Below are 229,932 nucleotides of genomic sequence, written 5' to 3'. Positions count from 1 at the left end.
ACGGTCCCATAGTTCGACCGGGCGACAGTCCCGCAGCCCGACCGGGCGACAGTCCCGCAGCCCGACCGGGCGACAGTCCCGCAGCTCGGTCCGGCGGCAGCCCCGGAACCGAGCCGGCCGGTCGCCGGTCTACAGCCCGGTCAGTCGCCGTATCAACTTCTCCGCCTCGCCCAGGAGTTCGACCTCCCGGTGGCTCATCGTCGGGTTGAGGGCGCGCCGTCGGAGTGCCTCCGTCAGGCCGGCCCCGGTGAGTTCGGAGGGGTCGGCGAGGAGGGCCGCGAGGAGGGGGTGGACGTCGGGCATCTCGCCGACGGCGACCTGGGCGAGGATCACCGCGGACATGGCCCAGTCGAGGCCGGGCGGGCCGTCCTCCGCGTTGGTCCAGTCGATGACCCGGGGACCGTCGGGGGTGAGCATCACGTTGTCGGGATGCAGGTCGAGGTGGAGCACGCGGGCGCCGGGGTCGGCCGGGTCCCGCCCGGGCACGGCGTGCAGCCGCCGCAGCAGCGAGGCGAGCAGCGCGCCGCCCTCCTCCGCGCCCATCTCCCCCGACAGCAGCACCGCCAGCATGGTCGGCCCCGCCAGCCGCTCCATGACCAGCTCGGTCCGGGACCCGGAGGGCCGCACCCGGGGCGCCGGGTACCCGTGCTCCCGTACGTACGTCATCACCGCGCCCTCGGCCGCCGCGTCCCCCCAGCCCTCCCGGTCCCGGCGCAGCACCCACGCCTCGTCGATCTCGTACACGTCGGCCGAGCGGCCCGAGCCGAGCAGTCTCCCCGTCATGGCATGACCATAACGAATCGGTCCTGCGCACAGCCCCCTCTCAGTTTCTTGTAGACGGCCGGTAAAGTAGCCGGGTCGTCATCACCCGTACGGGGGGAAGCCGGTGCAATTCCGGCGCTGACCCGCAACCGTGATCCGCCGTCGGCGGTGAGCCGGACTGCCCCGCCCGGGACGTTGATCGGCTCAGGTGCGCCGGTGTCCGCCGGCGCACGGCACCGTCGAGGTTCGCGGAGCCGAGCCGCCGGGGTGTCCCGTGCTGCCCGGCTCCCCCGCAGGGAGAGGCACCCGCCGACCATGAACGTCCTCCGCCGCAGCGCCGCGGTGCTGGCCGCCACCGCCGTCATCGGTGCCGCCACGCCCGCCACGGCCGCACTGGCCGCCGGCACCCCGTCCCCGTCCGCCTCGGCCGTGCTCCCGTCGGGCCTGTACGGCAGCGCGGACCCCACGTTCGACGGCGTCTGGCGCCAGTCGCTCGCCCTGCTCGCGCAGCGCACGGTCGGGGTGACCCCGGCCGCGAAGGCGGTGGACTGGCTGGCCGGGCAGCAGTGCGCGAGCGGCGCGTTCGCCGCGTTCCGCGCCGAGCCGACGGCGGCCTGCGACGCCAAGGTGACCGTCGACACCAACAGCACGGCCGCCGCCGTACAGGCGCTGACGGCCGTCGGCGGGCACGACGCCGCCGCCGGCAAGGCCGTGACCTGGCTGAAGTCGCAGCAGAACAAGGACGGCGGCTGGGGCTACGCCCCGGGCTCGCCCAGCGACACCAACTCCACCGGCGTGGTCGTCGGCGCGCTCGCGGCGGCCGGCGCGAGCGCGGACAAGTCGCCGTACGGCCTCCTCGCCACGTGGTCCATCCGGTGCGGCCAGGACGGTGGCGGCGGTCTCGCCTACCAGCCGGGCAAGGACGGCAAGCTGACCGCCAACGCGGACGCGACGGCCGCCGGGGTGCTCGGCGCCCTCGGCAAGGGCTTCGCGCCGACGGCCGGGAAGGCCCCGGCGGACGGCCACGTCTGCGCCGACTCCGACCAGGCCCTCACCCGGCAGGAGGTCGCCCGCAACGGCGCCGCGTACCTCGCCGACGCCGTCGACGAGAAGGGCCACCTGGTCTCCGTGCTCGCCGGCGCCAAGCCCCAGCCGGACTACGGCAACACCGCCGACGCGGTCGTCGCCATGGCCGCGCAGGGCGGGACGCGGACCGCGAAGAAGCCGTACGCCTGGCTGGAGGCGAACTCCGTGCGGTGGGCGAGGCAGAGCGGGCCCGCGGCCTACGCCGAACTGGTCTTCGCCGCCCACGCGATGGGCAAGGACCCGCGGAACTTCGGCGGTACGGACCTGGTGACGGCCCTCAACGCGACCGGGCCCGCCCCGGTGGCGGCCGCCACCAGGCACGCCGAGGAGAAGAACGACGGGAAGAAGTCGTCGGGCACGAATGTCTGGTGGATCGTCGGCACCGGTCTCGTCGCCGGGATCGGCATCGGCTTCCTGCTCAGCGGCCGCCGGAAGCAGCAGCAGCTGTGACCGCCGTCCGCCGTGCGGTGCTGCTGCTCGTGGCCGCGGTGGCGCTGTGCGCGGTCGCCGTTCCGGCGCAGGCCGTCGGGTACCGCTACTGGTCCTTCTGGGAGCGGGACGGCTCGCGCTGGACGTACGCCACCCAGGGGCCCTCCACGGCGCGGCCCGCCGACGGTTCCGTCGAGGGTTTCCGGTTCGCGGTGAGCGAGGACTCCGCGGACGCGTCGCAGCCGCGCGGGACGGCGGACTTCGGGAGCATCTGCGGCAGCACGGACGCGGTCGCGGGGAAGAAGCGGGTGGCGCTGGTCGTCGACTTCGGTACGACGGCCGACGCGCCGTCCGGGGAGCGCCCGCCCGCTCGCCGGACCGCGTGCGCGGTGGTGGCTGCGGACGCGACGACGGCGGAGGCGCTGGCGGCGGTGGCGAAGCCGCTGCGGTACGACGCGAACGCGTTGTTGTGTGCGATCGCCGGGTATCCCGGGAAGGGGTGCGGGGAGGCGATGACGGCGGACGGTACATCGGGCGGCGGTGGCGGGCCGTCGGTGGGGTTGCTGGCCGGGGCGGGAGTCGTCGTGGTTCTTGCCGCGGGGGCGTTCTGGCAGGCGCGGCGGCGGAAGAATGCGTGAACGCGGCAGTCGCTCGGCTGCGGGCGGGTGGGGGCTGGTCGCGCAGTTCCCCGCGCCCCTGACGGGGCGCCCCACCCCCCGGCACCCGTACCGCTCCCCCGTTCATCCCGGTGCCTGGTGGCTCTGGTCGCTCTCGCTCGGGGTCGCCGCGTCCCGTACCGCCAACCCCCTCCTCCTCGCCCTTCTCATCAGCGTGACCGCTTACGTCGTGGCCGTCTGCCGGAGCCGGTCCGCCCCGTGGGCCCGCTCCTACGCGGGCTTCGCCAAGCTGGCCCTCGCCGTTCTCCTCGTGCGTCTCGTGTTCACCGTCGTCCTCGGCTCGCCGATCCCCGGTTCGCACACGCTCGTCACCCTTCCCGAAGTCCCGCTCCCGCACTGGGCGCAGGGCATCCGGCTCGGCGGGCGGGTCACCGCCGAGGGGGTGGTCTTCTCGTTGTACGACGGGCTGCGGATCGCCACGCTGCTGATCTGCGTCGGGGCGGCGAACGCGCTCGCCAGTCCGGCGCGGCTGCTGAAGTCGCTGCCCGGGGCCCTGTACGAGCTGGGCGTGGCCGTGGTCGTCGCGCTCACGTTCGCGCCGAACCTGATCGCCGACGGCCGACGGCTGCGGGCGGCGCGCAGGCTGCGGGGCCGTCCCGATTCGGGGGTCCGCGGGCTGCTGCAGGTCGGACTCCCGGTGCTGGAGGGCGCGTTGGAGCGGTCGGTCGCCCTGGCCGCCGCGATGGACGCGCGGGGATACGGCCGCAGCGCGGACGTCCCCGCCGGGGTGCGGCGTACGACGGCCGCGCTCACCCTCGGCGGTCTGCTGGGCGTCTGCGCGGGGACGTACGGGCTGCTGGCGGCGGACGGCGGCGGCTACGGGGTGCCCGTGCTGCTCGCCGGGGTGGTCGCCGCGCTGGCGGGGCTGCGGCTCGGCGGCCGGCGTTCGATGCGGACGCGGTACCGGCCGGATCCGTGGGACGCGCGGGCCTGGCTGGTGTCGGGGGCGGGGGCGGCCGTCGCCGCGCTGATCGCCGTGGCCGCCGTACGCGATCCGGACGGGCTGCGTCCCGGGGTCGTACCGCTGGTCGCCCCCACGCTTCCGCTGTGGCCGGCGGCCGCCGTGCTGCTGGGTCTGCTGCCCGCGTTCGTCGTGCCGAAGGAGCCGTCGTGATCCGTTTCGAGGATGTCTCGGTGACGTACGAGGGCGCGGCCGGGCCCGCCGTCCGGGGCGTCGACCTCGAAGTGCCGGAAGGCGAACTCGTGCTGCTGGTGGGGCCGTCGGGCACCGGGAAGTCGACGGTGCTGGGCGCCGTGAGCGGGCTGGTGCCGCACTTCACCGGGGGCACTCTGCGGGGCCGGGTGACGGTCGCGGGGCGCGACACCCGTACCCACAGGCCGCGCGAACTCGCCGATGTGGTCGGCACGGTGGGGCAGGATCCGCTCGCGCACTTCGTGACCGACACGGTGGAGGAGGAACTCGCCTACGGGATGGAGTCGTTGGGGATCGCCCCGGCCGTGATGCGGCGGCGGGTGGAGGAGACCCTCGATCTGCTCGGGCTGGCCGAGCTGCGGGGCCGGTCGATCGCCACGCTGTCGGGCGGGCAGCGGCAGCGGGTCGCGATCGGGTCGGTGCTCACTCCGCACCCCCGGGTCCTGGTCCTCGACGAACCGACCTCCGCGCTCGACCCGGCCGCCGCCGAGGAGGTGCTGGCCGTCCTCCAGCGGCTGGTGCACGACCTGGGGACCACGGTCTTCATGGCCGAGCACCGGCTGGAGCGGGTGGTGCAGTACGCCGACCGGGTCGTGCTGCTCCCGGCGCCCGGGGCGGCGCCGGTGTGCGGGACGCCCGCCGAGGTGATGGCCGTCTCGCCGGTGTGTCCGCCGGTGGTGGAGCTGGGGCGGCTGGCGGGGTGGTCGCCGCTGCCGATGACCGTGCGGGACGCCCGGCGGCAGGCGGGCGGGCTGCGCGAGCGCCTCGCCGAGCGCACACCGACACCGACACCGGCAGCGGCTTCGGTATCGGCATCGGTATCGGCATCGGCGCCGCAGGGTCGGGCGTCCCGCGCCGACGCCCTCGCCGAGGTCCGCTCGCTCGCCGTCCGCCGGGACCGGGTGGATGCCCTGCGGCACGTCGATCTCACGGTCGCGCCCGGCGAGACCGTGGCCCTCATGGGCCGCAACGGCGCCGGGAAGTCCACGCTGCTGAGCGCCCTGGTCGGACTGGTGGCGCCGGGCTCCGGCACGGTCCGGGTCGGTGGCGCGGTGCCGCATCGGACGCGCCCGCGTGACCTCGTACGCCTGGTCGGACTGGTCCCGCAGGAGCCCCGGGACCTGCTGTACGCCGACACGGTGGGCGCCGAGTGCGCGGCCGCCGACCGGGACGCGGGGGCGGCGCCCGGGACCTGCCGCGGTCTGGTGTCCGGCCTGCTTCCCGGGGTCGCGGACGGCACCCACCCCCGTGATCTGAGCGAGGGGCAGCGGCTGGCGCTCGCGCTGGCCGTCGTCCTGACCGCCCGGCCGCCGCTGCTCCTGCTCGACGAGCCGACCCGGGGGCTGGACTACGCGGCGAAGGCCCGGCTGGTGGACGTGGTGCGCGGGCTCGCGGCGGACGGGCACGCGATCGTGCTGGCCACGCACGACGTGGAGCTGGCCGCCGAGCTCGCGCACCGGGTGGTGCTGCTCGCGGAGGGGGAGGTGATCGCGGACGGGCCGACGGACGAGATCGTCGTCTCCTCGCCGTCCTTCGCCCCGCAGGTGACGAAGATCCTCGCGCCGCAGCGGTGGCTCACGGCGGCCCAGGTGAGGGAGGCGCTGGCATGACGGACCCGGTGCGGCTCGGTCCCCGCTCGCTCGCGGCGCTGCTCCTGGTCAGCGCGGTCGGTGTGGTCGCGATCGGCTGGCCCTTCCTCGCCCCGCCCTCCTCCCGGATCGCCTCGCACGCCCAGGACGCGCCCTGGCTCTTCGCGGGTCTGCTGGTGCTGCTGGTCACCGTGCTCGGGGCGACGATCTCCGAGTCGGGGCTCGGCCCGAAGGCGGTGGCCATGCTCGGCGTGCTGGCCGCGACCGGGGCGGCGCTGCGGCCGATCGGCGCGGGCACCGCCGGGATCGAGCCGATGTTCTTCCTGATGGTGCTGAGCGGGCGGGTGCTCGGGCCTGGCTTCGGGTTCACCCTCGGCTCGCTCACGATGTTCGCGTCCGCGCTGCTCACGGGCGGGGTGGGGCCGTGGCTGCCGTTCCAGATGCTGGCGATGGGCTGGTTCACGATGGGGGCCGGGCTGCTGCCGGGCGCCGGACGGCTGCGCGGGCGGGCGGAGCTGGTGCTGCTGGCGGTCTACGGCTTCGTCGCCGCCTTCGCGTACGGCATGACCGTGGACCTGGCGGGCTGGCCGCTGCTGAGCGGTACCGCCTCGAACATCGCCTTCGACCCGGACGCCGGGCCCGCCGCCAACCTGGCCCGGTTCCTCGCCTACAGCCTGGCCACCGCCATGGGCTGGAACCTGGGCCGGGCCCTGTGCACGGTCGTCCTCACCCTGGTGCTCGGTCCGGCGCTGCTGCGGGCGCTGCGGCGGGCGACCCGCAGGGCCGCGTTCGAGACCGCGGTCACATTCGACGGCCCCGGGGCGTGACGCGTCGTACGCGCGCGGTGAGGCGACCGGTGAAGCACCCCACATGACGCAGGTCACCTACGACCCGGAGTAGTAGCCAGACTTCTCCCATATATCCGATTCGCCAGGCCCTCTGACCTGCACATTGAGAGCCACGCCACACAACGGACCATCGGCGCCTATGCGACCACCACTAGTAAAAGGGGTGATTGCGGGCAAGGTTCCGGGCTGCTTGTCTGGACGACGTCGCCAGGCGCCACGAGCCCACAGCGGGCCGCGGCGCCGACGCATACGGACACCCGTCCCGCGGGATTCCGGAGCACGGCGACTTCCTGTCCCCGACGAACGAGGTTCTCCGTGTCCGTGTCCATCATCCGCCGCATCGCTTCCCCGAAGAAGGTCCTCACCGCCGCCGCCGTGGCCGCCGCCACCGCCGGTATGGCACTGAGCGCGGCGCCCGCCCAGGCCGCCACCACCTCGGCCTCCTCCGCTCAGGCGATCGCGCACAAGATGATTCCGGACGCCGCGCAGTTCAACGCGTTCAGCAAGATCGTCTCGCACGAGAGCGGCTGGAACCCCTCCGCGACCAACTCGTCCTCCGGCGCCTACGGCCTGGTCCAGGCCCTGCCCGGCTCGAAGATGGCGTCCGCCGGCTCCGACTGGAAGACCAACCCGGCCACCCAGATCAAGTGGGGTCTGGACTACATGAACTCCCGCTACGGCAGCCCCACGGCCGCCTGGAGCTTCTGGCAGGCCAACGGCTGGTACTGAGCCGCCCGACCAGCTCTCCCCTGCGCTTCCGGCACCCTCGCCCCTTTCCTCTGGGCGAGGGTGCCGACGTATGCCCGGACGGGCCGGCGGCGCCGGGAGCCGTCGGCCCGGGTTCGGAGGGGACTACGGCCGTTCCGTGGTGACCTGGAGGTGCTTCACCCCGTTGATCCACGCCGAGCGGAGCCGGTCCGGGTCGCTGACCAGCCGCAGGTCCGGCATCGCGTCGGCGATGGCGTTGAAGATCAGGTCGATCTCCAGGACGGCCAGGGACTTGCCGAGGCAGTAGTGCGGGCCGCCGCCGCCGAAGCCGAGGTGGGGATTGGGGTCGCGGGTGATGTCGAAGGTGTCGGGGTCGGTGAAGACCTCGGGGTCGTGGTTGGCGGAGGCGTAGAAGACGCCGACCCGGTCGCCCTTGCGGATCAGCTTGCCGCCCAGTTCGGTGTCCTGGGTGGCGGTGCGCTGGAAGGAGTTGACCGGGGTGGCCCAGCGGACGATCTCCTCGGCGGCGGTCGCCGGGCGCTCGCGCTTGTAGAGGTCCCAGGCGTCCGGGTGGGTCAGGAACGCGTGCATGCCGTGGGTGATGGCGTTGCGGGTGGTCTCGTTGCCGGCCACCGCGAGCATCAGCACGAAGAAGCCGAACTCGTCGGAGTTCAGGTTGCCCTCGTCCTCGGCCGCCACCAGCGTGGAGACGATGTCCTTGGCCGGGCACTGCTTGCGGTCGGCGGCCATGTTCATCGCGTACGCGATCAGCTCGGTGGCGGACTCGGCGCCCACCGCCTCGGTGATCGCGTACTCCGGGTCGTCGTACGAGATCATCTTGTTGGACCAGTCGAAGATCTTGGCCCGGTCGTCCTGCGGGATGCCGATCAGCTCGGCGATCGCCTGGAGGGGGAGCTCGCAGGCGACCTCGGTGACGAAGTCGAAGGGTCCCGAGTGGGCGCGGGCCGCCTCGACGATCGCCCCGGCCCTGCTGCGCAGCCGTTCCTCCAGGGCGCGGATGGAGCGCGGGGTGAAGCCGCGCTGGATGATCTGGCGGACCCGGGTGTGCTCCGGCGGGTCCATGTTGAGCAGGATCAGCCGCTGGGCGTCGATCGCGTCCCGCTGCATGTGCTCGCCGAAGCGGATGATCGCCGTGTTGAGCCAGGACGAGAAGATCTCGGGGTGCGTGGAGACGTACTTGACGTCCGCGTGCCGGGTGACGGCCCAGTAGCCGTCGTCCGCGAACCCGGCGAGGCCGTGCGGCTGTTCGATCCAGCGGACCGGTTCCGCCTGGCGCAGTTCGGCGAACTCCGGGAGCGGCACCCGGTGGTGGAGCAGATCGGGGTCGGTGAGGTCGAACCCGTCGGGCAGCGCGGGACAGGGCATTGGCGACTCACTCCCACCGTGTACGGGCCTGGACATGCGTTCTGGACTTCGGTTCTGACGACCCATCAGAAAGGGTCGGCTGCCGCGAAGGTAATAACGGGTTCTACAAGTCGCAAGGGGCACGGGCGCTCCAATTGCATGCAACCCCCTTGCGGTTGTGGACAGGCTGTCAGCAGACTGCACACAGAACTAGTACGCGTTCTAGTTCTGCGTGGCGGGCCGGGCCGGGACGCCCCTGCGCCGCGCGGGTGACCGAGGAGAGGACCGAGCCCCCATGGCCGCGGAACCCGTGATCGTCGAAGCCGTACGCACCCCCATCGGCAAGCGCGGTGGCGCGCTCGCCAACCTCCATCCCGCCTATCTCCTGGGCGAGACCTACCGAGAACTCCTCGGCCGCACCGGCATCCCCGCCGACTGCGTCGAGCAGATCGTCGGCGGCACGGTGACCCACGCCGGCGAGCAGTCCATGAACCCCGCGCGCACGGCCTGGCTGACCATGGGGCTGCCGTACGAGACGGCGGCGACGACCGTCGACTGCCAGTGCGGCTCCTCCCAGCAGGCCTCGCACATGACCGCCAACATGATCGCCGCCGGCGTCATCGACGTCGGGATCAGCTGCGGGGTCGAGGCGATGTCCCGCGTACCGCTGGGCTCCGGCTCCAAGCACGGGCCGGGCAAGCCCTTCCCCGACGAGTGGAACGTCGACCTGCCCAACCAGTTCGAGGCGGCCGAGCGCATCGCCCGCAACCGGGGCCTGACCCGCGCGGACGTCGACGCGCTCGGGCTGCTCTCGCAGGAGCGGGCGGCGCACGCCTGGGCCGAGGAACGCTTCAAGCGGGAGACCTTCGCCGTCCAGGTGCCGACGACGGAGGAGGAGCAGCACGCGGGGCAGGGCATGTGGCGCCTGGTCGACCGGGACGAGGGGCTGCGGGACACGTCGGCGGAGGCGCTGGCGGGCCTCAAGCCGGTCATGCCCACCGCCGTCCACACGGCAGGCAACTCCTCCCAGATCTCCGACGGCGCCGCCGCGATCATGTGGGCCTCGAAGCGGATGGCCCGCGCCCTGAAACTCCGCCCCCGGGCCCGGATCGTCGCCCAGGCCCTGGTCGGCGCCGACCCGCACTTCCACCTCGACGGCCCGATCGACGCGACCCGCGCCGTGCTCGGCAAGGCCGGCATGTCCCTCAAGGACATCGACCTGGTCGAGATCAACGAGGCGTTCGCGTCCGTGGTCCTGAGCTGGGCCCAAGTCTTCGAGCAGAACCTCGACAAGGTCAACGTCAACGGCGGCGCCATCGCCCTCGGCCACCCGGTCGGCTCCACCGGCGCCCGCCTCATCACCACCGCCCTGCACGAACTGGAGCGCACCGACAAGGAGTTCGCCCTGGTCACCATGTGCGCGGGCGGCGGCCTGGCGACCGGGACGATCATCCAACGGCTCTGAGAAACGCCCCGCGGATCAGCGCCCCGAAAGGGGCGCGGGGAACTGCGCCACCAGCCCCCACCGCGCCGCAGACGAACGACAGCGCATCGGCACTTCCAGCCGGCGTCACCCGGGAGCCGACGCCACCACCGGCTCCCGGTCTTCCTTCTCGGCCCCCACCGCCCGCAGGGCCCGCGGCCCCTGCAGCAGATAGCCGACCCCGAAGCCCGCGCCGACGACCACCGCACCTCCCACCGCGTCCAGCACCCAGTGGTTGCCGGTGGCGATGATCGCCGACACCGTGAGGAGCGGGTGGAGCAGGCCGAGGGCCTTCATCCACCACTTCGGGGCGACCACGGCGATGACGATCCCGCACCACAGCGACCAGCCGAAGTGCAGCGAGGGCATCGCCGCGTACTGGTTGGTCAGCTGGGTGAGCGTGCCGTAGTCCGGCTTGGCGAAGTTCTGCGGGCCGTGGACCGTGTCGATGATGCCGAGGCCCGGCATCAGCCGGGGCGGGGCCAGCGGGTAGAGCCAGAAGCCGATCAGGGCGAAGCCGGTGGCGAAGCCGAGGGCGGTACGGGCCCAGCGGTAGTCGACCGGCCGGCGGACGCACAGGACCGCGAGCACGCTCAACGGCACCACGAAGTGGAAGGACTCGTAGTAGAAGTCGAAGAAGCTCCGCAGCCAGCCGACGCCGAACACGGCGTGGTTGGCCCAGTGCTCGATGTCGAGGTGCAGGAACCGCTCGATGTCGTGGATCTGGTGCCCGTGGCGCTCGGCCCGCAGCCGCCCACTGGTGCCGTCCCCTCCCCCGGCGGCGGCGAGCCGGATCTGCTGGTAGGCGAAGTAGACGAGCCGTATCGCGAGCAGTTCGAGGAAGAGGTTGGGGCGGGTCAGGACCCGGCGCAGCGAGGACGTCAGCGGTATCCGGCGGAAGCGGGACGGGACCGGCGCCGCGTAGTCCGTGGGGACCGGGCGGGCGAACTCCGGGGCGGTCCGGGACACGAAGGGGACGAGCGTGGCCGCGGCCAGCGCCGCGAGCAGCACGGCGTTGTCGCGGACGGGCACGAACAGCGCCTGGTTCGGCAGCAGCGCCTTGGCGGGCAGGGTCATCACCAGGACGACCACGACCGGCCACACCGGGCGGTCGGCGGCCCGCCGCCCGGCCCGGCCGACCACCGCGAGCAGCACCCACAGCAGCTGGTGCTGCCAGGCGGCCGGCGACACCGCCACCACCGCGCAGCCGGTGATCGCCACCGCGAGCAGCAGCTGCCCGTCCCGGGCATAGCGCACCGCGCGGCGCAGCGCGAGGACGGCCACGGCCGCGGCGAGCGCCAGGAACAGGACGATCTCCAGCGGCCCGCTCAGCCCGAACCGCAGCAGCGCGCCGTGCAGCGACTGGTTGGCGAGCGCGTCCGCCTTGCCGCCGAGGCCGGTGCCGGCGATGTGGTGGATCCAGTAGGTGTACGAGTCGTGCGGCATCGCCGCCCAGGCCAGCGCCGTACCCGCGGCGAAGGTCGCGCCGGTGGCGAGGGCGGCCCGGCGGCGGCCGGTGAACCACAGCAGCGGCGCGAACAGCAGCACGGCCGGCTGCAGCGCGGCGGCCAGGCCGATGCACAGCCCGCTGCTCCGCTCCCCGCGCACGGTGAAGCAGCCGAGCAGCACCAGAAGCACCGGGATGATGCTGGTCTGGCCGAGCCAGAGGGTGTTGCGGACCGGCAGCGAGAGCATCAGCAGGCTGATCGCGACCGGGGCGGCCAGCAGTGCGGTACGGCGGCTCACCGGCTGGGGCAGCGCCCGGGCGGCGACCAGCCCGAGGGCGACCACCAGCAGCAGGGTGCCGAAGGTCCAGCCCCAGCCGAGGGCCTGCTCGGCGGCCCGGGTGAGCGGCTTGAGCACCAGCCCCCCGAAGGGGGTGCCGGTGAACCGCGTCGAGTCGTACAGCGACCCGTTGACGTGCAGCACGCCCTCGGGTCCGACCCAGGTCTCCAGGTCCGTCAGCCGTTCCCCGCTCGGCGTGCGCAGCACGACGGCCAGCTGCCGTACGACAAGGACCGCGGCCACCGCCCACAGGCCGAGCCGGACCATCCTGAACCGCGCACCGGCCACCGCCCCACCGAAGGCGTCCCCCGTCCGCCCTCTGTGCTCCACGTTCGCCACGCCCCGTCGGCCTCCCGCCCCGTCCCGCACACCGCTCGTTCGCTCTGAGAACCCTATGAGGCTCCCACCACCTCTGGACAGAGACGCAGGCAACCCCCTCTTCACCTGACGTCCGCCCGCGTTTGGTCCGGAAGACGATAGTGGGCAGGGGGTGCGGTTGCCTCCACGGAGCGCGACAAGGATCACAGTGCGCGCCCCGCGTACGCCCTCAGGAGTGGGCAGACGTCCCTGCGTACACCGCATTTAGCTGCACCGTGCACCGAAGCACGTACAGGCCGTAACGCCCCCAAGTCCCCCTATGGTCACTTTTCGACCCGTCCGCCGCCGCACGGGCCGTGCCCCTTGTCCCCCACGAAAGGCAGGCGAGCCCCGTTTTGGCGACCGCCACAGCTGTCACCCCGTCCGTCCAGGTCCCCGGCCCCCGCGCCGCCGCCCCCGCGCCCGCGCCCGCGCCCGCGCCCACGGTCACCGACCCCGCGCTGGTGAAGCGCGCCGTGAAGGCGGCCGCGCTCGGCAACGCCATGGAGTGGTTCGACTTCGGCGTCTACAGCTACATCGCCGTGACGCTGGGCAAGGTCTTCTTCCCGTCCGGCAACCCGACCGCCCAGCTGCTGTCCACGTTCGGCGCGTTCGCCGCGGCCTTCCTGGTCCGCCCGCTCGGCGGCCTGGTCTTCGGCCCGCTCGGCGACCGGGTGGGCCGCCAGAAGGTCCTCGCCGTGACCATGATCATGATGGCGGCGGGCACCTTCGCGATCGGCCTGATCCCCTCCTACGCGACGATCGGCGTCGGCGCCCCGATCCTGCTTCTCGCCGCCCGCCTGGTGCAGGGCTTCTCCACCGGCGGCGAGTACGCGGGCGCGTCCACGTTCATCGCCGAGTACGCCCCGGACAAGAAGCGCGGCTTCTTCGGCAGCTGGCTGGAGTTCGGCACGCTGGCCGGCTACATCGGCGGCGCCGGCCTGGTGACCCTGATGACGGCCCTGCTCTCCTCCGACGACCTGACCGCCTGGGGCTGGCGGATCCCGTTCCTGATCGCGGGCCCGATGGGCATCATCGGCCTCTACCTGCGGATGCGCCTGGAGGAGACCCCGGCGTTCGCCGCGGAGATGGCGAAGTCCGAGCGGTCCCGCCCCAAGGTCCCGCTGCGCGAGATGATCACCGGCCAGTGGCGGGCCCTGCTCCTGTGCATGGCCCTGGTCCTGGTCTTCAACGTCACGGACTACATGCTGCTGTCGTACATGCCCAGCTACCTGACGAGCGAGCTGAAGTACGACGAGACGCACGGCCTCCTCGTCGTCCTCGGCGTGATGGCGCTGATGATGGTCGTCCAGCCGTTCGCGGGCGCCCTCACCGACCGCGTCGGCCGCCGCCCGGTGATCGCCGCGGGCTGCGCGGGCTTCCTCTTCCTCTCCGTCCCCGCGCTCCTCCTCATCCGCGACGGCAGCCTCCTCGCCGTCGCCCTCGGCATGGGCGCCCTCGGCCTCCTCCTGGTGTGCTTCACCGCGGCCATGCCCGCCGCCCTCCCCGCCCTCTTCCCCACCCGCGTCCGCTACGGCTCCCTCTCCATCGGCTTCAACATCTCCGTCTCCCTCTTCGGCGGCACGACCCCCCTCGTCGTCACCGCCCTCATCGGAGCAACCGGAAACATGATGATGCCCGCCTACTACATGATGGCCGCGGCAGTGATCGGCGGCTTCGCCGCCTGGCGCATGACGGAGACGGCGGGCAAGCCCCTTCCGGGCTCGGCACCCGCTGTGGAAGCAACCTGACGGCAGCGCCCCGCCGGGGGCGCGGGGCCGCACCTATACGGGGCTCCGCCGCGCGGGCGCGACCAGCCCCACCGACCCGCACCCGACCGACCACGGACGGGCGCCCCGCCAGGGGCGCGGGGAACTGCGCGACCAGCCCCCACTCACCCGCACCCGACCACCACCCCCCAACCCCCCGGCACATTCCCACCTGCGCCTTCGAACCAACCGACCACCTCGTCCGTACCGTCGGTAGACAGACGGTGGCTGTCCGGAACGGCTCCTGGTACCACGCCCTCCGCTATACCGTCTGAAGTCCTGATCGACGGTAGGGCGGAGGGCATCGGTTCATGAGCGGCCAGCGTCAACGCAGACACTTACTCGCGGTCCTCCTCATCCTCGCCGCCCTCCAGCTCGGCAGCCTCGCCGCCCCGGCGTACGCCTGCGCCTGCGGCGCCCTCGTCCCCGACGCCGGCCGGCAGGTCGCCGTCGCCCGCGAGGAGTCGCTCCTGCGCTGGGACGGCACCCGCGAACAGATCGTGATGCGGCTGACCGTGTCCGGCGACGCCGACCGCGCCGCCTGGATCATGCCCGTCCCGCACCGCGCCACCGTCGCCCTCGCCGACCCCGCCCTCTTCGACCAGCTGCACACCCTCACCGCCCCGGCCCACCGCACCCGCTACCACTTCTGGCCCCAGGACGGCGACTGGCCCCTGACCACCGGCAGCGGCACGCCCCCCGGCCCGCCGCGCACCGCCCGGCCCCCCGGCGTCGGCGTGGTCGGCCGCCAGCGGCTCGGCCCGTTCGACGTGGTCCAGCTGACCGCCACCGACTCCACCGCCCTGGACGGCTGGCTGCGCAGCAACGGCTTCCCCTTCCCGCCCCGCCTCAGCACCGCCCTGAAGCCGTACGTCCGGCACGGCTGGGAGTACGTGGCGGTCAAGCTCGCCCCGCAGACCGCGGACACCGCGCTGAACGGCGCCCTCGACCCGCTCCACCTCGCCTTCGCCAGCGACCGGCCGGTCTACCCGATGCGGCTGTCCCGGCTCGCGACCACCCCGCAGTCGCTCGGCCTGTACGTCCTCGCCGCGCACCGCATGGAGCCGAGCGCCGCGATCGGCGGCGAGCGTCCGAGGGTCGTCTTCGCCGGCCGCCTCAGCCACCCGTCCGGCGAACTGCGCGAACTCGCCGCCGGCACCCCGTACCTGACGGCGATCGGCCAGGAGTTCCCGCGGCCCTCCCGGATCTCCGCCGACCACGTGCTGCGGCGGGCGTCCTCGGACACCCCTTTCCGGCAGGTCGTCTACACGGACCGGCTGCGCGAGGTCGCCGGTATCCCGGCCTGGCTGCTGACGGTCGGCGGCGCGCTGCTGCTGGTCGGCACGGCCGTCTCGCTGGCCGCCGTACACCGCTCCCGCCGCCCGTCCGGACCGCCGCCACCGCCGACGGCGCCCCCGCCCCCGGCACAGCCGCCGACCCCGCCCGTGCCACCCGCGCCGCCCGAGCCGCCTGCGCCGATCGGCTGAGTTCCGTCCGGCACGGGGCGGTGGATCACCGGCGCGTCCGCCGCCTCAGTAGTGCTATCCAGGTAGCTGTGACCGGACAGCTACCCGGACAGGCGAAAGGCAGCGGACGCATGAGCGGCTCTCAGCTCTGGGACGACGTCGACTTCTACTTCACCAGCCACCTCTCACCGGACGACGAGGCGCTCCAGGCGGCCCTGCGCGAGAGCGAGGCCAACGAACTCCCGCACGCCAACGTCACCGCCAACCAGGGCAAGCTGCTCCAGCTCCTCGCACAGATCCAGGACGCGCGGAACATCCTGGAGATCGGCACGCTGGGCGGCTACAGCACCATCTGGCTGGCCCGCGCCCTGCCCGCCGACGGCAGGCTGATCTCGCTGGAGTACAGCGCCCGGCACGCCGAGGTCGCGGTCCGCAATCTCGCCCGCGCGGGCCTGGAGCGGGTCGTCGAGGTGCGGGTCGGGCCGGCCCTGGAGTCGCTGCCCAAGCTCGCCGACGAGAACCCGGCCCCCTTCGACCTGGTCTTCATCGACGCCGACAAGGCCAACAACCCGCACTACGTGGAGTGGGCGCTGCGGCTCACCCGCACCGGCAGCCTGATCGTCGTCGACAACGTGGTGCGCGGCGGCCGGGTCGTCGACGCCGAGAGCGCCGAACCGGACGTGGTCGGCACCCGCGCCGCCATCGAGCTGATCGCCGCCCACCCGAGGCTGACCGGCACGGCGATCCAGACGGTCGGCAGCAAGGGCTACGACGGCTTCGCGCTGGCCCGGGTGCTCGACTGAGCGGCGTCCCGCGGGGCGCCCGCGGGGTGCGGCTCAACCCTCGTGGTAGAAGCCCACGTTGACGCTGCGCGGGGCGGTGCGGTCCCGGACGACGATCTCGCCGGAGCCGCCCCGGGGCAGCGCCACCGTGCCGCCGTAGGTGAGGGCCTGGGCGTACTCGCCGACCTTCAGCAGCACCTCGGAGGAGGGTTCGGCCTGGGAGCCGCGCAGCCAGGTGACCTGCCAGCCGCCCTCGGGCCCGCACAGGAACTCCAGGTGCACCCGGGAGACGAACAGCCAGTCGTCCGGCGTGGTGAGCCGGCAGACGGAGGCGTCGCGGCCCACCCGCAGCACGGCGCCCGGGTCGCTGGGCGCGTCGGCCATGAGCATTCCGGCCGTCTCGCCCGTCGCCCCGGATACGGAGGCCATGGTGAGTTCGAGCACGTGCGTTCCCCCTGCGCGGTTCCTGGGTCTTTCCTGAGATCCTTCCTGGATCTCGGCCGCATGATAAAACGCCCGGCGGGATCACGTCCGGCACAATGGAGTCATGACCGAGCGAAAGCCACCCGGGGTGCCGTTCGAGTCCTGGGTCGACAAGCAGATCCACGACGCGCAGCGGCGCGGTGAGTTCGATCAACTGCCTGGCGCCGGCGAGCCGTTGCCGGCCGTCCTGGACGCGCCGTACGACGAGATGTGGTGGGTCAAGCGGAAACTGGCCCGCGAGGGCCTCGCGTTCCTGCCGCCGACGCTCGCGCTGCGCAAGGAGGCCGAGGACGCTCTGGCGGCCGCCTACGCGGCGCCCTCGGAGCGGATCGTCCGCAGGATCATCACCGAGGTCAACGTCAAGATCCGCGACATGATGTTCAAGCCGCCGCCCGGCCCCCCGCTGGGCAAGAAGCCGTACGACGTCGAGGAGGTCGTACGGGAGTGGCGGGAGCGCCGGACGGCGGCGGGTGCGGTGGACGCAGTGGCCCCGGAGTCCCCGCGGTCCCCTGGGTCACAGGCTTAGCAGCCGGTCCGCCAGTTCGCGGTAGTCGCGCAGGGCCAGCCGGAGCTGTTCGGTGTCGGCCTCCCCGCCGGACCGCCAGCTGCCGCGCAGGGTGCGGCGGCGCTGTTCGACGGCCTCGGTGACGCGGGCGCCGAGTTCCTCGACGGCCCGGTCGGCCTCCTCGACAGCGGCCCGCGGCTCGTCGACGAACCCACTGACCGCGTGCCGCAGGCGCCGCTCCAGCCGTCCGCACTCCTCGTGCGGCAACAGCCGCCCGCCCCGCCCCGCGTCCGTCCGTTCACGCCCGGGACCGCTGCCAGCCACGAGCCCCGCCGGCCCGGGCGCCTCCCGGCCGTCCCCACGCGACGGCTCCGCCGGTCCCGCCGGGACGTCGCCCTGATCGGTCGCCTTCTCCTCCCGTCCCACGACCGCGTCACGGCCGGAGGCCGAAGCGTCACCCCGACCGGCCGCCCTCCGCTCCCGCCCCGCCACCACGTCACCACCGGAGGCCGAAGCGTCACCCCGACCGGCCGCCGTCCCCTCCCGCCCCGCCACCACGTCACCGCCAGGGGCCGTAACGTCACCCCGGCCTGCCGCCGTCCCCTCACGCCCCGCCACCACGTCACCACCGGAGCCCGAGGCATCACCCCGGCCGGTCGCCTTCTCCCCGCGTCCCGCCAGCGCGTCACCGCCAGGGGCCGTAGCGTCACCCCGGCCGGTCGCCGTCCCCTCCCGCCCCGCCACCGTGTCACCACCGGAGCCCGAGGCATCACCCCGGCCGGTCGCCTTCTCCCCGCGTCCCGCCAGCGCGTCGCCGCCAGGGGCCGTAGCGTCACCCCGGCCGGTCGCCGTTCCCTCGCGTCCCGCCGCCGTGTCACCGCCGGAGGCCGGGGTGTCGTCGGTCGGGCGGTGGGTGGGGTCTGTCCTTGCGTCGGTCATGTCGGTCAACTCTCCTTCGGACGGCTCTGGTCGGCGGAGCCGGGCGCCGGGGCGCCGGTGTCGGCGCCGACAGCGGTGCGGTGGCGGGCGGGTTCGCGGGACGAGGAGGCCGACGGGGCGACCAGGTCGTCGAAGAGGAGGCGGGCCTCGATCAGGGCGGTCCGCATCTCCTCAGTGCCGGCCCGGCTCTGCGGGGTGCCGCCCACGGGCGCCGACGCGGCGCGGTGGACGCGGCGGTAGCCGTCGACGTGGTCGGCGTGGTGCACCGAGAGCGCGGCCACCTGGTCCTCGTACTCGGCACCGGCCGGGAAGCCGCGGGCGGCCGCCAGTTCGGCGAGCAGCCGGTCGGCCTCGGTCACCGACTCCCGTGGCGAGTCGACGAATTGTTCCTGCGCGGTCGTCCAGCGGGCCGCCCAGCGTTCGCGCTCCGCCGGTTCCAGGGGCCGCTCGCGCAGGCCGCCGTGGCGGTCCACCCGCTCGGCGAGCTCCCGCTCGGCCGCCCGCGTGTCACCGCCGTGCTGGGCGACGGCACGCTCGTACTCGGGCCCGAAGCGCCGCTTCAGGCCGCCCGGGCCGCGGCCCCTGGCGCGCGGGGCCAGTACGGCCGCGACGACGACCACGGCGGCCACGATCACGATCGCGATGATCAAACCTGGGGACATGGGTGCCCTCCGGTGTCTCGGCCCGACGGGCCGGCTCGCCCTACGGGTGACCCGAGCGGCGGCCCGCAAACCGCCGAGGGGCGTTCCCGGCAACCGCCAACGGGCCTCCCCCGCCCGCATATCCGGCGCATATCCGGTTGCGCGGGCACCCCCGACCGGCCTGGAATCAGGACCCATGACCTCCTGGACCGTCACCCCCGAACGCCCCGACTCGCCCGTCGCGCTCGCCCTGTGGCGGGCGTACTACACCGAGGTCAGCGACCGCTGGTACCTGCTCCACGAGGGCCGCCGCACCGACCCGGCCGAGCTGGAGCGCGAGGTCGCCGCCCGGACCGGTCCCGAACTCGCCCCGCCCACCGGGCGGTTGCTGATCGCGCGGTACGACGGCGAGCCGGCCGGCAGCGCGGGCGTACGGCTCCTGGACCCGGCCACCGCCGAACTCACCCGTGTCTTCGTGCGCGAGGAGCTGCGCGGCAGGGGCGGTGCCCCGCTCCTGGTCGCGGCGGCGGAGGGCGCGGCGCGTGCGCTGGGCGCCCGGCGGATCGTCCTGGACACCCGCTCCGACCTGGTGGAGGCCCGCTCCCTGTACGCGCGGCTCGGCTACACGGAGACCGGCCCGCACAACGACGACGTCTACGCCGAGCACTGGTTCCGCAAGGAGCTGGCGCTCACCTGACCGGGCCCGCCGACGGGTGCTGCGGCTGCTCGCGTTCGGTGCCGCACAGCTCGTCGGTCAGCTCCCGTACGAGGCGGTCCAGGTCGGTGGGGCGGTCCGGGCTCCACCAGTCGCCCAGCAGGTCGGCCAGGGACGCCTCGCGGGCCTTCGCGAGGCGTTCGGCGACCTCGCGGCCCTGTTGGGTCAACGTCAGGTCCAGGCCCAGGCGTTCGGCGAGGTGCCGCTCCTCCAGCTGGCGGGCGCCCTCCAGGACGACGGTCATCGGGACCGGGCCGCGCTCGGCGAGCTGCCCCGGCTCCACCGAGCCGTACTTGCGGATCCGCAGCAGCAGCCAGCCGGCGGCGGGCAGCAGGTCCACCCCGGCCCGCTCGTTGATCTTCCGGTAGACCTCCCGGCGCCCCTCGCGGGTGCCGAGCACGGACAGCGCCCGGCAGCACTCGTCGTAGGAGGACCGCTGGACCGGGTTGGGCGGGATGGTCTCCGAGGCGTCCGGCGCGGTGACCGACCCGCGCAGCCGGTCCTCCTTGAGGAACCAGGCGAGGACGAAGCCGAGGAGGGCGACCGGGGCCGCGTACAGGAAGACGTCGGTGATCGAGGACGCGTACGCGTGCAGGGCCGCCGGGCGCAGCGCGGGCGGCAGGGCGGCGATGCCGCGCGGGTCGGCCTGGAGGGCGCCCGGGGTGGCGCCGGGCGGGAGGCGGACGCCCCGGAAGGCGTCGGCCAGCTTGTCGGCGAGCCGGCTCGCGAAGACGGAACCGAAGACGGCCACGCCGAAGGAGGCCCCGATGGAGCGGAAGAAGGTCGCGCCGGAGGTGGCGACGCCGAGGTCCTCGTACGAGACGGAGTTCTGCACGATCAGCACCAGCACCTGCATCACCAGGCCGAGGCCGAGCCCGAAGACGAAGAAGTAGGCGCTCATCTCGGCGGTGGAGCTGTGTTCGTCGAGCCGGTGCAGGAGCAGCAGGCCGAGGGCGGTCACGGCGGTGCCGGTGACGGGGAACACCTTCCAGCGGCCGGTGCGGCTGACGATCTGGCCGGAGAGGGTGGAGGACAGCAGCAGGCCGATCACCATCGGCAGCATGTGCACGCCCGACAGGGTCGGCGAGATGCCGTGCACGACCTGAAGGAAGGTCGGCAGGTAGGTCATCGCGCCGAACATCGCGAAGCCGACGATGAAGCTGATCACGGCGGCGAGGGTGAAGGTGCGGATGCCGAAGAGCTTCAGCGGCAGGACCGGTTCGGCGGCCCGGCGCTCGACGGCCACGAAGGCGAGGGCGAGCAGCACCCCGAGCACCGCGAGCCCGATGATCTGCGGCGAGCCCCAGCGCCAGGTCGTGCCGCCCAGCGAGGCCACCAGCACCAGGCAGGTGGCGACGGCGGCGATCAGGAGGGTGCCGAGGTAGTCGATGACGTGGTGGGCCCGGCGGCGCGGGATGTGCAGCGCGGCGGCGATCACGGCGAGCGCGACGACGCCCACGGGCAGGTTGACGTAGAACACCCAGCGCCAGCTCAGCTGCTCGGTGACGACCCCGCCGAGCAGCGGCCCGAGCACACTGGTCGCGCCGAACACGGCACCGAACAGCCCCTGGTAGCGGCCTCGTTCGCGCGGCGGCACGAGGTCGCCGACGATCGCCATCGACAGCACGATCAGGCCGCCGCCGCCCAGCCCCTGCACCGCGCGGAAGGCGATCAGCTGGCCCATGTCCTGGGCCGTCCCGCAGAGCGCGGACCCGATGAGAAAGATCACGATCGCGATCTGGAAGAGCCGCTTGCGTCCGTACTGGTCGCCGAGCTTGCCCCACAGCGGGGTGGCGGCGGTGGAGGCCAGCAGATAGGCGGTGACCACCCACGACAGATGCTCGAGACCGCCCAGGTCGCTGACGATCGTCGGCAGCGCCGTCGCCACGATCGTCTGGTCGAGCGCGGCCAGCAGCAGGCCGAGCAGCAGCGCGCCGATCGGGACGAGCACGTTGCCGGGGACGTGCTCCGCGTCCTTCGCGGTGGGGTGCGTCGTGTCCAGGGCCATGGAGACCTCCCGGGGCTTCGGGCCATCTTCCATCGTGGACGGTGTCACCCGTTATGGCCCGTCGAGTCCCCTTCACGGCCCCTGAAACATGGGGTTCCTGCGAACGTACGTGTGGGTGCTCCGCATAGTCTGTGGAGTTCGTGAGATGCGTGACAGGGGTGGGACGAACACCGTGACGGATACGACCGGGGGCCATCAGTGCCCGGAGTGCGGGGCGCCGAAGGAACCGGACGGCTCGCCCTCCTGCGACTGCAACCAGCGGACGTCCGACGCGCTGCGTGACGCGCGCACGGCCGAGCAGGCCGCCGCGGAGGACTTCGATCCGCTGCGGATACGGCCGTACATCGACATCGAGACCGGCGCGGGAGCGGGCGCCGGCGCCGACGGCGGGGAGACCGAGCCGCTGCCGGTGGTGGCGCAGCCGACGGTGCCGTTGCGGGCGGTGCCGGAGCCGACGGGTCCGACTCCGGGGCCGGCGACGGACGCCCCCGGCGGCTCCCCGGCCGAGGAGCCGCGGCGCCGGCCCCGGCGGGCCCTGCTCCTGGCGGCGGCGGTCGCGGCGGTGGTGGGCGTGGTGGCGGTGGCGGGCATCGTGAGCGGCGCCTTCTCGCACGCGACGCCGACGCGGGACACGGCGGGCCCCGAGGACGTACGGCAGAGCATCCCGGACGTGACCCCGAGCACGGCGTCCCCCTCGGCCGCGACGCCGAGCACCTCGTCCTCGCCCTCGTCCTCGCCGTCCCCCTCCGCCAGCCCGAGCGCGTCGCCGAGCACGTCCTCCTCGCCGTCGAGCGCGGCCCCCTCCCGGACGGCGTCCCGCTCGGCGAGCCCGTCCGTCTCGGCGTCGGCGATGGGCACGGGCGAGTCCGCGCAGCCCACCTCGGGCGGGGTCCTGCGCCCCGGCGACTCCGGCGCGGAGGTCACCGAGTTGCAGCTCCGGCTGGCCCAGCTGAACCTCTACTCGGGGAAGGCCACCGGCCACTACGACCAGAAGACCGAGGACGCGGTGCGGACGTACCAACTGGCACGGGGGATCCTGACCGACGAGTCGGGGGTGTACGGCGCGGCCACGCGGGCGTCATTGGAATCGGAGACGACGGAGCCGTAGGGGGCGGGCCGACAGGGGGCGGTTCGGTGCGTGGTCGGGTGCGGGTGCGTGGGGGCTGGTCGCGCAGTTCCCCGCGCCCCTAAAGGGGCGCTGCCCCCCGCCCCGGGCCTCAGCCGACGTGCAGCTGGATCAGCCCGGCGCCGACGCTCTCCACCCGTACCCCCGTCAGGTCCCGCACCACCGCGTCCGGCCCGTGCACGGCGGCCCGGGCCCCGACCCCCACCACGCGCATCCCGGCCGCCCGCCCCGCCGCGATGCCCGCGCCGGAGTCCTCGAAGACCACGCAGTCGGCAGGGGCGACGCCCAGCTCGGCCGCGCCCTTGAGGAAGCCCTCGGGGTCCGGCTTGCTCGCGCCGACCGACTCCGCCGTGATGCGTACGGTGGGCAGCGGGAGGCCGGCCGCGGCCATCCGGGCGGTGGACAGGGGCACGTCCGCCGAGGTGACGAGCGCGTGCGGCAGGCCGCTCAGCGAGGCGAGGAAGGCCGCCGCGCCGGGCACCTCCATCACGCCGTCCATGTCGGCGGTCTCCTCGGCCAGCATGCGCGCGTTGTCCGCGAGGTTCTGCTTCACCGGCCGGTCCGGCAGCAGTACGGCCATCGAGGCGTGCCCCTGGCGTCCGTGGACGACCTTCATGACCTCGTCGCCGTCCAGCCCGTGCCGCTCGGACCAGCGCCGCCAGATGCGTTCGACGACGGCGTCGGAGTTGACGAGGGTGCCGTCCATGTCGAGCAGGAGGGCGCGGGCGGTGAGAACGACGGTGGCCGGCATCGGCAGCTCCTAAACGGGCCGGGCGGAGAACAAGGCGGCCCCGCCCGCCGGTCAGGGAAAACGGGCGGGAGCCACTTTGTTTCTCTACGGTACAAAACAGAGGGGTGATTCCGCCAGCGCCTTCGCCGACCGTTCACCCACTCTTCAGCTCAGCCCGCGATCGCCTCCCACAGGCTCCACACGCCCAGCGCCAGCATCAGCACGGCGGCGATCTGCGTGATCAGCCGCAGCGGCACCTTCTTCATCAGCGCCTTGCCGCCGACGATGCCGAGACCGGCCACCGCCCACAGGCCCAGCACGGCGCCCAGGCCCACGGAGAGCGGGTCGTCGTAGCGGGCCGCGAGGTTGGCCGTCATGATCTGCGTGAGGTCGCCGAACTCGGCGACCAGGATGAGCATGAACCCGGTGCCGGCGACCTTCCAGAAGGACTGGTCGGCCGGCTTGCGGATCTCCTCGTCCTCCTCGCCCTTCTTCAGCAGCAGCACGGCCGCACCTCCGAGGAAGAGCACGCCGGTGAGCGCGTGCACGATCTGCTGCGGGAGCAGGGTCAGCACGCTGCCCGCCGCGACGGCGAGCACGACATGCAGGAGGAAGGCCGCGGCGACACCGGCGAAGACGTACGACGCCCGGTAGCGCGTACCCAGGACGAGGCCGGCGAGGGCGGTCTTGTCGGGGAGTTCGGCGAGGAAGATGACGCCGAAGACGAGCGCCGTCACGGTGATGCTGATCAAGGGTCCTCAATCGGTAGGGGCCGCCCCACCGAGAGTGCTGCACTTCGCATGTGACACACGACACCTCGGCACGGCAGCACACACGGTCCACCCGTGCCGCGTACGGCACAGGCGTGCACTGCTTGCCGAAGGTCTCGCTGGCGGCCTCCTGATCAAGGTCCGCCTCCGGGCGCCGGCTCAGACGGGCTGAGCAGTATGTCGACGGTCCGGCGAAGAGCTACTCCCCTTCAACGCCGACCACGATACGTGACCCGGCCATCGATCCCAAGGCCGAGGCTCCCACCTGTGAGTCACGTCCCACACCTTGTCGTGTCATGAACACGTCATTAGTTTCTTACCGAACGCTCACCCATCGGCAACACGGCGGCGCGAGCATTCCCTCGCTCGCGCTCCAACACCCCACCCCCACCAGGGAGTTCGCATGCCGAAGTTCTACGCGCGTCGACGAGTCAGCATACTCGCCGCCCTTACCGGACTCATAGCCTCTGCCGCACTCTTCAACTCCCCGAGCGCCTCCGCCGCCCTCCCCACGCCGGTCAGCGCCTCCACCGCCCGCACCTACCTCGCCTCGCTCACCGTGGCGACCGAGAACCGCACCGGCTACGACCGGGACCTGTTCCCGACCTGGATCACCATCAGCGGCACCTGCAACACCCGTGAGTACATCCTCAAGCGGGACGGTACGAACGTCGTCACCAACTCCGCCTGCACCGCCACCAGCGGCAGCTGGTACTCCCCCTACGACGGCGCCACCTGGACCGCCGCCTCCGACCTCGACATCGACCACCTGGTCCCGCTCGCCGAGGCCTGGGACTCCGGCGCGAGCGCGTGGACGACCGCCCAGCGCCAGGCGTTCGCCAACGACATCACCCGCCCGCAGCTCCTGGCCGTCACGGACAACGTGAACCAGTCCAAGAGCGACCAGGACCCGGCCGAGTGGATGCCCTCGCTCACCTCCTACCGCTGCACCTACGTCCGCGCCTGGGTCCAGGTGAAGTACTACTACGGCCTCTCCGTGGACTCCGCCGAGAAGAGCGCGCTCACCAGCTACCTCGCCGGCTGCTGAGTCCCGGAACCTCCCCGCGGTCCTCCGTCGTTCCGTACCGTACGGGGCGACGGAGGAGGGGATCGTGGCCGAACTGCGCCTGGGACCGCTGCTGAGGTACACCGACGGCTCGTCGGCGACCGTCTGGGTCGAGGCGAGCCGTCCGTGCACCGCCGAGGTGCGCTGCCAGGACGGTGCCGGCGGCGCCGCGCGCACCTTCCAGGTGGCGGGCCACCACTACGCCCTCGTCCCGGTCACCGGGCTGACCCCGGGCACCTCACCGTCGTACGAGGTGATCCTGGACTCCACCCGGGTGTGGCCGCTGCCCGACTCCCGGTTCCCGCCCCCGGTGATCCGTGTCCCGGCGGAGGGCGACCGCCTCGACGTGGTCTTCGGCTCCTGCCGCTGGGCCGCGCCCCCGGCCGACGGCCACGACCCGGTCGGCCCGGACGCCCTCGACAGCCTCGCCGCGCGCCTCGCCGCCGGCGGCGAACGGCCCGACGTGCTGCTGCTGTTGGGCGACCAGGTGTACGCCGACGAGACCTCGGAGGCGACCCGCCGCTGGCTGGCCGCCCGCCGCGGCCTCGCGGACCCGCCCGGCGCCGAGGTCGCGGACTACGAGGAGTACACCCGCCTCTACTACGAGTCCTGGCTCGACCCCGAGGTGCGCTGGCTGCTCTCCACGGTGCCCAGCTGCATGATCTTCGACGACCACGACGTGATCGACGACTGGAACACCTCCGCCGCCTGGCTCGCCGACATCCGGGCCACCCCCTGGTGGCAGGAGCGGCTGCTGAGCGGGCTGATGTCGTACTGGGTGCACCAGCACCTCGGCAACCTCTCCCCGGCCGAGCTGGCCGCCGACCCGCTGTACGCCGCCGTGCTCGACTCCCCCGACGGCACCGACGCGTTGCGCGCCTTCGCCGCCAAGGCGGACGCCGACCCCGCCTCGGTGCGCTGGAGCTACCGGCGGGACTTCGGGCGGGTGCGGCTGCTGATGGTGGACACCCGGGCGGCCCGGGTGCTGGACGAGCGGAACCGTTCCATGCTCGACCCCGGCGAGGCCGAGTGGCTGCGCGAACAGGCGCTGGCCGACCGGGAGTCATACGACCATCTCCTGGTCGGCACCTCGCTGCCCTGGCTGCTGCCGCACCTCATCCACGACGTCGAGACCTGGGACGCGGCGCTGTGCCGGGGTGAACGGGGCGCCCGCTGGGCGGAGTTCGGGGAGCGGCTGCGCCGGGCGGCGGACCTGGAGCACTGGGCGGCCTTCCCGGCGTCCTTCGCGGAACTGACCGATCTGTTCGCCCGCGCCGGTTCGGGCCCGGAGGCGCCCGCGACCATCTGCGTGCTCTCCGGGGACGTCCATCACGCGTACATCGCCGAGCCCTCGTGGCCCGCCGGGGTCCCGCTCGACTCGCGTGTGCTGCAAGTCACGTGCTCCCCCGTGCACAACTCCGTGCCGGCGACGATACGGGCCGGTTTCCGGTTCGGCTGGAGCGCCCTGGCCCGGCTCCTCGGGCGCCGGTTCGCCCGGCACGGGCGCTGTGCGCGACCGCCGGTGACATGGCGGAAGAGGGGCGGGCCGTGGTTCGGCAACCAGCTCATGACGCTGACGCTGCACGGCCGTTCGGCCCGGCTGCGGCTGGAGCGGGCCCGCCGCGACGGCGGCCTGGAGACCGTGGAGGAGTCCGCCCTCACCACCTCATGAGGGACAACTGTGGCGTGTGGGACGCGCGTTGGCTTCTGTTAACCGCAACGGCATGATGAGGCGGACCGTCCGCTTCCGATGTCGGCGGATTCCTCGTGGGCGCGGGCTGTCCCGTGTCCGCGGATGTCCCGCGGCCATCGGTGCGGGGACGGTCTTCCTGCCCTGCGCACCCCACAGCCCGGGAGTCACGTCCTTGTCCTCCTCGCCCCAGGAATCCGTGCCGGTCTCCGTCGCCCTGGTCGGCGCCGGCCCGCGCGGCACCAGCGTCCTGGAACGCCTCTGCGCCTCCGCCCCCGAGCTGCTGCCCCCGGGGCGGCACCTCACGGTCCATGTGATCGACCCCGCGCCGCCCGGCCCGGGCCGGGTCTGGCGCACGGCGCAGTCGGCGGAGCTGCTGATGAACACCGTGGCGAGCCAGGTCACCCTGTTCACCGACGACAGCGTGGACTGCTCGGGCCCGATCCGGCCCGGCCCCAGCCTGCACGCGTGGGCGGCCGGCGAGCTGGGCCCCGACGACTACCCGACCCGCGCCCACTACGGCCGCTACCTGGAGTGGGTGTTCACGAGCACGGCGGCCCGGGCACCGGAGACGGTCCGGATACGGACCCATCGCGGCCTGGCCGTACACCTCGGCGACGACCCCGACGGCCGCCAGACGCTCACCCTCGACGACGGCCGCACCCTGCCCGGCCTGGCGGCGGTGGTCCTCGCCCAGGGCCACCTCCCGGCGACCGCGTCCCCCGAGGAACGCCTCCTGTCCGCCCACGCCGCCCGGCACGGTCTGCGCCACCTCCCGCCCGCCAACCCGGCCGACGTCGACCTCACCCCGATCGCGCCCGGCGAACCGGTGCTGCTGCGCGGCCTCGGCCTCAACTTCTTCGACCACCTGGCCCTGTTGACCACCGGCCGGGGCGGCCGTTTCGCCCGCACCCCCGACGGCGGCCTGCGCTACACCCCCTCCGGCCGCGAGCCCCGGCTGTACGCGGGCTCCCGGCGGGGCGTCCCGTACCAGGCACGCGGCGACAACGCCAAGGGCCCGTACGGCCGTCACACCCCGCTCCTGCTCACCCCCGAGGCGATAGCGGGCTTCCGTAAACGCGCGGACTCCGGCGAGGCGCCCGACTTCCTCGCGGAGGTCTGGCCGCTGGTCGCGAAGGAGGTGGAGACGGTGTACTACACCGCCCTGACCGGCGATGCGGAGTTCCCCGAGCGCTTCCTCGCCGCCGACGGCCGGGGCGCGGAGGCGGCCGTGCTCGACGCGGCCGGCGTCCCGGAGGCCGTCCGCTGGTCCTGGGAGCGCCTCCAGCGCCCGTACGGGGAGCGGGGGTTCGCGGATCCCGCCCAGTGGCGCGGCTGGCTCCTCGGCCATCTGCGCGAGGACGCGGCGCAGGCCGCCCTCGGCAATGTGCGCGGCCCGCTGAAGGCCGCCCTGGACGTGCTGCGGGACCTGCGCAACGAGATACGGCTGGTCGTCGACCACGGCGGCCTGACCGGTACCTCCCGACGCGCCCACCTGGACGGCTGGTACACCCCGCTCAACGCGTTCCTGTCCATCGGCCCGCCCCGCCGCCGTATCGAGGAACTGACCGCGCTGCTGGAGGCGGGCGTGGTGGAGGTGCTGGGCCCGGGCCTGGAGGTCGGCCAGGAGGACGGCGCCTGGGTCGCGCGCTCGGCCGAGGTGCCCGGCTCGGCGGTCCGGGTGACCACGCTCGTCGAGGCCCGTCTCCCGGAGCCGGACCTGCGCCGCACGGCGGACGAACTGCTGGCCGCGCTGGTGCGCGAGGGCGCCTGCCGCCCGCACACGGTCGACGGCCACGAGACCGGCGGCCTGGACGTGACGGCACGCCCCTACCACCTGGTCGACCGCCAGGGCCTGCCGCACCCCCGGCGGCTGGCCTTCGGCGTCCCCACCGAGGGGGTGCACTGGGTGACCGCGGCCGGGGCCCGTCCGGGCGTGGACTCGGTGACGCTGTCGGACGCCGACGCGATCGCCCGGGCGGTACTGCGCACGGCCGCGGCGGAGGCGGGGACGCCGGCCGGCGGGGGCGGGCGCGACACGCCGGTTTCCGTATAACCCTTTGCCGAACTCAAGTGCCCCCCGTGACACTCCTGTCACACCCCCGGCGTACGCTGTATGGCTGTCGTCGGGGGGCGCAACAGGACAATCACGGGGGAACCGTCGTGTGGGAAAGTATGGGGTCGCTGGAGGCCGGGCCCTGGATCTACGCCATGGTGGCGCTCTCCGTGCTGCTTGATGTGTTCCTGCCGGTCCTGCCCAGCGGGGTGCTGGTCATCACCGCGGCCACGGCAGCGGCGGCGGGCACCGGCGCCTCGGCCGGGCAGGTCCCGCACGTCGTGCCCGACATCCTGGCGCTGACCTTCTGCGCGGCCACCGCGTCGGTCCTCGGCGACCTGGTCGCCTACCGGCTGGCCTGGCGCGGCGGGGCCCGCCTGGACCGTGCGATCGCCCGCTCCCGGCGGCTGAGCAAGGCGCAGGAACGTCTCGGCGACGCCCTGGCCCGGGGCGGTGGCGCCCTGGTCGTGCTGGCCCGCTTCGCCCCGGCCGGCCGCTCGCTCGTCTCCCTCGGCGCCGGTGCCACCCACCGCAGCGTCCGCGACTTCCTCCCCTGGTCCGCCCTGGCGGGCCTGACCTGGGCGGTCTACAGCGTCGCCCTCGGCTACCTGGGCGCGCAGTGGCTGGGCGCCACCTGGGTGGCGACGGCGGTGTCGGTGGCGGCGCTGTTCGCGGCGGGCGCGGGCGCGGGGTACCTGATGCGAAGACGCCGCCCGGCCTAGGCCGCGCCCTCGCCCGCGGTGCCTCGCACCGCCTGTCCCCGCACCTCCAGCCCGTCCAGCAGCTCGGCGGTGGCCTCGGCGACCGCCGCCACCGCCCGCTCGAACACCTCCCGGTTGTGCGCGGCCGGCGACCGGAACCCGGACACCTTCCGTACGTACTGCAACGCGGCGGCACGGATCTCCTCCTCCGTGGCCTCCTCGGGCAGCTGGGGCGGACGCAGGGTCTTGATACTCCGGCACATGTCCCCAGTCTCCCGCAGAACCCCTGCCTCCTGCGAGGATCTTCCCGAGGCGGCCACCGCTCCCGGGGCCGACCGACGAGAGGACAACTCCATGACGCACGAGTCGAACTCACCGCACCCGCCGCAGGCCCCCCACACGCCGAGCCCCCGGCTCACCGTCGCCGTCCTGGGCCCAGGCGGCGTCGGCGGCCTGCTCGCCGCCCTGCTCTCCCGCGCCGGCCACCGCGTCCTCTGCCTGGCCGGCGAGGAGACGGCGCACACCCTGCGCACCGGCGGAATCCAGGTCCGCAGCACCGCGTACGGCGACTTCACGGCCCCCGTCGAGGCCGGCCCGACCCTCCGCGAACCGGTCGACGCCTGCCTGATCACCGTCAAGGCCACCGCCCTGGACGCGGCGCTCACCCGGATCCCGCCCGCGGCCCTCGGCGACGCCCTGCTGGTGCCGTTCCTGAACGGCGTCGAACACCCCGCGCTGCTGCGCGCCCGCTACACCGAGGACCGGGTGGCGCCGTCCGTGATCCGCGTCGAGTCGACCCGCGTGGCCCCGGGCCTCGTCGAACACACCAGCCCCTTCGCGGAGATCGACCTGACCGGCGCCAAGGTCCCCCGCCCCCGTCTGGACGCCCTCGCCGAGGCCCTCACCGCCGCCGGCCCCGCCACCCGGGTCCTGGAGGACGAGACCACGGCCCTCTGGGCGAAGATGTCCTTCCTCGCCCCCCTCGCCCTCCTCACCACCCGCTACGCCCTCCCCCTCGGCGAGGCCCGCACCCGGCACCGCGAGGAACTGGCCTCGCTGCTCGCCGAGACCGCCGCGGTCAGCCGCGCCTGCGGCGCCCCCGTCGACCCGGCCCAGGCCCTGACCCGCTACGACGCCTTCCCGCCCGCCATGAAGTCCTCGATGCAGCGCGACGCCGAGGCCGGCCGCCCGCTCGAACTCGACGCGATCGGCGGCGCCTTGCTGCGCGCGGCCGACCGGCACGGCGTCCCCGTGCCGGTGACGGCCCGGATCGTACGGGAGTTGCGCGCGGCCGCCCGTTAGGCGGTGTGCCGCCCGGGGGTCCGGGCCGCGGCGAGGAAGGCGGCCATCTTCTCGCGGCTCTTGACCCCCGGCGCGGTCTCGACGCTGCTGGAGACGTCCACGCCGTAGGGGCCGAACTCCTCGATCACCGAAGCCACGTTGTGCTCGTCGAGGCCGCCGGCGATCACGACCCGCCCGGGCAGTTCCCCGACCCAGGCGGGGATGTCCGCGAACACGCCGCTGCCCGCGCTGGCGTCGTAGAAGAAGTACTGCAGGGCCTCCGGCTTCTCGGGCGGGCTGCCGGAGGCGAGGGCGAGGTTCGGGATGTCGGCCGTCTCGTAGATCTGAATGGTGTCGACGTGCTCGGCGACCCCGGCCGTCTCGGCGTGGGTCAGGGCCACGGCGAAGACCGGGATCCGCCCCCGGGCGTACCCGGCGAGTCGCACGGCGCGCTCGGGCGGGCAGTACCGCTTGCTCTTCGGGGTCACGACGATCCCGATCGCGTCGTACCCCAACTCCACGGCCCAGTCGATCTGCTGCTCCTGGGTGAGCCCGCACACCTTCACGAACGTCGGCTGCTGCCCGGTCATCCTTCTCCCTGCTCCGTTCTCCCGCGTCGCGGGCTCAAGGCGCGTACCCACGCAGCAGGAACGCGACCGTGTCGTCCAGACTCTGTTCGATCCGCTCCGGGGGCAGCGCGCCGGTGGTGGCGAGGGTGCCGAGGCCCTGCAGCGCGGCCATCAGCGGCAGGGCGACGCGCTCCACGGGCCCCTCGCGGACCTCGCCCCGGCGCTGCCCGCGCTCGATCAGCCCCGAGGCCACGGCGGACAGCCGCCGGGTGGCCGCGATCAGTTCGCCGGAGGCGTCGGCGTCGTACTTCGTCGTGTACATCAGATCCAGCAGGGCCGCGTTGCCGGCGGTGAAGGCGAGGTAGCCACGGGCGAGCGCGGCGAGCCGGTCCGCGAACGCCTCGCCGGCCCGCTCCACCGCCCCCGTCAGCACGGCCGTGAGCCGGTCGAACCCCTCCAGCGCCAGCGCGTCCAGCAGCGCCTGCTTGTTCCGGAAGTGCCGGCTCGGCGCCCCCGGGCTGACCCCGGCCTCACGGGCCAGCTCCCGGAGCGACAGCGCCCCCGGCCCCTTCTCGCGCAGCCCCTGCTCGGCGTGGCTCAGCAGCGCGGCACGGAGGTCTCCGTGGTGGTAGGGGCGGGTCTTCATGCGGATCACCCTACCTCTATGTGATCGATACCTACATTGTAATCATTGACTACATTGTATTCACTGAATACATTGGCGCCATGACCAAGCCTCCGCACACCACCGCCCTCCCGGATCTCCCCGCCCTGACCGGCCGCACCGCCGTGGTCACCGGCGCCAACAGCGGCCTCGGCCTCGCCACCGTCGACGGCCTGGCCCGCGCCGGTGCCCATGTCGTCCTCGCCGTACGGGACACCGAACGCGGCGAGGCCGCCGCCCGCACCGTCACGGGCGCCCGCGGCACCCTGGAGGTGCGCCGGCTGGACCTGGCCGACCTCGCCTCCGTCCGCCGGTTCGCCGGGGACTGGCACGGGGACCTGGACCTGCTCATCAACAACGCGGGCATCATGAACGTCCCCGAGTCCCGCACCAAGGACGGCTTCGAGACCCAGTTCGGCACCAACCACCTGGGCCACTTCGCCCTGACGAACCTGCTGCTGCCGCACCTCACCGACCGCGTGGTGACCGTCTCCTCCAACGGGCACAAGGTCCCCGGCACCCGGATCCGCTTCGACAACCTGGACCTGGCCGGCGAGTACACCCCGGTCCGCGCCTACGCCCAGTCCAAGCTGGCCAACCTCCTCTTCACCCTGGAACTGCAGCGCCGCCTCACCGCCGCCGGCTCCCCCGTCCGCGCCCTGGCCGCACACCCCGGCCACGCCACCACCGGCCTCCAGCGCCACGACCGCAGCCCCGGCCGCCGCGTCCTCATGCGGGCGATGAACCGCCTCGTCGGCCAGGACGGCACGGCGGGCGCCGCCAAGACCCTGTACGCCGCGACCCGGGATCTCCCCGGCGGCTCCTACATCGGCCCCGACGGCCTCGGCGAACAGCGCGGCGCCCCCGCCCTCGTCGGCCGCTCCACGGCGGCCGGCGACCCCGACACCGCCCGCCGCCTCTGGACGGTCTCCGAGGAACTGACCGGAGTACCCTTCCCCGAACGACTCCGCACGCCCGGCCTCCACGCCTGACCCCCCACCGCGACCGCCACGGCCGTCATGGCCTCCGCGCCACCCCGGCGACGGGGCGTATTCGCGGGACCAGCGCCGGGACACGGGCGCGGTAGGCGTCGTACGAGGCCCCGAACACCCCGGCCATCAGCCCGTCCTCGATCCGGACCCGGCGCAGCAGCCACGGCACGGCGACCACCAGGACGGCCGTCCAGACACCGAAGCCGCAGGCCAGCATGGCGCCGACGACCAGCCCGAGCAGCCCGGTGTAGATGGGGTGGCGGACCAGCCGGTACGGCCCGTCCGTGCGCAACTCGTGGTGCTCCTGGACCGTCGGGACACTCGCCCACATCGTGCCCAGCACCCACCGGGCCCACAGCAGCAGCCCGGTGGAGGCGACGGCGATCAACGCCCCCAGCAGCGCCAGCTCGGGCTGCCAGTACCGCAGCTGCCGCCAGAACCCCCCGGAACGCCCGACCGCCCACGAGAACACCCACGCGCCCGCCACCAGCAGCACCCGCCGCGGCAGCGTGCGACGCAGCCCCCGCACCCAGCCGCGCGCACCGGCCCGGCTCTTCACGCCGAAGTAGACGGCACCCGCGACCCAGGCCACGACGAAGACCAGCACGCAGACATAGGTGACAGCGACCAGCGCCGAGTGGAGTGAACCCATGCCCCAAGGCTCCTCCGACCACCCAACCGCTCACCAGCACCCACAGGTCGATGGAGAACCCTCCACCCACGGATGGAGAGCCCCGACAGCCGGCACCCCGAGGTCTCGAACACATGAACCCCACGAACGAGCTCGCCACCCAAATTCGAACAGGCGTACCATTGCCGCGTGGCTGCGACCTATGACTTTCCGAGTGACCTCCTCGCCGGTCAGGAGGAGCTGCATCAGGTCCGGGCCGAGTTGTCGGCCCTGCTGAAGCGGCTCCCCTGGTCGGTCGAGCCGCTGGACGGATTCAGCGACAAGGGCGGCTGGCGCAAGGTGGAGCGCCCCGCCTCCCCGGGCTGGACCGACGACCAGCAGGCAGAGGTGGAGAAGCTGCGCCGCCGCGAGCACGAACTCGCCGTGTTCGTCAGCGGCCACCGCTTCTGGGCGGACGTCACGGCACCGGACCGCATGGCCGCCCGAAGCCGCCTCAAGCACGCGCACAAGGAGGACTGACAACACGAGAAGACCCCGGCCGCGACGGCCGGGGTCTTCTTGTCGTCTTCCTGACGTGGGCGCGGACGGTTTCGAACCGCCGACATGCTGCTTGTAAGGCAGCCGCTCTACCCCTGAGCTACGCACCCGGGACGAGTCGACAGCCTACATTGCCCGGGGCACTGTCCCGCAAACGCGTATCCGGGCTGTTCTGTTCTCACAAACCGCGAACTGACCGGCCCGTGTCTTCGTCTTCCCCGGGTGGGACAATGTCATCACCGCCAGAACACTGGGCGCACCGCGGCACGGGAGAGGGAAGTGACGGCGACATCGGCGACACCCGGGCAGTCGTATTCGCCTCCCCCACGCTCTCGGCTGCTCCGGGACTCCCTCACCCTGGTCGCCCTGCCGTTGCTGGCCGTTCTCGTGGTCCCCGGTGCCTTCGCGGGCGGGGGGACGCGGCGGTGGTTCGGGGGACGGGCCGAGGGGCAGCGGGTGGAGGCGCAGGCGGCGAAGGACGCGGCGGCCGCCGCGTTCTACGAGCTGGACAGCGCCCAGCGGGATCTGCGGATCTCCATAGAGACCATCTCCGCGGTCGACGACTCGCCGGCGGCCCGGCGTGCCGTGTCCGACTTCGGGGCGCTGGGACAGCGGATCGACGAGGTCAGCAATCGGTACATCCAGGCGATCGACGCCTATGACCTGGACCGGGACGACCTGGAGGCGTCGACGGCGTCCCGGGCGCGCGGCGAGCTGAACCGGGCCAAGGACGAGTTGGTCGGGGTCAAGCGGGAGCTGGACCGGTTCGGGGAGTCGCTGGGGCCGCTGCTCGGCAAGGCCGAGACGCAGCTGGCGCGGCTGGCGCCGGCCGTGGAGCGGGCCCGGCAGGCGCTGCTGGCGGCGAGCAACGCGCTGGACGCCGTGCGGGAGACCCGGCTCAGGGCCGACGACCTGGCGGCCCGGCTGGCGGCGCTGTCGCCGGAGCTGACGAGGCTGAACCAGGGGGCCGGGCAGCACGGTGTGCAGGCGACGCTGGAGCGGGCCGGGCGGGTGCAGCGGGAGGCCGAGGCGATCCGGGTCGAGGCCGAGCGGCTGCCGGAGCGGGCCGCGGAGATCGATCACCGGCTGGTGAGTCTGCGGACCCGGGCGCAGGCGCTGACGACCCGCGCCGGGCAGGTCGATCCGGTGCTGAGCGAGCTGCGGCGGCGGTTCTCGGCTGCCTGCTGGCAGGATCTGCAGCAGGTGCCCCGGCAGGCCGTGGAGAACGTCCGGCAGGCCGAGCTGAAGCTGACGGAGGCGCAGGCCGCGCGGGACGCGCAGAAGTGGGCGGACGCTACGTCGCTGCTGTCCACCGTGCGGGCGCTGCTCAACAGTACGGACGAGGCGGTGTCCGCGGCCGGCGACCGGCTGGGGCGGCTGAACGCCGTACAGAAGGATCCGCAGGCGGAGATCGACCGGACCCGGTTCGCGATCCGGGACGCGCAGCGGCTGGCGATGGCCGGGCGGACCAGTCCCGATCCGCGGCACGCGCGGCCGCTGGACGACGCGGTGGCGCGGCTGGACCGGGTGGTCGGGACGCTGGAGGGGCGGCATCCCGACTACTGGCATTTCCTGACCGAGACGGAAGCGGTGCGGCAGAACGTGGCGCGGGTGGTCGGGCAGATCCGGGAGGACCGGGGCACCGGGCATCCGTGAGCCGTTGCCGAGCGGTCGGCGCGGGCGGATATTGGGTAGGCGACCCGCACTCGACAGCAGGAGGCGGACATGGCCTCACACGTGACGCACCCGGGGACGCGGCGGCGGAAGATCGATTTCGACGAGGCGTTGCCCGTCGATCACCGCCTGAACCTGGTCTACCGGATCGGGGCGGGCCTGATGGGCCTGTTCCTGCTGGCCTTCGGGATCCTCGGGCTCACCGACAACATCGGTTTCTTCGACACGGGCGGGAACACCGCGATCGGCCTGAACACCAACGGTTCGCTGAGCGTGCTGTCGATCTGTGTCGGGCTGCTGCTGTTCGTCGGGATGGTGATCGGCGGGAACTTCGCGTCGACGCTGAACATGGTCCTGGGGGTGCTGTTCATCCTGAACGGCTTCCTGTTCCTGGGCCTGCTCGGCACGGACTCGAACTTCCTGGCGTTCAGGATCCAGAACGTGCTGTTCAGCTTTGTGGTGGGGCTGGTGCTGATGGTGTTCGGGATGTACGGCAGGGTCAGTACGAACCTGCCGCACGACAACCCGTACTGGCGGGCCCGCCACCCCGAGGCGGAGCAGCGGGCCGAGATCACCGGTGATCAGGTGCGGTAGGCGTAGTAGTACGCGTTCGGGTACGACGCGATGAGGCTCGCCAGCGACCTGCGGTAGGTGTTGTTCGAGTGGTACGTGACGTACGGGACGCCGTTGCTCTTGTACGTCACGATCATCGTGTGGTCCTTCGAGCCGTCCCGGTCGAAGTCGACCTGGATGACGTCGCCGACCTCGGCCTGGTAGACGTTGGCGAGCGGGGTGGTCCGCTTGGAGTTCTGGGCGAACCAGGACCACTCGTTGACGCCCACGAACGAGTCCGACTGGATGTCGGCGTTGCCGAACCACTTGGTGTAGTCGTAGACGTAGCCCGGGACGTGCTTCCAGCCGCCGGCCTTCAGGGACTGGCTGACGAAGTTGGTGCAGTCGCCGCCCGCTCCGTGGCCGTTGAAGTCCGGGTAGTCCGTGTTGTAGTTGTTCCAGTACTTCTCGGCGTAGGTGGCCATCGCCTTGTAGTCGTACGTGCCGCCGGTCAGCGTCTTCGGTACGGCCACCGGGTTGCGGGTGGTGGCGGCGCGCGGGGCGTCCGGCGTGGTGTTGCCGTCGTCGCCGGTGGCGGGCGCCTTGACCGCGGGCTTGGACAGGGTGTTGACGGCGAGGCCGCCGTCGTCCGTGTCCTTGATGGTGGTCAGCTGCCAGGTGCCCCGCTGGTCGGCCTTGAAGGTCAGCTCGTGGTGGGCCTGGAAGCCGGTGGTCTTCGGCTCGCTGCCGGTGGCCTTCGCGTAGGTCAGCGTCGTGGTCTCGGTGACGTCGGCCTTGGCGGTGCGGCCGGTGACCCGGGTCGCGTCGAGCGTGACCTTGGTGCTGGCGGTGCTGTACGTCTCGCCGGCCTTGGCGATGCGGCTCTGGCGGCCGCGCAGCTGGGTCAGCGCGGAGTCCTCGTCGCGCGACTGGGTGCTGGAGAGCCGGACGTCGCCGGAGAAGCGGGACGTCTGCTGCTTCTTCGAAGCCCCCTGGACCAGGGCCTGGGTGCGGTCGGTGAAGACCGCGTCGGCCAGCTTCTGGAAGGTCGCCTTGGTCGCGGCGTCCACGGTCGGGTCGTCGACGACGGCCGCGCCCGCACTCCAGTTGGGCACGAGGGCGACGCCGGCGACGACCGAGGCAGCCGCCGCCGTGACTATGGCCGTACGGCTCCGCTTACGGCTCAGTTTTCTGGATTTCAATGGTGTTCCCCTCTACGCCGGTACACCTACCGGGCGACGGCATCTTCGCACGACGTGTGTGACTCCTGTGAAGGGGGTTGCAGAACTGGAATCAGCCCTCCGCGCGCCTCACTTGACGATCGAGGACCAGTCCGCCGGGGCCTGTGCCGGGTCCAGGGAACGCAGCCGGGCCAGGGTCTCCGGGTCCTGGGCGTCGAGCCAGTCGGAGAGCTCCTTGAAGGACACGCACTTGACGCCCTTCTTGGTGCATATCTTCGGGACGACCTGGTCGATGGCCTTCATGTAGATGCCGCCGTTCCAGTTCTCGAAGTGGTTGCCGATGAACAGCGGGGCGCGGCTGCCGTAGTAGACCCGGTTGAAGCCGTTCATGTAGGCGTCGACGGTCTGCTGTTCCCAGGTGGCGTACTGGGAGGGGTCGCCGTCGGTCTCGCCGTTGGACTGGTTGTAGAGGAAGTTGAAGTCCATCGAGAGTGACTGGATCTTGTCGCCGTACGGCACCATCTGCAGCGGGAAGTTCCAGAGGCCGTCCTTCTTGGAGGGCCATATCTGGAGGTCGCCGGGGGAGCTGGCGTCGTACTTCCAGTTGTAGCCGTACTTCTGGAGGGCCTTGAGCAGGTTGGGCTGGCCCTCCAGGCAGGGGGCGCGGCCGCCGACGACCTCCTGCTTGAAGTCGAAGGGCAGGGCGGGGATGTCCTTGAAGCCGGTGTTGGTCTTCCAGTTCTCGACGAACTTGTAGAACTGGTCGATCTCGCTCTTCCACTGCGCGACGCTCCACTCGCCGCCGCCCTTGGCCTCGCAGAAGTGGCCGTTGAAGTGGGTGCCGATCTCGTTGCCCTGGTCGTACGCCTCGCGGAGCTGCTCCAGGGTGGTGCGTATGTGCGCGTCGGTGGCGTAGTCGATGGCGGCGTCGCCGGGCTGGTGCATCGGCCCGGTGTAGAGGTCCTTCTTGCTCTTGGGCAGCAGGTAGATGCCGGTGAGGAAGAAGGTCATGTGGGCGTTGTACTCCTTGGCCATCTCCCGGTAGTGCGAGAAGAGTTCGTCGTCGCCCTGGAGCGCGCCGTCCCAGGAGAAGACCACGAACTGGGGCGGCTTCTCACCCGGCTTGAGCTTCACGGGCTTCAGCTGGTCCTTCTGCGGCCCGGTGTAGGAGGTGGAGCCGTCGCCGAGGATCTTGGTCTTGCCGTCCCACTTGGGCGAGGCCGACGCCGAGGGGCTGGCCTTCCTGGTGCCGGAGGCGGTGGGGGCGGTGTCGTCCTGCTTGGTCAGCACCAGGTAGCCCGCGACGAGGGAGGCGACGACCAGGAAGGCGGCCAGGGTCAGGAACTCCGGGCGGGCTGGACGGCGGTCGCGGGCGGGCGCCTTGCGGCGGCGGCCGCCGGTTGTCGACTTCGTGCGGGGCTTCATGCGCGGCTCATTCTGCGGGTGGGTGGCGTGGGGAGCGTCGGGGCCTTGGTGGTCAGTCAAGGCCCATGGCCTGTGCCCAGACCGTGTACGGGACGTTGTCGGTGCCGGTTCCGGCCAGTCCCTTGAGCGGGAGCGGCTCCAGGGACTTGTTCAGGTCGATGCGGTAGACGACGACCGACGTCGTCACCTTGGAGACCGTGCCGGTGTACCAGGAGGCGGTGTCCTTGTCACTGGTGGCAAGGGTGTTACCCGCCTTTCCGGCCGCCGTGCCGGTGAGCGCGGTGGTCGGATGGGCCAGCCGGAACGATTCGGTGAGGGCCTGCTCGACGTCCTCGGCCACGTCGTCGCGGACCGCGCGGGTCGGCTGCGGGGTGTCCAGGGCGACCCGGTGGCCATTGCGGGTGATCTTGGAGACGGAGTACGGCTCGGTGTGGGTGCCGCCGGCCGCGAACGTGGCGTAGCCGCCCGCCATGCGGATCGCGCTGGGTGTGGAGCTGCCCATGGAGAGGGCGGGCACCTGGGCTCCGATGCTGTCGGAGAGCAGCCCGGAGGCGACCGCGGTGGAGCGCACCTTGTCGAGCCCGGTGTCCATGCCGAGTTGCATGAAGGGGGTGTTCACGGACTGCGCGAGGGCCTTGCCCAGGCTGATCTGCCCGTAGGACGTGCCGTTGTCGTTGTTCGCGAAGACCTTCTTGCCGCTGCGGTCCCAGTACGGCCCGTCCGGGGTGGTGACCGGGACCTTGTCGTCGCCGTCGTAGAGCGTCTCGGGGGTGACCTCGGTGGCGGATCCGCCGCGTTCCTTGTGGACGCCGTTCTGGAGGCCGGCGGCGTAGACGAAGGGCAGGAAGGAGGTGCCGGCCGGGACGGTGGTGGAGTTGGACTCGTTGTAGCCCTGTTTACGGTGGTCGGGTCCGCCGTACACGGCGACGATCCGTCCGTCGTCCGAGACCGAGGCGGCGCCGTAGTGGGCGGCCGCGGCCAGCTTGGAGTCGCTCTCCTTGGCCGCCTTGCGCGCCTTGGTGACGGCCTTGGTGAGCGTGTCCTCCTTCTTGCGGTCGAAGGTCGTGTAGATCTGGTAGCCGCCGAGGTCGAACTGTTTGTCCGAGATGTGGGCGGACTTCTTGGCGTACTGCTGGGCGAGTTCGACCAGGTAGTCGCTCTGGCTTCCGGTGTCGTAGGCCTTGTTGGTCTCGATCGGCTCGGGGAACTTCGTGTACTTTGCCCGCTCGGTCGCCGACAGTTTGCCGATCTTCACCATCCGGTCCAGGATCCAGGACCAGCGTTCCACCGCCCGCTGGTGGTTGGCCTTGCTGAGCGTCGGGTCGTAGAGCCCGGCCCCCTTGAGCAACGAGGCGAGCATGGCGGCCTCGCTGGCGTTCAGCTGGCCGACGTCCTTGCCGTAGTAGGCCTGGGCGGCGCGCTGGATGCCGTAGGTCCCCCGGCCGAACCAGCTGGTGTTGAGATACCCCTCCAGGATCTGGTCCTTGCTCATCTTGTTGTCGAGCTTGAGGGAGATCATCGCTTCGGTGAATTTACGGCTTACGGTCTGATTCTGCGTGAGATATACGTTCTTCACGTATTGCTGGGTAATGGTGGAACCACCCTCGGTGTCCCCCTGGCCGACCGTGCGATACAGGGCCCGGGCTATGCCTTTGACCGAGATGCCGGGGTCGGAGTAGAAGCTCTCGTTCTCGGCCGCGAGCACCGCCCAGCGCACGTCCACGGGTATGTCCTTGAGCGGCATGTCCTGCCGCTGCACCCAGCCGGTCCGGGCCATCGGCGTCCCGTCGGACCAGAAGTAGACGTTGTCCTGCTGGGTGGCGTACGTGTTGAGGTTGGACGGTATGTCCGTGGTCGCGTAGGCGACGACGAGGAACAGCCCGGTCAGGCCGATGCTCCCGAAGAACCCTCCCACCCACTGCCGCCAGGACGGCACCCAGCGCCGCCAGCCGGCCCGGCCGGGCCGCGGGTAGAGCGGGCGCAGCTTGCGCGCGTACGGCGCCAGGGGCGCGAGTCGGGGCCCCACGAGAGCCCGGATCCCCGCCCCCGCCGCCAGCACCCGCTCCCGGGGCGAGAGGCGGGCGCTGCGGCGCCGCTCGGCACGGCCGCCGGAGGCCGCCGACTCCTCCTCGGGCTGCCGCTGTTCGGGCACCCGGATCTGCATCGTGACGTCCGCCCGCAGGGCGGCCACGTTCAGATGCAGGGTCTCGTCATGGGTCGGCGGATCCGACTTCCCGCGCGGCGCACCCTTGCTCGCCCCCGCCTTCACGGCGTCGGCCTTCGCGGCATCGGCCTTCTCGGCCCGCTGGGCGTGCAGCTCGTTCCACAGAGCCTCCGCCTTCTGCCGTGCGACCTCCTGCGCACGCTGAGCGTCGTCGCCCTTCTGCCACAGAGCATGCTCCGCACGCAGGCCGTCGACCTTCAGGTGCAGCGTCGCGTCCGGCTCGAACGGCTTCTTCTTCCTGGAGCCGGCCTGGTCATGGCCGTCCTCCGGGTCGCCCGTCCGCTCCGTTGCGTCCGTCACGACTGCGTCTCCCCTCGCACTCGGTCTTGCGCGCGCGGTTAGACAGGTCGGGTGGACAGGGCCGCGGCAGGCGCGGCGCTATGAGCCCCCTCTTCCCCCGGTCTTTTGGCTCCTCGCGGCCAGCTCAAATTATCAGCGATCTTTTCAAAATCTCCGCACAAGTATCGGACAGAAAGGAACACTCATGAAATTCTGAGGTGAAGTGATGCCCGTCACTCCCGCATCACCGGCGTTAGCCTGTTCCCATGCCCCGCTACGAGTACCGCTGCCGCACCTGCGGCGACACCTTCGAACTCTCCCGCCCGATGGCCGAGTCGTCGGCCCCCGCAGCATGCCCTGACGGGCATGAAGACACCGTAAAGCTCTTGTCGGCGGTGGCCGTCGGAGGGACCGCCGCAGCAGCCCCCGCCGGTTCCGGCGGGGGCTGCTGCGGCGGCGGTTGCTGCGGCTAGCCCGCCGTACGGACCGCCTTCAGGAATTCCCGCAGGATTCGCTCTCCGGCAAGGACTCCCCGCTCCGGCAGCGCGGTAATGGCCGGCCCGGCCCACCCGGCGTCGGCCAACTCCCCGTGCCCCGGCCGCCATCCGCGGTCCGCGGCCAGCAGCAGGTCCGCGTCCAGCAGGGAGTCCCCCGCGGCCAGCGTCAGCCCGGCCCCGGTCCTGCGCGCCAGCTCCCGCATCGCCGCGCTCTTGGTCAGCGGCTTCGGTACGGCGTAGATCTTCCGGCCCTGGAGCGACACCGTCCAGCCACGGTTCTCGGCCCACACCGCGAGGCTCTTCACCCACTCCTCGGGCAGCAGCTCCCGCTCCACGACCAGGTAGGCGAAGAGATCCTCGGCGACCCGGTGCTTGCGCAGCCACACCGGGTCGGCGTGCTCCGTCAGATACGCCCGCACCTCGTCCAGCGGCGCGCACTCGTCGGCCAGCCGCGCCAGCACCTGCCCGTGCCAGTCCGGGTCGGACACCCCGTCCACCAGCAGATGCCCGCCGTTGGCGCAGATGGCGTACTTCGGGGCGGGCCCCGGCAGATTGATCCGCTGGTACTGCTTGCGGGTCCGCGTGGTGGTCGGCACGAAGACCGCCGCGTCCCCCAGCTCGGTCAGCAGTTGCGCGGCCGTCTCCGTCAGGTACGACAGCGGCCTGGCCTCGTGCACCTCCACGCAGAGCAGCCGGGGCGCCCGCGCGTCCGGCATGGTCAGCGCCAGCGCGCCCGCCGAGTAGATGAGAGTACGGTCCAGGTCGCTCGCGACGAGCACCGCCATCAGAGGTTCACCGCCTTGCCGTCGGCGCCGGTCGCCCCGCGCGTGTACTTCGGGTGGATCAGCCCGACACAGGTGTACGGCAGCTCGCCGACCTCCTCCACCGGTACCCCTCTCTGCTCCGCGAGCAGCCGTACGTGGTCGAGGTCGGCGCCCGCCCCGGCCCGCGCCAGGATCTTCCAGGGCACCCGGCGCAGCAGCACCCGCGTGGTCTCCCCCACGCCCGGCTTCACGAGATTCACGTCGTGGATGCCGTACTCCTCGCTGATCCGCTCGACGGCCGCCCAGCCCTCCCAGCTCGGTGTGCGGTCGGCCACGGCCAGCTCCTTCACGGCGCCGTCCACCGCCTCCACGACCTCACCGAACCGCGCCACGACCGCGTCCAGGAAGGCCACCGACACATCGGCGCCGGCCAGCTCGCGGTAGAACTTCGCGCCGTGGAAGTCGTTCGGCCCCACCAGGTCGGCCCGCAGCACGGTCCGCGAGATCAGCCCGGAGACGGTCGAGTTGAGGCAGGCGGAGGGGATCAGGAAGTCCTCCCGGGTGCCGTACGTCCGCACGCAGGACCCCGGGTCGGCGAGCACCGCGATCTCCGGATCGAAGCCGCTCACCCCTTCCCGCTCCTCGAACTCCTCGATCGCGTCGGCGAGTTCCCGGGTGATGGCGCCCTTGCCGGTCCAGCCGTCCACGAAGACCACGTCCCGCGGGTCGTGGTGCGCGGCCAGCCAGCGCAGCGCGTTGGCGTCGATGCCCCGGCCGCGCACGATCGACACCGCGTAGTGCGGCAGGTCGAGGCCGTACCGGAACTGCGCCCAGCGGCGCATCAGCACGCCCACCGGGGTCCCGGCGCGGGCCAGCGACACCAGCACCGGCCGCGGCGACCGCTCGGCCAGCACGGTCTCGGTGACGACGCCGACGGCCTGCGCGATCCGGGCGGCCGAGGTCTCCAGGGCCGCGTGGAAGAGCGCCTGGTACTGCTCGCTCGGCTGGTACTCCACCGGCAGCGACTCCGCGTAGTGCGCGCCGCCGCTCTGGATCGCCTCCTCGCGCTCCTCGGTCGGCGCCTCCAGCGTCACGTCCGAGAGGTCCTGGAGCAGCCAGCCGACGTCCTCCGCCGGGTACGAGGAGAAGGCGGGGCCGCGAAGGGGCTCGGGCAGCATGGCGGGGCTCTCTTCGGTCAGCGCGGGGACGTACGACGGTACAACCGCGAGCAGGACGTGCGGGGCATGCGCGCCGAGCCGGGCCGGCAGGCCGTCGGGCGCGTGCAGTTCGGGGGTGTCGCCGGCCGAGTCGACGAACAGGACGACGGCGTCGAAGCCGGCGCCCGCCACGTTGTACGCGTAGCGGTCGCCGGGGCCGTCGGCGGGGTTGTCGTGGGCCGGGAAGACCAGGCGGCTGCGGATGGCGTAGCCGGGGTCGTCGACGGCCAGCACGGGCGAGCGGGTGGTGGTGGAGTACCGCACCTCCGCGGGCACCAGCGCCTCCAGCTCACGGGCGATCCTGAGGGGGGCGTACATCAGCTCCTCGAAGCCGAGCGTGAGCACGCGGCGGGCGTCGGGGGGCAGGGCTTCGGCGAGCCTCGCGGCCATGAGGGGGAGGGCCGACTCCAGGCGTGCGCGGTGGGCGGGGGTGAAGCCGTGCCGTCCGCCGTCGGGGAGGCCGGGGGGCCAGTGCAGGTCGACGCGGGTGAGGTGGGGGGTGGCCGTGCGGTGGTCGGTCGGGTGCGGGTGGGTGGGGGCTGGTCGCGCCCACGCGGCGGTAGCCGCAGATTCAACACAGCCCCGCGCCCCTGGGGGGTTGGGCGCAACGCCCTCAAGGGGCGCGGGGAACTGCGCGACCGGCCCCGACGGCGCCGCACCCGACGGACCACCTGCCGCGGCACTCTCTTCGTACCGCGCCACCAGTTCCTGGCCCTTTTCCAGGACGCCCTCGGGCAGCTTCACGGTCCCCGAGGCCGCCGCCACCAGGTCCACCCGCGCGTTGATCTCCTCGGCGAACGCCGTCAGGCGCCCCGCGTCGGCAGGCGAGCGCATATCGACCAGAGCCACCACGACGTAACGTTTCCGCGGGTAACGGGCATGGAGGTCCCTGATCGTGTTCAGGACCGTGTTGCCCGTCGAGAACTCGTCGTCGACCAGGACCAGCGGGCCCTCACCGGACAGCAGGGCGGGGTCCTCCGGCAGGAGCAGGTGCGAGGTGGCGTGGGAGTGGGACTCCTCGAAGCCGCCCGCCGGGGTCACCCCCGGCACCGGGCGGCGCGTGGAGTGGAGGTAGGGGGCGAGGCCGATGCCGTCGGCGACGGAGTGGCCGAGGCCGGTCGCCGTCTCGGCGTAACCGACGACCACCGCCCGCGCCGCCTCCCCCTCACCGAGCAGGTCCCGCACCCGACGGCCGAGGGCGAAGCCATGCCCGTACACCACCGAAGGCGACTGCGGGACGTGCTTGCCGAGGACGTTGGAGACCAGCAGGTGGGCCCGCTTCGGGTTGCGGCGCAGGGCGAGGCCGAGGAGGGCCGTCAGGCCGTCGTCGCCCACGAGTTCGACGCCGAGCCGTTCGGCGACCCAGCTGCCGGACCAGTCCCCGTTGTTCGCTGCGATGTTCATGCGTTCCTTGTGTCGTCCCCTAGAACCCGTCACCCGGGTATTCCGGCGGCGAGCAGCTCCACGAAGCCGACGTCCTCGTTGGCGACGCCGAACACCTCGGCACGGAGCATGGTCCGCTCGGCCCAGGCGCGGTGCGGCTTCACCTCGTTCATCTTGTTCGTGTACGCCGAGCGAAGTACACCCCCGCCGCCCCGTTCCGGCCGCAGGATGTCCTGGGCGTCGGAGAACTCCTCGTGACTGACCACGGACAGCGCGTGCACGGGGATGACATGGGACGGGTGGATGCAGGTCTTGCCGAGCAGGCCGTTGGCCTGGTCGAGGGAGATCTCTCTCAGCAGGCCGTCCATCGCGTGCTCGATGAGCCGCTCGCGCAGTTCCACGGCCTGCTCCGCCAGGAAGGGGCTCTGCCGCAGCATCGGCTTGAACATGCGCTCGGGCACCCGGAAGTACTCCCAGACCGGCCCGGTCACCGTGAACCCGGTGCCGTCGGCCCGCCCCAGCATGTTCACCACGTCGGCGATGACGGAGGCGATGATCTGGACGTCGTAGGCGGTCATGTCGGGCGCCCGCCGCAGCCCGTAGGAGGAGCAGAAGTCGGTGACGCCGAGCCGCAGCGCGAGCACCTTGTCGCGGTACTTGTCGACGGCGCGGGCGATGCCCTCCAGGGCGTCCACCCGCGTCTCCCGGTACATCAGCTCGGGCGTCTCCAGGACGGGCATCCCGAAGAGCCGGCGCCCGCTGCGCGTCGAGGCGCCGTCCAGGGCCTGCAGGAAGGGGATGCCGCGCTCCTCGGTGAACTTCGGGAACACGAATCCGGACAGCAGCGACACGCTCCCGCCGAGCCGTCGTACGAGATCGGGGATCTGCTCGGGCTCGCGCACCCGGATGAAGAGCAGCGGCAGCTCCACGCCCGCGCGCTCACGCTCGGCCAGGTCGGCGAACTGCCGGACCAGGTTCTCCTCGCCCGCCGGCACGTCCTCGTCGCCGATGGAGTCCTCCAGGCACAGCACCATCGAGACCACGCCGAGCCCCGCCTGTTTGACGATGTCGTCGGCGAGCCGCGGCCGGGTGGCCGGGCTGTACAGGGTGGCGCCCAGGGCCGCGGAGAGCAGCCGGGCCGGGGAGTCGGCGGTGAACCCGCACGGCTCCTGGTGGAAGAGGCGCTGGCGCACCTCTGGTGCGATGTGCCCGAAATGACGCATAGAACTCCCCCGTGGCGTGGGCCTTGCCTGTGAAATGGGTAAAGGGTGGCCGGTAATAGTACGTACAAAGCCATGTCGGGGGTTCCCGCAGGGCATGAATTTCAGGTAACCCGCCTGTGTCGGTCGCGAGGCCCCCCGCGTTGTCGTGACCAGGACCGAGAGGGCAGGATGACCGCATGACGCACGCGATGTTGAAGGGCTCGAACGTCCCGGTGGACGCGGGCACGGTCCGGGCCGTGCTGCGCTGGACACCCGGGCAGGGAGTTCCGGACGTCGACGCCTCGGCGCTGCTCCTCGGCCCCGACGGTCGTGTGCGCTCCGACGAGGACTTCGTCTTCTACAACCAGCCCCGGCACCCCTCCGGGAAGGTCTGGCGGCTCGGCAAGAAGCGGGTGGCCGAGGGCCTCACCGACACGATCCAGACAGATCTGCCCGGTGTCGAGCCCACTGTCGGCCGAATCCTCCTGGTCGCATCGGCGGACGGCATCCCGTTCGAACACGTACCCGCCCTGCGCATCCTGCTGTACGACGCCACCGCCCCGGACGCCGAACCGCTGGCGCATTTCGACATCAAGCCGGAGACCGGCGCCGAGACGGCCCTGATCTGCGGCGAGCTGTACCGCAGGGGCGAGGGCTGGAAGTTCCGCGCGCTGGGCGAGGGCTACAGCAACGGCCTCAAGGGCCTGGCCACGGACTTCGGCATCTCCGTGGACGAGTCGGAGTCGCTGGAGGAGCCGCCGGCCTCCATGCCGCTGCCCCCCGAGCAGCCGACCACGGTCCCGGCCCAGCCGGCCTACGGCTACCCCCAGCCCGCCTCACCGGCCCAGCCCCCGGCCTACGGCTACCCCCAGCCCGCCTACACCCAGCAACAGCCCCAGTCGGGCTACGGCTACCCCCCGCCGGCCCCCATCCCGGCGGCAACGGTCCCCAACACGGACTTCCGGCTGCCTCCGCAAGGGCCACAATTCATCGGCCGCTAGGGATGCCGACCTGCTTTTAGGGGCGCGAGGCTGTATCAATATGCGGCTCCGCCGCGTGGGCGCGACCAGCCACACACGGCCCGCAGTCGCGCACTCACCATCGAACCCACCCCGACAGGCGATCTAACGCTCCGCCTTCGCCTTGTACCCCCGCCCCCACTGCAACCCCCACCCGTACAACCGGTCCAGCTCCCCCTGGAACCCGTACACGAACTTCACCTCGCGCCGGACGACCAGCTCCCCCTTCACGTTCTCGATCATCACCACCGCACAGGACCGCGCCTGCGGATGCCGCTCGTCGAGGCCTATCTCGATCCGCGGCCCGTTGCTCGGGTACAGCGTGACGATCGCGTGGGTCCGGTCGAACGCCGGCGTCTGGTCGTAGATGTACACGAACACCAGCAGCCGCTTGATGTCGTCCCGGTGATCAAGGTTGACGTACATCGTCTCGCCGGACGCGGACCCGAACCGGTCGTCACCGCTGAGCTTGACGTACGGCGGCGCGTTCACGTCCCCGAGCAGGCCGCCGAGCGGCTGCACGACCCCCTTGGACCCGTCGGCCAGCTCGTACAGCGCCCCGAGGTCGAGGTCGACGTTGACCATGCTCTGCCCGTGCCCGATCACCTCCGGCGGCCTGAGCGCCTTGAAGGGGTGCCGGAACAGACTCGTCTTCTGTTCGCTGTCGAAGTCGGACGTCCGCATCCGCCAGCTCAGGTTGACCCGCAGGTTGCCGGTGGCCGCGCCCTGCTTCGTGAGGGACACCTGCTGATGCCGTTTGGTGAGCTCGATGGAGTTGGACGCGGCGCTGCCCGAGTCGAACTCGGCCGCCCTGCCGCCCAGCAGTCCGTCGAAGAAACCCATTCCCGCCCCCAGAGACTCCCGCCGACGCCCGGGGGCGGCCGACCCGGTCGGCCGCCCCCATCAGAGCGTTCCTCGTCCAGAAGGGTGTCACACCCTCCTTTTCGGCCTGTCAGACGCCGGACGAGACCTCAGCCTTCTCGTCCGCCCCCGCTTTTCCCTCGGCGGCCGCCAGCCGCTGGTTGCGGCGTACGGAGGACCAGAAGGACCAGCCGATCAGGACGACGCCGACGAGGCCGGTGATGACCTCGTTGATCTGGTACTGGATGGTGACCATCAGGATGACGGCCAGGGCGCCGATGGCGTAGTGGGCGCCGTGCTCCAGGTAGACGTAGTCGTCCAGGGTGCCCTGGCGGACCAGGTAGACCGTGAGGGAGCGGACGTACATGGCGCCGATGCCCAGGCCGAGGGCCATCAGGACGATGTCGTTGGTGATGGCGAACGCGCCGATGACGCCGTCGAAGGAGAAGGACGCGTCCAGGACCTCGAGGTAGAGGAACATGAAGAACGCGGCCTGGCCGGCCAGCACCACCGGCGACTTCTTCTTCCCGGTGCGTTCGGCCTCCTCCTCTTCCTCGTGCTCGCGTTCTTCCTCGGCCTCCAGCCGGTCCTCGAAGAACCCGGAGAGACCGCCGACGATCATGTAGGTGATCAGGCCGGCGATACCGGCGATCAGGACCGTCTGTGCCTTGTCGGTGTGGCCGCCGCCGTGCTGGTGGGCGTGGGTGGCGAAGGTGAAGGCGGTGATGAGCAGGACGATCAGGGCGATGCAGACCGCCAGCATGTCGACCTTGCCGAGCTTGGCCAGCGGGCGCTCGATCCAGCGCAGCCACTGGATGTCGCGGTCCTCGAAGATGAAGTCCAGGAAGATCATCAGCAGGAACATGCCACCGAAGGCGGCGATCGCCGGGTGGGCGTCGGTGACCAGTTCCTGGTAGCGGTCCTTGTTGTTGAGCGCGAGGTCGACGGCCTCGATGGGGCCCATCTTGGCGGTGACCGCGACGATCACGACCGGGAAGACCAGCCGCATGCCGAAGACCGCGATGAGCACGCCGATGGTGAGGAAGATCTTCTGCCAGAAGGCGTTCATCTTCTTCAGGATTCCGGCGTTGACGACCGCGTTGTCGAACGACAGGGAGATTTCCAGGACGGCGAGGATCGCGACGATGCCGAAGGCCTCCCACCCCCCGTAGAAGACCGCGGCGACCAGGCCGAGCGCGGTGATCGCGAACGACCAGCCGAAGGTTTTCAGAAGCACTGGCTACCCAATCTTGTGTGTACGGGTCTCGCTCGCGCCGTACTCGGCTTTACCTACTGTTGACCACGCAGTCTAGAGGGCACCGGTGTCCTACGGGGGTGTCGGGCCCCACATCCGGACGGAGAAGGTGCTAGGAGACGTTCACGCCGAAGTCGAGGGCGATGCCGCGCAGGCCGGAGGCGTAGCCCTGGCCGACGGCCCGGAACTTCCACTCGCCCTGGTAGCGGTAGAGCTCGCCGAAGATCATGGCGGTCTCGGTGGAGGCGTCCTCGCTGAGGTCGTAGCGGGCGAGTTCCTGGTTGTCGGCCTGGTTGACCACGCGGATGAACGCGTTGGAGACCTGGCCGAAGGTCTGGCCGCGCTCGTCGGCCATGTGGATCGAGACCGGGAAGATGATCTTCTCGACGTTGGCCGGCACCTTCGGCAGGTCGACCAGAATCGATTCGTCGTCGCCCTCGCCCTCACCGGTGAGGTTGTCGCCGGTGTGCTCGACCGAGCCGTCGGGGCTCTTGAGCTGGTTGTAGAAGACGAACCACTCGTCGCCGAGGACCCGGTTCCCCGCGTCGCACAGCAGCGCGCTGGCGTCCAGGTCGAAGGGGGCGCCGGTGGTGGAGCGGGCGTCCCAGCCGAGTCCGATCATGACGTTGGTGAGGTTCGGTGCGGCCTTGGAGAGGGAGACATTGCCTCCCTTGGCGAGCGTGACGCCCATGGTGATGGTCCTCCCCTAGCGGTGTTTCTCCGGTTGTCCTGCGCGTCCGGCGCCGACCGTAAACGGTGCGGCGCCGGACAGAGCGGACTTTCGAACGCCCACGGGCGTTCGCCTGGCTCAGACGTTGACGCCGAAGTCCTGGGCGATGCCGCGCAGGCCCGAGGCGTAGCCCTGGCCGATGGCGCGGAACTTCCACTCGGCGCCGTTGCGGTACAGCTCGCCGAAGACCATCGCGGTCTCGGTCGAGGCGTCCTCGGACAGGTCGTAACGGGCGATCTCGGCACCGCCGGCCTGGTTGACCACGCGGATGAACGCGTTGCGGACCTGGCCGAAGGACTGCTGGCGGTTGTCGGCGTCGTAGATCGACACCGGGAAGACGATCTTGTCGACCTCGGCCGGGACACCGGCCAGGTTGACCTTGATCACCTCGTCGTCGCCCTCGCCCTCACCGGTGAGGTTGTCGCCGGTGTGCTCGACCGAGCCGTCGGGGCTCTTGAGGTTGTTGAAGAAGACGAAGTTCTGGTCGCTGGCGACCTTGCCCGCCGTGTCCAGCAGCAGCGCGCTGGCGTCCAGGTCGAAGTCGGTGCCGGTGGTGGTCCGGACGTCCCACCCGAGACCGACGAGGACCGCGGTCAGGCCGGGGGCCTCCTTCGTCAGCGATACGTTGCCGCCCTTGCTGAGGCTGACTCCCACGAGTCCTCCCATGTCGTGTCAGGGGCGGGGAGCCCCCGTCGTGCGTCGGATACCGGATCAACGTCTCGATCCTAGTGACGGGTTCCCGCGCCTCGCAGGCCCTGGACCCCGAAGAATTACCGGGTGTCGGCCGTCCCGACCCCTAGGGGTTCGCCCGGGGCCGAACGGGCCGGGCGGTTCAGAGCGCGTCGAGCGCCGTGACGTACTCGTCGAGGTCGCGGGCGTCCGGCAGACCGTTGACCACGGTCCAGCGCACGACGCCCTCCTTGTCGATGACGAAGGTGCCTCGGACGGCGCAGCCCTTGCCCTCGTCGAAGACGCCGTAGGCGCGCGAGGTCTCGCCGTGCGGCCAGAAGTCGCTCAGCAGCGGGTACTCCAGGCCCTCCTGCTCGGCGAAGACGCGCAGGGTGTGGATGGAGTCGTTGGAGACGGCGAGCAGCTGGGTGTCGCGGTCCTCGAACCTCGGCAGGTTGTCGCGCAGCTCGCACAGCTCACCGGTGCACACACCGGTGAAGGCGAACGGGTAGAAGAGCAGCACCACGTTCTTCTCGCCGCGGAAGTCGGACAGCTTCACGGCCCGGCCGTGGTTGTCCTTGAGCTCGAAGTCGGGCGCCTTGTCGCCGACCTGGATCGCCATCGCTGCATCCCTTCGTAAGGGGCTGTTGGGGTGAGGACACCCTATGCGGCGACCTTCGCGCGGCGATCACGGCAGGCCGGTGGACGGACCGGCGACCGGTCCGTCCACCGGCGGAGTTCAGCGCTTCTTGGCGGCACCCTTCGGCGTGTTCAGCCGGCTGCCGTTCCAGTCCTTGCCCACGCTGACGCTCTTGGTCTGCGAGAGGCCGGCGGTCGTGACCGCCTCGCCGATGTCGCTCGGCTCGACATAGCCGTCGCGGCCGGTCTTCGGCGTCAGCAGCAGGATCGAGCCACCCTCTTCGAGGTAGCCGAGGGCGTCGACCAGCGCGTCCGTCAGGTCGCCGTCATCCTCACGGAACCAGAGCACCACGGCGTCTGCCACGTCGTCGTAGTCCTCGTCCATCAGCTCGCTGCCGATGGTCTCTTCGATGGACTCGCGGAGCTCCTGGTCGACGTCGTCGTCGAAGCCGATCTCCTGGACCACCTGGTCTGGCTGGAACCCCAGCCTGACGGCAGGGGTGGTCCGCTCCTCCGCGTGGTCCGCGGTCGCGCTCACGGGTTGCCTCCTGATCATGTCTTGGTGATGAACTCAGCCACGCGCGTGCGCGAAGCATTGGCCGTAGTCCACACGGGCGGGACCGATCGCGCAAGTACCCGGCCGTTCAGACCGCCGAAACGGTGACGATCCCGGCCGTGTCGCCGCAACTCCCGGCACCGTATCGCGGACGGCTGTGGCTCACACCACTCCCTTTTGCCCGCTATGCACCTTTCGGAATCATCCTCACATGCGGTGGTCGAACGAGTTTGCCAAGCGCGTCACACCCCGGGCGTATCGTTGCGTTTTGGCCGGGCCCGAGTTACCTCGCGGTAGAGATGACGTGCGCTGCCCCGAGGTGGACGATGGACAGCGGTGCAGGCAGAGCGCAGGGAAAACAGCAAAAAATCAGGGAATCAGTGCCCCTCTGACAGGTAAGGAACAGCGTGGCTTCCGGATCCGATCGCAACCCGATCATCATTGGCGGCCTTCCGAGTCAGGTTCCTGACTTCGATCCCGAGGAAACCCAGGAGTGGCTCGACTCGCTCGACGCCGCCGTGGACGAGCGCGGCCGGGAGCGGGCCCGCTACCTGATGCTCCGCCTGATCGAGCGGGCGCGCGAGCGGCGGGTGGCCGTGCCCGAGATGCGCAGCACGGACTACGTCAACACGATCGCCACCCGCGCGGAGCCCTTCTTCCCGGGCAACGAGGAGATCGAGCGCAAGGTCCTCAACGCCACCCGCTGGAACGCCGCGGTGATGGTCTCCCGCGCACAGCGCCCGGGCATCGGGGTCGGCGGCCACATCGCCACCTTCGCCTCCTCGGCCTCCCTCTACGACGTCGGCTTCAACCACTTCTTCCGGGGCAAGGACGACGGTCTCGGCGGCGACCAGGTCTTCTTCCAGGGCCACGCCTCCCCCGGCATCTACGCCCGCGCGTTCCTGCTCGACCGGCTCAGCGAGACCCAGCTGGACGGCTTCCGCCAGGAGAAGTCGAAGTACCCGGACGGCCTCTCCAGCTACCCGCACCCGCGCTCCATGCCGGACTTCTGGGAGTTCCCGACCGTCTCGATGGGCCTCGGCCCGATCGGCGCGATCTACCAGGCGCGGATGAACCGCTACATGCACGCGCGCGGGATCGCCGACACCTCGAAGTCGCACGTCTGGGCGTTCCTCGGCGACGGCGAGATGGACGAGCCGGAGTCGCTCGGCCAGCTCTCCATCGCCGCCCGCGAGGGCCTGGACAACCTCACCTTCGTCGTCAACTGCAACCTGCAGCGGCTGGACGGCCCGGTGCGCGGCAACGGCAAGATCATCCAGGAGCTGGAGTCGGTCTTCCGGGGCGCCGGCTGGAACGTGATCAAGCTGGTCTGGGACCGCACCTGGGACCCGCTGCTCGCCCAGGACCGCGACGGCGTGCTCGTCAACAAGATGAACACGACCCCCGACGGTCAGTTCCAGACCTACGCCACCGAGTCCGGCGCGTACATCCGCGACCACTTCTTCGGTGACGACCAGCGGCTGCGCGCGATGGTCGAGCACATGACCGACGACCAGATCCTGCACCTGGGCCGCGGCGGCCACGACCACCGCAAGATCTACGCGGCGTTCAAGGCGGCCACCGAGCACCGGGGCCAGCCGACGGTCATCCTGGCCAAGACGATCAAGGGCTGGACGCTGGGCCCCAACTTCGAGGGCCGCAACGCCACGCACCAGATGAAGAAACTGACGGTCGCCGACCTCAAGGGCTTCCGCGACCGCCTCCACCTGCCGATCTCCGACAAGGAGCTGGAGTCCGGCCTGCCGCCGTACTACCACCCCGGCCGGAACTCGGAGGAGATCCAGTACATGCACGACCGGCGCAAGGGCCTGGGCGGCTACGTCCCGACCCGCGTCGTACGCTCCGAGCCCCTCGCGCTCCCGGACGACAAGACGTACGCGACCGTGAAGAAGGGCACCGGCCAGCAGTCGATCGCCACGACGATGGCGTTCGTACGACTGCTCAAGGACCTCATGCGGGACAAGGAGCTCGGCCGCCGCTTCGTACTGATCGCGCCGGACGAGTACCGCACCTTCGGCATGGACTCCTTCTTCCCGAGCGCGAAGATCTACAACCCGCTCGGCCAGCAGTACGAGGCGGTCGACCGCGACCTGCTGCTCGCCTACAAGGAGTCCCCGACCGGCCAGATGCTGCACGACGGCATCTCGGAGGCCGGCTGCACGGCCTCCCTGATCGCGGCCGGCTCGGCCTACGCCACGCACGGCGAGCCGCTCATCCCGGTCTACGTCTTCTACTCGATGTTCGGATTCCAGCGCACCGGCGACCAGTTCTGGCAGATGGCCGACCAGCTGGCGCGCGGTTTCGTCCTGGGCGCGACCGCCGGCCGTACGACCCTGACCGGTGAGGGCCTCCAGCACGCGGACGGCCACTCCCAGCTGCTCGCCTCGACGAACCCGGGCTGCGTGGCCTACGACCCGGCGTACGCGTACGAGATCGCGCACATCGTCCAGGACGGCCTGCGCCGCATGTACGGCGGCGACGCCGAGCACCCGCACGGCGAGGACGTCTTCTACTACCTGACCGTCTACAACGAGCCGATCCAGCACCCGGCCGAGCCGGCCGACGTGGACGTCGAGGGCATCCTCAAGGGCGTCCACCGGATCAGCGCGGGCACGGCGGGCACGGTCCCGGCGCAGATCATGGCGTCCGGCGTGGCGGTCCCCTGGGCGATCGAGGCCCAGAAGATCCTCGCCACGGACTGGAACGTCAAGGCCGACGTCTGGTCCGCCACCTCCTGGAACGAGCTGCGGCGCGAGGCCGTGGCCTGCGAGCAGCACAACCTGCTGCACCCGGAGGAGGAGCAGCGGGTGCCGTGGGTGACGCAGAAGCTGAGCGGCGCCGAGGGTCCGTTCGTGGCCGTGTCCGACTGGATGCGATCGGTTCCGGACCAGATCGCGCGCTGGGTGCCGGGCACATACCAGTCGCTGGGCGCCGACGGCTTCGGCTTCGCCGACACGCGGGGCGCGGCGCGCCGCTTCTTCCACATCGACGCGCAGTCGATCGTGGTCGCGGTGCTGACCGAGCTGGCCCGCGAGGGCAGGCTCGACCGCTCGGTCCTCAAGCAGGCCATCGACCGCTACCAGCTGCTGGATGTCGCGGCGGCGGACCCGGGCGCGGCGGGCGGCGACGCGTAGCGTCGGGCCGGCGGAGCGTTCGAGGGCGGCGGGGCCATGGTCCCCGCCGCCCTTGCTCTTTCTTTACGATGCGCACATGAAGGAACAGTCCGCGCAGGCACGTTGGGAGCAGATCACCCAACGGCCGTTGCTGGCACTCGCGGTGGCCTTCGCCATCGCCTACGCGCTGCCGATCGTGGACAGTTCCGCAGGGCATGTCCTCACCGCCGTGTGCACGATGGCCGAGTGGGTGGTGTGGGGTTCCTTCGCCCTGGACTACCTGGTCCGGCTGGGTCTGTCGCCCCGCCGCAAGGAGTTCGTGCGGACGCACTGGATAGACCTGTGCGCGGTGGTGCTGCCGCTGCTCCAGCCGCTGCGGCTGCTGCGGCTCGTCGCGACGCTGATGCTGGTGGGGCGGCGGGCCCGGATGGCCTCGCAGATCCGGCTGACGACGTACGTGGTGGGCGCGGTCGTCGGCCTGCTGATGTTCGGCTCGCTGGCCGTGCTCTCGGTGGAGCGCGACTCGCCGAACGGGAACATCCGCACGCTGGGTGACGCGTTGTGGTGGTCGTTCACGACGATGACGACGGTGGGGTACGGGGACCACGCGCCGACGACCGGGCTGGGCCGGATGATCGCGGTCGGCCTGATGCTCTCGGGGATCGCGCTGCTGGGTGTGGTGACGGCGAACATCGCCACGTGGTTCATCGCGCGCTTCGAGAAGGACGACGTGGAGGAACGGCGGCAGACGGAGGCGATCGAGGGGCTGACCGAGGAGGTACGGGCGCTGCGGGCGGAGGTCGCCGCCCTGCGCGAGGGGGTGGGTACCGAGGTCACGGCGTTGCGCTCACCGGCGCTGGCGGGGTGCCGCTGCGCCCACCCGTGCCGCCCCAGCGGCACTGCTGCCCGCAGTTGAGACGAGCCCCCCCCCACACCCGCAGCCGAACGACGGCCCGCTGCCCCCCTCCAGCAGCGCGCCGCAGCCCGGACAAGTCCCCGAATGCCCTGCGGAGGACCTGACCCACTGTGACCTGCGGCGCGTGCCGAGGGCGAGGAATCTTTAGCGGCGTCACCCTGATAGGTGAACTCCGCCCGGAGAAGCGTCAGATGTGGCCCACACCCGCATCGGCGCCCGCGTTCTCGCCGCGCTTGGTGAGCAGTGCGACCAGGATCGCGACCGCCGCCACGCCCGCCGCGACCAGCGAGGCGAGGCTCATGCCGGAGATGAACGTGTCGTGGGCGACGTCGGTGATCTTCGCGGCGATCGCCTCGGGCGTGCCCTTGGCGACCGGCGCGACCCCGACCTGGACCGCCTCGGAGGCCTGGGCCAGCTGCGCCGGGGTCAGCTTCGGCAGCCCCGCGTCGGCCCAGTTGCCCGCCAGGTCGCCGTCGACCTTGGAGGCCATCACGGCGCCGAGCACGGCCGTACCGAGGCTGCCGCCGATCTGCATCGCGGCCTGCTGGAGACCGCCGGCCACCCCGGAGAGCTCCATGGGCGCGTTGCCGACGATGACCTCGGTGGCGCCGACCATGACGGGCGCGAGGCCGAGGCCCAGCAGGGCGAACCAGACGGCCATGATCCCGCTGCCGGTGTCCGCCTTGAGGGTGGACATGCCGTACATGGCGACCGCGGTGGCCGCCATGCCGCCGGCCAGCGGGATCCGGGGGCCGAGCTTGGTGATCGCGGCGCCGGCCAGCGGGGAGCCGACGATCATCATCCCGGTGAGTGGGAGCAGATGCAGACCGGCGTCGACGGGGTCCATACCGTGGACGTTCTGGAGGTAGAACGTCACGAAGAACAGGCCGCCCATGAAGGCGATGGCCATCAGGACCATCAGCACCACGCCCGCGGAGAGCGGGACCGAGCGGAACAGGCCGAGCGGGATCAGCGGCTCCTTGACCTTCGTCTCCCAGTAGGAGAAGAGGGCGAAGCCGAGCACGGACGCGGCGATGAAGGCCCACGTCTTGCCGTCGCCCCAGCCCCAGGCCGGCGCCTTGATGAGTGCCCACACCAGGCAGAACATCGCGCCGGAGAGCAGCGCGATGCCGGGCAGGTCGAAGGAGCGCGGGGCGTTCTCCGCGCGGTGGTCGAGCAGCATCACGATGCCGAGGCCCAGGGCGATCGCGCCGACCGGCACGTTGATGAAGAACACCGACTGCCAGCTGACGTGCTGCACCAGCACACCGCCGAGGATCGGGCCGCCCGCGGTGGAGGCGCCGATGACCATGCCCCAGATGCCGATCGCCATGTTGAGCTTCTCGGCCGGGAAGGTGGCCCGCAGCAGGCCGAGCGCGGCCGGCATCAGCAGCGCGCCGAACAGGCCCTGAAGGACCCGGAAGGTGACGACCGCGCCGATGCTGCTGGACAGTCCGATGGCCCCGGACGCGGCGGCGAAGCCGACCACGCCGACGAGGAAGGTCTGCCGGTGGCCGAAGCGGTCGCCGAGCTTGCCCGCGGTGATCAGGGAGACCGCGAGGGCGAGGAAGTAGCCGTTGGTGATCCACTGCACCTGGGCGAAGGTGGCGCCGAGGTCCTTCTGGATCGCCGGGTTGGCGATGGCCACGATGGTGCCGTCGAGGGCCACCATCATGACCCCGACGGCCACGGTTATCAGGGTGAACCAGGGGTGGCCGCGCAGGCCGGAGGCCGGCGGACGGTCCACCGGGGCGGCGGGTGTCGCGTCCCCCGGTCCCGCCGCGTCGATCGTGGTCTGACTAGTCATGCGTGCGAGGCTAATGACAGCCACTGACAGTTGACAAACAAATTCACTAGTCAGTAACTGTCAGGCATGGAAACGCTGCGCGAACGCAAGAAACAGCGCACCCGGGACACGCTGCTGCGGTCCGCCCTCGAACTGTTCGTGACCCAGGGGTACGAGCGCACCACCGTCGACGAGATCGCCGAGTCCGTCGACGTCTCGCAGCGCACCTTCTTCCGCTACTTCGCGAGCAAGGAGGAGGTGGCCTTCTTCGTGCCGCGGATCACCGAGGCGCACTACGTCGAGGCGGTGCGCGGCCGCCCGGCCGAGGAGACCCCGCTGGAGGCGCTGCGCCGGTCGGTCATGGACAGCTGGGACACCATCGAGGAGGCCGTCGAGCGGTACGTCCCGGTCGAACTGCTCATGCGCACGTACAAGATGATCGAGGCGACCCCGGTCCTGTTCGCCGCCCATCTGCGGCGCCAGTCGGAGACCGAGGAGGAACTCGCGCGGATCATCGCCGAACGGGAGGGCGTCGACTTCGCCACCGACCCGAGACCCCGGCTGGTGGTGGCGCTCTTCGGCGCGGTCATCCGGGTGACCGAGCGGGAGTGGTCGGTCGGCGACGACTTCAGCGCGACGTCGATCCGCGAACTCACCGCGTCCTACCTCGATCAGGTGGGACCGGCGCTCACCGGGAACTGGCGGACGGGCTGAGTCCCGCCACACGGGCCTGAGATGGGGCTCACGTTTGCCGAAACGTGATAACTGTCACTCGGTTACCGCGAGACCCTCTCGTTCTCCTAGTGTGTCCTCCCAGTGACTTCCTTCGACACCTCCCCGCCACTCAACGTCTGGCGCGCGCTCCTCGCCCTGGCCGTGGTGTTCGTGATGCTCGCGACCACCGGCTGGACGGCCCTGCGCGCCCACCGCGAGACCACCGCCCTGCAGACCTCCCTCGACAAGTGGGAGCACGGCAGCGTCCACGGTCTCCACCTGCCGGACCCGGAGGCGTCGCCCGCGCGGCTCACCCGTTTCTTCGCCTCGCTCACCGCACAGGAGCGCGACCGGCTCGTCCACCGCTACCCGCTCGCGGTCGGCAACATGAACGGCGCCCCGGTCGGACTGCGTTACCGCGCCAACCACATCGCCCTCGGCCAGCAGCGCGCCGTCGAGAAGAAACGCATGCACGACCCCCGGCTCTCCGCGGCCGGGCAGCAGGACGCGGGCCGTCGTATGCACCGCTACGAGGCGCTGCTGGCGAACGGCCGGCAGATCCTCGCCTTCGACCCGGACGGCAGCGGCCGGGTCGCCGAGGTGTTCGGCGACCTCACCAGGGCCGAGCGGATCTCCGTCGTCGTCCCCGGCGTCGACACCGACCTGCTCACCTTCCAGAAGACGAACCGCCAGTACACCGCGCCGGTCGGCATGGCCAAGGCGCTCTACAAGGCGGAGCACACCGCGCGTCCCACGACCCGCACGGCGGTGATCGCCTGGGCCGACTACACCGCGCCCGACGGGCTCGGGGTGGACGCGGCCACCGGGATGGCCGCCGAGCAGGGCGCCGTACGCCTCAACGCACTGCTGCGGGCCCTGCCCGGCAGGGCGCCGGTGTCGATGTTCTGCCACAGCTACGGCTCGGTGGTCTGCGGGGTCGCCGCGCACGCCATGCCGGACCGGGTGGCCGACATAGCGGTGGCCGCGAGCCCCGGGATGCGGGTCGAGAAGGCCTCGCACCTGGACACCTCGGCCCGGGTGTGGGCGATGCGGGACGCCACCGACTGGATCCAGGACGTCCCCTACCTGGAGTTCGGCGGACTCGGCCACGGCGCCGACCCCGTCTCCTCCTCCTTCGGGGCGCGGGTGCTGTCGGCACACGACGCACAGGGCCACGCCGGCTACTTCGAGCCGGGCACCGACAGCCTGCGCAACCTCGCCGACATCGGGGTTGGCGCGTACGGCGCGGTCACCTGTGCCCACGACGATGACGGGTGCCGGGCGGGTTTGTCCGGCACCTCGACGGCCGGACGCGCGTAGAGACAGCAGGAAGTGCGGTATGCGCGGGGATGGGACTGGGAAGCACGTGCCGCATACGATGAGCCGCATGGGTGACGTACTGGCCGGATTTCATGCCGCCTGGGAGTTCGAGTCCGACTCCGTGCTCATCCGCTACGAACGGGGGATTCGAACACCGAAGCTGTTCCAGGCCCTGGGCGAACGCCGGGTGCCGCTGGCCGCGCTGGAGCGGGTGACGGTGTCGGCGGGCAAACGGGGCACGGTCGTGCTGAGGGCCGAGCCGCGCGCCGGTGCGGATCCGCTGATCGAGGCGGCGGCCGGACAGCTGAAGGACGGCAGCGACCCGTACCGGCTGGTGCTCCCCGCCGAGCGGGAGACCCTCGCGGAGTACTACGCCGACGAACTGCGGCCGCTGCTCACCGGGTCCGGACCGGCCGAAAGGTTTCTGGTGGCCGCGCCCGAGGCGCCCCGGCAGTTCAAGGCGTACGACGGGAAGGCCAGCTTCGACGGCAGGGCCGTGCAGTTCCGGTGGTCCTGGACGGGCGCGTCCACGGCGAAGTGGAAGGCCGGCGACCAGAGCTTCGCGGTGACCGACCTGGCGGGTGTGGAGTGGCGGTCGCCCGAGGTCTTCGAAGGGCATCTGCGGCTGCTGCGCCGCGACCACGCGGGGGCGGCGGTACCGGCCGACCAGGATCCCGCGACCGTGGTGTTCGGGCTGGGGTACGGGCCCGTGCACGAGTCACTGCCCTTCGCGGCGGCGGTGCTGGAGGCGGTGCGGGCGAAGAGCTCGGCCGCGCTGCCGGCGTCGGCGGGGCGGCGGGATCCCGCCGACATCGCCGAGCGGATTCGTCATCTGGGGGAGCTGCATTCGGCGGGGCTGATCACCGACGAGGAGTTCTCCGTGAAGAAGGCGGAGTTGTTGGCGGAGCTGTGACAGGTGGTCTGTCGGCTGCCGGCCGGTGGGGGCTGGTCGCGCCCACGCGGCGGCAGCCGCAAATCGATACAGCCCCGCGTCCCTATCGGGGCGCTTCAGTTGCTGCCTTTTTCGTAGAAGCTGATCTTGCGGTCCAGTACCGACAGGGTGTCGTGTAGCTCTGCGATCCTCGACAGGACGTCTCTGCGGGTCTGTTCCAGGAGTTCGCGGCGGTCGGGGTAGGTCGTCTCGCCCTCCCGCACCAGCTCCGCGTATCGGACCATGTCGGCCACCGGCATGCCGGTCAGGCGGAGCTTGGTCACGAAGTCCAGCCAGTCGAGGTCGCGGTTGGTGTAGCGGCGCTGGCCGGTGTGGGAGCGGTCGATGTGGGACATGAGGCCGATGCGCTCGTACCAGCGCAGGGTGTGGGCGGTCAGGCCGGTGACGGCGACGACCTCGCTGATGGTGTAACGGTCCTGGCCCTCGGGGCGCGGGTGCCGCACGGGGGCGGAGGTACAGCTGTCGGCGAGAGTGCCGGATCCCTGGTCGGCGGGGGCCGCGGTCGTGGTCTGCATCACCGTCATACGCCCACGCTATGGCCTTCGAGTGGGCTCGAAGCAAGTGGATTCGGTAAGAAATACGCACGACGCGCGGGGCGGGTGGTGGCTAGCGTGCCCGGCATGAGTCTCGTACGCCGTGCAGGGCCCGAGGACGCGCCGGAAGTGCTGCGCCTGCGCCAGGTCATGATCGACTCCATGGCGGAGGTGGACGGCCCCACGGGGTGGCACGCCGAGTCGCTGCCGACGCTCCGGGCCCGGCTCGGCGCGGCCGACGGGGACTTCGCCGCGTTCGTCGTCGATCATCCGGAGCGGCCGGGGGCGCTGGCCGCACTGGTCGTGGGGACACTGGAGTACCGGATCGGCCGGGCCGGCAATCCGCACGGGCGGGTCGGCCAGGTCTTCAGCGTGGCGACCGACCCGGACGCCCGGCGCCGGGGGTACGCCCGGGCGTGCATGGCGGAGCTGCTGGAGTGGTTCCGGGAGCGGGGCGCCGCACAGGTCGACCTGAACGCGTCGGCCCAGGCGGAGCCGCTGTACGCCTCGCTGGGCTTCGTCCGCAAGCCGGACCCCTCGATGCGGCTGACGCTCTGAGCCGCTTAGGCTCGGGGCCATGTCGTCCTTGAACAGCCTCGCGTCCATCGAGAACTGGCCCGTGCCGACCGCCGCGGCGGGCGCGGTACGGGCCGGCGGGACGGTCCTGGGCACCCATGGGCCGGCCGGGCACCGCTTCCCGCTGGCCTCCGTCACCAAGCCGCTCGCGGCGTACGCGGTGCTCGTCGCGTACGAGGAGGGGGCGCTCGACCTCGACGAGCCGGCGGGGCCGGACGGGGCGACGGTACGGCATCTGCTCGCGCACACCTCGGGGCTGGCCTTCGACGAACACCGGGTGACGGCGCCGCCCGGGGAGCGGCGGCTGTACTCCAACGCCGGGTTCGAGGTGCTCGGCGACCATGTGGCCAAGGCCACGGAGATCCCGTTCGCGGAGTATCTGCGGCAGGCGGTGCTGGAGCCCCTGGGCATGACGTCGACGTCGCTGGAGGGCTCACCGGCCAAGGACGGCGTCTCGTCGGTGTCCGACCTGCTGCGCTTCGCGGCGGAGCTCCAGGCACCGCGGCTGCTGGACCCGCGGACGGTGGCGGAGGCGACGCTGACCGTCCACTACCCGGGTACGAAGGGCGTGTTGCCGGGCTACGGCCATCAGAACCCCAACGACTGGGGGCTGGGCTTCGAGATCCGCGACGGCAAGGCACCGCACTGGACGGGGAGTTCGTCCTCCCCGCGGACCTTCGGTCACTTCGGGCAGTCGGGCACGTTCCTGTGGGTGGACCCCGAGGCGGGGGTGGCGTGCGTAGCCCTCACGGACCGGGCCTTCGGCCCCTGGGCGGTCGAGGCATGGCCGGTGTTCACGGACTCGGTGCTGGCGGAGCTGCGCGGCTGAGGCGGGGGGGCGCTCACCGCTACGACGTGCCCCGTCAGGGGCGCTGGGGGTCCCCCCGGCCGAAGGCTGGGGGAGGAACTGCGCGACCAGCCCCCACCGGCCCGCGGGCGCACGACGGGGGCGACTACCCCGCCATCTCCCACACCAACAGTTCAGCCGGCGTCAGCCCTTCCGCCGCCAAGTCCTTCGCCCCCACCACCCTCACCGAATCCCCCGGCCCCAACTCCTCCCCGCCCAAGCGCACTTCCCCCCGCACCACGTGCACATACACATACGCCCCGTCCGGCACCGCCGTCCGCTCCCCCGCCCCCAGCCGGCGGACGTGGAGCATCGCGCCGGCCTCCGGGACGGCGTACGGGGTCGAGTCGGCGATGCCGCGGACGATCTCGTAGGAGGGCTCGCCGCCGGGACGTACCGGGGCCAGCCACATCTGGACGAAGGTCAGCGGCTCCGCGCCGTCGTTGCGCTCGACGTGGCGGACGCCCCCCGCCGAGCTGAGCCGCTGGACGTCGCCGTGGCGGACCACCGTCTCGTGGCCCTCGGAGTCGCGGTGGGTGAGCTCGCCCTCGACCACCCACGTCACGATCTCGGTATGGCTGTGCGGGTGCTCGTCGAAGCCCGCGCCGGGCGCCAGCCGCTCCTCGTTGCAGGCGATGACCGCGCCGAAGCGGAGGTTGTCCGGGTCGTAGTGCGGGCCGAAGGAGAAGGCGTGCGACGACTCGATCCCGGTCGCCGGGTCGCCTCCCGGGTAGCGCTGCGCCGCGCGCCTGACGTCCATCACGGCACCACCGTAGACCGCTGCCGGCACCCGGCGGCGCATGCTCCCGTCCGGATAAGGCAGTCTTGTCCACGTGCCCGAACCCGTAACGCGCAAGTCCGATCCCCTGGCTCATCCGGTCCACCCGCACTCCGCGACCCTGAAGCGGCTGGAGAAGTCGTCCGGCAGCCTCGCCGCCCAGGCCATCGCACGCATGGACGAGAGCCTGTCGTGGTACCGGGCCATGCCCCCGGAGAACCGCTCCTGGATCGGGCTCGTCGCCCAGGCGGGCATCGCGGCCTTCACCGAGTGGTTCCGGCATCCCGACGCCCCGCAGGCGATCTCGACGGACGTGTTCGGGACCGCGCCGCGCGAGCTGACCCGGGCGATCACGCTGCGGCAGACCGTGGAGATGGTGCGGACCACCATCGAGGTCATGGAGTCCGCCATCGACGAGGTGGCGGCGCCCGGCGACGAGAACGTGCTGCGCGAGGCGCTGCTCGTCTACGCCCGGGAGATCGCCTTCGCCACCGCCCAGGTGTACGCCCAGGCCGCCGAGGCACGGGGTGCCTGGGACGCGCGGCTGGAGTCGCTGGTGGTGAACGCGGTGCTCAGCGGCGAGGCCGACGAGGGCGCGGTGAGCAGGGCCGCGGCACTCGGGTGGAACTCTCCGGACAACGTGTGCGTCGTGCTCGGCACCGCGCCCGACGGGGACAGCGAGCTGACCGTCGAGGCCATCCGGCGGGCCGCCCGGCACGCCAAGCTGCAGGTGCTGACGGGTGTGCTCGGGGACCGGCTGGTCGTCATCGCGGGCGGCAACGACAACCCGCTGGCCGTCGCCAAGTCGCTGATCGGCCCTTATGCCGCCGGGCCGGTCGTCGCGGGGCCCGTGGTGCCGGACCTGCTGGCGGCCACCCGGTCCGCGCAGGCCGCCGCCGCCGGGCTCAAGGCCTGCTCCGCCTGGCAGGACGCGCCGCGGCCCGTGCTGGCGGACGATCTGCTCCCGGAGCGCGCCATCGCGGGCGATCCGAGCGCGCGTGAGCAGTTGGTGGAGGAGATCTACAGACCGCTGGAAGAAGCCGGTTCGGCGCTGCTGGAAACACTGAGCGTCTATCTGGAACAGGCGAGCAGCCTGGAGGGCGCGGCCCGGATGCTCTTCGTCCACCCGAACACCGTGCGCTACCGGCTCCGACGTGTGACTGACGTCACCGGATGGTCGCCATCCGATGTACGATCCGCCTTCACACTGCGGATCGCGCTGATCCTGGGGCGTCTGGTCGATGGAGATCCCCAACCATAGGTTTTTGTCGGGGGCCCACAAAACCCCTTCGTGTTCTTCGTCCCTGTCCCCACGGGCGGCCGTGGCCGCCGACAAGAGAGAGTGTGAGAGTGCTCGTACTCGTCGCTCCCGGCCAGGGCGCCCAGACGCCCGGCTTCCTGACCCCCTGGCTCGACCTCCCCGGTGTGGAGGCCCGTCTGCGTGCCTGGTCCGAGGTGATCGGCCTCGACCTGGTGCACTACGGCACGGACGCCGACGCGGACGAGATCCGGGACACCGCGGTGGCCCAGCCGCTGCTCGTCGCCGCCGGACTGGTGTCCGCCGTGGCACTCGGTGACATTGCGCCGGGTGCGGTCGCCGGGCACAGCGTCGGGGAGATCACCGCCGCCGCCGTCGCCGGCGTGCTGAGCGAGGACGAGGCGCTGACCCTCGTACGCAAGCGCGGACTGGCGATGGCCGAGGCCGCCGCGATCACCGCGACCGGCATGTCGGCGCTGCTCGGCGGCGACCCGGACGTCTCGGTCGCGCACCTGGAGAAGCTGGGCCTGACCCCGGCGAACATCAACGGCGCGGGGCAGATCGTCGCGGCCGGCACCCTGGAGCAGCTCGCGGCGCTCGCCGAGGACAAGCCCGAGGGTGTCCGCAAGGTCATCGCCCTCAAGGTCGCCGGCGCCTTCCACACGCACCACATGGGCCCCGCGGTCGACGCACTGGCCGAGGCCGCCAAGGAACTCTCGCCCGCCGACCCGAAGCTGACCTACGTCTCCAACAAGGACGGGCGGACCGTCGCCTCCGGCGGCGAGGTCGTGGACCGGCTGGTCGGCCAGGTCGCCAACCCGGTCCGCTGGGACCTGTGCATGGAGACCTTCCAGGAGCTCGGCGTCACCGCCCTCCTGGAGCTGTGCCCCGGCGGCACCCTGACCGGCCTGGCCAAGCGTGCCCTGCCCGGCGTCAGGACGCTCGCCCTGAAGACCCCCGACGACCTCGACGCGGCCCGCGAACTCATCGCCGAGCACAGCTGAATTAGGAGCGCACTGCGATGTCGAAGATCAAGCCCAGCAAGGGTGCCCCGTACGCGCGCATCCTCGGTGTCGGCGGCTACCGCCCGACCCGCGTGGTGCCCAACGAGGTGATCCTCGAGAAGATCGACTCGTCCGACGAGTGGATCCGGTCGCGCTCCGGCATCGAGACCCGGCACTGGGCGGGCCCCGAGGAGACGGTCGCCGCGATGTCGATCGAGGCCGCCGGCAAGGCGATCGCGGACGCGGGCATCTCCGCCGAGCAGATCGGCGCCGTGGTCGTCTCGACCGTCTCGCACTTCAGCCAGACCCCGGCCGTCGCCACCGAGATCGCCGACAAGCTCGGCACGAACAAGGCCGCCGCCTTCGACATCTCGGCCGGCTGCGCGGGCTTCGGCTACGGCCTCACGCTCGCCAAGGGCATGATCGTGGAAGGCTCCGCCGAACACGTGCTCGTCATCGGCGTGGAGCGGCTCAGCGACCTCACCGACCTGGAGGACCGGGCCACCGCCTTCCTGTTCGGCGACGGCGCGGGCGCGGTCGTGGTCGGCCCCTCGCAGGAGCCGGCGATCGGCCCGACGGTGTGGGGGTCGGAGGGCGACAAGTCCGAGACCATCAAGCAGACCGTGCCCTGGGACAGGTTCCACGTCGGCGACGTGACGAACCTGCCCCTGGACAGCGAGGGGAACATCAAGTTCCCGGCGATCACGCAGGAGGGCCAGGCGGTGTTCCGCTGGGCCGTGTTCGAGATGGCGAAGGTCGCTCAGCAGGCGCTGGACGCGGCCGGGATCAGCGCGGACGACCTGGACGTCTTCATCCCGCACCAGGCCAATGTGCGCATCATCGACTCGATGGTGAAGACTCTCAAGCTGCCGGAGCACGTCACGGTCGCCCGTGACATCCGCACCACCGGCAACACGTCGGCCGCCTCGATCCCGCTCGCGATGGAGCGGCTCCTGGCGACCGGCGAGGCGAAGAGCGGCGACACCGCGCTCGTCATCGGGTTCGGGGCGGGTCTCGTCTACGCCGCCACTGTCGTTACCCTCCCCTAGGCACTCCGTGCCGGATCATGCATCCGGTGCGGGAACGCCGTCAGCACCACCGCAGCAACCGTCTGGAACATCTAAGAAGGAGCGCCTGACATGGCCGCCACTCAGGAAGAGATCGTCGAAGGTCTCGCCGAGATCGTGAACGAGATCGCCGGCATCCCGGTTGAGGACGTCCAGCTGGACAAGTCCTTCACCGACGACCTGGACGTCGACTCGCTGTCCATGGTCGAGGTCGTCGTCGCCGCCGAAGAGCGCTTCGACGTCAAGATCCCGGACGAGGACGTCAAGAACCTCAAGACCGTCGGCGACGCGACCAACTACATCCTCACGCACCAGGCCTGAGGCCCTTAGCCGGTCTCCGGCTGCAATGCCCCGCCACCCGGCGGTGGCGCCGTCGAATCCCGTATCCGTTGGAGAAAGAATTCCCGATGAGCCCGACCAATCGCACCGTGGTCGTCACCGGTATCGGCGCAACCACACCGCTGGGTGGCGACGCAGCTTCGTTCTGGGAGGCCCTGGTCGCCGGCAAGTCCGGCGTCCGCCTGCTGGAGCAGGACTGGGCGGCCGAGCTGCCCGTCCGGATCGCGGCGCAGATCGCCGTCGAACCGAGTGAGATCATCCCGCGCCCGCAGGCCCGCAAGCTGGACCGGTCCGCGCAGTTCGCGCTGATCGCCGCCCAGGAGGCCTGGAAGGACGCCGGCTTCACCGCCAAGGCCGGTGAGGACGTGTCCGCCAACCCCGACCGGGTCGGCGCCGTCATCGCCTCCGGCATCGGCGGTGTGACGACCCTGCTGGACCAGTACGACGTGCTCAAGGAGAAGGGCGTACGCCGTGTCTCCCCGCACACCGTGCCGATGCTGATGCCCAACTCGCCGGCCGCCAACGTCGGTATCGAGCTGGGTGCGCGGGCCGGTGTGCACACCCCCGTGTCGGCCTGCGCCTCCGGCGCCGAGGCCATCGGGTACGCCATCGAGATGATCCGCACCGGGCGTGCGGACGTCGTCGTGGCCGGCGGTACGGAGGCGGCGATCCACCCGCTGCCGATCGCCGCGTTCGGCAACATGATGGCGATGTCCAAGAACAACGACGACCCCGAGGGCGCGTCGCGTCCCTACGACTCCGGCCGTGACGGCTTCGTGCTCGGTGAGGGCGCGGGCGTGATCGTCCTGGAGTCCGAGGAGCACGCGAAGGCGCGCGGGGCCCGGATCTACGTCGAGGCGGTCGGCCAGGGCATCTCGGCCGACGCGCACCACATCACGCAGCCGGAGCCCTCGGGCAACGGCATCGCGCACGCCCTTCAGAACCTGCTCGACAGCTCGGACCTGAAGCCGGCCGAGATCGTGCACGTCAACGCGCACGCCACGTCCACGCCGCAGGGCGATGTGGCCGAGATCAAGGCGCTGCGGAAGGTGTTCGGCGACGACGTCGACCACATGGCCATCTCGGCGACCAAGTCGATGACCGGTCATCTGCTGGGCGGTGCCGGTGGTATCGAGACCGTCGCGTCGATCCTGGCGCTGGTGAACCGGACGGCTCCGCCGACCATCAACCTCGCCGAGCTCGACCCCGAGGTCAACGCGGACGTGGTGCGCGGCGAGGCCCGGCAGCTGCCCGAGGGCCGGATCGCCGTACTGAACGACTCGTTCGGCTTCGGCGGGCACAACGTGGTCCTGGCGTTCCGGACGATCTGAGAAACGCCGTTTCAAGGCTTGTGGCCCGGACTCTGAAGAAGAGTCCGGGCCACAGTGCGTTTCGTTGTCGGCCGACCGCCGGTGGGGACTTCTCGCGCAGTTCCCCGCGCCCCTTTCTTTTTAGGGGCGCGGGGAACTGCGCGAGAAGCCACGACGGCGCCGCGGTCGGCAACCGGCGTCAGACCACCTGGTGGAGCCACCTCACCGGGGCGCCCTCGCCCGCGTAGCGGAAGGGCTCCAGTTCGTCGTCCCAGGGCTTGCCGAGGAGTTTGGCGATCTCGGCCTCCAGGTCGGTCTCGCCGCGCTGTGAGCGGGTCATGGCGGCCCTCAGACGGTCCTCGGGGATGAGGATGTCGCCGTGGATCCCGGTGACGGCGTGGAAGATGCCGAGTTCGGGGGTGCAGCTGTAGCGCTCGCCCTCGGCCTTCGCGCAGGGTTCGGCGGTCACCTCGAAGCGGAGCAGGTGCCAGCCGCGCAGGGCGGACGCCAGTTTGGAGGCCGTGCCGACCTCGCCCTGCCAGGAGAACTCGGAGCGCCAGGTGCCGGGTGCCGCCGGCTGCCGGATCCAGTCGAGGTTGACGCGCGTGCCGAGCACCCCGGCGACGGCCCACTCGACGTGCGGGCACAGCGCGCGCGGCGCGGAGTGCACGTACAGAACTCCACGTGTCGTCACCGGGACCTCCGGGCAGAGCGGGACATCTTGCTGGCTGGCTGGCGGCTGTGGCACGACGGCCGCGTTGATGGCGAGGCTACCGTGCGGTGGCGCAAGGAGTGTGACGTACCGTCGGTCCCACAGCCAGGAAACCCCTGCCATTCACCCAGGGGGACGCTTGTACAGGGGTGGACCGTTGCAGGGCGCGGCGCGGGAACTCCCGTGCGTTGTCATTACGGGGGACGAACAGGCCGACCGAGAGGACCACCGGGGAATGCGCAAGCAGCGACGTCGGCGTTCGCGTGCCCTGGTGGGAGCCGTCGCCGCCACCGCCGCGCTGGGGGTGGCCGGGTGCGGTGTGTTCGGCGGTTCGTCGGCCGCGCCGGACGGCGGCCGGACCCGGGCCGCCCGGACCGTGCAGGTGTGGGACCGCAGCCCGGCCTCGATCGCGGCCGTCGGCGACTCCATCACCCGGGGATTCGACGCGTGCACGGTGCTCTCGGACTGCCCGGAGGTGTCCTGGGCGACCGGCACCAGCGAGCAGGTGGACAGCCTGGCGGTACGGCTGCTGGGGCGGGCGAAGGCGGCCGACCACAGCTGGAACTACGCGGAGACCGGCGCCCGGATGGCCGACCTGTCCGGGCAGCTGGCCGACGCGGCGGTGCGCAGGCCCCAGTTGGTGACGGTGATGGTGGGGGCGAACGACGCCTGCCGCACCTCGGTGCGGGCGATGACCTCGGTGGCCGCCTTCCGCACCCAGTTCGAGGAGGCGCTCGGCACCCTGCGCAAGTCGCTGCCGAGGACACAGGTGTACGTGGCGAGCGTGCCGAACCTGAAGCGGCTGTGGTCCGAGGGGCGGACGAACCCGCTGGGCAAGCAGGTGTGGAAGCTGGGCATCTGTCCGTCCATGCTCTCCGGCGCGGACGACCTGACCAGCGCGGCGACCCTGCGCCGGGACAAGGTCCAGCAGCGGGTCGAGGACTACAACAAGGTGCTGGAGGAGGTCTGCGCCAAGGACCGGCGGTGCCGTTTCGACGGCGGGGCGGTGTACGCGTACCGGTTCGGGACCGATCAGCTCAGTCACTGGGACTGGTTCCATCCGAGCACCGACGGCCAGTCGAAGCTCGCCGCGATCGCCTACCGGGCCGTCACCGCCAAGGACCCGGTGGACTAGACCCTTGGCTTAGGGTTTCCACATGAGCGAACTTTTCGGCACACTTTCCGACGGCACCGAGGTCCACCGGTGGACGCTGGAGCGCGCGGGGACCCGGGTGCGGATCCTGTCGTACGGCGGGATCGTGCAGTCGGTCGAGGTCCCGGACCGGGACGGGCGGACGGCGGACGTGGTGCTGGGGTTCGCCGGTCTGGACGGCTATCTGGAGCACCCGGGCCCGTACTTCGGCGCCCTGGTCGGCCGGTACGCCAACCGGATCGCGCACGCCCGCTTCCCGCTGGACGGCGTGACCTACGCCCTGGAGCCCAACAACGCCCCCAACTCCCTGCACGGCGGCGCCCACGGCTTCGACAAGCGGGTGTGGGAGGCGGCGGGCGTCGAGCACGGGGTGCGGCTCACGCGCGTCAGCCCGCACGGCGAGGAGGGCTTCCCGGGGCGGCTGGAGGTCACGGCGACCTACACGCTGGACCCCTCCGGGGCGCTGCGCGTCTCCTACGAGGCGGTCACCGACACGCCGACCGTCGTGAACCTCACCAACCACAGCTACTTCAACCTGGCGGGCTCCGGGAACGCGGGCGGCCATGAGCTGCGGATCGCCGCCTCCCGCTACACACCCGTCGACGGCGACCTGATCCCGACCGGGGTCCTGGAGGACGTCTCCGGCTCCCGTTTCGACTTCCGCACGGCCCGCAAGGTCGGTTCCGGCTACGACCACAACCTGGTCCTCGACAAGGGCGTCACGGCCGCCGCGCAGGAGATCGCCGAACTGCACGATCCGGCGTCCGGCCGCACCCTCACGGTGTCCACCACCGAACCGGGCGTCCAGCTGTACACCGCCGAGCACCTGACCGGCCCCTTCGCCCCCGGCGACGGTGTCGCCCTGGAGACCCAGCACTTCCCGGACTCCCCCAACCGGCCGGAGTTCCCGAGCACCCGCCTCGACCCGGGCGCGGTGTACCGCTCGGAGACGGTGTACGCCTTCGGGGTCCGCTGACAGCCGCAAGCCCCGGTCCAGGGGTCAGGTCCCGGACCGGGGCTGCTCAAGGGGGGCGTGGCCCGCTCCCGACCTTAGCCGTGGCTGTGAGCCGGCGGCCGGTGATCGGGCGCCCCGCCGCGAACTCGTACGAACCCTTCACAAACACCCGCGACCCGGCCCGCGACCCGGCCCGTGGCGGGCCACGGCCTCAGCCGGCCACCGCCGCCACCACCTCGATCTCGACGAGGGCCTCGGGCCGGAACAGCCGGGGCACCTCGAAGGTCATGCTGGTCGGCGGGGTGCCGGTGAGGAACTCGCGGCGTACGGCGCCGTATTCGGCGAGCCGGGAGATGTCGGTCAGATACGTGCGGATGTTGACGACGTCCGCCAGGGTCGCCCCGTGCGCGCGCAGCAGCGCGCCGAGGCCCTCGAAGACGCCCCGGCTCTGCTCCGCGAGGGTCGCGCCCTCGGCGATCTGGCCGGAGACGAACAACAGGGCGCTGCCGTCGGCGTGTTCGACCCGGGCGACCTGGGAGTAGTAGGGGCTGGCGGGCCGCGGGGCGTCGGCCGGGTTGTCCAGGGTGACCTTCACGGGGCTCCTTCCGTGTCCGTGCGGTCGACGCTAGGCGGGCCCGAGTGATGCGACAAGCGAATGTCTAGCATGGCTGCCATGCCGAATCCGCACCCCTCACACCCCTCACAGCCCCCACGGCTTCCGCAGCTCACGCAGCCGCCCCTCCCCGACGTCTCCAGCGTCTGGCTGCGGGTGTTCCTGGACGTCGCGCGGCACGGTTCGTTCACGGTGGCCGCGCGGTCGCTCGGCTGGACGCAGTCGGCGGTGTCCCGGCAGATCTCCTCGCTGGAGGCGGCGCTGGGCGGCGGTCCGCTCTTCGACCGGCTACCGCGCGGGGTACGGCTCACGGAGGCCGGACGGGTGCTCGTCCCGTACGCCGAGGCGGTCGCCGAGGCCCTGCACGGCGCCGCGCGGGAGCTGACCGCGCTGCGCGAGGTGGCGGGCGGGCGGCTGCGGTTCGGGGCGTTCGCCAGCGCCGACGCGGCCCTGGTGCCGCACGCCCTGGCCGCGTTCCGGGCCCGGCACCCGGAGGTGCGGCTGTCCCGCGAGGAGGGGCTCACCCCCCGGCTCCTGGACCGCCTGACCGCCGGCCATCTGGACCTCGCGGTGGTCTCGACGACGGGCCGCGCACCGCTGGAGCCGTACGAACTCCACCACCTCCTCGACGAGTCGCTGTACGTCGCCGTCCCGGCCGGCCACCCGCTGGCGGGCTCCGCGGGCCCGGTCCGGCTCGGCCTGCTCGCCGACGCCGACTGGATCTCCGGCAGCTCCGGCGTCGAGGGCACCCTGCTGGAGGCGGCCCTGCGCCAGGGGTTCCGTCCGCGGGTGGCCCATGTGGTCGGCGAGTGGACCGCGAAGCAGGGCTATGTCGCCGCGGGCCTCGGCGTGGCCCTGGTCCCGGCGCTCGCCGCCGAGTCGGTCCGCCCTGACGTCGCCCTGCTGCCGGTGCTCGACGAGGGCGCCCCGGCCCGGGCGGTGTACGCGGCGACCGCCCGGGGCCGCTCCCTGTCCCCGGCCGCCGAGTCCTTCCTCGGGGCGCTGCGGGAGGCGGCCGCCCGCGTCCCGCACGGCACACCCGGGGGCACCATGGCGTAGACCAGTTCCCACGGGCGATACTGCGGCCGTCCGGCACCACGCACCCCACTGCGACGGAAGGCCAACTCCCTTGACATACCTGCGCGTTCGGATCGGTGTTCTCGGAATCGCCCTGTTCGCCGGGGCACTCGCCCCGACGTCCGCCCGTGCCACGGAGGCCGCCGCCCCCTCCCCCACCGTCGAGGAGCAACGGCTCGACAAGGCGGTGCCGCAGGAGATACTCCGGCGGTCCGGGTTCGACGACGTGGCACCGGAGTTCACCCGGGCGCTGGGCGGCGCGCACTCCTACGCGCAGGCCCGGCGGATCGTCGTACGCGAGGGGTCGGCGCTGTGGCGGCGGGCCGTGGACCGGGCGCAGGGGCGGGGGCCGGCCGGGGGTGATCTGAGCCGGGACGATGACCGGCCGCTGTACTGGGCGCGGCTCGGGATGACCCGTGAAGTGCGGACCTGGGAGCCGGGGTTCGGGGTGAGCGACACCCAACGCGGCGCGCTGCTGGACGTGTTGGAGCGGACCTCGCGCGGGCAGACGGACCTCCGCTATCCCGGCGGGCACATGAGCGGGCACATGAAGCGCATCCTCGTCACCGGGTTCGACCCGTTCACGCTCGACCGCGACATCCGGATCTCCAATCCCTCCGGAGCGAGCGCCCTGGCCCTCGACGGGACGGTCCTGCAGACCGACGAGGGACCGGCCCGGGTCGAGACGGCCGTCTTCCCGGTGCGCTGGGACGACTTCGCGCAGGGCACCGTGGAGCGGACCCTGCGGCCGTACCTGCCGAAGGTGGACCTGTTCACGACCGTGAGCCAGGGGCGCGTCGGGCGGTTCGACGTGGAGCGGACCAACGGGGCCTGGCGGGGCGGCTATCCGGACAACGAGAACCTGAGCCGGACGGAGACCGTACCGGTCGCCGACCCGGCCTCGCAGCCGCAGTGGACGACCACGACCCTGCCGTACGCCGCGATCGTGGCGGCCGACACGGGGCGGTTCCCGGTGTACGACCACACCGAGGTGACGGAGATCCCGGCGGGAGGGACCGATCCCGTCGTCCGGGCGGACGGGCCGACCGCCGGGTCGACGGCGCGGGCCGGGGGCGGCGGGAACTACCTCTCCAACGAGATCGCCTACCGCGCCACCCTGCTGCGGGACCGGCTCGGCCTGCACGACACCCTGCCGGGCGGCCATGTGCACACACCGGTGCTGGAGTTCGGCGCCGGCAACACCACCGAGGTGACCGACCCGGACTTCGTGCGGAACCGGGTGGACATCATCGACCAGGTGCGGGCGATCGTGACCGTGGCGGCCGACGCGAGCTTCAGGGACTGACCGGTTCGCCGGTCTCCGCGTCCTCCTCCGCCGTCTCCTCGCCCAGCAGGTCGCGGGCGAGGAGGGTGGCGCCCGCGACCGCGCCCGGCATCAGGAACACCGCGACGAACGGCACCAGGAAGGCCAGGCCCAGGGGCGTGCCGAAGCCCCACACCAGGGTCTTGCGGGAACGCAGCAGGGTGAGCCGGGTGCGCAGGTCGATCCCCCGGCGCTGGAGGGCGACGGCGGCGAGTTCCTCGGTGAGGAAGAACCCGGTCACGAAGAAGCCGAGGACCGGTACGGCGGTCTGCCCGACGAAGGGGAGGAAGCCGAGGGCGAAGAGCAGCAGGCCCCAGAGCGCGGCGCGGACCAGGACGCGCAGGCTGTCGCGGGCCGAGATCCACAGCTCGTGCCAGAACGGCAGCCCGGACTCGGGCGCGGTGCCGTCGGGCGAGACGTCCTCGTCGACCTTCTCGGAGAGGTTCTCGTAGAACGGCTGGCCGACCAGCAGCGTCACGGCGGTGAAGGTCAGGACGGCCCCGAGCAGGCCGAGGGCGAAGAGCACGGCGGTGAGGAAGCCGCGGAAGAGGCCGAGCCAGGGGCTGGACCAGTCGTCGGCGAACGGGGTGGCCCAGGCGACGAAGTCCGCTCCCCATATCGCCAGCGAGACCAGGGCCGCCGCGTACAGGACGAGGGTGATCAGACCGGGCAGCAGCCCGAAGCCGAACTGCCTGCCGTGCCGGCCGACCCATCGCTGGCCCTTGAGGAGATATCCGAAACCGACACCGAGATCACGCATGGCGAAAACTTTACCGGGGCCCCGCCGGGGCGCAGTGGGGGGACGCCGGCGCGAAGACCTGCTCGTCGCTGTTGAGTCGAACGGGTACATGTCGACGTACCGATCTCAGGGTAGGGCGTTGTTCACAGTGGGAGCTGCTTGCGGCGGCTCGGTTGAGGAGAGCGGATGACGCAGGAGATCACCGTCCAGGGCACGGTCGCGGAGGGCTTCGAAGTGGTGCGCGAGGAGTTCGCCGCCTTCGTCGCCGGCGAACCGGCCGACTACGAGGGACAGTTGTGCGCGTACGTGCACGGCCGGCGGGTCGTCGACCTGTGGGCCGGTGAGGGGGCCGGCGGGAACTCCCTGTACGGCGTGTTCTCGTCCACCAAGGGCGCGGCCCATCTCGTCGTGGCGATGCTGGTGCAGGACGGAACACTGGAGCTGGACCGTAAAGTCACCTACTACTGGCCGGAGTTCGCCGCCGAGGGCAAGGGCACGCTGACCCTGCGGGACCTGATCGCGCACCGGGCGGGCCTGATCGGCACCGACAGCGGGTTCAGCCCGCAGGAGCTGACCGACGACCGGGCGATGGCCGAACGCCTCGCCGACCAGCGGCCGTTCTGGCGCCCCGGCACCGCCTTCGGCTACCACGCGCTCGTCATCGGGGCGCTCACCGGCGAGGTGGTACGGCGCGCGACGGGCCGTACGCTCCAGGACGTGTACGAGGAGCGGGTGCGGGCACCGTACGGCCTGGACCTCTTCCTGGGCCTGCCGGCCGCGCACGAGCCGCGCTTCCGCACCACCCTGCCGCTGCTCCCGACACCCGAGCAGCGGGCGCTGCTGGACTCCCTCCCGTCCGGTCCGCAGACCCTCGCCGGGATCGCCTTCAACGAGCACACGGCCGAGCCCACGGACCTGGCGTCCCTGCCCAACGACCGCCTGGTGCGCGCCAAGGGCCCGGCCTCGTTCGGCGGGGTGGCCTCGGCGCGCGGTCTGGCCGGGATGTACGCGGCCCTGCTCAGCGAGGTCGACGGCAAGGCCCCGCTGCTGAAGGAGGACACGGTGGCCGAGTTCGGCCAGATCCACTCGGTCGGCTACGACCTGGTGGCCCGCACCCACAGGTCCTACGGCCTCGGCTTCCAGGCGACGGCGGACACCTGGCACCCGTTCCTGGGCGCGGGCACGATCGGCCACAGCGGAGCGGCGGGCTCCCAGGCGTTCGCGGATCCGCGCAGCGGCATCGCCTACGGCTACACCCGCCGCCGCTTCGCGTTCCCCGGGGGCGCGGCCCCGGAGAACGACCGCTTGGCGCTGGCTGTACACAAGGCGACGCTGACCATCTGAGGAACGCCGCCGGAAACGCGCCCCGTCAGGGGCGCGGGGAACCGCGCGAGCAACCACGGACTACCCGCACCCGGCACCAAGACCCCATCCGGCAGACGAGTGGGCCGCACCCCACGCCCCCGAGGGCGCGGCCTACTCGCCGCACACGACCCTCGCCCCACCCCAGTCCGCATGGTCATGGGCGTTGCCGTCCCCACTGTCCCCGACGACGAGATGCAGCTCCTGCACGCCGGTCACATCGACGTCCAGCGCCATCCCAGCCGACTCCCCCGTCCGCACCGGCGTCGTCGCCACCGTACGGCCGTCCCCGACCAGGGAGAAGACGACCGACCCGTACGGCGCGACCTCGTCGTCGATGCCGACCGTGGCCGTGAACCGGCTGCAATTGCCGCCGAGGTAGAAGGCCACGTCACTGTCGGCGTGCACGCCGAGTCCCTTGGCGAACGGGGTGCCGCGAAGAGCCATCGGCTGTCCGTCCCCCGCCGCCTGCTCCCCGTTGGACGTGTCGCGCTCGACCGGCCCCCACCCGTTGGCGGCGGAGACGAAGGACAGATCACTCACGAAGGGGCTTCCGGCGGGCGCCGGGATCGGCACCCGCGTGCTCGCGCTGCCGTACGTCCAGTGCCGTACGCCGTCCCGGTCGTACGTGGCGAGCGGCAGGAACGTGTTGGTCACCGGGGTGTCGGTGGCCGTGGGCGCGGTGACGGTCCAGCTCGCGGTGACCGAGTGGCCGGGGGCGACCCTCGTGAAGGACACGGGGGTGGTGGGGGTGGCCTGCCAGTTCGCCGGGATGCCGGGGGTCAGGGTGAGGGCGTTCGCCGCTTCGCCGGTCGCCGGGAGCCTGAAGGTGGTGGTGAGGGTCGCCGACGCACCGCGCCGGACCGTCGCGGGCAGGTCGGCGCCGAGCGTGGCCGGGGCCGCGGCGGGATGCCGTAGGGGCGTGATGCTCAGGTTGTCGAACTCGTCGGTCTGATAGCCCACCACGCCCAGGCCGACCTGTCCGGCCGGGTACGCGGAGTCGTCCACCGCGCCGATACGGCGGCCGTCCACGCTCGCGGTGATGGTGGTGCCGCTGAAGCTCAGGCCCAGGGTGTGCCAGCGGTGGGTGCCCAGGGCCCTGGTGGTGCCGTCGGCGAGGGTGGTGAGCCGGCCGCCGGTGTCGCTCTTCACCACGGACCAGGCACCGGTGTCGGCGACCCGGAGGAAGTAGCCCGCCTGGTGGGACTGCGGGCGCTGCTGCTCGCCGGCCCTGCCGATGAGTTCCACGGTGCCGGGCCGGTCCAGGTAGACGTCGGAACTGACCGTGTAGTCGCGCCAGTCGGGGTCGCCGAGCAGGGCGAAGGCGTCGCTGTCGTCCTGCCATTCGATGGGCTGCTGCGCCGCCATCTGCCGTACGCACCGCCCCGGCCTGCCGCCCGCGCACGGCGCGGTCTCGAAGGAACCCTGCATGTCGGAGAGGTACCTGGCCTCCCGGCCCTGGGCGGGCCCCTCGAAGGAGTCGCGGTAGGGCAGCGCGAGATGGCCCTGGGGCGGGCTGACGGCCGTGCCCCGGCCCTGGCCGGTGGTGGTGGTCAGGGAGTAGACGTGGCCGGGCTGGAGCGTGACGGAGAAGTGCCCGTTCTGCGGGGTCACATCGCCGGTGTGGACGAAGCCGCGGCCGTTCGAGGCGAGGTCGGTGGACCAGATGTGCACGGTGCCGGTCGGCAGTCCGCCGCCGACGGTGAAGTCCGCGGTCTGGGCGCCGCTCGCGGTGGAGGTCTCGACGATCGTGCTGTAGGCGGAGTTGTCGGCGGGCTTGAGGGTGACATAGCTGCCGTCGGTGCGGTCGCCGCCGAGGTAGCCGCTCGCCTGGTCGACGAACTTCCAGCCGGGACGGGTGACCTGGGTGACCTGGGCGGTGGTCCAGAGGCTGGTGCCCAGTTCGTACGCCCCGGACCACGGCTGGTCGGCGACCGCGAGGCCGACCGTGTCGTACGGCAGGTTCGGGTAGACCGCCGCGAGCAGGGGCCAGTTGAGGTAGGCGGTGTACCGGCCGTCGAGGTAGCCGCGGGTGATCGAGCGGATCAGCGCGCCGGCGCCGGTGTTCTCGTCGAGGGAGCCGTTCTCGCTGGCCCACAGGGGCTTGCCGCTCGCCTGGGCGGTGTCGGAGCTGTAGCAGGTGTCCGCGGTGCCGCCGTCGCCGCCCTCGCAGGGGTAGTGGACGCCGACGACGTCGACGGAGTCGGCGAACCGCTGGTCCTTGACGATGTCGTCGGCGACGTCCAGACCCGAGTCGGCGGCGACGATCCGCACCGGGAGATGCCGGGCGGCGAGCGCGGCGTGCAGCTTCTCGTACCAGCCGATGTCGTAACCGCGTTCGTTCCAGCCGCCCAGGTAGTCGATGTCCAGGCCGTGCTGCCGGGCACAGCCGAGCCAGTCGACCAGGTAGTCGATCACGTCCTGCGACCAGAAGTCGCCCCCGCCCGGGGAGTTGTCCGTGTTGCCGATCCAGCCGGGGGCACCCCAGGCCAGCCCGTACAGCTCGATGTGCGGGTTGCGCTTCTTGGCCTGCTCCATCAGCCACCACTCGTAGCCGCTGTCGCAGTGCACGGTCCCGCGCGTGTGCTCGATGCTGGGCTCGGATCCGTCGGTGGAGTTGGTGTCGCCGCCGATCTCCACCTTGAGCATCTGCAGGGCGGCCCCGTAGCCGGGCTTGAAGAGGTAGTCGAGGATCCGGCCGCGTTGCGGCTCGGGGTAGTCGATGAGCAGCCGCGAGTTGCCTCCGCCGCCGCTGATGGCGCCGATGCCGTCGAAGGTGCGCCCGGTACCGGAACCGTCCACGGTGATCGCGGTGGTGGCGCCGGTCGTGGCGGTGGTGGCGGCTCGCGCCGACAACGTTGTCACCATGGAGAACACGAGGACGAGGCAGCTGACGACAGCCACACCCCAGGAGGGCGTGCGGTACCGGACGGACTGGAGCATGCGGCTCTCCCGACCCTGAGACACGGCGGAGGCGAACGCCTCCGCACATATGGCTACAGGAACGCACGCGCCCAGGGAAGAGTCCGGTCAGAATCCAACACGGCGAGCCGAGTTGGGGAACCGCCGGGGATACGGCGGGGACCGCACCCCACGTCCAAGGGTGCGGCCTCCGCGAAGCGCGCCGACGGATCTCAGCCGGGCGTCACGCCGGTCAGAGCTTGACGATCATCTTGCCGGTGTTGTCGCCGCGCAGGACCCCGAGGAACGCCTCCACGTTGTTCTCGATGCCCTCGACGACCGTCTCGCGGTACTTGAGCTGCCCGGAGGCCACCCACGGGCCGACCTCGGCGACGAACTGCGGCTGCAGGTCGTAGTGGTCGCCGACCAGGAAGCCCTCGATCCGGCCGCGGGTCTGGATGAGACGCGCGAGGTTCTTCGGGCCGGGGACGGGCTCGGTGCTGTTGTAGACGGAGATCATGCCGCAGACCGCGATCCGGCCGTCCCGGTTCAGCTGGCCGATGGCCGCCTCCAGGTGGTCGCCGCCGACGTTGTCGAAGTAGACGTCCACGCCGTCGGGGGCGGCGGCCCGGAGCTGCTCGTTGACCGGGCCGTTCTTGTAGTTGAAGGCCGCGTCGAAGCCGTACTCCTCGACCAGCAGCTTGACCTTCTCGTCGGAGCCGGCCGAGCCGATCACCCGGGAGGCACCCTTGAGCTTGGCGATCTGGCCGACCTGGCTGCCGACCGCGCCGGCCGCGCCGGAGACGAAGACGGAGTCGCCCTCCTTGAAGGAGGCGGTGCGCAGCAGGCCCGCGTAGGCGGTGAGGCCGGTCATGCCGAGGACGCCGAGGTACGTCGACAGCGGCGCGGCGCCGGCGTCGACCTTGACCGCGCTCTTCGCGTCCACGACGGCGTACTCGCGCCAGCCGAGGAAGTGCAGGACGTGGTCGCCGGCCGCGATGCCCTCGGCGTTCGACTCGACGACCTCGCCGACCGCGCCGCCCTGCATGACCTTGCCCAGCTCGAAGGGGGCGACATAGGACTTGGCGGCACTCATTCGGCCGCGCATGTACGGGTCGACGGAGAGGTACTTGTTCCGTACCAGCACCTGTCCCTCACCCGGCGTAGGGACCTCCGCCTCCACCAGGGCGAAGTCCTCGGGCTTCGGCCAGCCGACGGGACGGCTGAGCAGGTGCCACTCGCGGTTGATCATGACGTGCGCCTTTCCGGAATACTTCAGTACCTGAAACAACCATGCTCCTGAATATTTCAGGATGTCAAGTAACGGGGTACCCTGGAGCGCATGTCCACCCCACAGTCCAGCCAAGCGAAGCCCCGCCGCCCCGACGCCCTGACCCTGGAGGTCGTCGAGCTCATCGGGGATGTCGTGGCACGTTTCTACGCGGACTACGAGGAGGCGGCGGGCGAGCACACGCTCACCGGGGCGCAGGCGCGGCTGCTCAGCCTGCTGTCGCTGGAGCCGCTGCCGATGCGGAAGCTGGCGCTGAAGCTGAAGTGCGAGCCGTCCAACGTGACGGGGATCGTGGACCGGCTGGAGGCGCGCGGGCTCGTGGAGCGGCGGCCCGATCCGGCCGACCGCCGGGTGAAGCTGGCCGCGGCGACCGACGAGGGCCGTCGGGTCGCCCGCGACCTGCGAGACGGGCTGCGGTTCGCGCGCGAGCCGCTGGCGGGGCTGTCGGAGGAGGAGCGGCTGTCCCTGCGGGACCTGCTCCACCGCATGCTGGAGGCGTGAACGCCGGGGGTTACGCGAACTGGCCCGGGCGGTAGTCGCCCGCCGGCTGCTGGAAGATGACGTTCAGCCGGTTGTAGGCGTTGATCAGGGCGATCGTCGCCACCAGCGCGACGAGTTCGTCCTCGGTGTAGTGCTTGGCCGCGTTCTCCCACACCGCGTCGGGGACCCCGCCCGCCGCGTCGGCGATCCGGGTGCCCTGCTCGGCGAGTTCCAGGGCGGCGCGTTCGGCGTCCGTGAACACCTTGGCCTCGCGCCAGGCGCCGACCATGTGGAGGCGCTGCTGGGTCTCGCCGGCCTCGGCCGCGTCCTTGGTGTGCATGTCGAGGCAGAAGCCGCAGCCGTTGATCTGGCTGGCGCGGATCTTGACGAGTTCGAGGGTGGCGGCGGGGATCGAGGTGCCCTCGGCGGCCTTGCCCGCGCCGTTGAAGGCCTTGATCAGCTTGGTGGCGACGGGGCTGGCGAAGAGGTTGAGACGGGCTTCCATGGTGTGCTCCCTGTGGGGTTGCTCAGTGGGTTGCACACCTATGACGGGGGGCGTCGGCCGTATGTGACATGTTTGCTGGATTTGCTTTGGCGGTTGTTCGGGTGCGCGCCAGCGGGGGCTGGTCGCGCCCACGCGGCGGAGCCGCAAATCGATACAGCCCCACGCCCCTATCGGGGCGCTTCAGCTCACGAACACCACCAGAGGAACCGCGTACACGTGTCGCTCGGGGACGGGCTCGGGGACGGGTTCGAGGTGGTGGGGTCGGACGTCGGGGTCGAGCCCGTCGTGCTCGTCGCCGTCGACGTCGGCTGCCCGGTGACCGGGTCGGTCGTCGCCGACTGGGCCGAGGTGTCCTTGGGGGTCGCCGACGGGGAGTCCGAGGCCTTGTCCTTCGACGAGGAGGAGGGGGACGGGGAGGCGGAGGGGTCGGCGCTGGCGGAGTTCGCCGGGCCGGTGGCGCCGGAGGTGTCGCCGAGGGGCTCGGCGGTGGCGCCGGGGGACGAGGTGGAGGTGCCGCCGTCGGTGGTGTCGCCGCCCGCCGAGGCCGGGCCGGGGGTCGTGAACGGTATGGCGTCCGTGCCGAGTTCGGCGAGGCTCAGGCCGCCGGCCGCCAGGACGCAGGCCGCGCTGACCAACAGGATCCTGCGGCGCCGCCGGCGATGGGCGGCCGCCTTGCGGTCGCGACGGCTGCCGTCGGCCGTGACGGGCTCCTCGGGGGCGTCGGCGGGACGGCCCCGGCCGCCGCGGCCGCGGGCCGCCCGGCGCCGTTCCGCCCGGCCGCCCGCGGGCGGTTCACCGGCCTCGGCCTCGTACCCCTCGGCCCCGTGGCCGTCGTGTCCGTCGTGTCCGTCGGTGTCGTACCCGTCCGACGCGAACTCCGGCTCCGCGTACTGCGCTTCTCCGGCCGTGTGCGGGTGCGCTGCGGTCGCTTCCCGCGCGGACGCGCGTAGCGTTTCGATGGGAGTGCCGCACCCCGGGCAGGCGAGGGCGCCGTTGAGGTGCCGTCGGCACGGGAGGCAGTAGTCCATGACGCGGGAAGACTAAGTTCCCCACGGGTCACTTAACTAGCCGGGCCTGTGAAGGTTCTGTGCGGGACCGAAAAAACTATCGAAAGCCTTGTCGAAACCGTTACCTGTTCGACCCATTGACACCTAGACCGCCCCGTCCTTACTGTCACGCCAGCATTTCGAACGTGTGACGAAATCTCGAACAGCTGAGGGGCAACTGCCGTGCGCATCACCGGAATCAGCACACACGTGGTCGGGACGCCGTGGCGCAACCTGACCTACGTCCAGGTGCACACCGACGAAGGCATCACGGGAGTCGGCGAGACCCGGATGCTCGGTCACACCGACGCGCTGATCGGCTACCTGCGGGAGGCCGAGGCCAATCACATTCTGGGCTCCGACCCGTTCGCCGTGGAAGACCTGGTGCGCCGGATGAAGTACGGCGACTACGGCCGGGCGGGCGAGATCGTCATGTCCGGCATCGCCGTCATCGAGATGGCCTGCTGGGACATCAAGGGCAAGGCGCTGGGCGTGCCGGTGTGGCAGCTGCTCGGCGGGAAGGTGACCGACAAGGTCAAGGCGTACGCCAACGGGTGGTACACGACCGAGCGAACGCCGGAGGCGTACCACAAGGCAGCCCAAGGAGTGATCGAGCGCGGGTACAAGGCGCTGAAGATCGACCCCTTCGGCACCGGGCACTTCGAGCTGGACCACGAGCAGACGCTGTACTCGGTGTCGCTGATCGAGGCCGTGCGGGACGCCATCGGGCCCGACGCCGAGCTGATGCTGGAGATGCACGGCCGCTTCTCCCCCGCCACCGCCGTGCGGCTGGCCAGGGAGCTGGCCCCCTTCAAGCCGGCCTGGCTGGAGGAGCCCTGCCCGCCGGAGAACCTGAAGGCGCTGGAGAAGGTCGCCGCCAAGGTGGACATCCCGGTCGCCACCGGTGAGCGCATCCACGACCGCATCGAGTTCCGCGAGCTCTTCGAGAGCCAGGCCGTGGACATCATCCAGCCGGACGTCGGCCATATCGGTGGTATCTGGGAGACCAGGAAGCTGGCCGCCACCGCCGAGACGCACTACGTGCTGGTCGCGCCGCACAACGTCGGCGGGTCCGTGCTGACCGCCGCCTCCCTCCAGGTCGGGTTCACCTCCCCGAACTTCAAGATCCTGGAGCACTTCAACGACTTCGCGGACGCCGAGATCAAGAAGGTCGTCAAGGGCGCGCCGGAGGTCGTGGACGGGTACTTCCACCTGTCCGAGGAGCCCGGTCTCGGGGTCGAGTTCGACGCCGACGCGGCGGCGGAGTTCCCGCAGCAGCAGGCCCGTTTCGACCTCTGGGCGGACGGCTGGGAGCAGCGCAAGCCGAAGGGGACGTCGAAGTGAGCGCCTCCCCCGCCTCCCAGGTCGTCGTCGAGGCGCCGGGCGTCCAGCGGGTCGAGGAGCACACGCCCCGCGAGCCCGGTCCGGGCGAGGCGCTGGTCGCCGTGCACGCGGTCGGGATTTGCGGAAGCGACCGTGAGGTGTTCCAGGGGAACCGGCCCGAGGGCTATGTGCGCTACCCGCTGACCCCGGGCCACGAGTGGTCGGGGACGGTACGGGCGGTGGGCGCCGGGGTGCCCGGCGGGCTGGTCGGCCGCAAGGTCGTCGGCGAGGGGTTCCGCAACTGCCAGGTCTGCGACCGCTGCCACGCCGGTGAGACCACGCTGTGCACCGACGGCTACGAGGAGACCGGCTTCACCCAGCCGGGCGCCATGGCCGCCACCCTGACCCTCCCGGCCCGGCTGCTGCACGTCCTGCCGGAGGACGCGGACCTGACCGCCGCCGCTCTCCTGGAGCCCGCCGCCTGCATCGCGGCCGCCGCCCTGAAGGGCAACGCCCAGCCGGGCGAGCGGGTCGCGGTGGTCGGCACCGGGACGCTGGGCATGTTCGCCGTGCAGTTCCTGCGGGCGGTCTCGCCGGGCGAACTGCTGGTGGTCGGGACCCGGAACGACCGGGAGGCGCTGTCCCGGCAGTTCGGGGCGACCGACTTCCGCACCAAGGACCAGGAACTGCCCGACGACTTCGACGTCGTGATCGAGACCGCCGGGTCCGCGTCCGCCGCGCGCACCGCCGCCTCCCTGCTCAGGCGCGGCGGACGCCTGGTCCTGACCGGTATCCCGGCCGCGGGTGCCGACGGCCTGGACCCGACCGACCTCGTCGTACGGCAGCTGGAGGTGCACACCGTCTTCGGTGCGCCGCCGGACGCCTGGTCGCACACGGTGCGGGTCTTCGGGGCCGGCCTCCTCGACCCGCTGCCGCTGGTCACGCACGAGCTGCCGCTGACCGAGTTCCCGCACGCCATCGAGCTGGTGGGGGCCGGTGATCCGAAGGTGGGCAAGGTGCTGCTCCGCCCCTAGTCGTACGCCGGCCGCGGCGTGACCTGACCTCGCCGTGGCCGGCGTACCACCAAGTCTTTTCGCTACCCCGAGCCGCGAACCTTGTCCGAAATACCGAACACGAAGGACAGCTTGTGACGACCGACGCTTCCGTTACGGCGGCCCGCCGACCCGGTGAGCAGGCGCTCACCGCCCTCGGTCTGGGTGCGCCCGCCCTCGACCCCGCCGACGCCTCCGCCCACAGCTTCCCGGGCGGCGGCAAGTGGCGCACCGAGATCCCCTCCTGCGAGGGTCCCGAGGCGCTGGCCGTCGTCCTCAAGGAGTCCTCCCGCCTGGACGTGCCGATCCACCGGATCAGCCAGGGCAGCGGCGTGTGGATGCTCACCGACGCCGAGATCACCGAGATGGTCGAGGCCACCGGCGAACGGGACATCGAGCTCTGCCTGTTCACCGGCCCGCGCGGCACCTGGGACATCGGCGGCTCGGTGCGCTCCGACTCGCGGGGGGCCGGACTGCGCGCCCGCGGCCACGACGCCGTCGCCGGCTGTGTCGAGGACGCGGTCCGGGCCACCGAGCTGGGCGTCAAGTGCCTGCTGGTCGCCGACGAGGGCGTGCTGTGGACGCTGCACCGGGCGCGCGAGACCGGGATCATCCCGGCGGACACCACGCTGAAGGTGTCGGCGCTGATCGGCCCGGTCAACCCGGCGTCCTACGCGGTGTACGAGCGTCTCGGCGCCGACTCGCTCAACGTGCCCAGCGACCTGACGCTCGATCACCTCACCGAGATCCGCCGGGTCTCCGGCGCCCCCATGGACATGTACATCGAGGCCCCCGACGACCTCGGCGGCTACATCCGGATGTACGAGATCGCCGAGCTGATCCGGCGCGGCGCACCGCTCTACCTGAAGTTCGGCCTGTCCAAGGCTCCCGGCATCTACCCGTGGGGCACCCACCTGCGGGACGTGACCCTGGACACCGCCCGGGAGCGGGTGCGGCGCGGCCGCCTCGCCCTGGACCTGCTCGCCCGGCACGGCGCGGACGGCGACATGGCGCCGCTCGGTTCCCGGCTGCCCGGCCCGCTCAACCGCTTCCCCGCCGACGCCTGAACCGCCGACGGACCAGACCCAGCACAGCCCTCTCAACGACGAGACGAACAGGACTGATCACATGCGCAACCGCAGAGCTGCACTGACCGCCATAGCCGGGGCCGCCTCCCTCGCACTGACCCTGTCCGCCTGCGGCCAGAGCGGCGAGGGCGGCAGCAAGGAGGACAGCGGCAGCGCCAAGGGCGGCACGATCGGCATCGCGATGCCGACGAAGTCGTCCGAGCGCTGGATCGCCGACGGCAAGAACGTCGTCAAGAACCTGGAGTCCAAGGGCTACAAGACCAAGCTGGTCTACGGCGAGGACGACCCGGACACCCAGGTCTCCCAGATCGAGAACCTGATCACGCAGGGCGTCAAGGGCCTGATCATCGCGGCCATCGACAACAAGTCCCTGAACAACGTGCTCCAGGAGGCCGCGGACGCCAAGATCCCGGTCATCGCCTACGACCGGCTGATCCTCGGCACCAAGAACGTCGACTACTACGCGTCCTTCGACAACGAGAAGGTCGGCGTCGAGCAGGGCACGTACATCGTGCACAAGCTGGGTCTGGACAGCGGCAAGAAGGGCCCGTTCAACATCGAGCTGTTCGCCGGCTCGAACGACGACAACAACACCAAGTACTTCTTCAACGGCGCGATGAGCGTGCTCCAGCCGTACATCGACAAGAAGCAGCTGGTGGTCAAGTCGGGCCAGACCGCGCTGAACAAGGTCACCACGCTGCGCTGGGACGGCGCGACCGCGCAGTCGCGCATGGAGGACATCCTCACCTCCTCGTACAAGTCCGCCAAGGTCGACGCGGTGCTCTCGCCCTACGACGGCATCTCGATCGGCATCCTCGCCGCGCTGAAGTCGGACGGCTACGGCTCCTCCAGCCAGCCGCTGCCCGTCATCACCGGCCAGGACGCCGAGCTGGCCTCGGTGAAGTCGATCATCGCCGGTGAGCAGACGCAGACCGTGTACAAGGACACCCGGCAGCTCGCCAAGGTCGCCGCGACCATGGTCGACGACGTCCTGAACAAGAAGACCCCGCAGGTCAACGACACCAAGACGTACGACAACGGGTCCAAGGTCGTCCCCGCCTACCTGCTGCAGCCGGTGAGCGTCGACAAGACCAACTACGAGGACGTCCTGGTCAAGGGCGGCTACTACACGGACGCCGAGCTCAAGTAATCCGCCGACCCCTGATCGACAAGCACTGATTGGAAGGCAGACCATGGCGGGACCCGTCCTGGAAATGCGCTCGATCGTCAAGACCTTTCCCGGCGTCAAGGCGCTGTCGGACGTCACGCTGACCGTCCGCCAGGGCGAGGTCCACGCCATCTGCGGGGAGAACGGGGCCGGCAAGTCGACCCTGATGAAGGTCCTCTCCGGCGTCCACCCGCACGGCACCTACGAGGGGGACATCCTCTTCGAGGGCGAGCTCTGCAAGTTCGGTGACATCCGGGCGAGCGAGCAGCGCGGCATCGTGATCATCCACCAGGAGCTGGCGCTGTCGCCGTACCTCTCGCTGGCGGAGAACATCTTCCTCGGCAACGAGCACGCCAAGGGCGGGTTCATCGACTGGCGGGAGACCCTGCGGCACGCCACCGAGCTGCTGCGCCGGGTGGGTCTGGACGACCACCCGGAGACCCGCGTCACCGACATCGGCGTGGGCAAGCAGCAGCTGGTGGAGATCGCGAAGGCGCTGTCGAAGAAGGTGAAGCTGCTCATCCTCGATGAGCCGACCGCGGCTCTGAACGACGAGGACAGCGGCAAACTTCTCGATCTGATCCTGGAGTTGAAGAACCAGGGCATCACCTCGATCATCATCTCCCACAAGCTCAACGAGATCCGCCGGGTCGCCGACTCGGTGACGATCATCCGCGACGGCCACTCCATCGAGACCCTCGACGTGAAGTCGAAGGAGACGACCGAGGAGCGGATCATCTCGGGCATGGTGGGCCGCGACCTGGACCACCGCTTCCCCGAGCGCACCTCGTACGAGGGCGAGGAGGACGCGGCGCCGGCCCTGGAGATCCGCGACTGGACCGTGCGGCACCCGATCGACCAGGAGCGCAAGGTCGTCGACGACGTCTCGATCCACGTCCGGCGCGGCGAGATCGTCGGGATCGCGGGTCTGATGGGCGCCGGCCGCACCGAGCTCGCGATGAGCGTCTTCGGGCGGACGTACGGCCGTTACGACGGCGGGACGGTCCTCAAGGACGGCAAGGAGATCCGTACGAAGTCCGTCGCGGAGGCGGTCGACCACGGCATCGCCTACGTCACCGAGGACCGCAAGCACTACGGCCTCAACCTCATCGACACCATCAACCGGAACATCTCGCTGACCGCGCTCAAGAAGGTCGCGAGGCGCGGGATCGTGGACGAGCACGAGGAGCGGCAGGTCTCCGAGGGCTACCGCAAGTCCATGAACATCAAGGCGCCGACGGTCTTCGAGCCGGTCGGCAAGCTGTCGGGCGGCAACCAGCAGAAGGTCGTCCTCAGCAAGTGGATCTTCGCGGGTCCTGACGTGCTGATCCTGGACGAGCCGACCCGCGGCATCGACGTGGGCGCCAAGTACGAGATCTACACGGTCATCGACCAGCTCGCCGCCCAGGGCAAGGCGGTCGTCTTCATCTCCTCCGAGCTGCCCGAACTGCTCGGCATGTGCGACCGCATCTACACCATGGCCGCGGGCCGCCTGACCGGTGAGGTGCCCAGGGCCGAGGCCACGCAGGAAGTGCTGATGCGCCATATGACGAAGGACAAAGAGGTAACGCGATGAGCACGGATGTCACCGCCAAGAGCCCGGCGCCCGCGCCGCCGGGCAAGAGCGGATCGGCCGCCGACGGGAACCTGCTCCAGCTGGTCCTCGACGGGCTGCGCCGCAACATGCGCCAGTACGGCATGCTGATCGCGCTCGGTCTGATCGTCGCCCTGTTCGCCGTGTGGACCGACGGCGACCTGCTGCTGCCGCGCAACGTCTCCAACCTGGTGCTGCAGAACAGCTACATCCTGATCCTGGCCATCGGCATGATGATGGTGATCATCGCCGGGCACATCGACCTGTCGGTCGGCTCGCTGACGGCGTTCGTGGGCGCCTTCGCGGCCGTGCTGACGGTCAATCACGGCATAGCCTGGCCGATCGCGCTGGTCATGTGTCTGGCGATGGGTGCCCTCGCGGGCGCCGCCCAGGGTGTGCTGATCGCCTACTTCGGCATACCGTCGTTCATCGTCACCCTCGCCGGGATGCTGCTCTTCCGCGGTCTCACCGAGATCCTGCTCCAGGGCCAGACCATCGGCCCGTTCCCGAACGGTCTGCAGAACCTGGGCAACGGCTTCCTCCCCGAGGTGGGCCCGCACACCAACTACCACAACATCACGCTGCTCCTGGGCATCGTGCTGATCGCCGCCGTGGTCTGGCAGGAGTTCCGGGACCGGCGCCGTCAGCAGGAGTTCGCCCTCGACGTGCCGCCCACCCGGCTGTTCCTGCTGAAGCTGACCGCGCTGGTCGCCGCGATCCTCGTCCTGACCATGCTGCTCGCCAGCTACAAGGGCGCCCCGATCGTCCTGATCGTGCTGGGCGCGCTGGTCGTCGGCTACGGCTACGTGATGCGCAACGCGGTCTTCGGCCGGCACATCTACGCGATCGGCGGCAACCTGCCGGCGGCCAAGCTGTCCGGCGTCAAGGACAAGAAGGTCACCTTCTACGTCTTCCTGAACATGGGCGTGCTCGCGGCCCTGGCCGGCCTGGTGGTAGCGGCCCGGCTGAACGCGGCCTCGCCGAAGGCGGGCGACGGCTTCGAACTGGAGGCGATCGCCTCCTCGTTCATCGGCGGCGCCTCCATGAGCGGCGGTGTCGGCACCATCCTCGGCGCCATCATCGGCGGTCTCGTCCTCGGCGTGCTGAACAACGGCATGAACCTCCTCAGCGTCGGCACCGACTGGCAACAGGTCATCAAGGGCCTCGCCCTGCTCGCGGCGGTCGGCTTCGACGTGTGGAACAAGCGCAAGTCCGGTTCGTAAGTCAGCTCGGGCCCCGCCGGAAGGCGGGGCCCCACCTTTGTGGGAGCCGCACATGGAACTGAACAGACGCACGGTCATCGCGGGAGCCGCGGCGGCGGGCATCGCCGCCACCACCCTCGGCACGGGCAGCGCCGAGGCCGCCTCGGGAGGCAGGAAGCCGGTGAAGGAGTCCTTCGGGAAGCTCGCCGACGGCACGAAGATCTACCGCTGGTCGCTGGAGAACGGCGGCACCCGGCTGAAGGTCCTCAACTGGGGCGGTGTCGTCCAGAGCCTGGAGATCCCGGACCGGCGCGGCCGCTACGCCAACGTCTCGCTGGGCTTCGACAACATCGACGACTACGTCGCGAAGACCCCGTACTTCGGCGCCCTCATCGGCCGCTACGGCAACCGCATCGCCAAGGGCCAGTTCACCCTGGACGGCAAGTCCTACCAGCTGTCCGTCAACGACGGCGTGAACAGCCTGCACGGCGGCACCCAGGGCTTCGACAAGCACGTCTGGGACGTCGAGCCGTTCACCAAGGGCTCGGACGTCGGCCTGCACCTGCACTACACCAGCGTCGACGGCGAGATGGGCTACCCGGGCACGCTCAAGGCGAAGGTGACCTACACCCTCACCAAGCGCGGCGAGTGGATCATCGACTACGAGGCCACCACCGACAAGGCCACGGTCGTCAACCTCACCAGCCACGTCTACTGGAACCTGGGCGGCGAGGGCAGCGGCACGATCGAGAACCACGAGCTGACGATCGCGGCCGGCAAGTACACGCCGACGGACTCCGGGCTGATCCCCACCGGTGAGCTGGCCACCGTCCACGGCACGCCGTTCGACTTCCGCGAGACGAAGACGATCGGCCGGGACATCCGCGCCGCGCACGTCCAGCAGGTGCAGGCCAAGGGCTACGACCACAACTGGGCCCTCGACAAGGGGATCACGGCCAAGCCCGAGCACGTGGCGACGCTGCGCGAGCCGCGCTCCGGCCGCACGCTGAAGATAGCGACCGACCAGCCGGGGCTGCAGTTCTACTCCGGCAACTTCCTCGACGGGACGCTGACCGGCACCGGTGGGAAGACCTACCGCCAGGGTGACGCGCTCTGCCTGGAGACGCAGCACTTCCCGGACTCGCCGAACCACGCGAACTTCCCGTCCACCGTGTTGCGGCCGGGGCAGGTTTACAGGACGCGGACGGTTCACACGTTCGACGCCTGAGGTTGTGGGGAACTGTGCGGCCGGTAAGGGGCCTGTCGCGCAGTTCCCCGCTCGCCTTTCAGGGGCGTTGCACAGCCGGATAACAAGAAGAAACGTAAACTCACACTTTTTTCACACCCGTTGAACAGAGGATCAGCTGTCTCCGTATTGAGGGGTGGCCCGTGCTCCCCCGCGCGGGCCACCCTGGACGACGGGCCCGGACGTCCCCAACGGGCCCGCCTCATACGGAGGTTCAATGGCCGGCAACGTCACCTCGTTGTTCCGCAGCGGTGCTCACAGCCCGTCGATGGCGGCGCTGGCGCGCGAAGGAGGCGACGGGACCGGGCCGGTTGACTTCTGCATCCCCTGTAACCCCTACTTCCCCACCCCGGCCATGATGGAAACAATGGCCGCCCGGCTGAAGGACATCATCACCTTCTACCCGAGCAGCGCCGACACCATCACCGCCGAGCTGTGCAACCTCCTCCAGCTCCCGCCGCAGGCCGTGGCCATGGGCAACGGGTCCACCGAGCTGATCACCTGGATCGACCACCTGCTGGTCCGCGAGTCCCTCGCCATCCCCGTCCCCACGTTCGGCCGCTGGACCGACCAGCCGATGGAGACCGGCAAGCGGGTCGACATGTTCCCGCTCCAGGAGTCCAACGGTTTCGTCCTGGACCTCGCGCAGTACGCCGACTTCATCCGCAAGCGGGGCACCAAGGTCGCCGTCATCTGCAATCCCAACAACCCCGACGGCGGCTTCATCCACAAGCAGGCCCTGGTGCAGTTCATGGACGCCATGGCCGACCTGGACCTGATCGTCATCGACGAGTCGTTCCTGGAGTTCGCCGACGCCGAGCAGGAGCCGAGCGTCGTGCAGGAGGCGATGATCCGGCCGAACGTCATCGTGCTGCGCAGCCTCGGCAAGAACTTCGGTCTGCACGGCATCCGGTTCGGCTACATGGTCGCCAACCCGTCGCTGGCCGGCAAGGTCCGCTCGATGCTGCCGAAGTGGAACCTCAACGCGTTCGCCGAGTACGTCGTCTTCATGCTCAAGGAGCACGGCGCCGAGTACGCCCAGAGCCTGCTGCAGGTCCGCAAGGACCGCCTGGAGATGGCCAGCCAGCTCGCCACGCTGCCCGGTCTGACCGTCTACCCCTCGCAGGGCAACTTCCTCTTCGTGCGCCTTCCCGTCGGCGCCGAGGGCACCGTGGTCCGGGACCGGATGCTCACCGAGCACCGGATCCTGGTCCGCGAGTGCGGCAACAAGATCGGTTCGTCCAGCCGCTTCCTGCGTCTCGTGGTGCGCCCCGAAGTGGACGTACGTCGCCTGGTGTCCGCCATGGAACAGGTGCTCTACGGGACCAGGAGGGGAGCCGCCGTGCCCGAGCTGGGCAATGGGACCAGCTACAGCTCGGGTACGGCGGCGGTGGACCGGCTGGTCAGCGAGACCAACGGGGCCGGGATGCAGCTCGCGCAGGCCGTGGGCGCGATGCCCGGCCCGGGTCTGGCCGCGGCTCCCGCCATGGCACCGGCCATGGCCCCCGCCATGGGGCCGGGGCTCGCCGCGGCCCCGGCCGCCGGTGTCGGCATGCCGCTCCCCGTCGGCGGTCAGCCGGTCGGGATGCCGATGCCGGCGGCCGCGCAGATGCAGCAGCCGCAGCCGATGATGGCGCCGGTGCCGCCGATGGCACCGCCCGTCGCACCGGCGCCGATGCAGATGCAGATGCAGATGGCCGCGCCGCAGCCCGGGCCGACCCCGCCCGGGGTACCGGCGCGAGGTGGGCTGACCGCGGCGCAGGTGCGAGGGGCTACCGCCCCCGCACAGGCGCCCGGGTTGTCGCCGGCGGCGGCCACCGGGTGGCCCAACGCCCAGAGCTGGCCCAATGCGGCGGGGATGGGACAGGCCGGCTGACGCCGAGCGCCGTAGGGGTTCCGTGCGCGGCCGGGTACGGGTTGTCCGTGGCTGGTCGCGCAGTTCCCCGCGCCCCTTACGGGGCGCTTCTGCCGGACGGCGTGGAAGGGCGTCGTCGCCGGTCGCGCCCGCGCGGCGGTAGCCGCATATTCGATGCAGCCCCGCGCCCCTGACGGGGCGCTACACCCGCACGGCGTGCAGCAGTGAGGCTCCCAAGGGGAGGGGGTGGCAGGCTGCCTGTTTGAAGCCTGACTCCTCCAGCAGGCGTCCGTAGTGGGCCTCTTCTCGTTCCCGGCCGCCCACGTTGCACAGCATGTGGATGTCCCAGGCCGCTGCCGTGGTGCTGGGCAGCAGGCGTTCCACGACGAGGAGTTCGGCGCCCGGGCGCATGGCGTCGGCGCAGCGGTGGAGGATGGTGCGGCAGCGGTCGTCGTCCCAGTCGTGCAGGACGCGGGAGAGGAAGTAGACGTCGCCGTCGGGCGGGACGCCCTCCGTGAAGTCGCCGGCGAGGAAGGTGACGCGGCCGGTCAGGTCGGCCAGGGCCGGCCGGGCCGCCTCCAGGGCTTCCGGGCGTTCGAGGAGGACGCCCTCCAGGTGGGGGTGGGCGCGCAGCACCCGGCCGAGCAGGGCGCCGTTGCCGCCGCCGATGTCGATGACGCGGCGTGCGGCGGAGAAGTCGAGGAGGTCGGGGACCGGGGTGAACATCTCGGCGCTCGCGGCCATCGCCCGGTGGAAGAGGTCGCCGAGTTCGGGGTGGGCGGCGAAGTAGGGGAAGTGGTGCTGTCCGTAGCGGTGGGCGAAAGCTTCCTGCCCGGTGCGTACGGCGTACGGCAGGCCGGCGAAGGAGTCGTAGAACAGGCCGCCGTAGAGCAGCGCGAGCGGGTGCAGGGAGAACTCGGTGCCGGTGCGGAGGGGTTCGCCGAGGGCGGTGAGGCGGTAGGTGCCGTCGGACGAGGTCAGCAGGCCGAGTGAGGTGAGGTAGCGGAGCAGGCGGTGCAGGGCGTCGGGGTCGGTGCCGGTGCGCCCGGCGAGGGTGGCGAGGCCGGGGTGGTCGGTCAGGTGGTCGGCGAGGCCCAGTTCGGCCATGGTTCGGACGGCCTGGGTGGCCCAGGCGCCGGTCATGACGCCGAGGAGGGCGAGGGTGGGGTCGGGGACGGGCTCGTGGCGGCCGGGGAGGCGGAGTTCGAAGCGGCGGTGGTCGGGGGCGCGGAAGTAGAGGACGGTGACGTTCTCGTGGCTGTTGTGGCCGCCGCCGTCCGGGACCGCTCCGCCGCGTTCCGTCAGCAGGGTGCGCAGTCCGGCCGGGATCACCGGGCCCGGCGCGGTCACGGCGAAGGCGTGGTGGGACTCGTGGCCAAAGGCCCGTTCGTCGGCGGCGACCGCCTCCAGCGGGGAGCCGGGCGGTACCGGCAGCGCGAAGATCTCCACGGTCCGCCCGCCGACGGGCACATGGACGATCCCGACGGGGCTGTCGCCGAGGAGCGCGCCGTAGCGCCGCCGTACCCGGTCGCGGACGATCACGCTCGCCCTGACGGCCCCCGGTTCCATCCCGGCGCGCCGCAGTTCGTCGCAGAGTCCGTCGAGGGTGGCGGGGAAGACGAGGACGGCCGTGTGGTCGTAGACGAGGTGGCGCGAGACATCGGCCCGTTCCTCGGACGTCAGCGCGGGCAGCAGGTCGGTGAGGACCCGGTCGGTGTCGTGGGCGCGGACGTGGTCGGCCGCGTGCCCGATCCGTTCCAGGTCGGCTTCCGTCAGACATGGCTGTACGACGGAGAGGTTCATGAAGGGTTCCTGATGATCGTGGGGAAGGGAGAACCGGGGAGCTTTGGGCCCCGGGGATCAGATGCCGGTGTAGTTCTCGGCGAAGAAGTCCTGGTGGGCGCGGGAGGTGCGCAGGCTTTCCAGGCGGGCGTACTGCAACTCCCGTGTGTACCGGGCCTCGTCGTCCGCACCCACCGGGCCGTGCAGCAGGCCGCTCATCCAGTGGGAGAACTCGTGGGCCCGCCAGACGCGGGGCAGGCAGTCGGCGGCGTAGCGGGCGAGGCCGGTCCGGTCGTCCTGGGCCAGGGCCGCTTCGAGGGCGCGGGCGAGCGACTCGGCCTGGAGGACGGCGAGGTTGGCGCCCTTGGCGGCGGACGGGCTGATGAGCCCGGCGGCGTCGCCGGCCAGCCAGAGCCGCCCGGCGCCCGGCACCGCCAGCACGTCGGAGCGCAGGTCGACGAGCGTCTTCTCCAGGACGGCGCCCTCGCGCAGCGGCCCGAACTCGGCGGCCCGCATCCGCGTCACCAGTTCGTCCCAGATCCGGTCCTCGCTCCAGTCGGCGGGGTCGGTGCCGCGCGGGCACTGGAGGTAGTACCGGGTGACGGTCGCGGTCCTGGCCATGTGGCCGGCGAACCCGCGCTCGTGCAGGGCGTATCCGACGGCCTCCAGGCTGGGCGGGGCCGCGGCCAGCACGGCCAGCCAGGAGACGCCGTGGTCCCGGCGGGCGGTGCGGACACCGCGGGCCGTCAGCGCGGCGCGGCCGGTCCCCCGGTGTCCGTCGCACCCGGCGACGTACCGCCCGGTGACGTCCGCGTCCCCGCGCACCCGCACCGTGCCCTCGGTGACCGCCGCGGCCTCGGCGCCGAACCGGATCTCGCCGCCGCGCCGCAGGTACTCGGCGACCAGGTCCCGCACCAGTTCCTGCTGGGGGTAGACGGTGTGCGCCTCGCCCTGGCCCAGCTTGCCGTAGTCCAGGGTGAACTCGCCCCGGTCGCTGCGGAACAGGCACGTGGTGTGGGTCTTTCCCCGGGCCATGAGGCCGGCCGCCAGGCCGTGCTCGGTGAGCACGCGCACCGAGTGGGCCGCGAGGAACCCGGCCCGGGCCCGGCCCTCCACCGCCGCGCGGCTCCGGCGCTCCAGGATCACGCAGTCGATGCCGCGCTCCAGCAGGAGGTTCCCGAGGACGAGCCCCGCGGGGCCGGCGCCGAGAATCACTACACCGACCTGTGCTGTTGCCATGCCCGCCCCTGGGAGTCGCCTTCCAACCAGGAGGTTTCCTATCAGGCACATCTCGGATATAAGCGGCCGAAATGGATCAATTACCCCTAAAGGGTTTCTGTTCGAGGCGAAGATCGATAACGGGGGCGCGGGGCCGACCCGGGCGCGGGCCAAACAGCACGGTGCCCGTCCGCTGAGAACGCGGACGGGCACCGGATCGAGCGCCGGGCAGGCCTTGCACCTGCATTTCCCCGCAGGAAGCGGGGCGTCTTTCCTTGGACCACCAACGCAGCACCAGCCACCGGAAGTTACGGCGACCAGCTCTGAAACGATCATACCGTATCCGGCGTGCCCTCCTGCTCCCCGTCGAGCCGGCGCACCAGGCCGCGCAGCACGGGCCCGTACTCGGGGTGGGCGAGGGCGAAGGCCATCTGGGCGACGAGGTAGTCGGCCGGGTTGCCGGTGTCGTACCAGCGACCCTGGATGACCTGCCCGTACACGGCCCGGCTGGTGGCGTAGGCGTTGATGGCGTCGGTCAGGTACACCTCGCCGGTGCGGTGCTCGTACCAGCGGCGGGTCTGTTCGCGCAGTTCGTCGATGATGCCGGGGGTGACGACATAGCCGCCGATGGCCGCGTACGGGGAGGGCGCGTCGGCCGGGGCGGGCTTCTCGACCAGGCCGGTGATGCGCAGCTGGCCGTCGCCGAGGTCCTCCTTGACGATGGGCACGCCGTAGCGCTGGGAGTCGGCGGGGTCCATCGGCAGCAGGGCGAGCACCGGGCAGCCGGTCTGCTCGTAGGCGCGGATCAGCTGCTGGGCGCGGGGGACCTCGGCGACGAACACGTCGTCCGGCCAGAGCACCAGGACCGGCTCGTCGCCGAAGGAGCGGGCGGCGTTCAGCACGGGGGTGCCGTTGCCGTACGGGCCGTACTGGTCGAGGTAGGTGATGTGACCCTTGCGGGCCAGCTCGGCGACCTCCTCGACGGCGTCCGCGTAGGCGGCCTTGCCGTCGGCGCGCAGCTGCTCCACGAGCCCGGGGTTGGGCCGGAAGTGGTCCTGGATCAGGCTCTTGCCGCCCGAGACGACGATGGTGATGTCGGTGATCCCGGAGTCCACCAGCTCGCGCACGGTGTGCTCGATCACGGGTTTGTCGCCGACCGGGAGCATCTCCTTCGGCGTGGCCTTGGTCAGCGGCAGCAGGCGGGAGCCCAGTCCGGCGGCGGGGATCACGGCCCTGCGGATCGTCGGCGACATCAGGTCTCTCTCGGTCGGACGGCACGGTGTCCGCCGACGCTACCAACGGGCCCTGTGCCGCCCGGGAAACGGCAGTCGTACGGCAGCTGTCACCAGGCCGTTTTCCGGGCGAAGCCGGAACGACGTGCCGGCTTCGCCCGGTGCCCTCAGTAGGCCACCGGCCAGCCCGTGCTCCAGTCCAGCAGGTTGATGCCGAGCTTGGGTGTGCCGCTGTCGCCGCCGTCGTAGTAGTGGTAGACGATCAGGTCGCCGTCGGTGTCGTTCATGATCGACTGACCGCCGGGACCGATGACCGTGCCGTGCGACTCAAGGACGGCCGTGCCGCCGTTGTTCGTCATCGCGACGCCGCTCTTGTCGTAGTACGGGCCGGTGACCGAGGTCGCGCGCCCCACTTTGACCTTGTAGGTGCTGCTGGTGCCCTGGCAGCACAGGTCGTAGGAGGCGAAGAGGTAGTAGGAGCCGTTGCGTTCGACGACGTACGGCGCCTCGACCGCCTTGCTGCCCGTGGGGCGGGCGGCGAGGGAGTAGCGGGTGGTGTCGCCGGAGTACTGCTTCCCGGTCGACGGGTCGATACGGATCATCTTGATGCCCGTCCACCAACTCCCGAACGACAGCCACCACTTGCCGTCGTCGTCCACGAACAGGTTGGGGTCGATGGCGTTGTAGTCGCTGGCGGACGTCGAGGTGTAGACGACGCCGTAGTCCGACCAGGAGCCCGGCAGGCCCGTTGTGGAACCGGCCAATCCGATGGCCGAGGTGTTGGAGCCGAAGGTGGAGACGGCGTAGTACATCAGGTACTTGCCGCCGTGGTACGAGATGTCCGGCGCCCACGCCTCCGTCGCGTACGCCGACCACCAGCTCGGCTTCGTGGTGAACGCGTCGGAGCCCGCCGTGAAGGCCACGCGGTTCGTGGACGTCTTGTACGCGAGGCCGCCGCCGGTGGAATACAGCAGGTAGCGGCCGGCGGAGGTACGGATCATCGTCGGGTCGTGGACGACGACGTCACCGGTGACCGTGCCCGGGTTGGGGTACGCCGACGCGCTCGTCGGGACCAGGGCGAGCAGGATCGCGGCGGGGAGGGCGAGGAGTGCGGTGCGGGTGCGGCTCACGCGAAGCCTCCTTCGTGAATTGTCCGAGATGTCGAACAGTGATCGCCAATTCGGACGGACCGTAGAATCGAATCGTTTTGCCGTCAACGGTTCTCACGGGGATCACGTGTCAACTCACCTGTCTCAACAGCAGACTTGACTGACGCTCACTTTGCCCAACTGACAGCTTGCGAACAGCAACCGTTCCTACGGTGCCGTGTCCATGACAGACACCTCAGAGGGCGCCCGCTCCGTCGGACGCCGTACCGTACTCGTCGCCACCGGGACGACCGCCGCTGCCCTGGCCGTAGGCGCAGCGGTCTCGACCGAGGCCCCCGCGGCAGCCGCCGCCCCCGACCTCCAGCCGGCCGCCGCCGCCGCGGTCTGCACGCTCACGGAGGAGATGACCGAAGGTCCCTACTACCTCGACGGCGCGCTGGTCCGGGCCGACGTCACCGAGGGGAAGGCGGGCATCTCCCTCAAGCTCGCCCTCACCGTCGTCAACTCCGCCTGCACGGTGATCCCCAACGCGCTGGTGGAGATCTGGCACTGCGACGCCCTCGGCGAGTATTCCGGGTACGTCGGCAACAACGGCCACAACGAGGCCGACGACGGCACCTTCCTGCGCGGTGGCGTGCTCACCAACTCCAGCGGCGTCGCCAACATCACCACGATCTACCCGGGCTGGTACCGGGGCCGCTGCGTCCACATCCACGTGAAGGTCCACACCGGCGTCACCCTGACCTCCGACGGCTCCTTCACCGGCGGGTCGACCCTGCACACCGGCCAGCTCTTCATCAACGAGACCATCACGACCGCGGTCGCGGCGGTCTCGCCCTACTCGACCAACACGGTCACCCGCACCACGCTCGCCCAGGACGGGATCTACGACGACGGAGGCGCCTCCTCGGGTCTCATGACCGTCACCGGCTCCGCCTCCGCCGGCTACACCGGCACGCTCACCCTCGGCGTCTCCAGCTGACGCCACGGGCCCCGGGGAAGGTGCGTCCCCCGGGGCCCGCCTCAGGGTCTGCGACGGAGGGGCAGGTCCACCTCGGCCCGCACGGTCTTGCCCGGTGCGCCACCGCAGTCCCGCTCCACCACCTCCCAGCGGTCGGCCAGCGCGTCCACCAGCACCAGCCCGCGCCCGCCGTCGTCCAGCACCCCTCGCGGTGCCACGACCCCGGGTGCGGGCGGCCGCCGTTCCGCCCGGGTGTCGGTGACCTCCACCCGCACGCTCCCCGTCACCACCGACACCCGCAACTCGAAGTCCCGCCCCGGCACCCGCCCGTGCGTCACCGCGTTCGCGGCCAGCTCCGCGACGATCACGGACACCTTGTCGATGACATCCGGCGCCGCGAACACCCCTCCCCACGCGTGCAGTTGGGCGACGGCGAGATGCCGGGCGAGCCGGGCACCCCGCGGGGTGGCACTGAGTCGCTGGGCCAGTGTTCGACTGACGGTGACCGCGGTGGGGGGAGCGTCCATGCCCCCAATCTGGCCCCCGGAACGGGCACTTCTCCAGGTCATCGCCGCGTACGCCGACGGCGCGTACACGGTCACCGACTGGACCGTACTGGTCACGGGCCGTCACCATGAGGGGCGGGAGGTGGCCTACGTGGGCGATGGAGTCGAGCCGGAGTCGTCGGACAGTCTGCGGACTTTCGGGGCGGTGGTCCAGGCACTGCGGGAGCATGCGGGGCTGAGCCGCGAGGAGTTCGGGGAGCGGGTGCGGTTCTCCAAACACACGGTGGCATCGGTGGAGCTGGGCCGCCGCATGCCGGACGAGTCCTTCGTCGAGGCGGCGGAGCAGGCCCTCGGCAACACGGGGGCCTTACGGCGGGCGGCGGGGTATGTGGCTCGGCAGCCGGGGTTGGCGGCTTGGTTCCGGCGGTGGGCACGGATGGAGGCTACGGCGATCACGCTGTACACGTACGAGAGCCGCATGCTGCCGGGACTTCTCCAGACGAAGGCCTACGTGGATGCGCTGTCCGCGGCTCAGCTACCACCCCTGGACGACACGGAGATCGAGGAGCGGTGGGCTGCGCGAGCGGAACGCCAGAAGCTGCTGCGGGAACGGGCGAACACCGCCTTCAGCTTCATCCTGGAAGAGCACCTGTTCCTCCGACGCACAGGGGGCCTGGAAGTCACACGAGATCTCATCGACCACGTCCTGGAGGTCGCCGGGCTCCGGAACGTCGAGATCCAGGTCATGCCTCTCGTCCAGGAGTCGCACTCGGGCCTACAAGGTCCGATCCGCCTGCTGGAAACCCCCGAGAACAGGTGGTACGCCTACAACGAGGGCCAGGAAAGCGGTCAGTTGATCACCGACCCGAAAGTGGTCAGCGTTCTCCAGAGGCGGTATGCCAGGATGCGTTCGCAGGCTCTCACCATCCAGGACTCCGTGAGCCTGTTGCAACGGATGCGAGGGGACCTATGAGCACATCCGACCTGGCGTGGTTCAAGAGCAGCTACAGCAGCGCTTCCGGCGACGACTGCATCGAAGTCGCCCTCTCCTGGCACAAGTCGAGCTACAGCAGCAGCGGAGACGGCGACTGCGTCGAAGTGGCCGCCTGCCCCGCCACCATCCACGTCCGCGACTCGAAGAACCCGCAGGGCCCCCAGCTGACCCTCTCCCCCGCCACGTGGGCCGACTTCCTCACGCACGCCGGGAAGCGGCTGTCCTGACCTGTTTGATCCAGGCATCCGACACGCTCTTGGGAACCGTGGCGGTCAGGCCGCCCTCCTTGGTGAAGGCGAGTGCCCCGTTGTAGGCGCCGCCGCCACAGCCGTCGGACTGGTGACTGAGCCTCTTGTCGGTGGACGCGTCGATGAAGGGCTTGGTGCTGCCCTTGCGGGTGACCCGGAAGCGGACGGTACCGAGGTCGGGGCCGATGTCGTCCGGCAGCGGGAGATTGACGCTCGTGACGTCCTCGGCCGGTATCCGGTCCTCGACGCACCGGCCGTGCGCGCAGAGCCGGACGGAGGCGCCGGCGAGACCGTCGTAGCCGTCCTGCGCGAAGAACACGCCGACCTGGGTCACCACACCGACACCGGCGCAGGGTTCCGCGCTCCCCGCGCACCCGGACAGGCCGACGAGGAGCGCGACGGCACCGCCGAAGACCCGCGCGTACCGGACCGTATTCACCACTGCGCCCCCCTTGCCACCTGCCCATCATCACCCACAGCGGCGGTGCGATGATCGCCGCATGAGACATCGAAGACAGGTGCTGCTCGCCCTCCTCACGACCGCCCTCCTCACGTCGTGCTCCGGCGGGGGCACTGCCCTGGACGGCAGTTCGCACGGGTCCGACATCGCCGGATTCGACCACGCCCAGGTCGGCGACGAGTACTGGGTGGCGATGCCGCCGCTGTCGAACAAGACGGGGAAGCCGCTCACCGTCGTCGACGCGAAGATCGTCCATGTGCCGGCCGGGCTGCGCGTCACGGGTTACCGGGTGGACACCGCCGCCGGCGGTTACCTCATCGGGCCGTCACCCGTCGCCGCCACGGACGACGTCAGGACCGGTCCGGTCCGGGTCGCGGCGCACGACCAGTCGGACCAGTACTACGAGGCGCGGGTCAAGGTGACCGGAGCCGTGCACGGGGACCTGACCGACTGCCGCTTCACGTACCGGCAGGGCTCCACCACACACCACCAGGACCTCGGCTGCGACACCCGGATCCGCCTCGGCAAGCCCCTCTGAGGCGGTCGTCCCGAATAGGAAACGGCTGTTGACAGTACGAACCGGAAGGACACCGCGTGACACCGCAGATCCTGCGTGCCAAGGACAGGACGCCCGCACCCTGGAAGAACGGTGGAGGCGTGACATCGCAGGTCGCGGCTGATCCGCCGGGCGCGGGGACGGACGATTTCGTATGGCGGGTCAGCCTGGCCGACGTGGCGTCCAGCGGACCGTTCTCCGCGTTTCCCGGAGTCGACAGGATCATCACCGTCGTAGACGGACCGGGCATGGCCCTCACCGTCGACGGGATCCCGCACGTGATCGACGCGCCGTACGAGCCGTTCGCCTTCCCCGGTGACGCGGTCACGGAGTGCCGGCTGCTCGACGGGCCGATCGTCGACTTCAACGTGATGGTGCGGCGTGCCGGGATGACAGCGCGGGTCCGCGTGGTGCGCTCCGACACATCCGTACGGGCCGCTGCCGGGACCCGTGTTCTGGCGATCGTCCTGGACGGTTCGGCCGAACTCCAGCGGGCCTCGGTCCGCCTCGGCCGCCTCGACGCGGTCCTGCTCCCGGAAGGGGACGGCGACAGCTTCGGAGTGGACGGGGTCCTGGCGATCGTGGACCTCGTGGCCCGGCCCGGCCACTGACCGGGCCCGCGTTCACGCGCCCGGCTCGAACAGCTTCCAGTTCCCCTCGGAGACGACCTCGACGCCGCCGTCGTCGGTCACCTTGATGGCCGTCCGGGCGTCGATGGCGTAGGCCGGACCCGCCATCCCGGCGGCCCACCGTTCCGCCTCGGCCAGGGTGTTCTCCGGGCAGTCCGGGCTGTCCAGGTGCGGGAAGAGGGAGAAGTCGACGACACCCAGCGCGCTGTCGTCGCCGGCGGGGGGCTCCCAGCCGACGAAGAACTCCCCCACACGGGGCGTCAGCGCCATGCTCCCGGCGCTGAGCCCCACGTAGACCGTGTCGCGCAGCGAGGGGAAGAGGTCGGCGAGTCCGGACTCCCGCATCCAGTGGCACAGGTACAGCGCGTCGCCGCCGTTCACCAGCAGGGCGTCCGCCGCCCGGACCCAGGAGACCCAGCGCTCCCTGTCGATGCCGGGCAGCGCGGTGAGTTCCAGCACGCCCACCGACCGCCACCCCAGCCCGGTCATGGGGCTGGGGGACCGGCCGCTGATGAAACGCCAGGGCCCGCCCGGATCCCCGTACGGGCCGCCGTACCCGGCGGTCGGTATGCAGAGGGCGTCGGCCTCGGCGATCGGTTTGCCGAGGAGATCGACCAGTGCCGCCAGAATGCTTTCGTTCCTGACACCGGAGTCGGTGAGGAGCAGCTTCATCGAGCCCCCGCTGGGTAGGGTCACCGTTCGATGGCAGGATAGGCGGCGAGCGATAGAATCGTGCCATGTCCGCCGACATCGACTTCCTGCCCACCCGCCCCCACCGGATCGTCGTGCTCGCGCTGGACGGGGTCTACCCGTTCGAGCTGGGGATCCCGAACCGGGTCTTCCCCTGCGTGCCCGGCGCCTACGACGTGGTGACGTGCGCGGCGACCGAGGACCGTACGGTGGCGACCAGCGCCGACTTCACGATCACGGTCGGGCACGGGCCGGAGGCGCTGGAGAGCGCGGACACGGTGGTCGTGCCGCCGTACGACATGGCGCGGATCGCGCAGGAGCTGCCCGGGCCCGTCGCCGCCGCGCTCGCACGGATCCGGCCCGGGGCCCGCATCGTCTCCATCTGCACGGGGGCGTTCGCGCTGGCGGCGGCCGGGCTGCTGGACGGGCGGCCCGCGACGACGCACTGGGCGCTGGCGCCCCGGTTCCGGCGGATGTTCCCGCAGGTCGCGCTTGACCCCGACGTGCTGTTCATCGACGACGGCGATGTACTGACCTCGGCGGGGGCGGCGTCCGGGGTCGACGTGTGCCTGCACGTCGTGCGCGCCGACCACGGCAGCGCGGTCGCCAACAGCGTGGCCCGGCAGTGCGTCGTACCGCCGTGGCGGGACGGCGGACAGGCGCAGTACATCGAGCAGCCGGTGCCGGACGAGGGCGCCACCGGCACGGCGGCCACCCGGGCCTGGGCCCTGGAGAACCTCGAACGGCCGCTCGCGCTACAGGAGTTGGCCGAGCACGCCCGGATGAGCCGGCGCACCTTCGCGCGCCGCTTCCAGGAGGAGACCGGCGTCAGCCCGGGCCGCTGGCTGATCCAGCAGCGGGTGCACCGGGCCCGCCACCTCCTGGAGACCAGCGACCTGCCCGTCGACCGCATCGCCGCCGAGGTCGGCTTCGCCACCGGCACCTCCCTGCGCCAGCACCTGCACACGGCGATCGGCGTCTCCCCACAGGCGTACCGGAACACGTTCCGGACCGCGGCGGCCGGCAAGGCGTGAGCGGTCCCGCCGGGCCGCGGGGATGTGCGGTCCTCCCCGCGTCGCCGTCCGACCCGGACGCGCCGCACCGGCCGATGGCGTCGGCCGGCGGGCGCTGACGGACGCGGGGAGGACCGCACCGGGCGGACCCGCGGAGAGGACCCCGCGGCCGCCGGCCCTCGCCGTCTACCTGGCCGGGCACTCCTTCCAGGCCATGTGGTAGACGGTGCTGATGTCACCGTCGGTGGAGTCCATGGTCATGAAGCTGACCTTGCCGGGGTTGGCGCTCCCGGCGTTCACGCGCAGCTCGGTGTTGATGTTGAAGTTGCGCTGGACCCCGCAGGGCGCCCAGACCAGCTGGGCCCAGTCGGTGGTGTCGGTGGCCTGCCAGTTGTCGTCGTAGGGGCCGTTGAAGGGGTGGCTGGCGGCGGCCGTGTTGGACGAACCCTGGAAGTAGTACGAGGCACGCTGGGTGCCGGTGGCGCCGGACTGCAGGGACGCGAAGCCGCGGTAGTCGGCGCTGGCGATGGCGTACGTGAAGCCCTGCGGCACATGCACGACCAGGTTGAGCTGGCAGTTGCGCCGGAAGGCGGTGGGGTCGGAGTTGCCGCCGGCCTGCGCGAGGTAGGCGCTGTAGGTGACGGTGAAGGCGGTGTTGTCCTCGGAGACGGCGACGGCGGTGGTGCCCGCCGGGCACCCGGAGCCGTTGACCGTGGCTATGTTGATCACGATCTTGTCCGGCGGCGGGTCGTCGAACACGGGCGACGAGGAGGCACGGGCCTGAGCGGGCAGCCCGGCGGCGAGCAGCGCGGTGAGCGCCCCGCCGAGCAGGAGTCGAAATCTCCTGGGTCCCATGGTTTCTCCAGTTCGGTGATCGAGTGGGGGGTGACACCCACGGCCGTCACGCACGACCCACAGGGTTCATCTGGTTCATCCTTGAAGAACCTGTGAGTTTTCTGTGAAGGCCGGGGCGCTCGAATCGTAGGAACCCCCACGCGCACCGGTCAGGGCGAACTCCGGCCATTCACACCACCGGATTTCACAGCCCCGCCACCGTCACGGGTTCTCCCAGGCCGCCGGTTCCGCCGCCAGGGCGCGGACCGGCTCCGGGAGCGCGTCCGCCGCGATGTCCGCCACCGTGACGCCTTCGAGGATCTTGCGGACGTTGGCGCGCAGGGCGATCCACAGGGGCAGCAGGGGCTGGGCGGTGCCGGTGTAGGCCAGGCCCGTCGGGCGTTCGCCGCGTACGGAGACGATCGGGCCGTCCACCGCGCGGATCAGGTCGGCCACGGTGATCGCGGAGGCCTCCCGGGCCAGCCGGTAGCCACCGCCCCCGCCACGCCGGCTGTCGACGATCCCGGCGCGCCGGAGGTCACCCAGAATGCCCTCCAGGAACTTGTGCGGAATGTCCTGGGTGGCGGCGATCTCCTCCGCCTTCACCGGGCCGCCGTCCTGCCGTACGGCGAGCTCCAGTACCGCCCGTACCGCGTAATCCGCCCGTGCCGAGATCCTCATGGGTCCATTGTGGGGCGTCGGCCCGTGCAGAATGACCGGACCCGCGCCCCGTAAGATCGCCCGGGAGGATCCCTTGGCGCTCAGCAGACGTACCTTCAGTGCCCTCGCCGGCTCGGCCGCGCTCGGTTTCGCCCTGGGCGGCAGCGGCGGCCCCGGGGCGCCCTCGGCGTACGCCGCGCGCAGCGTGCCCACCGGCCCGCCCCCCGCCCCGCCGGGCGCGGACGGCGAGCGGCACACCATCGGCTACGACCACTACTCCCTCGTCGTCGACGGCAGGCGGCTGGTCGTCTGGTCCGGCGAGCTGCACCCCTTCCGGCTCCCGAGCCCGTCCCTGTGGCGGGACGTGCTGGAGAAGATGCGGGCGCACGGCTACAACACGGTCAGCATCTACGTGGCGTGGAACTACCACTCCCCCGCGCCCGGCCGCTACGACTTCACCGGCGTCCGCGACCTCGACCTGTTCCTGCGCACGGCCGCCGAGACCGGGCTGTACGTCATCCTGCGTCCCGGCCCGTACATCAACGCCGAGGTCGACGCCGGCGGCTTCCCCGGCTGGCTCACCGCCACCGAGGGCACCGCCCGCACCACCGACCCGACCTACCTCGGCCATGTCGACCAGTGGCTGACGGCCGTCAACCGCATCGTCCGCCGCCACCAGCTCACCGACGGCGGCGGCTCCGTCCTGCTCTACCAGATCGAGAACGAGTACGACGGCCACGTCGCCGACCCGAGCGGCCCCGCCTACATGTCCCACCTGTACAAGAAGGTGCGGGCCGACGGCATCGACGTCCCCCTCTTCCACAACGACAAGGGCCGCAACGGCTACTGGATCCCCGGCTCCTTCGACACCGGCGGCGAGTCCGGGAAGTGGCTGTACGGCTTCGACGGCTACCCCTCCCCCGCCCAGACCCCGCCGGACTGGGGCGACTTCGGGATCGGCGGCCTCAAGGGCGGCGCCACCGCCAGCCCCCGCACGCCCGGGTTCGTGCCCGAGTTCGGGGGCGGCTGGTTCGACCCCTGGGGCGGGGTCGAGTTCGGCGGCAAGGGGTACGCCGAGTCCCGGCGCACCCGCGACGCGGCCTACGAACGCCGCTTCTACCTCACCAACCTCGCCAACGGCCTCACCCTCCACAACGTCTACATGACGTACGGCGGCACCACCTGGGGCTGGCTCCCGGCGCCGGTCGTCTACACGTCGTACGACTACGGCGCGGCCATCGACGAGGCCCGCAACGTCACCCCGAAGATGGCGCCGATGCACCAGCTCGGCCACCTCCTCCGGCGCGTCCCGGACTTCGCGAAACTGGACCGCGCGGCGGACGTCCACGTCGACGGGCTCAAGGCGTACCACCTCACCAATCCCGACACCCAGGCGCACGTCTACGTGCTGCGCAACGACGGCGCGAGCGAGGTGACCTCCGCCGTGCGGGCGGTGGTCGCCGACGGACACGACGACATCGAGGTCACCGTCCCGGCGCACGACGCCCGGCTGATCACCACCGGGCTCTCCCTCGGCAAGCGGAAGCTGCGGTACGCCACCGCCCAGCCGATGTTCGTCCTCACCGCCGGCCGCCAGGACGTCGCCCTGTTCACCGGCCGGTACGGCGAGATGGCCCACCTCGTGCTGGAGTGCCCGGCCGAGCCGTACGTCACCCGCCTCGACGCCGAGGCGGCCTGGGTCTACGACCAGGGCGTCCTGCACGTGACCGCTCCGCTCGGGCAGGGCGGACTCACCCGGGTCCTCGTCGAGCGCGGCGAGTCCGACACCCCGCTGCTGCTGCTCTTCGCCGACGACGCGACGTCCCTGCGGCTGTTCCCGTACGACACCCCGTCCGGCACGCTCCTCGTCTACGGCCCGGCGCTGCTGCGCCACGCGAAGCTCGACGGGTCGACGGTCCGGCTCACCGGGGACACGGTCGCCCCGACCGGCCTGGAGGTCTGGGGGCCGCGCGGGATCGCCTCGGTCACCTGGAACGGGCAGCCGGTACCGACGCGGGTGAGCGTCTCCGGGAGCCTGGTGGCCCTGTCGGACATGGCGGGGGCGCCGAAGCCGGCGCTGCCGGTGCTGGGCGGCTGGCGCCGGAGCGCCGAGAACCCCGAGTCGACGGTGGCCTTCGACGACTCCGCGTGGACGGTCGCGGACCACAAGACGTCGTTCAGCACGACGCCCGTGCCGGACGGGCAGCCGGTGCTGTTCGCCGACGACTACGGCTTCCACTACGGAGACGTCTGGTACCGGGGGCGGGTGGACGGCGACCTGTCCGACCTGGAGTCGGTCTCCCTCGCCTACAGCACCGGCACCCAGGGCATGCTGATGGCCTGGCTGGACGGCAAGCCGCTGGGGTCGCACCGGATGCCGGTGCCGGACACGAAGACGGTCCGGCAGGGGAGCTGGACGGCCACGGCCGCGTTCCCCGTCGCCGGGCCGAAGTCGAAGAAGGAGCGGGAGAAGGAGAAGGAGCAGCGGTCGCATGTGCTGTCCGTGCTGGTGCGGCGGATGCAGCACGACATGGACGGCAAGTCCGTGGACACCCAGAAGGCGGCACGCGGGTTGACCGCCGTGACCTTCAAGGGGGCCTCCCCCAAGGTGAGTTGGCGGATCCAGGGCCCGGTCGCCCCGGACCCCGTGCGCGGGCCGCAGAACAACGGCGGACTGTACGGCGAACGGGAGGGCTGGCATCTGCCCGGGTTCGCGGACGGTGCCTGGGAGGCGGCCGAACTTCCGCGCGCGGACAAGGGGATGGGGGTCACCTGGTACCGGACCGGGTTCCGGCTGGCCGTACCGGACGGGGTCGACGCGTCGGTGGGGCTGGTCCTGGAGGACGACCCTGAGCGGGCGTACCGGGTGCAGATCTTCCTGAACGGGTGGAATCTCGGGCAGTACATCAACGACGTGGGGCCGCAGCACACGTTCGTGCTGCCGAACGGGATCCTGCGGACTCGGGGAGCCAACACGTTGGCGCTCGCCGTGCTCGGCGACGGGACGACGGAGATCGGTCCTGGGTCGGTACGGCTGGAGTTGCTGGGGAGTGCGGCCGGAGGAGTGCCGGTGGTGGGGGTGGACTCCCCCGGCCGTTAGGTGCGGGTTGTGGGGGTTGCTCGCGCAGTTCCCCGCGCCCCTAAAAGAAGGGGCGCGTTGACCCCTAGGTCAGTCGAATCGCATTCCAGGAAAGGGGTTCGAGGACGGCGGTCAGAGTGCCGTCGTTCAGCGATGTGCCCTCGGCCGGATGAGGGGTTACCCGCTCCGGCTCCTCCAAGGTGTTGCGGGCGTTCGGGTCCTCGTCCGCCAGCACGCTGTGCTCCGCCACGGACGTCAGACCGAGTCCGCCCAAGGCCACTTCCAGCGGCAGGGCCTCCGTCCGGCTGCGGTTGACGGCGAAGACGGTGACCGTGCCGTCGTCGGCCCTGACCGCTGTGGCGTGCAGGAGGTCGGTCTCGCCGTACTTCTTCGTCTCGTGGGTCGGTGAGTCCACGCGGACGTCCAGGACCTGGCCCCTGCCGTACCGGGAGGCCTGGGCGAAGGGGAAGAAGGTCGTCTGGCGCCAGGCCGGGCCGCCGGGCTCGGTCAGGATCGGGGCGATGACGTTGACCAGCTGGGCCAGGCAGGCGACCGTGACGCGGTCGGCGTGGCGGAGCAGGGCGATGAGGAGGGAGCCGAAGACCACCGCGTCCAGGACGCTGTAGTTGTCCTCCAGCAGGCGGGGGGCCTCGGGCCAGTCCCGCGTGTCGGAGTTCTCGATCTCGTGCCACTTCGAGGTGTACCAGACGTTCCACTCGTCGAAGGAGAGGTTGATCTTCTTCTGGGACTTCAGCCTGGCGCCCACGTGGTCGCAGGTGGCGACCACGTTCTCGATGAAGGACTCCATGTCGACGGCGGAGGCCAGGAAGGAGTCGAGATCGCCGTCCTGGGGCTCGTAGTAGGCGTGCAGGGAGATGTAGTCGACCAGGTCGTACGTCTCCGCGAGGACCGTCGCCTCCCACTCGGCGAAGGTCGGCATGGACTGGCTGGAGGAACCGCAGGCGACCAGTTCCACGGACGGGTCCATCTGGCGCATGGCGCGGGCCGTCTCGGCGGCGATACGGCCGTACTCCTCGGCCGTCTTGTGGCCGGTCTGCCAGGGGCCGTCCATCTCGTTGCCCAGGCACCAGACCTTGATGCCGAAGGGGTCCTTGTCTCCGTGGGCGGCCCGGAGGTCGGAGAGGGCGGTGCCGGAGGGGTGGTTGGCGTACTCCTGGAGTTCCAGGGCCTCCGCGACGCCCCGCGTGCCGAGGTTGATCGCCATCATGGGCTCGGCCTGCGGGCCGACCTTCTTCAGGAAGGAGATGTACTCGCCGAGTCCGAAGCGGTTGGTCTCCGTCGACCGCCAGGCGAGGTCGAGGCGGCGGGGGCGGTCCTCGACGGGGCCGACGGAGTCTTCCCAGCGGTAGCCGGAGACGAAGTTGCCGCCGGGGTAGCGGAGGGTGGTGACGCCGAGTTCGCGGACGAGGTCGAGGACGTCCTGGCGGAGGCCTTCGGCGTCGGCCGTGGGGTGGGTCGGTTCGAAGATGCCGGTGTAGACACAGCGGCCCAGGTGCTCGACGAAGGAGCCGAAGAGGCGGGGGTTGACTTCGCCGATGGTGAAGGCGGGGTCGAGGGTGAAGCGGGCGGTGCGCATTTTCGCCTTTCGGGGGTGGTGGTTCTCAATCGTGGGCGGGTGCGGGTGGGCGGGGGTTGCTCGCGCCCACGCGGCGGAGCCGCAAATGGACACAGCCCCGCGCCCCTAACGCAAGCTGGGCCAGCCGTCTTTTGTCCAGCTCAGGGGGTTGAGCCCCAGCTTTGGCGTTCCGTTGTCGTCGGCGTCGTAGTAGTGGTAGGCCAGCCAGGTCTTGCCGTGGGTGCGGAAGGTGGACTCTCCGCCCGTGCCGATGTAGCGGCCGTGGCCTGCCAGGAGCAGGTCTCCGCCGCCGTTCAGCATCGGTGTGCCCGTGCTGTCGGTGTACGGGCCCGTCACCGTCGTCGAGCGGCCCACTCTGATCTTGTAGGTGGAGTTCACGCCGGCGCAACAGGCGTCGTAGGAGGCGAAGAGGTAGTAGTAGCGGCCGTGGTGGAGGATCGACGCGCCTTCGACGGCGTAGGGGGCGTCGGGGCGGGTGGCCAGGTGGGCGACGGTGGCGTCGGGCAGGGCCTTGCCGGTCTTCGGGTTCAGTTCCACCAGGCGGATGCCGGTCCAGTACGAGCCGAAGGCCATCCACAGCCTGCCGTCGGCGCGGACGATCGCCGGGTCGATGGCGTTCCAGGAGTCGGTGGTGCTGGAGGTGAAGGCGGGGCCGTGGTCGGTCCAGGTGCCGGGGAGGCCGGACCGGGAGGTGGCGACGCCGATCGCGGAGTGGTTGGTGCCCCAGGAGGAGACCGCGTAGTAGAGCCAGTAGCGGCCGTCGCGGTAGGAGAGGTCGGGGGCCCAGGGGTCGGCGGTGGAGTTGTAGTCGTACCACCAGGCCGGGGGTGTGGTGAAGGCGTTGCCCGCGTCGGTCCAGTCGTGGAGGTTCGTGGAGAGGCGGGCGCCGATGATGCCGCCGGTGGAGTAGGCGACGTACTGGCCGGACGCGAGTCGGTGGACGGTGGGGTCGTGGATGATCTGCTGGCCGGTGAGGGGGAGCGGGTCGGGGTAGGTGGGGTCGGCGGAGGCGGTGGTGGGGAGCAGGGCGATGGCCGCCGCCGTGAGGAGGGCGGCGAGTCCGGGAAAGCGCTTCGACACTCTCGGCTCCCTACTGGCCGGCCAGGCCCGTGTGGGCCACGCCCGCCACGATCTGGCGCTGGAAGAAGACGAACACGATGATCAGCGGGAGGCCCGCCATGAGGCCGCCGGCCATGAGCTGGGCCCACTGGATGCCGTAGGAGTTCATGACGGTCGCGATGCCGTTCGGCATGGTCATCAGGTCGGGGTTGTTGGTCACCATGTAGGGCCAGAGGAAGTTGTTCCAGGAGGCGATGAAGGTGAAGATGCCGACCGCCGCGAGGGAGGGGCGGGAGAGCGGGAGGACGATGGTGAAGAAGACCCGCCAGCGGCCCGCGCCGTCGATGAAGGCGGCCTCTTCGAGTTCGCGCGGGATGCCCTGGAAGAACTTGTAGAGGATGTAGACCATGGCGGCCGGGGCGCACTGGGGAAGGATCATGCCCCAGTAGGTGTCGACCATCCCCATCTGCTGGACCGTGGTGAAGAGCGGGACGCCGAGGACGGCCGGGGAGACCATCAGGCCGGACATGACCAGGCCCATCAGGGCGCCCTTGCCGCGGAACTCGGTGCGGGCGAAGCCGTATCCGGCGAGGGCGCTGACCAGGACGACGACGGAGGTCACGCAGACGGAGACGACCAGGGAGTTCACGAACCAGTTGGTGATGTTGCCGGTGTCGAAGAGGGCCTTCCAGGCCTGGCCGGTCCAGTGCTTCGGGAGCCAGTGCGGCGGTACCTCGACGGCCTCGGTCTCCGACTTGAGGGAGGTGAACAGGCCCCAGAGGAGGGGGGCGAGGAAGAGCGCGGAGACGGCTGTGCCGATGGCGGTGAGGACTATCTGGCTCGGGGTCCACGTCCTGCGGGGCTTCACGGGTACGGCGGTCGTCATCGGGTGGCCTCCTCGGTGCGGTTGCGCAGCAGCCACATGCGCGCGAGGGCCACGGCGGCGATGATCACGAAGAAGATGATGGAGATCGCGGAGGCGTAGCCCACGCGGTAGCTGGTGAAGCCCTCTTCGAGGGTGTACTGGACGAAGGTGCGGGTGGAGCTCTCGGGGCCGGGGCCGAAGTCCATCATGACCACGGCCTGGTCGAAGACCTGCAGGGACGCGAGGATCTGGAGCGCGATCACCAGGCCCGTGATGTTGCGGAGCATGGGGAGCGTGATGTGGACGGCGCGGTGCCAGGCGTTGGCGCCGTCCAGCTTCGCGGCCTCGTAGAGGTGGGCGGGGATGGACTGGAGGGCGGCCAGGTAGAGCAGGAAGCTGAAGCCGACGGTCCACCACAGGGTCTCGATGACGATGGCGAGCATCGCGTACGACTTGTCGGTCAGCCAGGGGGTGTTGCCGCCGAAGACGTGGTTGATCATGCCGGTGCCGGGGTTGAACAGCCACTGCCAGAGGTTGCCGGCGACGGTGGAGGGGAGCAGGAAGGGGGCGAAGAAGCAGAGCCGCCAGAGCCACTTCCCGCGCTCGATGTGGTGGGCGAGCATCGCGAGGAGGAAGGCGAGGACCGTGATGCAGGGGACCACCAGGAGGGTGAAGTACGCGCTGTGGCCCAGCGCGTCCCACATCAGCGGGTCCTTGAGGGCCTCGCGGTAGTTGTCGAGGCCGACGAAGTTGGCGTCGGCGCCGGTGATGTTGGCGTCGGTGAGGCTGAGGTAGACACCGCGCAGCAGCGGCCAGATGACGAAGAGCGTGAAGAGGAGGAGGAAGGGCGCCACGAACCAGCCGCCGTGCTGGAAGCCCTGTCTGCGGCGGAGGGTGGCGCTGACGGCGGCGGCTCTGGTGCGGGCCGGTGCGAATACGGTCTCGGCGGTCGTCATGCGGCCGTACCTCCCTGCGCGGCGGTCTTGCCGTCCATGGGGTTCTTCATCGCGAGCAGCGTGGCGAGTTGCTTCTTCATCCGGCCGGCCGCGGCGTCGGGCTTGGCCGAGCCCACGGTCGAGGAGACGACGATCGGGCCGACGCGCTGGGCGAGGATGCCGGTGGAGCCCGCGAACCAGACCTTGGGCTCGTTGGCCTGGTGGTCCATCGCCGACACGTACTCGTTCTGCGGGTAGAGCTTCTGGTACGCGGGGGTGGACAGGGTCGGCTTGTAGGCGGGGATGTGGCCGCCGGCCGCCCACTGCTGGGCGTGGGTGACGACGTAGGCGGCGAGTTGGTGGGCGGCCTCGTCGGTGGCGCCGCCGCGGTCGGACTGGTGGGGCAGTACGAAGGAGTGCGACTCGGCGTGGGTGGCCCGGGTGCCGAAGACGGGCGGGAGGGGGATGGCGCCGTAGTCGAGCTCGGCGCCGGAGTAGACCGGCACCGACCAGTTGCCCTCCCAGGCGAAGGGGGCGCCGTTGATGAACTGTTCGGCGTTGACGGAGCCCATGGCGGGGTCGGCGTAGCCTTCGCTGACGTGCCGGCGCAGGAACTCCAGGACCTGGGTGGCCTTGTCGGTGTCGAAGGTGACCTCGGTGCGCTCGTCGTTGAACCAGGTGCCGCCGAGCTGGGTGTAGAAGGCGACGAAGAACCACCACTGGAAGTTCTGGTCGTTGATCCACAGGCCGATGGTCTGCAGGCCCTTCTTGGTGGCCTTCTTGGCCTCCTTGAGGACGCCGAACCAGTCGTCGACCGAGGTGACGGGCACGATCCGGTCGTCGGCGCCGAGCAGTCCGGCCTTCTTCAGCACGTCCTTGCGGTAGAAGCAGAGCTGGACGTGGATGTCGAGCGGGAGGGCGTAGAGCTTGCCGTCGATGACGCCGCGCTGCCACAGCCTGGGGTTGTAGTCCTGTTCGCGCAGGCCGTACTTGGCGAGCAGGTCGACGTCCCAGGCGTCCAGGAGGCGGCCCGGCGCGAAGCCGTCGACCCGGCCGATGTGCATGACGCCGAGGTCCGGGGCGCGGTTGCCGGCGGCGGCCATGGCGAGCTTGGTGTAGAAGGGGTTGCCCCACTGGAGGGTGGAGTCCTTCACCGCGATGTCCGGGTGTGCCTTACGGAAGGCGTCCAGCATCGCGATCATGTTGGAGCCGTCGCCGCCGCTGAAGAGGTTCCAGTAGCGCACCCGGGTGCGCGCGGTGGAGGCGAGCGCGTCGGCGCCGGTGCCCAGGGCCGCGAAGCCGAAGCTTCCTGCCACCGCCAGCCCTCCCGCCGTGCCCAGTAGTTGCCTGCGACTGAGGCCAGGTCGTCCCATTGCCTGCCCTTACACTCGTTCGACATTTCGGATTACGCTCGTAACTTCGAACGGGACCGTAAAATCGAAGCGCTTGCGCGTCAATGGGTCCGGCGTGACTTTCCTGTATCGGGCAGTCGTTCTCATGTGAACCACCGGCGTCGGAACCCATGACGCGGGCACTTCGGGACGCGTAATCTCGGACCGGCCGACGCAGCGCGGCGACCGCCGTGGGGGCGGTGCGAAGGGGGAGCGATGGACTTGGCCGGCGCGCGGCACCGGTGGGCCCGGATCGCCGCGAGGCTGTGCCCCTGGCGCTCCCGGACGAACGCGGGGATGCGCGTCCTCGCCGCCGACCTCGCCGCCGCCGTCCGCGCCCGGCCGCACCCGCCCGCCGGAGTGGGCGAGCTGTGCCGGGCGCTGTGCGAGGAGATGGCCGCGCGGCGCGCCGGGCGTCCGGTGGAGCTGCGGTTCGAGCGGTTCCCGGACGAGATCGAGGTCACCGGGCTGTGGGTGGAGTTCCAGGACTTCGACCTGGTCATCGTCGAGGAGCGGGCCGAGGCCGTGCAGCAACTGGTCATCCTCGGCCATGAACTGTGGCATCTGCACGCCGGGCACCGGCACCAGCACGGGGTAGGCCCGGCGGCGGCACGGGCGCTGGCGGACCAGCCGGGCTGGCGGGAGCGGGCGCTGACGGTGGCCGCGCGCAACGGCTCCCGGGAGAGCGACGAGGCCGAGGCCGACGACTTCGGGTACCGGCTGGCGACCGCCTTCCGGCCCTACGTCGAGAACCCGCACCGCAGCCCGCCCGACCCCGTCCAGCGGACCCTCGGCTATCGCGGGCGCGGTGGGGCGGCACGGTGACGACCGCCTCGCCGGCGCTGAACCCCTCGCGGTTCCTCAGCGAGTTCTACATCTCCTTCTGGATCCCGACCGCGGTGCTGACCACCGCCCTGGTGATCAAGCTGCCCAGCATCGTCCGGCTCTGGCGCGATCCGCTGCTGCGCGCGGTCGGCGGACTGCTGCTGCTCGGCTGCGCGGTGTTCGTGTTCTGCAGCCCCTCGACGATCACCGCCGTGAACCGGTGGGCCGGCGTGCCCAACATCTCGGCGCCCTGGTGCTATTCGCTGCTCACCGCGGTCGGCGCCTCCTGCCTGCTGCTGATCATCGCCTGGCGCAACGGCCTCTCCGACCGCTCGGCACCCACCCGGCGCGCGATCCGCTGGGTGGTCGCCGGCTACGCCGGGGTGATCGCCGCGCTGTGGCTGCTGTTCGCGCTCGCCGACGTGCCGGTGGAGCGGCCCCGGGACCTCGACACCTACTACGCCACCGCCCCGTTCATGGGCGAGGAGATCCTGCTCTACCTCCTCGCCCACTGCCTGGCCTGCGTCATCACCTCGCGGCTGATCTGGAACTGGGTGCGCACCGAGGGCCTCGACGCCTGGCTGCGCTGGGGACTGAAGCTGCTCGGTGTCGGCTACCTGCTCAACCTGATCTTCGACGCGGCCAAGCTGGTCGCGGTCGGCGCCCGCTGGTCCGGCGCGGACCTGGACTGGCTCAGCACCGACCTGGCCCCGCCCGTCGCCGCCCTCGCCGCCATCCTCATCGCCGTCGGCTTCATCCTCCCCCACGCCGGCCAGTACCTGCACGACCGCTGGCGGATCCGGCTCGCCCACCGCGAACTGCGGCCGCTGTACCGGCTGACCCGGACCGTGCACGGCGACGGCGTCCCCTTCGTCCTGCGCGCCACCCCCGAACTGCGCCTGACACGGCGGGAGACGTTCATCCGGGACGTCCTGCTCCCCCTCACCCGCCGCATCGACACCGACCTCGACCGCCGCTCCTACGACGCGGCGCTCGCCCTCGGCCACCCGCCCGACCAGGCCCGCGCACTGGCGTCGGCGGTGAGCATCCTGGACGCGGTCGACACCCGGGAGCGCGACATCGAGCCCGCGGACCACGGTCCGGACACCGCCCGCCTCCTCCAGGAGATCGGGGCGGTGTCCAGGGTGCTGCGACGACCCGAGGAGATCGAGGCGGTGCGGACCCGGGTGACGAGGGTTGCACAGCGCCCCGTCAGGGGCGCGGGGAACTGCGCGACCAGCCCCCACCGACCCGCAGCCGAACGCGAAGCCAAACCGACGTCTATCCCGCGAACGCCGGTTGGGCGACACCCTTCCCGGCCCCCGGAATCACCAGCAGGGAACCCGCCGTCGGATGCGGCCGCTCCAGGCCGACCCGGGCCGTCGTGACGTACAGGTCCGTCAGATCCGCACCGCCGAACACGCAGGCCGTCGTACGCGGGGTCGGCAGCGTGATGACCCGGTCCAGTTCACCCGTGGGCGTGTAGCGGCGCACCGCTCCCCCGTCCCACAGTGCCACCCACACACAGCCGTCCGCGTCGACCGTGAGGCCGTCGGGGTAACCCGCGCCCTCCTCGATCGTCACCAACGGGCGGCGGTTGGAGGGGAGTTCGCCGTCGTAGTCGAAGACGTCCACCCGGTTGGTCGGGGTGTCGACGTAGTAGACGTGGCGGCCGTCCGGGCTCCAGCCCGTGCCGTTGCTGACCGTGACGTCCGCCAGCAGCGTCGTCGCCGTGCCGTCCGCCGTCACCCGCGCCAGGGTGCCCCCGCCGGCCGCCTCGTCGTAGCGCATCGTGCCGGCCCAGAGGGAGCCGTCGGGGGCGACCGCCGCGTCGTTGGCCCGGCGGCCCGGGACCGGCTCGCGGTGGAGCCAGCGGAAGGTGTCGTCGGGGTCGAGGAGGGCGACGCCGTCCCGGAGGTTGAGGACCAGACCGCCGCCGGCGCGCGGCTTGACCGCGCCGACGTGCTGGTCCGTGGTGCGGATCGTCCGGCGGCCGGTCGCCGGGTCGTAGGTGTGGACGCGGGAGCCGAGTACGTCGATCCAGAGGAGACGGCCGGTGGCCGGGTCCCAGGTCGGGCCCTCGCCGAGGGTCGCCTCCGCCGCCACCGCGACCTCGTACGCGGTCGTCGTCATCCCACGCTCCGGTGGCCGAGGCGCTCGGAGAGTTCGGCGGCGCCCTTGGCGGCGAGCTGCTCCAGCTCGCCCCGGCGCTCGTCGCTCCAGCGGATCATCGGAACGGAGATGGAGAGCGCCGCGACGACCTGGCCGGTGCGGTCCCGGACCGGCGCGGCGACACAGGAGACGTCCGGGTTGGACTCACGGCTCTCCACGGCGATGCCGCGCGCGCGGATCTCGGTGAGGGCCTCGCGCAGGGCGTCCGGGTCGGTGATGCTGTTCGGGGTCATCCGGACCAGGTCGGCGTCGGCCGGGATGCGCGCGGACAGCTCCGGCTCCGGCAGCGAGGCCAGCAGCATCTTGCCGACCGAGGTGCAGTGGGCGGGCAGCCGGCGGCCGGCGGCGGAGACCATGCGCACGGCGTGCGTGGAGTCGACCTTGGCGATGTAGATGACGTCGGTGCCTTCGAGGATCGCCACATGGACGGTCTCGTCGCAGGTCTCGGCCACCGACCGGGCGACCTGCTGGCCCTCGGCGGCGAGGTCGAGCTGCTCGGCGTACCGGCTGCCGAGCTGGTACGGACGGACTCCGAGCCGGTAACGTCCGGGCTGTCCGGGTACGGGCACGATGTACGAGCGGGCGGAGAGCGTGGTCACCAGCTCGTGCACGGTGGTCCGTGGCAGCTGGAGTTTGCGCACTATGTCGGGGGCGGAGAGGGTCCCGTCCCCGTCCAGGAAGAGCTCAAGAATGTCGAGAGCCCGGGTCACGGCAGGCACAAGGCGTCCCACGTCCGGCCCCCTCCCTTGGGTAAGCGCCAGATCTCGTCGGAGCGGCGGAGCCGTTCGAGATATCAACAGGCGATCGGCATGACGAACACAGGCTAACCACCGAGGATTCCCCGGGCAATGGCCGGGAACGAGCCGGACACACGCAAGTGCACCATGGATCTCATGCAACTGGACTTCCAGCTGGTGCTGCTGCGCCGCATGGCCGACCACAACCCGGACCTGGTCGAGGACGCCCGCCGAGCCCTGGGCGCCTCGCTCGCGGACATGCGGGAGGCCAACAAGCGCTGGCAGGCGATGGTCCGCTCACCCAGATCCCGGTCGGCGGCGGCCCGCTACCGCTCGGTCCTCGGCCCGCCCGACACGGAGTCCAGACGCACGGTCGGCGACCTGGAGTGCGCGGTCTGGCAGTGGCCGCTCCCCCTGTGGCCCACCCTCCGCTTCGAGGTCCTGGCCGGGGCCGGCGGCGCGGTCTGGAACGAATGGCTGGTCCGCGCCCCCGGCGCCCCGGCCCCGAGGCTGGAGACCTTCGAGGACCTCACCCCCTGGTCCTGCACCCTCGACGAGGCCGCCCGCGCCTTCGCCCCCGCCCGCCCCCTGGAGGGCACCGCCCCCACCCGCTGGGGCCTGGCCCTCACCCTCCCCGACGGACGTCAGGCGGTCGCGGAGTTCACCTGGGGGCTGCTGCAGCGCACCGCGGTCATCGACGACGCGCCGCGCCGATGACCGCGGCCACCACCGCGTCCACCGACCCGGGGTGCAGGAACAGGAACAGGTTCGGCTCGATCAGCTCCAGCTCCATCACCCGGGGCCGACCGTCCTCCCCGTCGACCAGGTCCACCCGCGCGTACAGCAGCTCGGGAGCCTCCGGTACGGCGGCCAACGCGTGGTCGGCAACCGCGAGTTCGGCCGGGGTCGGGGTCCACGGCTCCAGGTCGGGGTGGGCGACCTTCTCCGCGTCGTACGCCGTGCCCCGGGTGAGCACGGCCCGCTTGCGGCTGGCGTGCAGCAGCCGCCCGCCGAAGAACTGCAGCGCCCGCTCCCCGCTGACGTCGATCCCGGAGACGTACGGCTGCACCATCGCGGTCAGGCCCTCGTCGTGCATCCGGGCGAGGTGCCGTACGGCCGTCCCGTGATCGGCGGGCGTGTAGCGGGCGGCGAACCGGGCGCCGGCGCCGAAGGTGGGCTTGACGACGAAGTCGCGGTCGGCGGGGAAGTCGGCGAGACCGGCCGGGTCCCCCGGCGCGAGATACCGGGTCGGCACGACGGGCACACCGGCCGCCGCGAGGTCGCCGAGATACCGCTTGTCGGTGTTCCACCGGAGCACCGACGCCGGGTTGAGGATCCGCGTCGCCTTCGCCACCCGCTCCACCCACGCCACGAACTCGTCCGCACGCCAGCTGTAGTCCCAGGTCGAACGGACCACGACCAGGTCGTAGCCGCCCCACTCCACCTCCGGGTCGTCCCACGGGTGCGCGACCGCGTCCGCCCCGGCGGCGGCCAGCGCGCGCAGCAGCACCGGCAGGTCCTGGTCCTTGCTCGGCTCGGTGCCGGGGTCGTAGGTGGCGAGGGCTATCCGGGGCACGGCGGGGGCTCCCTTGGCTGACGGCGGCGGCTGCGTTCCTGCGTTCTTCGGAAGGCTAGCCGCTGACCTGTTGACCTTCACCTTCGGTGAAGCCCCAGCATCGATGGCGGACGTCGAGGAACGCGAGGCAGCGCATGCAGTGGATGACCATCGGAGCCTTCGCCAAGGCCTGCCGGCTGTCACCGAAGGCACTGCGGCTCTACGACGAGCTGGACCTGCTGCGGCCCGCCCGGGTCGACCCGGACACCGGCTACCGGTACTACGCCGCCGCCCAGCTGGAACGCGCGCGGCTGGTGGCCTGGCTGCGGCGGCTGGGGATGCCGCTGGCGCTGATCCGCGAGGTGTGCGGGCTGCCGGCGGGCCGGGCCGCCCAGGAGATACGCGCGTACTGGGCGCGGGTCGAGGCGGAGACCGTCGTACGGCGGGATCTGGCCGCGTTTCTCGTCGACCACCTGTCAGGAGAAGAGACGAGAAGGGACACGACGACCATGCTCGAACTGCGCTATGCGGCCCACTCGGACCGGGGGCTCGTCCGGCCGGCCAACCAGGACACCGCCTACGCGGGACGGCGGCTGCTGGCCGTCGCCGACGGGACGGGAACGGCCGGGGACCGGGCCAGCGCCGCCGCCGTGGAGGCGCTGAAGTTCCTGGAGGACGAGGAGTTCCCGGCGGGCGGCGTGCTGAACCTCCTGGAGGACGCGGTGCGTTCGGCCGGTGCGGCCGTGCGGGAGGTGGCCGGGGGCAGCGCGGACATCGGTACGACGCTCACCGCGCTGCTGTGGACCGGGTCCCGGCTGGCCCTCGTGCACATCGGGGACTCGCGGGCGTATCTGCTGCGGGACGGGGAGCTGTTCCGGATCACGCACGACCACACCGTGGTGCAGTCGCTGATCGACGAGGGGCGGCTGACACCGGAGGAGGCGGACAGCCACCCGCAGCGGATGCTGCTGGCCAAGGCGCTGTCGGGAGGCGCGGAGGCGGTCCCGGACCTGAAGCTGCACGAGGCCCGGCGCGGGGACCGGTACCTGCTGTGCTCGGACGGGCTGAGCAGGGCGGTGCCCGACGAACGGATCCGGGAGCTGCTGGCGGGCGGGACGGAACCGGGGGACGCGGTGCGGGTGCTGGTCGAGGAGGCGAACGCGGCGGGCGGGGCGGACAACGTGAGCTGCGTCGTGGCCGATGTGGTGGCCGACGTGGCCGGTGCGGTGGCGTCGGCCGACCCGTCCGTCCCGGCCGGATAAGAGGCGCCGGGAACCGCGTGGCCTCGGGACCTGGTGTAGGAAGGGGCTGTCGAGGTTCCGACCGCTGTGTCCGATGTGAGGAGTCGTCGCGTGTCCCTTCTGTTTCCGGCGTTGGTGGACGGTCCGGGCGAGCAGGTCGCCCTGCGGTTCGGCGCGAGGTCGTTGACGTACGGGGAGGTCGCCGGCGCGGCGGGGGCCGTCGCCGGCCGGGTCCGGGACGCCGAGCGGGTCGCCGTGTGGGCGACCCCGGAACTGGAGACGGCCGTCGCCGTCGTCGGTGTGCTGCTCGCCGGCCGGGCGGCCGTACCGCTCAATCCCAGGTCGGGCGAGGGGGAACTCGCGCACATCCTCACCGACAGCGCGCCCACCGCGGTGCTGGCGGCCCCCGGCGCCGCCCTCCCGCCGGCCGTGGCCGCTCTGCCCCGGATCGACGTCGACGTGCGGGCCGCCGGCCCGGTGCCGGAGGACCGTACCGCCGAGGACGACCCCGCCCTCGTCGTCTACACCTCCGGCACCACCGGGCCGCCCAAGGGCGCCGTCGTCCCGCGCCGCGCGCTGGTGGCGACCCTGGACGCGCTGGCCGACGCCTGGCAGTGGACCGGCGAGGACACCCTCGTGCACGGCCTTCCGCTCTTCCATGTGCACGGGCTCGTGCTGGGGATCCTCGGGCCGCTGCGGCGCGGCGGTTCCGTGCGGCACCTCGGGCGGTTCGACACGGCCGGGGTCACCCGGGAGCTGAACGACGGCGGGACCATGATGTTCGGCGTCCCGACCATGTACCACCGCATCGCCGAGGCCCTGCCCGACGACCCCGGACTGGCCAAGGCGCTCGGCCGGGCCCGGCTGCTGGTCTCCGGCTCGGCGGCGCTGCCCCTGCACGACCACGAGCGGATCACGGCCGCGACCGGACGGCGGGTCATCGAGCGGTACGGGATGACCGAGACGCTGATGAACACCAGCATGCGCGCGGACCGGGAGGCGCCGGCCGGAACGGTGGGCGTCCCCCTGCCGGGTGTGGAGCTGCGGCTGGTGGAGGAGGACGGCACGGCGATCGCGGACCTGGACGGGGAGACCGTCGGGGAGATCCAGGTGCGCGGCCCGAACCTGTTCACCGAGTACCTCAACCGGCCGGACGCCACCGCCGCCGCGTTCACCGCCGACGGCTGGTTCCGCACCGGGGACATGGCCGTGCGCGAGCCGGACGGCTCGGTGCGGATCGTCGGACGCAAGGCCACCGACCTGATCAAGAGCGGGGGTTACAAGATCGGGGCCGGTGAGATCGAGAACGCGCTGCTCGAACATCCGGGGGTGCGGGAGGCCGCCGTCACCGGGGAGCCGGACGCGGACCTGGGCGAGCGGGTCGTCGCCTGGATCGTCCCGGCGGATCCGCAGGCGCCGCCGTCGCTGCCGGAGTTGGCGGACCATGTCGCCGCCCGGCTCGCCCCGCACAAGCGGCCCCGCGTCGTCCACCACCTGGACGCCCTCCCCCGCAACGACATGGGGAAGATCATGAAGCGGGCCCTGGGTGCCTGAGGGGACGGCCGGACGGCTCTCCGCCCGGCGGATCCTCGGCCTCGTCACCGACCCGGACACCTTCACCGAACTCCCTTACCCGACAAGGCAGTCCCGCCCTGACGGACCCCTCGCCTGGCAGGGGTACGACGCCTCGCGCGCCCGCGCCGCCGAACGCACCGGCGAGGAGGAGTCCGTCGTCGTCGGGACCGCGCGCGTCGAGGGCACGGCGGCCGTGCTGATCGCCTTCGAGTTCGGCTTCCTCGGCGGCTCGCTGGGCGAGCGGACCGGGGACCGGCTGGAGGCGGCGTACGTCCATGCCCGCGCCCACCGGCTGCCGGTGGTGCCGCTGGTCGCGACCGGCGGCAGCCGGATGCAGGAGGGCATGCTCGCCCTCTCCCAACTCCAGCGGGTGGCACGGCAGTCGGCGCTCACCCGGGAGGCGGGGCTGCCGCAGATCGCCGTGCTGCGCGATCCGACGACCGGTGGCGGCTGGGCCACCCTGGGGGCCGGCGCGGACGTCGTCCTGGCCCTGCCCGGCGCACAGGTCGGCTTCGCGGGCTCCCGGGTCCGGCCGCCGGACGCGGACCCGGCCGCGTACACGGCGGAGGCCCAGGTCGCGGCGGGGTCGGCGGACGCCGTGGTGTCCGCCGAGGAGCTGAAGCCGGTGCTGGGGCTGTGGCTGCGGCTGCTCACCACACCGGCCACGGCCCCCGCCGACCCGCCGCCCGCCCTCGGCGGCAGCGGGCTGCCCACCACCGGCTGGGAGGCCGTCCAGCGGGCCCGCGCACCGCGCCGTCCGCGCGCCGAGGCCTACCTGGACGCCTACTTCAGCCGCCGGGTCGCCCTGTCCGGCGACCGGTGCGGCGGCGCGGATCCGGGCGGGATGCTGTGCGGGTTCGGCGAGCGCGACGGCCGTGGCGTGGCCTTCGCCGCGCAGACCGGCACGGCGACCCGGCCCGCCGGGTACCGGACCGCCGCCCGGCTGATACGGCTCGCGGACCGGCTCGACATCCCCGTACTGACCCTCGTCGACACCCCGGGCGCCGCCAACGACGCCGAGGCGGAGCGGCAGGGAGCGGGCGCGGCGATCGCCGAACTCTTCGCCGAGGTGGCGGCGGCCCGCACACCGATCACCACCCTCGTCATCGGCGAGGGCGGCTCCGGCGGCGCACTGGCCCTCGCCGCACCCCACAACACCTGGGCCACACCCGACAGCTACTTCTCCGTCATCGCCCCCGAACTGGCAACAGCCATCCTCAAACGCCCCCCGGAGGAGGCCGAGGCCACCGCCGCCCAACTCCGCATCCGCCCCCAGGACCTGGTGGAGCTGGGCGTGATCCGCGGGATCGTGGACCACCCCGGCAACGCACCCACCACACCGCCACCGCCCGGACCACGTCCTGGGTGACGAGCCGCTGCGGGTGGGGGGTGCGGTCGGGTGCGGAGGCGGCAGGGGGGCGCGTCCGGCGGCGGTGGCCGCCGGGGCGTGGTCGGCCTGCGCCCCCCCCCTTCGGACCGCGAAACCCCCCATTCAGCCGCGCCCCGCCCGGCCCCCTCCCGAAGGCGCGCCGTCCTGATCGCCCGGAGGATGCGAAGCAGGCCGCCGACCGGCGGTGTCAGCCCACACGGCCCGCGCACTCGGGAGGATCTGCCGTGACCGTCAGTCTGGAGCAGTTGCGCCGCTGCCATTTCGCCGTCGATCTGGGGGCCGCCCGCACCCGGGTGTATGTGAAGGGCATGGGCCTGGTCGTCGACCAGCCTTCCGTCGCCGCCGTGAACACCCGTACCGGCGCCCTGATCGCCGTCGGCGAGTTCGCGGAGAAGATGACGGGCCGCACGCCCGACTACATCCGTGTCGTACGCCCCATCTCGGGCGGCACCATCGTCGACATCGAGATGGCCCAGCGGATGCTGCGGCATCTGCTCGGCGACAAGATCCGCCGGATGCTGCGCCGCAAGCCCCGGCTGCGCGGGGCGGCCTGCACCCCGCACGACGCCGATCCGCTGACCCAGCGGGCGACCATCGAGACGCTGGTGGGGCTGGGGGCGCGGCGGGTGGAGCTGGTCGACACGCTGATCGCCGCGGCCGTGGGGTGCGGGATGCCCGTGGAGCGGCCCGAGGCGACCATGATCCTGGTGTGCGGGGCCGCAGCGACGCAGGTCGCCGTGCTCTCCCTCGGGTCCATCGTGTGCGCCGAGCGGCTGCCGGTCGGCGGCGAGTCCGTGGACCACGCGATCGTGCAGCACCTGCGGCACGAGCACGCGCTGATGCTGCCGAGCCAGTCGGTACGGCCGTTGCAGCTCGCCCTGTCCGGCAACGGGCTCACCCCGCAGGGGCCGGCGTCGACGGAGATCCACGGCCGGGACGTGGTCACCGGGCTCGCCCGCAGCGTGCAGGTGGACACCGCGGCCGTCCGGGACGCCATCCAGACGCCGCTGACGGCCGTGCTCGACGGGATCGGGAAGGTGCTGCGGGACTGCCCGCCCGACCTGGTCGCCGATCTCGCCGACCGCGGGATCATGATGGTCGGCGGCTCGGCGCTGCTGCCCGGCTTCGACCAGCTGCTGCGGGAGGCCACCGGGATGCCGGTGCACATCGCGGAACGGCCGGACGTGTGTGTCGTCCAGGGCATCGGGGCGATGCTGGAAGGCCGGATCGAACCGCTGGTGCTGGATCCGCTGGCAGCGTAGGACGTACGCGATGTGAGTCGATGCGCCCCCTGCGCACCTTGTCGTGTCTCGATTAGGCTGTACTCACCGATGGTGACGGGAGGGGACGTTCCGTGACAGCCGAACTCACCGAGTACCTCGCCGGGGCGGCAGCGGTCACCCGCCTCGCCGTCACCCGCGTCGGAGTGACCGGGCACCGTTCGATCCCGCCGTCGCTCCTGCCGTTCGTCCACTCCGAGCTGCGGCGCCAGTTGAGCCGTACGGACGTGGAACTGGAGGCGCTCAGCTGCCTCGCGGCCGGCGCCGACCAGCTGTTCGCGGACATCGCCCTGGCGCACGGCGTCCCGGTGACGGCCGTGATCCCGGGCATGGACTACGAGGCCCATCTGGGCGACGAGGAGGCGCGGGCGACGTACCGCAGGATCCTCAGATCCTGTACGACCCGGGTCGACCTGCCCCGCCAGCCGACGCACGAGCAGGCGTACTTCGCGGCGGGCTGCTGGGTCGTGGAGCACTCCGACCAGCTGATCGCCGTATGGGACGGCCGGCCCGCGCGCGGTCCGGGCGGCACCGGCGACGTGGTGGCCTACGCCCGGCGCCGCGGGGTGCCGGTGACGGTGCTGTGGCAGCCGGGGGTACGGCGGGACTGACGCCGGCCGGTCCCGGGCGCCAGGCCACGGACGGCGCGTCAGTTGCCGAAGCGCACCAGCCACTCCGTGTGCGCCGGGGACATCAGGCGTTCGGCCTCCTCCACCGCCTCGGCCCAGCCCGACTCCGTGACCGTGGTGGACATGGCGATCCGGGTGGTCTCCAGGTCCTGTTCGATGAGGGAGTGGGCCTGGGTCAGCGGTCCGTGCCGCCGTACCTCCTGCCAGGCGACACCGGCCGCGGCGGCCGCGCTGAGCAGCCCCGCGAGGTCCGCGCCGCCGAGCAGGCCGACGGTCCGCAGCAGGGCGGCGGCCAGGGCGAAGAGGGTCAGGCCCGCGGTGACGCTCGACCAGCGGGCGGCGGCGCGGTGCGCGCGCGAGGCCCGGTTCTTGTACCAGACCGCCTGTTCCAGGAGCCGGTCGCGCAGATAGAGATCCCGGCGAGCCGGGTACGACTTGGCCCGCTCCGCGCGCATCCGCGCCGTGATCTGTCCCTTGCCGCGCTCCCCGACCCCGTCGCGGGAGTCCTCCCAGCCGCACTTGCGCAGCTCGCGCAGGCGGTCTTCGAGGCGCTCCGCGAACACCGCGTCCGGGTCGGCGACATCGGAGTGGAAGGGCCCGCCGTGCACCATGTACTGCCAGGCCAGTGTCTTCGTCAGCTCGGCCGCCGCCCGGTGCGCCTGCCAGTGGGCGCGGGAACGGCGGCGGGAGGTGCTCAGGCCGAGGGCTATCGTCAGCCCGTACAGCACCGCGGCCAGTACCGTCATGACGTGCCCGGAGGCCTGTTCGGTCAGCACGGCGGCCGTGGTGGCCAGAAGCAGCAGGAGCAGATGCGTACGCACCGCCCGGAACGAATCGCTCTGATGACGCAACGCCCACTGATCGCTCGACCGGAACAGCGGCGGCAGATCCTGATCGTCCAGCGTGGTGCTCGGAACCGGAGTGGTTGCAGCCCCCATGACGCCCCCCGAATGCCGTGCGCGCCCCCGAAAGCTCTCGCGCGCCCCCGAAATACCGGCCTGAGATGTCAATGAGGACGGAAAGCCGGTCCGTGCACAAGAGGGTCGCCGGGCATTCCTGGTATAGGGTCCGCCGGAACGAGGCGACGAGACAGACTGTCCCTTAGTTCGTAAATCCTGCCGCCGCCCACGAATCGATCTTTGGCGGGCGCCGGTAGGACACCCGTCGTTTCGACCATCCGAACCAGGGCTGAGAGGCACCATGAACATTCCGGTGACGCCCGTGCGGCGCACTTACCCCACCATCACGCCGGCCCTCCGGCACACCCGTCTGGCGGACATGGACCCGAGCACGGCCGTGGCGGCGCGCGACGCGGGCCGTGTGACGGACCTCCCCGACCGCCGCTCGGACCAGCAGGTCAGGTTCAATTCGGCTGTCTGATCCGGAAGGGCTGACGTGGCGCAAGGCGCTGATGAGGCAGCAATATCCGTACGGCGTCCCCGGTCGCCCGGCAGCCCTCCCCTGAGACAGCTGGTCCTCAAGATCCACAGCAGGTGCGATCTGCTCTGCGACCACTGTTACGTCTACCAGCACGCCGACCAGAGCTGGCGGTCCCGCCCCACCTTCATCCGGCCGGAGACCGTGCGGTCCGTCGCCGACCGGCTCGCCGAGTACGTGCAGGCACGGTCGCTGGAGTCCGTCTCGGTGATCCTGCACGGCGGCGAGCCGCTGCTGGTGGGCCCGGCCCGGTTACGGGACATCTGCGCGCGGCTCACCCGCACGCTCTCCCCGCTGACCACCCTCGACCTGCGGATGCACACCAACGCGGTCACCCTGAACCGGCGCCATCTGGACGTCTGCCGGGAGTTCGGGGTCCGGGTCAGCGTGTCCCTGGACGGCGACCGCGCCGCCAACGACCGGCACCGGCTGGACCGCAGGGGACGCAGCAGCCACGACCGCGTGGTGCGCGGCATCCGGCTGCTGCGGGAACCCGAGTACCGCCACCTGTTCAGCGGGATCCTGTGCACGGTGGACGTGGCCAACGACCCCGTCGCGGTGCACGACGCCCTCACCGAGCTCGCCCCGCCGCGGATCGACTACCTGCTTCCGCACGGCACTTGGGAGAACCCGCCCCCCAACCCCACCGGGACCGCCGCACCGTATGCCGACTGGCTGCTCGCGGTCTTCGACCGCTGGGAGGAACAGGGCCGCCCGATGCCGGTGCGGACCTTCGACTCCGTGCTCAGCACCCTGCGGGGCGGACCGCCCCTGACCGAGGCGATGGGACTGGCGCCCAGCGACCTCGCCGTGATCGAGACGGACGGCACCTTCGAACAGGCCGACTGGCTGAAGGTCGCCTTCCCGGGCGCTCCCGAGACCGGCTACGACGTCTTCCGACACGGTTTCGCGGAGTTCGCCACGCACCCCGGTGTGCGGGCCCGGCAGGCGGGCGTCGACGGCATCAGCGACACCTGCCGCCGCTGCCCGGTGGTGCGGTCCTGCGGCGGCGGCCTGTACGGGCACCGGTACCGCTCGGAGAACGGCTTCGACAACCCGAGCGTCTTCTGCGCCGACCTGCGCTCCCTGGTCGACGGCATCGCCGACCGGGTGACCGACCGCTCCTTCGCGCCCGCGGTGCTGGGGACCGACCGGCTCGTCTGGGCCCAGCTGGAGCTGGACCGGCTGCTGCTGCGCCGGACCCGGCAGCAGCTGGTGGCCGAGCCGGACGCGGCGGACGCCTGGCGGCTGCTGCTGGCCCTGGACGCCGACCCCGAGGCCGCCCCGCACCTGGACGAGGTGCTGGCCCACCCCTATGTACGCACCGGCCTGCACCACTCCCTGCGCGGCTCCGCCGACACGGCCAGGTTCATGTCGCTGACCGCCGCCGCGGCGCTGCGCGCGGAGGTACCGGCCACCCTCTCCTGGGACCAGCCCGGCACCCGGCTGCACCTGCCCACCTGGGGCACCTACCGGCTGGACGCCCCCGGCCGGATCCAGGTCACCGTGGCACCGGACGCCTTCCGGGTGCGCGGTGGCCACCAGGAGCCCGATGGCTCCTGGGTCCGGCTCGGCCACGTCCCCGCCTCCCCGCGCTGGCGCCCGCTCGGGCGGTTGCCGTCACACAACGGCCCGCTCGTCGACGACGCCGACCCCTACCGCGACTGCTATCCCGTCGCCGTCGTCCCGCCGCTCGTGGACGACGGGTTCACCGCGCGGCTGAGCCGGGCCTACGAGCTGCTGGACGAGGAGGCCCAGGACCGTCCGACCGCCCCGGACGAGTTCCGCCCCACCGTGCTCACCCCGCTGGCAGCGGGCAACGGTCTGCGGCTCGGCGCCCACGGGTTCGGGGCGCTGGGCGTGGCGGTGGACGTGACGCCCGAGCAGTTCGCCCGGGAACTGCCCCGCATCGGCCGCCGCGCCCGGCTCATCGCCCTGCGCGAAACGGCCGATCTGCACCGCCCGGGCAGCCCCGCGGGTACCCTGCTGGACCGGGCGGACGAGGCACTGGGGCGACGGGAGCCTCGGGAGGCCGCACGGGCACTCACGGCGCTCACCCTCCTTCCGGAATCCGAACTGACGGTCACCGGTGCCGTATGGGTGGCCGGCATGTGGTCGCAGTGGGCGAACATCTAAGAGGCATCTCGTGACCGAAGAGTCGCAGCCGGCGGAACTGACTCACCTCCTGCGCCGGCTGGGCGTCCGAAGGGGCGGCGTGCTGATGGTGCACGCCTCGCTGAGCGGCACCGGAACCGCTCCGGACCTGGTCCGGGACGCGCTGCTGGCCGCGCTCGGCCCCGGGGGCACGCTGGTCGTCCCCGCGTTCACCCCGGAGAACTCCGACACCTCCCGGGCTCATCGGGAGGCCGTTGCCGGCATGAGCGCCCTGGAGGTGGCCGAATACCGCAGGTCGATGCCGCCGTTCGACCCGGACGCCACCGAGTGCCCGACGATGGGAGCGCTCGCCGAGTGCGTGCGGTCGACGCTCGGTGCCGTACGCAGTGCGCATCCGCAGACCTCCCTCGCCGGGCTCGGACCTCAGGCGCGGGCGCTGCTCGGGCGGCATCCGCTGCGCGGCCACTTCGGCAGGCTCTCCCCGATGGCGCGGCTGTACCGCGCCGACGCCCAGATCCTGCTGTTGCGGGTGGGGTTCGAGGTGTGCAGCGCGTTCCACCACGCCGAGTACCTGATACGCCCCAGGCCGCCCCGGCGCACCTACCGGTGCGTGGTGGGCGAGAAGGGGAACTGGATCTCGTACCGGGATCTCGAACTGGACGACAGCGACTTCGGCGAGATCGGATCCCGGCTGCCGCGTGAGCTGCTCGCCCAGGCCGAGTGGGGGTCAAAGCCGGTCGTGTTGTGTGCAATGCGTGACGTTGTCACTCACGCGAAGATCCAGATGTCCGGATATCGCCGATCTTTGACCTGAAAGCAGTGAACCGCACGGTCTGCCGGTCGGGCACATTGTTGGTTCGGCCGTAGAGCGACCGTCGGCGGGGCAGTCCGTCAGCTCAGCGGCGGGCAGGGGGACTTGTGGGTACTGCGGAGCGTGCGGAGGACCGGGCTCCGGACAACCGCCCGTATTTCTTCCTGTCGTACGCCCACACTCCGCCCTGGGGCCCGGACAGCGGGGATCCGGACCACTGGGTACGCGTCCTCTTCAACGACCTGTGCAGTCACATCATGGCGCTCACCGACCTGCCGGCCGGGTCGCCCGCGGGCTTCATGGACCGGCAGATGCGTTCGGGAGAGGGCTGGCCCGAGAAACTGAGCCAGAACCTCGCCACCTGCCGGGTGTTCGTGCCGCTCTTCTCACCGCGTTACTTCACCAGCGAGATGTGCGGCCGCGAGTGGTACGCGTTCCACGAGCGGATGCTGCACGCCAAGTCCACCGGGGCGGCGCCGGTGTCGGCCATGGTGCCCGCCCTGTGGACGCGTGTCGACTTCGGGGAACTGCCCGACTCCGTCCGCCACATACACGTGGAGAACTCGTCGTCCGGCGGGCGATACCTCACCAACGGAATCTACGGGCTGATCAAACTCAACCGGCTGCGCGACGAGTACGAGGAGACCGTGTTCGCTCTCGCCGAGCGCATCGTCCAGGCCGCTCACGAGACCCGGCTGCCACCCGGGCGGCCCCGGGACTACGAGAGCACGCCGAGCGCCTTCAAGCCGCGCGGCACAGGGCCCCGGCACATCCGCCTGACGGTGGCCGCGCCCACCCGGGACTCCGTCCCGGAACACCGCGACGCCCAGCCGTACGGCGACGACGTACTGGACTGGAACCCCTACCACACCGAGTCGACACGGGCGCTGTCCGCGCATGCCGAGGAGCTGATCCGCTCCCTGGACTACCGGGTCACGGTCGCCGCCCTCGACGACGAGAGCCCCGGCGAGGAGCCTCCGGAGTCCGTGGCGGGGCGGCCCGGCATCGTGGTCGTGGACCAGTGGGCCCTGACCGACGAGGAACGCCGGAGCAGGCTGAAGGTGTTCGACGGGGCGGCGCACCCCTGGGTGAGCGCGATCGTGCCGCGCTGCCGGGCGGACCTGCAGAACCACGGGGAGGAAGGGCGCCGGCTCGCGGAGGAGCTGGAGCGGGTGATGCCGGCCATCCTCGACAGGGCGCGGCGCGGCGACTGCCGTTACGCCGTCAACGGTGTGCCCACGCTGACGTCCTTCACCAAGGTGCTGCCCGACGTCGTGGCCTATACGTCCCGGCAGTTCCTGAAGAACGCGGAAGTCCGACTGCCACCGGGCCCCCACCTCCCCAGACCTCGGCTGACGGATGTCGGCCCGCCGCCCGGCCCCGGCTCGGAAGACCTACCCGGAGGAGAGGCATGACGGCCTCGCGGGACGGACGCGTCATCACCTTCTACTCGTACAAGGGCGGCACCGGACGGACGATGGCGCTGGCCAACACGGCCTGGATCCTCGCCGCGAACGGCAGACGCGTCCTCGCCGTGGACTGGGACCTCGAGGCTGCGGGACTTCACAGCTTCTTCCGCCCGTTCCTGGATCCCGGTGCGCTCACGGCCACCGGCGGCGTCGTCAACATCCTCCAGGACTACGCCTGGGCGGCGACGGACGGAACCACCCGCACCGGGCCCTGGCACCTGGAGTTCGCGGATGTGGAGCAGCACGCCGTCTCGGTCGCCCCCGAGCGGCAGGGACTCGGCTTCGAGAACGGCGGCTCGCTGGACTTCCTCTCCGCCGGCCGCCGGTTCCGTGCCTATTCGGGCATGGCCTCCTCCCTGGAGTGGGACAACTTCTACGACCGCCTCGGGGGCGGCCTGTTCCTGGAGGCGCTGCGCGACAGCATGAAGCGGTCGTACGACTACGTCCTGATCGACTCCCGCACCGGACAGTCCGACACCGCGGACATCTGCACGCTCCAGCTGCCCGATGTCCTCGTCGACTGCTTCACGCTCAGCGACCAGTCCATCGAGGGCGCCGCCGAAGTGGCGCACAGTGTCGGCGACGAGCACCGCGCCCGGCGGATCAGGGTGCTGCCGGTGCCGATGCGCGTCGACGAGAGCGACCGGCGCAAGGTCGAAGCGGGCCGTGCGCTGGCCAGGGTGCGGTTCGCGGGGCTGCCGACGGGGCCGGGCGGGGAGCGGCTGAGCGCCGAAGAGCTCACCGCCTACTGGGACGGCGTCGAGATTCCGTACAAGGCGTACTACGCCTACGAGGAGACCCTCGCCGTGGTGGGGGACAGAAAGGGCGACCCCAAGTCGCTGCTGTCCGCCTACGAACGGCTCACCGCGTTCGTGTCCGACCACGAGATCACGGCGCTGCCGCAGATCCCGGAGCCGGTGCAGCTGCGTGGCCGGGACGCGTTCATCCGGCGCCTGCCGCGGACCACCGCGCCGCGGGTCGTGATCGCGTACGTGCCCGAGGACCGGCTGTGGGCCGACTGGATCGAGTCGTTGGTGCAGCGGGCCGACGGCACCGGGACGCTGCACGATCTGACCACCGCCCCGCTGGACCGCGTCGACCCCGGCACCTTCGCCCTCGTGCTGACCTCCCGTGCGCTGTTCCGTTCCCCGGGCATCGAACACGTCCGGCATCTCCCCTTCGACCGCGACGGGCGCCGGGGAGCGGTGATACCGGTACGGATCGACGAGGTTCGACTGCCGGACGCGTACCTGGGCCAGGCCGACCCGGTCGACCTGAACGGACTTGACCAGGCGGCATGTGAAAGCGCGTTGCTTCGTGCGCTCGAACTGCCCGGGCAACTGCCGAAAGGGGGAACGGCGGCACCGCGATTCCCCAGCCGTGACCCTTTCTGCTGGAACGTGCCGCAGCGCAACCTCACCTTCACCGGCCGGAGCCGGATCCTGGAGAGGCTGCGGGAGTCCCTGCACAGCGGCCTCACGGCGGTACTGCCGCAGCCCCAGGCGCTGTTCGGGCTGGGCGGTGTCGGAAAGACGCAGATCGCGCTGGAGTACGTGCACCGCTTCGCCGGCGACTACGACCTGGTGTGGTGGGTGCCGGCCGAGAACGTCGACAACGTGGTGGCCTCGCTCGCCGAACTCGGCGCCCGCATCGGCGCGCCCGGCGGCGAGGACATGTCCCTGGCCAGCCAGGAGACGGTACGCATGCTCTCCCAGGGCAACCCCACCAGGCGGTGGATCCTCGTCTTCGACAACGCCGACGACCCCCGGGAGCTGGCCGGTTACCTGCCCACCACCGGCGGCGGCCACATCCTGATCACCTCACGCAACCAGGTGTGGTCGCAGCTGGCCCCCGCTCTGCAGGTCGACGTCTTCCGGCGCCAGGAGAGCGTCGAGCACCTGTCCCGGCGCGCCCGGGGCCTCACCCCGACGGAGGCGGACCAGGTCGCGGAGGCCGTGGGCGACCTGCCGCTCGCGGTGGAACAGGCCGGCGCCTGGCTGGCGGAGACCGCCGTGCCGACGGGCGAGTACCTGCGCCGCCTCGCCGAGGAGACCGCCGCGGTGATGGGGATCAACCAGCCGGCCGACTACCCCGAGACGGTGGCCGCCACCTGGAACATCTCCATCGAGCGGCTGAGCCGGCGTTCGCCCGCCTCGGTACGGCTGCTCCAGCTGTGCGCGCTTCTCGGCCCCGAGCCGATCTCCGCGGAACTGCTCTACGAAAGCGACGAACTGCTGCATGATCTCAGCTCCTACGACGCGAGCTTGCGGGATCGTCTGCTGCTCGGCCGGCTGGTGCGCGAGATCGGCCGGTTCGCGCTCGCCAATATCGACCAGCCCTCCAACTCGATCCAGGTGCACCGGCTCGTGCAGGCGGTGATCCGCTCGCAGATGACGGAGGAGGAGCGGAGCCGGGCCCGGCACACCGTGCACAGAATCCTCAGCGAAGCCCGCCCCGCGGGGGAGGACGAGCCCACCGACGACCAGGCCAACTGGCCGCGGTTCGACCTCATCTGGCCGCATCTCGCCGCCTCCGGCATCCGCGACTGCACCGAGGCGGAGCCGCGCAGTCTCCTCGTCGACCGCGTCCGCTACCTCTGGAAGCGCGGCGAGTTCGCCCGGGCACAGCAACTCGCCGAGGACCTCCTGGCCCACTGGAAGGAACCCCTCGGCGAGAACGACGCGCAGTACCTGAGCCTGCGCTTCCAACTCGCCAACGTGCTGCGCTCGCAGGGACTGTACGCCGACGCGCGGGAGCTGAACGAGGACCTGCGGGAGCGGCAGCGGCGCGTACTCGGCCCACGGCATCCGCACACGCTCAGCACCACGTCCGGCCTCGCCGCCGACATGGCGGCACTGGGCCGGTACGTCGAGGCGGTGGAGCTGGCGCGCGAAGCGCACGACGGCTTCAACGACATCTTCGACGAGGCGCACCCGCGCACGCTGAAGGCGGCCAACAACCACGCCCTGGCGTTGCGCATGGTCGGCAAGTACGACGATGCCCGGCGGATCGACGAGGCCAACCTCGCCCGCCGGGTGCGGATCCACGGCCCCGATCACATCTACACGCTGTCGTCGGCGGAGAACCTCGGCCGCGACCTGCGGGAAACCGGCCGGTACACCGATTCGGTGGCCCTGCTGTCGCGGACGTACGAGCAGTACAAGCGTGCTCTCGGCAAGGGCTTCCCGGGCACGCTGCGGTGCGCCAAGTCACTCGCGCTGTCGCTGCGCCGCGTGGGCGAGCTGGCGGACGCGCGGCGGCTGACCTCCGCGACGCTGGAGCAGTACCGGGCCCAGTACACCGTGCCCACCCCGGGCGGACTCGCCTGCGAACTGAACCTCGCCGCGGATCTGTTCGCGGCCGAGGACCGGGAAGCCGCGCGCGACCTGGCCCAGCAGGTGCTCGCCGAGTACATGAGGAATCCGGGTCCGGCCCACCCCCACACCCAGGCCGCGATGAACAACCTGGGCATCTACCAGTGGGGCTGCGATGCCGTGGAGCAGGCCGGGGAGGTGTTCCGGCAGGCGCTGGAACGCATGACCGAGACGCTCGGCGCCCACCACCCGCACACCCACTTCTGCTCCGCCAACTTCGCCAACGTGCTCGCCGACAGCGACCGTCCGGAGGAGGCCTGGGAGCTGGAGCGGCGCAGCGCCGACGCACTGCGCACCCACCTGGGCCCCCTGCACCCCGAGACGCTGGCCGTCCTCGGCAACGGCGCCCTCACCCTCGAAGCCCTCGGCCGCCAGGACGAGGCCCGCGGGCGGCACGAGGAAGCCGTCAGGGGGCTGACGGGCCAACGTGATCAGCTCGGCGAGAACAACGGCATCACCCGGTTCGTACTGGAGGGACGGAGGGTGTACCGGGACCTGGAGCCCCTGACCCTGTGAGCGCGTCCGGCGGGCGGGGCGCCGTCGGTCAGCCCTGCCGCTTCCCCGTCAGCAGCCAGTCCAGTACGCCGGGCAGGGCACGCAGCGCGGCGAAGTGCGCGGCGTTCGGCTCCAGGACGGCCTCGGCGCGCGGAATGCGCGCGGCCAGCCAGGAGGCGTGGGAAGCGGGCGTGAACACGTCCTTCGCCCCGTGCCACAGCAGCACCGGCACCCTGATGTGCGCCGGGTCGAATCCCCACGGGCCGGTCAGCGCGATCATGTCGTCGATCCAGCCGTACGGCGAGGTGCGCAGCGCCTCGTAGTAGTTCCGCAGCAGCATCGACCGAACGCCCGCGTCGGAGACGACCAGCCGGTCGTCCTCGGTCAGACCGGACCGCAGGTCCTCCAGCAGCCGCTCCGGGTTGCCGCGGATCGCGGCCGCGCGGGAGATGATCCGTGCCGCGTACCGCTGCGGGTCGGTGAACGCCGTACGGAACTCGTCGACGTTGGACGGTGTCATCCCGGCGAACCAGTCGAGCCCCTCGGCGTCTCGCGGTGCGAGCCCCACCAGAGCGGCCGCCCGGGTCACCCTGCCCGGCAGCAGGGCCGCGCAGGCGAGGGCGTGCGGGCCGCCGCCGGAGCGGCCGGCCACCGCGAACCGGTCCAGTCCGAGCGCGTCCGCCACGGCTGCCACGTCCTCGACGGCGTCGGCCACCCGTCGGCCGGGGCTGCGGTCCGAACCGCCGTATCCGGGGCGGTCGAAGCTGATGAGCGCGGCACCTTCCTGGTGGCAGAGCATGGGCCAGGTGCCCACCCGGCTGCCGGGTGTGCCGTGCAGGAGGATCACCGGCCGTCCCCCGGGGTTCCCCGAGACGGCCACCTCCAGTCGCCGCCCGCTCGCGGTCCGCACCAGGTCGAGCACTCCCGCGTCCTCCTCCTGCGCCCGCAGCCGGGCCCGCATCGCCCGAAATGTGCCCATGGCGTCGAGACACGAAACGAATGCGCAGGCCAACGGGGCGGAACAGGGCGGGGCCGAGGCGGCCGACCTGCTCGGTGGCGAGGTGACGGACGGCTGTGCGGGAGCCGGAGCCGAAGGGATGGGACGGCGGTCAGGCCTGCCGGTGCCTCCGCCGTCTGCCGGCCCCGGCTAGTACGGCAGGATGCGCCCGGAGGGCGTCCTGCGGTCGATCTCCTGGCCCCGAGGGGCGGGGCGACGAACAACGCGCACGCGGATCCGACCGTCCATGACGCCCTCCTCTTGCCGAGCACTGCCCGCACCTGCTGTCCGGTAGGAGGGCTCTGCCCCGCACGTGGCAGGTCCAAGCCTCGTGCGGGGCAGCAAAGTTGGCGGCGTCAGCTCAGGCCGAGGCTGGACAGGGCCGTCGTCCAGTCGGTCACGATGGCGTCCTGGGCGTCGGAGAGACTGACGGTGCCCGCGCAGACGGCCTTCTTGAGCTTGTTCTCGACGGTGTCCTTGTTGGCGGCGGTCTTGGTGCCGTACTCCGGTTCGGGCCAGAGGTTCAGCTCACTCTTGGGGGCGCCGCCGAGTTCCAGCGGGACGAAGTGGTCCTCCTCGTAGTCGGAGGTGCTGGTGTCGGTGTAGCCGTACTCGACGATCTGCTTCTTCTTCAGCGCGGTGGTGTAGGAGCTGGACGGCCGTACGGTCGCGGTCCAGCCGGAGACGCAGATGGTGGAGTCGATGGTGCTCTGGGTGACGTCGGGGTTGAAGTCACCGGGCTGGCAGCTGGGGTCGGGGAGCGGGAGGTAGGCCTGGCTGCAGGACTGGGCGTGGGCCGTGCCGGTGGTGAGGGTGAGGCCCGCGACGGTGAGGGCGAGAGCGGAGAGCGTCGTGACGAGGGGGCGCTGCGTTCGGGACATGTGGGGGTCTCCCGGTGAGGTGCCGCCCGGCACGGCGCCGGGCAGTCGTGGGCATGACAGCACCGGGGGTTCTATGCGGGTAGACCTCTTTACCCGGGACGGGAGTTGCTTAGTTGAAGATTGGACCCGGGGCGGGCAGCCGTAGGCCAAGCCATGGCCAGGGCTTGGTTGTCGGCGCAACGGTCCACTTCGACGCGGGCGCCGGGGGCGGGAAGTCCGGCCGCCTTGCATGTTCGACCAGTCGGACATTGTTCGAAAACTCTTGACGACCCCGTGTACATCGTTTGACACTCTCGCAACGCGACGTCATCCGCAGTTAACGACAAGGGACTTGGCAGGAACCCCCATGACAGCCGCCATGCCGCACACCGCACGACCCCGTGGCCGCGCGAGACGCCGGGCGGGTCACCTCGCCGCCCTGGCCGCCGCCTCGACCCTGCTCGCCCTCGCCGGACCGGCGCTCCCAGCGGCGGCCGAAACCCCCACCGCCGACAGCCTCACCACCGGCCTCGCCCTCTGGTACCCCCTCGACTCCGCCGACGGAGCCTCCGACGCCTCCGGCAACGGACGCGACGGCACGGTCAACGGCACCGCCGACTGGTCGTCCTCCGGCCAGGGCCTCGGCTTCAACGGCTCCGACACGTACGTCAAGGTCCCGGACGACGTCATGAAGGGCATGGACGCCATCACGGTGTCCCTGGACGTGCGGATCGACTCCGCCCAGTCCACCCCGTACTTCCTCTACGGCTTCGGCAACTCCAGCGGCAGCAGCGGCAACGGCTACCTCTTCACCACCGGCAACTCCTTGCGCACCTCCCTCGCCACCGGCAACTGGTCGACCGAGCAGACGACCAAGCCGTCCGACTCCCACAACCTGACCCGCGCGGTGTGGAAGCACCTCGCCTACACCCAGACCGGCACCACGGGTGTGCTCTACGAGGACGGCGTCGAGGTCGGCCGGAACACCTCCGTCACCATCACCCCCGGCGCCATCGGGTCGGGCAGCACCGTCGCCAACTACATAGGAAAGTCCGTCTACTCGGGCGACAAGCTCTTCAAGGGCCGCATCCGCGACTTCCGCGTATACGACCGCGCCCTCGACTCCTCCGAGGTCGGGCAGCTCGCCCTGCCCGTCGACACCCAGGGCGTCGCCGACGACAAGGCGGCCCTGAGCCTGGGCGACACCGATGCCGTGACCGCCGACCTGGACCTGCCGAAGACCGGTACGGCGGGCGGTTCGGCCATCACCTGGTCCAGCGACCACCCCGACGTCGTCTCGGACTCCGGCAAGGTGACCCGGCCCGCCGCCGGCTCCCTCGACGCCCGTGCCACGCTCACCGCGACCCTCACCAAGGGCACGGTCACCGACACCAGGACCTTCGACATCACCGTCCTCGCCGACTTCGACGACGCCACCGCCGCCGAGCGGGCCGCCGGCGCCCTCACCGTCCACAACGTCGACGACGCCCGCGGCAACCTCACCCTCCCCGCCACCGGCGCCTACAACACCACCGTCACCTGGTCCTCCGCCGATCCGGACACCGTCTCCGCCGACGGCACGGTCCACCGCCCCGCGCACGGCGCCGGAGCCACCACCGTCGACCTGACCGCGACGGTCACCAGGGGCGAGGCGCACAGCACCCGCACCTTCACCGCCCGCGTCCCCGAACTCCCCGCCCCGGCAGCCCTCAAGGGCTACATGTTCAGCTACTTCACCGGCGAGGGCACCGCCGACGGCGAACAGCTCTACGCGGCCCTCAGCAAGGGCGACGACCCGCTGAACTGGCGGGAGCTGAACGACGGCAAGCCCGTCCTGACCTCCACGCTCGGCGAGAAGGGCCTGCGCGACCCGTTCATCATCCGCTCCCCCGAGGGCGACAAGTTCTACCAGATCGCCACCGACCTCCGGATCTACGGCAACGGCGACTGGGACGCCGCCCAGCGCACCGGCTCCAAGTCCGTCATGGTCTGGGAGTCCACCGACCTCGTCCACTGGACGGACCAGCGGCTGGTGAAGGTCGCCCCGGACAGCGCGGGCAACACCTGGGCGCCCGAGGCGTTCTACGACGCGAAGCTCGGCGAGTACGTCGTCTTCTGGGCGTCGAAGCTGTACGGCGACGAGGCGCACTCCGGCGACACGTACAACCGCATGATGTACGCGACCACCCGGGACTTCTACACCTTCAGCGAGCCCAAGGTGTGGATCGACCGCGGCTGGTCGGTCATCGACTCCACGATGATCCAGAAGGACGGCACCTACTACCGGCTCTCCAAGGACGAGCGGAACAACACCTCCTCGACGCCCAACAGCAAGTTCATCTTCGAGGAGAAGAGCGACTCGATCCGCAGCACCGACTGGACCCCGGTCGCGGAGGGCATCGGCAAGGGCGCGATGAGCGCGGCCGAGGGGCCGCTGGTCTTCAAGTCCAACACGGAGGACAAGTGGTACGCGTTCCTCGATGAGTTCGGCGGGCGCGGGTACATCCCGTTCGAGACCGACGACCTCGACTCCGGTGTCTGGACCCCGGTCGCCGACTACGACCTCCCGGCCAAGCCCCGCCACGGCACCGTGCTCCCGGTCACCCAGGCCGAGTACGACCGGCTCCTCCGCGCCTACCAGCCCGACCAGTTGGTGGAGAGCGTCGAGAGCGTGCAGGTGAGGACGAGGACGGGGCAGGCCCCGGTCCTCCCCGCCACCGTGATCGCCACGTACGCCGACGGTGTCGACCGGCCCGTGGCCGTCACCTGGGACGACGTCCCGGCGTCCGCCTACGCGCAGCCCGGCACCTTCACCGTCACCGGCAGCCTCCCGGACGGCACCGCGATCCCGGTCCGGGCCGAGGTCACCGTGTCGGAGGAGGGTCCCGACGTCCCGGCCGACCTGCTGCTGCACTACGACTTCGACGAGAGCGGCGGCAACATCGCCGTGGACAGCAGCGGGCACGGCTACCACGGCACGTACGTCCGCACGCCCGCGTTCGGCACGGGAGTCGAGGGCGGCTCCTTCAAGATGTCCGGGGACGCGACGAGTTCGCCGTACGTGAAGATCCCGAACGGGGTGCTGAGGAACGCCGGCAGCGTGACCGTGTCGACGTACGCCAAGTGGCGGGGCGGCGACAGCTTCCAGTGGCTGTTCGGACTGGGCCCGGACAGCGACAAGTACCTCTTCGCCACCCCGTCCAACGGCGGCTCCAGCCTCTACTCGGCCATCACCAAGGCCAGTTGGTCGGCGGAGTCCAAGCTGACGGCCGGCTCGCAGCTCACCCCGGGCCAGTGGCGGCACGTCACCGTCACCCTCGACGGCACCACCGGCACGATGGTCCTCTACGTGGACGGCGTCGAGGCGGCCCGCACCACGACCACCATCAAGCCGTCCGAGCTGTACGACGCGAGCAAGGACTACACCGGCTACATCGGCCGCTCCCTCTACTCGGCCGACCCGTACTTCGGCGGCGAGGTCGACGACTTCCGCATCTACGACCGGGCGTTGTCGGCCGCCGAGGTGATGGAGCTCAGCGGCAACACGGCCGGAATCGCCAGGGCGACCCAGCCGGGTCTGAAGGTCGACGCCATCGTCGACGACGCGGACAGCAGGATCACGCTGCCGATGACCGGGGGCTCCGATCTCACCGCCCTGGCACCGGAGTTCACCCTGGCGCACGGCGCCGCCATCAGCCCGGCCTCGGGGAGCGTGCACGACTTCAGCAAGCCGGTGACGTACGAGGTGACGGGCTCCGACGGCAAGCAGCGCACCTGGACGGTCTCGGCTCTGATCATGAAGAGCCCGGTGCTGCCGGGGCTCAACGCCGACCCGAACATCGTCCGCTTCGGCGACACCTTCTACCTCTACCCGACCACCGACGGCTACGACGGCTGGAGCGGCACGCAGTTCAAGGCGTACTCCTCCACCGACCTCGTCCACTGGACGGACCACGGCGTCATCCTCGACCTGGGCCCGGACGTCAGCTGGGCGGACAGCAGGGCCTGGGCGCCGACGATCGCCGAGAAGGACGGCAAGTACTACTTCTACTTCTGCGCCGACGCGAACATCGGGGTGGCGGTGGCCGACTCGCCGACCGGGCCCTTCAAGGACGCCCTCGGCAGGCCGCTCCTCAAGACCGGTGACTTCAGCGGCCAGATGATCGACCCGGCCGTCTTCACGGACGACGACGGGCAGTCGTACCTCTACTTCGGCAACGGCCACGCCTATGTGGTCCCGCTGAACGCCGACATGACGTCCATCGACACGGCGAAGGTCGAGGACATCACGCCGAGCGGCTACAACGAGGGCTCGTTCGTCATCAAGCGCAACGGCACCTATTACTTCATGTGGTCGGAGAACGACACCCGGGACGAGAACTACCGCGTCGCCTACGCCACCGGGCCCTCCCCCACCGGCCCCTGGACCAAGCGGGGCGTGATCCTGTCCAAGGACCTCTCCCTGGGGATCAAGGGCACCGGCCACCACAGCGTCGTACACGTCCCGAACACCGACGACTGGTACATCGCCTACCACCGCTTCGCCATCCCCGGCGGCGACGGCACCCACCGCGAAACCACCGTCGACAAGCTGGAGTTCGACGCGGACGGACTGATCAAACCGGTCGTGCCGACGCTGACCAGCATCGATCCGGTGACCGTCGTGCACGCGGGACCGGACGTCAGCGGGACGGAAGGGGACGCGATCCCGCTCGCCGGCACCCTCTCCGGCGCCGGTACAGCGAAGTGGACCGTGCCCGCGAAAGCCCCCTGCACGGTCACCGACCCGGCGTCCGCCGCGACCACCGTCACCTGCACCGACAACGGCACCTACACCCTCACCCTGACCGGCGGCCGCAGCACCGACACCGCCACCGTGACCGTCGCCAACGCCCCGCCGGTCGTCACCGACGCCCGCGGCCACGGCGACCGGCACCCGAGTGTCACGGTCCGCTTCACCGACCAGGGCGCGTCCGACACCCACACCTGCGTCGTCGACTGGAAGGACGGCAGCCGCCCGACGCGGGGCACGGTCCGTGGCTCGGTCTGCCGTGCCGAGCACCTGTACCGGAAGGCGGGCGGGCACCGGCCGGTGGTCACCGTCAGCGACGACGACGGGGGGACGGCCACCGTGGTCGTACCCCTGCCGCCACGGCACCCCGCGAAACCACGGCCGCGTAACACGTGAATCACAGGAGGTGCCCGTAGGTTCCCGTGACCATGACAGTCAACAAGCACAGGAACCGCCGGGCACCCCGCATCCTGGCCTACGGGGCGGCCGGCGCCTTGACGGTCGCGGCCGGGGTGACCGCCGTCGCGTCGGCGAGTCAGCCGGTCACGACGGCGGCCGTCTCCTGCTCCTTCACCAAGTCCGCCTCCTCGGCGAGCACCGGCGACAACCCCCGGCACGTGGTGACCGGCGATCTCGACGGCGACGGGAACGCCGACGTGGTCGCCGCGGACAACGACGCCGACACCGTCTCGGTGCTGCTGGGCAACGGCGACGGCACCTTCGGCACGGCCACGGACTACGCCGTGGGCGACAAGCCGTACCAGACCGTCATCGCCGACTTCGACGCCGACGGCAACCCGGACCTCGCCACCGCCGACTTCGACGGCGGCACGGTCAGCGTCCTGCTCGGCAACGGTGACGGCACCTTCGGGACCGCCACCCAGTACACGGTCGGCTCGGGCGCCCGTTCGCTGGTCGCCGGGGACGTCGACGGGGACGGCGATCTGGACATCGCGGTGGCCGAGGAGTCGGCCGGGCGGGTCAACCTGCTGCTGGGCGACGGTGAAGGTGCGTTCACCGTCTCCTCGCAGACGGTGACCGTGACCCGGCCGCACGGCCTCGTCCTCACCGACTTCGACGGCGACGGCAACCTCGACGTCGCCACCGCCAGCGTCGCCACCGCCGGCGGGATCAGCGTGGCCCTCGGCAACGGCGACGGGACCTTCGGGGACGTCACCGACTACAGCAGCGTGGCCCGGCTCTACTCGCTCACCCAGGGCGACTTCGACGGGGACGGGACGACCGACCTCGCCACGATCAGCAACGGCTCCGACACCCTGGAGGTCTACGCCGGGAACGGCGACGGCACCTTCCAGGACCCCGTCGACTACACCACGTCCGCCCTGCCGGTCGCCGTCAACTCGGCCGACGTCAACGGCGACGACATCCCGGACATCCTGGTGTCGTCCAACAACGGCAGCTCGGTCAGCGTCTACACGGGCACCTCGGGCGGCTCGCTCACCGAGCTGACCGAACTGTCGGCGGACGGCGCCTACGAGGCGGCCGCCGCCGACGTCACGTCCGACGGCACCCAGGACCTGGTGGTCGCGAGCAGCAGCGACGACGCGGTGGACGTGTTCACCGGCTCGTGCGGCTGAGTCAGCCCAGGGTCAGGGTGATCGCCCCGCTGTAGTCCCCGCCCGGCTCGATGGCGGTCGGCTCCCCGTCGACCGTCATCGAGACCGTGCTCCCGGCGGGCGCGGTCACCGCCGAGTCCGCCGAGAGCGTCAGCCGGCTGAGGTACGACGTTCCGGTGACCGTCCACTCGGATCCCGCGGTGAGCGAGACCAGCACCCCGTTGTTGACGACCGGCTGCGCGGTGTTGGTGACATGGCCGAGCTGGGCGTACTCGGCGGAGGTGATGGTGTCGATCGCGTGCCGGGAGGCGGAGGCCGACAGCACGCCCGTGACGGCCGACGCGTCGAAGGTCAGCGCCATGTTCCGGCCGGTGCGCATGGCGTTGTAGAAGTCGCCGGTGAGGGCGATGGCGGTGAAGGCGGCGGTGGTGTCGGTGTCGTGGGCGGTGGAGACGTCCCAGGTGCCGTCCTTCACGGGGTCGTCGGTGGGCTCGGTGTAGACGCCGGCGTTGGACCCGGGGTTGTCGGTCTCCATCACCTGGAGGACGACGCCGTTGCCGGGGGTGAGGGCGGCGCCCTGCGAGCCGTCCACGGTGATGGTGGCCCGTACCGCCTTGTCGAGGAAGGTGGTCGCGGCGGTGGTGAGGAGCGTCCCGCCGCTGATGTGGAGCGTGCCCGCCCCGTGCCACATCACCCCGAACTGCCGGGAGGTGATGGTGGTGCTCTGCTCGGGCAGGGCGGCCAACTCGTCGCCGGTCAGGCCCAGTTCGAGGTCGGTGTTGAGCTGGGCCAGGTCCTCGCGGGTGCTGTCGCCGTAGTACAGCGTGCTGTTGGAGGCGCCGATGATGGTGGCGTAGGTGCCGGTGTCGAGGGTGCAGCCGAGGATCCGTTCCGTCACGTCGCCGTCGGCGAAGGAGCCGTAGCCCTCGTCGCCGAGGTTGCTGATGGCGCAGTTGACGGCGGTGGCCTGGGCGCCCGAGACGGAGTCGGTGGAGAAGGCGCCCCAGGTCTCCGAGGCGATGGTGGAGTTGAGGTAGGTGGCCCGGGTGCCGGTGCCGATGAGGTTGGTGGCGCGGACGTTCCCGGAGATGCCGAGCCGCCAGGGCACGACGAGCATGTCGGCGCCGCCGCCGAAGACGTAGTCGGCGGGCAGGGTCCCGTTGAGGCACTGGATGCTGGAGTTCTTGACGACGACATCGGCGCCGTCCTCGGCGACCAGCCCGCTGCGTACGACCCCCTTGTTGGAGACGGTGACCCCGTCCAGGACCAGCCGTGTCCCGGACCCGGTGCCGACGAGGGCGGCGCCGTCGCCGACGAAGTCGCAGCGGCCGTTGCCGGTGAAGCCGATCGTGGTGTCGGTGACCGTGTACGCGGCGCCCTCCGCGACGTAGAAGCCGTCGAAGGCCTCGCCGGTGGAGGTGACGGCCACCCCCTGCGCCGCCGTGTCGGTCACCGTGCCGCCGACCAGCGCGGGGGTGGCGGACTTGGCGGCGACGATGCCGTCCTCGCCCACGTACAGCGCTTGCCGCAGCGGGAAGGTGACGCCCGCGAAGGTGGCGGGGTTCTGCTCGGCGACGGTGAGCACGATGGCGCCGGTGTAGGACCCGGGGGCGATGGTGGTGCCGGTGGCGAGGGTGGCGGTCAGCACGGAGCCGGTCTCCACGCCGTCCACGGTCAGGGTGAGGCTGTATCCGTCGGGGACGGCAAGGGTGCCGCCCTCGGCGATCGTCAGGGAGTTCAGGGTGGTGGTCGTGGCGACCAGGTAGGTCTCCCCGGCGGCCACGCTGAGCGTGTCCCCCGTGTCCCCCGTGTCCCCCGTGTCCCCCGTGTCCCCCGTGTCCGCCGCGCGGGCGGTTCCCGGGAGCGCCGCCGAACCGGCCCCCGCGGCCGCCAGCACCACCAGGGCCCGCACCCGGTCCCTCATCGACGGCTCGTACGCGCTGCTGCCTGTCGCACTGCTGCCTGTTGCCATGAACGACTCCTCCGCGGTCACGACTTGCCTACGGACGGTTCCGGATCGCGGTGCAGTCTGCCCCAACAGCCGGGAAACTGTCGACAGTTGGGCGATATTCTCAGGATCGCTCATCAGAAACCGACCTACTGTCGACACTCATCGGGAGGGGCCGAGGGGCGGTCTGCCGGGGTCGAGGGACGGTCTAAGGTCGTCCGGTGACGAACAGCAGCGCGACGCGTTCCCACGACCTCGACGGCATACGTCCGGCGACGGCGCCCCCCGGCCGGCTGGAGCGCCTGCGCCGTTTCGGATACGCCGGTCCCCCGCGTACCCCGGGCGCCGGCGCCGGTGTCCGGGAGCGCCTGGTGCCGCCCTTCCCCGAACCGGGCATCCGGGTATGGCAGTTGCTGGGCGTCGGCCCGGACCGGGCGTACCGCCTCGCGCGGGCGACGGCGTGGCTGGGTCCGCTGCTGGTCGCCGCCGTGGCCGGTGCCATCCGCTTCTGGCGTCTGGGGCGGCCGCGGGCGATCGTCTTCGACGAGACGTACTACGCCAAGGACGCCTGGGCACTGCTGCACCTCGGCTACGAGGGCACCTGGCCGGACCGCAAGGTCGCCGACCCGGAGATCCTGGCGCATCCGCAGGTGATCCCGCTCTCCGACACCGGCTCCTTCGTCGCGCACCCGCCGACCGGCAAGTGGGTGATCTCCGTCGGCGAGTGGCTGTTCGGGCTCGACCCCGTCGGCTGGCGCTTCATGACGGCGCTGCTCGGCACCCTGTCGGTGCTGATGCTGTGCCGGATCGGCCGCCGCCTGTTCCGTTCGACGTTCCTGGGGTGCCTGGCGGGCGCGCTGCTGGCGGTGGACGGTCTGCATGTGGTGATGAGCCGCACCGCGCTGCTGGACCTCGTCGTGATGTTCTTCGCGCTGGCGGCGTTCGGCTGCCTGCTGATCGACCGGGACCGGGCGCGGGCCCGGCTCGCCGCGGCCCTGCCGACCGGCGCGGACGGCCGTGTGCGTCCGGACGCGGACACCGGTGACCGCGCCCGGACGGGAGCCCGGCCCTGGCGCCTGGCGGCCGGGGTCCTGCTGGGCCTCGCCGCCTCGACCAAGTGGAACGGCCTGTACGTCCTGGTCTTCTTCGTGCTCCTGACGCTGCTGTGGGACGTCGGCGCCCGCCGGGTCGCCGGGGCCCGCCACCCGTACCGGGCCGTGCTGCGCAGGGACCTGGGCGGCTCGGTCCTCGCCCTCGTCCCGACGGCCCTGCTGACGTATCTGGTGACCTGGACCGGCTGGTTCCTGTCCGACGACGGCTGGGGCCGGCACTGGGCCGACGGCCGCGGCGGCACCTGGTCGTGGATACCGGCCCCGCTGCGCAGCTTCTGGCACTACGAGTACCTCGTCTACCAGTTCAACGTGGGCCTGCACACGCCGCACAAGTACCAGTCGAACCCCTGGAGCTGGCTCGTCATGGGCCGCCCCGTGCTGTTCGCCTACGACTCCCCGCCGCCCGGCAGCTGCGGCGCGGCGTCCGCCTGCACCAGCACCGTCCTCGCCCTGGGCACCCCGCTGCTGTGGTGGTCGGCGTGCTGCGCCCTCGTCTACCTGCTCTACCGCTGGGCCCTGCGCCGCGACTGGCGGGCCGGCGCCATCCTCTGCGCGGTGGCGGCCGGCTACCTCCCCTGGTTCCTCTACCAGGACCGCACTGTCTTCTCCTTCTACGCCGTCGTCTTCGTGCCCTACCTGTGCCTGGCCGTGGCGATGATGCTGGGCGCCGTACTGGGCCCGCCGGGTGCGGACCGGCGCCGGCGCACCCGGGGCGCGGTGGCGGCCGGCGTCCTGGTCCTGCTCATCGTCTGGAACTTCGTCTACTTCTATCCCATCTACACCGGGCAGACGATCCCGTACTCCGGCTGGCAGTCCAGGATGTGGCTGGACACCTGGGTCTGAGCCTCACCGGGTGCGGGCAGGGGCCGGGGCGGGGCGGGCCTCGGTGAGGGTCTTCTTCGGGTGGTGGCGGGGGACGACGTCCTGCGGGAAGGTCAGCTGGGCGTTCATCCACTTCAGGGCGGCGGGCATCTCCCGTACCCAGGTGGGGAAGTTGTGGCTGCCGTTCTCGGGGAGGATGGAGACGACCCGCATGGGCGCCTTGACGGCCTTGATGAAGGCCTCGGTCTCCGGGTAGCCCTTCTCGCCGTGCTTGCTGTTGGCGACCAGGACCGAGACCTGCGGGACGGGCAGGTGCTTCAGCCGCCACATCAGGTCGTGGCCGTCCGCCCGGGCCTGGCGGCCGGGACCGCTGCCGAAGAGGTTGCCGGTGGTGGGGTCGTCCTTGACCTTGTAGTCGGGGGAGAGCGCGGCGGCGGTGGTGTAGACGCCGGGGTCGCGCATGGTGAGCTGGAGGGCGCAGCTGCCGCCCGAGGAGTACCCCATGACGCCCCAGGAACCGGCGTCGTGACCGGCCCGGTAGACGGACCTGACGGCCTCCGGCAGGTCCTTGGCGAGGAACGTCTCGGTCTGCGGCCCACCGGGGACGTCCACGCACTCGGTGTCGCGCGGCGGGGCGATGGTGGGCCGGATCATCACCATGATCGTCGGCTGCATCTCGCCCTTGCCCTGCAGTTCCCCGGCGGTCTGCGAGACCCGCAGGTGCTCGGCGAGGTTGAAGATGCTGCCCGGGTAGCCGCTCAGCGCGACGATCACCGGGAAGCGCATCCGGTGGTACGCCTTCTGGAAGTACTGGGGCGGCAGATAGACGAAGGCCGGGTCGACCACGCCGGTACGCCTGCCGATGATCTTGACCGACTCCACCCGCCCGACGGACGCGGCCGGTCCGTCCGGCAGCCCGCTGACCCGGCTCAGCTGTTCGTCACCGGCGGGCTGCACCAGCGCGCCGCGGACACTGCTTATGCCGTTCACCGAGCCACCGCCGTTCCCGCCGGCCGCCTGGGTCACGCCGACGGGAGCGGTGTCGACGTGACCGAACAGCTCGCCCCAGGAACCGAAGAACTGGTACGACGAGTTCACCGCGCACGCGAACGCCGCGACGATCGTCACCTGGGTGACCCCGATGACCGCCAGCCGCCCCAGCACGGACCACAGTCCCGGCCTGGCGAAGCGCGGCCAGAGCCAGACCAGCAGCGCCACGCACAGGGCGGCGAGTGCCGCCAACGCGTATACGGTCGTTCGACTGGTCAAACCCATGTCGTCAGTCCCTGACTTCCCTGCCTGTGCACTTTGCCTACGCACAGGAGGAGGGCGGAGGAGCCTTCCGCGTTCCGTAACGAGGGATTCAGGAAGAAGTCATTGCCTGTTCCTTTATGTCACACCGTGGGCCGAGTACGGCCCGGGCGCTCACCTGACGTCGACGAAGTCGCCGGCCGCCGTGGCCGGGCCGGTGGTGGCGCTGCCGGTGAAGACGTAGCGGAAGTAGCCGTCCGTCTTCGCCTTGGTGGTGGTCCTCAGGGTGCCGCCGCTGCCGGTGGTGACGGTCTTCAGGGTGGTGTAGGTGGTGCTGCCCTTCTTGCGGAACTGCAGCTTCACCGACCGCCCCTGGTAGCCCTTGTAGGTGCCGCCCGCCCAGTCGGCCCGGGTCAGCTTCCCCGTGACCGTGACGGTCCGGCCCTTCTTCACCGGCTCGGGCGAGGCGTTCACCGTGACCTTGGCGTACCGCTTGATCTGAGCCGTGCCGGCGACGTCGGCGTCGGTCCAGTCGTCGGTGGTGTCCTGCGCCTCGGCGAGGACCTTCCAGGTGCCGGCGAGGCCGTTGTGGTGGAGGTCCCGCGCGGCGTCGACGGTGAAGCTCAGCGTGCAGGTGGAGACGGCGGGGTCGGTGGCGGAGACGGTGCAGGTGCCCGCCGGCGGGTAGTGCGGCAGGACGCCGTCGGCGTCGTCGGTGTTGGGGCCGTGCCACAGGTAGGCCCAGGAGGCGGCCACGCCGTCCGGGTCCGTGGCCGTCCAGGTGAGGGTGACGGTCTTCTTGGTGGTGAGGCCGAGCACGATGTCCTTGCCGCCGTTGACGACGACGTCGGAGAACACCGTGGGGCCGGACGCGGCACGGTCCGCCGCGTGGGCGGTGGCGGCCGGAACCACGGACGCGGACAGGGCGGTGGCGAGGGACACGGCGGCTACGGCCGGGCGGATACGCATGAAGGGCCCCCTTCGGGATCGACGGGCGCGCCGTCTCCCCGCGGCACGGCCCGATGACGCTTGACGCCACCTAGACATGCGGGGGCCGGTCGTGGTTGCCCTGAAGTTCCGCTGTCGTTCACGGATTCCGGTCAGGACCGGCGGAGCACCCGGTTCGCTCCCGCGGCGGCCGTGGTCGCGAGGATCCAGCCCGCGCTGACCAGGACGACCACCGCCCACTGCATGGCGCCATGAGCGGCGAACGCGCGCTCCTGCCCGAAGTCGACGACCGGAAGCAGCAGGTCGAGGGTGTACACGGCGGGCTGGAAGTCCGGCGGCACCCCGTCGCCGTCGGGGACGGGCGGCCAGGTCGCGAAGAGCGCGGTGCCGACGGTGAAGAAGACGGCGAGCAGCAGCACCGCGCGCAGCGGCCGGTAGCCGTAGCCGACGGTGAGGTCCTGCAGGAGGCTCCAGACCCGGGCGGGCCAGGCCAGCGTGGTCCGTCTGCGGCGCTGTTTGGCGAGCAGTACGACGCGGGCGTCGGCGTCCCGGCCGTGGCGCTGGTAGTTGGCGGCGAGCTGCTCGTAGGGCTGCGGGGCGAAGCCGGCCGGGTCGCGGTCGAGCCAGGTCAGCCGGCGTCGCCCGGGCAGCGCCGGCTTCGTGCTGTCGTAGGCGAGGCCCTCCAGGACCAGTGCGCGGGGCCAGGTGGCCGCGTCGTCGCGCAGGACGCCGATCCGGGTGTGGCTCAGGTCGACTATGCCGTCGGGTGCCTGACGGGGTTTCAGGGTCAGCTCGGCCGCCGCGGACCGCCGGCAGATCAGCGCCCGCTCCCCCGCCGGGACGTCCAGCAGGGCGTTCTCGAAGCAGAGTCTGGCCCGTACGGTGATGCTGCTGAGGGAGATCCGGCCGTGCGCGGTCAGGCCGTCGCAGCAGTTGAACTCGGCGCCGACCTCTATGCCGTTGGCCCGCAGCGCGGCGGCCCCGGCGAGGCCGGTGAGCTCCGCGCCCTCCAGGAGGACCGAGCCGCCGATCCGGGCGTCGCAGAGGTCCACGGTGCCCCGCGCGACGAAGCCGTCGCGGCAGTCGAGGTCCCCGCCGACATGGAGGCGGTGCGCCTTGAGCGCGGTGCCCGCCGGATGGTCCAGCCGGGCCCGCCCGAGCACGACGCTCCCCCGCACCGAGGTGTCCCGCATGTCGACGCTCCCGCGCACGGTGAGCCCCGCCCCGGCCTGTATGTCGCCGTCGACCGAGGCGCACAGCAGTTGCAGCGCGGGTTCGCCGCCGCGCGCGTCCGCGCCGGTCAGGGTGGCGTCCTCCAGGTGCAGCGAACCCCCTATCGAGGCGCCGTAGAGGTTGATCGTCCCGTCGCTGCTGAATCCCCGGTCCAGGTACAGGCCGCCGCCCACGGTCAGTTCGGGGGCCTGCAGACCGGCCCGGCCGCCCTGGATCCTGGCCCCGCGCAGGCCGAGCGTGTCCTGCACCCGGGAGCTCTTGAGACGGATCGGCCCGGTGCACACCAGGCCGGTCGCCGAGAGGTGCTCCTGGACGGCGAGCGACTGCGCGTCGACGGCCGCCCGGCCCTCGGGCGCGGTCACCGTCGAGCCGTCGAGCAGCAGATGGGTGCCGACGCTCAGGGAGCGCAGGTTCAGGGTGCCGTCGAGGGCGCAGCCGACGATCTCGCACTCCTGGCCGACCCGCGCCCCGACCGCGCTCAGCCCGGGCAGGGCGCAGTCCTTCAGCTGCAGCACGCCGAACTGCCCGCCGTCGAAGCAGGGGGGCTCGTCGAAGCGGCAGGACTCCAGGCGGATCGCGCCCTGGACGGCCGCCTCGGCGAGGTCCAGCGCGCCGGTGATCCGGGCACCGCGGAGCCGGAGCCGGGCCAGCCGCCCGGGAACGGGGCGCGGCGCGGCGACCAGCAGCCACCGCAGGGCCTCGGCCCGGACCTCCGGCACGTCCGCACACCACTCGCCGTGCCGGTACGCCTCCCACAGCCGGCGTTCGTGCGGCTCCCAGTCCTCCGGCGGGCCGTCCTGCGACACCCTGCGGTCCCCCCTTCACACGTCACGTCACACATCGCACATCACACGTCACACGAGCGGTGGCAAAACACGACGTTGCTACCCGACCGGTGGGGAACTCACGCCTGTGAAACGGGGGTTGGCATGCGTGCGCAACGGACGGGGCCCGCCCCGCGCATGCCGTGGGGCGCGCGCCGGCCGTGCCCTCCCTCGCCGGCACCGGGCGGTCAGAGCCGGTCGGAATGCGCCCTGTTGACGCCATCCGGTGTTCGGCAGCGGGCTCGGACGGGCATCGTGAAGACAAGGCGGTACGGCGGCGGAGCCGTGCCGCGCGACGGTGTGGGCCGGGGGGCGCGAAGGACCTGTCGACTCTCTCAGCAGGCCGGTGTCCGACTTCCGGCGTGGCCTGCGCGCCCCCTACCATCACACCCTGCCCATGGGTGCTGACCCACGGCGGCCGCGCGGCGCCGCGTACGCGCGGGCATCGCCCGTGCCGGGCACCGCGCGGACCGTGACGGAGGGGGAGAGAAGGCCATGGTGACAGCGCGGGGCGCCCGCTCACCCCGACCGTTCGGGGCGGTTCCCCCGATCGTCCTCGCCGGCGCCGGGGCGCTGGCCGCCGGCACCGTGTGCGGGCTGGTCCTGCAGGTCACGGGCGTCGCGGACACCTCGACCCTGGTGGACTCCCGCAGCTATGTGTTCGGCGCCGGGCTGCTGCTCGCCGTGGGCCTGTACGGCAGCACGTACGGCATCGACCTGAAGGCGCTCCGCGCCGACCTGCGCGGGGTGGTGGCGGCCGTCACCCTGGGCGTGGTGCTGAAGGCCGCGCTGATCACCGGGACGATGCTGCTGGTCTTCCACAGGCCGGAAGCGCTGGTTCTGGGGGTCGCGGTGGCCCAGATCGACCCGCTGTCGGTGGCCGCCCTCGGCCGCAACGACCGTATGTCGCCACGGGCGCGGTCGCTGCTGACGGCATGGGCGTCCTTCGACGACCCGATGACCGTCCTGCTCACGCTGTACCTGGCGGGCGTGGCCTACCCGTTGACCGGCGGCACGGGCACGCCCGGGATCACCGGCGGCGGCACCGGCGGCTATCTGGCCGGGCTCGGCCTCAACGCCGCGCTGCTGGCCGGTGTGCTGCTGCTGTGGTTCACCGGGCGCCGGCTGGCCGCCAAGGCGCCCGACACCCCGCCGGCCCGGCGGACCGTGGGTGGCGCCGCGGTGCTGCTGGTCGGGGCGCTGCTGGTGCTGGCCGCCGCACAGCAGCTGATGCTCGCGGTGGCGCTGGCCGGTCTGGTGGTGCGCTCCACCGTCCTCGGCAGGGTGCTCGACCGCGCGGTCGGCGGCGCGTACCTCGCCGCGTTCTCGGCGCTCGGGCTGCTGCTCGCGCACGGGGTGGCGTGGTGGCCGGGACTCGTCCTGGGCGTGGCGGCGTTCGGCGCCCAGGCCGTGGTGGCGCTCACCGTGATGCCGTTGTTCGTGAAGGGGCTGGCGCGCACCGACCGGATCGAGCTGGGCCTCGGCCAGCAGAACGGCATCACGGCCGTCCTCATCGCCCTCACTCTTGAGCGTGATTTTCCGGGCACCGCCGCCACGGTCGGTCCCGCCGTCATCACCGTCAACATCCTTTACGGCGCCGGGCAGGCGCTGCGCTCCCGCCCTCCGCGCCGGCGGCGCGGCGGCGGTGCCGGGGAGGACGCCGGGGAACTCGCCGCCGAGCCCGGGCGTCAGTCCGGGTACGGCCGGGAGACCGCGGGCGAGAACGTGCTGGAGCGGCGGTCGGTCGCCTAGCCGCCGGCACCCGCAAGTCGTACCAACCACCGGACGCCGGTGGCCGAACGGGGAGAGACGCATGAGGCAGACGACGGAACGCGGTCGGCACGGGTTATCGGAACGGGGTGCCCGCGCACCGGAAGCCCGCGCACCGGAGGCCCGTGCGCCAGAAGCCCCTGCGCCAGAACCCCGCCCGCTGGATGCCCGTGCCCGGCCCACGCTGCACACACCCGCGCGGCACACACCCGCGCGGCACACGTCCAAGCGGCACACGCCCGCGCAGCGCCCGCCCGCCCGGCGCACCGGCGCGTTACGGCAGCGGCCGCGGCTCCGCGCGGTCGCGCTGACCGCGGTCTGCGCCTGCGGGGCCGCGCTGTTGCTGTCGGCCGCCGCCCCGGCGTGGGCCGGTCCTGCCGGGTCCAAGGAGCGGGACGTCCAGCTCGTGTACTGCCTGGACCCCGCCCGGCTCGACAGTCTGGTCGCCGCGGCGGTGCGGCTGCGGCTGCTGCGCGCGGACAGCACGACGGGCCCGGCCGGGGTGCGGCCCGTCGGCTCCGCCGAGCGGCTGACCGCGCAGGAGTGGGCCGACCGGCACGAGAGCGACTTCGCCCGGGCCTGTTCCGCGCTGATGGCCGCCTCGTCCGACTCCCCCGCCACGGCGGCCGGGACGGACGGGGGCGGCGGGGGTGGCGGCTGGCTGTCGGCGCTCTGGCAGGGCGTGCTGCTGTCGGCCGCCGGTGCGCTGCTCGCCCTGGGCGGCCAGGCCTCGGAACGCGTCTCCGCCGAACGGCGGGAGCTGCGCAGGCGGTTGGTCGCGGAGGAGGCCGCGTTCCGGTCGACGGCGCGCGCCTATCTGACGGATTACGAGAGCGATCCCCGGGGCGCCGATCACCCGGCGGTGCGTGCGGCGCGCGAGGCGCTGGCGGCCACGCTGCTGCGGGTGCCGGGCCCCGAGGTCCGGCGGCGCGCCGCCCGGCGCCTCGCCGAGGGGCTGCCGCTGCCCCGGCCGCTGCCCGCCGTGCGCAACGGCACGGTGCTCGGCGCGGACGCCCGCACCGGCGAGGCCCGCGGGCCCGGCGAGGCGCTGGACGCCCTGCCGGGCGCCGTGTCGGACCTCGACCGGCCGCCCGGCTACTGGAGCCTGCGCGCGGTACGGGAGCGGGGCACACGGAGCGCACGGAACACACCGCGGACGCCGGACACCACGCCGGGGGCGGCCGTATGACCCAGTCCGTGGAGACGAACCCGTACGGCGTCCGCGTGCCGGGCGACGGTTCCGGGCTGTGGTGGACGACCGAACCGCTGGACGACCATCCGCTGGTGGCCTGGGAGGAGGACAGCCATGTCCGGGCGTGGGTGGACGTGGACCACGCCGAGGAGCAGGTGCGCAAGTTCGAGGCGAGCCTCGCCCGGCTGCCCGAGATGATCCTGCCGCAGGTGGACCGCGGGCACGTGGTGGTGGTGACCGGGCCGGTCGGCATGGGGAAGACGACCCTCATCCACCGGTGCGTCCATCTGATGCAGGAGCGGCTGCGGGAGGCCGCCGTGCGGGCCGAGCGCAGCCGGCTGGGACCCGACGACATCCGGCCGCCGCGTCCGGTGGTGGTGATGACCGGCGGGTACCGCAACCACGCCGACTCCGTGAGCGTGGACGAGCGGGGCCGGTTCGCCACCACCGAGGGCATCAACGGCGCCATCCGGAAGAAGATCGTCTCCGAGCTCGAACTCCGGCTCACCGACGCCGTCAAGGGCCGGGTACCGGTCGACGGAGCGGTCTTCGACACGTTCGCGGAGATCAGCCGGCTGCTCGCGGAACAGGACGCGATGCTGCTGGCCCTGGTGCCGCACCTGGGCTGGCGGGACGACATGGGCTCGGTGCGCACCGAGTTCCTCAGGAGCTGTCTGAGACACGCGCGCAGCCGGATCGTACTGTTCGTCGAGGTGGGTCACCACGACCCGCGCACCGCACACGACGAGGTGATCGCGGTCCTGGGCAGCCAGCCCGCGCTCACCCACCTCTCGCTCGGCAGCCTCAGCCCGGAGGACACCGTGAAGTTCAGCCAGGCGGCCCGCGGGGACCATCCCGACCCCGACGCCCTGCCGTCGACGGCGCCGGACGCCCCCCGCGATCCGGAGGCCTGGCGCCACTCGGACGTACGGGAACTGCGGAAGATCTGCTTCAGCGTCGCCGAGGAACAGCGCAGAAGACACGGCCGGGTGCGGGTCACCGCCTCCGACCTGCCCACGCCCACCCCCGATCTGGCCTCCCTGGCCCGCGTACCGCCGAGGGCGGAGCGGGCGGCGGTGACCGCGGCGGCGGCCCGGCCGTCCGGGGCGGCGACACCCGCTCCGCTCCCCGTGCCCCCGCAGCCGGCACCCCCGCCCTCGCCCGGCGCCTGACCGGCCCTTGCCCGGGCCGCCCGCGTCCCAGGACCCGGTCCCCACATCCGCCCCCGCCCCCGCCCCGCCGCTCGGAACGCCCGAACCGGACACACGAGGAGTGCCCCCGTGGCCCCAGACAGTGGAGAGATCTGGCACAGGAACCCGTTCCCCCGCAGCCCTGTCGTACGCCTGGGGCCGTCGTCCGATCTGGGGGACGCGGCGGTCCAGGGCGCCGACTCCGGCAACGCCCATATCGACACCCCGCTCGTCGCCGACCTGGAAGGGCTCGTCGACGACTACTTCGCGCCGCCCGCCGCGGGCGGCCGACGCGGCCTGGCCGTCGCCCTGGTGGGCGGGTTCGGGCTGGGCAAGAGCCACGCGCTGCGCCGGGCGTACCAGAAGGTGCGCGCGGACCGCCCCGAGGCGTCGATGTGGACCGTGGACGAACCGGCCCAGGACATGGGGCGGCTCTACCGGGACCGGCTGCGCGGCCCCACCGACCTCCCGCAGGGCCGCCAGGCCTTCGAGGAACTGGTCCGGGACTACTACGCGTACGTGACGGCCGGCTGGGTCGGCGCCCAGGAGGACGACCCGCGCCGCGCCGCCCTGCAGGACATCGCGGCCGGTCTGCGCGACCGCACCCTCGACCCGGACAAGGTGGTCTCGGCGCTGCGCTACGACCCCGAGGTGATCCACGCCGATCTGCGCGGCACCCTGGGCGAGGTCACCGAGCACCGCGGGTTCGCCACCGCGCTCGCGCTGCTGCTTGAGCCGCCGTTCAAGCCCATGGTGTGGCAGTGGCTGCGCGGCGGGGAGCCCGCCGAGCCGCTGCGCGAACGCGGGGTCACCGAGCCCATCGGCCCGGCCGCGGACCGCGCGGACACCGTCGCCGGCATCGACCGGGTCTTCGACGCGCTCGCCGTCCAGGGCTTCCTGCACGGCCGGGTCGGCCGGCCGTACGTACTGCTCCTGGACTCCCTGGAGAAGGTGCTGGACTGGCGGGAGGAGCTCCGGCGCACCTTCATGGACGCCTTCGAACGCCTCGTCAACATCTACACCAGCCACGGCGGTCTGCTGGTGTTCTGCACCTCGACGGACGGGCTGCGCGCCCTGCGCCCCAGCGTCCACGAGCGGATGGTGCAGCTGTGGGCGAACGGGCTGGACGAGGACCGCACCCGGCAGCTGGTGGCCCGCTATCTGGCCGCCGGCGAACCGGCGGCCGACGCGGCCCGGCCGGCCACCGGGCCCTTCGACGAGGAGGGGCTGCGGCTGGTGCACGGGCTGGCCGAGGGGGTGCCCCGCCGGGTGCTCAGGATCTGCCGGGAGGCCTGGCAGATCAGCGAGGACGACGACGGGCTGGTGCGCGCGGTGCCCGGGGCGACGGTGCTGACGGCGACCCGCCGGCTGCACGAGCGGGTGACGTACGAGCAGGTGCTCAGCGATGTCCACGACGCGCTGGACCTGGGCCAGTGGCGGATCGCCTCGCGCGACCCGGTGCCGGTCCGGCTGTCCCGCTCGGCGGACAAGCGGGAGGAGGTCATGTACTGGCTGTCGCCCGCCCCGAACTCGTATCTCGCCGTGATCTACGCCCGTTCGCTCCTGCTGGCCGACGACGCCGAACGGGTCACCGCCCTGGTGCACGGGCTGCGCAGCGCGGTGAGTCCGGGACGGTTCGAGGCGCTGCTGGTCGTCAACGGACTGGTGTCGCAGGCGATGCAGGACCGGCTCTGGCGGTCCATCGGGTCCCGGCCGCTGGTGTACCGGCAGACCGGCTTCCCGCAGAGTGTGCACGAGGCGCTGCTGCAGCTGGCGCAGCGGCTGGTGACGGAGCGGCGCGACGGCGACCTGGTCGAACTGGGCGAGCAGCTGCGCCGCGACCTGGACCAGCAGACGGCGCAGCTGGAGGAGCTGAGCCGGGCGATGGCCGCGCTGGCCCTGGAGCCGCGTCCGGGTACGCCGGTGACGGCCGCGGTGCTGCCGTCCGGCTCCCGGGGTGCCGGCGGCGCGTCCGGGGAGGAGCTGCCGGGGCCGGTGGGGCGGCGGTTCCGGGACGCGCTGGTGATGCTGGAGGGGGTCACCCGGCGGGCGGCCGACCGGGCCGTGGCCCGGCGCTCCGCGACGACCTCGGCGGAGCTGAGCGTCTTCGGCTGCGCCACCCTCGTCCAGGCCCTGACGGAGAAGTTCCGCAGCTCCGTGGCGGTCTGGTCGGCGGCCACCGCGGACACCGCGCCGACCGAGCGTCAGCTCGTCGAACTGCGCCGGATCTGCCGGGAGTACGAGCGGGCGGTCGAGGTGCTGCCGGTGCATCTGCTGGGCGACGCCGACCAGGCGCACGCGCCGGCCCCCGCCGGTACCGTCGAGGGCCTGGCCGAGGAGGTGTGGGGGACGCTCAGCGCGACGGCTGCGGCATGACCTCCGGCACCGCCCGGGCCAGTTCCGCCAGGCGCCGGTCGGCGTGGCCGACCTGCCGCTGGTCGAGGGTGACGCCCAGCATGAAGGAGCGGGGCGAGGTCCACAGCACGTAGACGGCGCCCTCCTGGACGTCGAGGACGATCCGGTCGAGCGGGGCGCGGTCGACGACCGGCGGGCCGACCGGGCCGATCGCGTCGGTGAGGCGGACCAGATGGCCGCGCAGGCTGCGGGACAGGTCGCGGTAGGCGGTGCGCCGGGTGCGCACGCTGACGCCGAGGAAGCGCGGGCCGAGGGAGTGCGCCTCGAAGACGTCGCCGACACAGACCAGGGTCCAGTCCTGGTAGTAGGCGGCGTAGTGCAGGTCGGTGGTGTTCACGTGCTCGCGCCACAGGTCGCGCATCCGCTGCTCGTACGCGGTGTCGGCGGCGGCGGCCGTGCCGAAGTCGATGCGCGGGCTGCCGTCCGCCACCGCCTGCGGGCGCGGCCCGTCCGGATGGGGCGCGGCCCCGGTGTCGCCGCCGAGCAGTTCGTCGGGCAGGGAGTGCACCTCGGTACGGACCCGGGCCAGCAGGCGGTTCATCGTGGTGTCCATGGCCGGCACGCCGTCGGGGCCGTCCGCGGTGGCCGCCAGGAACTCGCCGGGCCGGGCACGGCCGCCCCACAGTCCGCCGCGCTGATTGACGACGACGGTACGCATCAGCTCACCGGTGCCGAGCGGGCGCAGCACCCCGCCGAGATCCTGCGCGGACAGCAGCAGCCGGCTGCCGGGCAGGGCCTCGTTGCGGGCCTCGTCGCCGGCCTCGGTGACCAGGGAGCTGAGCGGGGCCCGGTCCAGGCGCAGGACGGCGAAGTCGAGGATGCCGTTGCTGTAGTGGCAGAGCGACCGCACGGCGGGCGTCGCGGCGACCGCCTCCTCGCACATCGCGGTGATCCGGCCGTGGCCGGTGACGGTCCAGTGGGACTCCTTGAGCGTCTGCGTGTGCTGGGTCGCGGGTGCTGCCACCGGGGTCGCCTTTCCGTGGGGTGCTGCGCTACCGCCTCGCGCGGGTCACACGCCGGGCAGTTCCAGGTCGATGTCGTAGCCGGAGGTCGGTGCGGGGCGGCCGGTGTCGGTGCCGGCGAGCCGGTCGAGGTGGGCGCTGACCCGTTGCCCGTCGGGCCGGTCCACCATCCCCAGGTCGCGCAGCCGGTCCAGCGCGGACCGGCCGAACGTGACGGCCTCCTCGGTGCGGCCGGCCGCCGCGAGGGTGACGGAGAGGGAGTGCTCGGCCGCCGCGACCCAGGGGTGGCCGCGGCCCACCGAGTGGCCGAGGAGGGCGGCGGCGCCGCGTCCGACCGCCTCGGCCTCGGCGAGCCCCGCCCCGGCGTCCGGCAGCCCCGCCTCGGCCGAGTCCCGCAGGTAGACGCCGTGCCGCACCTGGCACAGCGCGCTGAACGGGTGGCCGAGGCCGAACAGCCGGGCGACGGCCTCGGCGCACTGCCGTGCCTGCTGCTCGGCCTCCTCGGCCTTGCCGAGCGCGTGCAGGTCGGCGGCGTAGCTGAACTGGCAGCGCAGGGTGTCGTAGCGGTCGGCGCCGAACCGGCTGAGGTAGACGCCCAGGGCCTGCTGGTCGCGCTCGTGGGCGAGTTCGTAGCCGTAGCGGGGGTCCTTCACGGCGGGGAAGCCGTCGGCGAAGCGGCGTTCGCTGATCGCGAGGCCCACCTCGGCGCGGAGCCGGACCATGCCGGAGGCGTCGCCGAGCCGGCGCAGCTGCCGGCGCAGCAGGTCGCGGGACTCGCCGTCGCGGCCGACGCAGCGGTAGAGGTAGGCGAGCAGGTCGGCCTGTCCCCAGGCGACCGGGTCGTCGGGGCCGCCGACGGCCTGGCGGTGGCGGAAGCGGTTCTGGACGCGGGCCAGGGCCGGGGCGACCCGCCCGGTGAGCGCCTCGGTGAGGGCGAGGTTGTGCTCCACCTGGACGGTGGCCTGGTGCTTGGGGCCCAGCAGCAGCGTCAGCCCGTCCAGGGCGGGCCGCAGTTCGAGCAGCGCGTCCTCGAACCGGCCGAGGGCGCGCAGGGTGGCGGCGTAGGAGTCGGCGGAGAGCAGGGTGCGCGGGTGCGTGAGGCCGAGCAGCCGGCGGTGGCCGCGCAGGGCCTCCTGGGCGAGTTCCCGGGAGTGTTCGTAGGCGCCGCGCAGCCGGTGCGCGCGGGCGGTGAAGTTGAGCAGGCGCAGGTATTCGGGGGACTGTTCGTCGCCGTCGCGCCGCCACTCCTCGCGGGCCCGTCCCGCGATGTCGAGGAGGCGGTCGAGGTCGGCGGTCTCGGCGCGCCCGCCGAGGGCGCCGAGGTGTCTGAGCAGCGAGCGGCGCACCCGGGGCCGGGGGTCCTCCCACATGCGCAGCGAGTACACCTCGCGGGCCCAGTCGGCGGGCAGGTCCTGGTTCTCCTGCTGGCTGTACTCGGCGAGGACGCCGCGCAGCACCGACTCGATGTGCTGTCGCTCCTCGGGGTCCATGCGGGCGCGGATCAGGTCGCGCAGTCCGTGGTGCTGGGCGAGCGGCTGCTGCCGGCGGTCGAAGTCGACGTCGAGCAGGCCGACCCGGCCGAGCGCCCACAGGGCGACGCTGACCATGTGCTCGTCGGGCAGCTGGACGTCGTCGGGGTGGCGGGGGACGGTCCGGGTCCGGCCGTTGCCGGGGTCGGCCTCGTCGTCGCGGCCGAGTTCGGACAGGATGCGCCGGGAGCGCAGCAGTTCCAGGCCCATGCCGCGGCCGGTGAGCAGGGAGGCGGCGTCCAGCAGCCAGCCGAGGGCGTCCCGGTCGGGGCTCTCGGCGCTCCAGGCGGCGGCACCCGGGGTGGTCAGGGCGAACCGCCGGGCGACCTGGACCATCACCTCGACGGCGGAGACGGCGGGGACGGTGCGCAGCAACTCGCTCTTGTCGGCGCGGAATTCGGCGACCAGGTCCGCGACGGCGGCGCGGACGGCGGCCTCCGGGGTGAGGTGGTCGTCGGTCCGGTGCAGCGCGGTGCGTTCGGCGAGGCAGTGGCCGGCCAGGTTCAGGGCGTGCGGCACGGAGTCGACGACGCCGGCGATCTGGGCGGCCTGCTGTGCGCTGATCTCCGGGACCCGGTCGGTGAGCAGCGCGCGGCTCTCCTGCGCGGTCATCGCGGGCATCGCGAGAGGGGTCAGGTGCGGTGGCCGTTCCTCGGTGTCCGGGGCCCGGTCCGGCTCCACCCGGCTGGTGATCAGGACGTGGCCGTCGCGGTGCGGTACGGGGAGCAGGCCGTGCAGTTCGGCGGGGTCGACGGCACCGTCGTAGACGATGAGCCAGCTGCCCGCGTCGCCGTCGGGGCGCGAGAGGCGGGTGAGGAGGCGGGAGACGGTGTCGGCGGCGGGGGCGCCGAGCCGGTCCTCGCGGGTGCCGAGGCGGCCGGCCAGCCGGGCCAGGCCGCGTTCGACCCGCAGGAGTTCCCAGGCGCGCACCCACCACACGACGTCGTACCCGGGGCCGAGACGGTGGCACAGCTCCAGGGCGGCCTCGCTCTTGCCCCAGCCGCTGGGGGCGTGCAGCACCAGGCAGGCGCCGTCGCCGCCGGCCTCGCGCAGCCGCTCGCCGAGGGTGGCGAGGAGTTCGTCGCGGTCGGTGAAGGCGCGGTTGCGCGGGCCCAGGTTGGTGCTCTCCGGGAGTCTCGGGAAGAGGACGGCCGCGGCGGGGGCGCCTTCGGCGGTGCCGAGGCCGAGGCCGGCGTAGAGCAGGCGCTGCGCCTCGTCCTGGTCGGCGTGGCGCAGGTCGATGCGCTCGTGGTGGGCGGCCGCGGAGTGCGGGAACGACTCGTCGACCAGGACGATGCGGACGTCGGTGTGGGAGAGCGCGCCGATCTGGGCGAGCAGCGTGTCGTCGGCGTCGTCGGGGGCGAGGAACAGCAGGGCCGCGCCGTGTTCGGGCCGTTCGCCGGTGTAGGTGTCGGCGCGGCGCAGTTCGCCGTGCACGCCCTTGGCGGCCAGCCGGTCGCAGAGCCAGGCGGCCCAGGCGGCGTGCCGTACGGAGTGCACGACGGTGACATGGGTGAGGCCCGGGACGCGGTGGGCGCGCAGCCAGTCGGCGAGCCGCTCGTAGTAGGGGCGCAGCCCGGCCACCGTGCCGGCCTCCTCGGCCTCGACGGCCAGGCTGCGGCTGTCCTGGTAGAGCGGGTTGTACGGGATCTCCAGGAACGGCGTGTCCCGTTCGCCGACGGCCCGGGCGAACCCGCGGAACCGGCGGCGGGCCCGCTCGCGTGCCTCGCGGAGCCGGTCGTGCACGCCGACGTCGCTCTTCAGGCCGAGGGTGAGCAGCCGTACGGGGCGGTCGGTGCGGTGCGCGGTGAGGTCCTCGGCGAGGGCGGCGGCGCCGTCGATGGACCAGGCGGTCATCGCGAAGCAGAGGACGAGCGCGTCGGCGAACGCGGCCGCGTCGGCGGGTTCCGCCGCCTCGGGCGTGTCCGGCACCGGGGCCTCGACGAGGACGTGGTCGTAGGACCGGGCGACCGGGTCGTCGCCGAGCGCGGCGAGCGCGGTGCCGCCGACGGCGGCGGTGCGCACCTCGCCGGGGACCGGCGGCGGCAGAGGCGGGGCGGCCTCGGGGTCGCCGGACCGGCCGTCGACGAGCAGGACGCTGCGGCCCGCCTCGGCGAGCACGTCCGCGGTGTTGCGCAGGGTGGTGCTCAGGCCGAGGTTCTCCGAGGTCGCGAGGAAGACAGCGAACGGACCGGGGCTGTCAGGGGAGTTGGCGACGGGCATGACCTCTCCGCTCAGCGCGACACGACAGGGGAAGACGGCAGGGGAGGTGACGGCCGGACAGGATGGCCAACACCCCCATCAAGACGGGCAAACCGGGCGCGCGCTGCCGACAGTACAGGGCGGACACCACCGCCGGCGGCCCGGGCACCCCCTGTGCGCCCCATGCCTCAGGTGGTGCTCTCTTTGTGTCCCGTGACGAACGGATCGCCCTCGGCGCAGCTGTCGTACACCCGGCGCAGGGTCGCGCCCAGCACCGTGTCGGGCAGGGCGGCGACGTCCTCGGGCGACAGGACCGAGAGGTCGAGGACCGCCGACTCGACGTCGGGCACCGGAACCCCGGCGCGATCGGGCACCGGACTCCCGGCGCGCCGGATCCGCGCCTGCTCGCCGACGGCGTCCTCATCCACTGCCATGGTGTCCGCTCCACGGGTCTCGGGGGCCTGGGCGGGTCCGCCGTCCCAGCGTAGCTCCGCCGGGCCGTCGACGGCAGCCGTACGGCGCGCCCGACGGACCGTCAACTGCTTCCGCAAGGGCTTGCGTTGGCTCATTAACGATATTGACGCTGAACACACGGCGAACGAATACTGGTGGCACAGAGTGCGCCGCCGACCGCGTCCGCCGAGGTCCGCGGTGTACGCCGTCGGGGGGAAGCGGATGAGTCGACCGCCACTGCGCCATGCCGAGCCACCCTGGCCGCGGTCCGTCGACGTGGCGGAGCGCCGGGCGGCGGGCTGGGTCCCGCGACCGTTCCACTCCTTCGTGCTGAAGGTGCACAGCCGCTGCGACCTGGCCTGCGACTACTGCTACATGTACCGCTCCCACGACCAGAGCTGGCGCGGCCTGCCGCGCGCCATGGCACCGGCGACCGTACGGCGTGTCGCCGGGCGGATCGCCGAACACCTGTCCGCCCACGGCGTGTCCGAGGCCGGCGTGGTGCTGCACGGGGGCGAGCCTCTCCTGCTGGACGACGAGACACTCGTCCGCACCGTCGAGGAGCTGCGCGCGGCGGTCGGCGGCGGAGTGCGGCTGCGTCTGTCGCTGCAGACCAACGGCATCCGTCTGACGGAGGAACGGCTCGCGCTGTGCGACGCGTTGGGCCTGCGCATCGGGGTGAGCACCGACGGCGGCCGGGCCGCCCACGACCGGCACCGGCGCGGCGCCGACGGACGCGGCAGCCACGCCCGGGTGAACGCGGCCCTCGGACGGCTGGCGAGCGAGCGGCACCGCCATCTGTTCGGCGCCCTGCTGTGCACGGTCGACCTGCGCAACGACCCGGTACGCACCTACGAGGACCTGCTCGAACACCGCCCGCCGGCCCTGGACTTCCTGCTCCCGCTGGGCACCTGGCACACCCCGCCCCCGGGCCTGGACCCGAGCGGCCGGCTCACCCCGTACGCGGACTGGCTGTGGGCGGTCTTCGAACGCTGGTACGACGCACCGGTCCGGGAGACCGGGATCCGGCTCCTCGACGATCTGCTGGCCCTGCTGCTGGGCGCCGCCCCGCGCACGGAGTCGCTGGGCCTGTCCCCGGTGCGCTACGCGGTGGTCGACACCGACGGCGCCCTCACCCAGGACGACGCGCTGCGCACGGCGTACGACGGGGCGGCGGCCACCGGGCTCGACGTGTGGCGGCACTCCTTCGACGCGCTGCTGCTGCACCCCGGGGTCGCGGCCCGCCAGTGGGGCGCCGACGCGCTGTGCGCGCACTGCCAGGCCTGTCCCCTGCACCGGGTGTGCGGCGGCGGCCACTACGCCACCCGCTACCGGCCCGGCACCGGCTTCGCCAACCCCAGTGTCTACTGCGCCGATCTGGCGGAACTGATCCGGCGGGTACGGCACCGGCTGGGCATGGACCTGGCGCGTGCCGGAGAGAAGACGGAGAGGCTGCGGGGCACGGGGCCCCGGCCTGTGGAGGCGGTATGACGCCGGTGCCGCATGGGATGCCGGGCGTGATGTTCGACGCGGTCGCCGCGGGCGGTGGCGGGGCCGCGGCCCTGGAACTGCTGGCGCGCGCGGAACACAGCAGGCGCCTGGCCTGCGCCTACGCCGTGACGCGCACCGCCGGGGAGCTGGGCGGCGCGCCGGCCGGGGAGGCCGGCCGGGCCTGGGAGCTGCTCGACGCCGCCACCCGCGCGGACCCCGTGGCCACGGCGGCCGTCCTGTCCCATCCGGCGGCGGGCCCCGCGCTGTTCGGCCTGCTGGCGCGGCTGGTGCGCGAACGGGACGGAAGGACCGCCGCGGAGGAGACGGAGGAGTCGGAGGAGGCGGCGGCGGAGGGAACCGGGCACGGCGGGCCGCCGATCCGGTGGTTCACCGCGCTGGCCGCCGCCGCGGCGGTCCGGGCGGGGCTGCCCGGGCGGGTGGAGTGGCCGGTGGACGGCGACCGGGTGGCGCTGCCCTCGCTCGGCCGGACCCGCTTCCCCGGCGCCCGCCCCGGCGACCGGGCCCGGCTGCGGGTCACCGCGGACGGCCGGTCCCTGGTCACCCTCGCCGACGCGGCCGGGACCGACACCGACGGACCGGTACCGGTACCCGCGCGGGGGTACGGCGGCACGGGCCGCTGGCAGGGCGCCCGGCTGCTGGACACCCTGGACGGGGGCGCGCCGCTGCTGCTGGACGTCCTGGACCAGCCGTACTTCCCGAACGCGGCACCGCACCCCGCGGACCTCGGAGCCGGGGAGACCCGGCACTGGGAGACCGTGGCCCGGGAGGCCTGCGCACTGCTGCGCGCGGACCTCCCCCAGGCCTACGCGGAGCTGGCCACCGGCCCCCTGCTGCTGGTGCCGCTGCTGAGCCGCGGCCCCGGGCAGGTCAGCGGCAGCAGCGCGGAGGCGTTCGGCTGCGTGGCGCTGTCCCGTCCGCCCACCGGGACGACGTTCGCGGTGACCCTGGTGCACGAGATGCAGCACAACAAACTGGCGGCCCTGCTGCACCTGTTCGACCTCCTCGAACCCAGCGGCGCCGAGCGGTTCTACGCCCCCTGGCGCCCCGACCCCCGGCCGCTGCTCGGCCTCTTCCACGGGGCGTACGCGCACCTGGGCGTGGCACGGTTCTGGAACGCCCGCCGCGAGTCCGAGCCGGACCCGGCGCTGCGCGCCACCGCCCACGTCCTCTTCGCCCGCTGGCGCCTCGCCGCCCGCGAGGCGACCGTCACCGTCCTGGCCTCGAACCGCCTGACCGGGCTGGGCGAGCGCTTCGCCGGGCAGATGCTCACCACCCTGGACGCCCTCTGCGCCCTGCCGGTCCCCGCCGCCGCCCGGCATCGCGCCGAGTCCGCGGCCCACGCCCACCACACGGCCTGGCGCGCCCGCAACGGCACCACGTCGCGGGTGCCGGCGCGGGAGGGCTGAGAGCGCGCCGGCATTCCCGGACCGACCGCCCGGCCCTCCTCGGTGCCGCCCCGATCGACGGCTACGAGACCCCCTCTTCGCACGCACGTGCCTCCCCCTGCTGCCGCCCGCGTCCCAGCTCCGTCCCAGCGGCACCCCGTCCCCGCAGGTCACCGGCGTGTGACTGTCCCGGCGTCCCCGTCCGGGCCGGGTGTGCCCGGGCCGGGGTGCGGGCGGGTCAGCATGATCCGGGCCGGGAGTTCCCGGTCAACTCACATGAGGGGGAAACCAGATGGGACGGAGGACGCTTCTGCGGGGTCTGACCCTCGCCGTGGCAGCGGTCCTGCCCCTGTGCGGGCCCGCCGCGGTGCGGGCGGCCCAGGCCGTGACCACCGCGGCGACCGCGGCGACCGCGGTCGCGGTCTGTGGGCACACGAGCGAACAGCCCACGCTGCAACGGGGATCGACGGGGGACCCGACGGTCGAGGCGCAGTGCGAACTCGACCTGGCGACGAAGCCGAGCCGGTACACGCCGGTCGCGGCGGACGGCTCGTTCGGGCCGGCGACGGAGACCCGGGTGAAGGAGTTCCAGGCGTGTGCCGGGCTGAGCGTGGACGGGGTGCTCGGACCGCAGACCTGGGCGGCCCTGAACACCTGGGCCGCCGCGCCGCACACCTGCGCCACCCAGGGCACGTCGGCCACGGCGCAGGCGACCGTGTGCGGCCACACGGACACCCGCCCGACCCTGCGCGAGGGCGCGAACGGCGTCGAGGTCAAGGAGGTGCAGTGCCGGCTGAACCTGGCCATGGAGCCGTTCCACTACCCGCCGCTGACCATCGACGGCGACTTCGGGGGCGGCACCGAGGGCCGGGTGATCGAGCTCCAGCACTGCGCCGGGCTCAGCGCCGACGGGGTCGTGGGCCCCAACACCTGGGCGAAGCTGGTGGACTGGTCGAGTCGTAACGCGTACTGCACGCCACCGCGCCCGGCCGGCTACCCGATCGACGGCCTGGACACCGCCAAGTACCAGCACCCGGGCGGCGCGCCGATCGACTGGAAGGCCGTGAAGGCCTCGGGTGTCGAGTTCGCGACGGTCAAGGCCACCCGCGGCCTGAACGTCACCGACGAGTACCTCGCCACCGACCTGCCGGCGGCCCGGGCGGCGGGACTGGCCGTCGCGCCCTACCACTTCTACACGGGCTCGGCGGCCGACACGGGAGCCGCGCAGGCCGACCGGTTCATCGCCGCGGTGCGGGCGACCGGTTACACCGGGCAGCGGGCGGGCGACCTGCCGCCGGTGTTCGACCTGGAACGCATGGACGACGGCACCGGGCGCTGCCCGACCTACGGCACGGTGGCCGACGCCAAGGCCTGGCTGGACAAGGTGGAGGCGGCCTTCGGCCGTACGCCGGTCATCTACACCCAGAAGTCCTTCCTGGACGACTGCCTGGGCTCGACCACCGCGTTCGCCCGGTATCCGATGCAACTCGCGGACTACCGCCAGTCGATCACCCAGCCGCCGCTGCCGAACGGCTCGACGACCTGGACGATGTGGCAGTACACCGACGCCGCGCTCTTCCCGGGCATCAAGGCCCCGGCCACCGGTGACGTGTTCAACGGCACCCAGGCCGACCTGGACCGGCTGGCCAACCGGTGATCCCGGCCGCCCCCGCCGTCGTACCGAGGAGAACCCCCATGACCGCCCGGTTCGCCCGCGCGTCCCTCGTCGCCCTGCTCGTCGCCCTGGGCTTCACCGCCCCGGCGCCCGCCTCGGCAGCCACCGCCGCCAAAGCCGCCAACGCCACCGCCGCCACGAGTTGTTACGGCGGAGCGGTCACGGTGCACTACGGGGAGGTCCTCGACTTCGGCCCGTACCGGACCACGAGCCGCTGCGTCGACATCAACATGCGCGTCGTCGGAGGCGACGCGGAGTACGTCGTCGCCTGCGTGAAGTTCGAGAAGACCGGCGTCTGCAACCGCTGGACCAAGGTCGGCTGGAGCTGGACGACCATCGCCACCGACGTCCTGGACGGAACGAAGTTCACCGTGCCCAACGGCGTGGACCTGGAAGGCAGTTCCGCCACCATCCAGATCGCCTTCTGACCCCCGGCCACAGGGAGAGCACCATGATCCGCAACAGAACGCTGGCGTCGGCCCTGTTCACCACGGCCGCCCTGCTGGCCGTGGGCGTCGCGCCCGCGTCGGCACAGTCCTCGGCCGCCGCCACCAGCTGCTACGGCGGCGCGAAGACCCTGACGTACAAGTACCAGACGGCCGCCAAGGAGTACGGCACCTACACCACGTCCTCGCGGTGCAACGACATCAATCTGCGGCTCATCACGGACGAGCCGGGCGTGTACCTGGACGCTTGTGTGGTGTTCGTCGACCACACCGCCAAGTGCAACAACGACGACGCCTACACCACGCACGGTACCGAGTGGGGAACCGTCGCCACCGACGTCAAGGACGGCACCCACTTCGTCCTGCGCATCCACGCCTACGACACCGACGCGCAGAACGTGACGTTCCAGATCGCCTACTGACCTCCTCCGGCCTCTTCGAAAGGACGACCATGACCTTCTCCTCCCGTCCCCTGGACCGCCGCACCATGCTGCGCGGCACGCTGGCCGCCGGCGCCGGTGTCGCCTTCGGTCAGCTGCTGTTCTCCGGCACCGCGCAGGCCTACTCCTGGTCGCGCACCCTGGAACAGGGCGCCACCGGCGCCGATGTGACCGAGCTGCAGATCCGGATCGCGGGCTGGGCGGCGGACAGCGCGAGCCACAGCCGGGTGAGCATCGACGGCGACTTCGGCTCCGGTACGGCCGCGGCCGTACGCCGGTTCCAGGCGGCGTACGGCCTGACCGCCGACGCCAGCGTCGGACCCAACACCCAGGCGAAGCTCAACGCGCTGGAGCAGTCCGACGGTTCCACGCTCCACTTCAACTGGAGCGAGTTCGAGAACCAGACGGGCGGCGCCTTCAACGGCGGCAAGCTGAGCGCGTCGGCGGTGAAGGAGAACGTCCGCCGCTGCATGTACAAGCTGGAGGCGCTCCGCAAGAAGCTGGGCGACAAGCCGATCACGGTCAACTCCGGCTTCCGCAGCATCGCGCACAACGCCGAGATCGGCGGGGCCAGCGACAGCATGCACCTGTACGGCACGGCCGCCGACCTGGACGTGCCGGGCGTTGCCACGAAGACCGTCTACCAGAAGGCGGAGACCTGCGGGTTCTCCGGGCTGGAGACGTACACGGTCGACCACCAGCACGTCGACAGCCGGGCCGACCTCGGCCGCGACTGGTGGTGGGAGGACGGCACGATCTGAGGCCGTCGCATCCGGGGGATCGGAGCTCCGGGTACCGCCTCGGCGGTACCCGGAGCTCCGGGCATCAGTTCTTCGGTGTGTTCTTCAGTGCCGCCTCGCAGGAGGGCCAGTCGTGGAAGTCGTGCCGGACGCTCCACAGCCGGTGCGCCGCTTTGATGTTCCAGTCCGGGTCGAACGCCTTGAGCGGGGTGCCGTCGAGGTCCCGCAGCCGGGCGTCGGAGATCTGGAAGACGCCCCAGTTGCGGCTGCCGTTGGTGTTGGGCAGCACGTACAGCGGGTCGAGGAAGGAGGCGCAGCGGGCCACGGCCACGGCGGTGCCGGGATCCTCGGCGAACACCTCACGGACCCGCTTCGCCACCCTGGCCGGCGACCAGGTGGTCATGTTCACCTGGTGCGCGTACAGCGCCTTCTTGGTGGCGTCGTCGGCGACGCTGGTGGCGGGCAGCCCCGCCAGCACCTGGAAGGCGGTCAGCCGGCGCAGGGTCTCCGGCCCGAAGTCGCCGTCGATGGCGAGCTTGCCCTTGGCGCGCGCCAGCAGGGTCTGGACCTCGCGCACGCAGTCGTCGTGCTGCCCCATGCTCACGGTCCTGCACGCCGGGGAGTCCAGCACCTTGTCGCCGGACGCCGACGGGTCACCGTCGGTGCTGTCGCCGGGCAGCCACACGAACCCGGCCACCAGCACCACCGCGACCACGGCGGCCAGCACCGCCGCACGGGGGGACAGCTTGTCGGGCACCCGGAACCGCCGCGGCCGCCCGGTCCCCGCCACGGCCGGGGTGACGTCGTCCGGTTCGGCTTCCGCTTCCCGCCCGGGTCTCGGTTCCGGTTCCCGCCCGGCTTCCGGCGCCGGCTCCGGCCCCTGCTTCGGCCCCCGCTCCTGCTCCGGCTGCGGGCTCTCCTCGGCGGCCGTGGCCGGTGTGTCCCGTTCGGTGTCCGCCAGCGCCCACAGCCGGTGCGCCTCGCGGAGTTCCTCGGCGCTGGCGCCGCACACCTTGGCGAAGGCGTGCACCACCCGGTAGTCCGTCGGGACGCTGAGGCCGGAGCAGTACCGGTGCAGGCTGGACCCGCTGACGCCCGCCTCCTTGCCGAGCCGGTCGTAGCCCCGGCCGCTGCGGTCCTTCAGCATCCGAAGGCAGGCGGCGAACTTCTCGCCGTGCGGAGAGGCGACCACACGTCCCCCGTTGCTCGGACCTCTTACTGACGGGTAGAAGCTACCGCGAGAAAGCGGCACGCGTGTCTTTTCCCTGCCACAAATCGACCGTCAACATCCTTTCTAACAACGCGAGTTGACAAAGAGCGACCATCTGTCGCCGGTGCCGTCGCCGGGCCGGCGGCCGCACGGTGTCCTAGGCCGTTCCCGGTGCCACCGGCACGCACCGCCGGGCGAGGCCCGCCGCGACCAGGTAGGCGAGCGCGCCGACGGCCATGCTGACGCGCAGCCCGGTGCCGTAGTCGGCGGCCGTGGCGAGCAGGCTGCCGCCGAGCGCGACGCCGGTGGCGCTGCCGATCTGGCGGGTGGTGTTGAAGAGGGCGGAGGCGGCGCCCGAGTACGCGGCGGGCGCGGCGCCCATCACGGTCGCGGTCGAGCCGGTGAGGGCGAAGGAGGTGCCGAACCCCGCGGCCATCATCGGGGCCACCAGCAGCGGGTAGGCGGGGTCGGGTCCCGCCGCGGCCCAGCCGGCCAGCCCCAGGGCGGCCAGCAGCATGCCGGAGACCACCAGCGGACGGTGACCGGTGCGACGGGACAGCCGCCCGGACAGGACCGAGGCGAACATGGTCATCGCCACCGCCGGGAACAGCGCCAGCCCGGTGCCGAGGGCGCTGAAGCCGCGCTGGTGCTGGAAGTCGAGGCTGGCGGTGAACACCATGCCGTAGAAGCCGAAGTTGAACAGCAGGCCGATGGCGGCTCCCCCGCTCATCGCCGGGGCGCGCAGCAGGTCCGGCGGGAGGACGGGAGAGCGGGCCAGCCGCTCGCGCACCGCGAACGCCACGGCGGCCAGCGCGGCCAGGCCCAGCCCGGCGAGCACGGCCGGATCGGACCAGCCGCGCCGTCCGGCCTCGTTGAGCGCCGCGGTCAGCAGTGCCACCGCCGCCAGCACCGCGCACTGCGCCGGCCAGTCCAGGGCCCGGGCCGGGTGCCGGGGCGAGCGGGCCACGTGCCGCAGCGTCAGCACCAGGCAGGCCGCCCCGACGGGGAGGTTGATCAAGAACACCCAGCGCCAGCCCAGGGTGGCGACGAGCAGCCCGCCCAGCAGCGGGCCGGCGGCGGCCGCGATGCCCGCCATCGACCCCCACAGCCCGAAGGCCCGCGAGCGGGCGGCCGGGGTCGGGTAGGCCTGCTGGAGCAGGGCCAGCGAACCGGGCACGATCAGCGCCGCGCCGAGCCCCTCCGCCAGCCGCGCCGCCACCAGCGACGGGGCGCTCGCCGCGAGCGCGCACGCGGCCGAGGACAGCACGAACACCGCCACACCCCAGCAGAACACCCGACGGCTGCCCAGCCGGTCCCCCAGCGCGCCGCCGGTCAGCAGGAACCCGGCGAAGACCAGGGTGTACCCGTCGGTGATCCACTGGATGCCGGTGAGCGAGGCCGACAGCTCCCGGCCGATCACCGGCACGGCGACGTTGATGGCCGTCACGTCCAGGATCACCATGAAATACCCGGCGCACACCGCCAGCAGCGGTGCCCAGGACCGCCGCCCCGGCTCCGGGACCGACTCCGCGAACGCCACGAAAGCCACCATAGGCGACATGTCCGGGTCTGCAAGATCGCCCGGCGGCAGTAGCCTGGAGAGGAGTGGCACCGGGACGGACGGAGCCTCCCGATGCACTCCCCCGGGCCGAGGGGGACGCGAGCGAGGGAGGCCGAGCGCCATGCCCTGGAGTCTGAACGGCACGTATCTGGAGAGCTGCAACTGCGACGTGGTCTGTCCCTGCACCACCTCGGGCCTGACCGCCCCCGCCGACCACGAACGCTGCCAGGTGACCTTCGCGTTCCATGTGGACCGCGGCACCGTGGACGGCGTGGACGTCTCCGACCGCAGCGTCGCCGTCTTCATCGACGCGCCCCGGGTGATGGCCGACGGCGGCTGGCAGGTGGCGCTGTACCTCGACGCCGCGGCCGACGAGGGGCAGGCGGACGCGCTGGGCCGGGTCTTCTCCGGCCAGGCGGGCGGGCCGATGGCGGCGCTCGCTCCGCTGATCGGCGAGGTCCTCGGCGTGCAGCGGGTGCCCATCGACTACCGCGACGACGGCCGCCGCCACGCCGCCCGGGTCGGCGACGCCATCGACATCGAGATCGAGGACCAGGTCGCCCCGCAGTTCGGCGAGGACGGCCCGGTCATGAGCCTGACCGGCATCTTCCACCCGGTGAACAGCACGCTGACCGTCGCCCGCTCCACGCGGGCCACCGGCGCCGGCGTGTACGGCCGCTCCTGGGACTTCTCCGGCGGCAACGCCCACTCGGCGCCCTTCACGTGGTCCGCGTGACCGGTCGCCCGGTCGCCGTCCGCCGCGGGGCGAGCCCCGCCGCACTGCTGCTGGTCGCGGCGGCCGCCGCCTGGGTCTGGCTGGTGACCCGCTGGGGCGGCACGCAGACGATGCCGGGCACCATGGGCCTGGCCCTGCCCGCGTTCCTGGCCGTGTGGACGCTGATGACGGCCGCCATGATGCTGCCCGCCACGGCGCCCGTCGCCGCGCTGTACGCCCGTACCATCACCGCGCACCGCACACCGCGCATGGCCGTCTTCACCCTCGCCTACCTGCTGGTCTGGGCCGCGGCCGGGCTGCCCGCGTACGCCCTGGCGGCCGGCCTGGACCGGGCGACGGCCCTCCCCGCCATCGCGGGGACCGCGGTGGCCGCGGCCGTCTTCGCCCTCAACGGCGTCTACCAGCTCACCCCCCTCAAGGACCGCTGCCTGGCGAAGTGCCGCTCACCGGTCGGCCTGATGCTGCGCTACGCCTCCTACCCGCGCCCCTCGCGCGACCTGCGCGCCGGAGTCCACCACGGGGCCTTCTGCCTGGGCTGCTGCTGGTCGCTGATGGTGCTGCTGGCGGCCTTCGGCGCGATGAACCTCTGGGCCATGGCGGCCCTGACCGCCGTGATCACCACGGAGAAACTGGCCCCGGCCGGCCACCTGGTGGCCCGCGCCGTGGGCCTCACCTCACTCGCCCTGGCCGTCGCCGTCTTCTGGCTCCCCGCACTGGCCCCGGGCCTCACCGGTGGCGGCATGACCGGAATGTGAGGCCGGGACCTCACCCGTGGTACAGCACGCGGACGGCGTACGCGTCGGCCGGAAGCCCGACCAGGTAGTCGCTGAAGTAGCGGCGCCGCGCCTCGTTCGCGACGTCCAGCCAGTGCCCCTCCAGGGTCAGCAGGGCGTTCGAGGGCAGGACGTCGTCCATGGCGTGGCGCACCAAGCCGTCGAGGTCGTCACTCAGGCGGGCGATCGGGTCGCCGCCCACGACCTCCTCCAGTTCCGGGTTGTCCAGGAACGCCGCGACGACCGGCTGCGCGCGGTAGTCCTCCACGGCCTGTACCTGCGAATAGTTCTCGGGGTCGGCGAAGTGCCGGGCCCGGAAGTCACCGAAAGCACGGCCGGGCGGGTAGGCGGAGGCGAACTCCTGCCATGCCTCGAAGGCCCTGCGTGCCCTCGCCGCCGCCCGCGCACGCGGCGTTTCGAGATCCAGCAGCGCTCGCGGCCCGCCGTCGCACAGTGAAGGCGGCACGTTGCGCGGCTCCCCGGACAGAGCCTTGGCACCCCGGATGAGGCGCGGGTCGTCCTCGTGCCCCGCGACGACCAGGAACTCGCAGCCCCGGCCGTCGATCTGCCAGTAGTCCCACCAGGTCTCGACATCCGGATCGCCGACCCCGACGTCACGGTTGTAGTCGAACGGCGCCATCGCCGCGGTGACGGCCCGGACGACGTCCCCCGGATCGCACGGAGGCAGGCACACCGTGACCCGCTCCTTCGCCATGGCTCTTTCCCCAATCCCTCTTCACGCTCATCGTTCATGCAGTCGAACGCGATCTTCTCCTGGGGAAGCGGACGCCTGCTTCTCAGGGGTACCGAACCACTGGCCGGCAGCCTGTTCGAACGCGTCGCGGTCGGGGTCATGACCTGCCGCCCAGGCGACGACGCCGTCGGGCCGCACGAGCACGGCGCCCAGGGAGAGGTCGTTCCTCGCCGGACCCGCCGCATACCGTATGCGGCCTTCCCAGCTCAACGCCGAACCGTACCGCAGCAGGTCACCGAGGCGAGTGCCGTCCCGGAGGCGGAAGCCGGGGGCGTTGCGGCCGGCCAGCGGGTGCTCGCCGCCGAGGTCGTAGCGGTTCGACAGCCCCGAGAGCCGGTCGAACACGTAGGTCGTCCCGTCACCGGTGCCGATCAGATCGCGGATCACCTGCTGGACCGCCTGTGCGTGCGGGTCCGGCCGCATGGCCGCCACCTGGGCGCAGGAACACGGCGCTGGTGAGGGTGCCGAGGAGGACGAGGGCGGCGTTGAGGGCGATGGCCGTCCTCAGTCCGCCGAGGACGGCCGAGGCTCCCGTGCCGGTCATCGCGGCGGTGGCGACGGCGCTCATGACCGGCGTGCCCATGGTGATGCCGATCTGCTGGGTCATGGTCGCGAGCCCGGTGGCCAGGCCCTGTTCGTGGTCGGCGAGACCGGAGGTGGCGGTGACCATGAATCCGACGATGACGAGCATGTTGCCCACACCGCCGGCGAAGGTGGCGACCAGCAGCAGCCACAGCCAGGAGCGGCCGTCGCCGAGGCCGAGCAGCGCGGCCGTGAACACGGTCTGCAGGATGCCGCCGGTGATCAGCGTCCGCTTGCTGCCGATCCGCCCGATGACCCGCGGGGCGACCGAGCCGCCGACGACCGTCCCGATGCCCAGCACGCCGAAGGACAGACCGGCGGCCAGCGGGGAGAAGCCGAGCACCTCCTGGAGGTAGAGGGTCAGCAGGAAGACCAGCGAGGTCTCGGTGAGGAAGGCGATCAGACCGGCGACATTGCCCCAGGCCACCGAACGCCTGCCGAGCACCCCGAGCGGCACCAGCGGGGCGCTCACCCTGCGCTCGACGGCCCAGAAAACGATCAGCAGCAGCACACCGGCCGCCAGCGACAGCAGCGCGTTCGCGGAGCCCCAGCCGTGCTCACCGGCCTGGGTGAGGCCGAGGACGACGGCCAGCAGACCGAGGGTGACGCTGACGGCGCCGGGCAGGTCCAGCCTCGGGCGCCCGTCGGGCCGGGACTCCTTGACGACCGTCGGGGCGACGACCAGGACGGCGACGACGACGGGCACGTTGATGAAGAACGCCCACCGCCAGGAGAGCAGGTCGGTCAGCAGGCCGCCGAGGATCGCGCCGGTGGTGAACCCTGCGGACATCAGAGCCCCGTTGAGGCCGAGGGCCTTCTCCCGCAGCGGGCCCTCCGGGAACGAGGTCGTCATGAGCGCGAGGCCCGCCGGGGTCACCGCGGCGGTCGCGAGCCCCTGGAGGACACGGGCCGTGATCAGCACCTCCGGGTTCTGCGCCAGACCGCCCACCAGCGAGGCCGCGCCCAGCACCACCAGCCCGCCGAGGAAGAGCCGGCGGCGGCCGAACAGGTCCGCGACCCGGCCGAACAGCAGGGTGAAGCCCGCCGCGCACAGGGCGAACGCGGTGCCGATCCACTGCAGACGGGCCAGCGAGAAGCCCAGGCCCTCGCCGATCACCGGCAGCGCCACGTTCAGGATGGAGAAGTCCACGGCCAGCATGAACTGGGCCGCGAGCAGCAGCACCAGCACCAGCCGCAGGCGCGGGGTGAGGACGGCCGGAGCCGTTCCCGCGCCCGTACCGGCCGTCTCCGCATCGATGACGGACATGACGTCGAGTCCCCTTCGTTCTAGTTCGCCCTGGTTGGTCCGGGCTTCCGCGGTGCGTCTGTCGTGCGCACCGCCGGGAAAGAGACTCGTCTCGGCGCGGGACCCCAGCCAGCACCCTGTCTCGCACAGCCGCCGCAAGGGTGGTCATCACATGACCACCCTCACGGCTCACGACCGGCGCGGCGGGCGGGCATCATGGAGGCGAGCGAACGGGAGGCAGCGATGGACACTCCGTCCGAACTGGGCGTCTTCCTCAGGTCCCGCCGTGCCGCACTGCGTCCGCAGGACGTCGGCATCACCCCGCACCCGACCCGCCGCCGGGTCAGCGGGCTGCGCCGCGAGGAGCTGGCCATGCTCGCCGGGGTCAGCATCACCCACTACACCCGTCTCGAACAGGGCCGCGCGCTCAGCGCCTCGGACTCCGTGCTGGACGCGATCGCGCGCACCCTGCGGCTGACCGACGACGAGACGGCGCACCTGAAGGACCTGGCCCGCCCGACCGCCACCGCGGCCCGCCGCACCACACCCCGCGCGGAGCAGGCCGGCGCCTCGGCCCGGCAGTTGCTGGCGGCCATGTCGGAGGTGCCGGCCCTGGTCCTGGACCGCCGCAACGACGTACTGGCCTGGAACCGGCTGGGACACGCCCTGCTCGCCGCGCATCTGCCCGCGGACAGCCCCGGGACGCCGGGCACCCGGCCCAATGTGACGCGGATGCTGTTCCTGGACGACCGCTACCGGGCCCTCTACACCGACTGGGACGACGAGGCACAGCTCGCGGTCGCCTCGCTGCGGCTGATCGCCGGCCGGCACCCCGACGACCGCCGGCTGACCGAACTGGTCGGCCGACTCACCGTCCAGTGCGACGAGTTCGCCGCCCGCTGGGCCCGCCATCCGGTGCGCACCTGCGCCTCGGGACTGAAGCGGCTGCGCCACCCGCTGGTCGGCACGATGGACCTGAGCTTCGAGAACCTCCTCATCCCCAACACCTCCGGCCAGCGCCTGATCGCCTACACGGCCGAACCCGGCTCACCTTCCGAGGCAGCGCTGCGCCTGCTGGCAAGCACGGCCGCACACGAGACCGAGACCACCTCCGCGGCGCTGTGAGCCCGGACCCGCCGGCACCGTGTGTTCCGCTCGGCCGCCCTTCCCCGCCAGGCGGCATGCGCGGAAAACCCCTCCAGTACTGTCAGTCCCCCCTGTTAGCTTCGTGCACCTGTGCGATCCACAGGTATCAAGCACCCACAGGGGAGGGTCACTTGAACAGATTCAGATGGACGGGCCGACGGAGACGGACGGTGGTGGGGAGCTGTGCGGCGGCGCTGTTGGCCACGGCCGCCGGGACCGCGCACGCGGTGGACAACCTGCCGCCGAAGCAGCCGCTCGTCCAGGACCTCCGGTCGGGAGGCAAGGCCTGCGCGACCGGCGAGGACATGCCGTACGTCTCGGCGCCGCCCAGACTCAGCGCAGTGCTGTACGACCCCGAGGAGGACAACCAGCCCTCCGAGTCCAGCCCGGTCAGCGGCGAGTTCGAAGCCTGGTGGACGGACACGGCCGGGGTGGAGCAGCGGCGCGCCTACACCACCATCACCCTGTCGTCGGGGTCGACCCAGTACTGGACGATGCCGAACGACGTCCCGGCGAACACCGTCGTCTCCTGGCATGTCCGCGCAAACGACGGCAAGGCGACCTCCGCGTGGAGCGACGAGGACGACGGCTCGGCCTGCTCGTTCGTGTACGACGACGTGAGTCCGGAGAAGGCCACGATCACCTCCCCCGACTACCCCGAGCCCGAGGATGTGTTCTGGGTCGACGGAGTGGGCGTCTACGGCCACTTCACCGTGGACTCACCCTCCGACGACGTGGTGTCGTACACGTACGGCTTCCCGGATGGCCCTTACGGAACCGTCTCCGCGGAGCGGCCGGGCGCGGCCGTGACCATTCCGTACCTGCCGCTCACTTCGGGACCCAAGTGGCTGACGGTCCATGCGATCGACCGGTCGGGCCGCAGCAGCGCGGAGTCGCGTTACGACTTCAACGTGAAGGCCGGCCGCGCTCCCGTCGCCCGCTGGAAGCTGGACGACCCTGCGGGCTCCCGTGCGGCCGCCGCCGAGACCGGCACCACCGCCCGTGCCGGGACCGGCGTGACCTTCGGCGGCCCGGCGCCCGCGGGCACCGCGACCGCCGCCACGGTCAGCCTCGACGGCAGCGGCCACGGATTTCTCACTCCGGACGCCCCGGCGGCCGACATCCGCAGGACCTTCGCGGTGAGCGCGTGGGTACGGCCCGCCGAGACCGACCGCGACATGACCGTCGCCAGCCAGGACGCCGACGGGGCGCCCGGCTTCAGCCTCGGCCTGAACCGTCAGGACTCGGGACCCGTCTGGTCGTTCGCGATCGGCGGCGCGCGGGTGTCCGGCGGCGCCCCCGAGACCGGCGAGTGGACCCATCTGCTGGGGCTCTACGACGCCGAGATCGGAAAGGTGCGGCTGTACGTCAACGGCCACGAGGTCGGGACCGCCGCTGACGCGACTCCCGCCGAGGCGGCCGGCGCCTTCCAGATCGGGCGCGCCCGCGGGGCTGCCGGCTACCGGGACCGGTGGCACGGCGACATCGGTGACGTCCAGGTCCACGACCGGGTCGTGGTGCCGGACGAGGCGGCCGAACTGGCGTACCGCAAGCCGAAACTGCTCGGCCACTGGTCGCTGGAGAACGCCACGGACGGCGTGAGCCCCGAGCAGTCGGACGGCGCACCGCTGCGGCTCGGCACGGGCGCTTCGATCTACCGGGGCTCCGACGATTCCTGTATCCCGGACATCGACCCCGACTGCACTTACGTACCGCCGCCACTCGTCGGCGAGGGACATCTGCGTCTGGACGGCGAGAACGGTCATGCCGCTGCCGACGGACCCGTCGTGGACACCGGGGACAGCTTCACCCTCGGCGTCGTCGTACGCCTCGCGGACTCCGAGCCCGCCCACCCGATGACCGTGCTGTCGCAGGCCGGTGAGCACACCGACGCCTTCAAGGTGCGTTACGAGCCGTCCACGCACACCTGGCAACTGGTGATGCCGGAGAAAGACGAGGCCGGAGCCCCGGAGAGGGTGGTGTCCCGGATCGCGGGCGCGGACGGCGGCGAGGGTCAGGGCCATCGCCTCGCCGTGGTCTACGACGACGCCACCGACACGATCAAGCTCTACCTCGACGGCTACACCAACGCCGACGCGACCACGACCCTCCCCGACGGCTGGCCCAGCACCGGCGCCCTCCAGATCGGCCGGGCCGAGGTCGGTGACGGCTGGGGCGAATACCTGCACGGCGACGTGGACGAGCTACAGGCCTACTCCGGCGCACTGCGGGACAAGGACATCATCGCCCTGGGATGGAGCACGGATCCTTGCCTGTGCTGACCCTGATCCCTGACCTCCCCCGTCACTTCAACTCAACTTGGCACCTGATGCCATAACGTGAGCTCGTCCGATCGAACTACGAGTTCAGGAGCACCCCTTCAGCTGGTCGGTGTGACGCCCCAGGGCGTCGCCGGTGCCGATCCGTGAAGCGAGGGGGAAGGCGCCGTCACCGCGACATACACCGTGGCCGGCGATCGGCGGCTCACGGCCACCCGGTCTCCCGGCCCCGGGGTACTCTCGTCGGCCGGGATGACGACCCTCGAGACAGTGCCCTCCGCCGCACCGTCCGTCGGCTCCGCCGCGTACTGGACCTGGAGCACGGCTCGGCGAAGTCGCCCGGTCGGTGCGGCAGGTCGGACTTGGTGCAGTGGTGGATACGGGTGAGGCGGCCGAGGGCATCCGTCCACGTCTTGGTGGCGGGTGCGGCGCCGCCGGCGGGCTTGGCTCCCTGGGTTTCCCTTGTCCACGCTTGCTTTCGGCGGTGGAAGCGGTCAGCCCTTGACCGCGGAGCTGGCCACTCCCTGTACGAACCACCGCTGGAAGAAGGCGAAGACGACCAGGACGGGCAGCACCAGGAGTACGCCGAAGGCGAGGACCTGGCCCCAGTCGACGGGCTGCTGGCCCTGGAAGACGCTCATCTCCAGGGGGAGCGGGCGGACCGTGGGGTCGGAGACCATCAGGACCGGCCAGAGGAAGGCGCCCCACTGGGTGAGGAAGGTCAGGATGGCGACGGAGGCGAACACCGGCTTCGACATCGGGACGACGATCGCGAAGAAGGTACGCCAGGGACCGGCGCCGTCGATGCGGGCGGCCTCCTCGATGCTCGGCGGGATCGCCTTGAAGAACGTGGCGAACTGGTAGACGGAGAAGGCGTTGGCGATGAAGGGGATCGCCTGGACGTAGATCGTGTTGCGCTGCTCGTCGAGCATGTAGAAGAGGGGGACCGCGACCGCTTCGAACGGCACCAGCATCAGCAGCAGGACGACGGCGAAGACGGCGTTCTGGCCGCGCCAGCGCAGCCGGGTCAGCCCGTAGGCGGCCATCGAGTTGACGATCAGCCCGCCGAGGACGGTGACGGTGGCCACCAGCAGCGAGACGCCCATGAAGCGCCAGAAGTAGCCGGTCGCGTCGGAGTCGAAGTTGTTCAGGACGGCCGTGTAGTTGTGCAGGGTCAGGTGCGTGGGGAGGAAGCCGGTCAGGCCGCTCAGTACTTCGTCGGAGGGCTTGAAGCTGCCGATCAGCAGATAGAGCACCGGCAGGACGAAGACGAACGCCAGCACGCTCAGGACGGCGTAGTCGAGGAAGCGGCGCAGGGGGGTGCGGGTCATGATCAGTCCTCGTTGCCGGTGCGGACGACACGGCGCTGGATGAGCGTCAGGGCGACGACGATCAGGAAGAAGACGACGGTGATCGCGGACGCCTGGCCGATGTTGTTCTGGTCGAAGGCGGTGGTGACGGCCTCGTACATCACGGTGCGGGTGGCGTCCTCGTTCAGGCCGCCGCCGTGCACGAGGACGTAGATCTGGTCGAAGACCCGGAAGGACAGCACCGAGGTCAGCATCGCGACGAAGACGAGCGTGCCGCGGATGCCGGGCAGCGTGACATGCCGGAACTGCTGCCGGCGGGAGGCCCGGTCGAGTTCGGCGGCCTCGTAGAGCTCGCCCGGGATCTGCTGCAGGCCGGCCAGCAGGATGACCATCTGGAAGCCGACGCCCTGCCACACGGACAGCACGATGACCGAGGCCATCGCCGTGAGCCCGTTGCCCAGCCAGTCGAAGGCACCCCAGTTGCCGAGACTCACCGTGTGCAGGGCCGAGTTGAGCAGGCCGTCGCCGCTGCGGGCGAGGATCAGCCGCCAGATGACGGCGACCAGGGCCATGGGGAAGACCACCGGCAGGAAGAACAGGGACCGGAAGACGCCGATGGCCTTGAGCTTGCGGTTCAGCAGGATCGCCAGGCCCAGCGCGAGACCGGTCTGCAGCGGTACGACGACCACGGCGAAGGTCAGGTTGTTCAGCAGGGCCCGCAGGAACGGCCCGGCCATGTCGGGGTCGGTGAAGAGCCGCCGGTACTGCTCGACGCCGAAGAACCGCGGCGGCAGCGGTGAGCCGAGCCGCACGTTGTAGAAGGACAGGACGACGGCGTACCCGAACGGCACGCCGACGAAGGCGATCAGTCCGGTGAGGGCGGGCGCCGACATCAGCAGCCCGTGCAGCCGGTCACGGTTGAGGCGCCGGGGTCGCACGGACTCGGCGGCCGCCGGTGCGGGGCTCGGTTTCCGCCGGTCGGGCGTGGCGGGTGCGGGGTTCACGGTGGTCACGGTAGGAGTCCTCTTCCCGGCCGGGCGGTACGGACGCTGTCAGCGCGCGTCCGTACCGCCCGGCTGCTGGATGCCGGCCGGCTACGGCAGCTGGTAGCCGTCGTTGTCCGAGAAGTCCTGGTCGATGGCGCGGGCGGCCTTGGCCAGGGCGGTCTTCGGGTCGGCGCCGCCGTAGACGTCGCTCAGCGCCTGGCTGAACTTGGCAGTGACCGTCGGGTATCCGGCGGTGATCGGGCGGGTCACCGCCACGCAGGACTTGGTGATGTCACTGGCACCGCAGGGCTTGGCGAGCTGGTCGGCGAAGAGCTGGAGCGGGCCGCCCTCCTTGTACAGCGCGCTCGCGGCCAGCGCGGACCTGGTGCCGGCGGGGGCGCCGTTGGCCGTGGTCATCGCGGTGACGTTGGTGTCGCTCAGGAGGGAGTCGAGGAAGGCGCCGGCCGCCTTGCCGTTCTTGGTGGCGGCGCCGATGCCCCACTCCCAGGAGCCCTGGCCGGTCTTGGCGCCGTTGCCGAAGTCGGGCAGCGGCAGCACGACCAGGTCCTTGCCGAGCGCCTTGCTGTACGCCGGGTAGTTCCAGTGTCCGCCCCAGCTCAGGGCGACCCGGCCCTTGGTGAAGGCGTTCCCGTCGGTGTTGGGGTCCGTGTACTTCTTCCAGGACTGGAAGGTCTTCAGCGCCGAGGCCACGGCGGAGGTGTCGAGGGCGCCGGCCGCCTTGCCGTCCTTCAGCAGGGAGCCGCCGGCCGACCAGACCACGGGCGCGAAGGCGTAGGTGCCCCACTCGCTCGCGAAGCCGTTGTTCTCCTGGAGGTCCAGGCTCTTGCCGTCGGAGTCCTTGGCGGCGAGCTTCTGCACGGCGGCGGTGAACTCGGCCGCCGTCCAGTCGTCGGAGAGACCGGTGGGGTACTTGACGCCCGCCGCGTCCAGCAGCTTCTTGTTGGCGTAGACGCCGAGCCCGGAGTCGTACATGCCGAGCCCGTACTGCTTGCCGCCGATCCGGCCCTCCGCCTTGATGGCGTCGGTGGCGTTGGACAGGGTCTTGGCCGACACGAAGTCGCCGATCGCGGCGAGCTTCTTGTTGTAGACGAAGTTCGCCATGGTCGGGCCGTCGAACTCCATCACGTCCGGCAGCTTCGAGGCGTCGGTGGCGGTGATGGTCTTGGTGTAGTCGGCGTCGGGGATCAGCGTCAGCTTGACCTTGACCTTCTGCTGCGAGGAGTTGAAGGTCTTCACCGCGTTCTGCAGCGCGGTGGTCTCGCCGGCCTGGCCCTGGTGGGCCCAGACCGTGATGGTGCCCGTGCCGCTGCCCTGTTCGGCGGACGTACCGGTGCCGCTGCCGCCACCGCAGGCGGCCACCGCGGTCAGGGGAAGGACGAGGGTCAGGGCGGTCAGAGCCGTTCGGCGGGACCTTCTGCTGCCGGTGTTCATGAGCGGTGTGCCTCCGGGGTGCGGTGCGGGCGAGGGTGGGTGGTACGGAGGTGCATGGGGGGTGTGCGGGACGGGCACAGGGCCGATGGCTCGGTCATGTCGGCTGCCCGTGCGGAGGTTCGCTCTCGGCGCTCGGCTCCTTGACCACGAGGGGGAGCAGCTCCCAGGCGTCGACCGCGTACCCGAGGCGCGCGTCCGGCGCGGTGCGGGCCTGCAGTCGCCAGGGGGCGTCCCCGGTCGGGTAGAAGCGGAGGGTGAGGACCTGGCCGGTGCTGGTCAGGAAGAGTTCGGCGAGGGAGTGGTCGACGACCAGGCGCAGCTCGACCGGCCGGCCGGCCGGGCAGGGCATCCGGTAGGTGCCGCCGCGGGCGCGGGTGTCCAGCGAGGCGTGGTCGCGGTCGACGACCAGTTCGCCGGTGCCGGCGTCGAGGCGGATGTCCAGGTACTCGGCACCGCCCGTGCCGCCTGTGCCGTCCGTGCCGCCTGTAACGCCTGTGCCTTCAGCGCCGGTCAGCAGGCGCAGGGTCGCCGTGCCGGTCGTCTCCAGCCGGGCCGTCAGGTCGAAGGCCCGGCCCACATCGCCCAGCTCCACGGGCTCCGGCCCGTCGGCCGTGCCCTCGGCACGGACGACGTGCTCCCCGCGCAGGGCGAGCAGTTCGGCGGCGGGCTCCTGCCGCAGCGTGCCGTCGTCGCCGACCGAGATCTCGCGGGGCGCGGTCAGCACGCCGGACCAGCCGTCCGCGACCGCCCAGGCCTGCTCCCGGGCCTCTTCGGACCAGCCCCACAGCAGCCACCGGTCTCCCGGTGCGCGCAGCAGCGCGGGTGCGTAGCAGTCCGGACCGTGGTCCACGAGGACCGCCGGGCCGGCGTCGAGGGTGGTGCCGTGTTCCGTGCCGACCAGGGCCGCGACGCACCGTTCGCCGTCGTGGTGGTTCCAGGCGCTGAAGACCAGGGCGCCGGGCCGTCCGGCCCGCGCGGGCAGGTACTGGGGGCACTCCCAGCCCTCGCCGGTGTGCAGTCCGGTGCCGGTGCCGACCGGTTCCTGCCCGCGGGCGTCGAAGGGGCCCAGGTAGGTCCAGTCCTCCAGGTCGGGGGACTCGTACAGCAGGGCCGCGCCGCGGCCGTCCGCGAGGGCGGCGCCGACCAGCATCCGCCAGCGGTCGCCGTCCCGCCAGACGTACGGGTCGCGGTACATGGTGCAGCCGTCGGGCCATTCGGGGATGACCGGCTCGCCCCGCGGGGTGAAGGTCCGGCCGCCGTCGAGGGAGGTGGCGGAGGTGACCGGCTGGTGCTGGGGCGAACGGTCCTCGCGGTGCGCGGAGTAGAAGGCGACCAGCCGGTCCCCGTCGGAGACGGCGTTGCCGGAGAAGCAGCCGTCGGCGTCCACCCCGCCCGGGACCGGGGACAGGGCGATCGGCAGCGGCTCCCAGCTCAGCAGGTCGGGGCTGCGGAAGTGGCCCCAGTGCATGTTCGCGTGGGTCGAACCGTACGGGTTGTACTGGTGGAAGACGTGGTACTGGCCGTCGTGGAAGACCAGCCCGTTGGGGTCGTTGATCCAGTTCCGGGGCGGGCGCAGATGCGCGACGGGCCGGTACGGATCGCAGGGCGCGGTGGACACACACGTGCCTTTCGGTATGCGCGGGGAGCAGGCGGGGACGGACGTTCACCGGACGGGGCCGGGGTACGCCGGGGACGATCGCCTCGCGGAACGTGCTGGAAGTGCCTTCCGCCGGCACTCGTCGCGGGCCGCCGTGGCAGGGCGGCGCGGGCGAGGCGCGCGGAAGGTGTGCGGGAGTGCCGGCGCGGGGCCGACGGCGAGGAGCGCGCGGCTCGGTGCCCTCGCGCCCGGACGGCCGGGGCGGGGGGGGAGGAGCGCGGCGAACTCGCGCGGACCGGCCCGGTCCTGGCCGCGGGCGGACCGGCGGCCGTACCGGATTCAGCCGGCTGCGCCGGTGCTACGGCTCGCTGAACGTCTCGGCGGACATATGTGTACCCTCACTTTGTTCGAAGAACCGACAGGGACGACGACCGGTCGCAACGGTCGCCTGTCATGGTGTGAACTGCTTCGCCGTCCCGGGGTCAGAGTCGGGGCGGCGAAGCGACCGATGCCCGCGCCACCAGCGGGCAAAGCAGCTTCTCCTGGGTGTCCGGGCCCGGTGGCCGGCCCGGTGTCCTGGTGAGTGCGAGCAGCTGGGCCACGGCCCGTGCCCCCATCTCGTAGTGCGGCAGCCGCACGGTGCTCAGCTGCGGGTGGACGGACTCGCAGACCAGTTCCTGGTTGTCGAACCCGATGACGGACAGGTCGCCGGGGATGGAGAGTCCCAGCTCGGCGGCGGCCCGGTAAGCACCCGCGGCCATCCGGTCGTTGAAGCAGAACAGCGCCGTCGGGCGGTGCTCCGCCGTCAGCAGCCGGCGGGCGGCCCGGTAGCCGGCGTCCACGTCACCGCCGACCGTGTTGAAGGGGACCGCGGTCTCGTCGGCGACCAGTGACGGGTCGTACGCCACCCCGGCCTCGGCGAGCGCCCTGCGGTAGCCCTCCAGGCGGCCCTGCCGGGCGGGGAGGTCGACGGGCTGCACGGTGACGCCGATCCTGCGGTGCCCGTGGTCGAGCAGTTCGCGCACCGCCGCGTACCCGCCCTGGACCTCGTCGGGCACCACGGAGGGGACGGCGGGGTCGGCGGAGCGGGCGTCGAGCAGCACGGTGGGTGTCGAGCGCAGGCTCTCCGGCAGTTCCACGACACGGTGGTACATGGCCGCGTACAGGACGCCGTCCACCTGCCGCTGGAGCAGCATCTCGATGCTCGTGCGCTCCAGTTCGGCGTCGCCGCTCGTGTTGACCAGCAGCAGCACCAGGCCCTCGGCCGCGGCGGCCTCCTGGGCGCCGAGGATCATCCGGCCGGCGTGCGGGGTGGTGGCGATCTCGTCGCTGACGAGGGCGATGGTCTGCGAGCGCTGCGTGCGCAGTCCCCGCGCGAGACCGTTCGGCGCGTAGCCCAGCTCCTCGGCGACCTGGAGCACCCGCTGCCGGGTCTCCGCGCTGGCCCGCTTGCCCTCGACGCCGTTCAGGATGTGCGACACGGTCGCGGTCGACACACCTGCCGCCGCGGCCACGTCCTTGATCCCGATCCGGCGCGCCATTGCCCCTGCCCAAAGTAGTAGATACCGGGTTGGTAAATCGTTTAGCCAACCGCGTTCCCATGAGGGTGCCCACGGCCGGGGCTCATGTCAATGGCTTGTTACGAACTCTTGGCCACGGCATGTCGGCCCCCTGGGCTCCGACCCGCCTCCGGGCGAGGCCGGAACATCGGCGACCGGGCCGCGCCGAAGACCGGCCCCGGCGCCGGACCACACCGTCCGCACGGGCGGGAGCGGTTCGAACGAGCGCCGACGGCAGCGGAGTCGGGCTCATGAGCGGATTCAGCCCCGCGGCCCAAAGCCCCGCATCCGCAGGCCAGATGAGACGTTTCCGCAGGTCAAGACCCTGCACAGTGGCCGTTTTCCCAGCTCGGACCAGGTTCTGCGCGGAGTCGCACCGGTGAAGAGGTGTTCTCGACGGGCTCGCGTCCGCCGGGGCGGGCTCGTCCGCGTTCGGGCCACCCCACCGGTCGTACCGCAGCCTTTACGATGACTCCTGTTACCGCGGCGCAGAAGGAGACGCAGGGCATGCGACGGCTGGGTGATCTGGAGGCGGAGATCATGGACCGTCTGTGGAGGTGGAGGCGCTCGGCGACCGTGCGCGAGATCGTCGACGACATCAACCGGACCCGGCCCGTCGCCTACACCACCGTGATGACCGTGGCCAACATCCTCCACAGCAAGGGCTGGCTGGTGCGCGAGCAGAAGGACGGCCGGGCCTGGCTGTACGAGCCGGTCCGCACCCGGGAGGAGTACGCGGCCGCCCTCATGGAGGACGCCCTGAGCGCCAGCGAGGACCGCCCGGTGGCGCTGACCCACTTCGTGGACCAGATGTCGTCCGCCGAGATCACCGCGCTCCGCAAGGCCCTGCGCAACGCCGGAAAACGCGCCGACACGTGACCGGTGCCGCCGGGAGACCGACCGCCACGCGGGCGGGCGCGAGCCGCTCGGCATGAGTCGGCCCCGCGGACGCAGGTCCGCGGCGACCCGGAGGTCCTCACCCGGCATCGCCGTAGAGCATGCCGACCCGTCCCGCGGCGCCCGTCCGCCCGGACGGCTGCGGCGCCGCCGGGAGCGGGGACCTGCCGGCCGGGGGCGGGGTCGGGATCGCCATGCGCGAACGACCGAGGTTCGTCAGGCCTGGTAGGCCACCAGCGCCATCATCCCCGCCTCGCCGTGGTAGGCGTTGTGGCAGTGCAGCATCCACCGGCCCGGGTTGTCGGCGTCGAAGTGGACGGACACCGTCTTCTTCGGCAGCACGATGGTGGTGTCCTTGCGCGGGCCGTCGGTGCCGAGCTGGTAGGTGTGGCCGTGCAGGTGCATCGGATGCCACATCGCCGTCCTGTTCACGAAGTCCAGGCGGACCCGCTCGCCCTGCCTGACCAGGACGGGGTTCGCGGTCGGGTCGCCCATGTCGAACCGCTTGCCGTTGATGCCCCAGTCGTACTTGCCCATGCCGCCGGTCAGTTCGATGCGGTGCACCCGGTCGGCCTTCCTCGTCGGCAGCCGGACGTCGTCCGCCGCCTTCAGCCGGGAGGCGGTCATGATCATGCCGTTGAGTTCCTCCGGGCGGACGGTCGGCATCGGTGCGCTGCCGGAACCGGTTCGGACCAGCGCCATACCGCCGGCATCCTTGCCCTCGGCGAGGGCGACCAGCGGGAAGACACCGTCCGCGAGGGTGACCAGGACGTCGTACCGCTCCCCCATGCCCACGAGCAGGGCGTCGGCCTGCTCGTGCTGAACGGGGTATCCGTCGGTGTGGGTGACGGTCAGCCTGTGCCCGCCGAGCGCCACCCGGTAGGCCGTGTCACCGCCCGCGTTGATGATGCGCAGCCGCACCCGCCTGCCCGGCTTGCCAGAGTACACGTCCGGGTCCGCCGGGACCCGTCCGTTGACCAGGTGGTACGGGTACTTCACGTCGCCCGCGTCGCCGCCGAGCAGCTTGCTCCGTGCCCCCATGAGCGTGAACTTCGTCGACATGCCGCCGGAGCCGGACGGCGTGGCACTCGCGCCCGAACTCGCGCTGCTCATAGTCATGTTGCTCATGCCGCTCATGTCCATGCCGTGCATGCCGTCCATGCCCATGCCGCCCATGCCCTGCTTGAGCTCGGCGTAGACCTCGTCGGGGGTGCCGGTGACTCCGTCGACCCAGTCGTCGAGTACGACGACCCACTCGTCGTCGTACCGGAGCGGTTCCCTGGGGTCTTCCACGATCAGCGGGGCGTGGAGACCCCGGTCGAGCTGGACACCGACGTGCGGGTGGAAGAAGTAGGTGCCGGGGGCATCGGTGACGAAGCGGTAGGTGAAGTTGCGGCCGGCGCGTACGGCGGCCTGGGTGGCCGGGGGCACGCCGTCCATGTCGGCACGCAGGGCTATGCCGTGCCAGTGGACGGAGGTGGTGGTCCTGTCCGGCAGCTGGTTCGACAGCTCGGCGGCAAGGGTGTCGCCCACGGACAGGCGCAGTTCCCTGCCCGGGGTCCGGCCGCCGAAGGCCCAGCTGTCGGCCATGACCCCGCCGCCGAGGTCGAGCATGGCGCGCGCGGCGGTCAGGGTCACCTGCCGCGTCCTGCCCGTGGTCCCGCGCTTCTTCTCGGCGGCGGCGACCACCTCGTCGTCGGGGCCGACCAGGGAGGGGGTGGAGGTGGAGCCGCCGGAGCCGCTGCTGCAGGCGGCGAGCGCGCCCGCGCCCGCGACGCCGAGCCCGGCCAGCAGGACGGAGCGGCGGTTGATGCTGTTCATGTGGTTCATGCGGTTCATGCGGTTCACGTGGTTCACGTGGGGAGTCCTCTACTCGATGTGCCGTCGGCCGGACCGCGCGCGGGCAGCACCGCTCGCGTACCAGGGGGACGCGGCGGCGGCTCGCGGGATCCGGCCTAGATCAGCAGCCGGGAGAGGACGGAGAGATCGGGTGGCGCACGGTACGACGTCCCGGTCGGATCGCGCCGGGCGGACACGGAACGGACGGCATCCGGCCGGACGGCGGTGACAGCGGCAGGCGGCGGCAGGAGTTTCGCCACGCCCACGTCCCCGGCCGAGCAGTGCTGCATGCCGGGCCCCGAGCAGGCGCCGCCGTCGTCGTCCATCGCCGTGTCCACGGCCTTGAGGACCGTGCCGTGCGCGGCCGGGGCGGCCGCCGGGGTCATGGCGGCGGAGGTGTGATCCATGCCGGCCGTCGCGCTCATGGAGTGGGCGGGCATGACCGCGGACGTCGTGTCGTGGTGGACGAGCACGGCGAGCACGGCGAGCAGCGCGACCACCACGGCCCGCGCGCGGCGCGCCGCGCCGCCTCGCGGTCCGGTCCGCCCGTCTGCCACTGCCGTCATCGCTTCCCACGCTCTGTTCTGTCCGACCCGACCCACCCACTATACCCAGCGGGGGTATATGGCTCTACTAAGTGAGCTACGTACACGACATCGGCCGATGACCGGCCTCCGCAGGGCACGCGGCACCCGTCACCCCGAGGCGGCCGTCTTCTCGCCCGCCGGCGTCACGGCGAACCACGCGCCGTCCTTGCCCTGGCCGTTCATCTCGCCGGCCTTGGTGTCGCCCATGTAGCGGTACAGCGGCCAGCCGGCGAGGGTGACCTGCTTCATGCCGTCGTCGCGGGTGAGGACGCCGACCTTGGCCTGCACACCCATCCCCTGAGGGGTGCCGTCGGCCATGACCGGCATCCAGGTCTCCGCACAACTACCGGTGCACATCGACATGTTCACCTGGTCCTTGCCGTAGCGGTAGAGCGTGAAGCCCTGGGCGTCGGTGACCACCGCCCCCATGCCGGACATCGTCTTGGACATCAGCATGTTCGTGCTGACCATATGGCCCGTGCCGCTGCTCGCGGTGGGCGTGCCGCCGTCGGCGGGTGCCGTGGTCCCGGCGGACGCGGAGGCCACCGGCGCGGCCGCGCCGGTGTTCGCGGAGTCGTCACCGGACGACCCGCACGCGGTGAGCAGCAACGCCGAGGCGACGCCCGAGGCCATGACGAGGGCAATGCGGTGCGGGGACACGGAGTTCTCCCTTGTAGTCGCATGAGCTATCTACTGATGCCCTTAGTACGTTAGTGGACGGCGAACCGTTCAGGCACAGGAGACGCGTACGGCGAGACCTCTGCCGCTCCCCTTCACTACGTCACCGCCGTGAGCTCCCGTCCGGGACATGCGGCCAGGCGACCCGAGCGCGCCAGCAGTGCGACGCAGCCGGCGCAGAACGCGCCCGTCGCCGCGAGCACCCACCAGGTCAGTTCCGGACGTCCCAGACGGTCTGCGGCGTCCCAGACGGCGCCGGTGGTCAGGTTGCCCAGCGTGATGCCCAGACCGGCCACGGTGTTGTACAGCCCGTAGTGGGTGGCGACGAGGCGTCCGCCGGCCAGGGAGACGACGGTGTCCATCTCGAACGGGTAGACCATCGCCGTGCCCAGGCCCAGCAGGACCACCGCCGCGAACAGCGGTGCCAGTACCACGGCCCAGGCCGCCGGGCCGGAGGTCCCGGTCGCCGCACCGGTGTCGACGAGCGGCGGGAGGAAGGCCGTACTCATGAGCGTGATGCCGTAGACGATGGCGCGCCGGGACGACCAGCGCGCCCGTGCCCATGCGGTGATCTTCAGCTGGCCGGCCACGGCGACCGCGGCCGAGACCGCGAACAGGACGGTGGTCACCGCGTCGCCCCGGTCCGGGGCGACGCGGTGCGCCTGCAACGGCAGTGCCAGGTAGACCTGGAAGGACAGGACGTACGAGCCGATCATGGCCAGGGCGAAGAGCAGGAACGGGCGGTTGGCGACGACCGTGCGCCAGTCGGCCGGCACCCCGCCGCGGTCGGCCCGCGATGTGCCCCCGTGGGCGGGCAGCATGCGCAGCTGAATCACCGTCAGGGCGAGGAAGAGCAGGGCGGCCACGGAGCAGACGAGCCGGAAGTCCGCGGACAGCAGGGCGAGTCCGGCCAGCGGGCCCACGAACATCCCGGCCTGGTAGAAGACGTTGAAGACGGCGAAGGCCTCCACGCGCCGCTCCCCCGCCTCCTGCGCCAGATACGCACGGACGGCGGGATTGAACAGAGCGCCCGCGAACCCGGTCGCCGCCGACGCCGCGACCAGGGCCGGCAGTGACCCGGCGAAGCCGAGCAGCCCGAAACCGGCGGTCCGCAGGACGAGCCCGGTCACGATCACGGGCTTGTAGCCGAGCCGGTCGGCGAGCGTGCCGCCGACCAGGAACATGCCCTGCTGGGCGAAGTTGCGCACCCCGAGTACCAGGCCGACCGCCCAGGCGGCCAGGCCCAGGCCGTCCGCGAGGTGGACGGCGAGGTAGGGCATGAGCATGTAGAAGGCGGTGTTGATGGTGAACTGCTGGATCATCAGCAGCCTGCTGCATCCGTTGAACGAACGGAACTGCGCGGCAAGGGACTTCATCGCGCCGCCCCTTCCGGCACGGTGACGTCGGTGCAGCGGGTCCATCGCTCCACCGTGCGCTCGCCCGGGTGCGCGATCTCGTCCGGCTCGGCGGCGGGGTGGCCGCGGACGAGGTCGTGGGCGCGGCAGAACCGGTCGCTGTAGACGGTGTCCCAGTAGCGGTGCACGCCGTCGGGGAAGATCGCGGCGATCCGGGTCCGCTCCGGTTCGGTCCGGGCCAGCCAGTTCGCGACGAGTGCGACGGCGCCCACGCTCCAGCCGCCGCCGGCACCGTGGCCGCGGGCCAGTCGGCGGCAGGCCCACACCGCCTCCCCCGGGGCCACCCAGTGGACCTCGTCGAAGGCCGCGTGGTCGACGTTGCCGGGGTGGATGCTGCTGCCCAGGCCGCGCATGAGACGAGGTCCGGCGGGCTGGCCGAAGACGGTGGAGTTCACCGAGTCGACGCCGACGAGCCTGAGTTCCGGGGTGAAGCCGCGCAGGGTGCGGGCGATGCCCGCCGAGTGGCCGCCGGTGCCGACGGCCGCGACCAGGACGTCGATCCGTCCGAGCTGCACGATGAGTTCCAGGGCCAGCGAGGCGTAGGCGGCGACGTTGTCGGGGTTGTTGTACTGGTCGGGACACCAGGCCGACGGGGTACGGGCGAGCAGTTCGCGCACGCGCTCGCGGCGCGCCTCCTGCCAGCCGCCCACGGGACGCGGCTCGGTGACCACGTCCACGTGCGCTCCGAGCGCGCGCAACTGGTGCACCATCAGCGGCTCCATGCCGGGATCGGTGACGAGGGTGACCGGATGGCCGTACGTGATCCCGGCCAGGGCCAGGCCGAGGCCGAGGGTGCCGCTGGTGGACTCGACGATCGGCGCCCCTGGCCGGAGGGCGCCCCGTTCGCGGGCCGCGGCCACCATGTGGAGCGCCGGGCGGTCCTTGATGCCGCCGGGGTTGGCGCCCTCCAGTTTCGCCCAGAAGCCGCGGCCCGCCGGGTTGAAGGGCTCGCCGATCCACAGGACGGGGGTGTTGCCGACCAGCCCGGCCGGTGAGCGTCGCGGTGCCCCGGCCGGTTCGGGAAGTTCGTGTGCCGCGAGGAACGGGGTGATGTCGTGCGACGTGACGTCGCGCAGGGCAGTGCTCATGCTCATGTGGGGTCCTCTCGCGGCCCCGCTCGCGCTGGGGCCGCGTGTCCGCCGTACGGGTGGGCGCGCCGGAGGGCCCGGCGGTGCGCGCCGGGCGGCACGGTCACGTACGGCTGACGCAGACCAGGTTCAGCAGACGGGGGCCGGCGGAACACGGCACGGCTGCCGGGTCCCCGCCCCCTGGCGGGCCGCCCGACGGCACGGGATCCACCACGCGGTGCCGCAGGGAGAGCAGCGCGAGCAGCGTGAGCGCCAGGACCAGGGTCTGCGCGGGCACCCGCGGGCCGGCGGGCCGGTCGGCCGGATCGCAGCACAGGGTGCAGTGCCCGTCGTGTTCGTCCGCCCCGTGGTCCGAGGCACAGTCCGCCACCACCCACGCGGAGCGCGGGCTGTTCGCTCCGGCCTCCGGATGCGCGGCCGACGCGGCCGCGGTCGTCGCGTGCGGATGGCCGTCGTCCAGGTCCGCGGCGCACGCGACAGCGTGGGCCAGGAGCATCAGCACCAGACCCACGAGGAGGGCGAGGGCCGGCCTGCGCACCCTCGCGCAGCCGGCAGATTCCTGCGGCATGCGACAGATGGTAAGCATCTCGTCACGATGCGGCAGCTTTCATCCGCATATGGGTGAGCCAGCCGGAGGCCACGGCGCGGGCACGCGTATCCGGCCACCGTCCCGGACGAGGCCGTGATCGCCGTGCGTGCGGTGTCGCGAGCCCGGCAGCAGGGGCCCGCCTGTCCCCCGGCTCGTCGCGGTCACCCCGGCGGGGTCGCGCCCGGCGGCCCGAATCGGCCCCGCGCTCACCACCCGGGACGGGACTCCGGTGCGGGCCTTGTCGGAGTCATGGCACGCACGCCACCGTCAGGGGCAGCAGCGGAGCCACGACCGTGGCCACCACGATGCCCAGCCGGGCCACGCGGTGCGGCCGGGGCTGCGGTGCGAGGACGCGCCGCAGCCGGACGAGGACTCCCGACCCGCCCGCCCCCAGAGCCGCCGTCGGCGCTCGTCCAGCCGCGACCTCGCACATCGCCGTCGCCAACACCGCCCTGGAGTGATGCCGCAGGGCACGGTCGTCCGCGACCATCTCCAGCAGCAGGTTCGTCTGCTCCTTGGCGTGCCGGGCGAGCGGCAGACCGCGGAACGCGCGCGAGAACGCGTCCACCAGGATCTTCAACAGGTGGTGCCTGCCCGCGATGTGGGCGCGCTCGTGGTCCAGTACGGCGCGCAGTTGCTCCTCGGTGAGGAGGTCCAGCGCACCGCTGGTGACGACGACGCGGGCGCGGCGTCCGCCCAGGCAGTACACGGCGGGAACGCCGTGGTGGACGATCGTGGCGCCGTGCTCGGGCGCGGGTTCGCCGACGAGTGTGAGCATGTCCAGCTGCCGGTCGCGGGCACGTCGCGCCCGCCAGGCGCACCGGACCAGCCATCCGGCCGGCAGCAGGACGACCACGACGGGTGCCGCGATCGCCAGGACGTCGTCGAAGGTGGGCGGCGCGCCGCCCGCCGAGGAGGCGTCCGCGGGCAGTCCACACGCGGTGAGCAGCCCGATCACCCCCTCGTGCACATGCTGTTCGGCCGTCACCACGTGGTACACCGAGAGGGCGGTGGCGACGACGAACGTGGCCATGAGTCCCTGCCACGCCAGGACCGCGGCAGCCGGCGCCCGGTGCGCCCACGGGGCCCTGGCCAGCAGGGGCGGCGCCACGGCACCCACCAGGACCGCGTATCCGGCCAGCCCCGCGGCTGTGATCATGCGCTGCTCCGCCTCTTCACCGCTCGGAGCGCCGAGCGTAGCGCCTCCACTTCCACCGTACTCATCCGTTCCACGAAACCGGCCGGCGCCCTCGCCTGGGTCTCAGTGGACGTGCGGGCCTCCGGTCGTCCGCGGCTTTCCGCGCGGTACGAGCGCCACGGCGACCAGCGCGGTCGCCGCGGCCGCGACCGCGCCGAGCGTGAAGGCGTCCGTGAAACCGCCGACCGCCCCGTGCTCGATACCGGCCGCGGCGACCGTCGACATCACGGCCACGCCGATCGAACCGCCCACTTCGTGGAAGGTGTTGACGACCCCCGAGGCCAGTCCCGCCTCCTCGTCGGCGACCATGGCCAGTGCCGTGGTCGTGGCGGTGACGAAGACCGCGCCGAGGCCGAACGAGGCGGTCACCAGGCCGGGCAGCAGTCCGGCGTACACGTTGTCGTCGGCCGACAGCCAGGCCGGCGGGAGGCTGCCGCCCGCCGCGACGACCATGCCGGCCACGGCGGTGGTTCGGCTGCCGATCCGTCCGACCAGCCGGGATCCGAGGTGGGCGCCGATCCCGGTCGCCACGGCCACCGGCAGGAACACCAGCCCCGTCCTCAGCGGGCTGAGGCCGCGCAACCGCTGCAGGTAGACCGAACCGAGGAAGAAGAAGGAGATCAGCAGGGCGGTGGCGACGAGCATCAGGAACGCGCCCGCGACGACCGGGCGCCGGGTGAGCATCCGCAGGTCCATCAGCGGGGTCCGGCTGGTGCGTTCCACGGCGGCGAAGGCGCCGTACAGGACGAGGGCGCCGAGCAGCGGCAGGGCGGCACCGGCGCTCCCCCAGCCCGTGTCCCCGGCCTTCACCAGACCGTAGATCAGTGCTCCGGTGCCTGTCGTGACCAGGACGGCGCCGGGCAGATCGAGCCGCGCCGGCCGGGGCGTACGGCGCGGCAGCAGCGCGGGCAGGGCCGCGAGGGCCAGGACGCCGACGGGGACGTTGATGTAGAAGACCCATTCCCAGCCGGGGCCGGCGGTCAGCGCGCCGCCGAGCAGCACGCCGACCGCCGATCCGGTGCCGCCGATCGCGGCCCACACGCCGAGCGCCTTGTTCCGTTCCTCGCCGTGGAAGCTGGTGGTGACGAGGGACAGGGCCGCCGGGGACAGCAGCGCGGCGCCGACGCCCTGGAAGACCCGTCCGGTCAGCAGCACGGGTGCGCCGGTGGCGAGTCCGGTGACCAGCGAGGCCCCGGTGAACACCGCGAGCCCGGCCAGCACGGTGCGGTGGGCCCCGATCGCGTCGGCGAGCCGGCCGCCGAGCAGCATCAGACCGCCGAAGCAGAGCGTGTAGGAGGTGACGACCCAGGTGAGCGTCTCCCTGCCGAGGTGGAGGTCGGCGGCCATGTCGGGCAGGGCGACGTTCACCACCGTGACGTCCAGGATGAGCATGAACTGGGCCAGGCACAGCAGCGTGAGCATCAGCCGGCGGCGCGGCACCGACGGCCCGTGTGACGGCGCCGCGTGCTCCGCGTCCGCGGTGCGGTGAGGGTGGCTCATGACGACTCCTCCGTGCGGGAGGTACGCGCGCGGGGCGTACCGGCGAGTGGGGAACGGTGGGCCGCGGCGGACTCTCCCGCCCGGCCCGGCAGTTGACGCGGCGGGACAGGCAGGGCGTCCGAGGGAGCCCTGGACCGTGCAGCGAGGACGAACGGAGTTCCGCAGAGTGGCGCACCGGCGTGCCGCGGCGCGATGGCCGAACGGGTCACCGACGGCATCGGCCCTCCCCCGGGCTCGGCGAACGGATGTCCGCGGAATGCGACCGGTCCGGGCACACGGCCCGTCGCGCCTCCACGAGAATTGAACTGTACGGCACAGTTCATATGAACTCAACCGTTCAGTTCAGATGCGCGTACACTCCTGCCATGAGTCCCGAGAACGCCGTGCCACCCGCCAAACAGCCGCCCGCCGGACCACGGGCCGAAGCCAAACGCCGGGCCATCGTGAAGGCGGCCCGCGAGCTGTTCCTCAGGGACGGGTTCGACGTCAGCGTCGAGGCCATCGCCGACGCGGCGGGCGTGTCCAAGGTGACCGTCTACAACCACTTCGGCACCAAGGCGGACCTGTTCATCGGCGTCGTCAAGGACGCGCTGGACGCCCCGCTCGGCGGCACCCTCACCGAGGCGATCGACCGGATCACCGGCGCCGACGACCTCGCCGAGGCTTTCGTCGCCACGGGCCGGGCCTGGATCGAGGGCACCCGCGGCAATCCGGACGTCCTCGCCCTGCGCAACCTCGTCGCCCGCGAACTGCGCCGCTTCCCGGAACTGGGCGAGGCATGGCACCAGGCCGGCCCAGACCGCCACCACCCCGCGGTCTCGGAGACGCTCAGACAGCTCACCGAACAAGGACGCCTCGACATCCCGGACATCGACGTCGCGGTCCTCCAGCTCTACTCGCTGCTGCCCTTCCCCCACCTGGTCTTCAGCACGTACGGCACCGGCATCGACGACGACCTCACCGAACGCCTGCTCATCAGCGGCGTCGACATGTTCCTCGGCCGCTACGCACCACACCCGACCCGGGCGTAGCGGACCGGCACACACTGCCGCCCGAATTCCCGCCGCGGAGGCCTCATCGAATATCCGCGTCCTTGTCCACCGGCCCACTTCCATCGCATCCGTCGGGATTGCACCGCCCACGCGGACGCGACTAAAATTCAAGATCATCGGTAGCCGGCCGGTTCAGCCTGAGCGGCGGCCCCATCGATGGAGGACGGCCATGGCAAAGATCCTTGCGGTGCTCTATCCCGACCCCGCGGGTGGTTATCCTCCCGACTACGCCCGCGCCGAGATTCCGGTCATCACCGGATATCCGGGCGGTCAGACGACGCCGACCCCGCGAACCGTGGATTTCACCCCGGGGCAGCTCCTCGGCAGCGTGTCCGGAGAACTGGGACTACGCCGGTTCCTGGAGGACCGGGGCGACACCTATGTCGTCACCAGCGACAAGGAAGCGCCGGACTCCACCCTGGACCGCGAGCTGCCCGACGCGGACGTGGTGATCTCACAGCCGTTCTGGCCCGCCTATCTGACCCCCGAGCGGATCGCCTCCGCTCCCCGGCTCAAACTCGCGATCACAGCGGGGATCGGGTCGGACCACGTCGACCTGCCGAGCGCCATCGACCACGGCATGACGGTGGCGGAGGTGACCTACAGCAACAGCATCAGCGTGTCCGAGCACGCCGTCATGCAGATCCTCACGCTGGTCCACAACTACATGCCGGCCCACGACTGGGTGACCGCCAAGAAGGGCTGGAACATCGCCGACAGCGTCTCACGCTCCTACGACCTCGAAGGCTGGGACGTCGGCGTCCTCGGCGCCGGCCGTATCGGCCAGGCGGTGCTGCGCCGCCTCAGGCCGTTCGACGTCACGCTGCACTACTGCGACGTACACCGGCTGCCCGAGAACGTCGAGGAAGAGCTGGAGCTGACCTGGCATCCCGACGTTCGTTCGCTGGCCTCCTCGGTCGACGTGCTGTCGATCCACACCCCCCTGCATCCGCAGACGCGGAACCTCTTCGACGACGACCTGATCGGTGCCATGAAGCGCGGTTCGTACATCGTCAACACCGCACGCGCGCTCATCGTCGACCGGGATGCCGTGGTGCGGGCCCTCGACAGCGGACAGCTGGCCGGTTACGCCGGTGACGTCTGGTATCCGCAGCCGCCACCGCCCGACCATCCCTGGCGCACCATGCCGCACGAGGCGATGACGCCGCACGTGTCCGGTTCGACCCTCTCGGCGCAGGCCCGCTACGCGGCCGGTACCCGGGAGATCCTGGAATGCTGGTTCGACGGGCGCCCCATCCGTCCGGAGTACCTGATCGTCGACGGCGGTGGGCTCGCCGGGACGGGAGCGCGCTCCTACACGGTCGCCGGATGACGCACGCCGAGCCGGAGCGGCGCGGTCGTCGTGGTCCTCGCTCTCGCGGGTCCGCTCGCGGTCAAGGCCGCCGGGTGGCCCGGTGCACGAATGCGGGCGGCAGATTCGCCCACACCGCCCTTGAGCGTTCCAGCCGGTCGAAACGGCGGGCCAGTTCGGCGGCGAAGTGACGGGCGGGCGGGGTCCAGGCCGCGTGCAGGTAGGCGAAGGTGGTGAACCGGCCGCCGGGCGCGAGGACTTCGGTCACGGCATCCAGGATGTGCCCGCGCTGGATCCGCGGCATGACCGTCCACGGCAGCCCGGAGACCACCGCGTCGACCGGTTCGCCGACCGCGGCGGCCAACTCGGCCGCCGAACCCCGCACCACGGTCAGCCGCGTGTCGCGCCGGGTGGCCGACAGCCGGGCGGCGAGCACCGGGTTGAGCTCGACGGCGACCAGCCGTGCGCCGGGTGCGAGCCGGGCGAGGATCGCGTCGGTGAACACCCCGGTCCCCGGGCCGAGTTCGGCGACGGTCCGGGCCCGTTCCAGGCCGATGCCCTCGGTCATCGCGTGCGCCAGCCGTCGTGAACTGGCCGCCACGGCACCGGTCGTGAGGGGTCGTCTGAGGAACTCGGTGGTGATCGACATGGCGGCCATGGTGGAAACGCCCCGGGTGGCCGCACGTCGTATCCCCGGCCGGTGTCCGTACGACTGCGGGAGGACCCGGTGACGCCCGCCAGGACGATGCCGGGGCGCGGGCCCCGGTCGTAGCGTGAGGCGGTGCATCGGCTGATCGAGACCCTGCCCCGCCTGCGGCGCGGACATCCGTGGCTGACGGACGTCCTGCTGGTCGTGCTGGTCGCCGTGCCCCCGGTGATCCGCCCGCAGCCGGGCTGGCGGCCGGTCTGGGTACAGGCGGTCGTGTACGCCGCCCTGGTGCTGCCCCTGCTGTGGCGTCGCCGCCGGCCGGTGCTCGTCGCGGCCCTGGTGACGGTCGCGTTCTGGGCTCAGTTCCTCGGACAGGTGTGGGGACAGGAACCGGGACGCGGGGCAGTCGCCCTGGCCGCGGTCCTGGCCACCCTCACCGTACGCGGCCTGCGCCGGGCCGCCGCGGCGACGGTGATCTGCGCCGCCGGCTGTGTACTGCTGTGGGTTCCCGCCTGGCAGCGGGACTACGGGGGCCCGGGTGCCCGCGGTGCCTGGCTCACCCCGCTCGCGGTGGGGCTGCTGCTGGCCGGGGCCTGGGTGTTCGGCGAGTACGTCCGGGCCCGGCGCGCCTATGTCGCCGAGTTCGAGCGGCGGGCCGCGCTCGCCGAGTCGGAGCGCCTCGCCCTGGCCCGGGTCGCGGTCGCCGAGGAGCGGGCTCGCATCGCCCGCGAGATCCACGACGTCCTCGCCCACAGCGTGAGCGTGATGGTGCTGAACGCCGAGGGCGGCCGGCTGATGCGGCACACCGACCCCACGGTCGTCGACCGCACGCTCGGCGTCATCAGCGCGACCGGCCGCGACGCCCTGGACGAACTGCGCCGGCTCCTTGAGGTGCTGCGCACCCCCGACGCGGACGCCTCGGCCGGTGCCCCGGGCCCCGGCCCCGGCAACGGTGGGGCCGGCGAGTCCCTCTCGGCCGATCTGCGACGGCTGGTCGGGCGCCTCAACACGAACGGCACGCGCGCCCGACTGGACCTCGGCGGAGAGCGTGGCGGCCTTCCGGCGGACCTCACCGCCCAGACGTACCGCATCGTCCAGGAGGCGCTCACCAACGTCGTCAAGCACGCGCCGCCGGACGCCACGATCCGCGTACGGGTCGACACGGGTACCGACGGGCCCGGGCGGCTGGTCCGCGTCCGGGTGGAGAACTCGGCCGGAGCGGGAGCCGCCCCGACGCACCCCACCCCACTGCGCTCCTGCGGCCACGGACTCACCGGCATGCGCGAACGCACCGCCCTGTACGGCGGCAGCCTCGACGCCGGGCCCACACCCGACGGGGGCTACCGGGTCACCGCCACCCTGCGCCCCACCGGGCCCGACCCCACCACGGCGACCCCATGACCGGCCCGGCCCCCGCCCCGCCACCGTCGCGGGTGCTGATCTGCGACGACCAGGAACTGATCCGGATGGGACTGCGCATGGTCATCGACAGCCAGCCCGATCTCACCGTGGTGGGCGAGGCCGCCGACGGCGACGCGGCGATCGCCGGCGTGGCCGCCCTGGAGCCGGACCTCGTCCTGATGGACGTTCGCATGCCCGGCCTGGACGGGCTCGCCGCCACCGAACACCTCTGTGCGCAGCCGGACGGGCCCCGGATCCTCGTCGTCACCACCTTCGACCTCGACGAGTACGCCTACGCGGCCCTGCGCGCCGGCGCGAACGGCTTCCTCGTCAAGGACGCCCCCGCCGAGGAGATCCTGGTGACCGTCCGGGCGGTGCTGCGGGGCGAGGTCATGGTGGCGCCCTCCCTCACCCGGCGCCTGGTCGAACGCTTCGTCCTGCGATCCCCCACGTCCGCGCCCGCCCAGCGCGGCCGCCTGGCCGCGCTCACCGAGCGGGAGCAGGAAGTCCTCGCCCTGGTCGCCCGGGGGCTGGCCAACGGCGAGATCGCCGACCGCCTCTTCGTCGGGGAGACGACCGTCAAGACCCACCTCGGCCGCATCCTGACCAAACTCGGCCTCCGCGACCGCATCCACGCGGTGATCTTCGCCTACGAGAGCGGGCTCATACAGGCCGGGGACTGAACAGCTACGGTTCCTGCCCCACACCAGGGTCCAGCAGCCGGCGGATGCGCTCGTACTCGGCGGCCATCTGCGGTGTGGCGAGGAAGTCGCCGAGATCCGCGGACACCTCGTGGTCGATGTCCTCGATGGAACGGATGGCGAGTTCGTAGACCTCGCCGCGCCGGTTCTGCTCCAGGTAGCTCTGCCAGTGCGCCAACGCGCTGATGACGGTGAGGATTCCGAGGTCCAGATCGTCCTCGACCAGAATGCCGTCATAGACCGTCGCAAGCGCGTCGTGCAGCTCGGCGGCGCTGATGGTCAGCACGTTCGCGCAGGCGGTGGCCAGTGCCGCCCGGGCCGCTTCGGTGAGTTCGTCCTCGGCCGCATCGCGCAGCAGCTCCGGTCGCACCAGACGAGTGACCGTCTCCTCGGCGAAGGCACGAACGCCCCCCTCGGTGGCCCCGACGACCAGCCGCAGAACGTCCCCCTCAAGCTCGCTGTACTCCACGCCCGCAGCTTAGGCGGGGTGCCACCGAGACCTGGACCGAGGGTCGACGGGACGAGCCCGAGGCCCTTTCGGGCAGCGGACACAGGCGTGACGGGAGCGGGCCGACAGCAGCAGAACGCCACCCTTTCCCGCAGTCTTCAACTGGATCGAGGATCAGATGTGACTGAGCTGATAGACGAGGGCGCCGAGTCCGACGACAGACATGATGCCGGCCACGACTCTGAACCGGTCCGGCGTCATTCTCGAATTCCCGACAGCGGAGGTCAACTGGCCCAGAAAATCGTAGACTCGCAGCCCGAAGTTGCGGTAATCGAATGCCACGAGAAGACCGAAGCTTGTTGCAACAATGATACAGACAAGCCTGAAACTGAAACCGGCCCAATCCGCGGACGCGCCAGCCGATGCGACGGCAGATATCACAGATTCTCCCATATGATCACCGGCTCCTGTCCGCACAGGATACCGAGCCTTACTGAACCACACCAATGTATCAGCCCCCTGCGTCGCACATCGATCGCGGCGGAGACGCAGGAGGCCAAGCTTACAGATTATCGAGCGGCGTACTGTCTAGAAAACGGACTTGAAGAGATGAGCCACACTCGACGGTATATCGGCGATTCTGGTGATACCGGTCGTTCCTGATGCGAAACTCGCGCCGTATTCTTCTGCCAGACCCCAACCACCGGCGATGGAGTTCACCGTGTCACCTCTGGAATTCTTCGTCGCGTATGTTCCGCGCCAGCCGCCCCTGACCGGCCCGAACGATCCATCGATCCCGGATCCTTCCCCTCGAAGCTGTTGCAGGGAGTCCGCGTTGCTGAACAGACCATTTCCTGTCAGGCCCAGTCCGATATCGGGACCTACTTTTTCCTCGAAGCTGCCGGAGATTGCCCAAGCATTCTTGCCCTCGGGTGAACTGGTCCGGATGAGGCAGGCGCTCGCGTTGATGCCGAGAACTACTGAGGCACTGCCGTTTACGCACACGCCGGTGGTATTGAAATAGCTCTTCAGGTAATCGAATTTCTTCCACCACCATCCGTGGTCGGCGTTGCGGTTCTGCTGCTTGTGTGCGGGCGTGGTGCCACTGCTGTCGCTGTGTGCGGTGCCCGTGGAATTCTTGCGTGTTGTACTGCTGCTGCAATTGTGCGTGTCGCAGTAGTGGCTGGAGCCCTTGTAGTCCTTCGACGCGGGGTCGTTCTGGGAATGATAAGTGCCGTACGTGCCGTTGCTGCCGGAGCAGAAGTGCGGGTAGCAGGATTCCAGGCCTGTGGGATCGCTCTCGGTGACCGGGGTGTCGCCGGCGTAGGTGTAGCCGCCGAGTTCTTGGGGGCTGGTGGCTTCGAAGACAGGGTCGAGGCTGATGAATCGGCCGATGGTGGGGTCGTATTCGCGGGCGCCGATGTCGGTGAGACCGGTGGTCGTGTCGGTGGTCTTGTCGAGGAAGGTGCGGTTGTCGGCCCAGGTGGTGGTGGCGCCGCGGGAGTTGCCGTAGGGGTCGAACTGGCGCCAGGTGGGGGTCTGGGCGGTGTAGTCGAGGTAGAGGCTGTTGGTGCCGTGCTGGTCTGCGGCGAGCTCGAAGCCGTAGTTCGTGCCGGTTCCGGTGCGGACGATGGTGGCCCCGCCGGGCGCGGTGTAGTAGCGCACGCCGGTGGCGGTGCCGGCGGAGTCGTTGAGTGTGATCTGTTCGCTGCCGAGGTAGAGGGTGGTGGTGCTGGGGTCGATCTGCAGCAGCAGGTTGCCGTCGGCGTCGTAGATGTAGCTGGTGGTGGTGCCGGTGGTGCTGTTGGAGACGCTGGTCAGCTGTTCGGCGTTGTCCCAGCTGAGGGCCTGGTCGCCGGTGCTGGTGGTGCGGGTTTTGGTGTTGCCGGCGTCGTCGTAGGCGTAGCTGGTCGAGCCGGTGGAGCCGCCCGTGGTGGTGGTGCCGGTCAGGGTGTTGGGCTGGCTGCTGGACCAGGCGCTGTTGGTGACGGTGTCGCTGCCGGAGCCGGAGACGGTGTGCTGGGTCTGGGTGAGCCGGTTGCCGATGTCGTCGTAGGTCCAGCTAGTCCAGTACGTGCCGCCGCTGATCCCGTCGCCGACGGTGCTGTGGTCACTGCTGGAGGGTGTCGCGTTGCAGCTGTCGGTGGCGGTCCAGGCGGTGGTGAGGCGGTCGAGGGCGTCGTAGGTGTAGCACTGGGTCTCGGCCGTACTGCTGGAGCCGGAGCGGGTCTCGGTCTGCTGGGTGATGTTGCCGGACAGGTCGTAGGTGTAGGCGGTCTCGTCGACGCTGGCCGGTGTGGTGGTGGAACGGGTGACGAGCTGGTCCTTCAGATCCCCGGTGTGGGCGTCGTAGCCGTCGGTGACGGTGGCATACGAGCTGGCGGAGCCGAGCTGGACCTGGGCGACCTGGTCGTAGGCGCTGTAGGCGGTGCTTTGCACGTAGCTGTAGGCGGTGGTGGCTAGCGCGTTTGGTTCGTCGTCGTTGTTGTAGCCGTGGGTGATGGTCTCGGCGGGCAGTCCGCCGCCGAGGGCGTACCCGTCCGTCCACAGCAGCCCGTTGACGCTGGTGTAGGAGTGTGTGATCTTCCACGTCTTGCCGAGGACCGAGCCCTGTGCGGCGGACGGGATGATGGTCTCCTCGCCCAGGGACTCGCCGAAGACGTTGAAGCCCACCGCCTGCTGGACGTAGGCGTAGCCGCCGCTGTAGGAGGTCGCCGTCGTCACGTGTCCGACCGGGTAGGTCATGCCGGAGATGGCAGTGTTGGCGTTGTCGTAGACCCAGGCCGCGGTCTGGTTGCCCGGTGAGCTGGTGGAGGCGTAGGCGACCTGGTCGACGGTGGCGGCCGCGTACTGGCCGGTCTTCCGGTCGAGGGCGTCGTAGGTGTAGGAGACGTACTGGCCGCGGGAGTCCTTGGACTGCAACAGGTTGCCGTCGGCGTCGTAGGTCAGGTCAGAGGTGCCGGCCGTGGGGTCGGTCTTGGAGACGGCCTCGTCGGCCAGGTCGTACGTGTTCGTCCACACCTGGTGCTTGGCGTCGGTGGTGGTGGACTGCTGGTTGTGGCCGTCGTAGCCGTAGGTGGTGGCGCTGGTGGTGCCGCCGGTGACGTAGAAGTCCCCCGTGGCGGTGTTCAGCGGCGTGGTCAGCGTGGGCGCGGCGGTGTACTCGTCGAGCTCACTGGTGCGGCCGAGCGGGTCGGTGCGGGTGGTCTTGGTGACACCGCCCGTGGGCGGGATGACGGTGGTGGCGTCGCCGTTGTAGACCGTGGTGGTGGTCGTGGCGATCGAGCCGTTCTTTTCTGAGACGTCGTAGATCTGCCGGCCGAGTCCGTCGTAGGTGAACACGTCCTGGATGGGGACCTGGTTGTCGGCCACCGATTTCAGGGACAGGGTCGGTGTGGTGGTGGAGTCCCAGTAGTCGGTGTTCTTCTTGGCCGTCCAGCCACGGGAGTCGTAGAGGGTGTCGTCGATCAGACGGCCGCCCTGCGGGGTGTAGGTCTGGGTCTGGCGCGCGCGGCCGAGGGAGTCCTCGATGCTCACCGAGGTGAGGTAACCGCTGTTGTCGTTCAGGGTGTTGGTGATCACACCCGACAGGGCGCTGTTGGACAGCGTGTAGGTGTAGGTGAGGTTGGCCAGCGAGGTGGTGGCGCGGGAGTTCTTCCACACCGACGTGGCCCGGCCCAGCGCGTCGTACTGGACGGTGGTCACCACATGGTCGGCGTCGGTGCTGGTCAGCGTCAGGCCGCGCTCGGAGTCGTAGGTTTCGCCGGTGGTGTGGGCGACCCCGCTCACAGTGGGTTCGGTGACGGTCTTCGCCGTGGTCAGGTAGGCGGAGTCGACCGTGTAGGCGGTCGTGGTGGTGTTGCCGTTGCCGTTGGTGGTGCCGGACAGGCGGTGGTAGGTGCTGTCGTAGGTGTTCTTCGCGGTGGTCCGCCAGGTGAAGGCGCCCGTGCCGTAGTCGGTGGCCTTGCGGGTCATCGTGACCAGACCCATGGTCGGGGCGCTGGCCTGCGGGAATGTGGTGGCGAAGGTGGTGTCGTCGTAGAACGTCCGGGTGGCGGAAACCACCTGGTCGGGCCGGTTGACGCCGGCGGGTGCGCCAAGGGTGTTGAGCCCGCTGGGAACGGAGGATGTGGATCCCTCGGTGAACCCGGAGCAGGCGACCGAGTCCTCTTCGGTGCCGGAGACCAGGCCGACGAGGTTGGCGCTGGTGTTGGCCGGGGCGTAGGTGGTGGCGGTGCACCGGTCGTAGTCGGTGTCGGCCGGCACGGTGTGCGCGTATTCGTAGGTCGGCAGGCCGAAGCCGTCGTCGGAGCGGGTGGCGTCGTAGGTGGTGTCGGTCTCGTTGTAACGCCAGCTCGTCGTACCGCCGTCCGTCAGCCGCTGCCGGGTCCACTCCTCGGCGGTGCCGGTCGCGTTCGCGGTCAGGTCCGGCAGCCCCGACCGGGTGCGGGTCGCGGTTGCCGCGGAGATCCAGTACGAGGTGATCGTGGAGTGGTCGACGCTGCCGCCGCTGCCGAGGTAGGAGGCGGACTCCAGTATCTGCCCGCTGAGTTGCGGGGAGTCGGTGTGGCTGCCGCCCTGGGAGTCGGTGAGCGACACGTTGCGGGTCGAGGTGGACGAGAGCCAGTCGCCGTCCATGCCCTGGTAGTAGGAGTCGACCTGCTTGGTCTGCGCGTCGCCGGAGCCGTTGCCGGTGGTGGTGGTCACCTTCTGGTAGCCGCGCCACTGGCCGTAGGTGCGGTACTTCGCCTTGGTGTTCTCGTCGTCGTCGTAGTGCCAGGCCGCACCGCTGTAGGAGTAGTCGGTCTCCTTGGTCGCCGAGCCGCCGGTGGTGTCGGTCTCCAGGACCTCCTGCACCGCGTACTTGTTGAACCAGTCCAGCATCGGGCTGATGTAGCCGCTGGGCGTCCAGTACTCCGGGAAGCAGGAGGCCGTGTTCGAGGACGGCGTGGCTGAGGTCGAGCAGGCGGTCGGCAGCGTGTAGGAGATGCCCGTCACGCCACCGAGTTCGTTGGTGATCGCCGTGATGCGGTAGCGGAACAGGCCCGGGTAGGTGGCGGTGCTCACCCGGTTCTCCAGGGCCGAGCCGGTGAACTTCACCGCCGGCATGGCGATCGACGAGGTCGAACCACCGCCGGCGGTGTCCGAGCCGGTGCGCTGGATCTGGGACAGCCACAGCGTCGCGCTGGTCGCATCACCCGTCGACGGCTCCGTCTGCGTCAGTGCGTAGGAGTCGACCGTCATATACGCGCTGGAGGAGACCGAGTACTGCTGGGTGGTGATCGAGGCGAGGCGGACGGTGGAGAAGAACGACGGCCCGTGCGCGCTGCAGGTGGCACCGGAGGCGCAGATCAGGTCGTAGGGGACGTCCGGGTAGTAGGAGGCGTTGGAAGAGGTCTCCGCACTGCCGCAGTTGGTGCTGGTGGAGGTGCAGCGCGCCGACGTGCCGTACACGATCTTGTCGGGGACGGTGCCGTACGGGCCGGTGGCGGTGGTGAAGCCGTAGTCGATGTGCGCGAGGTAGGAGTCGCGCACGTACTTGACCTGCGAGTCCCCGTTGTGGGCGCCGTAGTAGTTGGTGTCCTGCTTGTAGTAGTACGCCATCGCGTCTCCGGTGGCGCTGGTGACGTAGTCCAGATGCCACTTGTAGGCCATCGTGCAGTAGCTGCTGGTGGCCGTGGAGTCGTAGCAGGGGTCACTGGAGTGGGCCGCGTACACCCGTTCGGAGTCCACCGAGTTCGTCGTGTCGTTCCCGGACGCCCAGCCGGGCAGTTCGTTGCGGCCGAAGTAGTACTTGGTGCCGTCCCGCTCCGTGATCACCCAGTACGACGTGTCGTAGGTGCCCGACCCGTTGGACGAACTGGTCACCTTCGTGACCGTCGCGCCGTTGTCGTCGGCCAACTTGTAGGTGGACGAGTCCTTGTCGTAGACGATCGACGTCGAGGAGCCGTTGAGGGACATGGTCAGGACCGGGCCGTCGTAGCACTCGTCCGAGGTGGTCACCGAACCAGCGCTGCCCTCAGGGGAGTCGGAGCACGGCGTGAACTCCTGCGCGACGAAGGAGTCCTGGGTGTTCCACCCGTCACCCACCCAGGACGACTGAGCCTGGGTGTTGGCCGTCTTCCCGTCCACGCTGCCGGAGTCGTACGACAGCGACGCGTCCGGCGCCAGCGACGTCGAAGCTGCCGGCGCGTCCACCTTGTAGGTGTAGGTGAAGTCACCCGAGGACCCCGACTGGGCCCAGGAACCCGCGGAGGACAGGGTCGAGGCGTAGTTGCCTCCGGCTCCGCCCTCCTGTCCGGTCGAGTCGGTAGCCGCGATCACCGTTGCGGCGCCGGAGGTCGAGGCCGTCTGCGCCGTTGCCGACTCGGAGGCCGAACCGTTGTAGACGGCCGATGTCGCTGTCCGGTGGGTGCCGGTGAAGGCAGCGCCCTTCACCGAGCTCGTGGCGTCGAAGGTGACTTCCGCGGACACGGCGGTGTTCTTGGGGTCGTTGAGGGAGGTCAGAGGCGTCTGCTCGCGGCACTTCGCCAGCTGAGGGGTGGTCAGCGCACAGGCGGGCAGCTCCACCAGACGCAGTCGGGAAGCGTAGTTCCCTCCGACGGCCTGGGTGAACGCGCCGTAGTCCAGGCCCACTTTCACCCGGCCCGAGCCAGACGCGGCAGTTCCGTCGCCCAAGGCGGCAGCGAGGGACCAGACCGGGCCCGATATGCCCAGTCGCGCGGACAGCGACCGCGACTTGACCGAGACCCCCAGCGTCGTCGGGCCGGCGTAGGCGCCCTTGCGGGGAGCTACGGCCTGCGCCCACACCGGGCTTCCCGACGCCGTGGCCTTCGAGCCCGTGGTCGCCGAGTGCTTCGGCGCCGCGAGTTTCAGGGTCCCCGCCTTGGCGGCCGGCCACGCTGTCCGGGTCGGCACGACGGTGTGGCGAGTGGCACCGGAGAGACGTACGCGCTTGTGCGGAACAGGCTTCAACCCCGTAACCGAACGGCCGAGATCCGCCTTCGGCTTCGCAGCCGATGCAGTGGCCTTCGCGGCGTCCGTCGTACTGGACAGGGTCAGCGCGGTCGCCGTCGAACCGAAGACCACACTCAGGCACAGGGACCAGGCCAGCACCGCGGCCCACCCCAGGAGGAGCCTCCCGGCCGTGCGCCGATACCGCGCCCTTATCGCCCCGCTGTTTCCGCACGCACGTCTGCCGGACACGGCTCCCCCTCGTCATGACGACATGCCGAAATATCGAACACCCGCCTCGGCCTATTGCCGCAGCGGCGATCGCATGACGGAAATAAATACATGAAGGTTCAATCCAGATGAATAAGAAGTGAGGAAAAACGAACCCAAGAAGGTCCGCAAAATTCAGCAGAACCAGACATTCAAGGCATGTACATGCTGTGATCCGGGTCACATAACCCCACGTCGGATAGCCGATTCTCATACGGTGGCGCGGCTTCACCCGAACAAATCCGGAACCCGCAGCCCTCGCCACGAGTGGGTCACCGCGACGGATCACCGCGACGGATCACCAAATAAGCATCAAGGGAGCTTTGCAAAACGTTGACGATCGCACGGGGAACTGTCGACGCTTCCCGGGCGGGGGTGTAGCGGAATTTTCCATCAGCATGGATATAAGGGGGGAATTAAATTGCAAAAGAATTCGCGGACGCCTCTGCCCCGTTCGTGGGCACGCCGCACACTCGTCGGTGCCACCGCTCTCGCGGTCACCGGCGCCTTGGGCCTCCCCGGCCTCGCCCAAGCGGCCACCTCAACGGCTCACGCCGGCACCACCGCCCGTGCTTCGGTCGGCGCTTCTGCCGGGCTGAGTGAGGAACAGGCCCTCGCGAAGGCCCGGTCCACCGGCAAGCCGGTCCAGGCCACGGCCGCTACGACGGCCTCCTCCACGCTCACCGCGAACCCCAACGGCACGCTGACGCTCAGACAGACGCTCGCCCCGGTACGCAAGTTGGTGCATGGCCGATGGAAGTCGCTGGATGCGACGCTGGTCCGGCACGCGGGCGGCACTGTCTCCCCCAAGGTGTCCACCAGTTCACTGGCCCTCTCCGACGGCAGCACAGTCGAACCGCTGGCGACCATGCGGGCCGGCAGCGGCTCCCTCGCCGTCTCACTCCCCGCAGCCTTCACCCTGCGCACGCCTGCCCTGTCAGGCCCCACGGCGACGTACCCCGACGTCCTGCCCGGTGTGGACCTCGCGGTCACCGCGCAGGACACCGGCGGGTTCAGCGAGGTCCTGGTCGTCAAGAACGCCACCGCCGCAGCGAACCCCGCACTCACCGACCTGAACCTGTCCACGAAAGCCACGGGCGTGACCCTGGCCAGTGACACGGCCGGCGACATCACCGCCAAGGACCGCAAGGGCCAGACGGTGTTCTCGGCCACCGCCCCCACCATGTGGGACTCCAGCCGGCCTGCCGCGAACACCCCGAGGGCGACCGACCCGCGCACCGGGCAGACCGTGGACAAACGCAGTGGCGTGCCCCTGGCCTCCAGCCCCGCTTCGCCGGGCGACGCCGCCCGCAGGACGAGTCTCAAGGCCGCCTACCACCGGGGGCACATCAGCCTGTCTCCCCCGCGCACCCTGCTGCGGGGGAAGAACACCGTCTACCCGGTCTACATCGACCCCTCCTTCACCGCTTCCGGTCAGACCGACACCGTCCAGGCATGGGCGTTCGCCGACAGCGAGTGGCCGTCCACCTCGTTCTGGAAGCCCGGTGCCGCCACGCCCGGCCCGCTGCACGTCGGCTACACCGACTGGACCTCGGACATCTCGACGAACCGGTCGTTCTTCCAGACGAGCATGCACAGCGGCCTGTGGGACGCGTCAGTGATCTCCTCGGACATCTCCTTCTACGAGAACTGGTCGGCCTCCTGCACCGCCAAGGCCCTCGACCTGTACTGGACCGGGTCCATATCGTCCTCCACCACGTGGAACAACCAGCCGTCCTGGCTCAGCAAGCTCGGTTCCCAGTCGGTCGCCCACGGCTGGTCCACCTCCTGCGGACCCGCCGACGTCACCTACTCCATCACCTCCCTGATGCAGCGGGCCGCCGACAACCACTGGTCGAAGGCCACCTTCGGGCTGCGCGCCGCCGACGAGGGCGACGACCTGGCGTGGAAGCAGTTCAGCAAGCAGGCCACCATCACCACCACCTACGACCACACCCCCAAGACCCCCACCTCGCTGACCACCAGCCCCACCACCAGCTGCACCGCCACCACCCCCACCTCGCTGGGCCTGGGTGACGTCACCCTGCGTGCCGGGGTGTCCGACCCGGACGGCACCACCAGCCCGCTCACCGCCAACTTCACCCTGAAGAACATGTCGAGCGGCACCACCTACACGCGGGCGATCAACGCCACCAGCGGCACCACCGCAAGCACCCTGTACTCCCACACCAGCAGCTCAGGCCCCTTCCAGGCACTCACCGCGAAGACCGAGTTCGCCTGGTATCTCACCGTCACCGACCAGCACCTGACCAGCAGCCAGTCCAAGACCTGCCACTTCTACTACGACCCCACCGCCCCCGGCGCCCCCACCATCGCCCCGGTCACGTCCACCACCAGCCAGTGCTCCGAGCTCACCGACAGCCCCTCGGGCGACAGCCTGTGCACCGTGGGCACAGCCGCGAGCTTCACCATCACGGACACCAACACCACCACCGCGCCCGGCAGTTACCGCTACCAGCTCAACGGCGGCAACCCGGTCAGCGTCACCGCCGCCACCACCAGCCCCTACACCGCCACCATCTCGCTCAAGCCGACCACCCAGACCGGCGTCCTGACCGTCACCGCCGTCGGCACCAGCGGCAACATCGGTGACACCTACGACTACCGGTTCATCGCCCAGGCTCCCGCCACCGCCGCCTACGACGACCTCAACGGCGACGGCAAGGCCGACCTGCTGACCGTCGGCGGCAAGAACTCCCTCCCGGCCGGGCTCTGGCAGGCCACCGGTACCGGATCCGGCAAGGTCGACGCGGTCGCCCGGAACATCGGCATCGACGGCAACGGCGTCTCCACCACCCAGACCGCCACCTCCTTCACCGGCACCCAGGCCATCACCGGCCACTTCTTCACCGGCGCCGGCTTCAACGACGTCCTCGACTACGGCTACGACACCTCGACCGGCGCCGTCAGCGGCGAGATCCTGCGCGGCCAGGGCGACGGCACCGACCTCCAGCCCGTCGACTCCCTCCCCGTCACCAACTCCACCGGCGTCTTCGCACTCACCTCCACCACCTTCGCCGACGACGGCACCGCCACCGACACCACCACCCCCGCCGCCTCCGTCGCCGGCGGCGGCAGCCTGTACAACACCGTCAACGGTGACACCGCCACGGGCTATCCGGACCTGCTGTTGCTGATCAACGGCTCCCTGTACGACGAACCCTCCGTCGTCGGTGCGGGCCTGTATCCCGGAGCCGACCAGGCAAGCGACCTGGCCGACTACAACCCGTACTGCCTCGCCCAGAACACCGGCACCACCACCAGCTGCACCACCGGCTGGAGCGGCTGGACCATCACCAGCACCCTCGACGCCAACGGTCTGCCGGAACTGTTCGCCCGCGACACCAGCACCGACACCAGCGACCCCTCCGCCGGCCAGCTGTGGTACCTCAGCCCCACCAACCTGCAGACCCTGACCTACGACGCCCTGTCCAACGGCGCCACCGACGCCACCCTCACCTCCGTCGAGGCCGCCACCACCGGCTGGGACTCCGTCAGCCAGCCCACCCTCCAAGCCGCCGACATCAACAAGGACGGCACACCCGACCTGTGGACCGTCAGCAGCACCGGCACCGCCACCGCCCATGAGATGGCCCTCTCCGGTAGCACCGCCACCTTCACCACCCCGACCGGCCAGGCCCTGAGCACCGACACCCACGACTGGCCCCTCAACGACTACGACACCACCGCCCTCACCGCCGACGACGCGGCCACCAGCGCGATCACCCTCACCGGCACCAGCGGCGTCACCGCCCCCGAAGGGGGACTCTTCGACCCCGACGTCCAGCTCGACGCCACCGACCACGACTACCTCCAGGGCAGCAAGGCGCTGGACCTGACCAAGTCCTTCACCGTGTCCATCTGGGCCGACCCCACCGCCTACGGGGGCGCCGTCCTCTCCCAGAGCGGCAGCGCCGACTCCGGCATCCTGCTCCTCCCCACCACCGACGGCTGGCAGTTCAGCCTCAACACCGGCGCCGGCACCGCCTGGGCCTTCGACACCGTCACCGGCGGCACCGTCCACCTCGGCACCTGGGCCCACCTGACGGCCACCTATGACAAGACCACCGGCGTGATGAACCTCTACGTCGACGACGTCTTCGTCACCAGCGGAAACCACACAGCGCCCAGCACCGGCGCCAGTGGCAACTTCCAGCTCGGCGACGACTGGCACACCAGCGCCCGCGCCGACTACTTCAGCGGCGAACTCGCCCGCGCCCGCACCTGGACAGGCGCCGTCGTGCCCCCGGCCCAGCCCTACACCCCGGCCGGCTACCACCAGGCCGTCACCCCCACCCGCATCCTCGACACCCGCTCCAGCAGCGGCCTGACCTACACCAGCGGCATCACCGCCGGAGCCAGCACGGTCGCTTCCGACTCCGTCACCCACCTCAAGATCGCGGGCGACACCGTCACCACACCCGTCAGCGGCGCCCCCACCACCATCCCCAGCACCGTCACCGCCGTCGCCGTGGACGTCACCACCACCGCGCAGACCGACCACGGCTACGTCACCACGTACGCCGACGGCACCCAGCGCCCCCTCACCTCGTCGACCAACTTCACCGCCGGCACCACCAGGACCGGCTACCAGATCGTCCCCGTCGGCAACGACGGCAAGATCGACCTCTACACCCACCTCGACAGCAGCACTGGCACCGCCGCCCTGATCGTCGACGTCACCGGCTACTTCACCAGCGACCCGTCGCTCACCGGCAACCAGACCTACACACCCCTGACCAGCGCGGTCCGCGCCCTGGACACCCGCTCCAGCGTCGCCCACACCAGCCTGACCAGCACCGGCACCGTGGCCGCCGGCACCAGCTTCACCCTCCAGGTCACCGGCCTCAACGGCGTCCCCAGCAACGCCACCGCCGTCGCCGTCAACTTCGCCGCCGCCAACGCCGCAGGCACCGGCCACCTCCAGACATACGCCACCGGATATACCCCCACCACCTCCACCAGCCTCAGCTTCAACACCGGCAACGCCCTCGCCTCACTCTCCGGCGACGTCCCCATCGGCACCGGCGGAACCATCACCGTCTCCGTCTACAGCAGCGCCACCGCGGTCATCGCCGACATCTCCGGCTACTACACCACCAGCACCACCGGTCAGAAGTTCCACACCGTCAACCCCACCCGCCTTGTCGACACCCGCAGCGGCATCGGCGGAAGCGCCACCGCCGTAGCCGCCCTCGGCACCTACACCCTCACCTCCGCCACCACCCAACAGGTCACCACCGCCACCACCCCCACCCTCGCCGCCACGCTCACCGTCACGGGAACCACCGGCAGCGGCTACGCCACCGCCTACCCCACCAGCGTCGGCAAGTCCAACCCCGCCACCAGCAGCGTCAACTGGGGCACCGGCGACACCCTCGCCAACCTCACCCTCACCCCCACCGACACCAACGGACAGATCAGCGTCTACAACAACAGCGACGGCACCGCCGACTTCATCGTCGACTCCAGCGGCTACTACAGCTGAGCAGCCCGCCCCACCGTCAGAGTGACCGCTTCCAAGAGGTCGAAGGCCCCCACGGGGGCCTTCTTCCGTGTGGACCACCGGCGTACAAGGGCCCCGGCCGACTCCGCCTTCTACTGCACGCCAACGTCGCGCGGTATCCGGCAAGGAGCCCGGTGCACCCCCGCAGGGGCCGTGTCCCTGCCGAGCTACGGACACAGGTCGCCGCCGATCCGGGTCATCCGCGGGCCGGGGAACTGGTCGGTGAACTCAACCCGGACCGGGACGCATACCCGATACCGGGCGACCCGGCCCCCGCTCTCATCGCCTGCACCGCCGCCGACGCCAGCCCCGACGCCGAACGCCCGCGCATCCTCGCGGGGCGGAGCCGCGTGTGCCCACCCGCCGGCCCTCTCCAGCCGATTCCGGCGCGAAGGACCTGGCTGGTGCGATCCTGTGGCGGACGCCCGCCCCTGATTGGCGCAGGGGCGCGCGTCGTGTCAGGGTCCCGGTCAGCCGGCGCAGAGGGTCAGGTCGACCGTGGCGCCGCTCTTGACGGTCTTCGGGGCGTGCGGGGACACACCGACCACCGAGCCCGGCTTGCAGCCCTTGACGACTCCCTTGGTGATGGCGCCGGTCTTCAACTGCGCCTTGAGGAGCGCCTGCTTGGCGAACGTCAGGTCCAGGTTCGCGAAGTCGATCGGAACGGTCGTGCCGTCGGGGGTGGCGTACAGCACGGTGGTGGCGTCGCCGTTGGTGGCCGTGCTGGTGGCCGCCGGGGTCGAGCTGCCGCTGCCCGCGGACGAGGTGGCCAGGGCCGTGCCCCCGCCCGCGGCAATGAGGGCGACGGCGACAGCGGCGATGCCGACGGTGCGCCTGCGCCGGGTGCGGCGCAGGATCTGGGGCACGTCGAAGTCGGGGGCCTCGGCGGAGTTCGCGAATCGGTTCATGGCGTCGATCAGTTCCTCTTCGAAAGGTGGGCAGCCGGAAGGCCGCGCGTCGCCGTACGAGGTCATCGGATTCCTTCCACGTGCCGCCGTGGTGAAGGGGTGGAGAGTGCGGAGCTCTGATCTCTGAGCTTCTCGATCCCGCGAGCGAGTTGAGAGCGCACCGTGCTGGGCGATATGCCCAGGTCGGCTGCGATCTCGGTGTCGGAGAGGTCGTGGAAGTACCTCAGCACCACGACCGTGCGCATCCGCATGGGCAGTTGCTGGAGAGCGCGCACCAACTGGTCCCGGTTGTCCACCTGCCCGAACTCGTCCCCCGGGGCGGCACTGTCGCCGCTTTCGGCTTCGGAGGTCACGGCCAGACGGCGGAACCTGCGCCAGCGGTCATGGGCCAGGTTCACCATGATCCGCCGCACATAGGCCTCCGGAGCGTCCTTCCCGGCGATGGTGCGCCATTTGCGGCAGGCCCGCTCCAGGGTCTCCTGGACCAGATCTTCCGCCGCCTCACGGTTGCCCGTCAGGACGAAGGCGCCCCGGAACAGTGCGGTCGACCTCGCGGCGACGAAGCCTGAAAGTCCGTCTCCATACGCTCCTCCCTTCCTGTCACCCCTCCTCAACGTGAGCACCGCCTCATCTGCTGCACGGCCGCGCTGAGACCTGGGTCACAGGTGTCGCTACCGTCCGGCGTCAACGGGAAGGACGACATTGATGAGCCGAGCGGACAGCAGTGCCCCACGGGTACGCGCAACCGCCTCGCCCTGAACCCGCGGCGACCTCGGCCTCGTCCCGGAACCGGTCACCGGGGCGCCCACTCGCCGACCGGCCGATGGCCCGGCTCCGCTTCAGACACTGCCGCCGCCAAGGAAGCTGCGACGACTTGGCCACAGATCGGCCCATGTATCCGATATCCGACTTGGCGGACCCTCACACCCTCGCCCCGACCAGGAAGACACCCGGCCAGAACGATTCTTCTCGCACAGCGAGTGGTGGGGCGGGTGGGACTCGAACCCACGGCCGACGGATTATGAGTCCGTTGAGGATCTTGGCGGCCCTTGTCGATCAATGCTCATCAGGACTCACCAGCATGCCGCCGGGGCACGCCAGGTCGGCCAGGCCCAGTAGAAACCGCCTTGGCCCAAGCGATCCCGCGAGCCACAAGGAGTTCCGTGGCGTGCGGTGGTGCGTACGGTCGAACCCGTTACCGGAAGGACTGCTGGTGCACCCCGGAGACATCGATCACCAAGGTCAGAGGCCGACAGACGTGATCCTGCCTCCGGAGATCAGGCTCGTGCGTCTCGCTGCTGAACTTCTTTGAGGACTCCGGCCACCGCAGCGAAGTCATTGTCCACGTGGAGAACGGTGTGCCCATGATGGACAGCTGTCGCACACACCAACAAATCAATCGCTCCAGCCGCGCGATGCTGGCCCCGCTGGGTCAGTTTGTACTGGGCGGTGTCGACCCAACGCCAGGCGTTCTTCGGAACCGGAGAGAGCAAGCAGAGCGCGTCCAGTTCCTCTGCGAGCTCATCCCGATGGGACGGACTGGTTGCCGAGTAGAGAAATTCGGCCCGTGTCGGCTCGCAGAGGTGGAACACCCCGGCGGCAATGTGCCCCTCCCAGGGACGCAACGCACCTGGGGTGCGAAACAGGTGCCACAGAGCCGAGGTGTCCACCAGATACGTGATCACTCGAACGCCTCGCGTCGCGCACGCTTCTCCGCGTCACGCGCCGCCGCGGCCTGCTCAAACTCACCACGCGCACCCCGCGCGGCCAACTTCTCCGCAGCCTCAAGCCGCTTGATCCGCGCCACGTAGTCCCGAAGTGCCGCGTTGACGGTCTCCTTCTTCGTCGTGACACCCATCAGCCGCATGGCCTCGGCCAGCGCCTCGTCGTCGAGATCAATCTGCGTGACGGACATCAGACACCTCCAACATCCACGATGTATGCATCCAAAATACATCACCAACATCGAGCGCGGCCATCGATCACAAACAGACCACGCGAGGGAGGCGCGCCGGGTGTCATGACGTTCACATGGGCCCGCTTCTCACTGCGGGGCGAGCCGACAGAGGCCTGCCCGCCGCCGACACGAAATACCCCATAAGCACCATGCCCGACTTAACCGGAATCGGCGTCCAGGATTTGTCCAGACGATGATGAAATCATGATCACCACGGGATCGCCAGGACCCTCATACTCTCGCCCCGACCAGGAAAGTTCCTGGTCAGAACGGTTCTGCTCGCGTAGCGAGTGGTGGGGCGGGTGGGACTCGAACCCACGGCCGACGGATTATGAGTCCATTGGGGATCTTGGCGGCCTTTGCCGATCATTGCCGATGTGCGTCGTTCTTGCAGGTCAGATGCGCTGATCGGTGTCAGCTCTGTGCAGTGCTTGTCGGTCTGTTCCTTTCCTTGTGGCCCCGCAATGGCCCCTGAGGGTCTTCGAGAGGGACGCCGGCCAGAGCGACCGCCCCACGGTGGATTCCCTCACCGACGGGTGGAGCATCGTCCCTGACGAGTTCATCCGCCGGGCACTGCCCCTCCAGCCCAGGCAGGCCGTGCCTCCCTCAGCGCGCGACTCGGGTCACCTCCGATCGCCGTTCGCGCAGCCCGGCGATGTACGCCTCGTAGTCCGCGGCCTTCTGCCGGAAGCGGACCGGTGTGGTCGGGTGGGTGTAGATCATGAACCGCTCGTCGCGGACGGCCTGGAGCACGGTGTCCGCCACAGCCTCGACGGTGATCGCGTTGCCCAGCAGGTACGGAGCCGCGTCGAGGATCGGGGTACGGACCGCCTCCGGGCAGATCACCGAGGTGCGGATGCCCTGGTCGGCGTAGGTGAACGCGAGCCACTCGGCGAAGCCCACCGCCGCGTGTTTGGAGGCCGCGTAACCGGGGCTGGTGAGTTCGGTGAGCAGCCCGGAGGCCGAGGCCGTGTTGAGCAGATAGCCCTCGCCCCGCTCCAGCATGTGCGGCAGGACGTGCCGGGCCGCCCAGACATGACTCATCACGTTGACGGCGAACACCTTGTCCCAGACGCCCTGGGGGGTCATCGGGTCCATCTCGTGGCCGATCCCGGCGTTGGAACAGAAGAGATCGATACGGCCCTCGTGGGCGAGGACGTCGGCGACGAGCCGTTCGATGTCGGCTTCTTCGCCGACGTCGGCCCGGACGTACCGGAGTCCGGCGGTCCCGGCCTCGGGCTGCGCCGCGAGGTCGGAGACGACCACCCGCGCCCCTTCGGCCGCGAACCGGGTCGCGAGCCCCTGCCCGATGCCACTGGCGCCGCCGGTCACGACGACGGTCCTTCCGTTCACGTCCACTGCGGGCTTCCTTCGTCCTGGTTCCGGTCGGGCTGTGTACGGGGTGCGGTGTGCACGGCCGTCACCAGGGCGGAGACGCCGTAGACGATCGCATAGAAACCGAACAGGGTGGCGAGGGTGAGAACGCCGACATCGGGACGGGCGGCGAGGACGACACCGAAGGCCAGGGTGGCCAGGCCGCTCAGGATCCACATCGCGCGATTGCCTGCGGGCGCGCCGCGCCGGAAGCCGAAGCCGACCTCGAACAGACCTGCGACGACCGACCAGATCGCGATCCAGACGGCGAGCGCCAGGGCGGTGATGCCGGGCCACACGAGCGCGGTCACTCCGGCGGCGAGCGAGATGAACGCCAGCAGGAGGTGGCCGACGACGGGGCCGGCGCGGTCACCGCGGAACGCGACGGCGGCGTCGTTCCCGGCGCTCATGAAACAGTTCACGGCGAACAGGATCACCAGGACGCCGACGGTGATACCCGGCCAGACGACCGCGGTCAGGCCGAGGACGACGGCCACGACGCCTCTCCAGGCGTAGGGGGAGGACCACACGCTTCTTCTCCTCGTGGATTCATGACTGGATTCATGACTGGACTCGGGGATGGACCGACGGATCTCACCAGTGGCCGTCGGCCAGGTACTCCAGGCCGTTGACGCCGGGCAGGAAGACGTGTTCGCCGCCCTTGGTCACGACGAACGCGGGCAGGCCGCGCAGGCGGCGCCGCACCGGCTTCGCCGCGTAGCTGAAGTCGGCGTCGGTGACGTGGTTGCCCGCGAGCGGGTCCTGGTCGGCGCCCGCCGAGATGAAGTCGCCGTCGTTGACCCACTGGGACTGGACGAACTCGAACTGCCGGGCCGGGTCGGCGTTGGCGAAGGCCAGGACCACGCCCCGGTCGACGCCGTCGTCCTCCAGGACGCCCTCGGGGAGCATCGGCCCGTAGGCGGCCCCCCGGCGCAGAAGCTGGTGGAGGCGGACGTCGACGATGGTGTCCTTGAGCGCGTCCCGCGGGTTGACCCGGCGGATGTGGGAGGCGACCGGGGTCCGCAGGCCGCGCGGGTCGTCGTCGTAGTAGGCGAAGTCGTTGAGCCGCTCGGGCTCCACGGTCACGTCCTTCTCCGGCGACAGGGCCAGCGGGCAACCGCTGCGCCAGCGGCCGGCCATCTTCGCGGCGAGCAGTTCGGCGCCGTACTCGTCCTCGGACCGTGCCGTCAGGAAGCGGCGGAACTCCGCGACCTTCTGGTGGAGTTTGCGGATGGACAGATACGTGCCGTTGCGCCACAGTGCCTCGGGGCCCGGGCCGGTGGCTGTCCGGCCCAGTTCGTTGACGTAGCCGAGGATGAACTCCCCCGGTTTCGCGAGGCTCTGGCCGCGCCTCGGGGTGCCGCCCTGCCCCTCGATGTACGGGCGGCTGATGCCGTCGGCGTAACCGAAGTGCTCGCGCAGGTTGTCCGGGGTGCGGATGTCGAGTCGGCTCACCCGGCGCACGGAGGGCAGGTCCTCCTGGGCGCCGTGGCCGATCGCCAGCTTCTCGGCGAACGCGGTCTCGTCCGGGGCCATCAGCAGCACCCCTATGTCGAAGGAGCCGTGCTCGGGAAAGTCCCAGTTCGCCGGGTCGCTCTCACCGATGTCGCCGAGGAACTCCTTGCGGGTGCGCATCGGCTCGCGCAGCTCGCGGGGGAAGCCGTCGAGGATCTCGCGCGGCAGCCCGATGCGGGCCAGACCCGGGTGGGTGAGGACGACGTTGAGCCAGGCGTCCTGGGCCGGATGCTCCCAGCCGGCGGCGGTGGTCACGTGGGGCAGCAGCCGGCGCAGCATGGCGCGGCCCTCGGCGGCGTCGCCGACCTCGTACAGCAGGTAGGAGCCGAAGTAGGGCAGGGGCCGTTCGCGGAGGATGGTGCCCTGGATCCGGTCCAGATCCAGGGCACCGACGGCGTCAGTTGGCCGCATCGAGAACCTCGGAGAGGGCGTCGCCCAGACGCTTCATGCGCTTCACGTCGTGGACACTGCTGTCCGAGGTGGCGTGGAAGTACAGGTCCGCCGAGTAGGAGCGGGAGATCACCAGCTCCGGGGTGCCCGGGTCGTCGTAGCCGTTGTAGCCCTCGACGATCTCGCCGAAGATCTCGTCCAGCCAGGGCTGGGCGCGGCCGATGTCGGCGAGGTAGGGCTTGAAGTCGCCGTCGTAGACGAGGGTGATGAGCATCCGGGTGTCGTTGTCGAAGAGCAGGATGCGGAAGTTGTCGACCGTGCCGACCTTGGTCTCCCAGTAGCCGGCCTGCGCCTGGATGCTCGCCACCCGCTCGCGGAAGATCTTGCCCCCGTTCGGGGTCAGCGGCGTGATGATGGTGAGCTCGCCCTTCTTGCCGATGCGCCGGCCCGGTCCGTCGGGCTGGTCGCTGATGGGCTGGGCGTGGGCGTAACGCTCGCCGGTGACATCGATGGCCGGTGCGGTGGTGTCGGTCATGGCGTGCTTCTCCTCGAAGGCTGTTCTCAGTCGTGGCATGTGCATGGTTCGGGTCACTTTTTTCATGGGCGTGTCACTCGTAGTGCTCGGCGAACGGGCAGGTGCGCCAGCCGCCGGTCCGGTAGGCGGCGGAGACCTCGTAGACCCCGCGACGGGCCTGGAGGATGGGGTCGTCGTTGAGCTCGATGCCGTCGGTGACCTTGGTCGGGTCGTGGTTCAGCACGGGGTCGCCGAGCTCTTCGGGTGTGACGGGAGCGGTGATCTGCAGGGTGCCGACCGTGACCCGCTCCCGGTCCTCGGGCCACAGAGCGGTCGGGTCGTCGAGGGGGTCGCCGTCCTGGCCGATCTCCAGGACCAGGTCGAAGCCGACCGGGCCGGTCGCCAGTCGCTCGTCGAACTCGTCCAGGAGGACCTCGCGGTCCATCGCGGCCAGTTCCTCGACGGGCCGGCCCTTCACGCCGGCCCGCGGGATCCAGTGGCAGCGGACGTTGGTGAGGACGTCGTCCTCGTCGAGGTAGCGGAATACGTGCACGGCGTGGAACTCGCTGTGCGCGAAGCTGGTCGGGGCCAGCGAGGCGGCGCGCATCCGGAGAACGTTCGCGACCTCCGGGTGTTTCGCCAGGAAGGGCCGCAGGGCGGCCTTGTCCAGCGGGCCGCCGGGCTCCGGCGGCGCGGCCAGCGCGATGGCTTCGAGGAGGTCCTCGGGGCGGCGGGCCGGGAAGAGGAGCTGGCTGAGCATCACCAGGTTGGTGGTGCGCCCGTTGGGGAGGTAGAAGCGGGTGGCCATGCCGACGGTGGCGCCGAACGGCGCGTCCGGGCGGCCGCCGCCCTTCGAGAAGCGCACCGAGGCCGGGATCAGGTCGCCCTGGAGGTGGGCCGCACGGGTGTAGTCGCGAGCGGCCGGCAGGGCGCGGAAGGCTCCGCGGTAGATCCGGCCGTCGGCGTGCAGGGCACGGTATCCGGGATGGAAGCCGAAGACTTCGTGGGCTCCGTCGACCAGGGCTTCCGCGTGGTCGTACTGGCTGAGTTGCGCCATGGGTACCTTCCGATGTCGCTGGGAACGCCCTCATCGTGGGCCGCGACAGCCGCCGTCCGGATGCGTCAAATGACGGTGAGCCGCGACGGCTCCGCCGCGGGCACGGCATCGTCGGATGACCGAGGCGGGCGGGGTGCGGATCGGGAAGGATGGGATGCGTCCCGAAGCGCCTCGCGTGGCGGGCCAGGGGCGGGTACGCGCCAGGGCGTGTACGGCCGGTCCGGCACTCGCACGGCGAGCGGTGGGACGGCGACGCGTCTGAGCAGGCACCGCGAGTCCGGCGCTCGCTCAGCAGACGGAGGCGACGCCCCTTCAGCCCGCGTGTTCAGCCCGCGTGCGACCGGTCCCGGTACTCACGTGGGGTCATGCCGTACGCCTCCTTGAAGGACCGGCCGAACCGGGAGGCGTCGGTGAAGCCCCAGCGGCGAGCCACGGCGGCGATGGTGTCGCGACGGGCCCCGGGCGCGGCCAGCTCCCGACGGGCCCCTTCGAGGCGCTGCCGGCGGATCCACTCGCCGGGGCTGACGCCCTCGCGGGCGAGTACGGAGTAGAGGTGGCGCAGGGAGATGTGGTGGGCCTTCGCCACCGCGCCCGGTGTGAGGTCACGGTCGGTCAGATGGCGGCGCAGGTACTCCAGGATGCGCGGGCCGAGGGTCTCCTCGCGGGCCGCGCGGGCCGCCACTTCCAGGTCACAGGCGTCGGCAATCACGGCCCGGACCATCTCCAGGGTGGTCGCGGCCAGGTGCTCCGCCGCCGGGCCGGTGTGCAGCTCGGGGGCGGCCGCCAGCCGGGAGAGGTAGGAGGCGCCGAGTGCCGCGACCGAGTCGCCGTCGCCGAGCACGCGCGCGGTGACGTCGGCGAGCACGGCGTCCGGCAGGCCCAGTTCGGCCACCGGAATCCGGAAGAAGTGCGTGTCAACCCCGCCGTCGAAGAGCAGGGTGTACGGACGGCGGGTGTCGTAGAAGCCGAGGGTGCCGGGCCGGATGGTGGCAGCCCTGCCGTCCTGGACGACGCTGCTGGTGCCGACGTGCTGGAGGCTGAGAAAGAGGCAGGGCTCCCAGTCGGCCGCGGCGAGCCGCAGCGATCGCTCGACGGTCGCCGAGCTGGCCCGGACGGTGCTGAGCTGGACGCGTCCGACGCCGGTGATCGACACCTCGCAGTACACGTCCTCGGGCCGTTCGGGCAGCGCGATGTGCACCGGTACGACGCGGTCCCGGATCGTCTGCCGTATCGCCTCGGCCCGGTCGTCGACGGTGTACGTCGAGGTGCTCCACTGCGTCTTCATGCGTTCCGGGGAGCGTAACCGACCTGGGCGGCGAGCCGGGAGACCCGTGGGCGCGGACGGACAGCCGGTGTGCACGGCACGCAGACGGCCGTGCACGCAGCGCCGGTTCCGGTGCCGTTCCGAGCGCCTATTCTCGGGACGGGCCGCGCCTGCCGCGGCCGGCGTCGACCGTTCGAGCAGCCCAGAGGAACCGATCATGACGGCCGTGACCTTCGACGTGCGGGACCTGGCCCCGGCCGACCGGGCCGAGGCGCTCCGCGCCGCCGTCGGCCTCTCGGTCCTGTGGGTCGACGTCGACCACCACGCCGTCGGCGCCATCACGGCGCGGGGTCTGATCCGCCGGGTCGGGGGGCTCACCCAGTTCTCCGCCCGGACCACTCCCATGACCATCCGGCGCACCCCGCGGCAGACCCGGGACGGCTCCGAGACGCGGCTCATCCTGGCCGTGCAGCGGTCGGGCACCGCCACGGTCGTACAGCACGGCCGCGAGGCCGTCGTCCACCCCGGTGAGATGGTCCTGGTGGACAGCTCGTGTCCCTTCACCGCGGTCAACGCGAACGGAACCCACCACCACTACTTCTGCCTCCCGCGTACCGGTCTCGCCCTGCCCGACCGGCTGCTCGGACGGATCACGGCGACCCGGCTCGGACCGGCCAACCCCGTGGCCGCCCTGGCGACGGCCCATCTCTCGCGGCTGGCCGACTCGCGCGCGCTGCCGGAAAGTCCCGCCGCACAGCAGCTGGAGCGGTCGACCGTCGAACTGGTCCGGGCCGTGATCGCCACCCAGCTGGGTGCGGCCGACCTGGCCCGCGGTCCGCTGGAGGACACGCTGGCGCTGCGGATCATGGAGCATGTACGGCGCCGGATCGACGATCCCGCGCTGAACGCGGCGCGGATCGCCGGGGAGTTCGGCATCTCCGTCCGGCGCCTGTACGCCGTCCTCGCCCGCGCGGACATCGAACTGGGCCAGTGGATCCGCGCCCGGCGACTGGAGGCGTGCCGCGCCGACCTGGCCGACCCGCACAAGCTCCGGCAGACGGTCGCCTCCGTGGCCCGCGGTCACGGCTTCACCGACGCCAGTCACTTCGGGCGGCTGTTCAAGGAGACCTACGGCATCCCGCCGGGCGAATGGCGCGCGCGGAGCCGCCCGGCCGACGGCACCCGGGCCTGAACGGCCGGGCAGGCGGAAGGAGTCCCATGTCTCCCGACATGTTTCACGACGTGCATGACGTGCATGACGTGCATCACGAACTGTCCCCGGCCGGCAGCCGGTTCCTCGGCCGTACCGCCGAACTGGCCGCTGTGCGGGGTGTCGTCGAGCGGGCGGGCGGCGGCGACGGCGGGGCGTTGGCGGTGCGCGGTGAGCCCGGCGTCGGCAAGACGTCACTCCTGCGGACCGCGGTGGCCGTGGCCGGCTCCGCCCGGGTGACCCACATCGCGGCGATCGAGTCCGAGTCGGACCTGCAGTACGCGGGACTGCACCTGCTGCTGTCGCCGTTCATGGCCTGTCTGCCCGCCCTGCCCGAGCCGCAGCGCCGGGCGCTCGGCACCGCGTTCGGCCTGGAGTCCGGGCCCGCGCCGCAGCGTTTCCTGGTCGGCCTCGCCGCGCTGGGTCTGCTGACGGAGGCGGCGGCCGAGCAGACCGTCGTATGCGTCGTGGACGACGCCCAGTGGCTGGACCGGGAGTCCGCGGACGCCCTCGCCTTCGTCGCCCGCCGCGCCGGAGCCGACCGTATCGCCCTGCTGTTCGGCATCCGCGACCCCGAAGGCGACGGCACCCCGCTCTTCGCCGGGCTGCCGGAGCTCCGCCTTGAGGGCCTGCCGGCGGACATCGCCAGAGACCTGATCAGCGGTGCGCACATCGACGACCGGGTCGCCGAGCGGCTGGTCGCGGGCACCCGCGGCAATCCGCTGGCCCTGCTGGAACTGGCCCGGGAACTGTCGGCCGAGCAGTTGACGGGCGCGGCGGCGCTCCCGGACCCGCTGCCGGTAGGACGCCGTCTCGAAGAGGTCTTCCGGCGCCGGGTGGCAGCGGTCCCGGCCGCCACCCGGACCCTGCTCCTGGTGGCCGCCGCCGAGACCTCCGGCAACGCCCACCTCGTGTGGCGGGCCGCAGGCAGGCTGGGTGCCGGCCGGCCCGCGGCGGTGGCGGCCGAGGAGCGGGGGCTCCTGGTGCTCGGGCAAGGGGTCGGGTTCCGGCATCCGCTGCTGCGCTCGGCGGTGTACCACGGTGCGTCGGCCGAGGAGCGCCGACTGGCCCACGAGGCACTGGCCGCCGAGGAGGGCGACCCGGACCGCCGGATCTGGCACCGGGCACTGGCCGCGGTCCACCCCGACGAGGACCTCGCCCATGACCTGGAACAGTCGGCGCGGCGGGCGGTGGACCGCGGCGGCTACGCCGCCTCGGCGCGGCTGCTGGGCCGGGCCGTGGAGCTGACCACGGACGCCGCCCGCCGCCCCGGCAGACTGCTGGCGGCGGCACGGGCGACCCTGGAGACCGGCAACCCTCTCGCCGCCGAGGCCATGCTCCGGCAGGTCGCCCCGCTGCCTCGGACCGGGTCCGCACGGGCGGAGCGGCTGCGGCTGCTGGCCGCGATCCGGTTCGCCCAGGGACAGGTACGGGAGACGGTCCCGCTGCTGCTGGAGGCGGCGGAACTCCTGCTCCCGGACGATGAACGGGCCGCCCGCGACACGTTGTTCCAGGCGCTGGAGGCGGCCACCTGGACCGGCAAGGCCGACATGACGGCCGTGGCGCGGGCCGTACGCGCGCTGGCACCCGGCGTCCCGGAGTCCGCGGGCCCGGACTCCGCCTCTCCGACCGACCTGATCAGCGCGGCGCTGACCGCCCGGCTGCTCGACGGTCCCGAGGCCGCCTACCCCCTGTACCGCCGTTGCGTACGGAGCCTGCTCGTCAGCGAGGACCTGCGCGGTTTCAACCTGGGCAGTGTGCTCGCCGGCGAGATGTGGGACCTGGCGGGTCTGCTGGCGCTCACCTCGCGCTGGGTCGAGCTGGCCCGGACCCGGGGCGCGCACGGCGCCCTGTCGCTGGCGCTGCTGCTGCGGGCCATACCCGAGCTGTGGCGCGGCAACTTCACGGCGGCGGCGGAGTTCGGCCGGGCCGCGGCCGACCTGTCCGACCTGACGACACGCCAGCAGGGTCGTACGGGCGGCGCTGTCGAGTTGCTGTACTGCGTGACCGGCCCCGAGCAGGCCGCGCGGGAGGCGGCCGGGGCCCATATCCGGGAGGCGACGGCGGCAGGCCGGGAGCACTACGGCGCCCTCGTCCCGCACCTCGCCCTGTGCCAGCTGGAGGTGGCGCTGGGCGACTACCCGGCCGCGCTGACCCACGGACGACGCGTGTTCGCCGCCGACACCCCGGGGCCGACCAGCGCGAACGTCCTCCCGGAACTGGTCGAGGCGGCCCAGCGGTCCGGGGACCCGGAGACCGCGCAGGCCGCCCTGACCCGACTGCACACCGTCGCGACCGCCAGCGGCACCCCTGTCGCCCTGGGCCTGCTGGCCCGCTCGCGCGCGCTGGTCGCGGACGACGACGAGGCCGAGAAGCTGTACCTGGAGGCGATCGAGCACCTGGAGGCGTCCGCCGCCCGGCCCCAGACGGCCCGCGCGCACCTCGTCTACGGCGAGTGGCTGCGCCGGCGCCGCCGACGGCGGGAGGCGCGGGACAGTCTGCGGACCGCTCTCGCCCTGTTCGAGGCCATGGGCGCCGAGTTCTACATCCGGCGCACCCGGACCGAACTGGCCGCCACGGGTGCGCGGTTGCGGCACCGCCCGGTGGAGTCCGCCGTCCATCTCACTCCACAGGAGGCGCGGATCGCACGGCTGGCCGCCGCGGGCGCCCAGAACCGGGACATCGCGGCGCAGTTGTTCCTCAGCCCCAGCACCGTCGAGTACCACCTGCGCAAGACCTTCCGGAAGCTGGGCTTGACGGCCCGCGGGCAACTGCGGGACGCGCTGGCGGCGATCGGGGACGAGGGGACTACGGATCTCAAGGATTCGGCGGGCCCTCCCCCGGACCTACGGTGACGGCACACGTCCTCCGCGACGAAGGGATCAAGATGTGGGGTACGGGCCCGCCGTTCACGACCCGATGCCAAGGGCTCGCCGCAGGGACTCCTGGTCGATGAACTCGTACTGCTCGACGATCGCCCCGGCCTGCCAGCGGCAGACCGTGGTGAACGCGACGTCGAAGGTGCGGCCGGTCGCCGCCGCCTCGGTCCCGTCGGGGAGCCGTACCGGCCGCGTCACCCGTCCGCGCAGCCTGGCGACGGTGCAGGTCTGGTCACCGTGTCCGAACGCAGCCACGTAGGGCTGGGTGGCCACGTGGTTCTCGGGGAAGAGGGTGCAGAAATCCCGTGCCCGGACGACGTGTTCGGCCCGTCCGTGCGGGGCTTCGTCACCAGCTGCCCAGGCCGTCAGGTCCGGGGCGAGGAACGCTTCGTACGCGTCCCAGTCGCGTGCGTTCCACGCGTCGTCGATGGCCCGCATCCGGGCCAGATTGGAGATCATCTCGGCGCCCTGCCGCCTTCCGTAGCCGCTCCGGTGTACCGGGACCGGCGCACCGTGAGCCATTCCAGGGCCCGGCGACCACGTCGGGCCATACGTCACCTGACGGTCTGTCCGCCGTCGCCATCACGGCGGCCACTGAGCATGGTGAGGAGCCTGCATGTCCAGCGAGCAGTCGTCCGGGCCCGGGCCCGTCGGCGGGGA

190 protein-coding genes, 1 tRNA gene, 1 pseudogene and 1 riboswitch (1 of these 193 running past the window's edge) are annotated in these 229,932 nt (G+C 71.6%); of the genes and pseudogenes, 95 read left to right on the top strand and 97 right to left on the bottom strand.

Features of this window, described 5'->3' with window-relative positions; translation table 11 throughout:
- Positions 1–129 precede the first annotated feature (129 nt).
- Positions 130–783 (bottom strand): phosphotransferase family protein, encoded by a 654-nt coding sequence (locus tag ACIPSJ_RS04845; RefSeq protein WP_401343421.1) that lies wholly within the window; start codon positions 781–783, stop codon positions 130–132.
- Between the two features lie 55 nt (positions 784–838).
- A riboswitch (cobalamin riboswitch) is annotated at positions 839–968 on the top strand.
- A 109-nt stretch (positions 969–1,077) separates the two neighbouring features.
- On the opposite strand from ACIPSJ_RS04845, the gene ACIPSJ_RS04840 reads away from it, so the two are divergent.
- From ACIPSJ_RS04840 to ACIPSJ_RS04815, 6 genes are all read left to right on the top strand, one after another.
- A complete protein-coding gene (locus ACIPSJ_RS04840; RefSeq protein ID WP_401343419.1) occupies positions 1,078–2,298 on the top strand; it encodes a prenyltransferase/squalene oxidase repeat-containing protein in 1,221 nt (406 codons plus the stop codon).
- Positions 2,295–2,915: an SCO2322 family protein gene (locus ACIPSJ_RS04835; RefSeq protein WP_401343416.1), complete on the top strand. Its 621-nt coding sequence runs from the start codon at positions 2,295–2,297 to the stop codon at positions 2,913–2,915. Before ACIPSJ_RS04840 ends, ACIPSJ_RS04835 begins: the two co-directional genes overlap by 4 nt.
- Positions 2,908–4,068 carry a CbiQ family ECF transporter T component gene (locus tag ACIPSJ_RS04830; protein ID WP_401343413.1) on the top strand — a complete coding sequence of 387 codons (1,161 nt, stop codon included), beginning with the start codon at positions 2,908–2,910 and terminating at the stop codon, positions 4,066–4,068. Before ACIPSJ_RS04835 ends, ACIPSJ_RS04830 begins: the two co-directional genes overlap by 8 nt.
- The gene (locus tag ACIPSJ_RS04825; protein WP_401343410.1) at positions 4,065–5,717 is read left to right on the top strand and encodes an ABC transporter ATP-binding protein; all 1,653 of its coding nucleotides are present in this window, start codon (positions 4,065–4,067) and stop codon (positions 5,715–5,717) included. The genes ACIPSJ_RS04830 and ACIPSJ_RS04825 overlap by 4 nt, the downstream gene beginning before the upstream one ends.
- The gene (locus ACIPSJ_RS04820) at positions 5,714–6,523 is read left to right on the top strand and encodes an ECF transporter S component (RefSeq protein WP_401343407.1); all 810 of its coding nucleotides are present in this window, start codon (positions 5,714–5,716) and stop codon (positions 6,521–6,523) included. Before ACIPSJ_RS04825 ends, ACIPSJ_RS04820 begins: the two co-directional genes overlap by 4 nt.
- 336 nt (positions 6,524–6,859) lie before the next feature.
- Complete coding sequence (locus ACIPSJ_RS04815; protein ID WP_355712995.1) at positions 6,860–7,273, top strand: transglycosylase SLT domain-containing protein; 414 nt, start codon at positions 6,860–6,862, stop codon at positions 7,271–7,273.
- 123 nt (positions 7,274–7,396) lie between these two features.
- Here the strand turns inward: ACIPSJ_RS04815 and ACIPSJ_RS04810 are convergent, their stop codons facing one another.
- Complete coding sequence (locus ACIPSJ_RS04810; RefSeq protein ID WP_401343403.1) at positions 7,397–8,638, bottom strand: cytochrome P450; 1,242 nt, start codon at positions 8,636–8,638, stop codon at positions 7,397–7,399.
- A gap of 274 nt (positions 8,639–8,912) precedes the next feature.
- Here ACIPSJ_RS04810 and ACIPSJ_RS04805 point away from each other — a divergent pair, with 274 nt between their 5' ends.
- Positions 8,913–10,082 carry a steroid 3-ketoacyl-CoA thiolase gene (locus ACIPSJ_RS04805; RefSeq protein WP_355713001.1) on the top strand — a complete coding sequence of 390 codons (1,170 nt, stop codon included), beginning with the start codon at positions 8,913–8,915 and terminating at the stop codon, positions 10,080–10,082.
- Between the two features lie 105 nt (positions 10,083–10,187).
- Here the strand turns inward: ACIPSJ_RS04805 and ACIPSJ_RS04800 are convergent, their stop codons facing one another.
- Positions 10,188–12,224 carry a bifunctional glycosyltransferase 87/phosphatase PAP2 family protein gene (locus tag ACIPSJ_RS04800; protein ID WP_401343399.1) on the bottom strand — a complete coding sequence of 679 codons (2,037 nt, stop codon included), beginning with the start codon at positions 12,222–12,224 and terminating at the stop codon, positions 10,188–10,190.
- A 374-nt stretch (positions 12,225–12,598) separates the two neighbouring features.
- Here ACIPSJ_RS04800 and proP point away from each other — a divergent pair, with 374 nt between their 5' ends.
- The 3 genes from proP (at position 12,599) to ACIPSJ_RS04785 (ending at position 16,280) form a co-directional block, all read left to right on the top strand.
- Positions 12,599–13,993, top strand: a complete 1,395-nt coding sequence (gene proP, locus ACIPSJ_RS04795; protein WP_401343397.1) for a glycine betaine/L-proline transporter ProP — start codon at positions 12,599–12,601, stop codon at positions 13,991–13,993.
- 329 nt (positions 13,994–14,322) lie between these two features.
- Positions 14,323–15,498 (top strand): DUF2330 domain-containing protein, encoded by a 1,176-nt coding sequence (locus tag ACIPSJ_RS04790; protein ID WP_401343394.1) that lies wholly within the window; start codon positions 14,323–14,325, stop codon positions 15,496–15,498.
- A 110-nt stretch (positions 15,499–15,608) separates the two neighbouring features.
- The gene (locus ACIPSJ_RS04785) at positions 15,609–16,280 is read left to right on the top strand and encodes a class I SAM-dependent methyltransferase (RefSeq protein WP_390970382.1); all 672 of its coding nucleotides are present in this window, start codon (positions 15,609–15,611) and stop codon (positions 16,278–16,280) included.
- A 33-nt stretch (positions 16,281–16,313) separates the two neighbouring features.
- Here ACIPSJ_RS04785 and ACIPSJ_RS04780 read toward each other — a convergent pair whose 3' ends face one another.
- On the bottom strand, positions 16,314–16,703 hold the full coding sequence (locus ACIPSJ_RS04780; protein WP_359208230.1) for a hypothetical protein: 390 nt from the start codon (positions 16,701–16,703) through the stop codon (positions 16,314–16,316).
- A gap of 103 nt (positions 16,704–16,806) precedes the next feature.
- On the opposite strand from ACIPSJ_RS04780, the gene ACIPSJ_RS04775 reads away from it, so the two are divergent.
- Entirely contained in the window at positions 16,807–17,268 is a 462-nt protein-coding gene (locus tag ACIPSJ_RS04775; RefSeq protein ID WP_401343390.1) for a DUF1992 domain-containing protein, read from the top strand.
- Here the strand turns inward: ACIPSJ_RS04775 and ACIPSJ_RS04770 are convergent.
- Together ACIPSJ_RS04770 and ACIPSJ_RS04765 are read right to left on the bottom strand one after the other, a co-directional pair.
- Positions 17,257–18,186, bottom strand: coding sequence for a hypothetical protein (locus tag ACIPSJ_RS04770; protein ID WP_401343388.1), 930 nt, complete (start codon positions 18,184–18,186; stop codon positions 17,257–17,259). The genes ACIPSJ_RS04775 and ACIPSJ_RS04770 overlap by 12 nt on opposite strands.
- Positions 18,187–18,191: 5 nt before the next feature.
- On the bottom strand, positions 18,192–18,848 hold the full coding sequence (locus tag ACIPSJ_RS04765) for a hypothetical protein (protein ID WP_359208235.1): 657 nt from the start codon (positions 18,846–18,848) through the stop codon (positions 18,192–18,194).
- Positions 18,849–19,023: 175 nt separating this feature from the next.
- On the opposite strand from ACIPSJ_RS04765, the gene ACIPSJ_RS04760 reads away from it, so the two are divergent.
- Entirely contained in the window at positions 19,024–19,524 is a 501-nt protein-coding gene (locus ACIPSJ_RS04760) for a GNAT family N-acetyltransferase (RefSeq protein WP_401343385.1), read from the top strand.
- Here the strand turns inward: ACIPSJ_RS04760 and ACIPSJ_RS04755 are convergent.
- Positions 19,517–21,583 (bottom strand): DHA2 family efflux MFS transporter permease subunit, encoded by a 2,067-nt coding sequence (locus ACIPSJ_RS04755; protein ID WP_401343382.1) that lies wholly within the window; start codon positions 21,581–21,583, stop codon positions 19,517–19,519. The genes ACIPSJ_RS04760 and ACIPSJ_RS04755 overlap by 8 nt on opposite strands.
- A 162-nt stretch (positions 21,584–21,745) precedes the next feature.
- On the bottom strand, positions 21,746–22,408 hold the full coding sequence (locus tag ACIPSJ_RS04750) for a hypothetical protein (RefSeq protein ID WP_401343379.1): 663 nt from the start codon (positions 22,406–22,408) through the stop codon (positions 21,746–21,748).
- On the opposite strand from ACIPSJ_RS04750, the gene ACIPSJ_RS04745 reads away from it, so the two are divergent.
- Complete coding sequence (locus ACIPSJ_RS04745) at positions 22,401–22,658, top strand: peptidoglycan-binding domain-containing protein (RefSeq protein ID WP_359208245.1); 258 nt, start codon at positions 22,401–22,403, stop codon at positions 22,656–22,658. The two genes, ACIPSJ_RS04750 and ACIPSJ_RS04745, sit on opposite strands and share 8 nt — an antisense overlap.
- A 109-nt stretch (positions 22,659–22,767) precedes the next feature.
- On the opposite strand, the gene ACIPSJ_RS04740 is transcribed toward ACIPSJ_RS04745, so the two are convergent.
- Positions 22,768–23,427: an HAD-IA family hydrolase gene (locus tag ACIPSJ_RS04740; protein ID WP_401343377.1), complete on the bottom strand. Its 660-nt coding sequence runs from the start codon at positions 23,425–23,427 to the stop codon at positions 22,768–22,770.
- Positions 23,428–23,576: 149 nt separating this feature from the next.
- Entirely contained in the window at positions 23,577–24,158 is a 582-nt protein-coding gene (locus ACIPSJ_RS04735) for a TMEM165/GDT1 family protein (RefSeq protein ID WP_355710914.1), read from the bottom strand.
- Positions 24,159–24,579: 421 nt separating this feature from the next.
- Between ACIPSJ_RS04735 and ACIPSJ_RS04730 the strand changes: the two genes are divergently transcribed.
- The 4 genes from ACIPSJ_RS04730 (at position 24,580) to ACIPSJ_RS04715 (ending at position 29,710) form a co-directional block, all read left to right on the top strand.
- Positions 24,580–25,224, top strand: a complete 645-nt coding sequence (locus tag ACIPSJ_RS04730; RefSeq protein WP_359208252.1) for an HNH endonuclease family protein — start codon at positions 24,580–24,582, stop codon at positions 25,222–25,224.
- A gap of 64 nt (positions 25,225–25,288) precedes the next feature.
- Positions 25,289–26,914, top strand: coding sequence for an alkaline phosphatase D family protein (locus ACIPSJ_RS04725; protein ID WP_401343373.1), 1,626 nt, complete (start codon positions 25,289–25,291; stop codon positions 26,912–26,914).
- A 193-nt stretch (positions 26,915–27,107) separates the two neighbouring features.
- Positions 27,108–28,988 (top strand): FAD/NAD(P)-binding protein, encoded by a 1,881-nt coding sequence (locus ACIPSJ_RS04720; protein ID WP_401343371.1) that lies wholly within the window; start codon positions 27,108–27,110, stop codon positions 28,986–28,988.
- Between the two features lie 107 nt (positions 28,989–29,095).
- Positions 29,096–29,710 (top strand): VTT domain-containing protein, encoded by a 615-nt coding sequence (locus tag ACIPSJ_RS04715; protein WP_359208261.1) that lies wholly within the window; start codon positions 29,096–29,098, stop codon positions 29,708–29,710.
- Here the strand turns inward: ACIPSJ_RS04715 and ACIPSJ_RS04710 are convergent.
- Complete coding sequence (locus tag ACIPSJ_RS04710) at positions 29,707–29,952, bottom strand: DUF2277 domain-containing protein (protein ID WP_401343368.1); 246 nt, start codon at positions 29,950–29,952, stop codon at positions 29,707–29,709. The two genes, ACIPSJ_RS04715 and ACIPSJ_RS04710, sit on opposite strands and share 4 nt — an antisense overlap.
- A gap of 91 nt (positions 29,953–30,043) precedes the next feature.
- Between ACIPSJ_RS04710 and ACIPSJ_RS04705 the strand changes: the two genes are divergently transcribed.
- Positions 30,044–30,991: a ketopantoate reductase family protein gene (locus tag ACIPSJ_RS04705; protein WP_401343365.1), complete on the top strand. Its 948-nt coding sequence runs from the start codon at positions 30,044–30,046 to the stop codon at positions 30,989–30,991.
- On the opposite strand, the gene ACIPSJ_RS04700 is transcribed toward ACIPSJ_RS04705, so the two are convergent.
- Positions 30,988–31,560 carry a hypothetical protein gene (locus ACIPSJ_RS04700; RefSeq protein WP_359208270.1) on the bottom strand — a complete coding sequence of 191 codons (573 nt, stop codon included), beginning with the start codon at positions 31,558–31,560 and terminating at the stop codon, positions 30,988–30,990. The two genes, ACIPSJ_RS04705 and ACIPSJ_RS04700, sit on opposite strands and share 4 nt — an antisense overlap.
- 34 nt (positions 31,561–31,594) lie before the next feature.
- On the bottom strand, positions 31,595–32,185 hold the full coding sequence (locus ACIPSJ_RS04695) for a TetR/AcrR family transcriptional regulator (RefSeq protein WP_401343362.1): 591 nt from the start codon (positions 32,183–32,185) through the stop codon (positions 31,595–31,597).
- A gap of 80 nt (positions 32,186–32,265) precedes the next feature.
- Between ACIPSJ_RS04695 and ACIPSJ_RS04690 the strand changes: the two genes are divergently transcribed.
- A complete protein-coding gene (locus ACIPSJ_RS04690) occupies positions 32,266–33,195 on the top strand; it encodes an oxidoreductase (protein ID WP_401343360.1) in 930 nt (309 codons plus the stop codon).
- Between the two features lie 25 nt (positions 33,196–33,220).
- On the opposite strand, the gene ACIPSJ_RS04685 is transcribed toward ACIPSJ_RS04690, so the two are convergent.
- Positions 33,221–33,847: an isoprenylcysteine carboxylmethyltransferase family protein gene (locus ACIPSJ_RS04685; protein ID WP_359208279.1), complete on the bottom strand. Its 627-nt coding sequence runs from the start codon at positions 33,845–33,847 to the stop codon at positions 33,221–33,223.
- A 168-nt stretch (positions 33,848–34,015) separates the two neighbouring features.
- On the opposite strand from ACIPSJ_RS04685, the gene ACIPSJ_RS04680 reads away from it, so the two are divergent.
- The gene (locus ACIPSJ_RS04680) at positions 34,016–34,345 is read left to right on the top strand and encodes a hypothetical protein (protein WP_359208282.1); all 330 of its coding nucleotides are present in this window, start codon (positions 34,016–34,018) and stop codon (positions 34,343–34,345) included.
- Positions 34,346–34,401: 56 nt separating this feature from the next.
- On the opposite strand, the gene ACIPSJ_RS04675 is transcribed toward ACIPSJ_RS04680, so the two are convergent.
- Positions 34,402–34,473, bottom strand: a tRNA-Val gene (locus tag ACIPSJ_RS04675).
- A 169-nt stretch (positions 34,474–34,642) separates the two neighbouring features.
- On the opposite strand from ACIPSJ_RS04675, the gene ACIPSJ_RS04670 reads away from it, so the two are divergent.
- Together ACIPSJ_RS04670 and ACIPSJ_RS04665 are read left to right on the top strand one after the other, a co-directional pair.
- Positions 34,643–36,019 carry a hypothetical protein gene (locus ACIPSJ_RS04670; RefSeq protein ID WP_401343356.1) on the top strand — a complete coding sequence of 459 codons (1,377 nt, stop codon included), beginning with the start codon at positions 34,643–34,645 and terminating at the stop codon, positions 36,017–36,019.
- Between the two features lie 69 nt (positions 36,020–36,088).
- The gene (locus tag ACIPSJ_RS04665; protein WP_355710901.1) at positions 36,089–36,631 is read left to right on the top strand and encodes a DUF4383 domain-containing protein; all 543 of its coding nucleotides are present in this window, start codon (positions 36,089–36,091) and stop codon (positions 36,629–36,631) included.
- On the opposite strand, the gene ACIPSJ_RS04660 is transcribed toward ACIPSJ_RS04665, so the two are convergent.
- From ACIPSJ_RS04660 to ACIPSJ_RS04650, 3 genes are all read right to left on the bottom strand, one after another.
- Complete coding sequence (locus ACIPSJ_RS04660; RefSeq protein ID WP_359208290.1) at positions 36,619–37,791, bottom strand: amidase domain-containing protein; 1,173 nt, start codon at positions 37,789–37,791, stop codon at positions 36,619–36,621. The genes ACIPSJ_RS04665 and ACIPSJ_RS04660 overlap by 13 nt on opposite strands.
- 108 nt (positions 37,792–37,899) lie before the next feature.
- Positions 37,900–39,195 (bottom strand): hypothetical protein, encoded by a 1,296-nt coding sequence (locus tag ACIPSJ_RS04655; protein WP_359208293.1) that lies wholly within the window; start codon positions 39,193–39,195, stop codon positions 37,900–37,902.
- Positions 39,196–39,247: 52 nt separating this feature from the next.
- Complete coding sequence (locus ACIPSJ_RS04650; RefSeq protein ID WP_401344570.1) at positions 39,248–41,359, bottom strand: transglycosylase domain-containing protein; 2,112 nt, start codon at positions 41,357–41,359, stop codon at positions 39,248–39,250.
- Positions 41,360–41,964: 605 nt separating this feature from the next.
- On the opposite strand from ACIPSJ_RS04650, the gene ACIPSJ_RS04645 reads away from it, so the two are divergent.
- Positions 41,965–42,171 (top strand): zinc ribbon domain-containing protein, encoded by a 207-nt coding sequence (locus tag ACIPSJ_RS04645; RefSeq protein WP_359208296.1) that lies wholly within the window; start codon positions 41,965–41,967, stop codon positions 42,169–42,171.
- Here the strand turns inward: ACIPSJ_RS04645 and ACIPSJ_RS04640 are convergent.
- The 3 genes from ACIPSJ_RS04640 to ACIPSJ_RS04630 are packed head-to-tail and all read right to left on the bottom strand — an operon-like array spanning position 42,168 to position 46,782.
- A complete protein-coding gene (locus ACIPSJ_RS04640; protein ID WP_359208299.1) occupies positions 42,168–42,980 on the bottom strand; it encodes an HAD family hydrolase in 813 nt (270 codons plus the stop codon). The two genes, ACIPSJ_RS04645 and ACIPSJ_RS04640, sit on opposite strands and share 4 nt — an antisense overlap.
- Positions 42,980–45,580: a phosphoribosyltransferase gene (locus ACIPSJ_RS04635; RefSeq protein ID WP_401343350.1), complete on the bottom strand. Its 2,601-nt coding sequence runs from the start codon at positions 45,578–45,580 to the stop codon at positions 42,980–42,982. The genes ACIPSJ_RS04640 and ACIPSJ_RS04635 overlap by 1 nt, the downstream gene beginning before the upstream one ends.
- Positions 45,581–45,609: 29 nt before the next feature.
- Positions 45,610–46,782, bottom strand: a complete 1,173-nt coding sequence (locus tag ACIPSJ_RS04630; protein WP_365690299.1) for an HpcH/HpaI aldolase/citrate lyase family protein — start codon at positions 46,780–46,782, stop codon at positions 45,610–45,612.
- Between the two features lie 176 nt (positions 46,783–46,958).
- Here ACIPSJ_RS04630 and ACIPSJ_RS04625 point away from each other — a divergent pair, with 176 nt between their 5' ends.
- On the top strand, positions 46,959–47,762 hold the full coding sequence (locus ACIPSJ_RS04625) for a TerD family protein (RefSeq protein ID WP_359208308.1): 804 nt from the start codon (positions 46,959–46,961) through the stop codon (positions 47,760–47,762).
- A gap of 123 nt (positions 47,763–47,885) precedes the next feature.
- Here ACIPSJ_RS04625 and ACIPSJ_RS04620 read toward each other — a convergent pair whose 3' ends face one another.
- The 6 genes from ACIPSJ_RS04620 to ACIPSJ_RS04595 form a co-directional block, all read right to left on the bottom strand.
- A complete protein-coding gene (locus ACIPSJ_RS04620) occupies positions 47,886–48,623 on the bottom strand; it encodes a Tellurium resistance (protein ID WP_359208311.1) in 738 nt (245 codons plus the stop codon).
- Between the two features lie 109 nt (positions 48,624–48,732).
- Positions 48,733–49,878 carry a DUF475 domain-containing protein gene (locus ACIPSJ_RS04615; RefSeq protein ID WP_359208314.1) on the bottom strand — a complete coding sequence of 382 codons (1,146 nt, stop codon included), beginning with the start codon at positions 49,876–49,878 and terminating at the stop codon, positions 48,733–48,735.
- Positions 49,879–50,008: 130 nt separating this feature from the next.
- Positions 50,009–50,587 (bottom strand): TerD family protein, encoded by a 579-nt coding sequence (locus ACIPSJ_RS04610; protein WP_355710891.1) that lies wholly within the window; start codon positions 50,585–50,587, stop codon positions 50,009–50,011.
- Between the two features lie 117 nt (positions 50,588–50,704).
- Positions 50,705–51,280 carry a TerD family protein gene (locus ACIPSJ_RS04605; RefSeq protein WP_355710890.1) on the bottom strand — a complete coding sequence of 192 codons (576 nt, stop codon included), beginning with the start codon at positions 51,278–51,280 and terminating at the stop codon, positions 50,705–50,707.
- A gap of 178 nt (positions 51,281–51,458) precedes the next feature.
- Positions 51,459–51,917: a peroxiredoxin gene (locus ACIPSJ_RS04600; RefSeq protein WP_359208319.1), complete on the bottom strand. Its 459-nt coding sequence runs from the start codon at positions 51,915–51,917 to the stop codon at positions 51,459–51,461.
- A 117-nt stretch (positions 51,918–52,034) separates the two neighbouring features.
- Positions 52,035–52,472 carry a DUF3052 domain-containing protein gene (locus ACIPSJ_RS04595; RefSeq protein WP_355710888.1) on the bottom strand — a complete coding sequence of 146 codons (438 nt, stop codon included), beginning with the start codon at positions 52,470–52,472 and terminating at the stop codon, positions 52,035–52,037.
- A 425-nt stretch (positions 52,473–52,897) separates the two neighbouring features.
- On the opposite strand from ACIPSJ_RS04595, the gene aceE reads away from it, so the two are divergent.
- Together aceE and ACIPSJ_RS04585 are read left to right on the top strand one after the other, a co-directional pair.
- On the top strand, positions 52,898–55,645 hold the full coding sequence (gene aceE, locus ACIPSJ_RS04590) for a pyruvate dehydrogenase (acetyl-transferring), homodimeric type (protein WP_359208323.1): 2,748 nt from the start codon (positions 52,898–52,900) through the stop codon (positions 55,643–55,645).
- 76 nt (positions 55,646–55,721) lie between these two features.
- Positions 55,722–56,540 (top strand): potassium channel family protein, encoded by an 819-nt coding sequence (locus ACIPSJ_RS04585; protein WP_401343342.1) that lies wholly within the window; start codon positions 55,722–55,724, stop codon positions 56,538–56,540.
- 187 nt (positions 56,541–56,727) lie between these two features.
- Here the strand turns inward: ACIPSJ_RS04585 and ACIPSJ_RS04580 are convergent, their stop codons facing one another.
- Positions 56,728–58,347 (bottom strand): MFS transporter, encoded by a 1,620-nt coding sequence (locus ACIPSJ_RS04580; RefSeq protein ID WP_401343339.1) that lies wholly within the window; start codon positions 58,345–58,347, stop codon positions 56,728–56,730.
- Positions 58,348–58,413: 66 nt separating this feature from the next.
- Between ACIPSJ_RS04580 and ACIPSJ_RS04575 the strand changes: the two genes are divergently transcribed.
- From ACIPSJ_RS04575 to ACIPSJ_RS04565, 3 genes are all read left to right on the top strand, one after another.
- Complete coding sequence (locus ACIPSJ_RS04575; RefSeq protein ID WP_359208332.1) at positions 58,414–59,040, top strand: TetR family transcriptional regulator; 627 nt, start codon at positions 58,414–58,416, stop codon at positions 59,038–59,040.
- Positions 59,041–59,142: 102 nt separating this feature from the next.
- Positions 59,143–60,360: an alpha/beta hydrolase gene (locus ACIPSJ_RS04570; RefSeq protein ID WP_359208336.1), complete on the top strand. Its 1,218-nt coding sequence runs from the start codon at positions 59,143–59,145 to the stop codon at positions 60,358–60,360.
- Between the two features lie 67 nt (positions 60,361–60,427).
- A complete protein-coding gene (locus ACIPSJ_RS04565; RefSeq protein WP_401343336.1) occupies positions 60,428–61,273 on the top strand; it encodes a DUF4429 domain-containing protein in 846 nt (281 codons plus the stop codon).
- 95 nt (positions 61,274–61,368) lie between these two features.
- Here ACIPSJ_RS04565 and ACIPSJ_RS04560 read toward each other — a convergent pair whose 3' ends face one another.
- The gene (locus ACIPSJ_RS04560) at positions 61,369–61,836 is read right to left on the bottom strand and encodes a MerR family transcriptional regulator (RefSeq protein ID WP_401343333.1); all 468 of its coding nucleotides are present in this window, start codon (positions 61,834–61,836) and stop codon (positions 61,369–61,371) included.
- 96 nt (positions 61,837–61,932) lie between these two features.
- Here ACIPSJ_RS04560 and ACIPSJ_RS04555 point away from each other — a divergent pair, with 96 nt between their 5' ends.
- Complete coding sequence (locus ACIPSJ_RS04555; RefSeq protein WP_359208345.1) at positions 61,933–62,403, top strand: GNAT family N-acetyltransferase; 471 nt, start codon at positions 61,933–61,935, stop codon at positions 62,401–62,403.
- A 19-nt stretch (positions 62,404–62,422) separates the two neighbouring features.
- Positions 62,423–63,250, top strand: coding sequence for a serine hydrolase domain-containing protein (locus tag ACIPSJ_RS04550; RefSeq protein WP_359208348.1), 828 nt, complete (start codon positions 62,423–62,425; stop codon positions 63,248–63,250).
- 124 nt (positions 63,251–63,374) lie between these two features.
- On the opposite strand, the gene ACIPSJ_RS04545 is transcribed toward ACIPSJ_RS04550, so the two are convergent.
- Entirely contained in the window at positions 63,375–64,028 is a 654-nt protein-coding gene (locus ACIPSJ_RS04545; protein ID WP_401344568.1) for a pirin family protein, read from the bottom strand.
- A gap of 73 nt (positions 64,029–64,101) precedes the next feature.
- On the opposite strand from ACIPSJ_RS04545, the gene fasR reads away from it, so the two are divergent.
- The 5 genes from fasR (at position 64,102) to fabF (ending at position 69,045) form a co-directional block, all read left to right on the top strand.
- Positions 64,102–65,307 carry a fatty acid biosynthesis transcriptional regulator FasR gene (gene fasR, locus ACIPSJ_RS04540; RefSeq protein WP_359208351.1) on the top strand — a complete coding sequence of 402 codons (1,206 nt, stop codon included), beginning with the start codon at positions 64,102–64,104 and terminating at the stop codon, positions 65,305–65,307.
- An 89-nt stretch (positions 65,308–65,396) separates the two neighbouring features.
- A complete protein-coding gene (locus tag ACIPSJ_RS04535; RefSeq protein ID WP_401343328.1) occupies positions 65,397–66,308 on the top strand; it encodes an ACP S-malonyltransferase in 912 nt (303 codons plus the stop codon).
- A gap of 17 nt (positions 66,309–66,325) precedes the next feature.
- The gene (locus ACIPSJ_RS04530) at positions 66,326–67,357 is read left to right on the top strand and encodes a ketoacyl-ACP synthase III (RefSeq protein WP_359208356.1); all 1,032 of its coding nucleotides are present in this window, start codon (positions 66,326–66,328) and stop codon (positions 67,355–67,357) included.
- Between the two features lie 90 nt (positions 67,358–67,447).
- The gene (locus tag ACIPSJ_RS04525; protein WP_355710875.1) at positions 67,448–67,696 is read left to right on the top strand and encodes an acyl carrier protein; all 249 of its coding nucleotides are present in this window, start codon (positions 67,448–67,450) and stop codon (positions 67,694–67,696) included.
- Positions 67,697–67,782: 86 nt separating this feature from the next.
- A complete protein-coding gene (gene fabF, locus ACIPSJ_RS04520) occupies positions 67,783–69,045 on the top strand; it encodes a beta-ketoacyl-ACP synthase II (protein WP_359208360.1) in 1,263 nt (420 codons plus the stop codon).
- Between the two features lie 178 nt (positions 69,046–69,223).
- On the opposite strand, the gene ACIPSJ_RS04515 is transcribed toward fabF, so the two are convergent.
- On the bottom strand, positions 69,224–69,718 hold the full coding sequence (locus ACIPSJ_RS04515) for a DUF3145 domain-containing protein (RefSeq protein ID WP_355710873.1): 495 nt from the start codon (positions 69,716–69,718) through the stop codon (positions 69,224–69,226).
- Positions 69,719–69,971: 253 nt separating this feature from the next.
- Between ACIPSJ_RS04515 and ACIPSJ_RS04510 the strand changes: the two genes are divergently transcribed.
- Together ACIPSJ_RS04510 and ACIPSJ_RS04505 are read left to right on the top strand one after the other, a co-directional pair.
- Positions 69,972–70,871, top strand: a complete 900-nt coding sequence (locus ACIPSJ_RS04510) for an SGNH/GDSL hydrolase family protein (RefSeq protein ID WP_359208365.1) — start codon at positions 69,972–69,974, stop codon at positions 70,869–70,871.
- A gap of 22 nt (positions 70,872–70,893) precedes the next feature.
- Positions 70,894–71,865, top strand: coding sequence for an aldose epimerase family protein (locus ACIPSJ_RS04505; RefSeq protein WP_401343322.1), 972 nt, complete (start codon positions 70,894–70,896; stop codon positions 71,863–71,865).
- 190 nt (positions 71,866–72,055) lie between these two features.
- Here the strand turns inward: ACIPSJ_RS04505 and ACIPSJ_RS04500 are convergent, their stop codons facing one another.
- Positions 72,056–72,439 carry a RidA family protein gene (locus ACIPSJ_RS04500; RefSeq protein WP_401343319.1) on the bottom strand — a complete coding sequence of 128 codons (384 nt, stop codon included), beginning with the start codon at positions 72,437–72,439 and terminating at the stop codon, positions 72,056–72,058.
- A 69-nt stretch (positions 72,440–72,508) separates the two neighbouring features.
- On the opposite strand from ACIPSJ_RS04500, the gene ACIPSJ_RS04495 reads away from it, so the two are divergent.
- Both ACIPSJ_RS04495 and ACIPSJ_RS04490 read left to right on the top strand, forming a co-directional pair.
- A complete protein-coding gene (locus tag ACIPSJ_RS04495) occupies positions 72,509–73,516 on the top strand; it encodes a LysR family transcriptional regulator (protein ID WP_401343317.1) in 1,008 nt (335 codons plus the stop codon).
- 70 nt (positions 73,517–73,586) lie between these two features.
- On the top strand, positions 73,587–74,840 hold the full coding sequence (locus ACIPSJ_RS04490; protein WP_401343315.1) for a pyroglutamyl peptidase: 1,254 nt from the start codon (positions 73,587–73,589) through the stop codon (positions 74,838–74,840).
- Here the strand turns inward: ACIPSJ_RS04490 and ACIPSJ_RS04485 are convergent.
- Positions 74,830–75,618 carry an EI24 domain-containing protein gene (locus ACIPSJ_RS04485; RefSeq protein ID WP_359208379.1) on the bottom strand — a complete coding sequence of 263 codons (789 nt, stop codon included), beginning with the start codon at positions 75,616–75,618 and terminating at the stop codon, positions 74,830–74,832. The two genes, ACIPSJ_RS04490 and ACIPSJ_RS04485, sit on opposite strands and share 11 nt — an antisense overlap.
- Positions 75,619–75,783: 165 nt before the next feature.
- On the opposite strand from ACIPSJ_RS04485, the gene ACIPSJ_RS04480 reads away from it, so the two are divergent.
- Complete coding sequence (locus ACIPSJ_RS04480) at positions 75,784–76,941, top strand: serine hydrolase domain-containing protein (RefSeq protein WP_401343313.1); 1,158 nt, start codon at positions 75,784–75,786, stop codon at positions 76,939–76,941.
- A 132-nt stretch (positions 76,942–77,073) separates the two neighbouring features.
- Here ACIPSJ_RS04480 and ACIPSJ_RS04475 read toward each other — a convergent pair whose 3' ends face one another.
- A complete protein-coding gene (locus ACIPSJ_RS04475) occupies positions 77,074–79,902 on the bottom strand; it encodes an NPCBM/NEW2 domain-containing protein (protein WP_401343311.1) in 2,829 nt (942 codons plus the stop codon).
- A gap of 211 nt (positions 79,903–80,113) precedes the next feature.
- The gene (locus tag ACIPSJ_RS04470; protein WP_401343309.1) at positions 80,114–81,112 is read right to left on the bottom strand and encodes an NADP-dependent oxidoreductase; all 999 of its coding nucleotides are present in this window, start codon (positions 81,110–81,112) and stop codon (positions 80,114–80,116) included.
- Between the two features lie 90 nt (positions 81,113–81,202).
- On the opposite strand from ACIPSJ_RS04470, the gene ACIPSJ_RS04465 reads away from it, so the two are divergent.
- Entirely contained in the window at positions 81,203–81,652 is a 450-nt protein-coding gene (locus ACIPSJ_RS04465) for a MarR family winged helix-turn-helix transcriptional regulator (protein WP_401343307.1), read from the top strand.
- Between the two features lie 10 nt (positions 81,653–81,662).
- Here the strand turns inward: ACIPSJ_RS04465 and ACIPSJ_RS04460 are convergent, their stop codons facing one another.
- A complete protein-coding gene (locus tag ACIPSJ_RS04460; RefSeq protein ID WP_355710863.1) occupies positions 81,663–82,136 on the bottom strand; it encodes a carboxymuconolactone decarboxylase family protein in 474 nt (157 codons plus the stop codon).
- Between the two features lie 185 nt (positions 82,137–82,321).
- A complete protein-coding gene (locus ACIPSJ_RS04455) occupies positions 82,322–83,164 on the bottom strand; it encodes a hypothetical protein (protein WP_401343305.1) in 843 nt (280 codons plus the stop codon).
- Between the two features lie 201 nt (positions 83,165–83,365).
- On the opposite strand from ACIPSJ_RS04455, the gene ACIPSJ_RS04450 reads away from it, so the two are divergent.
- From ACIPSJ_RS04450 to ACIPSJ_RS04415, 8 genes are all read left to right on the top strand, one after another.
- Complete coding sequence (locus ACIPSJ_RS04450; RefSeq protein ID WP_359208399.1) at positions 83,366–84,526, top strand: mandelate racemase/muconate lactonizing enzyme family protein; 1,161 nt, start codon at positions 83,366–83,368, stop codon at positions 84,524–84,526.
- The gene (locus ACIPSJ_RS04445; RefSeq protein ID WP_401343303.1) at positions 84,523–85,539 is read left to right on the top strand and encodes a zinc-binding dehydrogenase; all 1,017 of its coding nucleotides are present in this window, start codon (positions 84,523–84,525) and stop codon (positions 85,537–85,539) included. Before ACIPSJ_RS04450 ends, ACIPSJ_RS04445 begins: the two co-directional genes overlap by 4 nt.
- Before the next feature lie 113 nt (positions 85,540–85,652).
- Positions 85,653–86,624: a hypothetical protein gene (locus tag ACIPSJ_RS04440; protein WP_359208404.1), complete on the top strand. Its 972-nt coding sequence runs from the start codon at positions 85,653–85,655 to the stop codon at positions 86,622–86,624.
- Positions 86,625–86,685: 61 nt separating this feature from the next.
- Positions 86,686–87,795, top strand: a complete 1,110-nt coding sequence (gene chvE, locus ACIPSJ_RS04435; protein WP_359208407.1) for a multiple monosaccharide ABC transporter substrate-binding protein — start codon at positions 86,686–86,688, stop codon at positions 87,793–87,795.
- Positions 87,796–87,838: 43 nt separating this feature from the next.
- The gene (gene mmsA / locus ACIPSJ_RS04430) at positions 87,839–89,389 is read left to right on the top strand and encodes a multiple monosaccharide ABC transporter ATP-binding protein (protein WP_359208409.1); all 1,551 of its coding nucleotides are present in this window, start codon (positions 87,839–87,841) and stop codon (positions 89,387–89,389) included.
- On the top strand, positions 89,386–90,630 hold the full coding sequence (gene mmsB, locus ACIPSJ_RS04425; protein WP_359208411.1) for a multiple monosaccharide ABC transporter permease: 1,245 nt from the start codon (positions 89,386–89,388) through the stop codon (positions 90,628–90,630). The genes mmsA and mmsB overlap by 4 nt, the downstream gene beginning before the upstream one ends.
- Positions 90,631–90,682: 52 nt before the next feature.
- Positions 90,683–91,837 carry an aldose epimerase family protein gene (locus tag ACIPSJ_RS04420; protein WP_359208414.1) on the top strand — a complete coding sequence of 385 codons (1,155 nt, stop codon included), beginning with the start codon at positions 90,683–90,685 and terminating at the stop codon, positions 91,835–91,837.
- Positions 91,838–92,072: 235 nt separating this feature from the next.
- Positions 92,073–93,731 carry a pyridoxal phosphate-dependent aminotransferase gene (locus ACIPSJ_RS04415; protein ID WP_401343299.1) on the top strand — a complete coding sequence of 553 codons (1,659 nt, stop codon included), beginning with the start codon at positions 92,073–92,075 and terminating at the stop codon, positions 93,729–93,731.
- Positions 93,732–93,911: 180 nt separating this feature from the next.
- Here ACIPSJ_RS04415 and ACIPSJ_RS04410 read toward each other — a convergent pair whose 3' ends face one another.
- From ACIPSJ_RS04410 to ACIPSJ_RS04395, 4 genes are all read right to left on the bottom strand, one after another.
- A complete protein-coding gene (locus tag ACIPSJ_RS04410) occupies positions 93,912–95,513 on the bottom strand; it encodes a methyltransferase (protein WP_401343297.1) in 1,602 nt (533 codons plus the stop codon).
- Positions 95,514–95,570: 57 nt separating this feature from the next.
- Positions 95,571–96,731 carry a 4-hydroxybenzoate 3-monooxygenase gene (locus tag ACIPSJ_RS04405; RefSeq protein ID WP_401343295.1) on the bottom strand — a complete coding sequence of 387 codons (1,161 nt, stop codon included), beginning with the start codon at positions 96,729–96,731 and terminating at the stop codon, positions 95,571–95,573.
- Between the two features lie 311 nt (positions 96,732–97,042).
- Entirely contained in the window at positions 97,043–97,963 is a 921-nt protein-coding gene (locus ACIPSJ_RS04400) for a UTP--glucose-1-phosphate uridylyltransferase (RefSeq protein ID WP_359208425.1), read from the bottom strand.
- Positions 97,964–98,109: 146 nt separating this feature from the next.
- The gene (locus tag ACIPSJ_RS04395) at positions 98,110–99,072 is read right to left on the bottom strand and encodes an arabinan endo-1,5-alpha-L-arabinosidase (RefSeq protein ID WP_359208428.1); all 963 of its coding nucleotides are present in this window, start codon (positions 99,070–99,072) and stop codon (positions 98,110–98,112) included.
- A gap of 202 nt (positions 99,073–99,274) precedes the next feature.
- Here ACIPSJ_RS04395 and ACIPSJ_RS04390 point away from each other — a divergent pair, with 202 nt between their 5' ends.
- Complete coding sequence (locus tag ACIPSJ_RS04390) at positions 99,275–100,033, top strand: intradiol ring-cleavage dioxygenase (protein WP_401343293.1); 759 nt, start codon at positions 99,275–99,277, stop codon at positions 100,031–100,033.
- A 41-nt stretch (positions 100,034–100,074) separates the two neighbouring features.
- On the opposite strand, the gene ACIPSJ_RS04385 is transcribed toward ACIPSJ_RS04390, so the two are convergent.
- The gene (locus tag ACIPSJ_RS04385; protein ID WP_401343291.1) at positions 100,075–100,539 is read right to left on the bottom strand and encodes an ATP-binding protein; all 465 of its coding nucleotides are present in this window, start codon (positions 100,537–100,539) and stop codon (positions 100,075–100,077) included.
- Here ACIPSJ_RS04385 and ACIPSJ_RS04380 point away from each other — a divergent pair.
- Both ACIPSJ_RS04380 and ACIPSJ_RS04375 read left to right on the top strand, forming a co-directional pair.
- Positions 100,523–101,491 carry a Scr1 family TA system antitoxin-like transcriptional regulator gene (locus ACIPSJ_RS04380; protein WP_401343289.1) on the top strand — a complete coding sequence of 323 codons (969 nt, stop codon included), beginning with the start codon at positions 100,523–100,525 and terminating at the stop codon, positions 101,489–101,491. The two genes, ACIPSJ_RS04385 and ACIPSJ_RS04380, sit on opposite strands and share 17 nt — an antisense overlap.
- Positions 101,488–101,739: a DUF397 domain-containing protein gene (locus ACIPSJ_RS04375; protein WP_401343287.1), complete on the top strand. Its 252-nt coding sequence runs from the start codon at positions 101,488–101,490 to the stop codon at positions 101,737–101,739. The genes ACIPSJ_RS04380 and ACIPSJ_RS04375 overlap by 4 nt, the downstream gene beginning before the upstream one ends.
- Here the strand turns inward: ACIPSJ_RS04375 and ACIPSJ_RS04370 are convergent.
- On the bottom strand, positions 101,711–102,202 hold the full coding sequence (locus ACIPSJ_RS04370; protein WP_401343285.1) for a hypothetical protein: 492 nt from the start codon (positions 102,200–102,202) through the stop codon (positions 101,711–101,713). The two genes, ACIPSJ_RS04375 and ACIPSJ_RS04370, sit on opposite strands and share 29 nt — an antisense overlap.
- A gap of 58 nt (positions 102,203–102,260) precedes the next feature.
- On the opposite strand from ACIPSJ_RS04370, the gene ACIPSJ_RS04365 reads away from it, so the two are divergent.
- Both ACIPSJ_RS04365 and ACIPSJ_RS04360 read left to right on the top strand, forming a co-directional pair.
- Complete coding sequence (locus ACIPSJ_RS04365; RefSeq protein WP_401343283.1) at positions 102,261–102,758, top strand: hypothetical protein; 498 nt, start codon at positions 102,261–102,263, stop codon at positions 102,756–102,758.
- A 56-nt stretch (positions 102,759–102,814) separates the two neighbouring features.
- A complete protein-coding gene (locus tag ACIPSJ_RS04360) occupies positions 102,815–103,387 on the top strand; it encodes a HutD family protein (RefSeq protein ID WP_401343281.1) in 573 nt (190 codons plus the stop codon).
- Between the two features lie 12 nt (positions 103,388–103,399).
- Here ACIPSJ_RS04360 and ACIPSJ_RS04355 read toward each other — a convergent pair whose 3' ends face one another.
- Positions 103,400–104,101 (bottom strand): Type 1 glutamine amidotransferase-like domain-containing protein, encoded by a 702-nt coding sequence (locus ACIPSJ_RS04355; protein ID WP_401343279.1) that lies wholly within the window; start codon positions 104,099–104,101, stop codon positions 103,400–103,402.
- Between the two features lie 41 nt (positions 104,102–104,142).
- On the opposite strand from ACIPSJ_RS04355, the gene ACIPSJ_RS04350 reads away from it, so the two are divergent.
- On the top strand, positions 104,143–105,129 hold the full coding sequence (locus ACIPSJ_RS04350) for a helix-turn-helix domain-containing protein (protein ID WP_359208453.1): 987 nt from the start codon (positions 104,143–104,145) through the stop codon (positions 105,127–105,129).
- A 165-nt stretch (positions 105,130–105,294) separates the two neighbouring features.
- Here the strand turns inward: ACIPSJ_RS04350 and ACIPSJ_RS04345 are convergent, their stop codons facing one another.
- Positions 105,295–105,963: a DUF4360 domain-containing protein gene (locus tag ACIPSJ_RS04345; RefSeq protein WP_359208455.1), complete on the bottom strand. Its 669-nt coding sequence runs from the start codon at positions 105,961–105,963 to the stop codon at positions 105,295–105,297.
- 201 nt (positions 105,964–106,164) lie between these two features.
- Positions 106,165–106,623: an Rrf2 family transcriptional regulator gene (locus tag ACIPSJ_RS04340; RefSeq protein WP_355710832.1), complete on the bottom strand. Its 459-nt coding sequence runs from the start codon at positions 106,621–106,623 to the stop codon at positions 106,165–106,167.
- Between the two features lie 73 nt (positions 106,624–106,696).
- Between ACIPSJ_RS04340 and ACIPSJ_RS04335 the strand changes: the two genes are divergently transcribed.
- Positions 106,697–109,702: a beta-galactosidase gene (locus ACIPSJ_RS04335; RefSeq protein WP_401343276.1), complete on the top strand. Its 3,006-nt coding sequence runs from the start codon at positions 106,697–106,699 to the stop codon at positions 109,700–109,702.
- Positions 109,703–109,766: 64 nt separating this feature from the next.
- Here ACIPSJ_RS04335 and ACIPSJ_RS04330 read toward each other — a convergent pair whose 3' ends face one another.
- The 5 genes from ACIPSJ_RS04330 to ACIPSJ_RS04310 all read right to left on the bottom strand — a co-directional run bounded on the left by ACIPSJ_RS04330 (position 109,767) and on the right by ACIPSJ_RS04310 (position 115,510).
- Positions 109,767–111,278 carry an alpha-N-arabinofuranosidase gene (locus tag ACIPSJ_RS04330; RefSeq protein ID WP_401343274.1) on the bottom strand — a complete coding sequence of 504 codons (1,512 nt, stop codon included), beginning with the start codon at positions 111,276–111,278 and terminating at the stop codon, positions 109,767–109,769.
- A gap of 105 nt (positions 111,279–111,383) precedes the next feature.
- Positions 111,384–112,358, bottom strand: a complete 975-nt coding sequence (locus tag ACIPSJ_RS04325) for an arabinan endo-1,5-alpha-L-arabinosidase (protein ID WP_359208465.1) — start codon at positions 112,356–112,358, stop codon at positions 111,384–111,386.
- A 10-nt stretch (positions 112,359–112,368) separates the two neighbouring features.
- Positions 112,369–113,223: a carbohydrate ABC transporter permease gene (locus tag ACIPSJ_RS04320; RefSeq protein WP_359208468.1), complete on the bottom strand. Its 855-nt coding sequence runs from the start codon at positions 113,221–113,223 to the stop codon at positions 112,369–112,371.
- Positions 113,220–114,158, bottom strand: a complete 939-nt coding sequence (locus ACIPSJ_RS04315; protein ID WP_359208471.1) for a sugar ABC transporter permease — start codon at positions 114,156–114,158, stop codon at positions 113,220–113,222. The genes ACIPSJ_RS04320 and ACIPSJ_RS04315 overlap by 4 nt, the downstream gene beginning before the upstream one ends.
- Positions 114,155–115,510 (bottom strand): extracellular solute-binding protein, encoded by a 1,356-nt coding sequence (locus ACIPSJ_RS04310; RefSeq protein ID WP_359208474.1) that lies wholly within the window; start codon positions 115,508–115,510, stop codon positions 114,155–114,157. Before ACIPSJ_RS04310 ends, ACIPSJ_RS04315 begins: the two co-directional genes overlap by 4 nt.
- 234 nt (positions 115,511–115,744) lie before the next feature.
- Between ACIPSJ_RS04310 and ACIPSJ_RS04305 the strand changes: the two genes are divergently transcribed.
- Positions 115,745–116,353: a toxin-antitoxin system, toxin component family protein gene (locus ACIPSJ_RS04305; RefSeq protein WP_401343270.1), complete on the top strand. Its 609-nt coding sequence runs from the start codon at positions 115,745–115,747 to the stop codon at positions 116,351–116,353.
- Positions 116,350–117,741, top strand: a complete 1,392-nt coding sequence (locus tag ACIPSJ_RS04300) for an MAB_1171c family putative transporter (protein WP_401343268.1) — start codon at positions 116,350–116,352, stop codon at positions 117,739–117,741. The genes ACIPSJ_RS04305 and ACIPSJ_RS04300 overlap by 4 nt, the downstream gene beginning before the upstream one ends.
- Here ACIPSJ_RS04300 and ACIPSJ_RS04295 read toward each other — a convergent pair.
- Complete coding sequence (locus ACIPSJ_RS04295) at positions 117,635–118,486, bottom strand: SMP-30/gluconolactonase/LRE family protein (protein ID WP_401343266.1); 852 nt, start codon at positions 118,484–118,486, stop codon at positions 117,635–117,637. The two genes, ACIPSJ_RS04300 and ACIPSJ_RS04295, sit on opposite strands and share 107 nt — an antisense overlap.
- Positions 118,483–119,256 carry an IclR family transcriptional regulator gene (locus ACIPSJ_RS04290; protein WP_359208486.1) on the bottom strand — a complete coding sequence of 258 codons (774 nt, stop codon included), beginning with the start codon at positions 119,254–119,256 and terminating at the stop codon, positions 118,483–118,485. Before ACIPSJ_RS04290 ends, ACIPSJ_RS04295 begins: the two co-directional genes overlap by 4 nt.
- A gap of 117 nt (positions 119,257–119,373) precedes the next feature.
- Here ACIPSJ_RS04290 and ACIPSJ_RS04285 point away from each other — a divergent pair, with 117 nt between their 5' ends.
- Positions 119,374–119,979 (top strand): hypothetical protein, encoded by a 606-nt coding sequence (locus ACIPSJ_RS04285; protein WP_401343264.1) that lies wholly within the window; start codon positions 119,374–119,376, stop codon positions 119,977–119,979.
- Here ACIPSJ_RS04285 and ACIPSJ_RS04280 read toward each other — a convergent pair.
- A complete protein-coding gene (locus ACIPSJ_RS04280) occupies positions 119,954–120,838 on the bottom strand; it encodes a hypothetical protein (protein WP_359208491.1) in 885 nt (294 codons plus the stop codon). The genes ACIPSJ_RS04285 and ACIPSJ_RS04280 overlap by 26 nt on opposite strands.
- Before the next feature lie 134 nt (positions 120,839–120,972).
- Here ACIPSJ_RS04280 and ACIPSJ_RS04275 point away from each other — a divergent pair, with 134 nt between their 5' ends.
- The 5 genes from ACIPSJ_RS04275 (at position 120,973) to ACIPSJ_RS04255 (ending at position 126,914) form a co-directional block, all read left to right on the top strand.
- Positions 120,973–122,079 (top strand): MerR family transcriptional regulator, encoded by a 1,107-nt coding sequence (locus tag ACIPSJ_RS04275; protein ID WP_401343262.1) that lies wholly within the window; start codon positions 120,973–120,975, stop codon positions 122,077–122,079.
- A 90-nt stretch (positions 122,080–122,169) separates the two neighbouring features.
- A complete protein-coding gene (locus tag ACIPSJ_RS04270; RefSeq protein WP_401343260.1) occupies positions 122,170–123,612 on the top strand; it encodes an acyl-CoA synthetase in 1,443 nt (480 codons plus the stop codon).
- On the top strand, positions 123,605–125,002 hold the full coding sequence (locus ACIPSJ_RS04265; protein WP_401343258.1) for a carboxyl transferase domain-containing protein: 1,398 nt from the start codon (positions 123,605–123,607) through the stop codon (positions 125,000–125,002). Before ACIPSJ_RS04270 ends, ACIPSJ_RS04265 begins: the two co-directional genes overlap by 8 nt.
- A gap of 245 nt (positions 125,003–125,247) precedes the next feature.
- Positions 125,248–126,285, top strand: a complete 1,038-nt coding sequence (locus tag ACIPSJ_RS04260; RefSeq protein ID WP_401343256.1) for a rod shape-determining protein — start codon at positions 125,248–125,250, stop codon at positions 126,283–126,285.
- Between the two features lie 92 nt (positions 126,286–126,377).
- Complete coding sequence (locus tag ACIPSJ_RS04255) at positions 126,378–126,914, top strand: hypothetical protein (RefSeq protein WP_359208506.1); 537 nt, start codon at positions 126,378–126,380, stop codon at positions 126,912–126,914.
- 38 nt (positions 126,915–126,952) lie between these two features.
- Here ACIPSJ_RS04255 and ACIPSJ_RS04250 read toward each other — a convergent pair whose 3' ends face one another.
- Complete coding sequence (locus ACIPSJ_RS04250) at positions 126,953–127,870, bottom strand: DUF4231 domain-containing protein (protein ID WP_401343253.1); 918 nt, start codon at positions 127,868–127,870, stop codon at positions 126,953–126,955.
- Between the two features lie 457 nt (positions 127,871–128,327).
- Here ACIPSJ_RS04250 and fxsBH point away from each other — a divergent pair, with 457 nt between their 5' ends.
- From fxsBH to fxsT (ACIPSJ_RS04230), 4 genes are all read left to right on the top strand, one after another.
- Positions 128,328–130,505: a radical SAM/SPASM protein FxsBH, inactivated beta-hydroxylase extension form gene (gene fxsBH, locus ACIPSJ_RS04245; RefSeq protein ID WP_401343251.1), complete on the top strand. Its 2,178-nt coding sequence runs from the start codon at positions 128,328–128,330 to the stop codon at positions 130,503–130,505.
- Between the two features lie 85 nt (positions 130,506–130,590).
- Complete coding sequence (locus ACIPSJ_RS04240) at positions 130,591–131,298, top strand: AAC(3) family N-acetyltransferase (RefSeq protein WP_401344566.1); 708 nt, start codon at positions 130,591–130,593, stop codon at positions 131,296–131,298.
- Between the two features lie 104 nt (positions 131,299–131,402).
- Positions 131,403–132,710 (top strand): TIR-like protein FxsC, encoded by a 1,308-nt coding sequence (locus tag ACIPSJ_RS04235; RefSeq protein WP_401343249.1) that lies wholly within the window; start codon positions 131,403–131,405, stop codon positions 132,708–132,710.
- A complete protein-coding gene (gene fxsT, locus ACIPSJ_RS04230) occupies positions 132,707–136,654 on the top strand; it encodes an FxSxx-COOH system tetratricopeptide repeat protein (protein WP_401343247.1) in 3,948 nt (1,315 codons plus the stop codon). Before ACIPSJ_RS04235 ends, fxsT (ACIPSJ_RS04230) begins: the two co-directional genes overlap by 4 nt.
- A gap of 28 nt (positions 136,655–136,682) precedes the next feature.
- On the opposite strand, the gene ACIPSJ_RS04225 is transcribed toward fxsT (ACIPSJ_RS04230), so the two are convergent.
- Both ACIPSJ_RS04225 and ACIPSJ_RS04220 read right to left on the bottom strand, forming a co-directional pair.
- On the bottom strand, positions 136,683–137,594 hold the full coding sequence (locus ACIPSJ_RS04225) for an alpha/beta fold hydrolase (RefSeq protein ID WP_401344564.1): 912 nt from the start codon (positions 137,592–137,594) through the stop codon (positions 136,683–136,685).
- Between the two features lie 392 nt (positions 137,595–137,986).
- Positions 137,987–138,511, bottom strand: coding sequence for a hypothetical protein (locus ACIPSJ_RS04220; RefSeq protein WP_355710805.1), 525 nt, complete (start codon positions 138,509–138,511; stop codon positions 137,987–137,989).
- Positions 138,512–138,869: 358 nt separating this feature from the next.
- Here ACIPSJ_RS04220 and ACIPSJ_RS04215 point away from each other — a divergent pair, with 358 nt between their 5' ends.
- Complete coding sequence (locus tag ACIPSJ_RS04215; protein WP_401344562.1) at positions 138,870–143,678, top strand: family 43 glycosylhydrolase; 4,809 nt, start codon at positions 138,870–138,872, stop codon at positions 143,676–143,678.
- Positions 143,679–143,710: 32 nt separating this feature from the next.
- Positions 143,711–144,880, top strand: a complete 1,170-nt coding sequence (locus tag ACIPSJ_RS04210) for an FG-GAP repeat domain-containing protein (RefSeq protein WP_401343245.1) — start codon at positions 143,711–143,713, stop codon at positions 144,878–144,880.
- A gap of 1 nt (position 144,881) precedes the next feature.
- Here ACIPSJ_RS04210 and ACIPSJ_RS04205 read toward each other — a convergent pair whose 3' ends face one another.
- Positions 144,882–146,831: a hypothetical protein gene (locus tag ACIPSJ_RS04205; RefSeq protein ID WP_401343243.1), complete on the bottom strand. Its 1,950-nt coding sequence runs from the start codon at positions 146,829–146,831 to the stop codon at positions 144,882–144,884.
- Between the two features lie 197 nt (positions 146,832–147,028).
- Between ACIPSJ_RS04205 and ACIPSJ_RS04200 the strand changes: the two genes are divergently transcribed.
- A complete protein-coding gene (locus ACIPSJ_RS04200; RefSeq protein ID WP_401343241.1) occupies positions 147,029–148,762 on the top strand; it encodes a dolichyl-phosphate-mannose--protein mannosyltransferase in 1,734 nt (577 codons plus the stop codon).
- A 3-nt stretch (positions 148,763–148,765) separates the two neighbouring features.
- Here ACIPSJ_RS04200 and ACIPSJ_RS04195 read toward each other — a convergent pair whose 3' ends face one another.
- The 3 genes from ACIPSJ_RS04195 to ACIPSJ_RS04185 all read right to left on the bottom strand — a co-directional run bounded on the left by ACIPSJ_RS04195 (position 148,766) and on the right by ACIPSJ_RS04185 (position 152,979).
- Positions 148,766–150,016: an alpha/beta hydrolase-fold protein gene (locus ACIPSJ_RS04195; RefSeq protein WP_359208534.1), complete on the bottom strand. Its 1,251-nt coding sequence runs from the start codon at positions 150,014–150,016 to the stop codon at positions 148,766–148,768.
- 150 nt (positions 150,017–150,166) lie between these two features.
- A complete protein-coding gene (locus ACIPSJ_RS04190; protein ID WP_401343239.1) occupies positions 150,167–150,961 on the bottom strand; it encodes a hypothetical protein in 795 nt (264 codons plus the stop codon).
- Positions 150,962–151,092: 131 nt separating this feature from the next.
- A complete protein-coding gene (locus tag ACIPSJ_RS04185) occupies positions 151,093–152,979 on the bottom strand; it encodes a hypothetical protein (protein ID WP_401343238.1) in 1,887 nt (628 codons plus the stop codon).
- A 513-nt stretch (positions 152,980–153,492) separates the two neighbouring features.
- Between ACIPSJ_RS04185 and ACIPSJ_RS04180 the strand changes: the two genes are divergently transcribed.
- The 4 genes from ACIPSJ_RS04180 to ACIPSJ_RS04165 all read left to right on the top strand — a co-directional run bounded on the left by ACIPSJ_RS04180 (position 153,493) and on the right by ACIPSJ_RS04165 (position 159,525).
- Positions 153,493–154,749 (top strand): hypothetical protein, encoded by a 1,257-nt coding sequence (locus tag ACIPSJ_RS04180; protein ID WP_359208543.1) that lies wholly within the window; start codon positions 153,493–153,495, stop codon positions 154,747–154,749.
- 61 nt (positions 154,750–154,810) lie between these two features.
- Positions 154,811–155,956, top strand: coding sequence for a hypothetical protein (locus ACIPSJ_RS04175; RefSeq protein ID WP_401343236.1), 1,146 nt, complete (start codon positions 154,811–154,813; stop codon positions 155,954–155,956).
- On the top strand, positions 155,953–157,131 hold the full coding sequence (locus ACIPSJ_RS04170) for a hypothetical protein (protein ID WP_401343234.1): 1,179 nt from the start codon (positions 155,953–155,955) through the stop codon (positions 157,129–157,131). The genes ACIPSJ_RS04175 and ACIPSJ_RS04170 overlap by 4 nt, the downstream gene beginning before the upstream one ends.
- Positions 157,132–157,239: 108 nt before the next feature.
- Complete coding sequence (locus ACIPSJ_RS04165; RefSeq protein ID WP_401343233.1) at positions 157,240–159,525, top strand: hypothetical protein; 2,286 nt, start codon at positions 157,240–157,242, stop codon at positions 159,523–159,525.
- Here the strand turns inward: ACIPSJ_RS04165 and ACIPSJ_RS04160 are convergent.
- The 3 genes from ACIPSJ_RS04160 to fxsA form a co-directional block, all read right to left on the bottom strand.
- Positions 159,503–160,528, bottom strand: a complete 1,026-nt coding sequence (locus ACIPSJ_RS04160; RefSeq protein ID WP_393540632.1) for a hypothetical protein — start codon at positions 160,526–160,528, stop codon at positions 159,503–159,505. The two genes, ACIPSJ_RS04165 and ACIPSJ_RS04160, sit on opposite strands and share 23 nt — an antisense overlap.
- Positions 160,529–160,573: 45 nt before the next feature.
- Entirely contained in the window at positions 160,574–164,278 is a 3,705-nt protein-coding gene (gene fxsT, locus ACIPSJ_RS04155) for an FxSxx-COOH system tetratricopeptide repeat protein (protein ID WP_401343231.1), read from the bottom strand.
- A gap of 167 nt (positions 164,279–164,445) precedes the next feature.
- On the bottom strand, positions 164,446–164,691 hold the full coding sequence (fxsA, locus tag ACIPSJ_RS04150) for an FxSxx-COOH cyclophane-containing RiPP peptide (RefSeq protein ID WP_359208561.1): 246 nt from the start codon (positions 164,689–164,691) through the stop codon (positions 164,446–164,448).
- A gap of 241 nt (positions 164,692–164,932) precedes the next feature.
- On the opposite strand from fxsA, the gene ACIPSJ_RS04145 reads away from it, so the two are divergent.
- The 6 genes from ACIPSJ_RS04145 (at position 164,933) to ACIPSJ_RS04120 (ending at position 170,929) form a co-directional block, all read left to right on the top strand.
- The gene (locus ACIPSJ_RS04145) at positions 164,933–166,201 is read left to right on the top strand and encodes an FxsB family cyclophane-forming radical SAM/SPASM peptide maturase (protein ID WP_401343229.1); all 1,269 of its coding nucleotides are present in this window, start codon (positions 164,933–164,935) and stop codon (positions 166,199–166,201) included.
- Complete coding sequence (locus ACIPSJ_RS04140) at positions 166,198–167,628, top strand: aKG-HExxH-type peptide beta-hydroxylase (RefSeq protein WP_401343227.1); 1,431 nt, start codon at positions 166,198–166,200, stop codon at positions 167,626–167,628. The genes ACIPSJ_RS04145 and ACIPSJ_RS04140 overlap by 4 nt, the downstream gene beginning before the upstream one ends.
- 271 nt (positions 167,629–167,899) lie before the next feature.
- Positions 167,900–169,264, top strand: coding sequence for a GH25 family lysozyme (locus ACIPSJ_RS04135; RefSeq protein WP_401343225.1), 1,365 nt, complete (start codon positions 167,900–167,902; stop codon positions 169,262–169,264).
- A gap of 38 nt (positions 169,265–169,302) precedes the next feature.
- The gene (locus ACIPSJ_RS04130) at positions 169,303–169,710 is read left to right on the top strand and encodes a hypothetical protein (protein WP_359208573.1); all 408 of its coding nucleotides are present in this window, start codon (positions 169,303–169,305) and stop codon (positions 169,708–169,710) included.
- A 23-nt stretch (positions 169,711–169,733) separates the two neighbouring features.
- Entirely contained in the window at positions 169,734–170,150 is a 417-nt protein-coding gene (locus ACIPSJ_RS04125; protein ID WP_359208577.1) for a hypothetical protein, read from the top strand.
- A gap of 29 nt (positions 170,151–170,179) precedes the next feature.
- The gene (locus ACIPSJ_RS04120; RefSeq protein WP_365690090.1) at positions 170,180–170,929 is read left to right on the top strand and encodes a D-Ala-D-Ala carboxypeptidase family metallohydrolase; all 750 of its coding nucleotides are present in this window, start codon (positions 170,180–170,182) and stop codon (positions 170,927–170,929) included.
- A gap of 64 nt (positions 170,930–170,993) precedes the next feature.
- Here the strand turns inward: ACIPSJ_RS04120 and ACIPSJ_RS04115 are convergent, their stop codons facing one another.
- Both ACIPSJ_RS04115 and ACIPSJ_RS04110 read right to left on the bottom strand, forming a co-directional pair.
- A complete protein-coding gene (locus tag ACIPSJ_RS04115) occupies positions 170,994–172,100 on the bottom strand; it encodes a helix-turn-helix domain-containing protein (RefSeq protein WP_401343222.1) in 1,107 nt (368 codons plus the stop codon).
- 175 nt (positions 172,101–172,275) lie between these two features.
- Positions 172,276–173,670, bottom strand: a complete 1,395-nt coding sequence (locus tag ACIPSJ_RS04110; RefSeq protein WP_401343220.1) for an MFS transporter — start codon at positions 173,668–173,670, stop codon at positions 172,276–172,278.
- A gap of 130 nt (positions 173,671–173,800) precedes the next feature.
- Between ACIPSJ_RS04110 and ACIPSJ_RS04105 the strand changes: the two genes are divergently transcribed.
- Positions 173,801–174,415: a DUF1326 domain-containing protein gene (locus ACIPSJ_RS04105; RefSeq protein ID WP_359208589.1), complete on the top strand. Its 615-nt coding sequence runs from the start codon at positions 173,801–173,803 to the stop codon at positions 174,413–174,415.
- Complete coding sequence (locus tag ACIPSJ_RS04100) at positions 174,412–175,170, top strand: DUF2182 domain-containing protein (RefSeq protein WP_401343218.1); 759 nt, start codon at positions 174,412–174,414, stop codon at positions 175,168–175,170. Before ACIPSJ_RS04105 ends, ACIPSJ_RS04100 begins: the two co-directional genes overlap by 4 nt.
- 10 nt (positions 175,171–175,180) lie before the next feature.
- On the opposite strand, the gene ACIPSJ_RS04095 is transcribed toward ACIPSJ_RS04100, so the two are convergent.
- From ACIPSJ_RS04095 to ACIPSJ_RS04085, 3 genes and pseudogenes are all read right to left on the bottom strand, one after another.
- On the bottom strand, positions 175,181–175,903 hold the full coding sequence (locus tag ACIPSJ_RS04095; RefSeq protein ID WP_401343216.1) for a hypothetical protein: 723 nt from the start codon (positions 175,901–175,903) through the stop codon (positions 175,181–175,183).
- A gap of 27 nt (positions 175,904–175,930) precedes the next feature.
- A pseudogene (locus ACIPSJ_RS04090) lies at positions 175,931–176,386 on the bottom strand (FAD-dependent oxidoreductase); the annotation flags it as partial.
- Positions 176,301–177,791, bottom strand: coding sequence for an MFS transporter (locus ACIPSJ_RS04085; RefSeq protein ID WP_401343214.1), 1,491 nt, complete (start codon positions 177,789–177,791; stop codon positions 176,301–176,303). The gene ACIPSJ_RS04085 and the pseudogene ACIPSJ_RS04090, both read right to left, overlap by 86 nt.
- 222 nt (positions 177,792–178,013) lie before the next feature.
- Between ACIPSJ_RS04085 and ACIPSJ_RS04080 the strand changes: the two genes are divergently transcribed.
- On the top strand, positions 178,014–178,895 hold the full coding sequence (locus ACIPSJ_RS04080) for a helix-turn-helix transcriptional regulator (RefSeq protein ID WP_401343212.1): 882 nt from the start codon (positions 178,014–178,016) through the stop codon (positions 178,893–178,895).
- A gap of 191 nt (positions 178,896–179,086) precedes the next feature.
- Positions 179,087–181,198 (top strand): LamG-like jellyroll fold domain-containing protein, encoded by a 2,112-nt coding sequence (locus ACIPSJ_RS04075; RefSeq protein ID WP_401343210.1) that lies wholly within the window; start codon positions 179,087–179,089, stop codon positions 181,196–181,198.
- Positions 181,199–181,689: 491 nt separating this feature from the next.
- Here ACIPSJ_RS04075 and ACIPSJ_RS04070 read toward each other — a convergent pair whose 3' ends face one another.
- The 5 genes from ACIPSJ_RS04070 to ACIPSJ_RS04050 form a co-directional block, all read right to left on the bottom strand.
- Entirely contained in the window at positions 181,690–182,526 is an 837-nt protein-coding gene (locus ACIPSJ_RS04070; protein WP_401343208.1) for a carbohydrate ABC transporter permease, read from the bottom strand.
- 2 nt (positions 182,527–182,528) lie between these two features.
- Entirely contained in the window at positions 182,529–183,509 is a 981-nt protein-coding gene (locus ACIPSJ_RS04065; RefSeq protein ID WP_401343206.1) for a carbohydrate ABC transporter permease, read from the bottom strand.
- A 90-nt stretch (positions 183,510–183,599) separates the two neighbouring features.
- Positions 183,600–184,943, bottom strand: a complete 1,344-nt coding sequence (locus ACIPSJ_RS04060; RefSeq protein WP_401343204.1) for an ABC transporter substrate-binding protein — start codon at positions 184,941–184,943, stop codon at positions 183,600–183,602.
- Positions 184,944–185,037: 94 nt separating this feature from the next.
- Positions 185,038–186,561: a glycoside hydrolase family 32 protein gene (locus tag ACIPSJ_RS04055; protein WP_401343202.1), complete on the bottom strand. Its 1,524-nt coding sequence runs from the start codon at positions 186,559–186,561 to the stop codon at positions 185,038–185,040.
- 461 nt (positions 186,562–187,022) lie between these two features.
- Positions 187,023–188,081, bottom strand: a complete 1,059-nt coding sequence (locus ACIPSJ_RS04050) for a LacI family DNA-binding transcriptional regulator (RefSeq protein WP_401343200.1) — start codon at positions 188,079–188,081, stop codon at positions 187,023–187,025.
- A gap of 525 nt (positions 188,082–188,606) precedes the next feature.
- Here ACIPSJ_RS04050 and ACIPSJ_RS04045 point away from each other — a divergent pair.
- Positions 188,607–188,978 (top strand): BlaI/MecI/CopY family transcriptional regulator, encoded by a 372-nt coding sequence (locus ACIPSJ_RS04045; RefSeq protein ID WP_355728671.1) that lies wholly within the window; start codon positions 188,607–188,609, stop codon positions 188,976–188,978.
- A gap of 234 nt (positions 188,979–189,212) precedes the next feature.
- On the opposite strand, the gene ACIPSJ_RS04040 is transcribed toward ACIPSJ_RS04045, so the two are convergent.
- The 8 genes from ACIPSJ_RS04040 to ACIPSJ_RS04005 form a co-directional block, all read right to left on the bottom strand.
- Positions 189,213–190,817: a multicopper oxidase family protein gene (locus tag ACIPSJ_RS04040; RefSeq protein ID WP_401344561.1), complete on the bottom strand. Its 1,605-nt coding sequence runs from the start codon at positions 190,815–190,817 to the stop codon at positions 189,213–189,215.
- A 134-nt stretch (positions 190,818–190,951) separates the two neighbouring features.
- Positions 190,952–191,401 carry a hypothetical protein gene (locus ACIPSJ_RS04035; RefSeq protein ID WP_401343198.1) on the bottom strand — a complete coding sequence of 150 codons (450 nt, stop codon included), beginning with the start codon at positions 191,399–191,401 and terminating at the stop codon, positions 190,952–190,954.
- 129 nt (positions 191,402–191,530) lie between these two features.
- Positions 191,531–192,082 carry a hypothetical protein gene (locus ACIPSJ_RS04030; protein ID WP_359208629.1) on the bottom strand — a complete coding sequence of 184 codons (552 nt, stop codon included), beginning with the start codon at positions 192,080–192,082 and terminating at the stop codon, positions 191,531–191,533.
- Positions 192,083–192,198: 116 nt separating this feature from the next.
- On the bottom strand, positions 192,199–193,476 hold the full coding sequence (locus ACIPSJ_RS04025) for an MDR family MFS transporter (protein ID WP_401343195.1): 1,278 nt from the start codon (positions 193,474–193,476) through the stop codon (positions 192,199–192,201).
- Positions 193,473–194,603 (bottom strand): PLP-dependent cysteine synthase family protein, encoded by a 1,131-nt coding sequence (locus tag ACIPSJ_RS04020; protein ID WP_401344559.1) that lies wholly within the window; start codon positions 194,601–194,603, stop codon positions 193,473–193,475. The genes ACIPSJ_RS04025 and ACIPSJ_RS04020 overlap by 4 nt, the downstream gene beginning before the upstream one ends.
- A 103-nt stretch (positions 194,604–194,706) precedes the next feature.
- Positions 194,707–195,171: a hypothetical protein gene (locus tag ACIPSJ_RS04015; RefSeq protein WP_401343193.1), complete on the bottom strand. Its 465-nt coding sequence runs from the start codon at positions 195,169–195,171 to the stop codon at positions 194,707–194,709.
- Positions 195,172–195,439: 268 nt separating this feature from the next.
- Positions 195,440–196,351 carry a M56 family metallopeptidase gene (locus tag ACIPSJ_RS04010; RefSeq protein ID WP_401343191.1) on the bottom strand — a complete coding sequence of 304 codons (912 nt, stop codon included), beginning with the start codon at positions 196,349–196,351 and terminating at the stop codon, positions 195,440–195,442.
- 102 nt (positions 196,352–196,453) lie between these two features.
- Entirely contained in the window at positions 196,454–197,890 is a 1,437-nt protein-coding gene (locus ACIPSJ_RS04005; RefSeq protein WP_401343189.1) for an MFS transporter, read from the bottom strand.
- Between the two features lie 365 nt (positions 197,891–198,255).
- Here ACIPSJ_RS04005 and ACIPSJ_RS04000 point away from each other — a divergent pair, with 365 nt between their 5' ends.
- Both ACIPSJ_RS04000 and ACIPSJ_RS03995 read left to right on the top strand, forming a co-directional pair.
- Positions 198,256–198,921: a TetR/AcrR family transcriptional regulator gene (locus ACIPSJ_RS04000; RefSeq protein WP_401343187.1), complete on the top strand. Its 666-nt coding sequence runs from the start codon at positions 198,256–198,258 to the stop codon at positions 198,919–198,921.
- A gap of 190 nt (positions 198,922–199,111) precedes the next feature.
- Positions 199,112–200,275: an NAD-dependent formate dehydrogenase gene (locus ACIPSJ_RS03995; RefSeq protein ID WP_359208647.1), complete on the top strand. Its 1,164-nt coding sequence runs from the start codon at positions 199,112–199,114 to the stop codon at positions 200,273–200,275.
- Positions 200,276–200,336: 61 nt separating this feature from the next.
- Here ACIPSJ_RS03995 and ACIPSJ_RS03990 read toward each other — a convergent pair whose 3' ends face one another.
- Positions 200,337–200,903, bottom strand: a complete 567-nt coding sequence (locus ACIPSJ_RS03990) for a methyltransferase domain-containing protein (protein WP_359208650.1) — start codon at positions 200,901–200,903, stop codon at positions 200,337–200,339.
- A gap of 132 nt (positions 200,904–201,035) precedes the next feature.
- Between ACIPSJ_RS03990 and ACIPSJ_RS03985 the strand changes: the two genes are divergently transcribed.
- Both ACIPSJ_RS03985 and ACIPSJ_RS03980 read left to right on the top strand, forming a co-directional pair.
- Positions 201,036–202,304: a sensor histidine kinase gene (locus tag ACIPSJ_RS03985; protein ID WP_401343184.1), complete on the top strand. Its 1,269-nt coding sequence runs from the start codon at positions 201,036–201,038 to the stop codon at positions 202,302–202,304.
- Positions 202,301–202,987, top strand: coding sequence for a response regulator transcription factor (locus ACIPSJ_RS03980; RefSeq protein ID WP_359208656.1), 687 nt, complete (start codon positions 202,301–202,303; stop codon positions 202,985–202,987). Before ACIPSJ_RS03985 ends, ACIPSJ_RS03980 begins: the two co-directional genes overlap by 4 nt.
- A 4-nt stretch (positions 202,988–202,991) precedes the next feature.
- Here the strand turns inward: ACIPSJ_RS03980 and ACIPSJ_RS03975 are convergent, their stop codons facing one another.
- The 3 genes from ACIPSJ_RS03975 to ACIPSJ_RS03965 form a co-directional block, all read right to left on the bottom strand.
- The gene (locus ACIPSJ_RS03975; protein WP_401343181.1) at positions 202,992–203,474 is read right to left on the bottom strand and encodes a hypothetical protein; all 483 of its coding nucleotides are present in this window, start codon (positions 203,472–203,474) and stop codon (positions 202,992–202,994) included.
- A 153-nt stretch (positions 203,475–203,627) separates the two neighbouring features.
- Positions 203,628–203,906 (bottom strand): hypothetical protein, encoded by a 279-nt coding sequence (locus ACIPSJ_RS03970; protein WP_401343179.1) that lies wholly within the window; start codon positions 203,904–203,906, stop codon positions 203,628–203,630.
- A gap of 135 nt (positions 203,907–204,041) precedes the next feature.
- Positions 204,042–210,371: an RHS repeat domain-containing protein gene (locus ACIPSJ_RS03965; protein WP_401343177.1), complete on the bottom strand. Its 6,330-nt coding sequence runs from the start codon at positions 210,369–210,371 to the stop codon at positions 204,042–204,044.
- Between the two features lie 727 nt (positions 210,372–211,098).
- Here ACIPSJ_RS03965 and ACIPSJ_RS03960 point away from each other — a divergent pair.
- On the top strand, positions 211,099–216,186 hold the full coding sequence (locus ACIPSJ_RS03960; protein WP_401343175.1) for a LamG-like jellyroll fold domain-containing protein: 5,088 nt from the start codon (positions 211,099–211,101) through the stop codon (positions 216,184–216,186).
- Between the two features lie 488 nt (positions 216,187–216,674).
- Here ACIPSJ_RS03960 and ACIPSJ_RS03955 read toward each other — a convergent pair whose 3' ends face one another.
- The 10 genes from ACIPSJ_RS03955 to ACIPSJ_RS03910 all read right to left on the bottom strand — a co-directional run bounded on the left by ACIPSJ_RS03955 (position 216,675) and on the right by ACIPSJ_RS03910 (position 225,204).
- Positions 216,675–217,112, bottom strand: coding sequence for a hypothetical protein (locus ACIPSJ_RS03955; protein ID WP_401343173.1), 438 nt, complete (start codon positions 217,110–217,112; stop codon positions 216,675–216,677).
- A gap of 62 nt (positions 217,113–217,174) precedes the next feature.
- A complete protein-coding gene (locus ACIPSJ_RS03950; protein WP_401343171.1) occupies positions 217,175–217,726 on the bottom strand; it encodes a SigE family RNA polymerase sigma factor in 552 nt (183 codons plus the stop codon).
- Positions 217,727–218,389: 663 nt separating this feature from the next.
- Positions 218,390–218,797, bottom strand: coding sequence for a PIN domain nuclease (locus ACIPSJ_RS03945; protein ID WP_401343169.1), 408 nt, complete (start codon positions 218,795–218,797; stop codon positions 218,390–218,392).
- Positions 218,794–219,027, bottom strand: coding sequence for a type II toxin-antitoxin system VapB family antitoxin (locus tag ACIPSJ_RS03940; protein WP_360530619.1), 234 nt, complete (start codon positions 219,025–219,027; stop codon positions 218,794–218,796). Before ACIPSJ_RS03940 ends, ACIPSJ_RS03945 begins: the two co-directional genes overlap by 4 nt.
- Before the next feature lie 648 nt (positions 219,028–219,675).
- The gene (locus tag ACIPSJ_RS03935) at positions 219,676–220,422 is read right to left on the bottom strand and encodes an SDR family oxidoreductase (protein WP_401343167.1); all 747 of its coding nucleotides are present in this window, start codon (positions 220,420–220,422) and stop codon (positions 219,676–219,678) included.
- Positions 220,419–220,973 (bottom strand): HdeD family acid-resistance protein, encoded by a 555-nt coding sequence (locus ACIPSJ_RS03930; protein WP_401343165.1) that lies wholly within the window; start codon positions 220,971–220,973, stop codon positions 220,419–220,421. The genes ACIPSJ_RS03935 and ACIPSJ_RS03930 overlap by 4 nt, the downstream gene beginning before the upstream one ends.
- Before the next feature lie 64 nt (positions 220,974–221,037).
- The gene (locus ACIPSJ_RS03925; protein ID WP_401343162.1) at positions 221,038–222,369 is read right to left on the bottom strand and encodes a Dyp-type peroxidase; all 1,332 of its coding nucleotides are present in this window, start codon (positions 222,367–222,369) and stop codon (positions 221,038–221,040) included.
- Entirely contained in the window at positions 222,356–222,883 is a 528-nt protein-coding gene (locus tag ACIPSJ_RS03920; protein WP_401343160.1) for a hypothetical protein, read from the bottom strand. Before ACIPSJ_RS03920 ends, ACIPSJ_RS03925 begins: the two co-directional genes overlap by 14 nt.
- A 73-nt stretch (positions 222,884–222,956) precedes the next feature.
- Positions 222,957–223,919 carry a catalase gene (locus ACIPSJ_RS03915; RefSeq protein WP_359218370.1) on the bottom strand — a complete coding sequence of 321 codons (963 nt, stop codon included), beginning with the start codon at positions 223,917–223,919 and terminating at the stop codon, positions 222,957–222,959.
- A gap of 325 nt (positions 223,920–224,244) precedes the next feature.
- Positions 224,245–225,204, bottom strand: coding sequence for a helix-turn-helix domain-containing protein (locus ACIPSJ_RS03910; protein WP_401343158.1), 960 nt, complete (start codon positions 225,202–225,204; stop codon positions 224,245–224,247).
- Positions 225,205–225,400: 196 nt separating this feature from the next.
- Between ACIPSJ_RS03910 and ACIPSJ_RS03905 the strand changes: the two genes are divergently transcribed.
- Together ACIPSJ_RS03905 and ACIPSJ_RS03900 are read left to right on the top strand one after the other, a co-directional pair.
- Positions 225,401–226,375: a helix-turn-helix domain-containing protein gene (locus ACIPSJ_RS03905; RefSeq protein WP_401343156.1), complete on the top strand. Its 975-nt coding sequence runs from the start codon at positions 225,401–225,403 to the stop codon at positions 226,373–226,375.
- A gap of 50 nt (positions 226,376–226,425) precedes the next feature.
- Positions 226,426–229,248: an AAA family ATPase gene (locus ACIPSJ_RS03900; protein ID WP_401343153.1), complete on the top strand. Its 2,823-nt coding sequence runs from the start codon at positions 226,426–226,428 to the stop codon at positions 229,246–229,248.
- Positions 229,249–229,302: 54 nt separating this feature from the next.
- On the opposite strand, the gene ACIPSJ_RS03895 is transcribed toward ACIPSJ_RS03900, so the two are convergent.
- Positions 229,303–229,731 carry an ester cyclase gene (locus ACIPSJ_RS03895; protein WP_401343151.1) on the bottom strand — a complete coding sequence of 143 codons (429 nt, stop codon included), beginning with the start codon at positions 229,729–229,731 and terminating at the stop codon, positions 229,303–229,305.
- A gap of 157 nt (positions 229,732–229,888) precedes the next feature.
- On the opposite strand from ACIPSJ_RS03895, the gene ACIPSJ_RS03890 reads away from it, so the two are divergent.
- Positions 229,889–229,932: the 5' portion of an AAA family ATPase gene (locus tag ACIPSJ_RS03890; RefSeq protein WP_401343149.1), read on the top strand. Its footprint extends 2,842 nt past the window's final position; the window shows 44 of its 2,886 coding nt (coding positions 1–44); it begins with the start codon at positions 229,889–229,891; its stop codon lies off the right edge, out of view.

It is taken from the genome of Streptomyces sp. NPDC090088 (assembly GCF_044747345.1).
GTDB lineage: Bacteria > Actinomycetota > Actinomycetes > Streptomycetales > Streptomycetaceae > Streptomyces.
This window is presented reverse-complemented; position numbering and strand designations above follow the sequence as displayed.

Coding starts and splice junctions, on each gene's coding strand:
- ACIPSJ_RS04190 (WP_401343239.1), bottom strand. CDS start 150,961: ATGCGTATCCGCCCGGCCGTAGCCGCCGTGTCCCTCGCCACCGCCCTG.
- ACIPSJ_RS04170 (WP_401343234.1), top strand. CDS start 155,953: ATGACCCAGTCCGTGGAGACGAACCCGTACGGCGTCCGCGTGCCGGGC.
- ACIPSJ_RS04610 (WP_355710891.1), bottom strand. CDS start 50,587: ATGGGCGTCACGCTCGCCAAGGGAGGCAATGTCTCCCTCTCCAAGGCC.
- ACIPSJ_RS03925 (WP_401343162.1), bottom strand. CDS start 222,369: ATGCGGCCAACTGACGCCGTCGGTGCCCTGGATCTGGACCGGATCCAG.
- ACIPSJ_RS04460 (WP_355710863.1), bottom strand. CDS start 82,136: ATGGAAGCCCGTCTCAACCTCTTCGCCAGCCCCGTCGCCACCAAGCTG.
- ACIPSJ_RS04475 (WP_401343311.1), bottom strand. CDS start 79,902: ATGCTCCAGTCCGTCCGGTACCGCACGCCCTCCTGGGGTGTGGCTGTC.
- ACIPSJ_RS04525 (WP_355710875.1), top strand. CDS start 67,448: ATGGCCGCCACTCAGGAAGAGATCGTCGAAGGTCTCGCCGAGATCGTG.
- ACIPSJ_RS04635 (WP_401343350.1), bottom strand. CDS start 45,580: ATGAACATCGCAGCGAACAACGGGGACTGGTCCGGCAGCTGGGTCGCC.
- ACIPSJ_RS04365 (WP_401343283.1), top strand. CDS start 102,261: ATGAGACATCGAAGACAGGTGCTGCTCGCCCTCCTCACGACCGCCCTC.
- ACIPSJ_RS04700 (WP_359208270.1), bottom strand. CDS start 31,560: ATGACCGGGCAGCAGCCGACGTTCGTGAAGGTGTGCGGGCTCACCCAG.
- ACIPSJ_RS04560 (WP_401343333.1), bottom strand. CDS start 61,836: ATGACGGTGATGCAGACCACGACCGCGGCCCCCGCCGACCAGGGATCC.
- ACIPSJ_RS04685 (WP_359208279.1), bottom strand. CDS start 33,847: ATGGGTTCACTCCACTCGGCGCTGGTCGCTGTCACCTATGTCTGCGTG.
- ACIPSJ_RS04120 (WP_365690090.1), top strand. CDS start 170,180: ATGACCTTCTCCTCCCGTCCCCTGGACCGCCGCACCATGCTGCGCGGC.
- fxsT (WP_401343231.1), bottom strand. CDS start 164,278: ATGCCCGTCGCCAACTCCCCTGACAGCCCCGGTCCGTTCGCTGTCTTC.
- mmsA (WP_359208409.1), top strand. CDS start 87,839: ATGGCGGGACCCGTCCTGGAAATGCGCTCGATCGTCAAGACCTTTCCC.
- ACIPSJ_RS04205 (WP_401343243.1), bottom strand. CDS start 146,831: ATGGCAACAGGCAGCAGTGCGACAGGCAGCAGCGCGTACGAGCCGTCG.
- ACIPSJ_RS03990 (WP_359208650.1), bottom strand. CDS start 200,903: ATGTCGATCACCACCGAGTTCCTCAGACGACCCCTCACGACCGGTGCC.
- ACIPSJ_RS04220 (WP_355710805.1), bottom strand. CDS start 138,511: ATGTCCCGAACGCAGCGCCCCCTCGTCACGACGCTCTCCGCTCTCGCC.
- ACIPSJ_RS03980 (WP_359208656.1), top strand. CDS start 202,301: ATGACCGGCCCGGCCCCCGCCCCGCCACCGTCGCGGGTGCTGATCTGC.
- ACIPSJ_RS04240 (WP_401344566.1), top strand. CDS start 130,591: ATGGTGCACGCCTCGCTGAGCGGCACCGGAACCGCTCCGGACCTGGTC.
- ACIPSJ_RS04015 (WP_401343193.1), bottom strand. CDS start 195,171: ATGCCGCAGGAATCTGCCGGCTGCGCGAGGGTGCGCAGGCCGGCCCTC.
- ACIPSJ_RS03970 (WP_401343179.1), bottom strand. CDS start 203,906: ATGGGAGAATCTGTGATATCTGCCGTCGCATCGGCTGGCGCGTCCGCG.
- ACIPSJ_RS04545 (WP_401344568.1), bottom strand. CDS start 64,028: ATGGACGTCAGGCGCGCGGCGCAGCGCTACCCGGGAGGCGACCCGGCG.
- ACIPSJ_RS04305 (WP_401343270.1), top strand. CDS start 115,745: ATGGACTTGGCCGGCGCGCGGCACCGGTGGGCCCGGATCGCCGCGAGG.
- ACIPSJ_RS04110 (WP_401343220.1), bottom strand. CDS start 173,670: ATGGTGGCTTTCGTGGCGTTCGCGGAGTCGGTCCCGGAGCCGGGGCGG.
- ACIPSJ_RS04225 (WP_401344564.1), bottom strand. CDS start 137,594: ATGCGGGCCCGGCTGCGGGCGCAGGAGGAGGACGCGGGAGTGCTCGAC.
- ACIPSJ_RS04130 (WP_359208573.1), top strand. CDS start 169,303: ATGACCGCCCGGTTCGCCCGCGCGTCCCTCGTCGCCCTGCTCGTCGCC.
- ACIPSJ_RS04530 (WP_359208356.1), top strand. CDS start 66,326: ATGTCGAAGATCAAGCCCAGCAAGGGTGCCCCGTACGCGCGCATCCTC.
- ACIPSJ_RS04140 (WP_401343227.1), top strand. CDS start 166,198: ATGACGCCGGTGCCGCATGGGATGCCGGGCGTGATGTTCGACGCGGTC.
- ACIPSJ_RS04375 (WP_401343287.1), top strand. CDS start 101,488: ATGAGCACATCCGACCTGGCGTGGTTCAAGAGCAGCTACAGCAGCGCT.
- ACIPSJ_RS04210 (WP_401343245.1), top strand. CDS start 143,711: ATGACAGTCAACAAGCACAGGAACCGCCGGGCACCCCGCATCCTGGCC.
- ACIPSJ_RS04840 (WP_401343419.1), top strand. CDS start 1,078: ATGAACGTCCTCCGCCGCAGCGCCGCGGTGCTGGCCGCCACCGCCGTC.
- ACIPSJ_RS04745 (WP_359208245.1), top strand. CDS start 22,401: ATGGGCACGGGCGAGTCCGCGCAGCCCACCTCGGGCGGGGTCCTGCGC.
- ACIPSJ_RS04620 (WP_359208311.1), bottom strand. CDS start 48,623: ATGGGTTTCTTCGACGGACTGCTGGGCGGCAGGGCGGCCGAGTTCGAC.
- ACIPSJ_RS04135 (WP_401343225.1), top strand. CDS start 167,900: ATGGGACGGAGGACGCTTCTGCGGGGTCTGACCCTCGCCGTGGCAGCG.
- ACIPSJ_RS04655 (WP_359208293.1), bottom strand. CDS start 39,195: ATGAAGCCCCGCACGAAGTCGACAACCGGCGGCCGCCGCCGCAAGGCG.
- ACIPSJ_RS04045 (WP_355728671.1), top strand. CDS start 188,607: ATGCGACGGCTGGGTGATCTGGAGGCGGAGATCATGGACCGTCTGTGG.
- chvE (WP_359208407.1), top strand. CDS start 86,686: ATGCGCAACCGCAGAGCTGCACTGACCGCCATAGCCGGGGCCGCCTCC.
- ACIPSJ_RS04640 (WP_359208299.1), bottom strand. CDS start 42,980: ATGGCGGTGCTCGTCGCGAGCGACCTGGACCGTACTCTCATCTACTCG.
- ACIPSJ_RS04575 (WP_359208332.1), top strand. CDS start 58,414: ATGGAAACGCTGCGCGAACGCAAGAAACAGCGCACCCGGGACACGCTG.
- ACIPSJ_RS04760 (WP_401343385.1), top strand. CDS start 19,024: ATGACCTCCTGGACCGTCACCCCCGAACGCCCCGACTCGCCCGTCGCG.
- ACIPSJ_RS04690 (WP_401343360.1), top strand. CDS start 32,266: ATGACCAAGCCTCCGCACACCACCGCCCTCCCGGATCTCCCCGCCCTG.
- ACIPSJ_RS04470 (WP_401343309.1), bottom strand. CDS start 81,112: ATGATCAACCGCGAGTGGCACCTGCTCAGCCGTCCCGTCGGCTGGCCG.
- ACIPSJ_RS04095 (WP_401343216.1), bottom strand. CDS start 175,903: ATGGCGAAGGAGCGGGTCACGGTGTGCCTGCCTCCGTGCGATCCGGGG.
- ACIPSJ_RS04275 (WP_401343262.1), top strand. CDS start 120,973: ATGCAGTGGATGACCATCGGAGCCTTCGCCAAGGCCTGCCGGCTGTCA.
- fabF (WP_359208360.1), top strand. CDS start 67,783: ATGAGCCCGACCAATCGCACCGTGGTCGTCACCGGTATCGGCGCAACC.
- ACIPSJ_RS04580 (WP_401343339.1), bottom strand. CDS start 58,347: ATGACTAGTCAGACCACGATCGACGCGGCGGGACCGGGGGACGCGACA.
- ACIPSJ_RS04495 (WP_401343317.1), top strand. CDS start 72,509: ATGGCTGCCATGCCGAATCCGCACCCCTCACACCCCTCACAGCCCCCA.
- ACIPSJ_RS04665 (WP_355710901.1), top strand. CDS start 36,089: ATGGCCTCACACGTGACGCACCCGGGGACGCGGCGGCGGAAGATCGAT.
- ACIPSJ_RS04730 (WP_359208252.1), top strand. CDS start 24,580: ATGCCGAAGTTCTACGCGCGTCGACGAGTCAGCATACTCGCCGCCCTT.
- ACIPSJ_RS04810 (WP_401343403.1), bottom strand. CDS start 8,638: ATGCCCTGTCCCGCGCTGCCCGACGGGTTCGACCTCACCGACCCCGAT.
- ACIPSJ_RS03955 (WP_401343173.1), bottom strand. CDS start 217,112: ATGAACCGATTCGCGAACTCCGCCGAGGCCCCCGACTTCGACGTGCCC.
- ACIPSJ_RS04410 (WP_401343297.1), bottom strand. CDS start 95,513: ATGAACCTCTCCGTCGTACAGCCATGTCTGACGGAAGCCGACCTGGAA.
- ACIPSJ_RS04650 (WP_401344570.1), bottom strand. CDS start 41,359: ATGCAGATCCGGGTGCCCGAACAGCGGCAGCCCGAGGAGGAGTCGGCG.
- ACIPSJ_RS04175 (WP_401343236.1), top strand. CDS start 154,811: ATGAGGCAGACGACGGAACGCGGTCGGCACGGGTTATCGGAACGGGGT.
- ACIPSJ_RS04005 (WP_401343189.1), bottom strand. CDS start 197,890: ATGAGCCACCCTCACCGCACCGCGGACGCGGAGCACGCGGCGCCGTCA.
- ACIPSJ_RS04820 (WP_401343407.1), top strand. CDS start 5,714: ATGACGGACCCGGTGCGGCTCGGTCCCCGCTCGCTCGCGGCGCTGCTC.
- ACIPSJ_RS04320 (WP_359208468.1), bottom strand. CDS start 113,223: ATGACGACCGCCGTACCCGTGAAGCCCCGCAGGACGTGGACCCCGAGC.
- ACIPSJ_RS04070 (WP_401343208.1), bottom strand. CDS start 182,526: ATGACCCGCACCCCCCTGCGCCGCTTCCTCGACTACGCCGTCCTGAGC.
- ACIPSJ_RS04035 (WP_401343198.1), bottom strand. CDS start 191,401: ATGACGGCAGTGGCAGACGGGCGGACCGGACCGCGAGGCGGCGCGGCG.
- ACIPSJ_RS04420 (WP_359208414.1), top strand. CDS start 90,683: ATGGAACTGAACAGACGCACGGTCATCGCGGGAGCCGCGGCGGCGGGC.
- ACIPSJ_RS04060 (WP_401343204.1), bottom strand. CDS start 184,943: ATGAACACCGGCAGCAGAAGGTCCCGCCGAACGGCTCTGACCGCCCTG.
- ACIPSJ_RS04145 (WP_401343229.1), top strand. CDS start 164,933: ATGAGTCGACCGCCACTGCGCCATGCCGAGCCACCCTGGCCGCGGTCC.
- ACIPSJ_RS04785 (WP_390970382.1), top strand. CDS start 15,609: ATGAGCGGCTCTCAGCTCTGGGACGACGTCGACTTCTACTTCACCAGC.
- ACIPSJ_RS03920 (WP_401343160.1), bottom strand. CDS start 222,883: ATGACCGACACCACCGCACCGGCCATCGATGTCACCGGCGAGCGTTAC.
- ACIPSJ_RS04405 (WP_401343295.1), bottom strand. CDS start 96,731: ATGGCAACAGCACAGGTCGGTGTAGTGATTCTCGGCGCCGGCCCCGCG.
- ACIPSJ_RS03995 (WP_359208647.1), top strand. CDS start 199,112: ATGGCAAAGATCCTTGCGGTGCTCTATCCCGACCCCGCGGGTGGTTAT.
- ACIPSJ_RS04025 (WP_401343195.1), bottom strand. CDS start 193,476: ATGAAGTCCCTTGCCGCGCAGTTCCGTTCGTTCAACGGATGCAGCAGG.
- ACIPSJ_RS04775 (WP_401343390.1), top strand. CDS start 16,807: ATGACCGAGCGAAAGCCACCCGGGGTGCCGTTCGAGTCCTGGGTCGAC.
- ACIPSJ_RS04565 (WP_401343336.1), top strand. CDS start 60,428: ATGGGTGACGTACTGGCCGGATTTCATGCCGCCTGGGAGTTCGAGTCC.
- ACIPSJ_RS04180 (WP_359208543.1), top strand. CDS start 153,493: ATGGTGACAGCGCGGGGCGCCCGCTCACCCCGACCGTTCGGGGCGGTT.
- fxsT (WP_401343247.1), top strand. CDS start 132,707: ATGACGGCCTCGCGGGACGGACGCGTCATCACCTTCTACTCGTACAAG.
- ACIPSJ_RS04345 (WP_359208455.1), bottom strand. CDS start 105,963: ATGGGACCCAGGAGATTTCGACTCCTGCTCGGCGGGGCGCTCACCGCG.
- ACIPSJ_RS04695 (WP_401343362.1), bottom strand. CDS start 32,185: ATGAAGACCCGCCCCTACCACCACGGAGACCTCCGTGCCGCGCTGCTG.
- ACIPSJ_RS04285 (WP_401343264.1), top strand. CDS start 119,374: ATGGCCGGGAACGAGCCGGACACACGCAAGTGCACCATGGATCTCATG.
- ACIPSJ_RS04080 (WP_401343212.1), top strand. CDS start 178,014: ATGGACACTCCGTCCGAACTGGGCGTCTTCCTCAGGTCCCGCCGTGCC.
- ACIPSJ_RS04400 (WP_359208425.1), bottom strand. CDS start 97,963: ATGTCGCCGACGATCCGCAGGGCCGTGATCCCCGCCGCCGGACTGGGC.
- ACIPSJ_RS04740 (WP_401343377.1), bottom strand. CDS start 23,427: ATGCCGGCCACCGTCGTTCTCACCGCCCGCGCCCTCCTGCTCGACATG.
- ACIPSJ_RS04830 (WP_401343413.1), top strand. CDS start 2,908: ATGCGTGAACGCGGCAGTCGCTCGGCTGCGGGCGGGTGGGGGCTGGTC.
- ACIPSJ_RS04505 (WP_401343322.1), top strand. CDS start 70,894: ATGAGCGAACTTTTCGGCACACTTTCCGACGGCACCGAGGTCCACCGG.
- ACIPSJ_RS04710 (WP_401343368.1), bottom strand. CDS start 29,952: ATGTGCCGGAGTATCAAGACCCTGCGTCCGCCCCAGCTGCCCGAGGAG.
- ACIPSJ_RS04385 (WP_401343291.1), bottom strand. CDS start 100,539: ATGGACGCTCCCCCCACCGCGGTCACCGTCAGTCGAACACTGGCCCAG.
- ACIPSJ_RS04050 (WP_401343200.1), bottom strand. CDS start 188,081: ATGGCGCGCCGGATCGGGATCAAGGACGTGGCCGCGGCGGCAGGTGTG.
- fxsA (WP_359208561.1), bottom strand. CDS start 164,691: ATGGCAGTGGATGAGGACGCCGTCGGCGAGCAGGCGCGGATCCGGCGC.
- ACIPSJ_RS04805 (WP_355713001.1), top strand. CDS start 8,913: ATGGCCGCGGAACCCGTGATCGTCGAAGCCGTACGCACCCCCATCGGC.
- ACIPSJ_RS03940 (WP_360530619.1), bottom strand. CDS start 219,027: ATGTCCGTCACGCAGATTGATCTCGACGACGAGGCGCTGGCCGAGGCC.
- ACIPSJ_RS04585 (WP_401343342.1), top strand. CDS start 55,722: ATGAAGGAACAGTCCGCGCAGGCACGTTGGGAGCAGATCACCCAACGG.
- mmsB (WP_359208411.1), top strand. CDS start 89,386: ATGAGCACGGATGTCACCGCCAAGAGCCCGGCGCCCGCGCCGCCGGGC.
- ACIPSJ_RS04600 (WP_359208319.1), bottom strand. CDS start 51,917: ATGGCGATCCAGGTCGGCGACAAGGCGCCCGACTTCGAGCTCAAGGAC.
- ACIPSJ_RS04020 (WP_401344559.1), bottom strand. CDS start 194,603: ATGAGCACTGCCCTGCGCGACGTCACGTCGCACGACATCACCCCGTTC.
- ACIPSJ_RS04040 (WP_401344561.1), bottom strand. CDS start 190,817: ATGAACAGCATCAACCGCCGCTCCGTCCTGCTGGCCGGGCTCGGCGTC.
- ACIPSJ_RS04645 (WP_359208296.1), top strand. CDS start 41,965: ATGCCCCGCTACGAGTACCGCTGCCGCACCTGCGGCGACACCTTCGAA.
- ACIPSJ_RS04625 (WP_359208308.1), top strand. CDS start 46,959: ATGACGCACGCGATGTTGAAGGGCTCGAACGTCCCGGTGGACGCGGGC.
- ACIPSJ_RS04550 (WP_359208348.1), top strand. CDS start 62,423: ATGTCGTCCTTGAACAGCCTCGCGTCCATCGAGAACTGGCCCGTGCCG.
- ACIPSJ_RS04555 (WP_359208345.1), top strand. CDS start 61,933: ATGAGTCTCGTACGCCGTGCAGGGCCCGAGGACGCGCCGGAAGTGCTG.
- ACIPSJ_RS04630 (WP_365690299.1), bottom strand. CDS start 46,782: ATGCGTCATTTCGGGCACATCGCACCAGAGGTGCGCCAGCGCCTCTTC.
- ACIPSJ_RS04415 (WP_401343299.1), top strand. CDS start 92,073: ATGGCCGGCAACGTCACCTCGTTGTTCCGCAGCGGTGCTCACAGCCCG.
- ACIPSJ_RS04215 (WP_401344562.1), top strand. CDS start 138,870: ATGCCGCACACCGCACGACCCCGTGGCCGCGCGAGACGCCGGGCGGGT.
- ACIPSJ_RS03895 (WP_401343151.1), bottom strand. CDS start 229,731: ATGATCTCCAATCTGGCCCGGATGCGGGCCATCGACGACGCGTGGAAC.
- ACIPSJ_RS04765 (WP_359208235.1), bottom strand. CDS start 18,848: ATGTCCCCAGGTTTGATCATCGCGATCGTGATCGTGGCCGCCGTGGTC.
- ACIPSJ_RS04485 (WP_359208379.1), bottom strand. CDS start 75,618: ATGCGTGATCTCGGTGTCGGTTTCGGATATCTCCTCAAGGGCCAGCGA.
- ACIPSJ_RS04455 (WP_401343305.1), bottom strand. CDS start 83,164: ATGGACTACTGCCTCCCGTGCCGACGGCACCTCAACGGCGCCCTCGCC.
- ACIPSJ_RS04250 (WP_401343253.1), bottom strand. CDS start 127,870: ATGGGGGCTGCAACCACTCCGGTTCCGAGCACCACGCTGGACGATCAG.
- ACIPSJ_RS04310 (WP_359208474.1), bottom strand. CDS start 115,510: ATGGGACGACCTGGCCTCAGTCGCAGGCAACTACTGGGCACGGCGGGA.
- ACIPSJ_RS04510 (WP_359208365.1), top strand. CDS start 69,972: ATGCGCAAGCAGCGACGTCGGCGTTCGCGTGCCCTGGTGGGAGCCGTC.
- ACIPSJ_RS03915 (WP_359218370.1), bottom strand. CDS start 223,919: ATGGCGCAACTCAGCCAGTACGACCACGCGGAAGCCCTGGTCGACGGA.
- ACIPSJ_RS04480 (WP_401343313.1), top strand. CDS start 75,784: ATGACGCAGGAGATCACCGTCCAGGGCACGGTCGCGGAGGGCTTCGAA.
- ACIPSJ_RS04295 (WP_401343266.1), bottom strand. CDS start 118,486: ATGACGACGACCGCGTACGAGGTCGCGGTGGCGGCGGAGGCGACCCTC.
- ACIPSJ_RS03910 (WP_401343158.1), bottom strand. CDS start 225,204: ATGAAGACGCAGTGGAGCACCTCGACGTACACCGTCGACGACCGGGCC.
- ACIPSJ_RS04755 (WP_401343382.1), bottom strand. CDS start 21,583: ATGGAAGATGGCCCGAAGCCCCGGGAGGTCTCCATGGCCCTGGACACG.
- ACIPSJ_RS04315 (WP_359208471.1), bottom strand. CDS start 114,158: ATGACGACCGCCGAGACCGTATTCGCACCGGCCCGCACCAGAGCCGCC.
- ACIPSJ_RS04390 (WP_401343293.1), top strand. CDS start 99,275: ATGACAGACACCTCAGAGGGCGCCCGCTCCGTCGGACGCCGTACCGTA.
- ACIPSJ_RS04085 (WP_401343214.1), bottom strand. CDS start 177,791: ATGTCCGTCATCGATGCGGAGACGGCCGGTACGGGCGCGGGAACGGCT.
- ACIPSJ_RS04330 (WP_401343274.1), bottom strand. CDS start 111,278: ATGCGCACCGCCCGCTTCACCCTCGACCCCGCCTTCACCATCGGCGAA.
- ACIPSJ_RS04340 (WP_355710832.1), bottom strand. CDS start 106,623: ATGAGGATCTCGGCACGGGCGGATTACGCGGTACGGGCGGTACTGGAG.
- ACIPSJ_RS04010 (WP_401343191.1), bottom strand. CDS start 196,351: ATGATCACAGCCGCGGGGCTGGCCGGATACGCGGTCCTGGTGGGTGCC.
- ACIPSJ_RS03905 (WP_401343156.1), top strand. CDS start 225,401: ATGACGGCCGTGACCTTCGACGTGCGGGACCTGGCCCCGGCCGACCGG.
- ACIPSJ_RS04845 (WP_401343421.1), bottom strand. CDS start 783: ATGACGGGGAGACTGCTCGGCTCGGGCCGCTCGGCCGACGTGTACGAG.
- ACIPSJ_RS04105 (WP_359208589.1), top strand. CDS start 173,801: ATGCCCTGGAGTCTGAACGGCACGTATCTGGAGAGCTGCAACTGCGAC.
- ACIPSJ_RS04000 (WP_401343187.1), top strand. CDS start 198,256: ATGAGTCCCGAGAACGCCGTGCCACCCGCCAAACAGCCGCCCGCCGGA.
- ACIPSJ_RS04790 (WP_401343394.1), top strand. CDS start 14,323: ATGAGCGGCCAGCGTCAACGCAGACACTTACTCGCGGTCCTCCTCATC.
- ACIPSJ_RS04350 (WP_359208453.1), top strand. CDS start 104,143: ATGTCCGCCGACATCGACTTCCTGCCCACCCGCCCCCACCGGATCGTC.
- ACIPSJ_RS04465 (WP_401343307.1), top strand. CDS start 81,203: ATGTCCACCCCACAGTCCAGCCAAGCGAAGCCCCGCCGCCCCGACGCC.
- ACIPSJ_RS04125 (WP_359208577.1), top strand. CDS start 169,734: ATGATCCGCAACAGAACGCTGGCGTCGGCCCTGTTCACCACGGCCGCC.
- ACIPSJ_RS04195 (WP_359208534.1), bottom strand. CDS start 150,016: ATGGGTTTGACCAGTCGAACGACCGTATACGCGTTGGCGGCACTCGCC.
- ACIPSJ_RS04770 (WP_401343388.1), bottom strand. CDS start 18,186: ATGACCGACGCAAGGACAGACCCCACCCACCGCCCGACCGACGACACC.
- ACIPSJ_RS04705 (WP_401343365.1), top strand. CDS start 30,044: ATGACGCACGAGTCGAACTCACCGCACCCGCCGCAGGCCCCCCACACG.